Here is a 227048-nt window from a genome sequence, read left to right on the forward strand (position 1 = left end):
GCGGATGCCCTTGTGGAATGACTGCAGGTCGTATTTCTCATTCGGCGAATGGATGCGGTCGTCGGTCAGGCCGAAGCCGACAAGCAGCGAATCCATGCCCAGCATCTTCTGGAAATCACCGACGATCGGGATCGAGCCGCCCATGCCGATGACGACGGCGGGTTTCGCCCACTCTTCCGAAAGCGCGTTTTTGGCCTTGGTCAGCACGGGTGAATCGTAAGACAGCTGGATGGCCGGCGATGCGCCATGCTCGTGGAACTCAACCGAGCAGTCGGCCGGAATTTTCGAGCGCACATAGGCCCGGAAAGCCTCGCGAATGGCTGCGGGGTTCTGCTCGCCGACGAGGCGGAACGACACCTTGGCGGAGGCTTTCGCGGCGATCACGGTCTTGAAACCGTCGCCCGTATAACCGCCGATGATGCCGTTGACTTCCGCGGTCGGCCGCGCCCAGGTCTGCTCCAGCACCGAGCGGCCCTTTTCGCCCGAGGGAACCGAAAGGCCGACTTCACCGAGAAAGGCTTCCGCGGTGCGGCCCAACGTCTCCCAGGAGGCCTTGATATTGGCGGGGGTTTCCTCCACGCCGTCATAAAAGCCGGCAAGCGTCACGCGGCCAGTCTCGTCATGCAGGCCGGCGAGAATATCGGTCAGGATATGGATGGGGTTTGCGGCAGCCCCGCCGAAGAGACCGGAATGCAGGTCGCGGTCGGCGGCGGTGATGACGATTTCTTCGCCGACCAACCCGCGCAGGGCAGCGGCGATCGCCGGTGTATCCCGGTCCCACATGCCGGTATCGCAGACCAGCGCATAATCGGCCCTCAGCTCATCCGCATTGGCTTCGAGGAACGGCTTCAGCGATGGCGAACCGGATTCTTCTTCGCCTTCAAAGAGAATGGTGACGCGCACCGGCAGGCCGCCATTGACGGCCTTGTAGGCGCGGCAGGCCTCGACGAAGGTCATGAGCTGGCCTTTGTCGTCTGCCGTTCCACGTCCGGTGATTACCTGACGGCCGGCACCGATATCCTTGACGGCGGGCTCGAACGGATCGTTTTCCCAGAGATCGAGCGGATCGACCGGCTGCACGTCATAATGACCGTAAAAAAGCACATGTGGGGCATTTTCGCTGGCCGCATCGTGATGCGCCACCACCATCGGGTGGCCGGCCGTATCGCGAACCGAAGCCGTAAAGCCGAGTGCGGAAAGCGTTCTGACCAGCCATTCCGCCGCCTTGCGGCACTCCGCCTTGTAGGCGGGGTCCGTGGAAATCGACGGAATGCGCACGAGTTCGAACAGCCGCTCGAGGCTGAATGTGAGGTTGTCGTCGGCGTTGGAAAGAATGGGGGAAACGTCTGTCATCGCTGATCCTGTCATGTCTGTCGTGACCCGGCGAAAAGACGAAACATCCGGGCATCGCGCATCGCGGGAAACAAGGGCGAGCCTGTCGTGAATCGGCAGGCGCGCGGCCGCCGGAACGATAGAGCAGTTCACGGAAACTGCGAAGCGCTTTTCCGTACGAAAATACGCAGAAACAAAACCAGGAGCTTTGGCGATGAAAGACGTCAGGGCGATAAAAGCGATTCCAGGCGCAGATGCTACTTCGCTTTTTTGGCGCTTTCGATCCCCCGGCGCATATATTCCAGCAGGAGCTGTCTCTCGAAGCGCCGGAAATCCGCAAGCAGGGTGTCTTCGGTCGCCTCGGAAGCGGCAATCGCATTCGCCTCCAGATCCCTGCCGCGCTGGGTCAGTTCGATGATCTGCGCGCGACGGTCGCTCGGGTGGGATTTGCGGATGATCAGCCCATCACGTTCCATGCGTGAGAGCGTATTGGCGAGTGTCGCCTGCTCTATATCGATTCTATCAAGCAATTGCCGCTGAGTCAGGCCTTCTTCGTGCCAGAGTTCGATGAGGATCGGGAATTGCCCAGGGGAAAAACCCAGTGCTGCGGCTCTTTTCTGCAGCGCCATGGTGAATTCCCGCGCCATTTTCGCAGCGAGGTAGATTGCCGATTCGTCCCGGGAAAAAACCATTCTTCCGTCCGTCATGCGTCGTGGCCGGGGCTGGCCGGCAATTTCGATAGTGCGATATATATCGCATGATATGTTTATGCCAGCCCGAAACACGTCGCAAAATAAAACCGCCATGGCCGGGAGGGGTCGGCCATGGCGGTCATATTGGAGGACAAAGGCCCGGAGAGGGGGAAAGGCCTTTGTCCGGTCTGACGCGGCGGGGGACGAGCCAGCTATCAGACTACGGCGTGATCAGGCGCCGTCCTCCAAGAAATGTGTCTGCAAATGCGGCTTTTCAAGGGAGGGACGGATTACAAATCGGTAACGTTCAGGTGAATTTTGTGCGCTTTTGCGGCTGTTCCATTCCCTGTGCTTTGCGGTGCGTTGTGCGAAGTTTCGGTGGACGTCAAAACGGCCCCGCGCTATCCATGCTACCCATGAAAAAAGGCGATCATCTTTTCCTCGTTGACGGCTCCGGTTTCATTTTCCGGGCCTTCCACGCCATCCCGCCCTTGAACCGCAAGTCGGATGGGCTGCCGGTCAACGCTGTTTCCGGCTTTTGCAACATGTTGTGGAAGCTGCTGAAGGATGCGCGCAATACCGATGTCGGCGTGACGCCTACCCATTTTGCGGTGATTTTCGACTATTCGTCGAAAACCTTCCGCAACGAACTTTACGATCTCTATAAGGCCAATCGCTCGGCGCCACCGGAAGATCTTGTGCCGCAATTCGGTTTGATCCGTGAGGCGACGCGCGCTTTCAATCTTCCCTGCATCGAGACGGAAGGCTTCGAGGCGGACGACATCATCGCCACCTATGCCCGGCAGGCCGAGGCGGTTGGCGCCGATGTCACCATCATTTCGTCCGACAAGGATCTGATGCAGCTCGTCACCGCCAATGTCCATATGTACGACGCCATGAAGGACAAGCAGATCGGCATTCCCGATGTCATCGAAAAATGGGGCGTCGGTCCGGAAAAGATGATCGACCTGCAGGCGATGACCGGCGATTCGACCGATAATGTGCCCGGCATTCCCGGCATCGGGCCGAAGACGGCGGCGCAATTGCTGGAAGAGTATGGCGATCTCGATACGCTCCTGGCGCGGGCCGGCGAAATCAAGCAGCAGAAGCGCCGGGAAAACATCATCGCCAATGCCGATCTTGCCCGTATTTCGCGGCAGCTCGTGGCGCTCAGGACCGATGTGCCGCTGGAGCAGTCTCTCGAAGAACTGGTGCTCGAACCGCAGAATGGTCCGAAGCTCATCGCCTTCCTGAAGGCGATGGAATTCACGACGCTGACGCGCCGCGTTGCCGAAGCCACCGAAACAGACGCATCGGCTATCGACCCCGCCACGGTGCCTGTGCAATGGGGCGCCGATGCCCATGGCCCCGACCTCGATATGCCGACCGCCGCAACGTCGGGTGAAGCGGCCGCCGAGGCGACAAACGCTCCGGCTCCGCCCGCTGCTGCAAGAAAGACCGCCGGGGAGGGTAGCGCGCCTGCCGATCTCGCCACGGCGCGACAGGCGCTTTTTGCCGACGCCAAGATCGATACGGCCGCCTATACGACGATCAGGGACCTGGCCGCGCTGGACCGCTGGATCGCTGCGGCGCGTGAAACGGGGGTCGTCGCCTTCGATACCGAAACGACCTCGCTCGACCCGATGCAGGCGGAACTTGTCGGTTTTTCGCTGGCCATTGCCGATAACGGCAAGGACGCTTCGGGCACGGATATCCGCGCCGCTTATGTTCCGTTGACGCACAAGACGGGTTCCGGCGGCGATCTGTTCAGCGACGGTATCCGACTGGCGCAAGGCCAGGTACCCTTCGCCGAGGCGCTGGAGCGTCTGAAGGACCTGCTTGAGGATGAGGCGGTCCTGAAAGTCGCCCAGAATCTCAAATATGACTATCTGCTGATGAAACGCCACGGCGTCGTCATGCAGAGCTTCGACGACACGATGCTGATTTCTTATGTCCTTGAGGCTGGCAAGACCACCCACGGCATGGATTCGCTGTCCGAACGCTGGCTTGGCCATACGCCGATCGCCTACAAGGACGTGACCGGATCGGGCAAATCAAGCGTCACCTTCGATTTTGTCGACATCGACAGGGCGACGGCCTATGCGGCGGAAGATGCCGATGTCACGCTGCGGCTCTGGATGGCGCTGAAACCCCGGCTCGTTTCCGAACGGCTGACCAAGGTTTATGAGCGGCTGGAACGGCCCCTTGTGCCGGTTCTGGCGCATATGGAAGAACGCGGCATCACCGTCGACCGGCAGATTCTCTCACGTCTTTCCGGCGAACTCGCCCAGAAGGCGGCAGCCTTCGAAGAGGAAATCTACGAGCTGGCGGGCGAGCGTTTCAACATAGGCTCGCCAAAGCAGCTCGGCGATATCCTGTTTGGCAAGATGGGCCTGCCGGGCGGTTCCAAAACCAAGACCGGCCAATGGTCAACCTCGGCGCAGGTTCTGGAGGACCTCGCGGCGGAAGGTGTCGAACTGCCGCGCAAGATCGTCGACTGGCGGCAGCTGACCAAGCTGAAGTCGACCTATACGGATGCGCTTCCCGGTTATATTCATCCGGAGACGAAACGGGTGCATACATCCTATGCGCTCGCCTCCACCACGACGGGGCGTCTGTCCTCGTCGGAACCGAACCTTCAGAACATTCCGGTCCGCACCGCGGAAGGCCGCAAGATCCGCACGGCCTTCATCTCCACGCCCGGGCACAAGCTTCTGTCGGCCGATTACAGCCAGATCGAACTGCGCGTGCTTGCCCATGTCGCCGACATTCCGCAACTGCGCAACGCCTTCGAAAACGGCATCGACATTCACGCCATGACGGCATCGGAAATGTTCAGCGTGCCGGTGGAAGGCATGCCGTCGGAAGTGCGCCGCCGCGCCAAGGCCATCAACTTCGGCATCATCTACGGCATTTCCGCTTTCGGTCTCGCCAATCAGCTCGGCATCGCGCGCTCGGAGGCGAGCGACTATATCAAGAAATATTTCGAGCGTTTTCCGGGTATCCGCGATTACATGGAGGCAACCAAGGCCTTTGCCCGCGAAAACGGTTATGTCGAAACGATTTTCGGCCGCCGCGCCCATTATCCGGAAATCCGCTCTTCCAACCCGTCTGTGAAAGCCTTCAACGAACGCGCCGCCATCAATGCGCCGATCCAGGGCTCCGCAGCCGATATCATCCGCCGTGCGATGGTCCGTATCGAGCCGGCGCTGGAGGCGGAAAAACTCTCCGCCCGCATGCTTTTGCAGGTGCATGACGAACTCATCTTCGAAGTCGAGGAAGCGGAAATCGAAAAGACCCTGCCGGTCGTCGTGTCGGTCATGGAAAATGCCGCCATGCCGGCGATTTCCATGAAGGTGCCGCTCAAGGTGGATGCCCGCGCCGCTGACAATTGGGATGAGGCGCATTGATCGGTCAATGACCGGCGGATGTCATTGCTTTGTCGCCTGCGGGGACTAGGGGAAACGTCTCACAAGGAGTTTCCCATGCACGCCCCGCGCGTCTCGAAAGATATCGACTATATTTCCGCCGCCAACCACGATCAGCCGCCGCGCCATCTCGGCAGCCGCTTCAACGCGGATGGCGAGTTCCTGCCGGAGCCGGGCAATACGGTCGTTTGCCATCTTGTCGAGGGATCGCAAACCGAAAAAGCCATTATTGCGACCCGCCAGCGCTTTCTGGATATGCCGGAGGCGTCACAGCTTGCCTTCACGCCGGTTTCCAGCCTGCATATGACGGTGTTTCAGGGCATCATCGAGTTTCGGCGCGCTTTACCCTACTGGCCGGAGAACATGCCGCTCGATACGCCGATCAACATGATGACGGACTATTATCGCGATCGCCTTTCCGCTTTTCCGGCCCTGCCGGCCTTCAACATGCAGGTTACAGGCCTGCGTCCGGCAGGACTGGTCATGAAGGGCGCAACCGCCGAGGACGATCGCATCGTCGCTCTGTGGCGGGATACATTCGCCGACCTCTTCGGTTATCGCCACCCTGACCATGACACTTACGAGTTTCACATCACCCTGTCCTATATCATCAGCTGGTTTGCGCCGGAGTGCCTGCCGCGCTGGCAGGCGATGCTCGACGAAGAGCTGGAAAAGTTGCGCGCCGCAGCGCCGGTTATTGAAATGCGGCCACCAGCTTTCTGTGAATTCCGGGACATGAACCACTTCAAGGAACTGATCGCTTTCGATAAGATATGAGCTACGATTTGTGATGCATGAGGGTGGCTTGCCGCGCTGATTCCGTTGAATCGGAAAAAATGCGCGTCAGGGCTGGTCAAAGCCCGTTTGGGCATGTATAAGCGCGCCAAATTTCCGATATCGAGACATCCGACATTCGGCCTTTGGTTCTGGCCGGTTCCGTTGTTTCGCCGCTTAAGTGGAGTAACAAAAATGGCTGTACCAAAAAGAAAAACAAGCCCGTCCAAGCGCGGTATGCGCCGCTCGGCTGACGGTCTCAAGTCTGCAACCTACGTTGAAGACAAGAACTCCGGCGAACTGCGCCGTCCGCACCATATCGATTTGAAGACCGGTATGTATCGCGGCCGTCAGGTTCTGACGCCGAAGGAAAGCGCATAAGCTTTTCTGAAGTCATCTTTGCAAAAACCGGCCCTTGTGGCCGGTTTTTTGTTTTCAGGGCCGTTCCGCTGTCTTTTCCGCTCACTTGGAAAATGCGGCCGCTCCCCCTACACTCTTTCAGGGAGAGCAGGTGTGATGCCTGCAACAGGAGGGGAGTATCGGTGAAATATCGCTGGATTTTATTGATGCTTCTCAGCCTCGGCCTTGGTTATGGCGCCGTGACGAGGGGCAACGGCATCATTGCGGAAAGCTATTTCGGCGAAATGTCCGAGCAGGGCCGCACCACGCTCCGGCTGGCCGTCTCTGCCCTCGGCGGGCTTTTGAGCCGTTATGAGCCGCTTCCCGCGCTGATTGCCGACCACGACGACATTGAGGAACTGGTTGCGCATCCCAAGGATGCCGCACTGCGCCAGCGCGCCAATATCTACCTCAAATCCATCAACGCCCTGCTGGAATCCTCCGATATCTACATCATAACGCTCGACGGGGAGACCATCGCGGCCAGCAATTATGATGGGCCGACCAGCTTCGTCGGCGAGAACTTCAGTTACCGTCCCTATTTTCAGGATGCGGCCAAGGGCTTCCAGTCGCGGTTCTTCGCGCTTGGCACCACCTCCCACAAGCGCGGTTACTATTTTTCCGCACCGATCCTCTTCAATGAAGAAATCAAGGGTGTCATCGTCTTCAAGGTCGATATTGAAGGCATAGAAGCGTCCTTCGGCGATGGCGAGAACCGCATTCTCGTCTCGGACCCGGAAGGTATCATTTTCATGACCGGAACGCCGCAATGGCTTTATTCCGGTCTGATGCCGCTGACGCCGGAAAGGCTGGCGCGCACGGAGGCTTCCCGCCGTTACGCTAATGCCGCGCTGAAGGAACTGCCGGTGAAAAACGGCAATTTCGGCTCGCACCAGCTGATGACGATCGCCCAGGAGGACGGAGAAAGGGAATATATGGTCCTGTCGCAGCCGATGCCGGATGCGGGCTGGACCGTCAGCGTGCTGATGGATACGGGTTCGCTGCGAACGCAGGTCAAGACGGCGATGATCGCGATCATCCTGTGCCTGTGTCTTGCCGCCGCCCTTATCGCCGCCATGCTGCAGCGGCGGCGGCGCCTGCGCGAACGCCTGACCCATCAGGCGGAGGCGCAGGCGGAACTGGAACGCCGGGTGGAGGAGCGCACCGCCGATCTGGCGCGGGTCAACCAGGAGATCAAGCACGAGATCGCCGAACGCCGCCAGACCGAGAAACAGTTGCGCAGGATGCAGAACGATCTGGTGCAGGCGGGCAAGCTTGCCGCCCTCGGACAGATGTCGGCGGCGCTTTCGCATGAATTCAACCAGCCCCTTGCCGCCGCCAAGAATTACGCCGAAAACGCCTCGCTTCTCGTGGAGCGCGGGCGACTGGGGGAGGTGACGGAAAACCTCAGGCGCATCTCCGGCCTTATCGACCGCATGGCGTCGATCAGCAAACATCTCAGGAATTTCGCCCGCAAGCCCAATGAAAAAATGGCGGCGGTAGGTTTGGAAGCGGTGCTGCGCGATACGCTAGAAATCGTCGGTGCGCGGCTGAAGGCCGCCGATGCGGTGCTGGATGTCGATCTGGGCCCGGTGCCGCTGGCGGTCAAGGCGGGGCCGGTGCGGTTGCAGCAGGTACTCGTCAACATTATTTCCAATGCCGCCGATGCCGTGGAAGGACGCGAGGATCGTCGCATTACACTGCAGGCGGTGCAGCGCGGCCAGACAGTATCGATTTCCGTCCGCGACCGCGGTGCGGGCGTCCCTCCGGCTATCGCGGAGCGCATCTTCGATCCGTTTTTCACCACCAAGGGCGTCGGGCGCGGCCTCGGTCTCGGCCTTTCCATCTCCTATAACATCATCAAGGATTTCGGCGGCCAGCTGCGTGTCCGAAACCACGAAGGGGGCGGGGCGGAGTTCGAGATCGAATTGCCCGCCGCCGCCTGGCGCATGGAGGTCGCTGCGGAATGACCATGTCGCGGGTTCTGTTGATTGACGATGAGGAAGAGCTGCGCTTTTCCACCGCGCAGGCGCTGGAGCTTTCCGGCTTCAGCGTCACCATGCTGGCGAGCGCCGAACATGCGCTCGAGCTCATCGGTTACAGTTTCGACGGCGTCGTGGTCAGCGATATCCGCATGCCCGGCATGGATGGCATGACATTGCTGCAGAAGGTGCGGGAGCTTGATGCGGAAATACCTGTCATCCTGATGACGGGCCATGGCGATGTGCAGCTGGCCGTCAACGCCATGCGCAACGGCGCCTATGATTTCATCGAGAAGCCGTTCACGCCGCAATATCTTGCCGGCATCATCAAAAGGGCCAATGACCGGCGGGCGCTGGTGCTGGAAAACCGCCGCCTGAAGGCGGTGGCCGGCAAACATGACGATCTCGAAACGCGCCTGCCCGGCAGAACCCAGATCATGGTCGATCTGCGATATCGTATCCGCGCCATCGGCGCGACGGATGCCGATACGCTGATTGTCGGCGATACCGGTGCAGGCAAGGAAGTGGTGGCGCGGGCGCTGCACGATATCAGCGCCAGAGCCAGCCGGCCCTTCGTTGCGATCAATTGCGCCGCCCTACCGCAGACGCTGATCGAAAGCGAGTTGTTCGGCCATGAGGCCGGCGCCTTTCCCGGTGCGTTAAGACCACGTTACGGCAAGTTTGAACATGCCCGCGGCGGCACCATCCTGCTGGATGAGATCGGCTCCATGCCTTTCGAGCTGCAGGGCAGGTTCCTGCGGGTTTTGCAGGAACGGGTGATTACCCGCCTCGGCTCGAATGAAACCGTCGAACTCGATGTCCGCTTCATCGCCACCAGCAAGGTCGATCTGGAACAGGAAGTTGCCGCAGGCCGGTTTCGCGCCGATCTTCTCTACCGGTTGAACGTGGCGACGATCCTTGTGCCGTCCCTGTCGCAGCGCAGCGCCGACATACCGCTGCTTTTCCTGCATCTGGTGCGGGAAGCCGCCGCCCGTTTTGGGCGGGAAGATATGGAGGTTCCGCAACAATTGCTTTCTTCCGTTTCGCTGCGGGAATGGCCTGGCAATGTGCGGGAACTGCGCAATGCGGCCGACCGCTTCGTTCTGGGTCTGGAAAGCGATGGATCCGAAACGTCGCCGCCGTTTCAGGACGATGGCCGGGCGGGGCTTGCCTCACGTGTTGCAGCCTATGAAAAGAGCCTGATCGCGCGCGCGATCGCCGCCCATGGCGGCAATCTGAAATCCGTCTATGAGAGCCTCGGTATCTCCCGCAAAACGCTTTACGAAAAAATGCAGAAATATGAACTGCATCGGCATATGACAGAGGTGTAGATGGGTGGATTTCCACCCACGCGCGAGGCCTGATGGGTCGAAATCCACCCATCGCCGTTCATGATGGCGATAAAAGAGCGCCTCCCGGCAACACCGCCGTTGCTGAACGGCAATCCCGGATCGCAAATAGCGTACCCCGGCCGCCATGGAGGAGCATGCGCGGCTGAAGTGGCGAACATTTTCATCCGGGAGGAATCGATGAAAATACTGAAGACAGTCTCCGGCCTTGCTGCCGCCGCTGCCGTTTCCCTTTTTGCTCTGTCCGCATCCGCTCAGAACTATCCCGAGCGCAACATCACCATGGTCGTGCCCTTTGCTGCCGGTGGCCCGACGGATACGGTCGCGCGCCTTGTCGCCGAATCCATGTCGAAGGATCTCGGCCAGCAGATCATCGTCGAAAATGTCGGCGGCGCGGGCGGCACGCTGGGTGCCGGCCGTGTGGCATCGTCCGATCCGGACGGTTATACGGTCCTTCTCCACCACATCGGCATGGCCACCAGCGCGACGCTTTATCGCAAGCTTGCCTATGACACGCTGAACGCCTTCGAATATGTCGGTCTCGTCACCGAAGTGCCGATGACCATCCTGTCGCGCAAGAACCTCGAGACGACGGATCTCAAGGGTCTTATCGACTATGCCAAGGCGAACAAGGACAAGGTCACCGTCGCCAATGCCGGCATCGGCGCCGCCTCGCATCTGTGCGGCATGCTGTTCATGAGCGCCATCGAGACACCGCTCGTCACCGTTCCCTACAAGGGCACCGGCCCGGCCATGACCGACCTGCTCGGCGGCCAGGTCGATATCATGTGCGACCAGACCACCAACACCACCAAGCAGATCCAGGGCGGCACCGTGAAAGCCTATGCGGTAACCACGGCCAAGCGGCTCGACGTGCTGCCGGATGTGCCGACGGTTGTCGAAGCGGGCCTGCCGAAGCTCGAAGTGGGCATCTGGCACGGCATCTACACGCCCAAGGGCACACCTGCGGAAATCAACGAAAAACTCTCCAAGTCGCTGCAGGTCGCGCTGAAGGACAAGAACGTCGCGGCTCGTTTTGCCGAACTTGGCACCACGCCCTCGTCGGAAGGCGATGCGACGCCTGCGGCGCTCAAGGCCAAGCTTGAAAGCGAAATCGCCCGCTGGAAGCCGGTGATCGAAGCTGCCGGCCAATATGCCGATTGATGGACGCGGAATGACCGGCGGCATCGCGCCGCCGGTCGACCGTGATCATTTTAACAGGCGGACCGGTGTGATGCCGGCCGCGGTGGAGGGGCATCTTTCATGAAGTCGTTATTTAATGACCCTGCCGAGGCAGTCTGCGGGGCAATTTTTATGGGACTTGGCGTCTTTTTCGCCTTGCAGTCTTATGGGCTGGAGATCGGAACCGCCTTTCGCATGGGGCCGGGCTATTTCCCGCTCGTTCTGGCAATCATCCTGATCGTGCTCGGTGGCGTCATATTCCTGCGCTCAGCCCGCCCGGCCGGAGAAGGTATCGGAGCGATCGCCTGGCGCGGCATATTTTTCATCCTGCCCGCGCCCATCTTCTTCGGTTTCACTGTCCGAGGGCTCGGCTTCGTGCCGGCGCTTTTTTTCAGCGCCCTTATCGCAGCCTTCGCATCCCACAAGATGAGCCCGCTCATGGCGGTCATTCTTTCCGCGGCCATCACGGTCTTTTCCGTCGCTGTTTTCAATTATGGTCTCGGCCTGCCGTTCCAGCGCTTCGGCCCCTGGCTTAAATTTTGAGGTGCCGCGATGGACTTGCTCGATAATCTCGCTCTCGGTTTCGTCACTGCCTCATCGCTGGCAAACCTGTTCTTCTGCCTGATCGGCGTGCTGCTCGGCACCCTGATCGGCGTGCTGCCGGGCATCGGCGCAACGGCGACCATCGCCATGCTGCTGCCGATCACCTTTCAATTGGAGCCGGTTTCGTCGCTGATCATGCTCGCCGGCATTTATTATGGCGCGCAATATGGCGGCTCCACCACGGCTATCCTGATCAACATGCCCGGCGAATCGTCTTCTGCCGTTACCGCCATCGATGGTTACCAGATGGCGCGCAAGGGCAAGGCGGGCGCCGCTCTCGCCATTGCCGCCATCGGCTCGTTCTTCGCCGGCACGGTATCCACCTTCCTTGTGGCGATCTTCGCGCCGCCGCTGACGGCGATTGCGCTGGAGTTCGGTGCGGCGGAATATTTCTCGCTGATGGTCGTCGGCCTTGTGTCGTCCATTGCGCTCGCCCATGGCTCCATCGTCAAGGCGCTGGCCATGGTCGTCCTCGGTCTGCTGCTCGGCCTCGTCGGTACGGATATCTATAGCGGCACGCCGCGTTTCACCCTCGGCATCCGTGAATATGCCGATGGTCTGAACTTCGTGGCCGTGGCCGTCGGTGTGTTCGGCATCGCCGAAATCCTGCGCAATCTCGAAAATGAGCGCACCCGTTCGGTGCTGATCGCCAAGGTCAGCGGGCTGATGCCGACACGGGAGGATTTCAAAAAGATGATCGCGCCGGTGCTGCGCGGCACGGTTATCGGTTCGGCGCTCGGCATTCTTCCGGGCGGCGGCGCGATCCTCGCGGCCTTCGCCTCCTATACCGTAGAGAAACGCGTCTCCAAGAACCCGGAAGAATTCGGGCATGGTGCGGTTGCCGGCGTGGCCGGTCCGGAATCCGCCAACAATGCCGGCGCCCAGACCTCCTTCATTCCGCTGCTCACGCTCGGCATCCCGGCCAATCCGGTTATGGCGCTGATGATCGGTGCGATGATCATTCAGGGTATCGTGCCCGGTCCGAATGTCGCAACCGAACAGCCGGCGCTGTTCTGGGGCATCATCGCCTCCATGTGGATCGGCAATCTGATGCTCGTCATCCTTAACCTGCCTTTGATCGGGCTGTGGGTGAAGCTGCTGACGGTGCCCTATTATGTGCTCTTCCCCATCATCATGGCCTTCTGCGCCATCGGGGTCTACAGCGTCAATTCCAACGTCTTCGATCTCTATGCCGTCGCCTTCTTCGGCTTCATCGGTTACGTGCTGGTGAAACTGCGCTGCGAGCCGGCGCCGCTGCTCCTGGGCTTTGTGCTCGGGCCACTGCTGGAGGAGAACCTGCGCCGCGCCATGATCCTGTCGCGTGGCGATCCGATGACTTTTGTCACCCGCCCGATCAGCGCCACCCTGCTCTTCATTGCGCTTGCCGTGCTGATCGTCGTCTTCCTTCCAAGCGTGAAGAAGAAGCGCGAAGAGGTTTTCGTAGAAGAAGACTGAAACTGCCAAGGACTCGGATGCCGGCGATGGAAACATCGCCGGCTTTTTCCGTTTGCGGATCGGCCATGACGAATTCGCTTCACGAAAGCGACATATGGTTGACTCGCGCGCTTTTAAGCCCAAGGAAGGGCTGGAAAGAGAGGTCGATATGACGTCGGAAACCGAAAAACGGATCATCGCGCTCGAGGAGACGGTCGCGCATCAGGCGAAGGCGATAGAGGAACTGTCCGACCAGCTGGCGGAACAGTGGAAGGTGGTGGAGCAAACCCGCGCCAAGCTCGACCGATTGACGGAGAGGTTCCTGAGCCTTGAGGAGCAATCGCTGGAAGCGCCGTCCATCACCCGGCCGCCGCATTATTGACGGGGAAGAGCAGATGAAAAACGACACAGCCGCACTTGCCGCCGACATCGTCAGCTTCTGGAAGAAGGCCGGCCCGGACAAGTGGTTCGACAAGGATGCCGCCTTCGACAATCACTTTCACGACCGTTTCCGCGATGCCCACTTTGCCGCTGCTAGGCGTGAACTGGATGGCTGGCTGGACGGCGCGGAAAGCAGCCTGGCGCTGATGCTTCTTCTTGACCAGTTCCCGCGCAACTGCTTTCGCGGCACTGCCCACATGTATACCACCGACCCGCTGGCAAGGCTTTTCGCTAATGACGCGATCCGCCGCGGCCATGACCAGGCTGTGAGCGAGGATCTGCGCGTTTTCTTCTACCTGCCATTTTCCCATGCGGAGGATATGGCGGCCCAGCAGCGCGCCTGCGACCTGAACCAGCCGCTTGGCGGGCTTTATCTCCACCATGCCGAAGAACATCGCGATATCGTCGAGCGTTTCGGCCGTTTTCCGCACCGCAATGGCATATTGCTGCGGGAAACGACGCCTGAGGAACGGCAATATCTGGATGAAGGCGGCTTTTCCGGCTGAGCCTGAAACAAAAACGCCGCCAGTCCCGAAGGATGGCGGCGTTTCAAAAGCCTGGGACCGGCGGCAATCAGCCGTCGAAGAATTCCTTCATCCGGGCAAAGAAGCCTGTTGATTCCGGATTGTTCTCCTTGGAGGAGAGCTGCTCGAACTCCTGCAACAGCTCGCGCTGACGCTTGCTCAGCTTCTGCGGCGTTTCGATCTGGATCTGGATATAGAGATCGCCCGTCTGCGCCGAACGCAGAACCGGCATGCCCTTGCCCTTCAAACGGAACTGCTTGCCCGGCTGGGTGCCCTCCGGAACCGTGACGCGCGACTTGGTGCCGTCGAGCGTCGTGACATCGAAAGTGCCGCCAAGTGCCGCCGTCGTCATCGAGATCGGCACGGTGCAATAAAGATCGGCGCCGTCACGTTGGAAGAACTCATGCGGGCGCACGGACAGGAAGATATAGAGATCGCCCGCCGGACCGCCGCGCATGCCGGCCTCGCCCTCGCCCTGCAGGCGAATGCGGGTGCCGTCTTCGATGCCCGAGGGAATGTTGACCGAGAGCGAACGCTCTTCCGTCACACGGCCCTGACCATGGCACTTGCCGCAGGGGTCGGAAATCGTCTGCCCGCGACCATGGCAAGTGGGGCAGGTGCGCTCCACCGAAAAGAAGCCCTGCGCCGCGCGTACGCGGCCGGAACCTTGACAGGTGGCGCAGGTCTTGGGCTGCGTGCCGGGCTTTGCGCCCGAACCGGAACAGACGTCACAGGTGATCGAGGTCGGAACCCTGATCTGCGCCGTCTTGCCGGTGAAGGCCTCTTCCAGCGTGATTTCCATGTTGTAGCGAAGATCGGCACCGCGCTCGCGACCACCGGAAGATCGGCGCGCACGGCCGCCACCCATCATTTCGCCGAAGATGTCTTCGAAAATATCGGAGAAGCCGCCATTGGCGAAACCGCCGCCGCCAAAGCCGCCGCCACCGCCCATGCCGCCATTTTCAAAAGCGGCGTGGCCGAAACGGTCATAGGCCGCGCGCTTCTGCGGGTCCTTCAGCGTTTCGTAAGCTTCGTTGATTTCCTTGAATTTCCGTTCCGAGTCGGCATCATCAGGGTTCTTGTCCGGATGGTACTTCATCGCGAGTTTGCGGAAGGCGCTTTTCAGCTCTTTTTCGTCAGCGGTCTTGCTGACGCCAAGTGTTTCGTAAAAGTCTGCTTTCGCCATTAAGTTAACAAGCCCCGCAAATGGATTTCCGGCTGCACTCGGCAGCCGGATCTCTTGCATATGTTGTCAGAAGACGGGAAGCCGCCGATTATGCGGACTTCTTGTCGTCCTTGATTTCTTCATAGTCGGCGTCGACGACGTCATCCTTGCCGTCTGCGGAAGCGTCACCGGCCTCGGCCTGCTGCGCTTCGTAGATGGCCTGACCGAGCTTCATGGAAACTTCCATGAGGGTCTGGGTCTTTGCCTGAATGTCGTCGGCATCCGGCTCGGAAGCCTCAACGGCGGTCTTCAGGCTGGCAATGGCGTCTTCGATCGCCTTGCGGTCGGTCTCGGAGACCTTGTCGCCATATTCCTTCACCGACTTCTCGGTGGAGTGGATGAGGCTTTCGGCCTGGTTCTTCGCTTCGACACCGGCGCGGCGCTTCTTGTCGGCCTCGGCATTGGCTTCGGCGTCCTTCACCATCTTTTCGATGTCGGCGTCGGAGAGACCGCCGGAGGCCTGGATGCGAATCTGCTGTTCCTTGCCGGTGCCCTTGTCTTTCGCGGATACCTGCACGATGCCGTTGGCGTCGATATCGAAGGTCACTTCGATCTGCGGAACGCCGCGCGGCGAAGGCGGCAGGCCAACGAGGTCGAACTGGCCGAGCAGCTTGTTGTCCTGCGCCATTTCGCGCTCACCCTGCGAGACGCGGATGGTCACGGCCGACTGGTTGTCTTCGGCGGTCGAGAAGGTCTGGCTCTTCTTGGTCGGGATCGTCGTGTTGCGATCGATCAGACGGGTGAAGACGCCACCGAGCGTTTCGATGCCGAGCGACAGCGGGGTCACGTCGAGCAGCAGAACGTCCTTGACGTCGCCCTGCAGAACGCCGGCCTGGATGGCGGCGCCCATGGCGACCACTTCATCCGGGTTCACGCCCTTGTGCGGCTCCTTGCCGAACAGCTGCTTGACGACTTCCTGCACCTTCGGCATGCGGCTCATGCCGCCGACGAGAACGACTTCATCGATCTCGGAAGCGGAAACGCCGGCATCCTTGAGCGCTGCCTTGCAAGGCGCGACGGTGCGCTGCACGAGGTCATCGACCAGGCTTTCGAACTTGGCGCGGGTCAGCTTCAGCGTCAGGTGCTTCGGGCCGGAAGCATCGGCGGTGATGAACGGCAGGTTGATTTCGGTCTGCTGCGAGGACGAAAGTTCGATCTTCGCCTTTTCCGCAGCTTCCTTGAGGCGCTGCAGGGCAAGCTTGTCGTTCTTGAGGTCGATGCCGTTGTCCTTCTTGAACTCGGCCGCCAGATATTCGACGAGACGCATGTCGAAGTCTTCACCGCCGAGGAAGGTGTCGCCGTTGGTCGACTTCACTTCGAAGACGCCGTCGCCGATTTCCAGGATCGAAATGTCGAAGGTGCCGCCGCCAAGGTCGTAAACGGCGATGGTCTTGCCGTCCTTCTTGTCGAGGCCGTAAGCAAGCGCTGCCGCAGTCGGCTCGTTGATGATGCGCAGCACGTCGAGACCGGCGATGCGGCCTGCATCCTTGGTGGCCTGGCGCTGGGCGTCGTTGAAGTAGGCGGGAACGGTGATGACGGCCTTCTCGACCTTTTCGCCGAGATAGGATTCAGCCGTTTCCTTCATCTTCTGAAGGATCATCGCGGAAATCTGCGAGGGGGAATAATTCTTGTCCTGCGCCTTCACCCATGCGTCGCCATTGTCGCCCTTGACGATTTCGAAGGGAACGAGGGCCTTGTCCTTTTCGACGGTCGGGTCTTCATAACGACGGCCGATAAGGCGCTTCACCGCAAACAGGGTGTTGGTCGGGTTGGTGACCGCCTGGCGCTTGGCCGGCTGGCCGACAAGGCGTTCGCCATCGTCGGAAAATGCCACCATGGACGGCGTGGTGCGCGCGCCCTCCGCGTTTTCAATAACTTTCGTGTCCTTGCCGTCCATCACTGCGACGCAGGAATTGGTCGTGCCAAGGTCGATACCGATTACTTTTGCCATGCTCTTCTCTCCTTGAAGCGAGCTGCCGGAACCCCGTGAGGCATTCTTGTGGCAGCTCCTTGACTTGGATTTGCAGTATTCGCTGCAGTTCTGCGGCGTATATAAGGAGCGATTTTTCCTGCTGCAAGGCGCAAGAGAGGGGTAAGCGCAGCAAAAAAGCGCAAGAAACCCCTGTCTGCGCAGAAGCATAGCCGTCCATGCCTGCCGAAACGAAAAAACGCGACTTTGACGTCATGCTGTCCCGTCATCAGATGCGACGGCGGCGGGGGAGGGTGAGGTTCGATTCCGAAGCGGGTTTGGACCGCTCGCGATTATTGGGGCTTATGGCGAAGCCGAAGGGGCCTCACGCCTCGCGAAGCTTTCTCTTTTCAGTCAAGCCGAAAATGGCGTCGATGATCGTCGGGTCGAGTTCGCGTGGCATGTCGTGTCCCATTCCCTTGATCGGCAGATAAATCGCACCTGGAATCGAAAGCGAGGTATCACGACCGCAGGCTGGCAGGATCAAGGGATCATCAGTTCCATGAATGACGAGCGTCGGCACTGTGATCGTCGCCAGACGCGAGCGCCGGTCCCCGGTCACTGCCATGCCGGCGATCTGCCGTGCCACGCCGCAGGGGTTATGGTCGCGCTGCACCTCTTCCAGCAGAAGGGCGCGATGGGCGTCTTCGTCGAACGGATAACCCATGCCCGCAATCCGGCGCGCGAAAGCAAGACGTACAGCCAGAAACCCTTCCTGATCGATAGCGGGATCAGGGGCCGGGCGCATCATCATCGCCATGACATCGGGTGCTGCCTGCGGCAGGGCAGGATTGCCGGTGCTCGACATGATCGAGGTCAGGGAAAGGACACGGTTGGTGTGATCGCTGGCAAGAATTTGTGCGATCATGCCACCCATGGAGCGGCCGACGACATGAGCCCGCGCGATGCCGAGCGCGTCGAGAAGGCCGACGGCGTCCTTCGCCATATCGCTGAGCGAATAGGGGACGTCCGGCCGGCGTCCCGCCATCAATTCGGCCGCAAGAGTGCCGAAATCCGGCGTGGGAGAGGTGCCGAAATGGGTGGAATATCCGGTATCCCTGTTGTCGAAGCGGATCACGCGATATCCTCTCGCGGCCAGATCCTCGCAAAAGGGAATTGTCCAGCGGATCATCTGCGTTCCCAGCCCGGAAATCAGCAGGATCGCCTCATTCGCGGCATCACCGAAACTGTCCCAGGCGAGTTCGATGCCATTGGATTTTGCAATGTTCATGGCTGCCCTCCATCGGCAATCATTGGAACGACTTTCGTGACGGCGGCCTAAGACGGGGAGCGTGTCACGAATGCGCAGGATCGGTCGGGCCGAAGGCGAGACGCAGGGCGTAAGTCCTGATATCTGCGGGCCATGAGGCCAGCCGTTCTTCCAGCGCGGGGCGATCATCGGCAAAAAGGGCGCGTGTCGCCTCTTCGTAACCGGGCAGATTTCCCGCGATCGCCTGCATGAATCGATAGGCGGTTTCCTGCGCTGCCCGCCTTTGCCGGTACGGATCCATTGCTTTCCGGGCCTCGTCCACCAGGCGCCGTAGAGCGGCGGAAGCACCACCGGGCTGGCCTGCCAGCCATTCCCACTGCCGCGGCAGCAACGTCACCTCGCGGGCGACGACTCCCAGTTTCGGCCGTCCGCGACTTTTCTGATCCTGACCTTCCTCGGAGGGCGTGGCGTCGGAGATGTCGGCCTTCGGGCGATACCGTCCCGCCAATGTCTTGGGAGGCTGGGACAGCCGTTCAACGATCTCCGTATCGGTGCCGCGCAGATCGAGATCGACAACACGGCCCGTCGCATCGTCGAACACAAGCACTGTGTCGTCCGTCTTGCCTGATCGGCGGATTGCAATGGCCACTTCGGCCACGGGGCCGGCGAACAGCAGTTTATCGCTGGAAAATGCGGTGCAGGTTTTGCTCGAGGAATTGGACATATCGCGATCGCCGGAATGGATACGAGCTTAATACCCGGATAAAATAGGATCGTCAATTATACCCGGGTAAAATTAATGCTGTCGCCGTTCAAAAAATGCTCGTCCAGCATCAGGTGGAATTGAAGTCTGGTCAGGGTTTGGCAGGCGGCGGATAGGGAAGCTGAAAAGAGCGCAGCCAGCCGCGACGGGCGTCGCATCGCTGCTCGGTGGTGATTGATGATGCGCGGTGAATGGCGGGCAGCGCCCGACGAAGATGAGCACTATGAGACCATCATAGTCATCTGAAATTATTGAAGAATTTTCAAAGGATTCGGTCATCGGCGGTCATCGGCGGTGATCGGCGCCTTCTGGAGGTCTTTTGGCGGCGCTATCGGGCATTCGGCGGCCGTAGGAGCAGCATCGAATACGCAACTTAACGCCTTGCGTTAAGTTGCGTTGACGGCTTGGCGCGACTCGGTTATGGTTCGCCCAATGGAGATCGAGTTCGCAGACCAACAGTTGGCCTTAATTGAAACGGAGCGTGCAGCAGACACAAAGCTGCCGGTTGCCGTCATTCAATCTGCTCGGCAGCGGTTGAGCATAATCCGAGCCGCCCCTGATGTTCGCACCATGCAGAACTGGAGGAGCCTTGGCCTAAGAGCGCGAGCGGCGGGTTCTCCGGAGCATTTGGTGGTTTTAGCCCCTCAGTGGGCGATGGTCTTGCGGATTGAGGAAAAGAATAGTGCTATGACAGTGATCGTTAGGGCGATGGAAGAGCAAGCAAGGGGTGCCGCATAATGGCCGGCACCAACACCGTCGCAATCGATCCCCCCGGCGTCTTTATCAAGCTTGAGCTGGAGGTTCGTGGCTGGTCGCAACGCGATCTCGCTTTCATTCTCGGGCAGACCGAACAACAGTTGAATCCGCTTCTGTCAGGAAAGCGGGCTATCACTCCTGACATGGCGCGGCTGCTTGGCGACGCCTTCGATGCATCCCCTCAGTTCTTTCTGAACCTCCAAGGTCAATTTGATTTACAGAATGCGAAGGAACCTGATCCGGCCGTAAAAACCAGGGCGGAACTTCAAACCCTCTATCCTGTACGCGACATGATCCGCCGAGGTTGGATCCAGGATGGTGAATCCTCATTGCTTCAGCTTCAGATGGACCGATTTTTCGAAGTCGCCAATGATCAGGGGCCGAACGCGATCGCGTTTGCTGCCAAGAGGACGCATTACGACGAAACTCCGCCTCATCAGTTGGCTTGGGTGTTTCGGGTTCGGCAGCTCGCGAGCAATATTCCCGTGCGCGCGTTTTCGCCCGAAAAACTTCGCGACGCGCTTCCGAAGTTGCGGGCTTTAATGGTTGATCCTGAAGCCGTTGAAACTGTGCCGACTTTACTTGCGGAATGCGGTGTAAGATTTGTTGTTGTAGAGGCTCTGCCCAACGCGAAGATCGACGGTGTATGTACTTGGCTTGACGACCAATCTCCAGTGATCGGAATGTCAACTTTGTATGATCGCCTTGATAATTTTTGGTTTGTTCTACGGCACGAGATCGAACATGTCCTTGAGGGACACGGAAAACGCTCAATTGGTATGGTCGACCATCTCTCGGGAGATAATTCGTCTGATGAGAAGAATGACAGTGATGAAGAGCGCGTCGCAAATATGGCCGCTGCTGATTTCTGCGTTCCGAATCAGAAGATGGATTCCTTCTATGCTCGCAAGCACCCTTATTTCTCGGAACGGGACGTGATCGGATTTGCGTCGCTGATGGGCGTCCACCCAGGGATTGTGGTCGGACAGCTCCAGAAGCGAATGAAGAGGTATGATTACCTCCGTAAATATCAGGTGCCGGTCAGGCGTTATGTGGTGAATTCGGCTGTTACCGATGGCTGGGGCCACGTTGCCGAAGCGCATCTTTAGATTTCAATGATGGTGATGAATGGCAAAGTTTTCTGAGCAAATGCAGGCGATTTTTGATCGCTATACCGAAGAGGTAGATTCCTCTCCGGTATCGCTTGACAACGTCGCTGCTTGGGCAATCGAACAGGGACTTTACCGCCCGCAACCGCGCGACGTGGTGAAGCTTTGCCGTGAGGCGCTGGCCGAAAGCCTTCGGCAGGAGAAGCGGATCGACGCCCAAGGCAGGAAGTACAGAGCTAAACACTCTGTCCGAACCAATATCGGTGGCGTTCAATTGAGCCTATGGGCAGACATCGACAACGCACCGCGCTCGTTCATGGAAAAGTCTTTTAGTCAGCGTCGTAAGGCCATCGCGGACGACTGCTTCCAGGTTAAGCAGGATGTCGATCACTTCAATGATGAGAACCCCACTGAATTGCCCATTCAGATAGTGCTCGATTTCACTGACGACGTTGCCGAAATGGAAGCTGCCGCACGTCACGATAGAGATGATGACGAAGCCGCTTGATCGCCTGCTCTCCATGGATGGAGAGTTGGCGATTCAACTTAAGTCATCGAGAATGTTCGGACGCCTGCCTTTTCCAGCAAACGGTATAGCGTCGCAATTTTGCTTCGTGTGCCTCTGCGAGCGCAGTAGGTAAAGACAACCCGTTGCTTCGCGCGCGTGAAAGCGACGAAAAACCCTGCCGTGGCTTCGATCTGATCGTTGGCAAAACTCCACCATGCGCCATCGTCCAGGCCGACGAAGATGACGCTGTGGTATTCAAGCCCTTTGCTCTTATGGATTGTCATTAGAGGTATTGCGTGGACGCCTTCATAGGCGTCGAGCGCCGTTGACCAGTCGCCGCCGCTGGCTGACGACGCGGATAAATGCACGGCAGCGGCGTCCAACACTTTTTCCAGCCAGCCTCCCTGACCATAAGCGGGGTGAACTGCAATCAGCCGATCTCGACCCACGAATGATACAATGTCATCAATGATCGCTCGTGCCGCCGCCTTCAATTTCGGCGGGGTAGGATGCGTTTTGGATAGATTGATCGCATAGGCATCCAACTCGCGGGCAAGTCTGGACTGCGCGGCTTCGTCATCCGGCGTGATGCCTTGCAAGGCCGCAAGCGCCTCTTGGCATTCCGTCCAATACCGACCAGCGCGGTTGGTCATAGCGAGGCGCAAAATGGTAATTGCGAGCTCAGGCGCTTCTTCCGCCAGCAACTCTTGTAGCATGACCGCCCCAACTGTTCCGGCCTCGTTGCGCAGGGGAATTCCGGCTGCATTGAAGGCCGGCTCAAGCACGGCTGCATAGTCGGGCGCCTTTTGCCGAACCAGCAAAACGAAATCACGCGGGCCGAGGTTGTGTGTCTTCATCTCAGCGGCAACGAACGCAGCCAAGCGAGCCGCCTCGACCTCCGGTGTGGAGAAATCCCAGATCGCGCAACTGTCTCCGGCGATCGTGCCCGCAGTCTGCGAGATTGGTGCTACGGCGCGAGCGTCCAGAGCCTGTGCAAGGACATGCTGGATGCGCACGAGTTCTGGCGAAGAGCGATAGTTGTTATAGAGCGGTGTTCGCTTGCCGGCGAAATCGGCATCAAAAGCGGCGAACGGATCGTCCATCGCCATTGCCCAGCGCATGATCTGCTGCTTATTGTCGCCGACGGCAGTTATGGTCGTATCGGTACCCAAGAAGATCGTGCGAACCAGATCATACTGAATCTGTGTCGTATCCTGAAACTCATCCATAAACAGATGCGAATAAGTCAGGCGAAGCGCGTCGCGCGCCATCGGATTGACGCGCAACAGGAGTTCAGCGAGCCGGCCGATCATGGGGAATGACAGGACGCTTTTCTTCCCCTCATGGAGTGACGTTTGCCAAAGTCGATCCGCCGCCCACTGGCCGACTGTCGGATTTGACCAGGCATCCAACGGTAGCGGTGATCCGACCAGATGACGCCGCTCAAAGGTTTTCACTGCGATGCCTTGGAGGTCAGCGTAGGTGCCCACTGATGCGGGAGGTGTGCCGACCTGCTGATACAGGAAATCGCGGTAATCCCGATCGTTGGGAAAAATGATCTCGTAGTCGGGGCGTGGACGCCAGCGATCAGGAAGCGCCTGTCCAAGGCGGTCGATCAATCCCTTGGCAAAGGCGTCGAACGTCATGGAGTCAAAGCGCCCGGCGTGATTTCGATGGCAGCGCTGACGGACGCGCGCAGCGAGGTTCGTTGCGGCGTCACGCTTAAAGCTGATCGCGAGAATGCGCCTTGGCGGCGGCGCTTCGCCGGTCTGGAGGAGATAGGCAGCGCGTTGCGCCAGCAGTTCGGTTTTGCCCGCACCGGGGCCGGCGATAACGGATCGGTTGTCCGTCGAACGCACGACCTTGAGCGCATTCGCTTCGAGTGCGTCTACCCCCACGGGCTTCCAATCATCCGGCCGAACCCGTCGCGAGAGCACCGCCATGGCTAATCCCGCCGCAACGACTTGGAGATATGCTGGAGAACCTCAGCCAGAACCGGAGGCATGTTCTCAGCCAAGTCCTTTTTCTTAATGTGCGTCAGCGCAGCAAGGTGTGTCGCCGGCTTGCTGTTGGTGAGGAAATGATAGCGATAGGCGGGGAGCAGCGCCGGATAGTCCTTGAACGGACCGGTGTAGATGGTGGTTCCTGGCCCCGCCGTCCCGAGCACGACTTCCGCCGCCTTATCGGCGGTCATTTTCGGCCCTCCACCCTTGGGAATGATCGCCTTGTATGCATCGGGGAACGCTTTAAGCATGGCGAGATCGAGATCGAGCGGTGCCGAGAAGAAGACCCCATGCGGCTTCAGATTGCCATTTATCCAAGCGAGAAGATTGCCGTGTTCGCCTGAACTCTCCCAAGTGTGCATTCCGGCAAGATCGGCATCGGGTAAGATGCCTTTATCGATCTTCAGAAGTGCAGCTTTGGACGCGCCAAATTCGATCAGCTTTTCGATTGCCGTCTTGACCCGCCCAAAACCGCCGCCTTCGCGACCAAGATCGAGATCCAGGAGGGTAGCGTGCGGAATACCCAGATGTTTCAGCAACCGCCAAAAATGTTGCACATGCCGTCCGCCTAAGGGGACGATCGCAACAAAGGCCGGATCGATCAGGAGATCGAGCGCCTCGGCCAGACGAGGCAAAACGATCCGCTCGGAATCACCTTCGACCAGCAGGACGAATCGCGCGAAGTAAAGTTCGGGATAGGCCAGCATCGCGCCACGGACGAATTTGGCGGTCTCATCGACGCCTGCCGGCATCTTGATCTTTTTGACCGTCGAGACACGTGTCTTCGGGTCACAGCGGCAGTAGCGAACCTCACGCGGATCGACACGGCTCAGAACCGCCGGCGAATGACTTGTGACTATGGCCTGTGCGCCACCTGCGTCGGTCAAGGAGCGAACTTGGCGAATGATCCGGGCGAGGAAGTAGGGCGAGAGGTGATTTTCCGGCTCTTCCAGCGCAAAGAGCGTCAGCGCAGGAATGCGTAGCGTGTCGTCGCGGAAGCCCTCGACCGTTCCGGCGACCACTTTGCGCTCCAAATCGAAAACGGCTGCGGCCAGCGCAAAATAGAAGAGCGATTGCTGTCCGTCGCTGAGGGCATCTAGGCCGCGTTCCTGGCCATCCGGTCCCTGCTCGAAGATCACGGCGATCTTGTTGACCACCTCCTCAAAGCGGCGGCTGACCAGGCTGAGCCGCGGTTTCGTATCGACAACATCATCATGGAGGCCCGACCAACGCGTTTGCAGGGCTTTCCCGATCGCGGCGATGGCCGATTCCTCCTCGAACGCAGTCGCCAGATTCTCGGAAGCCTCCTCCACCGCCTCCTCGGTTTCGGATGACCATTCAATAGCCCGGAGCAGACGAGCAGCGAGCGCGCCTGTCGTAGCCTTAATTTGGGCAGTCGCGTCCCTGCTGGCGGGCGTATAATAAAGCTGGATCAGGCCCCGATCCGCTGCCGAGACCGGGTGGCATTTGTCTTCGGCCGGATCGTCGTCGAGGGTATCGACCCAAAACAAATCTTGGGAAACTTCGCCCTCGATGGTCCCGTCATCCTCCCATCGCGCTTCGAGACGCAGCCGACAAACCGGATCATCACCGGCTCTCGCAATCTGCATGTGCCGGAACGACGGCGCGATAGTCTCCGGCGTCGCAGTACCATCGGCCAGTTCAGGCAAGCCGATCAGCACGTCGATGAACATGTCCTTTGGTTCACGGTCCTCGGGATCGTCATCTGCGCCAAGATGAAAATCGGATCGCAGAACGGTACGCTGCGCACGGGACACGCCGAACAGCTTCGACATGGCATGCAGCAGCGCCGTCTTGCCCGCTGCGTTCGGACCAACGACAGCCGTAATCTCGGATGCGATCGGCACGGTTATAGGGTCGGGACCAAAACAGCGGAAGCCGGACAGGGTTACGGATTCGATACGCACAGGCTTCCTTCCATCAGGCCGTTATGGGGAGCGGGTCGGTTCCCTCGCTCAAGATGGCGAGATATCGCCGGTAACTGAACACGCGCCCCCGTTTGCGCCCGGTGATTTCCTCAACGATGCCGAACCGTTCCAGATCGGCGAGTGCCGCATTAACTGTCGGTGCGGAAAGCCCTGTTTGTTGGACGAGCTGGTTGGCCGTCAGGAACGGGTTCTGCTGAAACAGATCATGGATACGCAGCGCGGAGCCTGCCCGGTCGCTCTCTGTCGTAATCCGCTCGCGGTCTTCCTTGAACAGATCAACAATACGGGTAGCGGCCTCGAACGCCTGATTGGCCGTATCCGCAACGCCGGTGAGGAAGAAATCAAGCCAGGCTTCCCATGCCCCGTGCTCGCGCACCTCCTGAAGAAGTCGGTAATAATCGGCGCGATGAGTTTTCAGGTACAAGCTCAAATAGAGGAGCGGCTTGCACAGCACACCGTTGACGCAGAGATACAACGTCACCAGCAAGCGGCCGATCCTGCCGTTGCCATCAAGGAACGGGTGGATGGTCTCGAATTGGACATGCAGCAGCCCGGCCTTTATGAGGGCGGGTAGACGGGAACCGTCCTCGTGCATGAAGCGCTCAAGCGCATCGAGACAACCGTCCATCTCGGTCGGCGGCGGCGGCACGAACAGCGCGTTGGCTGGACGTGAGCCGCCGATCCAGTTCTGAGACCGCCGAAACTCGCCGGGATTCTTCGTCCCGCCGCGTCCGCTTTGCAGCAAGCGTTCGTGCATCTCGCGGATCAAACGCAGTGACAGCGGTAGCTCTTCCAGCCGTTCCAGCCCATACATCATCGCATCGACGTAGTTTGAGACTTCGCGGATGTCGTCGATCGGCTGTCCCGCCTGCGCCTCGGTCTCGAAGCGGAGCAGGTCCGAAAGGGTTGATTGCGTTCCTTCTATCTGGGACGAAAGGACGGCCTCCTTCCGCACGTACATGTAGAGGAACAGTTCTTGGCGCGGCAGCAGCATAGTAATGCCGTCCAGGCGCCCCAAGGCACGTTCCGCCAGACTTAGCCGCTCTAGAAGGGCCAGCACGTCGATCGGCGGTTCCGGCGGCAGTGGAGGCGGCACGAAGGCACGCACGATTTCGCCCGCAACAGGGGTCTCGACAAAGCGGCCTAGCCGGAGGTTGGAAGCTGATTCGGGCATGCCCCATTATGCGGGCGCAGCGTTATTTAAGCAATTGGCACTTGGCTTAAATAGTAGTTGAGCTAAGGTAAGCGCTCTTAAATAACAGGCAGCACCATCATGGGCGGATACACGCAACGGGTTCGTGACAGTATTCTTCCGCTTTCAGTGGCGGGAAACCTGCCCGCTGCGTTCGACGAGTGGTCCTTCACCGACAACACAGTCGATCACGAGCAACCCGTCGAAACCTGTGAACTCTGCGGCCAGCAAGACCTTCGCTACCACTTCGAGATCGCCAATCACTATACCGATGCGACGCTTTGGGTCGGCTCCCACTGCATACTTCAATTCGACGTGGCGGTCATGGAGAAAGGGCGGCGCCTGTCGCCAGCCGAAGCGAAGCGCCACCTCACCAAGCTGACCCAGCAGATGCAGTTGGAATCCTGCATCCGCACACTTGAACAGCTTGCTACAAAAGAAAACAATCCGATCCTGTCGGGCGCTCTGGATTACTATCGCAAGAATAAGAAGCTCACCCCTAAATACGCCGCCGTCGTGTTCTGGAAGCTTCAGGCCTTCAACATCGATCATCACCCGTCGTTCTTCCAGATCGAGCTTCGTCGCGCCCAACATATCAACGATCTGAAACAAATGCCGACCGCGCGCGTCCATCGGTTCTGGACCGCGTTGACGACCGCCCAGCGTCGCAAGGCTGTTGAACTGGGTCATACCTCACCACAAGCTTAGGCTCAGGACTCATAGCCAGAACAGCACGGTAGCGGCGAGGGCTATGGCGGACAGGAAGACGTTCGGGCAGCGATCGTAGCGGGTTGCGACCCGCCGCCAATCTTTCAGGCGTCCGAACATGATTTCTATGCGGTTTCGCCGCTTGTAGCGTCGCTTGTCGTAGCGGATGGGCTCGGTGCGGGTTTTGCGGCCCGGGATGCACGGCGTGATCCCCTTGGCCTGCAAGGCGTCCCTGAACCAATCCGCATCGTAGCCCCTGTCGCCCAAGAGCCACTGGGCTCGGGGCAGACTGTCCTGGAGAGCGGCGGCCCCGATGTAGTCGCTGACCTGGCCCGCCGTCATGAACAGGCTGATGGGGCGTCCATTCGCATCGGTTACGGCGTGGAGCTTTGTGTTCATGCCGCCCTTCGTGCGTCCGATCAGCCGCCCAAGGCCCCCTTTTTTACCCGCAGGCTCGAAGCCGTGCGGTGCGCCTTGAGATAGGTCGCATCGATCATGACGGTGCGGCGTTCGGTCTGAGCCCCGGACAGGCCCTCCATCATCCGGATGAAGACACCAGCCTCGCTCCATCGCTTCCAGCGATTGTAGAGGGTCTTGTGCGGCCCGTAGGCCGCTGGCGCATCCCGCCAGCGCAGGCCGTTGCGGTTCACAAAGATGATCCCGCTCAGCACCCGGCGGTCATCCACGCGTGGCTTGCCGTGACTCTTGGGGAAGAAGGGTGCCAGCCGAGCCATCTGCTCGTCCGTCAGCCAATACAGGTCGCTCATAATCCAGACTCCTCAGGAGCCTGAATCAGATCGCGCCTCTCGGATCAATGGGTCCTGACCCTAGCGGCGAGGGTGTTTCGGGCCACGAGTATCGCCAGCTCCAGCAGGTGTGCAAGGATGTGGGTCGTTGAACATCGCAGGCCAATCCCGCACGCGTGATTGTTGGTGATGACGTCGCCGGTCTGCTCGTGGTGTTTGCCGATCATGTGGAAAAGTGGTTGGCCGCCACCGTCATCGCCGACATGGACGAGGACAGCGACGGATGGGTTTCCGTCGGCGGTCTGGGCGACCGCCTCCGTAACGCCTACCCGACTTCGACCAGCGCACCTATGGGCACGCCAAGCTGTCGGACCTGATCCGCGCCACGGGCCGGTTCGAGGTCCAGACCGGCGGCGGGGGCTCTATGCGGATACGCGACAAGGCCTGATCGACAGCGGGCGGCGCGCCTGTCGGCCGGAGCGTCGAGCGCCGGCCGGGCCGGTGGAGCAACGACCAGAGCGGGAACGCGTGGAGGGCTCTGCCGTTGTGCCCGGCACAGACCGCTGTCCAGCGACAGCCGTCGTCTTCGATCATCCGGGGTGGGGCTGTTTATGGCAGGTATGGGCGCAATGGCGGAGGTGGTTGTGGTCGGCGCAGGTCCGGCCGGCCTGACGGCGGCCCTCTATCTCGGGCGGTATCATCGCGATGTCGTCGTGGTGCATGATGGCTGCAGCCGTGCCCTGAGGATTCCCACGACGCACAATGCGCCGGGCTTTCCAGACGGCGTCGACGGCCCGGAACTGATCGACCGGATGACCCGCCACGCCACGTGCTATGGGGCGCGGATCGAGGAGGCGGAGATCGCCCGTCTGGAGACGTCCGGCGACGGTTTTCGGCTGACCGCCTCGGACGGGCGTCTATGGACGGCCCGCGCGGTGATCCTGGCGACCGGCATCCAGCTCAATCACGTCGACCTGGACCATGATGTCCATGAACAGGCGATCAAGGACGGGGTGCTGCGATATTGCCCGATCTGCGACGGCTATGAGCATACCGACGCCAGGATCGGGGTGATCGGCTGCGACAGCGATGGTGCGGCGGAGGCGTTGTTCCTGCGGCAGTATTCGCCTCACATCACACTCATGCCGCTCAGCCACCCCGAGCTGACGTCGGAACAGGCGGAAGAAATGCGCCGCGCAGGGATTACGGTCGTCACCGGAGAACTGGAAGCGCTGGAGCCCCATTCGGATCGTATGGAGGTGCGTTTGCGGGGCCATAAGGCGCCTTCGTCGTTCGATGTCATCTATCCGGCCTTGGGATGCCGGCCGCGCTCGGAACTGGCCGCTCAATTGGGGATCGACCTTGAGGAGGGCGGGTGTGTGCCGGACAGGGCTCTGGCCGACAGCGGCATGCCGGGCTTCTTCGCCGCCGGCGACGTGGTCCAGGGCCTGGACCAGATCAGCGTGGCCATGGGCCAGGGCGCGCTTGCGGCGACGCGCGCCCACAATTGGTTGCGAGAACAGGATCGTCACACGCTTCAGGCGGGGGGCGACTGAGAAACGCCCGGAAGCCGTCCAGGAACTTCGCCTTGTCTGGCGCGTATAAGTTGTCGGAAGCGCGTTCTGGGGGACAATAAAGACAATAGTCCTCCCGTCGCCCTCCTGTTCTGGGCTGGGAGAGGAAATAACCGTGGCGAGAAAGACGAAAGCGGCCGATCGGCCGATTGATAAGGCTAACTCTGCTGAAACGCGCGGCGCGGCAGGCGAACTTCATCAGACGGCGAGCGCAGACGTTGAGACCCTGACCACATCCCAGGGCGCGCCGGTCGCGGACGACCAGAACACCTTGCGCCACGGCGCGCGGGGCCCGGCGTTGATGGAGGACTTCCACTTCCGAGAGAAGATCTTCCACTTCGACCACGAGCGGATTCCCGAGCGTGTCGTCCATGCGCGCGGCTATGCGGCCCACGGCTATTTCGAATTGACCAAATCCCTGTCGGACGTCACCCGCGCCGACGTATTCCAGCGGGTCGACGAGCGCACGCCCGCCTTCGTGCGCTTCTCAACCGTGGCGGGGGCCAAGGGGTCGTTCGACCTGGCCCGCGACGTGCGCGGCTTCGCGGTCAAGATCTATACGAAGGAAGGCAACTGGGACCTGGTCGGCAACAACATCCCGGTCTTCTTCATCCAGGACGCGATCAAATTCCCGGATCTGGTTCACTCGGTGAAGGAGGCGCCCGACCGCGCCTTCCCGCAGGCGCAATCGGCCCACGACAATTTCTGGGACTTCATCTCCCTGACGCCCGAGAGCTTCCACATGATCATGTGGACCATGTCGGACCGGGCCATTCCGCGCTCGTACCGCTTCATGGAGGGGTTCGGCGTCCACACCTTCCGCTTCCTGGACGCGAACGACCGCTCAACCTTCGTGAAGTTCCACTGGAAGCCCAAGCTGGGCCTGCAGTCGGTGGCCTGGAACGAGGCGGTGAAAATCAACGGCGCCGATCCCGACTTTCACCGGCGTGACCTGTGGGACGCGATCTCGCAGGGCGATTTTCCCGAATGGGAACTGGGCGTCCAACTGTTTGACGAAGCGTTCGCCGAAAAGTTCGCCTTCGACGTCCTGGACCCCACCAAGATCATCCCGGAGGAGGAGGTTCCGGTCCGGATCGTCGGGCGGCTGGTGCTGGACCGGGTGGTCGACAACTTCTTCGCCGAGACCGAGCAGGTGGCGTTCATGACCCAGAACGTGCCGCCGGGCATCGACTTCTCGAACGATCCGCTGCTGCAGGGCCGCAACTTCTCCTATCTGGACACCCAGCTGAAGCGACTGGGCGGCCCGAACTTCACCCACATCCCGATCAACACGCCCAAATGTCCGATGGCCCATTTCCAGCAGGACGGGCACATGGCCATGCGCAACCCCAAGGGCCGCGCCAACTATGAACCCAACAGCTGGGGGCCTGAGGGCGGCCCGCGCGAGGACCCGGTGCGCGGTTTCCGCAGTTTCGCCGCTTCCGACGAAGGCCCGAAGGTCCGCCTGCGGCCCGAGAGTTTCGCCGACCACTACAGCCAGGCCCGGCAGTTCTACATCAGCCAGACGCCGGTCGAGCAGAAGCACATCGGCGACGCCCTGGTGTTCGAGCTGTCCAAATGCGAGCGCGAGGACATTCGCGCACGGGTAGTGTCGCACCTGATCCATATCGACAAGGGTCTTGCCGCGACGGTCGCCGACGGCCTGGGGCTCGACGTGCCCAAGCCCGCCAAGGCGGCGGCCAAGGTTGTGGACCTGCCGCCGTCCGACGCCCTCAGCATCCTCAAGAACGGGCCAGACAGTTTCGAGGGACGCAAGCTCGGCGTGCTGCTGACGGACGGCGCCGACGCGGACCTGTTCACGGCCCTGAAGACGGCGGTGGCGAAGGAGAAGGCCGTGCTGGAGGTGGTGGCGCCCAAGATCGCAGGCGTCACCCTGTCGGACGGAACCCACGTGCCCGCCCAGCAGAAGATCGACGGCGGGCCTTCGGTCCTGTTCGACGCCGTTGCGGTAATCGCCTCCAAGGACGGCGCGGCGCTTCTGGCCGGGGACGCCGCGGCCAAGGATTTCGTCACCGACGCCTTCGCCCACTGCAAGTTCATCGGCTATTCGGCCGAGGCGGCGGTGCTGTTCGACAAGACCGGCCTGGCCGACGACCTGGACGAGGCGTGCGTGCCGCTGAAGGCGAAGGCGGACGCCGCGACCTTCCTCAAGGCCTGCCGCGCGTTGCGCCACTGGCCGCGCGAGGCCGGGGTCGATCTCGACGCCAAGGGTTGACGCGTGTCGGGTTCATCGGGCGCGGCGCGTTACGCCATCGCCATTCCGGCGCGGAATGAAGAAGACCGCATCATCGCCTGCCTGACGGCCTGCGCCGTCGCCATGAGCGGCTGGCCCGAGCCGGGCGTGATCGTCCTGCTGGTCAACAACAGCGAGGACCGCACGGCTGAGGGGGCGCGGGCCTGGGCTGCGAAGTCCGGAATGGACATACGGATCGTCCAAACTGTTTTCCCCCTTGGACTGGCCGATGCCGGCATGGCGCGTCGGCGCGCTCTGGACCTGGCGCGTGAGATCGTGGGCTCGGCGGGCTATATGCTGACCACCGACGCGGACAGCTGTCCGCATCCCGATTGGGTGCGCGAAAGCCTGTCGCCGCTCACGTCCGGGCGGGCGGCGATGGTGTGCGGGTCCGTCAGTCTGGAGGCCGCGGAATACGCCCAACTGCCCGCCGACATCGTGCGGCGCGGCGATGTGGAGGCCCTCTACGGCGAGACGGCGCGTGAACTGACCAGTCTGCTGGACCCGGACCCGCTCAACCCGTGGCCTTTCCACGGACAGCAGTCTGGCGCCAGCCTGGCCATGACGGCGCAGGGTTACGATCGAGTCGGGGGTGCGCCGCTTAGGCCCTGCGGCGAGGATCGGGCCCTGGTCCGGCTGTTTCTCGAGCACGACCTGCCGGTGATTTACTCGGACGCCGCGCGGGTGGTGACCTCATGTCGGCTCAAGGGGCGAGCCGCGGGCGGCATGGCCGATACCATCGCCGCCCGGATCGCGGGGGACGTGCACCTGTGCGACGAAACCGTGGAGCCGGCCGACACGGTGTGGCTGCGTGCATCGCTGCGGGCTCGGCTGCGCGGGGCGCTGTCCAGTCCCGCCCATCAGGCGGCGCTTATGGCCGAGGCGGGCATGACGGTCGCCGAGATCGATGCCGCGCCCATCTTCACCGGCTTCGGCGCCCTGTGGGCCTTCGTGGAGGCCACGGCGCCCCGACTGGCGCGCCACAGTCGCATGACCTGGGACGAAATGGCGGCCGAAGCGCCGAGGCTGGAGGCGCTGCGGGATATGGCGGCGGCCGGCGGTAACCCGGAAGGGCTGCGCGCATGAGCCTGGCCCATGACGAGACTGCCCATCCGACCGAGACAGAAACCTGCAGTCTGACGGGCCTGATCCGCGCCATCGCCGATCGCGCCGCCTCGGCGGAGAGCGACCCAGAGGGGCTGAGTTGGGAGATGGCGTGGCTGGCCGAGGCGGGGCTGACCCAGGCCTGCCTGCCCCGGGCGTATGGCGGGGAGAGTCTAGCGATTGATGCTGCGCGCGTTGAAGACCTGTTCTCTATCCTGCGACGGCTGGGCCGCGCCAATCTCTCGGTCGCGCGACTGTTCGAGGGGCATGTCAATGCAGTGCGGCTGGTGGATCTGTATGGGGCGCCGGCTGTTCAGGAATCCGTGTTCGGCGCGGTGGGGCAGGGGGCCCTGATGGGCGTGTGGGGGGCCGACGGCCCGCGCCCGCTTGCCTATGAGCGAAACGGCGTCGGCCTGGTCCTGAACGGCGAGAAGCTGTTCGCGTCGGGCCTGGGACAGGTTGGCTACGCCGTGGTGACGCTGCGCGAGGCGGGGAGCGGAGAAGGTCCGGCCGAGGTGGCCGTGATCGATGTCTCCGACCCGGTGCGCCAGGACGCCGAACTGTGGACGGCCAGCGGCATGCGGGCCACGGCGTCGGGCCGGTTCCGGTTCGACGGGTTGCGGATCGAGGCGGATCATCGCCTGGGCCAGGCCGGAGACTATCAGCGCGAGCCGCATTTCGAGGGCGGCGTTTGGCGGTATTGCGCCGCGCATCTGGGCGGCGCAGAGGCCCTGGTCGATCTGTGGCGCGACGCATTGTCCTCGCGCGGGCGTCTGGACGATCCCCTGCAGCTGACGCGGCTGGGGCGCGCCGCCGCCCTATGCCGGGCCATGGCCGCGTGCATCCGGGCCGCAGCCCAACAGGTCGAGACCTGCGATCCGGGCTCCGAAAGCGCCGTCGAGATCGCCGTAGCCGACGTCCTGCTGGCACGTCAGTTCACCGAAGAGGCGTGCGTCGAGGTGCTGGCGCTGGCCGAAAAGAGCCTGGGAACGATGGCGCATGGGATAGGATCACCCATCGAACGGGTGCGGCGCGATCTGTCCCTGTTCATCCGCCAGGCGGCTCCGGACGCCAAGCTGATCCGCGCCGCGAGGATTATGGACCGGCATTGGGCCCAGGCATGGTGACGCCGCTGGCCGAGGGGCAGGTGTTGCGTCTCGCCCAGGATGCGCCCTCCGCTGCTCTGACTGATTTGACGGGGCCAGGCGCCGTTCTGGTGCTGAGCCCACATCCGGACGACGAGACCTTGGGCTGCGGCGCGGCGATCGCGGCGGCGTGCGCCGCGGGCGTGCGCGTCATCGTGGCCGTTCTGACCGATGGCGCGGGGTCGCATCCTCGATCCCGCGCCTATCCCCGGATTCGTCTCGCGGCCCTCCGGCGCGAAGAGGTGGCCGAGGCGGTGTCCCAACTCACACAGGGGCATGGCCGCGTCGTCCATCTCAACCACCCCGACCAGGGTCCGCTGAGCGTCGGCCAGCGCCGCGCCTATGCCGACAAGCTGGTGAGGCTTGTCGATGACGAAGCGGTTTCCGCTCTGTGGACCACGTGGGAAGGCGACCCTCACGTCGATCATCGCCGCGCCGCCCGGCTGGCCATTGATGTGGTTACGGAGCGGCCCCGCTTGCGGCTCTGGCGGTTTCCGGTCTGGGGCCGATTCACGCAGCGAGGCCTGCGACGAGGCGAAGCGATCCGCCGTTTCGAGGTCGGGGAATTCGGTCGCTGCAAGCGGGCCGCCCTGGCGGCGCACCGCTCACAGATGACACGCCTAATCCATGACGATCCGGACGGGTTCGTGATGGACGCCTCTACGCAGCAGCACTTCCTTGAAAGCCCAGAAATTTTCATCCGAGGAGGCGGCCATGTCTGAGCGCCGCGATCGGTTCGATGCTCTTTATGCCGAGAACATCGACCCATGGAATTTCGCCGCCTCCGCCTATGAGCGGGAGAAGTATCAGGCGACGCTGAACGCTCTCCCGCGAGACCGTTACAACAGCGGGTTGGAAGTCGGATGTTCCATCGGCGAGCTGACGCGCTTGCTGTCCTCTCGTTGCGACCACCTACTGGGTGTCGACGTATCCAACATCGCGCTTGAGGAGGCGCGCCGGCGCACGGCGGATTTGCCGAACATCAGCTATCAGCAGGCGGAACTGCCCGCCGCCTGGCCTGACGGCGTGTTCGATCTGATCGTATTGTCGGAAGTCCTCTACTTTCTGAGCGCCCGGGAAATCGTGGAACTGGCCGAGCGGGTCGGGCAGGCCCTGTCGCCGTCAGGCGACTGTCTCCTGGTGAACTTCACCTGTCCGATCGACGGCGGCATTCAAGGGGATGCGGCGGCTGAACTTTTCCTTTCCGAATGGGAGACGCATGGCTTCGAGCCGATTCCGCTCGCAGTAGGCGCCGCCAGCTACAGAATTGATTTGGCAAGGAAGCCTGCGGTGATGGCTCCCTAAGACCTGGATAGGAGGCAGCCCGCTTGGACGATGCCGTTCTGGCGGGCTTGGACGGCCGCCCGCACGGCGATTCCGACAAAGGCGGCAATGGCAGGGTCCGGCTGTAGGCCTCCCTTTCGTCAGTTAGGCCGAAGTAACCTTTCCGACGTGGAAACCCAAGCGCTTGAAGGCCCGGATCACGGGGTCACCACCGGAGAAATCGTCTGGTTCGAGTGGTTCGAATCCGCGCTGGTGACCATGCGCGGCAGCCGCTAGGCTCAGGACTCATAGCCAGAACAGCACGGTAGCGGCGAGGGCTATGGCGGACAGGAAGACGTTCGGGCAGCGATCGTAGCGGGTTGCGACCCGCCGCCAATCTTTCAGGCGTCCGAACATGATTTCTATGCGGTTTCGCCGCTTGTAGCGTCGCTTGTCGTAGCGGATGGGCTCGGTGCGGGTTTTGCGGCCTGGGATGCACGGCGTGATCCCCTTGGCCTGCAAGGCGTCCCTGAACCAATCCGCATCGTAGCCCCTGTCGCCCAAGAGCCACTGGGCTCGGGGCAGACTGTCCAGGAGAGCGGCGGCCCCGATGTAGTCGCTGACCTGGCCCGCCGTCATGAACAGGCTGATGGGGCGTCCATTCGCATCGGTTACGGCGTGGAGCTTTGTGTTCATGCCGCCCTTCGTGCGTCCGATCAGCCGCCCAAGGCCCCCTTTTTTACCCGCAGGCTCGAAGCCGTGCGGTGCGCCTTGAGATAGGTCGCATCGATCATGACGGTGCGGCGTTCGGTCTGAGCCCCGGACAGGCCCTCCATCATCCGGATGAAGACACCAGCCTCGCTCCATCGCTTCCAGCGATTGTAGAGGGTCTTGTGCGGCCCGTAGGCCGCTGGCGCATCCCGCCAGCGCAGGCCGTTGCGGTTCACAAAGATGATCCCGCTCAGCACCCGGCGGTCATCCACGCGTGGCTTGCCGTGACTCTTGGGGAAGAAGGGTGCCAGCCGAGCCATCTGCTCGTCCGTCAGCCAATACAGGTCGCTCATAATCCAGACTCCTCAGGAGCCTGAATCAGATCGCGCCTCTCGGATCAATGGGTCCTGACCCTAGCTGCGGCAATCAGGATGCGCGGTTTTCAGGTTCAGCGGCTTTTTCACATCCTGATCCAGTTTCTTGCCCGGCGCCCGCTGGCGCTCATGCCAGGCGGTGTGCTTGGGGGCGCTGCCCCCTGGCGCGGCGCAAGGGATCGCTGACGCTCGGCCGGGACGGTATCCCCAGCCTTCCTCCACGTCGTTCCTCCGTTCCGTCCAGGCCGGGTGATCCCCCTCCGTCCCGGCCGCCCTTGCTCCTTGCACCCCCCGGTCTCGGCGACGGCCAGGGTTGCAGCGCAGCGCTGCGCTCCAACCCAAGCCAATGAGGATCACGACTATGACCAACACCATCGAAACGACCGCCACGCTTGCCGAAGCCCCTGCCGCCGAAAACGGCGCGGCGCTGTTCGTGCCGCTGAACAAGTTGAAGAAGTCGCCCCGCAACGCCCGCAAGACCCCGCATAGCGGAGCCCATATCGAAGCGCTGTCGGCCAGCATCGCAGCCAAGGGGATGCTGCAAAATCTGGTGGTGGAGCCGGAGACGAACGCAGAGGGCGAGCCGACCGGCAGCTATTTCGTGACCATCGGCGAAGGCCGCAGGCTGGCGCAATTGCTGCGCTTGAAGCGCAAGCAGATCAAGAAAACGGAACCAATCCGCTGCGTTCTGGACACCGAGAACGACGCAGCGGAAATCAGCCTTGACGAGAACGTCACCCGCGAAGCCATGCACCCCGCCGACCAGTTCGAACGGTTCCGGGAGTTGGCGGATAATCGCGGATGGGGCGCGGAAGAGATCGCCGCCCGGTTCGGGGTTTCTGCCCATGTCGTGAAGCAGCGGCTTCGCCTTGGCGCTGTTAGCCCGAAGCTGATGCAGGTCTATCGGGATGGCGGCTTGTCGCTGGATCAGTTGATGGCCTTCGCCATCACCGAGGATCATGACCGTCAGGAGCAGGTTTTCGATAACCTGTCGTGGAACCGCGAACCCGCGACGATCCGGCGTGATCTGACCAAGGCGCATGTGGAGGCGACCGAACGGCGCGCGCGTTTCGTCGGGGCGGACGCCTATGCGGAGGCAGGCGGCACGATCATCCGCGACCTCTTCACCGAGGATCGGGGCGGCTATTTCGAGGATGCCATGTTGCTCGACCGGCTTGTCATCGGAAAGCTGGAAAACATCGCCGCCGAGGTGCAGGCCGCAGAAGGATGGAAGTGGACCGCCGCTCACATCGACTATCCCCATGCCCACGGCTTGCGCCGCAGCTATCCGCATCCGGTGGATTTGTCGGAGGAAGATGCCGCCTTCTATGACGCCGCGCAGGAGGAACTGGAGCGCCTGTCGGCAGAATGGCAGGATGCGGACGTCGACCATCCCGACGAGGTGGATCAGCGGCTTGGGCAGCTTGAAGCTGAGATCGAGCGGATCGACGCCAAGCGCCACGCCTATGATGCCGACGAGATCGCGCGCGGCGGTGTATTTGTCATCCTCAACCATGACGGTACGGCCCGGATCGAGCGTGGTTTCATCCGCGCCGAGGACGAAGCGCCGGAACCAGAGGCAGCGGAAAGCGCCATCTATGAAGTGGATGGCGTGACCGTCAACGCGGATGGGGAGATTGTCGGGGACGAGGGAAACGAGGACGAGCGGGCAGGTTCCGGGCTCGAGGCCGAGGACGAGGATGCCGGGGATGCGGGAAAGCCGCTGTCGGACCTTCTCATCCGCGATCTGACCGCCCATCGCACCCTTGGCCTTCGCCTCGCCCTTGGCGAGCAGCCGGATACGGCGCTTGTCGCCGTGGTTCATGCGCTGGCGGCGCAGACCTTCTATCGCGGCGGGGAAGCCTCCTGCCTCGAAATCCGGTTGACCAGTGCCTACCTCGCTTCCCACGCGGACGGCATTGAGGACACGCCCGCCGCAAAGGCATTGGCGGATCGTCATGCCGAATGGGCATCGGATATGCCCCGCGACGTAGCGGACCTGTGGGCCTTCGTCGCCGGTCTGGACCATGCGAGCCTCATGGCCTTGCTCGCGCATTGCGCATCGCTGACCGTCAATGCGGTCAGGGTTCAGTGGGAGCAGAAGCCGAACGCGCGCGCAACCACCGAGAAGCTGGCGACGGCGACGGTGCTGGACATGACGGCGCATTGGACCCCGACCGGGCAGACCTATCTTGGTCGCGTCACCAAGGCGCATATCCTCGCCGCAGTGCGAGAAGCCGTCAGCGATGAGGCCGCCGAGCGGATCGCGGGCTTGAAGAAGCCGGAGATGGCGCAGGCCGCCGAACAGATTCTGGCCGGAACCGGCTGGCTGCCGACCGTGCTGCGCACCGCGCAGCCTGCCGCCGAGCCGGAAGCCGACGCTTATCTGCAAGCCGCCGAGTGAGGGCCGGGCCGGGATTGCGCAAGTGGTCCCGGCCTTCCTGTTTTCCACCCTCGAAAAAATTTTGGTCGCGCGGGGATCGACCCCGCGCGACCGATCCGATGACCGTGGCCGTCATCGGTTCAGGAGGAACTTGCGATGATTGTGCTCATGTTGATGACCGTCGCGCTGGTCGCCGGTCTATGCGTCCTGGCCTATACGCTCGCCTTCTATGCGCTGCCCTTCATGCTCGGCGTGGAGGTGGCGCGTTGGGCCTATGCCTCCGGCTCCGGCCTGATCGGCGCGGGACTGGTCGGACTGGTAACAGGCGCTGTCGCCTATGGTCTGCTGATCGTCCTGTTCATGGCAGTGCGCCCGCCGATCCTGCGTCTCGCCGTCGCGCTTGCTTTCGCCGTACCTGCCGCTGTTGCGGGTTATGCGATGGTTCACGGCATCACACGCGAGGCCGTGCCGTCCGAGGTTTGGCGCACGATCTTCTGCCTGATCGGTGGCGGCGTCACGGGCCTGTCTGCATTGATGCGGTTTGTTGGCGACGTAAATCGAGACAAATGACCCGCCTTGTGCCGGGTGTTTATTATAAGATTAGTGTTTCCAGGCTTGATTGGCGTATATGTCGGAGTACTCAGGAACAGTGACGACCTCCATGCCTAGCCCTTCGAGAAAAACCCGCCGCTGTTTTTCATCCGCTGTACCTCTATCAACGAACCACGTCTTAGCAGCCCAATCGGGCCTCAGCTTGTGTAGGCGTGCCCGTTCCAGAAAAAGCCAGCGAAGGAAATTTTCGTCCTTTCCGAACCCAAAGCCGACGAGAATTAATGGGCAGAAGAAGAACACCTCCAGCCATGTATCGGAGCCAAGCCATAAGTTTTCATTGGTTTTTGCGTTAGCGCGGAGCCCATTACGATTGTACACCCAAGGACGCGCCCGCTGAACGGACCCCATATAGTGCGTGAGTCCAAGACGGATACTCATTTTGTATCGCATCATCCCGTGCGCGTGCCAGATCGCGAAGCTCGAACGGGGATTTCCAACTTCACGATCTGAGAAGTAACAATTCCAAGGATAGTAGTGGGTGAAATGCTCGCCACGTCGGTAGAATTGCGCGCCTACGGACTTGGAGAGGTTTTCATCGAAATTGACGGTGATAAGCGGCCTTTGATGCCGTCGTGCCCAGCCGACGATCTCCGCGTGGTGATCGCCAGGCATCCATTTGCCCATCAGTTTGCAGAATTCTTCCTGCAAATTGCTTCGATCCTCCTTTGGTCGAGCGAGATCAAGAATGTCGAAAAACTCAGTATTCGACATTTCCGCGGCATCGTGCTCGGTGAGGGCGAGACCCTGTTTTCGAGCCAGTTCGGCAAGAAGTTCGTTCCAAGATGAACTTGAGTTTCCATTATGCCGATTTATGCCGTTACCGATCAAAAGTGCCGGCGTTTCTCGATCTAATATCCTCGCTAGTTTATTCGGCATTTAAATTCTCCGGATGACATCCTCGTAGATGAGGAGCGTATGTGCACATGTACGCCAACAATAAATCTGAGTTTGGTTTCGGAGCCACGCTCATGAAGTGATTACATTGGATGAAAGGAAACATGGAGAGTTATGGCGTTTCCCTTCGGGCCGCGCTCTCGGCTGCGCCGGAACCACGCCGAGGAACGTGTTTCCGCCATTCGGCTTCGATCACTAACGCAAGAAGCGGCAGCGGATCTCTTGAAGCCCCGCAACAACGGGGAACGGTGTCTTGCCGCGGTCTCCAGCACGGCGGACTCAGGATTTGTAAGCCTCGCCCTTTCCATCGCCCGCAATAGCGGATCACGCTTGGAGCGACGGTCCATCCCGCATTGCCGTGTGATAGTGAGACCGGACGGGAACGCCCAATTCAGTAGCTCCAAACTCGTTGGCGTCCGCAATCCTTGAGGCATGACCGCAACCGTCGCCAGCGCCGACAGGAGAAGCCAGCCTCGTTCAGGAACAGCGCAGGCCATCCCAGGGATGCCATCCGCAGCTTCATCGCGTGACGGGGGCCGAGATCGCATCGTCGTTTCTCTGCCGTCCTGCAGGGGCGCACCTACGGCGTCCTCGAAAGGCATGGGTCTGACCGAAGACCGGCTTCGCCTCGATCATCCTCCCGCAACGTCCGTTACCGGCTTTTTTCCGCCGCGCGCGAACGCGCTTTGCATCGCGAAGCAAAAAAGCCGTCGTCGGTCGTCCTCCACTTCGTTCCAGCCCTTCAGGTGCGGGCTGATCGTCTCCGGTCTCACGACTGCCATCGAGGTCGCGATAGGCGTGGCCCGAGGAACGGAGACACGACAATGGCAACCATCGGCACCTTCACCAAGACTGCGATCGGCGACATCACCGGCACGGTCAAGACCCTGGCCCTCAACGTCAAGGCCAAGTTTGTCCCGGCCGAAGGCGAAAGCGAGCGCGGCCCCGACTATCGGATCTTCGCCGGCGCCACCGAGTTCGGCGCGGCCTGGAAGAAGACCGCCCGCGAAACCGGCCGCGAATATCTCTCGGTCAAGCTGGACGATCCGAGCTTCCCGGCCCCGATCTACGCCAGCCTAGTCGAGGACGAAGGCGGCGAGGCCCACAACCTCATCTGGTCCCGCCGCAGCGCAGACTGAGCCCGGAAACCTCCGAAGCCCCGCCTGAGTAGCGGGGCTTCTTCATGCTTGTCCGCGCCTTCAAGAGAATACGGCAATCAGGATATGCGGCTTTCAGGTTGTGAGGCTTTGCACATCCTGATCCGGTTTCTTGCCCGGCGCCCGCTGGCGCTCATGCCGGGCGGATTGCTTGGGGGTCTCCCCCTGGCGCGGCGCAAGGGATCGCTGACGCTCGGCCGGGACGGTATCCCCAGCCTTCCTCCACGTCGTTCCTCCGTTCCGTCCAGGCCGGGCGATCCCCCTCCGTCCCGCCCGCCCTTGCTCCTTGCACCCCCCGGTCTCGGCGACGGCCAGGGTTGCAGCGCAGCGCTGCGCTTCAACCCAAGCCAATGAGGATCAAGACCATGACCTATCGTCTCGCTACCCGGTTCGGCCGCAACTCTCACCAGATCAGTGGGCGTGAAGCCCTCGACAACGAAACCCTTTACCGCCACGTCCCGTCCATCTTCGCCCGCGAAGCGCATGACAGCCGTTCGCACAGATATGTTTATGTCCCCACCATCGAGATCGTCGAGGGGCTGCGCCGGGAAGGATGGTTTCCGTTCTTCGCCGTGCAGGCGGTGCCGCGTGACGGCGAGCGCATGGGCCATGCCAAGCACATGCTGCGCCTGCGCCGGGACGACGGCATCGGCAAGCCGGAGGCGGCGGAAGTCATCATCGTCAATTCACATGACGGGACGAGCGCCTATCAGATGTTTGCGGGCATGCTGCGTTTCGTCTGCACCAACAGCATGATTGCGGGCGAACGGTTCGAGGAAGTCCGCGTCCCCCACAAGGGCGGGATACAGGATCAGATCATCGAGGGCGTCTATACCGTGGCAGAGGATTTCCCCCGCCTGATCGACGCTACGGAAGGCATGAAAGACACGCGGCTTTCGTCCGACGAGCAGCGCGTGTTAGCCGAGGCGAGCCTTGTCGCCCGCTATGGCGAGGACGAAAGCCCGGTTCGCCCGGACCAAATCATTGCCCCGCGCCGCCGCGAGGATGTTGGGCAAAGCCTGTGGCAGACCTTCAACGTCATTCAGGAAAACCTCATCCGGGGCGGGATCAGCGGACGCCGCCAGACCGCCGATGGTCGCATCCGCCGCAGCCAGACACGCGCCATCAATGGCATCGACCAGAATGTCGGATTGAACCGCGCGCTCTGGACGCTTGCCGAGGGAATGCAGCGCCTGAAAACCGCCTGATCGCAAAGACGTAGAGCCGCCAATCCGGCTCTACGTCTTCCTGCCATTCCACAACATCGGTTTCCCGATTTTGCGCCGATCCGCTTTGGCGGATCGGCGGGCTTGCTGTGCAAAATGCGGCTCGCCGGGCTGGCCCGGCTCGCCAAGCCACATCCATTATGGTAGTAAAAAATTTACCATTTTCGATGTGTTTTCAAGATCATGGTATCTTGAAACAGTATCTGCAAAATATATCGAAGGTTGTTCATTCTTCACCTCTCTTGCGCTTGAGATGAGCGTAGATATGAGGTGACGCCATGCCGAGTTCAGACTGGCGCGCACCGGCAGCCTATGCACATGCAGATCATATTTCTGCTGCCGGTTTTGCCTGGGAATATCTTCGACGCGACGAAGCCTATCGTCGCGATTTTCGCCGGATGAAGGCGATCAGATCAGAAAACCCAAATGCTCGGATCGCGTTTTCCGAGCGCTGGGGGTTGCGATTTCGCGACCGATCCCGATCAACCTGCCGACCGCGCGCGACTGTTCTGGCTGCCGTCACTGCTGCCTGACGCTTTCGAGCTTCGCTCGTCGGTCGTCGGTGAGGCCGATCCTGCCGCCATGCCGGTCGATCTGGCAGAGTTGCCCGGTCTCGATCTCCGCAGCGCCGTGGACGGTGCATCGCATGGGCTCTGGCGTTCGTGCGATCTGACACATCAGTTCTGGCTCGCAGACCCGTTGCCGCGTAGTCATGGCGCGTTCTGCGTGGTGCTTCCGCTCGACATACTGCTGGAGCTACGCATTGCAGCGCTGCTGCGCTTTTGGCGTGCGCTCCAGCACCGCCCGCCCGGCGACTGGCGCCACGACCTTCCGCCGCAAACCCGTAGTCGGCATGTCCTCACTTTGCGGGCTTTGGACGGAAAGCTCGATGGCGCCAGCTATCGGCAGATTGCTGAATCGCTTCTCGGCTTTCACGGACGCAAGGCCGATTGGGAAACCGACCCGCGCAAGAATCAAATTCGGCGTCTGGTCGCGGATGGTCTCCATTACATGCGCGGCGGCTATCGTGACCTGCTGCACTATCCCGTTCGCCTTCCTCCGCATCGTTGATTCTTGCTCCGCTCGGATCGGAGCGACCGGGGTGCCGGAATCGCACCCCCTTGATTCCGGCACGCTGCAAGCCGCCGGTTCTCCGCCACGGTTCGCCATAGCCCGCTGCCGCCCTCGGCAGCCCGCTCGAACCCGACCGGAGATCCGATCATGATAGACCCGAAGACGGGGCTGCCGCCCCGATACTTGCGCGCGCCCGATGCGGCCCGCTTCCTCGGCATTTCCATCCGCACGTTGGAAAAGCACCGCACCTACGGCACCGGCCCGACCTATCGCAAGATCGGCGGACGGATCGTCTATTCCGTCGATGACCTTCAGGCGTGGACCAAAGACGGCATCCGCAAGTCCGCGTCCGAGAAGACCGCCACGCGCGTCTTCCCGGCTCGTCCACTGACCCCTGCCGAAAAGGCGTCCCGCTGAATGCCGGGCGCCGACCATCACGCCCGGCAGCACCTGGGAGAGCGCAGCGAACGCGAACGGCTCGATCCGTTCGTGGTGGCCACCGGCGATGCCAGCCCCCGCGATCAGCGCGATCTCATGGAGCGGCCCTTCTTCTCGCTTGCCAAGGCCAAGCGCATCGCCCCGATCCTTTATGAATCCGGCGGGCAGCGCGTCGAAGTCTTTGGGATGCCCGAACACGGCATGGCGACGATCTGGGACGCCGACGTGCTCATCTGGGCGGCCAGCCAGATCGTCGAGGCCGAGAACCACGGCCTGCGCACGTCGCGCTTCCTGCGCTTCACGCCCTATCAGCTCTTGCAGGCGGTTGGCCGCGCCACCGGCGCGCGCGAATATCGCCTGCTGAAGGGCGCGCTCGCCCGTCTGCAATCGACGGTGATCCGCACCACCATCCGCCACGGCGAGCATTGGCGGCGGCATCAATTCTCCTGGATCAACGAATGGGAAGAACTGACCACCCGTGACGGCCGCGTCGAGGGCATGGAGTTCGTCCTGCCCGACTGGTTCTATCGCGGCGTCATCGACCGTTCGCTGGTCCTGACCATCGACCCCGACTATTTCCGGCTGACTGGCGGGATCGAACGCTGGCTCTACCGTGTCGCCCGCAAGCACGCCGGCCACCAGCAACATGGCTGGTTGTTCGAGATTGCCCACCTCCACGAGAAGTCGGGCAGCCTCGCGCGCATCTCCGATTTCGCGCTCGACCTGCGCCGCATCGCCGCCCGCCAGCCGCTGCCCGGCTACCGCCTCGACATCTGGCGCGAAGGGCGACGGGAAATGATGCAAATCCGCCCTTCCGGTCTGTTCACAGTGCCTGTGGATAACGGTGTGGAAGCGCTCGTGACTTCGGGCGCAAGCGGTATCGGGACTTCGGGCGCAGGACTATCGGGATTTCGGGCGCATGAACCGCAGTTAAGTCTCTGGCCTGAAACGCGGAATCCGACTGCTAACTTAGAGTCTAACAAAGAATCTAACTCTTCTTCTTTGACGCGCACGCACGCGAGGCACGGTGCCGGTGCCACTCGGCGAGGTGCGCCATGATCGTCGCGCTCCTCAATCAGAAGGGCGGCGTCGGCAAAACGACGCTGGCGCTGAACCTAGCCGGAGAATGGGCGCGGCAGGGCAAGCGCGTCACGCTGATCGACGCGGACCCACAAGGCTCTGCGCTGGACTGGTCGCAGCAACGCGCCCGAGAGAGGCTGGCCCGCACATTCGGCGTCGTCGGTCTGGCCCGCGATATATTGCACCGGGAAGCACCGGCGCTGGCGGGCAACGCCGATCATGTCGTCATCGACGGGCCGCCGCGCATCGCCGCCTTGATGCGCTCGGCGCTGCTCGCGGCCGACCTGGTGCTGATCCCCGTGCAGCCATCGCCGCTTGACGGCTGGGCCTCGGCGGAAATGCTGGCGCTTATCACCGAGGCCCGCATCTACCGCCCCGAACTGGTCGCGCGCTTCGTGCTCAACCGATGCGGTGCGCGCACCGTGCTCGCCCGCGAGACGGCCGAGACGCTGGCCGATCACGATCCGCCAGTGCTTGCCGCCACCATCGGACAGCGCATCGCCTTCGCCGTCGCCGCACAGTCGGGGCGGCTGGTGTCCGAACTGGACAACGATACGCCCGCCGCACGCGAGATCACGGTGCTGGCAGCGTCGATCGACGCCCTCGGCATCAAGAGGGTAGCGCCGTGAGCGAGCGTCCGCCCCGTCGCGGCTTCGCCGCCCGTCCTGCCGATCCCGAACACTGGATCAAGGCGGCGAACGCTCCGCCGCGTGATGCCGATCCGGCCAGTTTCACGGCGCGGCTCACCATCGACGTGACGCCCGAGCTGCGCGGCCGGATCAAGATCGCCGCGTTCCGGCGCGGCATCACCGTCGCCGACATGCTGCGCGATCTGCTCGCGCGCGAATTTCCCCTAAACCCCGAAAGAGATCCATCATGACCAGCGCCGCGGTGCCCCGCGCGCGCGGCGGCCTCATGCCGTCCGCGTTGCCATCCGACAGCCTTACCCATGTCGAACTGACGCATATCGAGAAGCGGATCGAGAACTGGATCAGGTTCGGCCGAGAGGTCCACGAACAGGTGCTGGACCGCAGGCGGCGCGTCTTCTCTTATCGCCCCGGCAGCATCTTCGCCTTCGTCCGCTGGGCCGCCAACGACTTCGGCACCATCATCTCGCGCATCGACATCGTGCGCGTCGTTGAGCCGGGAGAAGCATACCAGACGCTGCCTTTCGTGCGCCCTGGCGGCGACATTCTGCTCAAGATCGAAGGCTGGCCCAAGGTCGAACAGGTGATCCGCCATATCGACGCGGTGGAGGCTGCCGGCATCGACGCTTGCGAGGTCGCGCCCGACCACTGGCGGCATGTCGGCAACCGTATAGGCGCCGGTCATACGCCGCGCCCCTACACGGCGGATCGTCATCAGGCGTGGCTCAAGCGGCGGGAGATTGAGCAATGACCCGCTTCGGCTACGTCATGGTGACGTATTTCGCGACGATGGGCGTCGCCATCGCCGCATTCATTCCGACGCCTTTGCGCCTCGTCTGGAACGCCTCGGCCAGCGTGCCGATCGGTCTTTACGACCTCGAACGCCCAAGCGACGTGGCTGTCGGCGATCTGGTCGCCGTCATGCCGGACAAGCCGCTCACCGATTTCATGGTCGAGCGTGGCTATATCGGTCGCGACGTGCCGCTGATGAAGCGCGTCATGGGGCTGCCCGGTCAACGGGTTTGCCGCACCGGCAGCGCCGTGACCATCGATGCCGTGCCGCTGGGCGATGCACTCGACCGCGACCGGCACGGTCGCGAACTGCCGGTCTGGCAGGGCTGCCGCCGCATCGCGGATGGCGACATCTTCCTAATGAATCCCGACGTGCGCGACAGCCTGGACGGTCGCTATTTCGGTCCGATCCCGGCGCGCACCGTCATCGGCAAGGCGACGCCGCTCTACACCGACGAAAACGGCGACGGCCGGTTCGTCTGGCGTGCGGCGACACGCTGACCACCGCTCTCATTCCCTCACCAACGCAATCACAAGGAGGTTTCCATGCCGCAAATCGGCACATTCACGCGCGAGCAATCCGGCTTCACCGGCCGCATCCACACCTTCACCATCTACCGCGAAATCACCGTCGTTCCGGCCGAGCCGTCCGACGCCGAGAACGCGCCTGACTACCGCATCCACCACGGCAATGACGAAGGCCCGGAGATTGGCGCGGGCTGGAAGCGCACCGGCGAGCGTGCCGGCGAATATATCGCGTTGCTGATCGACGATCCCGCTTTGCCGCAGCCGATCCGCGCCAACCTGTTCCGCGACGACGACGCCGGCAGCGCATGGTCGCTGCACTGGAGCCGCCCGCAAAAGCGCGATGGGAAGGACTGACGCCATGCGAACCGTCAGCCAGCGCGCCTGTGCGATCCTCTTCAGATCGGTCATCCCTCTGTTCGTGGGAAAGCCGTCTCATCCCTCCGTCCCGCTCGAACGCAGGTCGGTCGGCGCGCACAGCGCAGGTCAAGGGCGGCCATTGGCCGGCGCTTTGCGCGTACCCTTGACCGCAGCGAGCACGCTGATAGGCTGGCTTCGTAGCGGAGAAGGTGCGCCTGTCCGAGGCGCGCTCCTGATGCTGGCGGGATTGCTCGCTTCCGCCATACCCGTTGCCGTCGTGGCGCAGCCTCAATCGGCGGAGCGTGCGGCAACCTCCGATCCCTATGCTGCCCATATCACGGAAGCCTCGCAGCGCTTCGGCGTTCCGATGGCATGGATCAGGGCGGTGCTGCGCGCCGAAAGCGCGGGCGATCCACGCGCCATCTCTTCGGTCGGTGCGATGGGGCTGATGCAGATTATGCCCGCCACATGGACGGAACTGCGCGTCCGGCATCGGCTCGGCGGCGACGCTTACGATCCGCGCGACAACATTCTTGCTGGCACGGCCTATCTGCGCGAGTTGCATGATCGCTACGGCAGTGTCAGCGCCATGCTCGCCGCCTACAATGCCGGCCCTAGTCGCTATGAGGCGTCGCTTTCCGGTCGGCCATTGCCCGCTGAAACCCGCGCCTATGTCGCAGCCATTGCGCCGATCATAGACGGCGGCGCGATCGTTACGCCTGTCGCGGTCGCGGCGGCTGATCCGCTCGCATGGACGCGCGCGCCCTTGTTCATCGCGCAGCCGGATCGCCATTCCGCAGCCGATCCCGTGCAGGTCGAGCGCACCTCGAACGACAGGCCCGCGACCGTCACCGTGCGCGATGTTTCCGCCATCGTGCCGCAGTCCGGTGGCCTCTTCGTCGCGCGGGCGAGCACCGGGCCGCAGCCATGAGCACCATGGTCGGCGGCATCGTGTGGCTGGTTTCAGTGTGCAGGGGATGGGGCTGGCGACAGTCTCATCCCTGGGCAGGAGAGGCAGGACGGAAAGGCAGGCGGGAGGGCAAGATTAAAGCGGACGGCACCCTATGGGTCCGATCCGGGGGGCAAGCCCTTGTCTGCACACTGTTTGGGGCGGCACCGTCGCCGGGCCTTCATGGTGCCGCGAAGCGCGGCAAACCCAGTATCTCCGGCGTTTCTCGCGGCACTCTTGCCCGAAATCGGCGGTTTCGGATGGCTCAGCCATGAGCACCGACGACGACAACCGCTTCCGGCCGAGGCCCGGCCGTGTGCGCTCTGACGCGCCGAAGGCCGGTCGTCAGGCCAAGAGCTTCCTCAGCAAGGTTCGCAAGATTGCCCGCCAGCAGCAGGCCGCGTCAGGTCGAAGCCGGTCGGCGAAAGGCGGCGGCGCCAATCGTGCCGCAAAGGGCAAGAACATGATCGCCTCCGGCCGGGGCGTCCAACGCGGGCGCGGCGCGGCCTTCGTGCGCGCCCGCAATCTGTCGGGCGGTTGGAACCATCGCCAGCCCGGCAGTCGCCGCGTTATCGTCAAATCGCGGTCTGTTCGCGGCGCGGGCAAGAGCGGCAAGGCCGCCGCGCATCTGCGTTACATCCAGCGCGACGGCACGTCCCGTGACGGGGAACGTGGGCAGCTTTATTCGGCGGCAGATGACCGCGCCGATGGCGATGCCTTTCTCGATCGCGGCAAGGACGATCGCCACCAGTTCCGCTTCATCGTCTCCCCCGAGGATGCCGCCGATCTTGCTGACCTCAAGGACTATACCCGCGAACTGATGGCGCAGGTCGAAGCCGATCTGGGCACCAAGCTCGATTGGGTCGGCGTCAATCACCACAACACCGGCCATCCCCATGTCCACGTCATCGTCAATGGCCGCGATGCCTCGGGCGAGGATCTCGTCATCAACGGTGACTATCTCGCGGGCGGAATCCGCGAGCGGGCGAGCGAACTGGCGACGCTGGAACTCGGCCCCGTCACCGAGATCGAGCAGCGCCGAAAGCTCATGACGGAGATCGATCAGGACTGGCTCACTCGCATCGACCGGGCGATGATCGCGGAAGCCGATGCGCGTTTGATCGACCTGCGCCATGAACCCGACGATCTGCGCGGCCAGTCAGACCGGACCATGCGGCTGCGCCGTCTCGGCAAGCTCGGCGACATGGGACTCGCGACCGAACACGCGCCGGGCGTCTGGGAATTGAGCGAGCGGCTGGAGCCGACCCTGCGCGAGATGGGCGAGCGCGGCGACATCGTCCGCACCATGCAGAAGGCGCTCCGGGCCGAGGGCGCGGAACGCGATCCGATGAGCTTCGAGATTCACGATGCCGCGCCAGCGGCGCCGATCGTCGGCCGCGTCATCGACAAACATCTGTCGGACGAGCTGGGCGAGAATCTGACGCTGGTGGTCGATGGGATCGACGGGCGCACGCACCACATCTCCGGCGTCGACCCGGCCCGCGTCGAGGACGCCCACGTCGGCAGCGTCATCGAGATCGGGCCGCCCGACAGTGCAGGCCGTCCGTCCGATCGCGCTATCGCCGGCATGGCCGAAGACGGCATCTATCGGCCGAGCCGGCATCTGGAGCAGGCCCGGTTCGACGGCCGTGTGCCGGGTGGGGACTATGAGGGTTTCGTCGATGCACATGTCCGTCGCCTGGAGGCGTTGCGGCGGGCCGGGATCGCGGAGCGGATCGACGCCGATCAATGGCGCATCCCGGAGGATTTCGAAGCGCGCGCCGCCGCTCATGACGCGGGCCGGAATGCCCGTGCCAATATCCGCGTCCTATCGACCTTCGACCTCGAGCGCCAGATTGGATCGGATGGCGCGACCTGGCTCGACCGACGGCTGGTCGGTGCGAGCACGTCGGAGCTGTCGTCGTCGGGGTTCGGCGAGCAGGTGCGCGAGGCGATGGAACGTCGGCGCGATAACCTGATCGACAGGGGCGACGCCATCCGTCAGACGGACGGCCGCATTGCTTATCGGCGCAATCTGATCGCGACGCTTCAGGAGCGGGAAGTGGCCCGTGCCGGAGCTGAGATGGCTGCGAAAAAGGGGACACCGTTTCGCACCGCCATTGATGGCGAGACCGTTACCGGCACTCTCACCGGGACCGTGCAGCTATCGAGCGGCAAGTTCGCCATCGTCGAAAAGTCCCACGAGTTCACCCTTGTCCCGTGGCGGCCGGTCATTGACCGTCAGCTTGGACGTGAGGTGTCGGGCGTCGTGCAGGGCGGATCGGTATCATGGCAGTTGGGGCGGCAGCGGGGATTGGGTTTGTGAGATTATAGGGACACCGTACGTCGATACTGCATCGGGGTGCGGCCCGTTACACGGCGGAATGCAGTGCTGAACGCGGCCTCCGATTCATAACCGACAGAAAAGCCGATGGCGGCAACACTGTCGGCGCTGCGATGCAATCGATCGGCGGCCAGCCGCATCCGCCAACTCGCCAGATAGTCGAGCGGCGTCTGTCCGACAACATCGCGAAACCGTTCGGCGAAAGTCGTGCGGGACATACCGGCGAGGCCGGCAAGCTCGACCAGCGTCCAGCGGCGTTGCGGTTCAGCGTGCATCGCACCAAGCGCACGGGTCAGTCTGTGATCGGCCAGCGCGCCCAGCCAGCCGGATTGCTTGCCGGAAGCGAGCCAGAGTCGCAGTACCTGAAGCAACATGATCTGCGCAAGATGATCGGCCATCAGTGCCCCGCCGGGCGATCCCTGCTTCAATTCCAGTGCCAGTTGCTCCAGTGCCCAACGCAACACCGCCGCTTGGTTAGTGGCATCGCGAATATGGACGATGGCGGGGAGCGCACCAAATAGCAGCCCGGCGTGATCCCCCTCGAACGCGAAGCGCCCGCCGATCAGGAAGAAATCGCCGCCTCCGTTGCAGGTCGCGATGCCATCCACCGCGTAATCGTAGATCGTGGCGGAGTCGATGGGCGGTGGTGGATTGTCGGTCGCGAACAGGAACGGCAAGCCACGAGTCAGCAGAAAGCAGTCTCCGGCCTCGATCCGCAACCGTTCGGCTTCGCCAGCCACGCTTACCCAGCAGGAGCCCCGCATCACGGTGTTGAATTTAATGCCTTCATGGGCGGGGAACTGGATAGCCCATTCGCCGCCCGCATCGAGACCGGCGCTGATCGCCGTTCTGGGCCTCAGCAGGGAAAGAACGTCGGATAGGGGGTCCAAATCAGATATGCCGTACTATGACGAAAGATATTCGAACTATAGGACATTGATCGTTCGATGGCCACCTCTAATCTCCCCTGAATCGAAAGGACAGGTCCGGTGTCACACGGGACCGCTCTCAACTTCGGAGAAGCTATATGACCGATCATCAGAAACCTCTGGGCTCCGGCTTTGGTGCCCGCACAACAGCCTCAGACGTGCTGGCAGGTATCGACCTGACCGGTAGATGCGCGATTGTCACCGGTGGGCATTCCGGCCTCGGACTGGAAACCACGAGGGCGCTAGCGGCAGCCGGCGCGCATGTGATCGTCGGCGCGCGCAACCCTGAGGCGGCGCGGGCGGCCATGCATGATGTTCCCAATGTGATAGTGGACGCGCTTGATCTCGAAGACCTCACCAGCATTCATCTGTTCGCCAAGCGACTTCTCGCGGCCGAGAGCCATCTCGACATGCTCATCAACAACGCTGGGATCATGGCGTGTCCGGAGATGCGGGTCGGGCCGGGATGGGAGGCGCAGTTCGCCACCAATCATCTCGGCCATTTCGCACTAACGAATTTGATCTCGCCGTTGCTCGAAGGAGGCGCGCGCGTCGTCTCGGTTTCCTCCGCCGGGCATCACGCTTCGCCGATCCGCTGGGAAGACGTACAGTTCACGAGCGGCTACGATAAATGGCTGGCCTATGGGCAGTCGAAAACGGCGAATGCCTTGTTCGCGGTCCATCTCGACCGAATTGGCAGGGATCGCGGCATCCGCGCCTTCTCACTCCATCCCGGCAAGATATTCACGCCGCTCCAGCGTCATCTCACGCAAACCGAGATGACAGCCGAAGGCTGGCTCGATGCAAACGGCAATCCAGCCGATCCCACCTTTAAGACACCAGCCCAGGGAGCCGCGACGCAGGTCTGGGCGGCAACCTCGCCGCAACTCGACGGGCTTGGTGGTCTCTATTGCGAAGATTGTGACATCGCCGTCCGGGCGGAAACAGCAAGCGAGCCGTTCGTCGGCGTCAAAGAATATGCGACCAGCGTAACCGAAGCCGAGCGTCTGTGGGAACTGTCAACCAAGCTTACGCAGATCGCAGTGACGGGATAGGCATCAATGCGTTGGGGGCGGAAGCTTGGGAAGGATCAGCCGGAAGGTGGTTTCGATCATCTTCGCGGTATTCCGTTGGTGTCCTTACGCCATGCCATCGTCGTCGCTGAAGTGTTGAACTTCCATCACGCAGCGAATGTGCTTGGTACCACGCAATCCAGCGTCAGCACTCGGATCAAGGGGTTGGAAGATGCTCTGGGCATCCTGTTGTTCGAGCGGCGGCATCGCGGGGTTCGGTTGACCGATGCCGGGCAACATTTCATCGCCGGGGTATCGGCTGGCATCGCCCAACTGGATCACGCAGTGCGCACGGCAGGCGCAAGGATCGATGGGACGGAGGGGCATCTTGCGATCGGCCTACATAGTTCCATCGCCGCGGGTTTCCTCGTCGATCTTCGCCGCCGGTATCGCGCCAGTTATCCAATGGTCGAGCAATCTGTGCTGGAGGGGCGTTCGTCTGAAACCATCGCAATGGTCCGTGAGGGCAGGCTTGATGTCGCCTTCGTAATCGATGGCGTCCACTCACCCGATTGCCATTCCCGAGCGCTGTGGTGCGAACCGATCATGGTGGCTCTTCCGAAAGATCACCCCTTAGCGCAACGGGAGAGCATCGCATGGTTCGACCTCGGCGATGAGATTTTTCTTGCCCGACATGGCGGCACCGGGCCGCAAGTGTTTGAGCATGTCGTACGTCGGCTCAGCGAGCGCCAGCGCTCACCTTGTATCCGCCGCTGCGACGTGGCGCGCGACACGCTTATGGGTATGGTCGCGGCTGGCGACGGCATCACACTGACCAGCGAGGCGACGACGTACGTGTCATTTCCCGGCGTGGTGTTTCGATCAATCGCCGATGAGACCGAACCGGCGCGGTTCAGCGCGGTATGGTCGCCTCATAACCGCAATCCAGCATTGCTGAACATGCTTGATCTAGCCGCGCAAATGAGCCGGTCAGCGCGCTCGCTCTGACGATTGGAGCCGTTCGCTCGGTTCGATCCCGAGCGAATCCGCAATCTGCCCCAACACCGTAACGCTCGCCGACACGGCCGCGCACTCAGGGTGGCGTTGTCGACGTGTAGACTTGTGGTATTTAATCACCCACCTGACGCGGTTGGGCGATGGCAGGCTCTATCGTGGCGAGGAGATCGGCGGCGGAGACGCCAAGGGCCGCAGTAATATCCACGAATTCAACGACATCGATCCGCCGTTCGCCATTCTCATACTTGGCAACGAAAGATTGCGGCTTGTTCAACGTTTCAGCCAACTCAGCCTGCGTCAATCCTTTGGCCTTGCGCGCTTCGACAAGCAGAGATTGCAGAAGTATTTGTCGGGGCGTGCGCAAGGACTTCTGCATTCGAGAGGGCTCTCCATTGAAAGAGGGGAGCCTTTGCGCTAATCCTGATTCAGGATTATCCCATTTCGGGATTCCATGCGGCGCTACATCTTAGGGAGGGCCGTGCAATGCGAGTGCGCCCTGAGCTTGACCCCGAGGTCGATGACCTGGCTCCGACCGAGCCAGCGATCACGATTTATGACGAGGCGCACTTCGTCACCTACATGCGGCTGCTCGACGCCGAAGCCGATAGGGCAGACTGGACGGAAGTCGCGCGGATCGTCCTGCATCGTGACCCGGTGACGGACGCCGAACGCACACGCCGATGCTGGGAAAGTCATCTCGCTCGGGCGCGTTGGATGACGAAGGTGGGCTACCGTAAGATATTGGAACAAGCAGCGGCGGAAGCGCGCTCGACACGCCACTGACCGTCCTTTTTCTTCGCCATAGTATCCGATACCCCGACGCATCGGATTTTCTGTTGCTTCTGGCCGGAACGGCTATTCTCTGATCAGCTCCGTCTCTTTTGCCGATCGGAGCCTGTATGCGCGGAGGTCAGATTCTTTGGGGGCAGATCGCCCTCGTTTCCATCATCATTTTGTTGACGACATGGGCGGCGACGCAGTGGACAGCGTGGCAACTCGGCTTTCAGGCGCAGCTCGGCGAGCCATGGTTCATGGTGGCGAGCTGGCCGATCTACTATCCGCCAGCGTTCTTCTGGTGGTGGTATTTCTACGATGCCTATGCACCGAAGGTGTTCGTCGAAGGGGCGATCATCGCGGCTTCGGGCGGCTTCATCGCCATCGCCGTCGCGATCGGCATGTCTGTCCTTCGTGCGCGACAGGCGAAGAATGTCGCCACCTATGGATCGGCGCGTTGGGCTGAACCGGAAGAGATCAAGGCCGCCGGTCTGCTCGACCCCGATGGGGTCCTGCTCGGCCGGATCGAGCGCGACTATCTCCGTCATGACGGCCCCGAGCATGTGCTGTGCTTCGCCCCGACCAGATCGGGCAAGGGCGTCGGTCTCGTCGTGCCGACGCTGCTGACTTGGCCGGGCAGCACAATCATTCACGACATCAAGGGCGAGAACTGGGGGCTGACCGCCGGTTTCCGGTCGAAGCATGGTCGGGTGCTGCTGTTCGATCCGACCGATCCCACGTCATCCGCCTATAATCCGCTGCTGGAGGTGCGGCGCGGCGACAAGGAAGTCCGCGACGTGCAGAATATCGCCGACATCCTCGTCGATCCCGAAGGCGCGCTCGACAAGCGCAACCATTGGGAAAAGACCAGCCATTCGCTTCTGGTCGGGGCGATCCTGCATGTTCTCTATGCTGAAGCGGACAAGACGCTCGCCGGCGTTGCCAATTTCCTCTCCGATCCTAAGCGCCCCGTAGAGGCGACACTGCGCGCCATGATGAACACGCCGCATCTCGGCGAAGCGGGCGTTCATCCGGTCATCGCGTCATCGGCGCGCGAACTGCTGAACAAGAGTGACAACGAGCGGTCGGGCGTGCTCTCGACCGCCATGTCGTTCCTCGGTCTCTATCGCGATCCCGTGGTGGCGAAGGTGACGGCGCGGTGCGACTGGCGCATTGCTGATCTGGTGACGGCGGAACGGCCGGTCAGCCTCTATCTCGTTGTCCCGCCCTCCGACATCAACCGCACCAAGCCGCTGATCCGGTTGCTGCTCAATCAGGTCGGGCGGCGCCTGACAGAAGACCTGAAGACCTCCGCCAACCGGCATCGTCTCCTGCTGATGCTGGATGAGTTCCCGGCGCTCGGCCGGCTCGACTTCTTCGAGAGCGCGCTGGCCTTCATGGCGGGCTACGGCATCAAGAGTTTCCTGATCGCGCAGAGCCTCAACCAGATCGAGAAGGCATATGGCGCAAACAACAGCGTGCTCGACAATTGCCATGTGCGTGTCGCCTTCGCCACCAATGACGAGCGCACCGCCAAACGGGTATCGGATGCGCTCGGCACCGCGACTGAGATGCGCGATTCCACCAACTATGCCGGGCACCGGCTGTCGCCCTGGCTCGGCCACCTCATGGTGTCGCGGCAGGAGACGGCCCGGCCGCTGCTCACCCCCGGCGAGGTAATGCAGCTTCCGCCCGCCGACGAATTGCTGCTGGTCGCGGGCGTGCCGCCAATCCGGGCGAAGAAGGCGCGCTACTACGAAGATGCGCGGTTCCGGGAGCGCCTGTTGCCGCCACCGAAGCCGGGAACGTCGAAAGCGCCGGCAACGCCACCCGCCGACGACTGGTCGGCGCTGGCGATCCCGGCTGCGTCGGCTGGGGTTGCACCGGGAAATGCTGGCAGCACCAACATCGATCCGGCTAACGCAGGCATCCGCCGCGAGCCGGAATTGCCGGAGCATGAGGAGATCTCGCCGCCGGATCACGCGCCAGTCGGCGAGTTCGACATACTCGACGATGAGCCGGACGTGGATGCCGCCAAGGCGCGCAGTTTCCGCCAGCAGGTCACATCGGTTGCCCGGCAGGCGTCGATGGACCCTGCCGATGGCATAGAATTGTGAAGGGGACGGCCATGCAGACGAAGACCCGCATGAACGTCTATTTCGACCCCGACCTCCTGAAGAAGGTCGAGGCTCTGGCGCTCCGCCGCAATATCTCCAAGTCCGCCGTGATCGAAGCCGCCGTCGCGTCGTTCCTGTCGGCCGACGCCTCGGAGCGGCTGGAAGCCGTGTTCGCCCGCCGCATGGACCGGATAGGCCGCCAGATCGAGGGCATGGACGAAGACCTCGCCATTCTCGGAGAAACGCTCTCGCTGTTCATCCGCTTCTGGCTGACCGTCATGCCGCCGTTGCCCGACAGCGCACAGGCATCGGCGCGAGCCAAAGGCACGGAACGGTTCGATGGCTTTCTTCAAACGCTCGGTCGGAAGCTGGCAACCGGCGATCGGTTCCTGAAAGACCTGTCGCGTGACATCGACTCGCGACGCAATAGAGCAGACGATACAGAATAGCGGACGCCTCTGGTGTGCGGCGTCCAATAATCAATCCCGCCGATTGCCGCCGTTTCTTCGCTATGGCCGCCGGGTGTTAGATACTTGTTGAATCCGCCTAATTTCCGGCTCTTTTAATCATCCCCGTCCGGGGACCGTCTGATGTCTCCCCGGCGAACACGGGGATCAGATGGCCGTTTCACATCACTATTCGGAAAGTTTGGCACGCGGCGCGCGGATGCTGCGCACCGCGCTCGGCTCGGCCATCGCACGGTTTCTCGAAGACGCCGCGATCGTCGAGGTGATGCTGAACCCGGATGGCCGCATCTGGATCGACCGGCTTTCCGAAGGGCTGTCCGATACCGGCGAGCGACTGTCGCCCGCCGATGGCGAACGCATCGTGCGCCTCGTCGCGCATCACGTCGGCGCCGAAGTCCACGCGGGCAGCCCGCGCGTCTCGGCCGAGCTGCCCGAGACAGGGGAGCGGTTCGAGGGCCTGCTGCCACCCGTCGTCGCCGCGCCTGCCTTTGCCATCCGCAAACCCGCCGTCGCCGTGTTCACGCTCGACGATTACGTCCGGGCCGGGATCATGACGGCTACCCAGGCCGAGGCGTTGCGCAAGGGCGTCGTGTCCCGCGCCAACATTCTCGTGGCGGGCGGCACCTCCACCGGCAAGACCACACTGACCAACGCGCTCCTGGCCGAGGTGGCGAAGACTTCCGATCGCGTCGTCATCATCGAGGACACGCGCGAACTGCAATGCGCCGCGCCCAACCTCGTCGCCATGCGGACCAAGGATGGCGTGGCGTCCCTGTCGGATCTCGTTCGCTCATCCTTACGCCTGCGCCCCGACCGCATCCCGGTCGGCGAGGTGCGCGGCGCGGAAGCGCTCGATCTCCTGAAGGCATGGGGCACCGGCCATCCCGGCGGCGTCGGCACCATCCACGCCGGCAGCGCCATCGGCGCGCTGCGCCGGATGGAACAGCTCATCCAGGAAGCTGTCGTCACCGTTCCGCGCGCGCTGATCGCCGAGACCATCGACCTCGTTGCCGTCCTCTCCGGACGCGGCTCCGCACGCCGGCTCACCGAACTCGCCCGTGTCGAGGGCCTTGGCCCGGACGGCGATTACCGCGTCGCGCCCGCCGTCATCGAGGGCGACGGCGCTGCGACTTCCTCAGCCCAAGCCCTCAGCCCCGAAGGAGACCATCCATGATCCAACGTCTGCGCGCCATACATCTCGCTGATCGGCGCCCATATCAATTGCTCCATCACCTCACCATGACGGCTTCAGTCGCCGTCGTGAGCCTGATGATGGCCGCGCCCGCCCATGCCTCCGGCTCGTCCATGCCCTGGGAAGCGCCGCTGCAATCCATCCTCCAGTCGATCGAAGGCCCGGTCGCCAAGATCATCGCCGTGATCGTCATCATCACCACGGGCCTCGCACTGGCCTTCGGCGATACGTCGGGCGGCTTCCGCCGTCTGATCCAGATCGTCTTCGGCCTCTCGATCGCGTTCGCCGCGTCGAGCTTCTTCCTGTCGTTCTTCTCGTTCGGCGGCGGAGCGCTGGTCTGATGGCGGGCGTCGTCGAACAGGGGAGCGAGGTTCCGGGCTTCACCGTGCCGGTCCACCGGGCGCTGACCGAGCCGATCCTGCTCGGCGGCGCTCCGCGCGCCATCGCCATCATGAACGGCACGCTGGCAGGCGCGGTCGGCCTGGGCCTGCGCCTCTGGCTGGTGGGTCTCGCCATCTGGGCGATCGGGCATTTCGCGGCGGTGTGGGCGGCGAAGCGCGACCCGCTCTTCGTTGATGTAGGCCGCCGCCATCTGCGCATCCCCGCACATCTCACGGTCTGAGGGGGAGCGCACCGATGATGAACCTCGCCGAATATCGCAATCGCAACAGCCGCCTTGCCGACTTCCTGCCCTGGGCAGCCCTTGTCGGCCCCGGCATCGTGCTCAACAAGGATGGCAGCTTCCAGCGCACGGCACGGTTTCGCGGCCCCGATCTCGATTCGGCTGTGCCCGCCGAACTGGTCGCCGTCGCCGGTCGTCTCAACAACGCCTTCCGCCGCCTTGGCTCCGGTTGGGCGATCTTCGTGGAAGCGCAGCGCCATCCGGCCGCGATCTATCCCGTCAGCACGTTTCCCGATGCGGCGTCCGCATTGGTCGATGCCGAGCGCAAGGCAGATTTCGAGGAAGCGGGCGCGCATTTCGAGTCCAGCTACTTCCTGACCTTCACCTATCTGCCGCCTGCCGAGGACGCCGCGCGCGCGGAAACCTGGCTCTACGAGGGACGCGAGAAGGCTGGCATCGATCCGAACGAGCTGTGCAACGCCTTCGCCGACCGGACCGACCGGCTGCTCCGTCTGATCGAAGCCTTCATGCCGGAATGCCGCTGGCTCGATGATAGCGAGATGCTGACCTATCTGCATGGCTGCGTGTCAACGCACCGGCACCGTGTCCGCGTCCCCGAAACCCCGATCTATCTCGATGCGCTGCTCGCCGATCAGCCGCTGACCGGCGGGCTGGAGCCGCGCCTGGGCGATCAGCATCTACGCGTGCTGACCATCACCGGATTTCCGACCGCGACAACGCCGGGTCTGCTCGACGAGCTGAACCGGCTGGCCTTTCCCTATCGCTGGTCCACCCGCGCCATCCTGCTCGACAAAACCGACGCGACCAAGCTGCTGACGAAGATCAGGCGGCAATGGTTCGCCAAGCGCAAATCCATCGCCGCGATCCTCAAGGAGGTGATGACCAACGAGCAATCCGCGCTGGTGGACACGGATGCGTCGAACAAGGCAGCGGATGCCGATCTCGCGCTTCAGGAACTCGGCGCGGACTATGCCGGCATCGCCTATGTCACCGCCACCGTGACGGTGTGGGACGCCGATCCGCGCATCGCCGACGAAAAACTACGCCTCGTGGAGAAGGTCATCCAGGGCCGCGACTTCACGGCGATGGCAGAGACCATCAACGCCGTGGATGCCTGGCTCGGATCATTGCCAGGGCATGTCTATGCCAATGTCCGGCAGCCGCCGATCTCCACGCTCAATCTCGCCCACATGATTCCGCTTTCGGCGGTGTGGGCGGGGCCGGAACGGGACGAGCATTTTGCAGCGCCCCCACTGCTCTTCGGCAAGACCGAAGGCTCGACCCCGTTCCGGTTTTCCCTTCACGTCGGCGATGTCGGCCATACGCTCGTCGTCGGCCCGACCGGCGCGGGCAAGTCGGTGCTGCTGGCGCTCATGGCGCTTCAGTTCCGCCGCTACAGAGGCGCCCAGGTCTTCGCCTTCGACTTCGGCGGCTCGATCCGCGCCGCAGCGCTCGCCATGCGGGGCGACTGGCACGATCTCGGCGGCGGGCTGACGGACGGCTCGGACACGTCCGTCAGCCTCCAGCCGCTCGCCCGCATCGAGGAGACGAGCGAACGCGCGTGGGCCGGGGACTGGATCGTCGCCATTCTCCTGCGCGAAGGCGTCACCATCACGCCCGAGGTGAAGGAGCACATCTGGACGGCGCTGACTTCGCTGGCCTCCGCGCCAGTGGGCGAGCGCACCATCACCGGCCTGTGCGTCCTGCTCCAGTCCAATGACCTGAAGCAGGCGCTCCGGCCTTATTGCATCGGCGGCGCCTGGGGCCGGCTGCTCGACGCCGAGAGCGAACATCTCGGCACGGCCACCGTTCAGGCGTTCGAGACAGAAGGGCTGATCGGCACGGACGCCGCACCCGCCGTGCTGGCCTATCTGTTCCACCGGATCGAAGACCGGCTCGACGGATCGCCGACGCTCATCATCGTCGATGAGGGCTGGCTCGCGCTCGACGACGAGGGGTTCTCCGGCCAACTTCGCGAATGGCTGAAGACGCTGCGTAAGAAGAACGCCAGCGTTATCTTCGCCACGCAAAGCCTCTCGGACATTGACGGCAGCGTGATTGCGGCTGCCATCATCGAAAGCTGCCACACCCGGCTCCTCCTGCCGAACGAGCGCGCGATCGAGCCGCAGATCACCACCATCTACCGCCGCTTCGGCCTCAACGATCGTCAGATCGAGATCCTCGCGCGGGCGATGCCCAAGCGCGACTATTACTGCCAGTCCCGGCGCGGCAATCGCCTGTTCGACCTCGGCCTCAGCGACGTGGCGCTGTCGCTCTGCGCCGCGTCCGGCAAATCCGATCAGACCATCATCGCCCAGCTCCTCGCCGAACACGGCCCGGATCGCTTTCTCAACGCCTGGCTACGCCATCGCGGCGTCGATTGGGCCGCCGACCTCATCCCCGACCTCACCAATCTGGAGAAACTGCCATGAAACTGCGCCGTTCCCGCGTGGCGCGGCTTGCTGCCGCGCTGCTCATCGCCCCCGTCGCGTTTGCCCCGATGCTGCCCGCGCCCGCACAGGCGCAATGGATCGTCTATGACCCGACGAACTATGTGCAGAATGTGCTGACGGCCGCCCGGAGCCTTCAGCAGATCACCAACCAGATCACCTCGCTTCAGAACGAAGCGCAGATGCTCATCAATCAGGCTCGCAATCTGGCGAACCTGCCGATCTCGTCGCTCCAGCAGATTCAGCAGTCGGTACAGCGCACCCAGCAATTGCTCAATCAGGCACAGAACATCGCCTACGACGTTCAGCAGATCGATCAGATATTTCAGCAGAAATATGGGAATGTCTCGCTTTCCGCGTCGGATCAGCAGCTTGTCTCAGATGCCCGCTCCCGCTGGCAAAACACGGTCGGTAGCCTTCAGGATGCGATGAAGGTGCAGGCCACCGTCGTCGGCAATATCGACACCAACCGCACGGAGATGTCGCGGTTGGTGGGGGCGAGCCAGGGCGCGACCGGCGCACTTCAGGCGACGCAGGCCGGCAACCAGCTCCTCGCGCTTCAGGCTCAGCAACTTGCCGATCTCACCGCCGTCGTCGCCGCCAACGGCCGGGCGCAAGCACTTACCGACGCCGAACGGGCAGCCGCCGCGGAACAGGGGCGCGAGCAGCGCCGCCGCTTCCTGACGCCGGGCACGGGCTACCAGCCGGGCAATGCCCGGATGTTCCCGAGCAGCGGTAATTGAGGGAGGCGACGCCCATGGACGGCAAGATGCTTGCCCGGCTCGGCGCCGTCGTCTTCGTCGGCGTCGCCATCACCGCCGCCGTGATCGAGTTCACGCGCCAGCCCGAACCTGCCGAGGTCGGCCGCCAGGCACGCCAACGCGGCGACACTGGCGACCTGCGCCAACGCCTTCGCCGTTGCCGGGACATGGGCGAGGCCGCCACCCGCGATCCCGCTTGCCTCGGCATATGGGCCGAGAACCGCGACCGCTTCCTGAAGCAGGGTGCGCAGACGCCGGATGCACCGGACGCTCCGACGACATTGTGGCCATCGGCTCCGGCTGAAGATCCGATCGTCAAGGAGATGCAGCCGGTCACACCGCCCGAGCCTGCAAGGCCGCCCGTTTCTCCTGATGAGGGAGCGCGCTGACATGGGCGGCACCGGCGTCATCGACCATTTCCTCGAAGTCTTCACGCGCTATATCGACGGCGGCTTCGGCCTGCTGTCGGGCGAGGTCACGTTCATCGCGACGACGCTGATCGTCATCGACGTGGTGCTGGCCGCGCTGTTCTGGTCGTGGGGCGCCGATGACGACGTCATCGCCCGTCTGGTCAAGAAGACGCTGTTCGTCGGCGTCTTCGCCTACCTCATCGGCAACTGGAACAATCTCGCCCGCATCGTCTTCGAGAGCTTCGCCGGCCTCGGCCTGAAGGCGTCCGGGACCAGCTTTTCCGTCGCCGACCTGCTGCGCCCCGGCAAGGTGGCGCAGACCGGGCTCGACGCCGGTCGCCCATTGCTCGAATCCATCTCCGACCTGATGGGCTGGGTCTCGTTTTTCGAGAACTTCATCCAGATCGCGTGCCTGCTTTTTGCCTGGGCGCTGATCCTGCTCGCCTTCTTCATTCTCGCCGTGCAGCTCTTCGTCACCCTGATCGAGTTCAAGCTGACGACGCTCGCCGGTTTCGTGCTGATCCCGTTCGGCCTGTTCGGCAAATCTGCCTTCATGGCCGAACGTGTGCTCGGCAACGTCATTTCGTCGGGCATCAAGGTTCTGGTGCTCGCCGTCATCATCGGCATCGGCTCGACGCTGTTTTCCGAGTTCACCGCTGGTTTCGGCGGTGCGACACCGACGATCGACGACGCCATGGCGATCGTGCTCGCCGCGCTGTCGCTGCTCGGCCTGGGCATCTTCGGTCCCGGCATCGCCAACGGTCTTGTCTCCGGCGGCCCGCAGCTCGGCGCCGGCGGAGCTATCGGAACGGGCCTTGCCGCCGGTGGCATGGTCATGGCCGGCGGCGCTGCCCTTGGCGCTGCCGCTGGCGGGGCCGGTGCACTTGCCGGAGGCGCGGCCGCCGCCGCCCGTGGCGGCGCGGCTCTCGCTGGTGGGGCCTCGACCGCCTACAGCCTCGGCGCTGCTGGACAGTCGGGCGCATCCGCCGTCGCCTCCGGTCTCGGCAATGTCGCCTCGACCGGCGCGCAAGCGGCCGCGTCTCCCCTGAAGCGCGCGGTATCGAAAGCCGCCGACAGCATGAAGCAAAGCTATCAGGCTGGCGCTCGCGGTGCGTTCGAGGTCACGGGCGGCTCTTCAACTGCCGGGACCATCTGGGGAGAGGCCGGCGAAGCCGGGTCCACCTCCACGTCGTCAGCATCCGCCGCCGACGGCCCGCCCGCATGGGCCAAACGCATGAAGCGCTCGCAGCAATTCACCCACGGCGTTCAGGCCGCCGCCCATTCCGTGCGCAGCGGCGACAGCCACGGCGGCGGCTCTTCCATCAATCTCTCTGAAAGTGACCGCTGATGTTCAAAAGACCCGCCACCCATTATGGCAAATCCCCTCAGCCCGAGACGCCCTACCAACGAGCGGCGCAGGTCTGGGACGACCGCATCGGTTCCGCCCGCGTGCAGGCCCGGAACTGGCGCTTCATGGCCTTCGGCTCGCTCGCCCTGTCGGCGGGGCTGTCCGCCGCGCTGGTCTGGCAGTCCACCAGCGGATCAATCGTGCCGTGGGTGGTGCAGGTCGACAAGCTCGGCCAGGCACAGGCCGTCGCCCCCGCCGTCGCTGACTACCGGCCGACCGATCCACAGATCGCTTTCCATCTGGCCCGGTTCATCGAACAGGTCCGCGCGATCCCGGCGGACGCCATCATCGTGCGGCAGAACTGGCTTCGCGCCTATGAGTTCACGACGCAGGCCGGGGCTCTGGCGCTCAACGACTATGCCCGCGCCAATGACCCGTTCACCAAAGTCGGCAAGCAGCAAATCGCGATTGAGGTTTCCTCGGTCATCCGCGCATCACCCGACAGCTTCCGTGTCGCCTGGATAGAGCGCCGCTATCAGGACGGCTCGCTCGCCTCGACCGAGCGCTGGTCCGCCATCCTCACCGTCGTCGTGCAGACCCCGCGCGACCCCGAGAAACTCCGGGCCAATCCGCTCGGTATCTACGTCAACGCCATCAACTGGTCGAAGGAGCTTGGACAATGATCCGGCCGTCTTATCCGACCGCCGGACATCCGGCGGCACGCAATCCCGTCATTCCGGCTTTCCGTAAATCCGCTTTGCCGGTTCTCCTCGTCTGCACCACGGCGCTCGCCGGCTGCGCCACGACGACCCCGCCACCCGAGATCGCCTATGACGATGCCGCGCCTGCCGTGCAGACAGTCGATCCGCCTGCGCCGGTCACAGTGGTCGAGCTGCCGCGCCCGTTGCCGTTGCCCGGCCAGATGAAACCTGTCGAGACCACGCGCCGCACGCCGGAACCGGTCGACCCCACGGCCAGGGTCAATCAGGCGAACGCGCAGGCCCGCGTGCAGCCCGTGCGCGACGGCTTCATCAATTCGATGCAGGTCTATCCCTTCACGCAAGGCGCGCTCTATCAGGTCTATACCGCTGTTGGGCAGATCACCGACATCGCGCTTCAGCCGGGCGAAACGCTGGTCGGCTCCGGCCCGGTCGCCGCTGGCGACACGGTGCGCTGGATCATCGGCGATACCGAAAGCGGCACGGGCGCTACCCGGCAGGTCCATATCCTCGTCAAGCCGACACGCACCGATCTGATGACCAATCTCGTCATCAACACCAATCTGCGCACCTACCATATGGAACTGCGTTCGACCGAGCGCACCTATATGGCGTCGGTCTCTTGGCAGTATCCGCAGGACCAGCTCATCGCGCTCCGCCGCCAGAACGCCGACGCGCAGGCTGTCCAGCCCGTTGCCAGCGGCGTCGATCTCGCCAACGTCAACTTCCGCTACGAGATTTCCGGCGACCGTGCGCCGTGGCGGCCGCTGCGCGCCTTCGACGACGGAAGGCAGGTGTTCATCGAGTTTCCGCGCGGCATCGGCCAAGGCGAGATGCCGCCGCTCTTCGTCGTCGGGCCGGAGGGCAATACCTCGGAACTGGTGAACTATCGCGTTCGCGGAAAGTACATGGTCGTGGACCGGCTGTTCGCCGCTGCCGAGCTGCGTTTCGGCACCGACCGCAACCAGAAGCGGGTCCGCATCTCGCGCACGGACGGGAGGCCCGCATCGTGAGCGAGGTCGATCCCGAACAGGAAGAAGGGCGCAAGCCCGAGGCGCCGGAACCTTCCGATGATGCCCGCCCGCTGACCGGCGAGCCGGTCGCGCCCATGCGCCTGCGCCCCGAGCCGCCGCGCGTCACCCGCCTGTCGCGCAAGGTGCTCGCCGGTCTTGGTCTTGTCGCCAGCCTCGGTGTCGGCGGCGCGTTGATCTACGCGCTTCAGACCTCCCAGGGTGGCCGCCAGAACGAGGAACTGCTTTCGACCGACAACCGGGCGACGCCGGACGGCCTCAACAGCCTGCCGCGCGACTATACCGGACCGGTGCTCGGCCCGCCGCTTCCCGGCGATCTCGGCCGACCGATACTCGACGCGCAGAATCGCGGACAGCCCGTCATGCCGCCGCTCGCCGGTACGCCCGCCAATCCAGCGGTGCAGCCTGGCCTCAGCGCGGAGGAGCAGCGTCGCTTGCAGGAACTGGAGGCGGCGAGGACCGCTCGCCTGTTCGCCTCGACGGAGACGCGCACCGCTGCGCCAGCCACGACGGCGACGGCCGACACCACGGCTGCTGCGCCGAACCTTGCAAGTCTTGGCCTTGCGCCACAGCCTGCCACGCCCTCGGCGCAGGACCGCCAACTCGCCTTCCTCAACCAGATACCCGACAGACGCACCGTCGCGTCCGATCGCGTTGCCGTACCCGCCTCGCCGAACGTGCTTCAGGCCGGCGCGGTGATTTCCGCCGCGCTCATCACTGGTATCCGTTCCGATCTTCCCGGCCAGATCACCGCGCAGGTGACGGAGAACATCTATGACAGCCCGACCGGGCGCAACCTCCTGATCCCGCAGGGCACCCGTGTCATCGGCCAGTATGACAACGGCGTCGGCTTCGGCCAACGCCGCATCCTGCTCGTCTGGAACCGCCTGATTTTCCCGAACGGCCGCTCGATCGTGCTGGAGCGTCAGCCGGGCGCGGATACGCGAGGCTATGCCGGGCTTGAGGATGGCGTCGACTACCACTGGTGGGATCTCGCCAAGGCCGCAGCACTTTCGACGCTGCTCGGTATCGGCACCGAACTCGCCACCGACGACAATGACCGGCTGGTGCGTGCGATCCGCGACGGCGCTCAGGATACCGTCAATCAGGCCGGACAACAGATCGTCCAGCGCCAGTTGCAGATCGCACCGACGCTGACCATCCGGCCGGGTTTCCCCGTCCGCGTCATCGTCACCCGCGACCTCGTGCTTGAACCCTATGGAGCAACGCCATGACCAAGTTGAAGCTCGGTCCGATCGCTGACGACAAGCCCATCAAAGTCACGCTGGAGCTGCCCGCCAGCCTGCACCGCGACCTAACCGCCTATGCCGAAATCCTCGGCCGTGAGGCAGGGCACGCCGCATCCGATCCCGTCCGACTGATCGTCCCCATGCTGGAACGCTTCATTGCCACCGATCGCGGCTTCGCCAAGGCGCGGCGTGGGACGCCATCGTCCGGCATTCCGATCGCATGAGGCGATCAAGGTATCGCACAATCTCGACTTCACGCGGTCGCCAAACCCCGCAGGATGATGGAGCGGCGCAGTGCCGCGTATTCCGATCGGGGAACCCACGACTGCATATCCAACCGGACGGTGAGTTCATGTCTCGACGCCAAGCCACCAAGACCCGGCGTCGGACTCGTGCCGTCTCCGGCAGCCTGCCCGACGATCTCTACGACTATATCGATGAAGATATGCCGACATCCCCCGAAACGCCGGTCGCGAAAGGACGTGGCACGGAGCTATCGTTCGATCACTGGACCGTCTCCGACGATTGGCCCGAGCGCGTGCCCGTAACCGAAGCCGAGATCGACCTGTTCGAGGCGTGGTTCGGCGACATTATTGACGAACTGTTCGGTAAGCCCGGCTGATCCAGCTCGATCGAGTAGAGCGAGTTTCCTTGTAATAGTTATATTACTATGATAACCATAATGGCGAATATCAGCTTCGCCGCCTGATGTCCTTTGTCGGTCGGCGAGTGCCCCTGCGGAGGCTGCGCGCCATGACCACGCTGAAGATCGGCATTGCCGATACAGAGGAAATGAAGGCCCGGACGCTACGCATCGCGCGCGGCGAGGAACAGCCGTCGCCCGACGATCCCAAAGTCTGGTTCATCTCGACGGAATCCTTCTCAAAGGTCTTGTCGGCACCCAACCGCGAAATGCTGCGTCTGATCGCGGAGCAGCAGCCGGATTCGCTCGATGCCCTGGCCGAACTGACCGGCCGCGCGAAATCCAACCTCTCACGCACGCTCAAAGCGATGGTCGGCTACGGCCTCATCCGCATGGAGCGCAGCGGCAAGAAACTCGCCCCCAAACTCGTCCATGATCGCGTCGTGCTGGAACTGGCGCTTGCCAGCCCACGGCGCAAAGCCTCACGCCCGAAGGAGACCGCCGATGAATAAAGAATCTCCGCTGGTCGCCACCCGTGCCGCCCTTTACCTGCGCGTTTCCACCGCGCGACAGGCCGAGCATGATGTGTCGATCCCTGACCAGCGTCGGCAGGGCGAAGCCTGGTGCGAGGCGCGCGGGTATCAGCTTGTCGAAACCTTCGTGGAGCCGGGCAATACCGCCACCAACGATCGTCGGCCCGAGTTCCAGCGCATGATCGAAGCGGGCACGTCCAAGCCCGCACCGTTCGACGTGGTGCTGGTTCACAGCTTCTCGCGCTTCTTCCGCGATGCCTTCGACATGGAATATTACTACCGGAAGCTCGCCAAGAATGGCGTCCGGCTCGTGTCTATCACACAGGAACTGGGCGACGATCCGATCCACGACATGATGCGGCGGATCATGGCGCTCTTCGACGAATATCAGTCGAAGGAGAACGCCAAGCATGTCATGCGCGCCCTGAAGGAGAATGCCCGACAGGGCTTTTGGAACGGCGCTCTTCCGCCGATCGGCTATCGCATCGTCGCAGCCGAGCAACGCGGCTCCAAGACCAAGAAAAAGCTGGAGATCGACCCGTTGCACGCCGACACGGTGCGGCTGATCTATCGGCTCGCTCTCCAGGGCGAAGGCGGCTCAGGCCCGATGGGTGTCAAGGCCATCGTGAATCACCTCAACCGCAACCGCATCTTCACCCGCGACGGTGGGCGTTGGGGCATCGGTCAGCTTCACCGCGTCCTGACCCGACGCACCTATATCGGCGAGCATGAGTTCAACAAGCGCTCCAAGTCCAAGGTGCTGAAGCCGGTCAGCGAGATCGTCGTCGTCCCGGTGCCGCGCCTGATCGATCAGGAGACATTCGATGCCGTGCAGGAGCATTTGCGGGTTCGCAACTCCAAGGTCACGCCGCCGCGTGTCGTCAGCGGGCCGACCCTGCTGACAGGCATCTGCTTCTGCGAGAAGTGCGGGGGAGCCATGACACTCCGCACCGGCAAGGGCGGGCGCTATCGCTACTATACGTGCTCGATCAAGGCCCGGCAGGGCGAGACAGGCTGCTCCGGCCGCTCGATCCCGATGCCGCAGCTCGACGCCATCGTCTGCGACCATATTGAGAACCGGCTGCTCCAGCCCGAGCGGCTGGAGGAGATCCTGGCCTCGATCCTCGATCGACGCGAGGAGCGGGCGGATCGGCGCAGGGAGCATATCGCTGAGTTGAACCGGCGCGCGGCCGAGACCGAGCTTCGCCTGAAACGCCTCTACGAGGCCATCGAAGCGGGGGTGGCCGACCTGAACGATCCGGCCTTGAAGGAGCGCGTCGTCGCCCTCCGGGCGCTCCGCGACCAAGCGCAAGTCGATTCCGAGCGAGCACAGGCCATGCTCGAAAGCTCCGGCAGCATGGCGGTGACGCCGGCCGTTTTGCGAAAGTTCGCCACGACCGCGCGGCGTCGGCTCAGGCAAGAGGGCGGCGGCTACCGGCGGGATCATCTGCGCGCTTTTGCCCAGCGCGTCGAAGTCGGAGAAGGCCATGTTCGCATCAAGGGATCGAAGGGCGAATTGCTGCGCGCCCTTACTTCGGTCTCTAGCGGGAAATCGGCGGGAAGCGGCGTGCCCACTTTGGGACTGAAATGGCGGACAGGGTGGGATTCGAACCCACGGTACGCTTTCACGCACACACGCGTTCCAGGCGTGCGCCTTAAACCACTCGGCCACCTGTCCTTTTTCAAGTCTGCATGTCATGAAGAATGCAAATCACTGGAACGGCGCGATATATACCGATGAATTCGCAGGGATCAACACGAATCTGACAGTTTTTTGAAATGTCGGCAATTTCCTGTGTTCCGATGCGATTGCAAACCGGTTTTCCCACCTTTATCGATGCATTATTGGTTTCAAAAAGTGGCTGTCTGATCGGCAGGCCGTGAGCGAGGTATCCCCGATGAAAGCTTTTTTGCGGTTTTTAAGCTTTCTTTTCCTCGTCGTGGCGGTTTTTCTGGGGGTGCTCGATTCGATCCGTTCGGTTTCAACCTCCTCGGTTGACATCACCGGCATCCTGTCCGTCTGGAACTATCTTCTTCCTGCCTCGCGCACCATGGCGGAAGCGGCCATGGCGCACTATATTCACCCTGAAGCGTGGCGCTTCATTGAAAATGCCCTTTTGGCGGTGCCCGCATCTGCTTTTTTCCTGGTGGTTTCCCTGCTCTGCTGGATGGCCGGTTACAGGAAACACAAAACGATGAGGCGTTTGTCGGTCTGACTTTTGTCCGTCGAATGGGGCGCCCGCAGATGTGAACCATGAGAAGCGGCGGAACTGGCCGCATGGAGGACCGAATGTTCCTGTTCGATACGCTTTCAAAAAAGACGACGATGCCCACCGAAGCAACGGCCTTGCCCGGCCGTGAAGAGGCGCTTGCGGTGCCGGAGAAGCATTTCGTCAATGGCCGGCCTCTGAAGGGGCCTTATCCCGATGGTCTTGAAATCATTTATCTCGGCATGGGCTGCTTCTGGGGCGCGGAACGGCTGTTCTGGCAAACGCCGGGGGTGTGGGTGACGGCGGTGGGTTATGCCGGCGGCTTTACCCGCAACCCGACCTATCAGGAAACGACGACCGGCCAGACCGGCCACGCCGAAGTGGTGAAGGTGGTCTACGATCCCGCCGTGATATCGCTCTCAGGCCTGCTCAAGATATTTTTCGAGGAGCATGATCCGACCCAGGGGATGCGGCAGGGCAACGATGTTGGCACCACCTACCGTTCCGCCATCTATACGACGACGGAAGGCCAGCTGCAGCAGGCGCAGAAGGCGAGCGACGCTTTTCAGGAGGCTTTGGACGGGGCCGGTCATGGGCGCGCCATCACCACGGAAATCGGGCCGCTTGAAACATTTTATTATGCTGAGGACTATCATCAGCAATATCTTGCCAAGAACCCGGGCGGCTACTGCGGCCTCAGGGGAACGGGCGTAAGCTGCAATATCGGCTAGATTTTTTGCAGGTCGCCCGGTGGAAAGACCAAAAAAGCGCCAGAATAAAGTTTTTCCACCGGGTCAAAAAAACCGGATGAATTTTTCATTGAGCCATGCAAGGATATGAGGCAAGCACAGCCGGGAAAACGGCTGGCGGTTCCGCAGACATTCCCGGCCAACGGGATTGCGGGAGGACCCTTAAGAAATATCAATTGCAACAACAGGGCTGCACAATGAAAAAATCCCTTCTGACGCTTTTTGCGCTCGCCGCAATGTCGGCTTCCGCGCTTGCTGCCGATATCAAGCCGGCGCTGGTCTATGGTACGGGCGGCAAGTTCGACAAGTCGTTCAACGAGGCGGCTGCGGCCGGCGCTGAAAAGTTCAAGGCGGAAACGGGTATCGATTACCGTGATTTCGAACCGACCAGCGACACGCAGGGCGAGCAGGCCATCCGCAACTTCGCCAGCAAGGGCTTCAACCCGGTCGTCGCCGTCTCCTTCGCCTGGACCTCGGCCATGGAAAAGGTCGCAGCCGAATTCCCCGACACCAAATTCGTCATCGTCGATTCCGTCGTCGAGCTGCCGAATGTCCGCTCCGTCGTCTACAAGGAGCATGAAGGTTCCTACCTCGTCGGTCTGCTGGCCGGCATGGCCTCCAAGACCGGCAAGGTCGGCTTCATCGGCGGCATGGATATTCCGCTGATCCGTAAGTTCGCCTGTGGTTATGCACAGGGCGCCAAGGCTGCCAACGACAAGATCGAAGTCTTCCAGAACATGACCGGCACGACCGGTGCTGCCTGGAACGATCCCGTGCGCGGCGGTGAACTCACCAAGAACCAGATCGACCAGGGCGCTGACGTGATCTACGCGGCAGCCGGTGCGACCGGTATCGGCGTGCTGCAGACCGCAGCCGACAACAAGAAGTTCTCGATCGGCGTCGATTCCAACCAGAACCACCTGCATCCGGGTTCCGTTCTGACCTCCATGGTCAAGCGCGTCGATCTGGCAGTCTATAATGCCTATACGGACGCCAAGGACGACAAGTTCACCCCCGGCATCGTTGCGCTCGGCGTCAAGGAAGACGGCGTTGCCTATGCGCTTGACGACAACAACAAGGCTCTGATCACGCCCGAGATGATTGCCGCCGTGGACAAGGCAAAAGCCGACATCATTGCCGGCACCGTCAAGGTCCATGACTATATGGCGGACAATTCCTGCCCGAAATGATATGATATCTGACTGGGGCGCATGGTGATTTTTCATCTTGCGCCCTTTTCATATCCAGCCTTCGGAGAGGTTTCGGTTTGAATATGGATCCAGCAATCGAGCTCGTGGGCATCGACAAGAAATTCGGTGCCGTTCACGCCAACAAGAATATCAATCTGACCGTTGCCAAGGGCACGATCCACGGCATCATCGGGGAAAACGGTGCCGGAAAATCGACCTTGATGTCGATCCTCTACGGTTTTTACCAGGCGGATGCCGGCGAAATCCGCGTGAATGGCGCACCGGTCGCGATCCGTGACAGCCAGACGGCCATCACCGCCGGCATTGGCATGGTGCATCAGCACTTCATGCTGGTGGAAAATTTCACCGTGCTGGAAAACGTCATGCTGGGTGCGGAAGGCGGCGCCTTGCTTGCCAGGGGCCGGGCGGGAGCGCGCAAGGAACTTAAACGTCTTGAGGATGACTATGGGCTGGAAGTCGATCCCGATGCGGTGATCGAGGAACTGCCTGTTGGCTTACAGCAGCGCGTCGAAATCCTGAAAGCCATGTATCGTGGCGCTGAAATCCTGATCCTCGACGAGCCGACCGGTGTTCTGACGCCAGCTGAGGCCGATCACCTGTTCAGGATCCTTGGTGTCCTGCGCGAGCAGGGCAAGACGATCATCCTCATTACCCACAAGCTGCGCGAAATCATGGCGATCACGGATTCCGTCTCCGTCATGCGCCGCGGCGAAATGGTGGCGACCCGCAAGACCTCCGAAACCAGCGTCGAGGAACTGGCCGAACTCATGGTCGGCCGTCGCGTGCTGCTCCGGGTGGAAAAGGGCGAGACGACGCCGGGCGATGTTCTGCTCTCCATCCGCAATCTCACCGTCAAGGATAGCCGCGGCGTCACCATGGTCGATGACGTGTCGCTCGATGTCCGCGCCGGTGAAATCGTCGGTATCGCCGGCGTCGCCGGCAATGGCCAGTCCGAACTGCTGGAAGCCATCGCCGGCATCCGCAAGCCCCATTCCGGTGAAATATGGGTGGATGGCCAGAAGGTGGAACGTCCCGATCCGGCAATCCTGCGCAAGCTCGGCCTGGCTCATATCCCGGAAGACCGTCATCATATGGGACTGGTGCTGAAATTCGAGGAATATGAAAACTCCATCCTCGGTTATCACCATGATGAGCAATACGGCAAAGGACCTTTCCTCAACCCCGAGGCCATTCGCAGGGATGCGGTCGAAAAAATCGAGAAATACGACATCCGCCCGCCGAACCCGCATTTGAAGACGGCCAATTTTTCTGGCGGCAATCAGCAGAAGATCGTCGTCGCCCGTGAAATCGAACGCGACCCCAAGATGCTGATCATCGGCCAGCCGACCCGTGGCGTCGATATCGGCGCGATCGAATTCATCCACCGCCGCATCATCGAGATGCGCGATGCCGGCAAGGCCATTCTTTTGGTTTCGGTCGAACTCGATGAAATCCGTTCCCTTTCGGACCGGATCATGGTCATGTTCGCTGGCCGTGTCGTTGGAGAAAAAACGGCGGAAGCCGAAGAACAGACGCTGGGCCTGATGATGGCCGGCATCGCCGCATGAGGCATGAATGAGCACCGCTTCCACCCCCCTGCCAAACTGGATCAGCTACGGCCTGCTGCCGTTGCTGAATGTCGTTACCGCCTTTCTGATTTCCGGCCTCGTCGTCTGGTCGATCGGTGAAAACCCGCTGGCGGCGCTCCGCCTGCTGATCGAGGGTGCGCTCGGCCGTGGCGACGCCATCGGCTTCACGCTGTTTTACACGACGAGTTTCATCTTCACCGGCCTTTCCGTCGCCGTGGCCTTCCATGCCGGCCTGTTCAACATCGGCTCCGAAGGTCAGGCCTATATTGGCGGGCTGGGTGCCGCGCTGGTGGCGTTGGCGCTCGACCGTTATGTGCCCTGGTATGTGACGATGCCCTTCGCGGTCATCGGTGCGGCACTTTTCGGTGCAGCCTGGGCCTTCATTCCGGCCTGGCTGCAGGCCAAGCGCGGCAGCCACGTCGTCATCACCACCATCATGTTCAATTTCATCGCCGCGGCCCTGATGGTCTATCTGCTGGTGAATGTGCTGATCGTGCCCGGCAAGATGGCGCCGGAAACGCGCACCTTTCTGCCCGGCGGGCAATTGCCGAAGCTGGACTGGCTGATGGCGCTGTTCGGCCTCAAGCTCGGGCCAGCGCCGTTCAACGTCTCCTTCCTCATCGCGCTGGTCATGTGTTTCCTGGTCTGGGTGCTGATCTGGCGTACTAGGCTTGGTTTTGAAATGCGTGCCCTTGGCTTTAGCCCGCCCGCGACTGACTATGCCGGTATTTCTTATTCGCGCACCGTCATCATCGCCATGCTCATTTCCGGCGGCCTGGCGGGCATGATGGCGCTGAACCCGGTCATGGGCGCGTCTGCCCGCCTGCAGGTGGAGTTTGTCGGTGGCGCAGGCTTCGTCGGCATCGCCGTTTCACTGATGGGGCGAAGCCATCCGCTCGGCATCATCTTCTCGGCATTGCTGTTCGGCATTCTCTATCAGGGTGGTGCCGACCTTTCCTTCGAGATGCCGAACATTACCCGCGAGATGATCGTGGTCATCCAGGGTCTGGTGATCCTCTTCGCCGGTGCGCTGGAATATATGTACCGGCCGGCGATCGTCCACATCTACCAGCGTCTGGCAAAGGGGTGAGCTGATATGGATTTCTTCGATATGCTGGTCAGCATCTTGGGCTCGACCGTCCGCCTCACCATCCCGCTGCTCTTCACCGCGCTTGCCGGGCTTTTTTCCGAACGCGCCGGCGTGTTCGATATCGGGCTTGAAGGCAAGATGCTGGCGGCCGCCTTTGCATCGGCTTGTGTTGCCTATATCACGGCGAACCCGTGGGCCGGCCTGCTGGCGGGCATTGCAGTCTCCATCCTGTTCTCGCTGATCCATGGTTTTGCCGTCATCACCAATCGCGGCAACCAGATCGTGTCGGGCGTGGCGTTGAATTTCATAGCCGCCGGCCTGACGGTGGTTCTGGGGCAGGCGTGGTTCGGTCAGGGCGGCCGCACACCGCAGCTTCCGGGAGAGGGGCGTTTTGCCCCAATCATCCTGCCCGGCGCGGATGCGATGCGCGAGGTGCCATTCATCGGCCCGCTTTATGCCAATGTCATTTCCGGCAACAATATCCTCACCTATCTCGCCTTCCTGGCGGTGCCGCTTTCCTGGTGGGTGCTTTATCGTACCCGCTTCGGCCTGCGTTTGCGCGCCGTGGGTGAAAACCCGGGCGCGGTCGATACGGCGGGCATCTCGGTGACATGGATGCGTTTCCGCGCCGTCATCGTCGCTGGTTTCCTCTGCGGTTTCTCGGGCGCCTATCTCGCCGTTGCGCAATCGGCGGCCTTCATCGCCAACATGTCGGCCGGCAAGGGTTATATCGCGCTGGCGGCGCTGATCTTCGCGAAATGGAAGCCGGTGCCGGTCATGTTCGCCTGCCTGCTGTTCGGTTTTCTCGATGCCTTCGCCAATTTCATGCAGGGCAAATCCGTGCCTGGCATCGGCGAGGTGCCGGTACAGATTTTCCAGGCCATGCCCTATATTCTGACCTGCATCCTGCTTGCCGGTTTCATCGGTGTTGCCAAGCCCCCCAAGGCCGGTGGCGTTGCCTATGCGAAGGAGCGTTGAATCCATGTCCTCCGATCCGAAATCCCATGCCCTGTTCGAGGCGGCGGTGGAGGCCATGGCCTTTGCCTACGCGCCCTATTCGAAATTTCCGGTCGGCGCGGCGATCCGCGCCGACGATGGTAAAATCTACAGGGGCGCCAATATCGAGAACATTTCCTTCCCGCAGGGCTGGTGCGCGGAACCATCAGCCATCAGCGCCATGATCATGGGCGGGGCGAAGAAGATCAGTGAAGTCGCCGTCATCGCCGAGAAGCTGCCGCTCTGCACGCCCTGTGGCGGTTGCCGGCAGAAGATCGCCGAATTCGCCACGCCGGAAACGAAAATCTATCTTTGTGACGAAACCGGCGTCCAGAAGGTCATGACCATGGAAGAGCTTTTGCCCTCCGTCTTCAAGACCGAGCTGCCCTGATGACGGATGGTTTGATCGATATTCTGGTGGAGCGCCTGAACGGCCTGATGCCGCGTGTCGCCATTGTTCTCGGTTCCGGCCTGGGTTCGCTGGTGGAGGAAATCAGCGATCCGATCCGGGTGCCTTATGCCGACCTTCCCGGTTTTCCCGCAAGCGGGGTTTCCGGCCATGCGGGCGAGCTGGTGGCCGGTTATCTGGCCGGCGAGCCGGTGATGATGCTCGCCGGTCGGGTGCATTATTACGAGAAGGGCGATCCGGCTGCCATGCGTGCGGTCATCGAGGCGCTCGCCGGCCTCGGCGTGCAGTCGCTCATCCTCACCAATTCGGCGGGGTCGGTCAGGCAGGATATGCCGCCCGGCTCCGTCATGCAGATCACCGATCACATCAATTATTCCGGCATGAACCCGCTGATCGGTGAGGAAAGCGACCGCCGCTTCGTCGGTATGACCACGGCTTACGATCCGGAACTGATGCTGGCCATGCGCAATGCCGCGATCCGTGCGACGGTGCCTCTGTTTGGTGGCGTTTACATGTGGTTTTCTGGCCCAAGCTTCGAAACGCCGGCGGAAATCCGCATGGCGCGACTGCTGGGCGCGGATGCTGTCGGCATGTCCACCGTGCCGGAAGTCATCCTTGCGCGCTTTTTCGGGATGCGCGTCGCCGCCGCATCGGTTATTACCAATTACGGTGCCGGCATGACTGGCGCGGAACTGAGCCATGAAGAAACCAAGGACATGGCGCCCGTGGGCGGCAAAAGACTTGCCGCCATTCTGAAGGAAATGATCGCAGGAGGAGCGTGACCATGGAACTCCAGCGTCCGCGCGAAGCGGCTGCCCTCACCCTGTCCTTGCTGGACCTGACCAACCTCAAGGAAGACTGCACGCCGGAGCAGATCGCCGCCCTGTGCCAGCGCGCGCATACGGATTACGGCAATACGGCCGCCATCTGCATCTGGCCGCGCTTCGTGGCGCAGGCCCGCGCCGCATTTGGAAAAGACCATGCGATCCGCATTGCCACGGTTGTCAATTTCCCCTCGGGCGATCTTGATGTCGCGGCTGTTGTGGCTGAAACCGAAGCGGCGATCCGCGATGGCGCCGACGAGATCGATCTGGTCATCCCCTATCGCAAATTCATGGCAGGCGATGAAGCGGCGGTTTCCGAGATGGTAGCCGCCGTGCGCAAGGCCTGTGCCGCGCCCGTGCTGCTGAAGGTCATTCTCGAAACCGGCGAGCTGAAGGACAAGGCCCTGATCCGCCGCGCCTCAGAGATCGCCATTGCCGAAGGTGCGGATTTCATCAAGACCTCGACCGGCAAGGTCGCCGTCAACGCCACGCTGGAGGCGGCAGACATCATGCTGCAGGCGATCCGGGACAGCCGGCAGAAAGTGGGCTTCAAACCCGCCGGCGGCATTGGTACGGTGGAGGACGCGACGCTTTATCTCAGGCTGGCGGAAACCATCATGGCGCCCAACTGGGCCATGCCATCCACCTTCCGTTTCGGCGCTTCGGGCATTCTCGACGATGTGCTGAACGTGCTGGCCGGCGGTGAGCCCGCCAAGGCCGCCAGCGGGTATTGAGCTTGATCCCGCAGGAGATCATCCGCCGCAAACGCGATGGCCTGCCGCTCGCGCCGCAGGAGATTGCCGCTTTCATCGAAGCGTTGTCGAAAGACGGCATATCGGAAGGGCAGGTGGCGGCCTTTGCCATGGCGGTGTTTTTCCGGGGCATGAACCGGAACGAGATGGTGGCGCTGACGCTTGCCATGCGCGACAGCGGCGATGTCCTCTCCTGGAGGGATATTGGCAGACCGGTGGCGGACAAACATTCCACTGGCGGCGTCGGCGATAACGTCTCTCTGATGCTCGCCCCCATTGTCGCCGCCTGCGGTCTGGCCGTGCCGATGATTTCCGGCAGGGGCCTTGGGCATACCGGCGGCACGCTCGACAAGCTGGAAGCCATTCCCGGTTACAATGTCATGCCGGATGAAGCCCTGTTCCGGCGCACGGTGCAGTTGGTCGGCTGCGCCATCATCGGCCAGACGGGTGATCTGGCGCCTGCCGACAAACGCCTTTATGCCATTCGCGATGTAACCGCGACGGTCGATTCCATCCCGCTGATCACCGCCTCCATCCTGTCGAAGAAACTTGCCGCAGGGCTCGAGACGCTGGTTCTCGATGTGAAGGTTGGTAGCGGCGCTTTCATGCAGAACGTTGACGATGCCCGCACGCTGGCGCGCGCGCTGGTCGATGTGGCGAATGGCGCGGGCCTGCCGACAACGGCGCTGATAACCGACATGAACCAGCCGCTTGGCGACGCCGCCGGCAATGCCGTCGAGATCGTCAATTGCCTGGAGTTTCTGGCCGGTCGCAAGGCCGGCACCCGTCTGGAAAAGGTGGTCCTGTCCTTTGCGGCGGAGATGCTGGTGCAGGCTCGAAAGGCCACCACGCTGGAGGAAGGCGAGGCTCTGGCGTCGGCTGCTCTCTCCTCCGGCCGCGCCATGGAAATCTTTGCGCGGATGATCTCAGCGCTGGGCGGCCCGTCGGATTTCGTCGGGAACGCGACCCGTTACCTGCCGTCTGCGCCGGTCACTCTTCCCGTTCCGGCCGGGCGACGCGGCTGGCTTGCATCCTGCGAAACGCGTGATCTCGGCATGGTGGTCGTGGAGCTCGGCGGCGGCAGGAAAAAACCGTCGGATATCATCGATCCGGCGGCCGGCATTTCGGCTATCCTGCCGCTTGGCACGGAGGTGGAGAAAGGCGAACCGATCGCCATTGTCCACGCGGCCTCCAGAGAAGAGGCGGAGCGCGCCGTGAAAAGGATACAGGGTTGTTACGGGATCGCTGATGCGGCGCCGGAAGTCATGGCGCCCGTTCTCGAGCGGGTCACCTGACCAGCCGCATCTCGCCGCCCGAGACCTTGAAGGACGACAATTGTTTCAGGAAGCTCATGCCGATCAGCATGTTGCTCAGGGCATTGTCCTTCAGCACCATGGCGTCGACATCCTGAACGCGGATCGCGCCGATCTCCACCCGGTCGAGCGTCACATGGGCCGCCATTGTCTGGCCATTGGCGGTTGAGATCGCATATTTGAAATCGAGGCTGTTGACGCCGTAACCCAACCGCCGCGCAATCGTCTCGTTGATCGCCACCATGGAAGCGCCGGTGTCGACAAGTCCGTCGAAGGATTTGCCATTGATGCGGAAGGTGGCGTTGAAATGGCCGCGGGCATCCGCTTTCAGACTGACGCCGCCCAGTGAAACCGGTTGCGGTTTGGAAATTTCTGCCGTGGCTTCGGATTTTTCCGCGGCGGTTTCCGGGCGTGGCTGGAATTTTTCCACCAGCGCCGGAATTTGCGTGGCGCCGACAGAAAGACCGACAAGCAGAAAAATTGCGCGCCCCAGCAAGCCGTTTCTCCTCAAAGACAGGGGTTGTCCCGGAACAGCATAGGCGCAAAACATGCTGAAATCTTAAAAGAAAAAGCCATTCGCCGCGTTGCGTGCGGCGAATGGCTCAAACGGTTAAGCAATGATGAACGGCGTTATTTGGTGCCGTACATGCGGTCACCGGCATCACCGAGGCCGGGAACGATATAACCTTTTTCGTTGAGGTGGCTGTCGATTGCGGCCGTATAGATCGGCACATCGGGATGAGCTTCGCGGAAATTCCTGATGCCCTCGGGCGCGGCCAGAAGACACAGGAAGCGAATGTTCTTCGCACCACGCTCCTTCAGCTTTTCCACGGCGGCAATGGAAGAATTACCGGTTGCGAGCATGGGGTCGACAACGATGATCAGGCGGGCATCGAGGCTTTCCGGAGCCTTGAAGTAATATTCGACAGCTTCCAGCGTGTCATGGTCGCGATAAACGCCGATATGGGAAACACGCGCCGAAGGCACGAGCTCCAGCATGCCTTCCAGAAGGCCGTTGCCGGCGCGCAGGATGGAGGCGAAAACCAGCTTCTTGCCCTCCAGAACCGGCGCCTGAATGGTTTCGAGCGGCGTGTCGATGGTTTCCATCGTCATTTCAAGGTCGCGCGTCACTTCATAGCAGAGCAGCGTCGAAATTTCCCTGAGCAGGCGGCGGAAACCGGCCGTGGAAGTTTCCTTCTTGCGCATGATGGTAAGTTTGTGCCGCACCAGCGGATGTTCGATGACTGTGACGCCGTCCATGAAACTGGCCTTCCTTTTTATCTTATGCCCCTGTAATTCACCGAAAGCGCGCTTTTCGCAAGTCTTCTTCGCGGTTTTACCCTGCCAACAACCACCTCAGCTGCGATCCAGTCTGGCAAGCAGGCGATCCCGCGTTGCCTCGTCCACAAAGGCGCATTCCAGTGCGGTGCGGGTCATGCGGTTGATCTCGGCATCGCTGAAGCCGAATTCGTCCGCAGCCAGCGCATATTCGCGGGCGAGCGAGGTGAAAAAGAACGGCGGATCGTCAGAATTGATGCAGACGCGCACCCCGGCATTGCTCAGGGCTTTCAGCGGGTGGCTGGCGAAATCGGGGTAGACATTGAGGGCGATATTCGAGCCGGGGCAGACCTCGAGAACCGTTCCCGTTTCGACCAGTCGGGCGACGAGGCCGGCATCTTCGATAGCGCGCACGCCGTGGCCGATGCGTGCCGGTTTGACGAGATCGAGCGCATCGGCAACACTCTCGGGACCACAAACTTCACCCGCGTGGATGGTCAGGCCCAGACCTGCATCGCGGGCGATATCGAAAGCGCGGGCATAGTCGGCAACCCGGCCCATGCGCTCTTCACCCGCCATGTTGAAGCCGGTCACCAGCGGATGCCGGGCCCGCGCCGCATATTCGGCAGCCGCTATCACCCGCTCCGGGCCGAAATGTCGCTCGCCGGTAACGATGATACGGGTTTCGATGCCAGTCTTTTCTTTCGCAACCCTGATGCCTTCGGCAATGCCGGCGAGATAGGCGTCAGCACCTAGCCCGATGCGGTCGCCGTGATCGGGCGAGATGATCAGCTCGCTGTAGATCGTGTTGGCCTCAGCAAGTTCGGTCAGATAGGTTTCGGTCAGAACCGCATAGTCCTCATCCGTCTTGAACACCTGTGCCACCGCGTCGTAGCACCGGATGAATTCGGCGAAATCCGACCAGACATATTGGCCGTCGCGCAGGAAGCCGCTCGTGTCTATGCCGTATTTTTCCGCCTGCTTGGCAACGAGGGCAGGCGCCGCCGCCCCTTCGATGTGGCAGTGAATTTCCGCTTTCAGCAAATGCGATGTCAAATGAAGCTCCTGCCGTGAGAACCGGCCTCTATACCAAGATGGTGGGCGATGCTTTCGCCGATATCGGCGTAGCTTGAACGAATACCGACATCACGGGAACGGACGCCGGGGCCGAATGCCATGATCGGCACCCGTTCCCGTGTATGGTCCGTGCCGCGCCAGGTGGGATCACAGCCGTGATCGGCGGTGAGAAGGGCGATGTCGCCCGGCGCCATCTTGCGATGGATTTCGGGAATGCGGGCGTCAAAGGCCTCGAGCGCCGCCGCATAACCGGCAACGTCGCGACGATGACCATAAAGCATGTCGAAATCGACAAAATTGGTGAAGACGAGATCGCCGTTTTGCGCGTCGTCGATGGCCTGCAGGGTCGCGTCCATCAGGGCGGCGTTGCCATTGGCCTTGATGACGCGCGAGACACCCTGATGCGCATAGATATCGCCGATCTTGCCGATGGCGTGTACCTTGCGTCCTGCCTCCACGAGGCGGTCAAGCAGGGTCGGTTCAGGTGGCAGGACGGAGAAGTCACGCCGGTTGCCGGTACGCTCGAAAGTCGCTGCCGTCTCGCCGATGAAAGGGCGGGCGATGACGCGGCCGATATTCAGCGGATCGAGCAGCCTGCGCACCGTCTCGCAGAGCGCAATGAGCCGCGCGAGACCGAAATGCGTCTCATGGGCGGCGATCTGGAAGACGGAATCGGAAGATGTGTAGCAGATCGGCTTGCCGCTTCTGATATGCTCTTCGCCGAACCTGGCGATGATTTCGGTGCCGGAGGCATGGCAATTGCCGAGAATGCCGGGAATATCGGCCTCCTTGCAGATCGCTTCCACCAGTTCCGGCGAAAAGGCGTCGCCTTCCGTCGGGAAATATCCCCAGTCGAAGGTGACAGGTGTGCCGGCGATCTCCCAGTGGCCGGAAGGCGTGTCCTTGCCCTTGGAGATTTCACTGGCGGAGCCATGCAGGCCAAAAATGCGCTCGGGTGGCTCCATGCCGGCGGGAATGTCGCCGCTTGCCTGCCTCGCGATTTCCATGAGGCCAAGTGAACACATGTTCGGCAGTTTTAGCGGGCCAGACCGAAGTCCTGCTTTATCGGCAGCGCCTGCCGCGCAGAACTCCGCGATATGACCGAGCGTATTTGCGCCGAGATCGCCATAGTGCTCCGCGTCAGGCGCACCGCCGACGCCGAAGGAATCCAGAACGAGAAGAAATGCTCTTGCCATAACTCACCGAAACGAAATTGCGCCGACGGGCAATGTCAGGCCGAACCGTCGTTATAGATCAGCAAAACGTGAAGAAGGAAGTGCTTTTATGAACCATCCGGTAAAACCGGCCGCTCAATCTTCGCCCCGTTTCGATTTGGGTGCGTTGAGGTTTCGCAGGACATACCACCCCGCAGCCACCACCATCGCCGCCAGAATATACCACGTAACGGCGTAGGAGAGGTGGTTGTTGGGGAAGCTCAGCATGGTCTTGCCGCCGACCGGCAGGCCGCCCGGATTGGGTGTCGCATCCGCATCGACATAAAAGGGTGCAGCTTCGGAAAGCCCGGATGCCTGCGATATCTGCGGAATATTGCGGGAATACCAGCGTCCGTTTGCGGGATCGTTGGTGCGGAGGAAAAGCCCGCCGGTTTCAGGCGCACGCATCAGCCCGACGATTTCGACGTTTCCGGCCGGTTCGCCTTCCCGGCGCGAGGATGGGTCGCGCCTGTCGGACGGCACGAAGCCGCGATTGACGATGACCGTGGAGCCATCGCTGCGCTTGAGCGGGGTCAACACCCAGTAGCCAGGACCGAGATCGGTAACCGTATAAACCTGAACTTCCTTGTCATTGAGGAAGGTGCCGGACAGTTTCACACGGCGATATTCGTAGTCCGCGGGATCGCCGAGTGCGGGCCATTCGCCGGCGGCAGGGGCGTCGACGGGATCGGCATGGGCGCGGGCCTCAACACGTTCGATCAGGTCGAGCTTCCAGGAAAGGCGCTTGACCTGCCACGTGCCGAGCGCCAGCAGCAGGCCCGTCAGTACAACGGTCAGGAGCAGGACGACGATGGCCGCAGGGCGGATGCGCCGATTATGGGATGTGGTTTGGCTCATGTCACGGTCCTTGCGAAGCGCGCCCGGCAGAAACCAGTCTGCTTTGGCGGGTTTCCTAGAGCACTTCCAGGAAAAGTGGAACCCGGTTTTCCGTCCGGAAATGCGCCAAAACAAAGAGTTAGAGTGTTTTCACGATTCGAAGAAAAGCGAAAACACTCTAGCACCCGCATGCGCTTCTTCCAGCAAATAACCCCATAAATCGCACCACGATTCATGGGGTTATGTGTTATGCGAAGGCGGCCCGCCGGAAGCCCGGCAGGCCGTAGGTCTCTGCTGCTCAGGGCAGGTTCTTCACGTCTTCGATGTGCAGCGGCATCATGTTCTTGTTCATGTTGTACATGACCCAGAGCGAGCCGGAGAGCGTGATCAAAAGCACCACGACGGTGAAGATCAGCGCCATGAAGGTCCAGCCTCCCTCGGACTTGGTATCCATGTGCAGGAAGTAGATCATGTGCACGAAGATCTGGATGACGCCGAGACCCATGATCGTAATGACCAGCAGGGTCTTGTTTTCGAGGACGTCGCCCATGACCAGCCAGAAGGGGATCGCTGTCAGGATGACCGACAGGACGAAACCGATCATGTAGCTCTTGAAGGTGCCATGGCTGGCGCCATCATGGTGATGATGGTCGTCGCCATGCGCGTCGTGATGTGCGTGTGCTTCGGAACTCATCAAAGAACTCCCATGAGGTAAACGAAGGAGAAGACGCCGATCCAGATGACGTCAAGGAAGTGCCAGAACATTGAAAGGCACATCAGGCGGCGCTTGTTTGCCGCGATCAGGCCATGCTTGGCGACCTGGAACATCAGCGTGACGAGCCAGATGATGCCGAAGGTGACGTGCAGACCGTGCGTGCCAACCAGCGCGAAGAAGGCGGACAGGAAGGCCGAACGCTGCGGGCCTGCACCTTCGGCGATCAGGTGGTAGAACTCGTAAAGTTCGACGGCGAGGAAGGCGAGGCCGAAGAGGCCGGTGACGCCGAGCCATATGAGCGTCGCCTTCACCTTCTGCTTTTCCATTTCCAGCATGGCGAAGCCATAGGTGATGGAGGAAAAGAGCAGGAAGCCGGTATTGATCGCCACCAGCTTGAGGTCAAACAGGTCGGCGCCCGAAGGACCGGCCGCATAGTTGCGGCCGACAACGGCATAGGTGGCAAACAGCGTCGCGAAGATGAGGCAGTCGCTCATCAGGTAGAGCCAGAAACCCAGCGAGGTGCCGTTTTCCGGGTGGTGGTCTTCCTTCAGGTAGAAGACCGGTGGTTCAGCGCCGTCGACGCCTTGTGCAGGTGTATGAGCCATATTCCGTTACGCCTGTTCCGCGAGCAGCTTGGTACGTTCCGCTTCGACCGTCGAAACGTCGGAAGCCGGAATGTAATAATCGCGATTGTAGTTGAAGGTATGGGCGATCGAGACCGCGATGATGGCGAGCATGGAGAGAGCTGCAAGCCACCAGATGTGCCACACCAGCGCGAAACCGAGCACCACGCTGATGGCGCTGATGATCACGCCCGCACCGGTGTTTTTCGGCATATGGATCGGGATGTAACCTTCAAGCGGACGGACATAACCGCGCTTCTTCATATCCGCCCAGGCGTCGACATCATGGATAACAGGCGTGAAGGCGAAGTTATAGGCGGGCGGCGGCGAAGACGTCGACCATTCCAGCGTGCGGCCATTGTAGGGGTCGCCGGTCACGTCACGCAGCTGGTCGCGCTTGAGGAAGCTGACGATGAGCTGGATGACGAAGGAGGCGATGCCGAGCGCGATGAGGAGGGCGCCGAAGGCCGCGATCACGAACCAGATCTGCAGCGAGGTGTCCTCGAACTGGCTGATACGGCGGGTCACGCCCATCAGGCCGAGAATGTAGAGCGGCATGAAGGCGAAATAGAAGCCGATAAACCAGAACCAGAAGGACAGCTTGCCCCAGAAAGGATCGAGGCGGTAACCGAAGGCCTTCGGGAACCAGTAGACGATACCCGCAAGCACACCGAACACGACGCCACCGATGATGGTGTTGTGGAAGTGGGCGATGAGGAACAGCGAGTTGTGCAGCACGAAGTCCGCCGGCGGAACGGCGAGAAGAACGCCGGTCATGCCGCCGATGACGAAGGTGATCATGAAGCCGATCGTCCACAGCATCGGAACGTCGAACTTGATGCGGCCCTTATACATGGTGAAGAGCCAGTTGAAGATCTTGGCACCCGTCGGGATCGAGATGATCATCGTGGTGATGCCGAAGAAAGCGTTGACGCTTGCACCGGAACCCATGGTGAAGAAGTGGTGCAGCCAGACGATGTAGGCGAGGATGGTGATGACGCCCGTGGCGTATACCATCGAGGCATAACCGAAGAGGCGCTTGTTGGAGAAGGTCGAGACGATTTCCGAGAAGACGCCGAAGGCCGGCAGCACCAGAATGTAAACTTCGGGATGGCCCCAGATCCAGATGAGGTTGACATACATCATCGGATTGCCGCCGAGATCGTTGGTGAAGAAATTCGTGCCAACGTAGCGGTCGAGGGTGAGAAGGGCGAGCGTGCCGGTCAGGATCGGGAACGAGGCCACGATCAGGATGTTCGAACACAGCGACGTCCAGACGAAGATCGGCAGGCGCATCATGGTCATGCCAGGCGCGCGCATCTTGATGATCGTCACGATCAGGTTGATACCCGATAGGGTCGTTCCCACCCCGGCGATCTGCAGACCCCAGATGTAATAATCGACCCCGACCCCCGGGCTGCCGTCGATGCCGGAAAGCGGCGGGTAAGCGAGCCAGCCGGTCTGCGCATATTCACCCACGAACAGCGAGATCATGGTGATGACGGCGCCGGCCGTGGTCATCCAGAAGGAGAAGTTGTTGAGGAAGGGGAAGGAAACGTCGCGGGCGCCGATCTGCAGCGGCACAACGAAGTTCATGAGACCCGTGATCATCGGCATGGCCATGAAGAAGATCATGATGACGCCATGGGCCGTGAAAATCTGGTCGTAATGGTTCGGCGGAAGGTAACCTTCCGATCCGCCCGACGCGATCGCCTGCTGGACGCGCATCATGATCGCGTCGGCAAAACCGCGCAGCAGCATGACGAGCGCCAGAATGATGTACATGATACCGATCTTTTTGTGATCGATGCTCGTGAGCCATTCATTCCAGAGATAGCCCCAGAGGCGGAAATAGGTGAGGGCGCCGACGACGGCGAGGCCGCCCAGAGCCACGGCCGCGAAGGTGACGACCAGAATGGGCTCGTGAAGCGGGATGGACTCCCATGTCAGCTTCCCGAACAGGAACGACGTTTGATCGGAATTGACGATCATTTTTAGCCTCTTGCGATTCTAAGACATAAGATCGGCGCAGCCATTGGCCGCGCCGCATAATGCCGGGACGTATCCGTCAGCCAGCGACTTGTTTGGTTTCCGGCAGCGCCGCAGGTTCGAAAGTCTGACCTTCGATCGCAGCCGGAGTGGATTGGGGACCGCTGGCGACACCGTAAGGCGCAAGCGGCGTGCAGACGACGGAGTTCAGCGCCTTGGCGATATCGATGCCTTCCTTGCCGCCGCCGCCCTTGGCGTCGATATGCATCATGTCGCGCATGCAGAGCTTGTTGGGTTCGACACAGCGGTTGAGGATGGCGTTGTAGAGTTCCGGGTCGACAGAGGCGAAATATTGCACCGGCTCGCGCTCGGACGGCTTGGCAAACTCAAGATATTCCTGCCGGCCGAAGCCCTTGCCGCCCTCTTTTGCCTTGGCCACCCACTGGTCGAAGCCCTGTTGGCTGAGGCCATGGAACTTGAAGCGCATATGCGAGAAGCCGGGGCCGGAGAAATTGGCCGAGAAGCCGTCATAGACGCCTTCCTTGTTGATGACCGCGTGCAGCTTGGTCTGCATGCCGCCCATGGCGTAGATCTGGCCGGCGAGTGCGGGAACGAAGAAGGAGTTCATCGCGGTCGTGCCGGTGATCTTGAAATTGATCGGAACATCGACCGGCGCGGCGAATTCATTGACGCTGCCGATGCCGAGTTCGGGATAGAAGAACAGCCACTTCCAGTCCATGGCCACCACTTCGACCGTGATCGGCCTGGTTTCGGCGGTCACCTGACGGTTCTCGTCGATCCGCTCCAGCGGGCGATAGGGATCGAGACGGTGGGTGGAAATCCAGGTCACCGTGCCGAGCATCAGAATGATGGCGACGGGAGCCGACCAGATCACCATTTCAAGGCGCGTGGAGTGATGCCATTCGGGATCGTAATCCTCAGCCTTGGCCGATTCGCGATACTTCCACGCGAAGAAAAGCGTCAGGACAATGACGGGAACGATGATCAGCAGCATCAGAACCGTGGACGTGATGATGAGATCGCGCTGCTGGATGGCGACGTCGCCCGAAGGATTCATGACCACGAGGTTACAGCCGCTGAGCAGCAGCAATACCGGAATAGCCAGAAGGGCGGATGGGATTTTTTTGATCATGCGCACGTTCTCTGAACTCGTACAGTTTGGATTATGCCGCGAATAATTGCCGAACATCATTTTTCAAATGAGGTATATTGTCGCGGTGCAGCGAAACCTTCGCGATGCACCATGTAACGGGCAGAGCTGCGTTTGAAGGCGGAGCGGCTGCATTATCGCATAGCCCGCCGGCTGAGCAAGTCTTTCTGTCAAACTTCAATTGACGTTACGTAGGGTGCGTGTGACAATCCGTCGCATCGTAACGCAACGGATGAGGAGCCCGCGCGTTACAGGAAATGGTTCGTCCATGACGCAGGAGGGATATTATGAGTTATACGAATGCTGCTCCATCCTTTGGGCAGGCGCCGGAGGCAAATGGGGCTGGTCCCGCCAAGGTCGATCCGGATCGCATCACGATTGCGGTCATTCTTGCGAGAATGACAGAATTCTTTGACTTTTTCATCTATGCCATCGCCTCCGCGCTCGTTTTTCCGCATGTCTTCTTTTCCTTCGTCGATCCCCTGACGGCCACGCTTTATTCCTTCGCGGTGTTCTCGCTGGCCTTTATCGCAAGGCCGATCGGCTCGCTGATCTTCCTCCAGATCGATCGAAAATTCGGCCGCGCCGTCAAGCTGATGGCGGCTCTCTTCACGCTCTGTGGCTCCACCATGGCGATCAGCTTTCTTCCGTCTTACGCGGATGCCGGCATGCTCGCTCCCTGTCTTCTGGCGGTGTTCCGCATCGGTCAGGGCCTTGGGCTCGGCGGTGCATGGGACGGCCTTGTTTCGCTGCTCGCCATGAATGCGCCGCAGAAGCAGCGCGGCTGGTACGCCATGATGCCGCAGATCGGTGCGGCCATGGGCTTCGGCCTCGCCAGCGCTTTCTTCATCGTCTTCGTGACGCAGCTTTCCAATGCGGAATTCCTCGCCTGGGGCTGGCGTTTCCCGTTCTTCGTGGCGCTGGCGCTCAATGTTCTGGCGCTTTTTGCCCGTCTGCGCATGATCGTGACGCCGGAATTCCAGGCCATGCTGGAACAGCATGAGCTGGAACCGCGGCCTATGTTCCAAATGCTGCGTTCGCAGTTTCCGGTGGTCGTCACCGGCGCTTTCGTGCCGCTGGCAAGTTTTGCACTCTTCCATCTCGTCACGGTCTTTCCGCTGAGCTGGGTTTCGCTCAACACCAACCAGCGTGTCTCGGACTTCCTGTTTGTGCAATTCGTCAGCGCCATCATCGCCGGCGGCATGATCGTGATATCAGGCATTCTGGCCGACAGGATAGGGCGACGGAAGCTTCTGGCCATCGCGGCCGCGCTGATCGGCCTCTTCAGCCTCGTGGCGCCGGTTCTCCTGAATTCGGGCGATATCGGCCGCTATCTCTTCGTCCTGATCGGCTTCTCGTTGCTGGGCCTGTCCTTTGGCCAGGCGGGCGGTGCGCTCGCCTCCCGCTTCAGCCGTGAATACCGCTATACCGGCGCATCGCTCACCTCGGATATTTCGTGGCTGATCGGTGCCGGTTTCGCACCGCTCGTCGCCCTCGGATTTTCGTCCAAATTCGGCCTTTTCGCGGTCGGCATTTACCTGATGTCAGGCGCGCTCTGCACGCTGATCGCCCTCTGGTTCAGCCGAACGCTGGACATGCCATCGGAGTGATCTGGGTAATTTAACAATCCTTGCAGCCATCGCGCCGCGGAATCCTGTCGGATTTAGCGGCGTTTTTGTTTTTTTATTGCGTCGGGCCGATTTTAATCTTGACTCGATGGATCATGAAATATTATGTAAGCAATACTGACATAATTTAGCATGTCTCACCGCTGGGAAAACCGGCCACCAGGGAACGCGATGCGAACGACGACGATCATTATTTGTGAAAAAGCGGCCGTCGCCGCCAAGCCGTTTGACGGCCGCAAAACGACCGTTCGCGCCATTAAACGCCGATAAGCAGAAAAAAGAGGAGCAGCCAGGTCGCCTGCGGCTCCGCCCGCAGAGTGCCGGCTGACGCGCCGGATTTCGGGAAAGAGGGTGACGCCGCGCGAAATGCGCAACGAGAGGAGAGTGCCTTGAGCGTGACGGAGCAAAAATTCGGCCTTTACGATGCGGCTTTTGAAAAAAGCAGCTGCGGCGTCGGTTTCATCACCCGCAAGGACGGCGTGCAGACGCATGATGTGCTGAAGCGCGGCCACGAGGCGCTCTGTGCCGTGCCGCATCGCGGCGGCATGTCGGCGGAAGGTGTTGGTGACGGCGCCGGCGTGTCGCTGGATTTGTCGCTCTCCTTTTTTCGGGAATTGACCGGTGAGGACGGCTTGCAGGCCGGCCGGTTCGGCGTCGGCAATTTTTTCCTGCCGCAAAATCCGGCTTTCCACGGCGAGGCTGTCGGTATCATCGCAAACGCCCTTAAAGAGCAGGGCTTTTCAGTCCTGCTGGTCCGCGATGTGCCGGTGAATGATGAAGCCATCCGTCCCGCCGCCATCCCCTACCAGCTGCCGATCCGGCAATGGGTCTTTTCGGCTCCGGCCGAATGCGCAACCCCCGCCGAATTCGACTGGCGAATCCACAAGGCGCTCCTCGCCATCGAGGCGCTTGCCTATACGGTGCCGGAACTCGCGGGCTTTTATCCACTGTCGCTCAGCGCCCGCACGCAGGTTCTGAAAGGGCGTCTGAACTCCGATGAGGTCATGCCCTATTTCTGTGACCTCACCGACCCGCGTCATGAAGTGCATACGATGTATTTTCACACGCGCTTTTCCACCAACACCGATCCGCATCCTTCCATGGCGCAGCCCTTCCGCCTGATGGCGCATAATGGCGAGCTGAACACCGACAAGAAGAACCGCCTGTCGGAAGCGGCCGTGGCGCTGGCGAAAAATGCCAGCATTGTCAGGCCGAAAGGCCAGTCGGATAGCTGCCGTCTGGACCAGACCCTGCAGGCGCGGGTGATGGAGGATGGTCTCGACCTCGTCACAGCCGTGGTTTCGATGATGCCGCCGGCATGGGAAAACGACGATACCCTGTCACCCGGCGTCAAGGCGATGCTGGAGTATTTCTCGCTCTATGAGGAGAAGAATGACGGCCCGGCCGCGCTGATCTTCGGCGACGGCACCATCATCGGCGCACGTCTCGATCGCCTCGGTCTGCGGCCGCTGCGCACCGTCGAGACGGAGGATTATCTCTGCGTCATGTCGGAGGCGGGGCAGATCGCCTTTCCGGCGGAAAGCGTCATCCGTCGCGGCCGCATCGAGGCGGGCGGCATGCTTTATTACGACCATGCGGGGCGCCGCGCCTTTTCCACCGTCGAGGCGCTGGAACTGCTCGCCTCGCGCCGCGACTATCCGTCCCTGCTGCGCGAAGCCCGTGTCATGCTGGAGGATCTGCCGGAAGTGCCGGCGGAAAAACAGGGCTCGCCGCTGCGCTACAATGGAGATCTGGAACGGCACCAGCGTTATGTCGCCTATTCGCATAATCAGGAAAGCTTCAAGTTCCTGATGGACCCGATGCTGGCCTCCGGCGCTGAAAAGATTTCGGCGATGGGTTATGGCAATGCCATCAACGCGCTGTCCGATCAGGAAGGCGGCGTCGCGAAGTATTTCTCGCAGCGCTTCGCGCAGGTCACCAATCCGCCGCTCGACAGCATTCGTGAAGCCGATGGCATGACGTTGCGTGTGGCCCTCGGTGCGAAGCCGAACAGCGGCGCAAGCAAGGCCCGCCAGATCGTCGTGCGCTCCCCGATCCTGACCCATCTCGATATGCTGCGTATTCGTGAACAGTCGGAGACGCCCCTTCGCCGTTTCGAAATGCTCTATTCGCCGGTCTTCGATGTTGCTGATGCCAATGAAGCCGCTCTGCGGCAGGCAATTGATGGTCTCTGCGATGAGGTCGCGGCTTTCGCGGCGGAGGAGGGCGGCATTGCCGTCATCACCGACCGGCATGTTTCGACAGGCCGCGCGGCCTTGCCGATGATCATGGTCGTCTCCGCCATCAATCAGCGGCTGATCGAGGAAGGCCTGCGGCTGCGCGTTTCGCTGATCGTCGAAAGCGGTCAGTTTTCCTCTTCGCATCACATAGCGGCGAGCCTTGGTTTCGGCGCTTCGGCCGTCTATCCGCTTGGCGTGCAGTTCCGCGCCGAGGAGAAATTCGGGGCCGAGGCCGACAAGGCCTTCAAGCGTTTTGCCAAGGCGGCTGAAAAGTCGCTGATGAAGACCATGGGCAAGGTGGGCCTGTGCACGGCGGAAAGTTATATCGGTGGAGAGTTTTTCGAGCCGAACTTTCTCGATACCGATGATCCGGTGCTGAAGCGCTACTTCCCGAATGTGAAGACGCCCGTCGGTGGCGTCAACTTCGCTGTCATCGCGCAGGCGGTGGCGGACTGGCACCGCAAGGCGCTGTCGGTGAAGGGTGAAAACGACATACCGCTGCTCGGCCTCTTCAAGGAACGCGCCGAAGGTGCGGGCCATTCCTATGGCACGACGGCGGTACGCGGTTTCGTGGATATGACGGAAGAAAAGATCGGTTTCGACAAGGGAACCGAAAACGAGGAGGCGTTGCGCCTCCTGCCGCTCAACCGGCTGGAAGACGCCTTCGGTCTCAACGATGCGGCCTATCACCACAACAGCTTCGACCGGCTGACGCCTGAAGCCATCGACGCATTCGAGGTGACACCCGGTTACCGTTCCTTCGCCCGTATGATGGCGGAGGAAAGGGCGCGCCGCCCCGCCGCCCTGCGCGATGTTCTGGAACTGCCCGCCGATGTGACATTCGCCGGTTCCGCAGAAGAATTCCGTCGGGAAATGGGACGTTTTTCCCGGCAGGGCAATAACAGCTTCATGGTGCGCGGATTGCGCTGCGAGGAAGCGGGCGAAGGCGCCTTCCGGTTGCAATTGACCGGCCCGCACGGTCATGAGCTTGCCCGGCTTGCCGCACTCGGCCAGTCGCTGCTCGACCGTTTCGGCGCGGATATTCCCGGCCATTGGCTGGAAGGAGGCGCGCTTCTGGTTCAGGCCAAGGGCGAGGCTTTCGCCTATCTGTCGCTCATCCGCACAGCACCGACAAGCATTCCGCTCGATGCCGTGCAGAAGGCGAGCGAGATCACCAGGACACTCGCATCGGGCGCGATGAGCCATGGCGCGCTGGTCGCCGCTGCCCATGAGGCGGTGGCGCATGGCACCAACATGGTCGGCGGCATGTCGAATTCGGGCGAAGGCGGCGAGCATATTTCCCGTTATGGCACCATCCGCGCATCGCGCATCAAGCAGTTCGCCTCCGGCCGTTTCGGCGTCTGGGCCGGTTATCTTGCCGATCCGATGCTGGAGGAAATCGAGATCAAGATCGGCCAGGGCGCAAAGCCGGGTGAGGGCGGGCAGTTGCCGTCTCCCAAGGTGACGGTGGAAATCGCCGCCGCGCGTGGCGGCACGCCGGGCGTCGAACTCGTCTCACCGCCGCCGCATCACGATACCTATTCCATCGAGGATCTGGCCCAGCTCATCCACGACGCCAAGGCGGCGCGTGTGCGCGTCATCGTCAAGCTGGTCTCGTCGGAAGGCATCGGCACGATTGCGGTCGGCGTCGCCAAGGCGGGTGCGGATGTCATCAATGTCGCCGGCAATACGGGCGGCACGGGTGCGGCGGCTGTCACCAGTCTGAAATATACCGGCCGCGCGGCGGAAATCGGCATAGCCGAAGTGCATCAGGCGCTTTGCGCCACCGGCCTGCGCGCCAAGGTGCTGTTGCGCTGCTCCGGCGCGCACCAGACGGCGGGCGACGTCGTGAAATCAGCACTCCTCGGCGGCGACAGCTTCGAATTCGGCACCACGGCGCTGATGATGCTGAAATGCGTCATGGCGAAGAACTGCAACATCAAGTGCCCGGCCGGTCTCACCACCAATCAGGAAGCCTTCAACGGCGATCCGCGGGCGCTGGCGCAATATCTCATGAACATCGCCCATGAAACGCGCGAGATTCTGGCCGCACTCGGGCTGCGCTCGCTGCGGGAAGCACGCGGCCGTTCCGATCTTCTTCACCTTCTCGATCATCCGGCGAGTGTTGGCCAGCTTGACCTCCGGGCCATGCTTGCCGTGGTCGAAGAGGTGAAGATCGACAGTCCGGTCTATATGGAAAAGGACTTTGCGCTCGACGATGCCTTCATCGAACTCGTGCGTTCGGCGCTGGTCGACAGCAAGCGGCAGAACATCGAGCTTGGCGGCAATCGTTTCCTCAACAATTGCAACAAGAGCGTCGGCGGCCAGCTTGCCGTCGATATCGAGCGCATGCTGAACCACGAACTTTCCGATGAAGAGGCGGATGCGCTGCCGGCCGTGAAGCGGGACAGCCGTGGTCGCCGTTTCCTTGAGGCGGGTTCGGTGCGCATCGATACGTCAGGTTCGGCCGGGCAGTCTTTCGGCGCTTTCTGCAATGACGGCATGGTCATGGTCCATACCGGCACCTGCAATGACGGTGTCGGCAAAAGCGCCTGCGGCGGCACCATCGTCGTGCGTTCTCCCGGCGGCGGTTCGCAGGAGGCGGGCGGCAATGTGCTGGTCGGCAATTTCGCGCTGTTCGGCGCCACCGGCGGTCGCACCTTCGTGGAAGGGCAGGCGGGTGACCGTTTCGCAGTGCGCAACTCCGGCGCTACTGCCGTCGTCGAAGGCGTGGGTGATTTCGCCTGCGAATACATGACCAATGGCGCGGTGCTGAACCTTGGCAGTTTCGGCAAGGGTTTCGGTAACGGCATGAGCGGCGGCTTCGTTTATCAATATGATCCCTATGGTGATCTGCCGAAGAAGGTCAGCCATGATTCCATCCTGCTCGGCTCGATCACCGGTGAGGATGAGCAGGCCGCCATCCATAATCAGGCCATTCATCAGCTTTTGACCTGGCATGTTGCGGAGACTGGCTCGGCCAAGGCCGCGTGGCTTCTGGAAAACTGGGAAAGCGAGCAGCACAATTTCGTCTACGGTATGCCGCGCGCCCTGCTGCTTTATCAGGACAGCGACGAAATTCTCAAAGCCAAGCCCCGCAAGGAGCTGCTCGAGGAGCTGGCGTCCGCACTTGCCGCGCATCAGCTGCGTAAGTTCAAGCTGGCCTATCGCGACCGCAAGTCCGTGTTGAACGGGACAGTGCCGGGTTATGGTGAGACGGATACGGAAGACATGTACGCGCTCATCAACAACTACACGGTGTTGAGCATGGCGCAGGCCATCGCCCTGCAGCGGCTGCCGATGGCGTCGGGTCCCTCCGATCCCGCCATCGAAAAAGCCGTGCGCAATCTCATCCTCACGGAAGACTATGCGCTGATGCAACGGCTGCTGAAATATGCGCGCGAGGCGCTTTCGGACCATAGCGATGAACAGCTTGCGGTGATGATCGCCGCCAAGCGGCTTGACGACTACAAGCAGGCGCTGGCGCGCCGGAACATCTGGTCGGTAGACAGCCCCGGCACCTATGGCTGGATCATTCAGCAGAACCGGAAAAACATCGAGAAGATCGGCCGTCTGCCGGGCTTTGAGGAGCTTTTCGCAGCCCGCGCCATTCCCGACCTCGCCACCGCATCCAGCCACAGGGCAGCATGATGAAGATACCTTATATTCCCAAGGATGCGCCCTTCAACGGTGATCAGCGCGCATGGCTTTCCGGTTTTCTGGCGGGGCTCCATTCCCGCGTCGCCATCGGTCTGGAGACATCGATTGCCGCTGCCGCTCCCAAAGCGGCGGCCAATGTGCTGAACATCCTCTTCGGCACCCAGACCGGCAATGCCGAGGCCCTGGCGATGGATATCGCCGCCGCCGCCCGTGCGCAGGGCATGCAGCCAGTCGTGACGGCACTTGATGATGTCTCCATGGACAGTCTCGGTGCCATGAAGCGGGTCATTGTCGTCACCTCCACCTATGGCGAAGGTGAAATGCCTGATAATGCGCAGCTTTTCTGGGAAGCGCTCGCCGCTGACAGCGCGCCGCGTCTGGACGAGATGAATTTTGCCGTGCTTGCGCTCGGTGATACCGGTTATGACGGTTTCTGCCAGGCGGGCAAGCTTATCGATACGCGGTTCGAACAACTCGGCGGCAAGCGGATGAAGACGCGTATCGATTGCGATATCGACTTCGAGGATGCGGCCGCCGCGTGGATCGGCGAGACCCTGCCACTCGCGGTTGCCGTCGATGGCGGCAATGCGACAGCTGTCATGCTTGATGTCGCTGAGCCGACCATGCGGGCAAAACAGGGCTGGAACCGCAAAAATCCCTATTCAGCCGAGGTAAGCGTCAATCGCCGCCTGTCCGGTCCCGGCTCGTCCAAGGAAATTCGCCACTACGAATTCGATCTCGGCGAAAGCGGCCTCGACTATGAGGCGGGTGATGCTCTTGGCGTCGTGCCACTGAACGATCCGAAACTGGCCGGCGCGCTGCTGGAACACTTCGGAGCGGCCGCAGACAGCCAGATCACTGGGCTGGATCGATCGGTCGGCGATGCGCTTCTCAACATGTTCGAGATATCGACGCCCTCGCGCGAACTCGTCACCGAAATCGGCAAGCGGGCGGGGCATGAGGAGCTCAGCCACATCCTGGCGAATGGGGACCGGGAGCAACTGGCTGCCTTTCTCTGGAGCAAGGATATTTTCGACCTCGTCAATCTCGGCGGCAAGCCGCTGTTTGATGTTGCTGAATTCGTGACATTTCTGAAGCCGCTGCAGCACCGGGCCTATTCCATCTCCTCCAGCCCTCTGGTTGCGAAAAACAGCGTGCATCTGACGATTGCCAGCGTTCGTTATCGCGCCGAGGGCCGTGAGCGCGGCGGCGTGTGCTCCACCTATCTCGCCGACCGGGTGGAGGCAGGCCAGAGTGCCGGAGTTTTCGTCTCGCCGAACAAGGCGTTTCGTGTGCCGCAGGACAATGATGCGCCTGTTATCATGGTGGGACCGGGCACCGGCATCGCGCCCTTCCGGGCATTTTTGCAGGAACGGCAGGCGCGCGGCGCCAAGGGCAAGAACTGGCTGTTTTTCGGCGATCAGCACCGGCAGTCGGACTTCATCTATGAAAACGAGCTTGGCGACATGAGCCGCGATGGTGTGCTGACACGCCTCGACCTCGCCTTCTCGCGGGATCAGGCGGAGAAGATCTATGTCCAGACCCGCATGCGGCAGAACGGCAAGGCGCTCTATCAATGGCTTGAAGAGGGCGGTTATTTCTACGTGTGCGGTGATGCGACCCGCATGGCGAAGGATGTCGACGATGCCCTGCACGGCATCATCAGCGATGAGGCCGGCATTTCCGCCGAAGCGGCAAGCAACTATGTGAACCGGTTGAAGCGCGAAAAACGCTATCTGCGCGACGTTTATTGATGGGCCGCCGAAGCGCCGATCAGCTCAGCAATTGGTGCAGACGGTCTCGGCGTCGCGCTGCTTGAAGAAATAGTCCCGGCCGATCGTGATCGATCTCGCCCCGGACGAGGTGACATCAGGCATGAACATCAGCAATTCATGCGGGATGGAAAGTTCGACGTGGATCAGGAAGCTGTTTTCTATGAGCAGGCGGGCGGGAACGGTGACCGATGATCCCACGGCATAGGGTCTCAGATTTTTCTCATCCCAGGACCAGGTGATTTTTGCCTGTTTTTGCGCGTCGACCTTGATGCCGCTGATCTTCAGCTGCAGACCCTTGGTGCTGTAGGGGGCAAAGACCGCGGTCGCGACATCCTGCATGCCCGTGAGGTAGGTTTTGTCGACGGAGCCTGTTTTCGATATCAGGTCATTGATCGTAGCTGCGGCGCTGCTTACGCGCTTGTAGGTATTGTAGCCGATCGTCAATTCGAAAGAGGTCAGATAAAGCGCCAGCAAAATCGGGAAGACGATCGCGAATTCCACCGCGCCCACGCCCCGGCGATCTCTGGAAAAACGTGAAACAAGCGCGACGAAGCGTCGTTTGCCGTTTGCAGCAACGGACATCAGCCCTGTCATCATGAGCCCCCGCCTGTAGTGTATTTCTCGTTCATGAACGCACTGGTCGCGACGATGAGGAAATGTGACGGCATCGATCCATCGGCCGGGCGAACTTTGGTCAGGTATGGGCGAATGATATCGGCGACCACACGCCAGCGATAATAGACGCGCAACATGTTGATGGTTTCCGGTCCGCCCGGCTTGAAGCCGAATTGGGCCGTATCGAGATCGTAATATTCGCCATAGGCTTTGAGGGGTATCGTCTTCGGAATGTCCTTGAAGGCCGTAAAGGAACGAAGGTCAATATAGAGCTTCTGTTCTTTTTGGATTTCATCCGCCGAGCAGGTGATCATCACCGAGACTTCGTCGCAGAAGCTTCTTCTGAAGTCCTCTTTCGAAATCGAGTTGCTGATCTGTCCGGTGCGCAGCCGCCGCGACATGGTCTCGGTGGCGTTCACGACAACCTGTTCGGCCATGAGGGCGATGAAGGTCTCGATGATCGCGAAGACGACGAGGAAATAAGGAAGCGCGAGGATAGCGAATTCGATGGCCGCTGTCCCGTCGCGCGAGAACCCGAATTTTTCCAGCAATGGCTTCAGTCTGGCCAGTCGCATGAGGCGGTGTCGATCTCTAAGAATATGCGCCAAGCGCAACCGTTGAATTGTTGCGGACCATAACCACCCCGATGTTTAAATTCTGTTACTCTGATGAATTATACTTTAGTGATTTCCGAAATTGATACGGTCCATAATATAAAAAGCCCGGCGCATCGGCCGGGCTCTTGTTGGAACTGAAAAACGGGCGCTTACTCCGCATCCGCTTTGGACAGGACCTCCAGCGTGGGCGTGGAGGTAATATTGTAGCCGCAATCCACGTAGTGGCACTCGCCGGTCACGCCGCGTGACAGGTTCGACAGCAGATAAAGCGCCGACCCGCCGATATCGTCGATATCCGCCGTCCGCCGCAGCGGCGCGTTTTTCTGGTTCCAGGCATAGATCGCGCGTGCATCCGAGATGCCGGCGCCCGCCAGCGTGCGGACCGGGCCGGCCGAGATGGCGTTGACACGGATGTCGCGCGGGCCGTAATCGGCCGCGAGATAGCGCACGGACGCCTCGAGAGCCGCCTTGGCGACACCCATGACGTTGTAGTTCGGAATGACGCGCTGCGAACCATTATAGGTCAGCGTCAGCATCGAGCCGCCATTGGTCATCAGTTCGGCGGCGCGCTTGGCGATTTCCGTGAACGAGAAGCAGGAAATGACCATGGTGCGGCTGAAATTGTCGCGTGTCGTATCCGCGTAAAGGCCTTTCAGCTCGTTCTTGTCGGAAAAGCCGATGGCGTGCACGACGAAATCCAGCGAGCCCCACTTTTCGCGGATCGTTGCAAAGAGGGCGTCGACCGAGGCGATATCCTCGACGTCGCACGGCACGATGAAATCGGAGCCGAGTTCGGCGGCGAGCGGCTTTACACGCTTGCCGAGCGCTTCGCCCTGATAGGTGAAGGCCAGTTCCGCGCCCTGTGCCGCAAGCGCCTTGGAAATGCCCCAGGCGATCGAGTGATTGTTTGCGACGCCCATGATGAGGCCGCGTTTACCCTGCATGATGCCGTTCATGGGCAATTATCCGTTATGACGCTGGAAGACGAGCGTGGCGTTGGTGCCGCCGAAGCCGAAGGAATTGGAAAGGATGGTGTCGATCTTGGCGTTGTCGATGCGGCTGCGAACGATCGGAACGCCTGTGAATTCCGGATCGAGTTCGGAAATATGCGCGCTTTCGCCGATGAAGCGTTCCTGCATCATCAACAGGCCGTAGATCGATTCCTGCACGCCGGCGGCACCCAGCGAATGACCGGTCAGCGACTTGGTCGACTGGATATGCGGGATCTTGTCGCCGAAGACTTCCCGGATCGCGCCGATTTCCTTGCTGTCGCCAACCGGCGTCGAGGTGCCGTGGGTATTGATGTAGTCGATATCGCCCTTGACGGTGGAAAGCGCCTGCCGCATGCAGCGGATCGCGCCCTCACCGGAAGGAGCCACCATGTCGTAACCGTCCGAGGTCGCGCCGTAACCGACGATTTCGGCGTAAATCTTCGCACCGCGCGCCTTAGCATGTTCCAGTTCTTCAAGAACCAGCACGCCTGCGCCACCGGCAATCACGAAACCGTCGCGGTTGACGTCATAGGCGCGCGAGGCAACGCTCGGCGTCTCGTTATATTTGGACGACATGGCGCCCATGGCGTCGAAGAGGTTGGACATGGACCAGTCGAGATCCTCATGGCCGCCCGCGAACATCACGTCCTGCTTGCCCCACTGGATCATTTCCGCGGCGTTGCCGATGCAATGCGCCGAGGTCGAGCAGGCGGACGAGATGGAATAGTTGACGCCGTGGATCTTGAACCAGGTGGCAAGTGTGGCCGAAGCGGTGGAAGACATGGCTTTCGGCACGGCGAAGGGGCCGATGCGCTTCGGGCTGTTGTTCTTCAGCGTAATGTCTGCGGCTTCGACGATGGTGCGGGTGGAGGGGCCGCCCGAACCCATGATGATGCCGGTGCGCTCATTACCGCTGATGTCGCTCTCTTCGAGACCGGAATCGGCGATCGCCTGCTTCATGGCCACATGGTTCCACGCGCCGCCCTGCGACAGGAAGCGCATGGCGCGGCGGTCGACCAGATCGGTCGGGTCGAGAGACGGCTTGCCCCAGACCTGGCATTTGAAACCGTGTTCGGCGAAATCCGGCGAAAATGAAATGCCGGATTTGGCATTGCGCAACGATGCGGTGACTTCAGCGGCATCACCGCCGATGGAAGAAACAATACCGAGGCCGGTGACAACAACTCGTCTCATGAAAGGGACCTTTTCTTAAGATTTCGGCTGGACGACCGAAGCCGCCCGGCGTTTGTCAGGACTATTCCGTCTGCCTCAGGCAGCCTTTTCCTTCGACAGGCCTACGCGCAGGTCTGTCGCCTGATAAATGGTTTCGCCGTCCGCCTTCAGCCAGCCGTCGGCGGTGCCAAGCACCAGACGCCCGCGCATCACGCGCTTGAAATCAATACCATATTGAAGGAGCTTCGTGTGAGGGCGAACCATGCCCTTGAACTTCACTTCGCCGGTGGAAAGCGCCATGCCGCGGCCTTCTTCGCCCAACCAGCCGAGGAAGAAACCGGTCAGCTGCCACATGCCGTCGAGGCCGAGGCAGCCCGGCATGATCGGGTTGCCCTGAAAGTGGCAGGGGAAATACCAGTCATCGGGGCTGACATCGTATTCGGCGCGGATGAAACCCTTGTCGAAAGCGCCGCCCGTCTCGGAAATTTCGGTAATGCGGTGAACCATGAGCATGGGGGGCAATGGGAGCTGTGCATTTCCCGGGCCGAACAGTTCGCCGCGACCGCAGGACAGGATCTCCTCGTAATTGTAACTTGATTGCCTCGTTGCCATACCGCTTTCACTTCCCCAGTTACTGGTGTTGATCGACTTCACTAGAGCAAGTTAGGTTCAAAATGAAGCGCTGCAAGGGCAGAGGCCGCTCCGGCCTCATTCTTTGTCTTCGAACCTTCTTTGCAGAAGTCATTACCTCAATATGCCGTCCGCATACAGGAACCATCCGGCAGGAACCAGAGGAAATTTGCAGGAATGGCCGGTTTGCCGCCATTTGCCGCGCCTAAGCCACGCCGAAACTATTGAAAGCACTCGCCGCAAAAGATATATGCTAATGCAATTGGTAAGTTTCATACCTCTGTTTTGGAATGGGATTGCATGGCATTTGACGCCACATTGGATATCGGAACGAGGCTGCGGCGCTCGGGGCTGCGGCCCACGCGCCAGCGTGTGGCTTTGGGCGATCTTCTGTTCGCAAAGGGCGATCGCCACCTGACGGTCGAGGAACTGCATGACGAGGCGGTTACCGCCGGTGTGCCCGTTTCTCTCGCCACGGTTTACAATACGCTGCACCAGTTCACCGAAGCCGGCCTGATCCGTGTTCTCGCGGTGGAAGGTGCACGCACCTATTTCGATACAAACGTGTCGGATCACCATCACTTTTTCGTGGAGGGCGAGAACGAGGTTCTCGATATCCCCGTCAACAATCTCCAGATCGACAATCTGCCGGAAGCGCCCGAGGGCATGGAAATCGCCCATGTCGACGTGGTCATCCGCCTTCGCCGCAAGCGCGGCTGAAGCTTCTTTTGCCCGATGACGGATGTGAGAATGGCGCCCGTGGGCGCCATTTCTATTTCACTTCATGACATCTTCCGGCCGTCTGCCCGGCTTGGCCTTGTAGGGCGGGAACGTCCAGCCGAATATTAGCGCGCCGGACCGGATGCCGAAGGCCGTCAGCACGCCGGCGGCTGATGCGGCATAAAGCGGCGCGCCGAGGAAATAGACGACAATGAAGGTGGAAGAGCCCAGGAGCGCGCAGGTGATGTAGATCTCCGGCCGCAGCAATACGGAGGGCTCTCCGGCGAGAATATCGCGCAGCACACCGCCGAATGTCGCCGTCAGAACGCCGGTGACGATGGCGACGGTCGCGGAGCCGCTGGCGGCCAGACCCTTGGCTGCGCCCATGACGCAATAGGAGGAAAGGCCGAGCGCGTCGAGCCAGATCAATACCCGGTAACGGGATTCAAAAAGATGCGCGGTGAAGAACAGCAGGACCGCAACCGAGACGCAGACAAGAATATAGGTGGGGTTTATCACCCAGAACACCGGTGTTCTGCCCAGCACGAGATCGCGCACCGTGCCGCCGCCGATGCCGGTTGCGGCTGCAAAGAACAGGAAGCCGATCAGGTCGAGCTGCTTGCGCGAGGCGGCCAGCGCCCCTGTTGCCGCAAAGATTGCGACACCGGCATAATCGAGAAAACCAAGAAGCGTCATGAAAAGGTCCCCCCGGAAATACGTGCTGCGAACACGTCAGTGTCGCGCAAGCACTAAACTCTAGGCTGGCCGCCCGGATGATCGCAACATCCATAACCGAAACGGATGCAAAGGAAAATGCCGTGCGAATCGCTCTCGTTGCCGCTCTTCAGGCGCTGGTTCTCTTGATGTTTCCGGTGGCGCTCTCGGCGCAGCAGCAGCTGGTGAACGACCCGGAGATCTATGAGAAGGACCATTTCCGCAACGAGTGCAAGGTGGCGGCCTTCGGCGATGATTTCGTCACGCGGCTGGATATCAACAATGATGGTCTGATGGACGCCGTCGTCAATCACGGTGTTCTGGATTGCGATGGCGAAAAGGGCCGCAGCTGCGACGACGAGGGTTGCCCCTACAATTTCTACGTCCAGGTGAAAGAGGGCGGTTACCTGATGATCGCGACGGCCCGGATCTACGGCTACGATTTCATCAAGCGGTTCGGCAACATGGTCTTCGTGCTGAAGATGCATCCGCGCTATTGCGAGCGTACGGATAAGGAACCCTGCCTGATGACGGTGCGGGTGCGCGGTACGAAATTCGTCACCATCTCGCGAAAGTGACGACGCGTATGCTCACGGCGCGATACGCCGGATTTTGACTCTCTGATTATAGCGCTGTCGAAGCGAGCGCGGAATGACGAGGGTGGCGATGGCGACGGCGAAAACGGCTGCCGCAACCACCCAGAGTGCATTGGACTGCAGCGTGGCGCCAAGAACGGCGCCGCAGATCGCGCCGCTGATCATGCCGAGCCAGGGCACGATCTGGATGCCCCAGTCGAGGCTCCGGTCGCCGAGAAGAAAACGGCCGATGCCGCGGCCGAAGCGGGAAAGGGCGCCCGTCACATAGGTGAGCCCGATCGGCAGCCCCTCAATGTGCTCGACGGCGGCGTTGACCATGCCCATTGCGAACACGACGAGGTAGAACTGCGCCAGAGCGGAAGTCCCGTCGCCGAGCAGTGCGGCAATCACCATGAGCAATCCCACCGCTGTCAGAACCGCAAAAATGCGCCGGTCGAACTTGTGCGCCACCACGATACCGCCAGCATTGCCCGCCACAAAAGCGACGATGGCGAAAAGCAGTTTCGCGGCATGGGAATAGAGGCCATCTTCCATCGACATGGCGGCACGCGTGGTATTGCCAGTCATGAAGGATACGAAATCGCCTGAAATATGCAGGCCCACCGCATCCGTCATGCCGGCTATGAAGGAAATGGCGGCAACCAGTGCGATTCCGGTTCCGGTGCGCCGTGCCCTGATGATGTTGCGACGTCTCTGTCTGGTCATGGAAAGCTCGATATGGAAAACAGCGGGCGCATACGTGGGCTGCGCCATCCTATGTCTAGAATGCCGGAGGGCCCGTTTGCAATCTTTCCGGAGGCGCCCGGAAGTCTCTATTTTGTCTAGACAAATATAAAATCCCTGCCTACGATGCCCCAAATAAAGCGAAAAACAACATCGCACAAAAATAAATCAAAGGGGTTCAGATCATGAAAAAAACGTGGGTTCTCGCCACCGTTGCAGCGCTTGTTTCATCCGCTTCCGCCTATGCCGAAACGTCCGTCACCATCGGCATGTCCGGCTGGACCGGTTTCGCACCGCTGACACTTGCCAAGCAGGCGGGTATTTTTGAAAAGAACGGCCTGAAGGTCGATATCAAGAAGATACCGCAGGCCAGCCGACATCTGGCCCTTGCATCAGGTGATATCCAGTGCGCCGCCACCACGGTGGAGACCTGGATCGCCTGGAACGCCAATGGCGTGAAATCCACGCAGATTTTCCAGATGGACAAGTCGCACGGCGCGGATGGCATTGCGGTGCGCAGCGATGTTTCCAAGGTCGCGGACCTGAAGGGCAAGACGATTGCCGCGTCAGCACCGGGCACCTCGCCCTATTTCTTCCTTGCCTGGATCCTCAAGGAAAACGGTCTGACCCTGAAGGACGTGAAGGTCGTCAACCTTGAGCCGGGTCCGGCTGCACAGGCATTTGTCGCCGGCCAGAACGATGCGGCCATGACCTATGAGCCCTATCTTTCCACCGTGCGCGCTGCGCCCGAGAAGGGCAAGATTCTCGCCACGACACTGGATTACCCCGCTGTCATGGATACGTTCGGCTGCACGCCGGACTTCCTCAAGGCCAATCCGCAGGCGGCGAAAGCCCTGGCGGACAGCTATTTCCAGGCTCTCGACCTCATTAAGGCCGACCCTGAAAAGTCCTATGCGACAATGGGGGCGGATGTGAAGCAGACCGGCGAAGCCTTTGCCGCTTCTGCAAAGTTCCTCGAATGGCAGGACAAGGCCGCCAACCAGAAATTTTTCGAGGGTGAATTCAAGACCTTTTCCGAAAAATCGGCCGATCTGCTTCTCGAAATCGGCGTGATAAAGTCGAAGCCCGATCTTTCGACGCTCGCGGATACAACTTTCATCAAGTAACCAAAAGTCGGCTGCATTTCCTGCGGGGGAATATTGCCGCCAGAGATAATTTTAGAGCGTCGATTGTGCGTCACGAGAGGCGCTGGCGCTCCGATGGCGCGGCGAAAGTGCCGCGCCGGTTTTGCGGACAGGCGACAGAATGCAACCTCTTCAACCCATCAGGAACAGCACGAGAATTGCTCTCGGCATCCTGTTCTTCGTGCTGTTTTTCTCTGCCTGGGGCTTTGCCACCTTGGGCGGTTTCGTGTCGCCGACCTTTCTGGCCGACCCCATCACCATGCTGAAGGACGGCATCTATCTGCTCACCGATCAGGGTTTTGCCAGTGATATCGGCATGACGATCTGGCGCGTGGTGGGCGGTTTCGTGCTGGCATCGCTCATTGCCGTGCCTGTTGGCATCGCCATGGGAGCCTATAAGCCTATCGAGGCGCTGCTGGAGCCCTTCGTCTCCTTCGCGCGCTATCTGCCGGCTTCCGCCTTTGTGCCGCTCCTCATCCTCTGGGCCGGCATCGGCGAGATGCAGAAGCTGCTGGTGATCTTCATCGGCGCGGTGTTCCAGATCATCCTGATGGTGGCCGTGGCTGTCGCCGGCACAAGACGGGATCTGGTGGAGGCGGCCTACACGCTTGGTGCGAAGGATCGGGGTGTGGTGCGCCGTGTCCTCATTCCAGCCAATGCGCCTGACATTGCCGAAATCCTCCGCCTCGTTCTTGGCTGGGCCTGGACCTATGTCATCGTTGCGGAACTGATCGGCGCCTCCTCGGGCATCGGTTACATGATCATCAACAGCCAGGCGCTGATGGCGACCGGCCAGATCATCTTCGGCATCATCGTCATCGGCATTATCGGCCTTATTTCGGACTTCGCGTTCAAATCGCTGAACCGGAAGCTTTTCGCCTGGAGGCTTGCCTGATGAGCGAACTCGTTATCAAAGGCGTGAGCCGCACGTTTCCGGGCGTTCAGGGCGGGCAGCCGACATTGGCCTTGCAGCCGACTGATCTGGAAATCCCCCGAAACGATTTCGTCACCATCCTCGGCCCATCGGGATGCGGAAAATCGACCCTGCTGCGCATCATCGCCGGTCTCGACCGCCCCACGACGGGCGAGGTGCTTCTGTCCGGCAAGGCGGTGGCGGGACCGGGGGCGGATCGCGGCATGGTGTTCCAGTCCTATACCCTGTTTCCCTGGCTGACGATCCGCGAAAACGTCGCCTTCGGCCTGCGCGAACGCGGCGTTGCCGAAAGGGAAAAATGGGATATCGTCGACAGCTATATCGACAAGGTCGGTCTGCGCGGTTTCGAGAACCATTGGCCGAAACAGCTTTCCGGCGGCATGCAGCAGAGAACGGCCATCGCCCGCGCCCTGGCGAACGGCCCGAAAATCCTGCTGCTCGATGAGCCTTTCGGCGCCCTCGACAACCAGACGCGCGGGCTGATGCAGGAATTGCTGCTCGGCATCTGGGAGCGGGAACAGAAGACTGTTATTTTCGTCACCCATGATATCGAGGAGGCGGTTTTCATGGCGTCGCGTGTGGTCACCATGTCCGCGCGGCCCGGCCGCATCAAATCGATTACGCCGGTCGACCTGCCGCATCCGCGTCATTACACGGTCAAGGCCAGCCCGGAATTTTCCGAGCTGCGGGCAAAGCTTACGGAGGAAATACGCAGCGAGGCGATTGCCGCCGCTGTCCATGGATAGTCAATCCGGCAAAAAGGGGAGGATGGAAGCATCGGGATGAGGAGCACAGGCGCCGATCTTCAGGAAAAATCGCTGCACGAACGCATCCGCAACGATGTCGAGCGCCACATCATGTCGGGCGAATGGCCGCCGGGATACCGCATTCCCTTCGAACACGAGATGACCCGGCACTATGCCTGTTCGCGCATGACGGTGAACAAGGCTCTTGGCGAACTGGTGCAGCGCGGCCTGATTGAAAGACGCCGGCGTCTCGGCACCTTCGTTCGCCAGCCCCATGCGCAATCGGCCGTGCTTGAAATCCACGATATCGAGCGGGAGGTGCAGGCGCTCGGCCTCGTTTATGGCTACCGCCTGGATAAACGACGGTTGCGCCCTGCGGGTAAGGAAGATGGTGCGGCCATGGCGCTTGCCGCCGATGCTCGTGTTCTGGAACTCACCTGCACGCATTTCGCCGGTGGCGTTCCCTTTTGTCTGGAAGAACGCATTATCAACGTGACGGTCGTCCCGGAGGCGGAGCGCACCGATTTTTCGCAGATCGGGCCGGGAACGTGGTTGCTGAAAATGGTGCCCTGGAGCGCTGCCGAACATCGCATCAGCGCCGTTTCCGCCGACCGTAAAAATGCGGCGGCGCTGGGCATCGCTTCCGGTGCGGCTTGTCTCGTCATTGATCGGCGCACCTGGCATGGTGCGGATTACATCACCAGCGTCCGGGTGACCTATCCCGGAGACCGCCATGCGCTGGTTGCGCAGTTTTCACCGTCGCAAAGCAGCTGAAGCATCTCGGACGGTCAATTTTTTGTAAAGAAGAGTTTACGGGTCGTCTTTTGCCAATATAATAGTTGTCAAAAGAACTCAGGTTTATTATCGGAACGTCAAGCTTTCACGACGGCATCCGTTCATGGCCCCGGTTTTCGGAACCGGTCAATCTGCGGATGAGTTCATCGACGGAAATCCGGGATAAAAATTATGTCAGCTGAGACCTCAACTTCTTCCGCGTCCTTCAACAAGGCAAAAACAACACGGCACGCCTCCCTTGCCATGACTGTCACCTTGTTGACGGGCTTGAGTGCCGGTGCGGTTTTTGCTCAGCCGGCTCCTGAAAACCAGATTCAACCCGCACCGCAAACGGAAACGGTTCAGCCCTCACAGCCGCCGGCGGCTCCCGCAACGCCGAACATTCCGGCGGCCGAACCTGTTCAGCCTTCCGCGACCGCGCCCGAACAACCTGCAGCAGCCGCGCCCGTACAGCCGTCATCGAGCCAGCCTGCGCCCGCTCAGTCTGCAACCGGCTCCGCGCCGGCGCCCGAAGGCGTTGCGCCGCAGCCGACGCAGACCGAACAACCCGCACAGACGAACCAGCCGGCCGCGCCGAGCGAAGCTTCGGTGCCGGTAGAACCTGTCAGCGCCGCGCCCGCCAGTGCCGAAAATCGTGCGGACATCCCGCACAACCTGTCGCCATGGGGCATGTTCATGGCGGCGGACTGGGTGGTGAAAGGCGTCATGATCGGCCTCGCCTTCGCGTCGCTCGTCACCTGGACGGTCTGGGTGGCGAAGTCCATCGAGCTTGCGGGCGCGCGGGTGCGTGCCGGCGCAACTCTCAAGGTCATTCGCAAGGCAAAGACCCTGACCGAGGCCACCGAGGCTGTCGAAAACAAGGGTGGACCGGCTGCGCTCATGCTGCGCATGGCGACCCATGAAATGCAGCTTTCCGATGCGGTGGTCGAGCACACGGATGGCGGCGGCATCAAGGAGCGTGTTTCTTCCGCACTGTCGCGTATCGAAACCCATGCCGGTCGGCGCATGTCGCGCGGAACGGGCGTTCTGGCGACCATCGGTTCCACAGCGCCTTTTGTCGGCCTGTTCGGCACCGTCTGGGGCATCATGAACTCCTTCATCAGCATTTCGGAATCGCAGACCACCAATCTCGCCATCGTTGCGCCGGGTATTGCCGAGGCATTGCTCGCCACCGCCATCGGCCTTGTCGCCGCTATTCCGGCTGTGGTGATCTACAACGTCTTCGCCCGCTCGATTACCGGATATCGGCATCTGCTGGCGGATGCGGCAGCCGGTGTGGAACGCCTCGTCAGCCGCGACCTCGACTTCCGCCGCATTCCGCCGGGCAGCACCAGCAAGCCCGCCGTGTCGCTGGTTGGACGGTGATCGGCCATGGCTGGCGGTATTCGCGAAAACGGCGGAGACGATCTCTCCGAGAACCACGAGATCAACGTCACACCCTTCATCGACGTGATGCTGGTTCTGCTCATCATCTTCATGGTGGCTGCACCGCTGGCGACCGTCGACGTGAATGTCGATCTTCCGGCGTCCACGGCAAAGCCGGCGGAACGTCCGGAAGAACCGCTCTATCTGACGGTCAAGGACGATCTGTCGCTCAATCTCGGTAATGATGCGGTTGCCCGCGAAGCACTGGCGGCCGCCATTGACCGGCAGACGGGCGGTAAGAAGGATACGCGCATTTTCCTGCGCGCCGACAAGGCGGTCGATTACGGCCACTTCATGGAAATCATGAATCTGCTGAGAGATGCCGGTTATCTGAAGATCGCACTGGTGGGGTTGGAAAATGCGGCTGCGGCATCGCAGCCCGCCGGTGCCGCTCAGCCCTCCGGCCAACCCGCCGCCCCTGCGGCGCAGGGAACCGCGCCATGAGTGAAAACGGCTACCCGCAGGCCCGACATTCCCGTCTCGGGGAAGTGATGCTGTGGTCCGCCGCGGCGGTGCTCATGTTGAGTGTTCATGCCGGTTTTGCCTATTATCTGATGCAGGAGCCCGAGGAACTGGATGCCGGCGGGCCGCCGCCTGCCGCGATCATGATAGAAATGGCGGCGATACCGGAAGCCGTCAAGACCGAGGAAACAACGCCGGCGCAGGATGTCGAGGACGCCGAAGAGGTGAAGAGCGACAGCAGCGAACCGGTGGAGGAAGCTGCCCCGGAAGAGCCGCCGCCACCGGAGCCGGTTGCGGAAACGCCGCCGCCGCCAGAGCCGGTGCAGCCGCCTGAACCGCCGGTCGAGGAGATCGTCGAACCGCAGGAAATTCCCGAACCCGTGGAGCCGGTCGACCCCGTTCAGGAGCAGATGATGGCGGAACTCGAAAATGTCGAGGTTCCCTTGCCCGTGCTGCGGCCTCCGCCACCACCTGTCGAAAAGAAGGTGGAAAAGAAAGAGCCGGAAGACAAAAAGAAGGTCGAGCGCCAGCGTCCCAAACCGCAGCAGGCATCCGAACTGCGCGAAACGGCGAAGGCGGAAGCCCAGCAGTCCGACCGGACGGCGGCATCGCGCAGCAATGCCGGTTTCTTTTCTTCGTCATCCGCTTCACCGGCAAAATGGGGATCGAAGGTCCGCTCGCATATTCAGCGGCGCAAACCGCGCTCGCTCCGAAGTGATGCCATGACAGCGACGGTGCGGTTCCGTGTCAATGACGCCGGTGCCATCAGTGGAGTCAGCGTGGTTCAGTCTACGGGCGATTCCTCTATCGATCAGCAGATTGCGGCCTGGATTCAGAGCGCATCACCAGTACCCGCTCCGCCTCCGGAAGCAAACAAGACGATCACACTGCCGATCAGCATTCGCTAGGATATTCAATCGGGCCAGGCGAGATGCCAGCCTTCCTCCTATGTGCATCGGTTGCGCTCGAATAACATTTCGCGAATGTTTTTGATGGTGTAGGTCTTGTCGACTTTTACAAGCAGGGGCATTCCGGAATGAAATTCTCAATCGCAGAGGCGGAGGATCTCGTATCCTCTATCTTTGAGCGCAACGGCGTTCTGCCGCAAAACGCCCGTTCGGTGGCAAAGGCGCTTGTCGCCTCCGAGGCGGCGGGTCAGGGCGGTCACGGTTTTCGCCGCATCCCCGTTTATGTGCGCCAGGCGCGGGTCGGGAAGGTCGATGGCGAGGCGCGTCCGGTGGCGACCCGCGTAAAGCCGGGCGTGCTCTCGGTCGACGCCAATCACGGCTACGCCTATCCGGCGATCGATTGCGCCCTTGAGGAATTGCCTGAAATGGCCCGGCAACAGGGCATTGCGCTTGCCGCGATCCACCGCTCCCATCATGCGGGTGTCATGGCGCTGACCGTCGAACGCCTCGCCGAAATGGGCTTTGTCGCGCTGATGTTCGCCAATGCGCCGGCATCCATGGCCCCCTGGGGCGGCAGCAAACCGCTCTACGGCACCAATCCAATCGCTTTCGCCACCCCTGTCGGCAACGCCGATCCGCTGGTGATCGATCTCGCCCTTTCCAAGGTCGCCCGTGGAAAGATCATGGCGGCGCGCCAGAAGGGTGAAACGATCCCCGGCGACTGGGCGCTCGATAGAAACGGCCGGCCGACGACAGACCCCGAAGAGGCCATAGAGGGAACCATGGTGCCCGCAGGCGAGGCCAAGGGTGCCGCACTGGCGTTGATGGTGGAGATCATGGCCGCTGCGATTACCGGCGGAAACTTCGCGTTCGAGGCTTCTTCCCTTCTGGACGACAAGGGTGCGCCACCTTCTCTCGGTCACACGATCATCGCCATAGACCCCGTATCCTCAGGCGGTGTGACCTTTACCGAGCGGCTGGCGCTTATCGCCGGCGAGATAGAAAAGCAGGAAAACGTGCGTCTGCCCGGTCGCCGCAGCCAGGGTATTCGCAAACAGTCGCTGGAAAACGGCATCGTCATCGAAAGCGATATTCTGGCTGAGATACAATCGCTCTAAAGCCATGCCACAAGATAAAAACCCGGCGGATCGAATATGATCCGCCGGGTAAACCGTATTGGCTGCTTTTTATGCGTCGATGGGCCGGAAGTCATTTCCTGCCCGCCTTTGGTCCGCCATCCCGCCACTGACATGGAGGGATTCTGACGCAGAAAGCCGCTCATCCGGTTTTCGGCTTACGGGAAGGGGACGCGATTTCACGTAAGCTTGGGTTGGGCGGACGGCGATTTATGCGTCCTGTTCGATCAGTCCGCGCAGCAGGGCGATGCTGACGGCATTCAGCAGATTGGCAGCGCCCAGCCTGTTGCGCACCCGTTCCAGAGTATCTTTCACTTCCACCTCGTCCGCACCGGTTATCAAGGCGATGTGGGAAGGGTGCTTGCCCCGCGCTACAAGCCCGAGATAGTGCCGCTCACGATCCGAAAGGATGATTTCACGCGTCTGGCGATGTTCATGCGGCGTCTTTGAAGACATTTTCTTTCAGCCTCAAAAGAGATTGACCTCATCGAGTACGATCAGGTCATGATTTCATTCTCCGAAACCAGCTTGTTAACCGCTCTGTCTACACGCGAACAGAAACGTATATTTCGCCAATAGGTTTCATCCCGCCTCAGGGATTATTCGGTGAAAAGCTGCTTTTGCAGCCACCGTTCCCGGCGGGGACACATTGTTCATGGGCATTGAGGGAACTGCCGCATCCATTGCCGGAGACCGTAACTGGCCTGCCGCGAAATGTGGCTTCCATGCTCTGGAATGTTTTTCGTCGCGCCCGAAGGATATGCGGCGCTCTAATAGGCGATGTGCTGTGCCGATAGAATAACATCGCACGCCAAGTTTTTTGGATTTGCTGTTATGTTTCGGCACAGGGTTAGGTGAGTGCCGACATATTTCTCAAATTTTATGCATCATTCCGAAATATTGGTGCCGTGAACATCTATGATCCGGTGGAATGATGCGCGTGTTTTCGGCGAATATCCGTGGGTGTCGCTCCGAACCAGCGGGAAACGGAGCGCGAAAACGCACCGGGTGTCGAATAGCCAAGCCTGTAACTGATGTCGGATACCGGAAGATCGCTTTCCACGAGGAGTTTGAAACCGGCATTCTTGCGAATGGCGTCCTTAATCTCGTTGAGATTGGTGCCGAGCTCGGCGAGCCGCCGCTGAAAGCTCCGTTCCGACAGATTGAAATAGGGGGCGATCTCACCGAGCGAAAGTTCCGTATCCGAGAGCCGCATCTGCATGTATCGTTTCACCTGGTCGATGAAATGGGTGGCGTCTGCCGATGTTTCCGGTCGCAACATGCGGCATTGCAGGTTCATCAGCTCGAACAGCCGCTCATCCGCATTCGGGTTGACCACTTCGAGAAGCGGTACTGGAAGGCGCATCGTATGGATCGGCTGGGAAAAACTGATACGTCTGGTCATTCTTTCTTTAAATAGCTGAATATTATTCGGTTTCGGCCGCTCCAGACCGATTTCGATCTGGTTTATGCGATCTCCGAGAATATCACGGAGGCGCTGTATCAGAACGGCGAGGGACAAATCCACATATTGATCGCGTTTGGCGATCACGGGTGCGAAGGACCATGACAGGGTTACCTGGGCGGCATCCGTCACCATGGTGAAGTTGCTGTTATTGGTCGCGTAATAGACGTGGTCCTGAAGAAAACGCAGGAAGGCCCGTACCGTCGGGGCGCTGATCAGGCCATATCCGAATGCGCCGGACGCTCCGGCTGGAAAGGTTGAGGCGCATCGCAGGCCGAAGGCGTCGTCACCTGAAATCAGTGCGCAGGTCTCAAGCAGGCGGGAAAATCTATCGAGGCTGATACGCTCTGTCAGGCTGCTGAATGTGCCGGGATCAATATCGAGAGCCTTGCAGATCGGGGCGATATCGATGCCCCGTGACCGGGCATAATTACTGACGCCGGCGGCCAGACCGGCTACCACAGTTATCTCGTCACTGACCCTTTTTTCGGGCATCCCTCGCCTTGGCGTACCATGTTTGGAAATTGTCGCCTGATGGTAAGCCCTGAGAAAGCGTTTGTCGAGCAGCCCGATTCCGGGATTTCAAGTGCGGCCGGCACTTTGCTCCAGTACCTGCATGATGGTTTTACCGGCATCTTCGATCGCTCCGCTATTATCGACCGTCGTTACGTCGAAGTCGCCAACCACCGTCAGCGAGCTGCGTTCCAGCCGCCGGAGGATATCCTCCCGGCTTTCCCGCCCCCGCTGCTCCAGCCGCCTTGCCAGCACATCCGGCCGCGCGACGATGTTTACGACCTTGAGGCGGGAAAAGGCGGTGCCGAAATGGGGCAGGGCCGACCGCGAACCGTTGGCGATGACAACATCTCCCGCCTCGAGGTGACGATGGACCACGGCCGGAATGCCGTATTTCAGCCCATGCGCCTGCCAGGAAACCGCGAAGGCGCCCGCATCTTCCAGCCGGTTGAACTCATGCATCGAAACGGCATCGTGGTTTTCACCGCCCGCATCGCCGCTGCGGGTAATGACGCGGCGGGTGAAGTGAAAGCCCGGTCGCCCGCACAATTTTGTCGCCGCATAGTCCATCAGCGTATCCTTGCCGGCCCCGCTCGGGCCGACAATCACGATCATTGTTCCGGGCGATTGCTCGCGCCGTCTGTCTTGTCCATCGACGGTCATGCCACGCGCTTGCCCTGGCGCCAGACGGAACGGGCGACCGGCACGCCATCCTCGCGGTGAACCCGCACCAGATCGGCCCGCAACCCCGTTGCGATACGGCCGCGGTCGAGAAGGCCAACGGTGCGCGCTGGCGTGGCGGTGACCATGCGGAGCGCTTCCGGCAGGGTGATGGCTTCCACCTGGTCGGCAAGCAGGAACGGCGCGAAGAGCAGGCTGAACGGCACGTAGTCGGAGGAAAGAACATCCAGCACACCGATCTCGGCGAGATCGCGGGCGGCGATATTGCCGGAATGGGACTTGCCGCGAACGATGTTCGGCGCACCCATCAACACGCTCATGCCGGCGCTGTGCGAGGCCTTTGCGGCTTCGACGCTGGTCGGAAATTCCGCCAGTTTCACGCCGTGGCCGATCGCTTCGCCCACATGTGCTTCGGTGGCGTCGTCATGGCTTGCGACGGTGATGCCGCGCTCGGCGCAGCGGGCGGCCAGATAATCACGGTGTTTGGCGGAATATTCTGCCGATGCCGCCTGCCGGCGCCGTACAAATTCAGCGAAGGCCTCGTCGCTCAATCCACGCTTCTTCTGGTAATAGAAGATATACTGCTCCATCGACTGGAACTGGCGCTGACCCGGGGAGTGGTCCATCAGCGAAATCAGCCGCACGCGCGGATCGGTTTCGAAGTCTTCGAAATGTTCGAGTACATCGGCGGAGGCCACTTCGCAGCGCAGATGCAGCAGATGGTCTGCGCGCAGGCGGTTCTGATCCGCCGCGGCCTCGATGGCGTCAGCCATTTCCCGCATTTCGCCCTTCTTGAAACCGCCATCCTCATCTGAGCCCAGCCGCAGGCAGTCGAATACGGTGGTGATGCCGGATGCGGCCACCTGCGCGTCATGCGCCTGAATGGCGGCGATCTTGTCCCAGATCACGCCGGGACGCGGCGAATAATGCTGCTCCAGATGGTCGGTGTGCAGTTCCACCAGACCGGGGATCAGGAAGTCTCCTTCGAGGTCTTCTCCGGTCTTGGAGGCGCCTTCGCTGATATCGGCAATCTTGCCATCACGGATCAGAACGGAGCCCAGAATAATATCGTCTTCCAGAACGATACGGGCATTGGAAAGGGCGTGCTCGGTCATGGGTTCGCATCTTTCTTTGGTGGCTGGCCAAGCGGATGCCAGCGGTGAACGGTAAAGGGTGCGCCGCGCGTTTCTTCAATGAACAAAGCGAGGCCGGAAATGGTGAGAGGCCGGTCGGTGAATTCGGAAAACCGGGTCGAAAGCACGTCCTGCATGGCGGGCTGCTCGCTCTCGTCGATGCGGCCGGTCAGCGTCATGTGAAAACGGAAGTCATCCATGACATGCGGATAACCCCAGAGCGACAGATTTTGCCGCTGGCTCTCCGTCAGCATCTGTGGCCGCCGGCGGGCAATGTCGGTCTCGGACAGCGGCGCACGGAACCGGTCGAAATGATCGACGATCTCGGCAGCAAAATCCTGCAGCGGCTGATAGGTGCGGTCCGGGACAAGTGCAAAAAAAGGCCCGAGCGAACCGACGACAATACGCGGAATCTCGAAGGCGGACTGGCTGGCGGCAAAGTCTTCAATCGCCGTAACAAGCTCCGCTTCGCTATATTTTTCAGCCAGCTCGAAAGGGGCCTTCAGGGTTGCATGGAAACCATAGCGTCGAGGTTCCACCGTCATGTCGGCATAGTCCTCGTGGTCGTCATGCAGCCTGCCCGAAAATGCATCGCGCCCGAGCCATCGCGACGCTGCTTCTGTCAGCGGATGATCTTTAGCCGGAGAAAAATAGATAGCGTAGCGCACGGCAAGCACTCTTCAGTGTCATGGAAAACCAGGGATGGGATGCTATTTGGCGTGACTCGCCTGCTTCCCGCAAGGTCAGGAGTGCGAGGTAATCGCTTTCCGTGACAGAATGATGATGCGCGTGGAAAAAAGCGCATAAGAAATGCCCCGGCGTGCCCGAATACACCAAAGGTGCATCCGGTCATGCTGGGGCGGGATATCAGGCGCAAAGCAGTTTTGTACCTGGCGGTGGGAATGGCGAAAGCTGTCTTGCCTTCGCATGGCGCCCGCTTCGGTTTTAAAGTTTCAGCGCATCCGGATTGAACGAAAATGTCGGGCGCGCTCGAGGCCTTTGTTCACGTATCTTCTAGACGTAAAACCGCTTCGCATTTGGAGATGTTCTAGTGATGCGTCTTTCCGATGAGGCGCGAACGCAGCGAATTGGAGATATGGTCGAACAGGAAAACCACGAAGAGAATGAGCAGGACCATATAGGCGACCTTGTCCCAGTCGGCATTGGTGCCCATGGCTTCCAGCAGTTTCAGACCGATGCCGCCGGCGCCCACCGCACCGATGATGGTGGCGGAGCGGGTGTTGCTTTCCCAGAAATAAAGGGATTGCGAAATGAAGACCGGCAGGACCTGCGGCAGCACACCGAAACGATTGACGGCAATCGGTGAAGCGCCGACCGATTTGACGCCCTCGCGCTGCTTGTCATCGACATTTTCCAATGCTTCGGCATAAACCTTGCCGAGTGCTCCGGTATCGGTGAAGAAGATTGCGGCGATGCCGGGGATCGGTCCCGGGCCGAAACTGCGGGTGAAGAACAGCGCCCAGATCAGCATATCGATGGAACGCAGGAAGTCGAACAGGCGCTTCATGCCCCAGTTCGCCACCTTGTTGGCGGTGATGTTGCGTGCGGCGATAAAGGCGAGCGGCAGGGCGACGAGCGTGCCGAACAGCGTGCCGACAAATGCCATCACCAGCGTCTGCATCAGCTTGGAAAGAATATCTGCATGCTGCCAGACGCTGTTGTCGAGGAAATCATCGACCATGTGGCCGATATTGGAGCGTTCGGGATCGAGCCTCTCGCCCCACAGCGCCAGAGCGGCGAGTTCGCCGTAACCCTTGCCCCAGAATTCGGATTTGGTGTCGAACAGGAAGTTCGCCCATCCAAGGAAGCGGCGTTGCACATAGACCTGGCTGGTACGGATTTCCGCCTGGCCGGCAAAACCGTAATGCACAAGAACCTTGTTGCCGTCCTGCCGGATTTCCTCTGGCGCATCCGCGGGCGCCCGGGCCTGTTCGCCGTTGATGATGACGGGATAATTCTTGCCGTCGACATAGACATCCACCTGGCTGGGGGTCACGTCGAGACGGTTTTCCGTGCCCGCGTAAATGACGCTGTAGCCGCCATTCGGCAGGGGCTGCAGCCAGTCGATCTTGGCATCGGCCGGATATTGCCCACGGCTGGACCATTGCGGCTCAACCTTGCCGTCTTCGAAACGCAGGCGCGGCTGGGCGCGCCAGGAATACCAGTCCTGAATATAGCTTGAGGCGCGGTCCCACCGGCCCTGCATGAAAGCCGGCCCGACATTGAAGAAGAAAAAGCAGGCGATGAGATAGGCCGTGACGGCGAGGATGCCGGTCAGCAAACCGTATCGCTGCATGAAACTGCGGTTGAACACTTCGGGATGTGCGGCCGTCAGCCTGTCGCGGTCGGCGGTGTTGAGAATGAAGCTGGACGACATCAGGCCGCTCCCCGTCCGAATTCGAAGGATTGATGGCCGATCAGCCTGCGGCGCAGCCAGCCGGAAAACTGGTCGACGGCGATGATGGTGATCAGCAGAAGAATGATGATGGCATAGGTCTTGGATGCGTGGTCGTTACCGATGGAGAGACGGAAGACTTCACCGATACCACCGCCGCCGACTGCACCGATGATGGTGGAGGCGCGCACGTTGATTTCGGCACGCAGCAGCGCATAGGAGACGAAATTAGGCAGAACCTGCGGCACGATGGCGAAGCGCACCCGCTCCAGCCAGTTGGCGCCGGCGGCGCGCAGGCCTTCATCCGGCTTCATGTCGGCATTTTCCACCACTTCGAAGAACAGCTTGCCCAGAGCGCCGATCGTGTGAACGGAAATCGCGATGATCGCCGCGATCGGCCCGATCGACAGAATGGCGGTCAGCAATCCGGCCACGACGATTTCCGGAAAGGCGCGCAGCACTTCCATGATCCGGCGCACCACCCAGCGCACGAGACCGGCTCCGACAAGGTTGGTGGAAGCGAAGAAGCAAAGCACGAAAGCAAAGCCGGTGCCGATGATTGTCGAAACCAGCGCAATATTGAGCGTGATGATCAGCTGGTAAATGAAATGCGGTATGTAAAAACCGTCGGTGATGTAAACGCGGTCTGCGACGTAATTATATTTCATCGAGCCGTCGGCATAAGGCGATGGCAGGTCGAACATCGCCCGGAAGATTTCCAGCGGACTGTCCGGCACGAAGGTTTTCATGAAGTCGAAAAAGTAGGGCAGGCGCTCGAAGAATTTGCCCGAATTGGCCGCATTGGCGAAATTCAGCGAGGCGGCGAGGATGGCGAGAAAGATCACGAGCGAAATGACGGTATAGATCCGCCGTGTCGCAAGCTGCTGTTGATAGTGGCGTATGACCGTCCGGGACGATTCGCTCAATCCCTCGGGTGAGAGGGTGCCATGCTGCAGTGTGGTCGCCATGCCGCTTTTCCTTTATTGGCAAAAGCGGCGGCGCCGCCAGGCGCCGCCGCTTCCGGATATGAGCTTGGGATCAGCCGCCGATAACGGACTTACGGGCGTCGATGATCGTCTGGTAGAAGGACGGATCGACCTTGATGTAAGCGGTGTTCTTGCCCTGGGTGAAGCCCTGGAAGCAGGCGAGGTCCTTCTTCGGCAGCTCCATGAAGAAGTTTTCGACCTTCTGCTTCATCGCGTCGCCGAGCTTGTTGGTGACCATCAGCGGGCCGTTCGGGATCAGCGGCGACTTCCAGACTTCGACGATATCGTCCATGTCGAGGTTGCCCTTCTTGACCATCTGGTAGAGGTTGCCGGCGGTGTAGCCTTCTTCCCACTTGCCAACGCCCGAACCGAAGGTGGTGCCGACGTCGAACTTCTTGTCGAGAACGGCGAGAACGAGGTTCTCATGGCCGCCGCCGAAACCGGTTTCTGAGAAGTATTCCTTGACCGGAACGCCGGTTTCCTTCGGGATCGCCACGTTCGGAACGAGGAAGCCGGAGGTGGAGTCCGGATCGGCGAAGCCGATCTTCTTGCCCTTGGCGTCAGCCAGCGTCTTGATGCCGCTGTCCTTACGGGCAACCATGATGGTGTAATAACCGGTCGAACCGTCGGCGCCTGCCGTGGTCAGGATCGGATCGACGGCCTTCGGATCGGCAAGAGCGATCTTGGCGTAGGAGGAAGCGCCCATGGAAGCGATGTCGATGGTGCCGCCGAGCAGGCCCTGGATGACGCCGTTATAGTCCGGCGACGGGAAAACCTGAACTTCGGAAACGCCGGTTGCAGCCTTGAGGCCATCGGCAACGCACTTGGTGTTGCGGATCTGGTCAGCTTCGTTTTCAGAGCCGTCGAGACCGATGCGCAGAACCTTGACGTCCTGAGCCATGGCGGAACCGGCCAGAACGCCAAGGGCGACTGCCGAAAGAAGGACTTTCTTCAACATGGACTTTCTCCTGTTTCCCGGCGAGCCGGAGTTTGTTGTGAAATATCGGCCCTTGACGCGGGCGCAAACGATGCTGAGCGGTTCCTCAGAGCCCGGCGAGAGCGAGCGGTTCGGGGCCGGCAGATTGCTGCACCGGACGCGCGGCAAGCTGCGCGCCGGGAATATTGATGCTGGTGGAGGTCATGGTCTCGTCGATGCCGGAGCCCTGGGAATCGGTTCCGTAAATCTCGGTCACCGCCGCAGCCGTCAGTTCGGCGGGCGTTCCGTCAAAGACGACGCGGCCCTGAGACATGCCGATGATGCGTTCGCAATAATTGCGCGCCGTATCCAGCGTATGCAGGTTGGTGATGACGGTGATGCCTTCGCGCTCGTTGATGTCGCGCAGCGCATCCATCACGATCTTGGCGTTCAGGGGGTCGAGAGAGGCGATCGGCTCATCGGCCAGAACCATCTTCGGAGACTGCATCAGCGCGCGTGCAATGGCGACGCGCTGTTGCTGGCCGCCGGAAAGCGTGCCTGCCGCCTGCATGGCCACATGCTCGATGCCGAGCCGTTCCAGCGCGGCGATCGCCATCAGGCGCTCTTCATGGGTGAAGATGTTGAACAGGCTGAGCGCCGTTGAACGGTGATTGAGGCGGCCAAGCATGACATTGGTCAGCACGTCAAGGCGTGGCACCAGATTGAACTGCTGGAAGATCATGGCGCAGTCGCGCTGCCAGTTGCGGAGCGCCGCGCCCTTCAACGCCGAAACTTCGGTGTCGTTGAAATGAATGGAGCCCGAGGAGGGGTCAACGAGGCGGTTGATCATGCGCAGCAGCGTCGATTTTCCCGCACCCGAGCGCCCGATCACGCCGACCATCTGACCCTGCGGTATCTCGACATCAACGGAATCGACCGCAGTGTGGTTGCCGAAACGGCGCGTGACTTGCTTCAGGTGAAAGCTCATTTCCCCGTCCAATCTTCTTTTGACGGGGTTCGACCTAACAGCAGTGCGTGAAGTGGGGATGTCAGTTTGATGAATAAAATATTACAGATTTCCCGGGCCTGGCGTCGGCCTGTTCGCCGACGAAGCTCTTGGGAGGCATGCCCGGGCGTTGAAGCCACCCCGCATTTTAGAGCGTATCGACAAAAATCCCGGGGTTTCGCCCCGGGTTTCGCACTTGCCATGCCGAAGGCGAGATTTCACCCGCGATATTTTGCGACGAAATCCTTGGCGTCCAGATTGCGGAAATCGTCGAGGGCGACGCGCAATGCGGCGTGATCCCAGTCCCACCACTTCAGATCATCCATTTGCCGGCCCAGTTCAGCGGGGAAACGTTCCCGGATCAGCCGGGCGGGTACGCCGCCGACAATGGTATAGGGCGCCACGTCCTTCGAGACGACCGCACCTGCTCCGATCACCGCACCGTTCCCGACTGTGACACCGGGCAGGATTGTCGCGCCGTGGCCAATCCAGACATCATGGCCGATCACCACGCGCTTGGCGCGGCGGGCGGCAAAGAACTCCGTTTCATCCTCGGCATCGTCCCAGTAGCTGTGAGCGCGATAGGTGAAATGATGCAGCGTCGCCCGTTGCATCGGGTGATTGGTGGCATTGATGCGGACGGAGGCGGCGATATTGACGAATTTGCCGATGCTGGCGCACCAGATCGCGCCATCCTGCATGACATAGGAGTAGTCGCCCATCTCGACTTCCTCGATGCGGCAGCGCTCCGAAATTTCAGTGTAGCGGCCGATCAAGGAATTGGTGACACGGGCAGTGTCATGGATGACGGGCTCGATACCGACTTTCACGCTCATGCTGCAGCCTTTCGGGGGGAGAATTGCGAGACATCGAGAATGCGGTCGGCCACGGCTTCACGCACCTCCTCGTCATGGAAAATGCCGAGCAGGGCCGTACCCTTCTCCTTCTTTTCCCGGATCATGTCGACGACCACGCGCCGGTTGGTGGCGTCGAGCGAGGCTGTCGGCTCATCGAGAAGCAGGATCGCATGATCGGTGATGAAGCCGCGTGCGATGTTCACCCGCTGCTGCTCGCCGCCCGAAAATGTCGCCGGCGGAAGCGACCACAATTCCCGTGGCAGGTTGAGTTTGGAAAGCAGCATCGCCGCCTGTTCACGTGCTTCCCCGGCGGCCACCTTGCGCGCCAGAAGCGGTTCGGCAACGACATCGATGGCAGCGACACGCGGCACGGTGCGCAGAAACTGGCTGACATAACCGATCGTGCGGTGGCGGATATCGAGGATCGTGCGCGGCGAGGCATTGCCGATATCGACGACCTCACCCTCATGGCGGATAAGAATCTGCCCGCTGTCTATGGCGTAATTGCCGTAGAGCATTTTCAGGATCGAGCTCTTGCCGATGCCCGAGGGGCCGCCAAGCACGACACATTCGCCGCCCGAGACGGAAAAATTGACATCGCGGACAACAGGCAATTCGATGCCGTCGCGAAGATGCATGGTGAAGCTTTTGAAGACTTCCGAAACGATGAGAGGCGTCGGCATGGCGTCAAACCTGCAGAATAGAGGAAACAAGCAATTGCGTGTAGGGCTCGCGCGGATCGTCCAGCACCCGGTCGGTCAGGCCGTGCTCGATAACGTCGCCGCCCTTCATCACCATCATGCGGTGGGACAGCAGTCGCGCCACCGCCAGATCGTGGGTGACGACGACGACGGCAAGGCCGAGATCGGTGACGAGGCCGCGCACGAGATCGAGCAGGCGCGCCTGCACCGAGACATCGAGGCCACCGGTCGGTTCATCCATGAAGACGAGACGCGGTGACGTCACGAGGTTGCGGGCAATCTGCAGGCGCTGGCGCATGCCGCCGGAAAAGGCGCGCGGCTGGTCGTCGATACGGTCGGTGCCGATTTCCACCCGCTCCAGCCATTCGCTGGCCGATTGCCGGATATTGCCGTAATGCCGGTTGCCGACGGCCATCAGCCGCTCACCGACATTGGCGCCGGCCGAAACCGCCATGCGCAGCCCGTCCGCCGGGTTCTGATGCACGAAACCCCAGTCGGTCCGCATCAGGAAACGCCTTTCGGCTTCACCCATATGGTAGAGGTCACGCACCGAACCGTCACGCATGCGATATTCCACGCTGCCCGCCGTCGGCATCAACCGGGTGGAAATGCAGTTGAGCAGCGTGGTCTTGCCGGAACCGGATTCGCCGACGATGGCCAGAACCTCGCCCGGATAAAGTTCGAAGGAGACGTTTCGGCAACCGGCGCGGTCGCCGTAATATTTGGAAACGTCCCGGACTTTCAGAAGCGGTGCGTCACTCATTCTGCGGCCTCCTTCACATCCGCCAGCAGGTGGCCCTTGTGGCCATGGGCGCGGCGGTCCTCGCAATGGTCGGTATCGGAGCAGACGAACATCCGCCCGCCCTTATCATCAAGCACCACCTCGTCCAGATAGACATTCTCCGCGCCGCACAGGGCGCAGGGTTTGTCGAAGCGCTGGATTTCAAAGGGGTGGTCCTCGAAATCGAGACTGACGACATCGGTATAGGGCGGCACGGCATAAATACGCTTTTCACGCCCCGCGCCGAAAAGCTGCAGGGCATCCGACATGTGCATTTTCGGATTGTCGAATTTCGGGGTCGGCGACGGGTCCATGACATAACGCCCGGCCACCTTCACCGGATAGGCATAGGTGGTGGAGATACGGCCGTTACGGGCGATGTCCTCATAGAGCTTGACGTGCATCAGGCCATATTCTTCCAGCGCATGCATGACGCGGGTTTCCGTCTCACGCGGTTCGAGGAAGCGCAAAGGCTCGGGAATGGGAACCTGATAGACGAGGACCTGTCCGGAATGCAGTTCCTCTTCCGGAATGCGGTGCCGCGTCTGGATGATCGTCGCATCCTTCGTGCGGGTCGTCACGGCAACATTCGCGACCTTCTGGAAAAAGGCGCGGATGGAAACCGCATTGGTGGTGTCGTCGGCGCCCTGGTCTATGACCTTCAGCACATCGTCGGGGCCGACGATGGAGGCAGTCAGCTGCACGCCGCCGGTGCCCCAGCCATAGGGCATGGGCATTTCACGGGAAGCGAAGGGAACCTGATAACCGGGAATGGCGATGGCCTTCAGGATCGCCCGGCGGATCATTCGCTTGGTCTGTTCGTCCAGATAGGCGAAGTTGTAGGCAGCCAGCCCGTCGTCAAATGAAACTTCTTTAAGCATTGCGCGTTAGCCTTGTGAAAAAAGGAGTACAAGCTCATGGAGATTGGAATTCTTGCAGCCGTGTTCTTTGCTGTCTTTGCAGCATCGACCGTCTTTTGCGCCCTGTGGTTCGGCGAGCAGCACGGCCGCTGAGCTATTCGGCCGCATCGCCCATCCATTCCGCACCATCGGCATTGATCGCCTCGAAATCGGCGCGCATTTTCCTGACCAGACCGAGTTCGGCCTGGAAATCCACGTAATGCGGCAGTTTCAGATGTTCGACGAAGCCAGTCGCCTGCACATTGTCGGCGTGTGAAATGACGAATTCCTCGTCCTGCGCCGGGGCAACCACATCCTCGCCGAATTCGCCCGCACGCAGCGCCCGGTCGACCAGCGACATGGCCATCGCCTTGCGTTCGCTCTGGCCGAAGACCAGTCCGTAACCGCGGGTGAACTGCGGCGGCGCCTTGGCCGAACCCTTGAACTGGTTGACCATCTGGCATTCGGTAACCTGGATATCGCCGAGCGACACGGCAAAGCCGAGTTCCGGCACATCAAGTTCGATTTCCACTTCGCCAATGCGGATTTCACCGACAAAGGGATGCGTGCGCCCATAACCGCGCTGCGTCGAATAGGCGAGCGCGAGGAGGAAGCCTTCATCACCGCGCGCCAGTGATTGCAGACGCAGGTCGCGCGGCATCGGAAATTCCATCGGTTCCCGCGTCAGGTCGCCGGCAATATGGTCATCGGGCATATCGCCATCGCTTTCGATCAACCCTTCGTGGGCCAGAATATCGGAAACGCGCATGACATAATCAGGTTCGCCTTCCCTTTGGCTGGCGGGTTCGACGGTCTCATCTTCGAGCAGCGAGGGATCGAGCAGCCGGTGGGTATAGTCGAAGGTCGGTCCCAGCAACTGCCCGCCGGGCAGATCCTTGTAGGTCGCGGAAACGCGCCGCTGGACCGTCATGTCAGCCGTATCCACCGGAACCGAATAACCGAAACGCGGCAGCGTGGTGCGATAGGCGCGCAGCAGGAAGATGGCTTCGATCATGTCGCCGCGCGCCTGCTTGACGGCAAGGGCTGCAAGCGACTGATCGTAGAGCGAGGCTTCCGCCATCACCCGGTCGACGGCGAGCGAAAGCTGCGAAACGATCTGCGCCACCGTCATTGCGGGCAGGTCGCGGTTCCCACGCCGCTTGTCGGCCAGAAGCCGGTGGGCGTTGGCGATGGCGGTTTCCCCGCCTTTGACAGCAACATACATCTTATGCCTCCACGGGTTGGATGCGCGTCGTGCGCGGCAGGCAGACAAATCTGTCGGCTGATGTCAGGATGACGTCGATGCCGCGCGGGAAGATGGCGTTGTTCTCCGCCCAAAGCATCGGGAATATGTCCGGCAGGCCGGAGGGGCTGATGATGTTGACATGGCGGATGCCGGGGCCGGAGAGCAGCAATTCCCGCCCGCCATCCAGATCAGGCAACTCGATGATGAGCGTTGTGGAGCGATCGGGATATTCCTGGCTTCCCTGGGCAAAGAGCCCGAAGGAGACAATGGCGCTTCCCGCTTCGATGACAGCGAAATGTGCTGCACTTTTTTCTTCCGTCACGGCTGCACCGGTATGAAATCCGATCCAGCCAGGGACGGTGGTTTTCCGCAGGGCGCCGCTCAGCCAGACCGGTGTATCGTGGTCACAGAGCGCCAGCAGAACCGCACCGGTGGCAGGGGCGAGCAGTGAAGGCGGGGCAACGGCGGTTTCGATTGTCTGCGGCGTGCCCGGCCGGGCCATGCCGTCCATAAGCTTCTTGAAAATTCGTTGGGAATCGAAGACGGCGTCGGAAAAACCGCCCGTCAATGCTTCGGCCTTGACGCTCATCAGTCTTCTCCTCGAACCATGGTGAAGAAATCGACCCGTGTTGCTGCGGTCTCTCTTGTCTTCCTGTCCTTCTCCTCGGCGAGCCGCCTTTCGACCGGCGAAAGAAGTTCGGCCTCGATGAAATCCCGTGTCGGGCTTTCCTGCCAGAGTGCATCGAAAATGGCGGCGTACCAGGCCTTCTTGCGGCCGGTGCCAAGGACATGCGCATGGCCGACGGTGCCGGAGGCAAGCTTGACGGTTGCCCGGGTAACGGTCGTCTCACCCAGATTGAAGGGCGCGCCGCCGCCGCCGATGCGGCCCCTGACCATGACGAGGCCGGTTTCCGGGCCGCGTACATTTTCCGTCCGGGGGCTTTCATCCTGCCGGTTCCAGACGGTTTCGAGTTCCTGAACGGTGGCGCGGGCAAGAAGCGCCGCCACCCGCTTTCTGTCTGCATTTAAGTCTGCAGTTTCGTGAATCATCGCTTGACCTCTAATGTCTATTGATATAGACAACTATACAATATAAGGTACATTTAACGTTGGTGAATGACAAGCGTGTGACATGAGCCCTTCGGCAGCAATGAAAAGAAAGAACGGCGTGGCGCTCTGGCGGCAGATTGCTGACAGGATCAGAGGCGAGATTGCAGCGGGCGATCACGATGAAACCGGCATGTTGCCGCCGGAAATGACGCTCGCCGAAAAATTCGGCGTCAACCGCCATACCGTCAGAAGCGCGATTGCTGCGCTTGCCAGCGAAGGCATTCTCGAACCGATGCAGGGGCGCGGTACGATGATCGCCCGCAAGGATCGGCTGAGTTTTCCGATCTCGCGACGCACGCGGTTCACGGCGGGTATTGCCGATCAGGTGAAGGAAATGGAGGCGCTGCTTCTGTCTCACACGACCGAGCCCGCCAATGCCGATCTGGCGGCGCGGCTGCAATTGCCATCAGGCACGCCGCTCATACGCCTCGAAACGCTGCGCAAGGCCGATAACCGGCCGGTTTCCCGCTCCACCACATGGTTCCCGGCGGAACGTTTCGCCGGAATAGGGGAGGCCTATCAGAAGAGCGGCTCGATTACCGCTGCCTTCAATATGCTGGGCGTGGCGGACTACGTGCGTATTTCCACCGTCATCTCCGCCAGCCATGCGGATGCGCAGGATCTGGCCGATCTCGAATTGTCGCCAGGAGCCATCCTGCTCGTCACCCAGGCGCTGAATGCCGACATGGATGGCGTACCGGTGCAATATGCCATCAGCCGCTTCTCGGCCGATACGGTGGAATTCACGGTTGAAAATTAGGGTGAAAGTCGCGGCGGAAGCTTATTCCGCCTGCGACAGGCCCAGTACATCCAGCATGGAATAGAAGCCGGGCTTCTTGTCGAAGGCCCAGACGGCCGCCGTGATTGCGCCGCGCGCGAAGATGGAGCGGTCGCCGGCATAGTGGGACAGCTCGACGCGCTCGCCCTCGCCGGCAAAGATCACCGAGTGTTCACCGATCACCGAACCGCCGCGCAACGTGGCAAAACCGATGGTGCCCGCCTCACGGGCACCCGTATGCCCGTCGCGCACGCGAACGGAGGAGGCGGTGAGATCGACCTTGCGGCCGGCAGCGGCTGCTTCGCCAAGCAGAAGTGCGGTTCCCGAGGGCGCATCGACCTTGTGCTTGTGGTGCATTTCCAGGATTTCGATATCCCAGTTCTGCGCATCCAGCGCCTGCGCCGCCTGCTGCGTCAAAACGCTGAGCAGGTTGACGCCGAGGCTCATATTGCCCGACTTGACGACACGCGCATGGCGCGACGCCGCCTTGAATTTTTCCTCGTCTTCCGCCGAGCAGCCAGTGGTGCCAATGATGTGCACGATGCGGGCCTGCGCGGCGAGGCCGGCAAAGGTGACGCTGGTTGCCGGCGAGGTGAAATCGATGACCCCTTCCGCATGCAGGAATGCCTGCAGCGGATCGCTGGTGATCTCGACGCCGATCGGGCCGAGACCGGCGATCTCGCCGGCATCACGGCCGATAAAGGCGGAGCCTTCGCGCGCGACGGCGGCATGCAGCTGAACGCCGGGAGTCTGGTGAATGAGGCGGATCAGCGCCTGTCCCATGCGGCCCGCCGCGCCGACCACCACCAGTTTCATGCCGCTGCTGCCCATGCTGTCACTCACTTTTCATCTCGGGCGGATCGAAACCCGCCGGTATCGGACGTTTGATGTTTGCAATGGTGACGTTAAAGACCGCCCGCCCGCTTCGCAAGCATCACATATGAAGGGTAGCCGGTCAGGCTCTCCAGCGCCGTCCGTCCAGCGACAGGCCGAAATCGGATGGCGTTCTCGAATAGGTGGCAAGACCGGAAAGCGCCGCCTGCGGATGGGTGACGACGAAGGTGGGAATGGTCCGCATCAGGGCGCTATGCGGCGCCTTGTCCTCGAAGGCGGCGCGGAATTCCGGGCCCTTCAGCGCCGGAATGATCTTCTGCGAGATGCCGCCGGCCAGATAGACACCGCCCTTGGCCATGAAGATCAGCGCGAGGTCGCCGGCCACGCGGCCGAGATAGGTGCTGAACAGCGAAAGAGTTTCTTTAGCCTGTGGATTCTCACCCGAAAGCCCGTGCGAGGTAATGTCGGCCGGATCGGAAAAGGCGGGTTCGATACCATCGGCCTTGCAGACGGCCCGGTAAAGATTGACCAGTCCGCGCCCGCACAGGATCTGTTCGCCGGCGACGCGGCCTTCGATGGTTTCGATATGCGGGAAAACCGCATAATCACGTGCGCTTCTCGGGCCGATATCGATATGGCCGCCCTCACCGGGCACCGGGAACCACATATGGCGGGCGTAAACCAGCCCGGCGACACCAAGCCCCGTGCCCGGCCCGAGAACGACGCGCGACGCCAGCACATCCTTGCGGCCGGAGCCGATGGACTCGCGATTGTCGTCGTCAAGTGCTGCAATCGCCAGCGCCTGCGCCTCGAAGTCGTTGATGATGATGACATCCTTCAGGCCGAGATTGGCCAGCATGCCGTTCGGTTTGACGACCCAATGGCAATTGGTGAGCGGAATCTCGTCACCTTCGATCGGGCCGGCAATCGCAAGAATGGTCGAGACCGGCTGAAGCGAGGTCTTGTCCAGAACCGCCTGCTGGATGGCGTCGTCGATTGTCGCATATTCAGCCGTCTTTACGGTGGTGAGGTGCACCGGTTCCGCAAAGGAATCGATCAGGATGGAAAAGCGGGCATTGGTGCCGCCGATGTCGCCAAGAAGGATCGGAAAGGACAGATATTCGGTATCGGACGTCTTCGGCATTGCCTGTTCCATATTGGGGAGGGTCAGTTGGCGACGTGGAAGTCGATGAGGTTTTCTGCAGTGGCGCGGTTAAGCGCCATGGGAATGTCATAGACCGTGGCAAGCCGGGTCAGCGCCTTCACGTCCACATCATGCGGCATGGCCGTCAGCGGATCGGTGAAGAAGATCAGCATGTCCACTTCGCCGGTGGCGATCATCGCGCCAATCTGCTGGTCGCCGCCGAGGGGGCCGCTCTTGAGGCGGATGACATCGAGCCCCGGGCAGGCTTCCTGCACGCGCCCGCCGGTGGTGCCGGTGGCGACGATTTTGAAACCGGCAAGCACCTTCTGGTGATGACGGGCGAAATCCGCCATATCGTCCTTTTTCTCGTCGTGAGCGATGAGCGCGATACAACGTTGCCCTTCCATGGTTCCAGCCCGTCCCCGTAAAGAATTAAATCGATTTGAAGCCTTCTATAACAGCTTGCCGCCATTTGAAAAGGGAAGCTGTTGAATGCCTCATTTCTGTTTCAGTTCAATGTCGGGCGCTGGGTCGGAAGCGGAATATCCGAAGGCGGCTGCAGGGTGGGCGCGTTCTGAATGACCTGCTCCACGCTCTGTTGACGCACGGCCTGTGCGGGCGCAGACGAATAGGCCTGGGCTGCAATTCCTTCGGGATTGGCGGAAGGAGCGGCGGCCACGGCGGCGCAGGCGGCCGGCAAATCCGAGACCATGACCGGGCGCGGTTTCACCGGCTTGGCATTGGGGTCCTTTTTCGGCGGCGCCCACGGTTCCTTGGTGAACCACCAGGCGAGCGACTTGTCGCAGCCGTCACCCTTGCCCACGGCAGCCTGCGGCTTGCAATTGGGCGTCCCCGGCGGGCATTCGAGACGGATGTGAAAATGCTCGTCGTGCCCGTAGATCGGCCTGATCTTGCCCATGAAGGTGCGGTCGCCGGTCCATGTCTGGCAAAGCTTCTGCTTGATGGCCGGATTGACGAAGACGCGCTCCACCTGCGGGTAACTTGCCGCCATCATCACCAGCCGGGCATTCAGCGGCGACCATTTGCGGTCATCGACCGTCAGGAACTTGCTCTTGTCCAGCATGGAGATGAACGGCACCGTTTCGCGCTGCTCCACGGTCAGGCGTGGTGTCGGCATGGGCCGCCACCACACATCGACATCAAGGCCGATCTGGTGCGAGGCGTGGCCGGTCAGCATCGGACCGCCGCGCGGCTGCGAAATGTCGCCGAGCAGCAGTCCCGGCCAGCCGATCTTCTGGGCATCCTGCGAAAATTGCTCGAGGAAGGAAATAAGCTGCGGCTGGCCCCAGCGCCGGTTGCGCGAAAGGCGCATGGCCTGCCAGCCGGGACCGTCGGTCGGCATGGCGATGGCGCCGGACTGGCAGCCCTTGGCATAGGAACCGATGGGCTGGGAGGCCGCGGCTGAGGGCAGGGCCATGTGGCCGAATACCTCTTTCGCGGGCCTGTCTTCCGCCGACGCGGTCTCCATCTGCAGCTGCAGCGCCGAGGCGACCGAGATCGCCAGCATGGCCGCCTTGAAAACTCTTGATGATCCCGCCGTCATATAGCCGCGCCCGTTCGATCAGGTGATTCTCTTCCCCTTAAGATAAACTGGAACGGGATTTTGTTGAAACCATGTTTCGCCTGGTATCTCGCAAAGCGGGGATAAAGACGCCGATAAAGAGCTTGTGAGTCAGCGCATCTGTTTTTTGCCAATCTTTCTTTTATGCTCTCTCCGACAAGTATGAAAACAGGGACATTCCCCGATGATATTGGCACCACTGAAATCCCGTCTCCTCATCGCGTTCGCGGCATCCGCCCTGCTGATACCGCCGGCGGCTTCCGCCCAGTCAGCGGATGTCTGGCGAAAGGGGATTTCGACGGTCGGGGAACTGAAACATCCCGATGGTTTCGACCATTTCGACTATGTGAATACCAGGGCGCCGAAGGGCGGTACGCTGCGCCTGTCGACATCAGGCACTTTCGATACGCTCAATCCGCTGCTTGCCAAGGGCGAGGCGGCAACGGGCCTCTCGCTGGTTTTCGATACGCTGATGAAATCGACGGAAGAGGAGCTGTCGGCCTCCTATGGTTTGCTGGCCGAGGGCGTGAGCTATCCCGACGATATTTCGAAAGCCACCTTCCGGCTGCGCGCGGAGGCCAAGTGGGCCGACGGCAAGCCGGTGACGCCTGATGATGTCGTCTTCAGCTTCGAAAAAGCGAAGGATCTGAGCCCGCAACTCGCGACTTATTACACCCACGTCACCAAGGCGGAGGTGAGCGGCGAAAGGGACATCACCTTTACCTTCGATGAAAAGAACAATCGCGAATTGCCGCAGATCGTCGGGCAGTTGCTGATCGTTCCCAGGCACTGGTGGGAAGGTGTCGGCCCGGACGGCAAGCCGCGTGACATATCGCGCGGCACGCTGGAGCCGGTCATGGGCTCGGGCGCCTATAAGATCGCAGCCGTCTCTCCCGGCTCGTCCATCACTTATGAACGCCGCGACGACTACTGGGGCAAGGACGTCAATGTGAATGTGGGGATGAACAATTTCAAAACCATCGGCTACACCTTCTTTGCCGATCAGGATGTGGAATTCCAGGCCTTCAAATCCGGCACCGTCGATTTCCGCCAGGAAGCTTCCTCCAGCCGCTGGGTCACGGGTTATGATTTTCCGGCCGTGAAGGAAGGCCGTGTCAAGAAAGAGGAACTGCCGAATATCTATCGCTCCGTCGGCATCATGCAGGCCTTCGTGCCGAATATGCGGCGCGAGAAGTTCCAGAACCCGAAACTACGCAAGGCGCTGAACTACGCTTTCGATTTCGAGGAGTTGAACCGCACGCTGGCTTACGGCCAGTTCCAGCGCATCAACAGCTTCTTCATGGGCAGCGAGCTGGCTTCCTCCGGCCTTCCGACCGGCCGCGAACTGGAAATTCTCCAGGAACTGAAGGATCAGGTCCCGCCGGAAGTCTTCACGACAGAATACCGCAACCCCGTCGCGGGTGATCCCGCCAAGCAGCGGGACAATCTGCGCGAGGCCGTCAAGCTGATGAAGGAGGCCGGTTATGAGCTGCGCGGTCGCCGCATGGTCAATGCGGCGACCGGCCAGCAGCTCGACATGGAGTTTCTGATCGATTCATCGGGTATGGAAAGAACCATCCTGCCCTATGTCCAGAATCTGAAGAAGATCGGCATCAATGCGACGATCCGCACCGTCGACGCCTCACAATATACCAACCGCACCCGCAGCTTCGATTTCGACGTTGCGGTCAAGCTCTGGGCGACATCGGCCAATCCCGGAAACGAGCAGGCGGATTTCTGGGGTTCGGCGGCGGCCGACCGGCAGGGCTCCAACAATCTCGCGGGCATCAAGAACCCCGCCGTCGACGCTCTGGTCAGAAAGGTCATATTTGCGCCCAACCGGGATGAACAGGTGGCCGCCGCGCGGGCGCTCGACCGGGTGCTTCTGGCAAACAGCTACGTCATACCGCAATTTTACCGCGGCGAGATGTTCATCGCCTACTGGAACACGCTTATCCGCCCTGAAAATCTGCCGCAATATGGCGTCGGTTTTCCGGACGCTTGGTGGTCCAGCCAGGCCGGAAACTGACGCCGGCCTTGCTTTCGCGGCTAAGGCTTGATTCACATAGGGCGAGACGAATCGCTTGGGGCGCGCAGGGCGCTTTCACGAAAGGACCGGGTTTGACTGAAACGAAAACCGCTGACGCAACGGCCGGGGGCAGAGGCTGATGGGCGCCTATATTCTCAGGCGTCTGGCGCTGATGATCCCGACCATCATCGGCATCATGGGCATTTCGTTTCTTGTCATCCAGTTCGCACCGGGCGGGCCGGTGGAACAGGTTGTGGCGCAGCTGACCGGCCAGGGTGACAGCGCCTCCGACCGGCTGTCAGGCGGTGGCGATCTTCTCGGCCAGTCCGGCGGTTTCGATGAAAGCGGCTCGAAATATCGCGGCGCACAGGGTCTCGATCCGGAACTGATCGCCAAGCTTGAGAAACAGTTTGGTTTCGACAAGCCGCCGCTGACCCGCTTTCTGGAAATGATGTGGAATTACATCCGCTTCGATTTCGGCGACAGCTTCTTCCGCAATTCCTCCGTCATCGATCTCATCATCGACAAGCTGCCAGTGTCCGCCTCGCTCGGCTTCTGGATCCTGATCATTTCCTACATCATCTCCATTCCGCTCGGCATCAAGAAGGCGGTTTCCGACGGTTCGACCTTCGATGTCTGGACATCGGGCATCATCATCATCGGTTATGCCGTGCCGAGCTTCCTGTTCGGTATCCTTCTCATCGTGCTTTTCGCTGGCGGCTCCTTCTTCGACTGGTTTCCGCTGCGGGGTCTGGTGTCGGATAATTTTGACCAGCTGAACTGGTGGCAGAAGATCATCGACTATTTCTGGCACCTGACCCTGCCGCTGATCGCGCTGTCGCTTTCGGCCTTTGCGACAACGACGCTGCTGACCAAGAACTCCTTCATCGACGAGATCAAGAAGCAATATGTCATCACCGCCCGCGCCAAGGGCCTTACTGAACGCAAGGTTTTGTATGGCCATGTCTTCCGCAACGCGATGCTGATCGTGATCGCCGGTTTTCCAGGCGCCTTCATTTCGGCCTTCTTCACCGGCTCGCTGCTGATCGAGAATATCTTCTCGCTGGATGGCCTCGGCCGCCTCGGTTATCTCTCGGTCGTCAACCGTGACTATCCGATCGTCTTCGGCACGCTCTTCATCTTCTCCCTGATGGGCCTCGTCGTCGGCCTTCTCTCCGATCTCATCTATACGTGGATCGATCCGCGCATCGATTTCGAGCGGAGGGACGTGTGATGACGCTCGCCCAACCCGCTGACACCGACATGCTGGCAAAACCGAAACGCCCATGGTTCTCGCCGACGACAAAACGCCGCTGGCAGAACTTCAAGGCGAACCGCCGCGGTTACTGGTCCTTCTGGCTGTTCCTGATCCTGTTTTTCCTGAGCCTGATGGCGGAATTCATCGCCAATGACAAACCCGTTCTCGCCTCCTACAAGGGCGAGCTTCTGGTGCCGGTCATGGTCGATTATCCGGAAGAAAAATTCGGCGGCTTCCTTGCCCAGACCGATTACAAATCCTCCTTCATCCAGGATGAGATCAACGCCAATGGCTGGATGATCTGGCCGCCGATCCGCTATTCCTATCAGACGGTGAATTCCAATATTCCCCATTCGGCGCCCACGGCGCCCTTCTGGCTGATGGATGAAAAGGAGCGGTGCTCGGCCTATCCTCAGGGTAATGCCGACCCCGGCTGTACGATGGGCAATCTCAACTGGCTCGGAACCGACAATCAGGCACGCGACGTGACGGCGCGGATGATCTACGGTTTCCGCATCTCCGTGCTTTTCGGCCTGACGCTGACGATCGCCTCGGCCCTCGTCGGCGTGACCGCCGGCGCCATCCAGGGTTATTTCGGCGGCTGGACCGACCTGCTGTTGCAGCGTTTCATCGAAATCTGGTCGTCCATGCCAGTGCTCTACATCCTGCTCATCATCGCGGCCATCCTGCCGCCAGGCTTCTTCGTGCTGCTCGGCATCATGCTGCTCTTTTCATGGGTCGGCTTTGTCGGCATCGTGCGGGCGGAATTCCTGCGGGCCAGAAACTTCGAATATGTCCGTGCCGCCCGTGCGCTCGGCGTGGGTAACTGGACGATCATGTTCCGCCACCTTCTGCCCAACGCCATGGTGGCGACACTGACCTTCCTGCCCTTCATCCTCTCGGGTTCGATCACGACGCTCACCTCGCTCGATTTTCTCGGTTTCGGCATGCCGCCGGGATCGCCGTCGCTGGGTGAGATGATCGCGCAGGGCAAGAACAACCTTCAGGCGCCCTGGCTCGGCCTCACCGCCTTCTTCACCATGTCCATCATGCTGTCGCTCCTGATCTTCATCGGCGAGGCCGTTCGCGACGCCTTCGATCCACGCAAGACGTTCCGGTGATTGCCATGACGGAAACAACTATCCAGCCGCTTCTCTCCGTCCGTGATCTCTCCGTCGCCTTCCATCAGGGTGGTGCGACCACGGTCGCCGTTGATCATGTGTCCTTCGATCTGATGCCGGGCGAAGTTGTCGCCCTCGTCGGCGAGTCCGGTTCGGGCAAGTCGGTGACGGCGAATTCCATCCTCAAATTGCTGCCCTATCCGGCGGCCAGCCACCCGTCGGGAAAAATCCTGTTCGATGGCAAGGACATGCTGACCCTGCCGGAGCGGGCGCTGCGCGCGGTGCGCGGCAACGACATCACCATGATCTTCCAGGAGCCGATGACTTCACTCAATCCGCTCCACACCATCGAGCGGCAGATCGGCGAGATCCTGGAACTGCATCAGGCGATCACCGGGGCTGCAGCGCGCGAGCGCACGCTGGAGCTTTTGCGCCAGGTCGGCATTCGTGAACCGGAAAAGCGGCTGAAGGCCTATCCGCATGAATTGTCCGGCGGCCAGCGCCAGCGTGTGATGATCGCCATGGCGCTCGCCAACCGGCCGAAACTGCTGATCGCCGATGAGCCGACCACGGCGCTGGACGTAACCGTGCAGGCGCAGATTCTCGAGCTGCTCGGCGATCTGAAAAGACAGCACGGCATGTCCATGCTGTTCATCACCCACGATCTCGGCATCGTCCGCAAATTTGCCGACCGCGTCTGCGTCATGACCAAGGGCAAGATCGTCGAGACCGGCACGGTGGAGCAGGTGTTCACCGATCCGCAGCACGCCTATACGCGTCATCTTCTGGCAGCGGAGCCGAAGGGCGAGCCGCCGCATTCCGATGCCGGCAAACCGGTCGTCATGCAGGGCGACGACATCAAGGTCTGGTTTCCGATCAAGGCCGGGCTGATGCGCCGGGTGGTCGACCATGTGAAGGCGGTTGACGGCATCGATATTACCCTGCGCGCCGGCCAGACGGTCGGCGTGGTGGGCGAATCCGGCTCCGGCAAGACGACGCTCGGTCTAGCTCTCTCGCGGCTGATCGCCTCGCAGGGCCGCATCAGCTTTATCGGCCAGTCAATCGACAGCTATTCCTATGAGATGATGAAGCCGCTCAGGAACCGGCTGCAGGTGGTGTTCCAGGATCCCTATGGTTCGCTCAGCCCGCGGATGTCGGTGGGCGAAATCGTCGCCGAGGGCCTGAAGGTGCATGAGCGGTCGTTATCGGCCGACGAGCGCGATACGCGTGTTGCCACGGCGCTGGAGGAGGTCGGGCTCGATCCGGCCACCCGCTGGCGCTACCCGCATGAATTTTCCGGCGGCCAGCGCCAGCGCATCGCGATTGCGCGCGCCATGGTGCTGAAGCCGCGCTTTGTCATGCTGGACGAGCCGACATCCGCACTCGACATGAGCGTGCAGGCGCAGGTGGTCGATCTGCTGCGCGATCTCCAGGCAAAACATGAGCTCGCCTACCTCTTCATCAGCCACGACCTGAAGGTGGTAAAAGCGCTGGCCAATGACCTGATCGTCATGCGCCACGGCAAGGTGGTGGAGAGCGGCCCGGCGGCGGAAGTTTTCGCCAGCCCGCAGCAGGACTATACGAAAGCGCTTCTTGCGGCGGCCTTCCATATCGAGGCGGTAGAAACGAAAGCGGTCAGCCAGTAAGGCGCATCACGTTTCCATTAAAGCAATGATTTTTCTGTTGCTTCGCGAAAAATGCCGACCCATGTTGCATGGCACGTGACACGGAAACGGATTGATTGCCATGGCAGCGGATGTGATCGTTTTGGGGGCGGGGATCATCGGGGTCTCCACCGCCCTGCAACTGGCCCGAAGGGGCAAGTCGGTGGTGCTGGTGGACCGGCGCGGGCCGGGCGAGGAGACCTCTTTCGGCAATGCCGGCCTGATCCAGAGAGAAGGCGTCGTGCCTTACGCCTTCCCGCAGGATCTGGCGCTGCTGCTGCGTTATTCCCTGAACAACAGCATCGATGCCCGTTATCATCTCTCGGCCCTGCCGAAGATCGCGCCTTTTCTTGGCCGCTACTGGTATAATTCCGCAGCCACGCGCCACGCGGCGATCGCCCGCGCCTATGCGCCGCTCATCGAACATTCGATCTCCGAACACAGCATCCTCATCGATGAAGCAAAGGCCGGCGATCTCATCGTGAAAAATGGCTGGATGGAAGCCTACAGGACCGCCGCAAGGCGGGACGCTGATTATGCCTTTGCCGAGCGTCTGGCGCGGGACCACGGCATTTCCCACACCAGACTCGATGCCGAAGAGCTGGCAGCGGCCGAACCGCATCTCAGCCGGGATTTTGTCGGCGGCCTGAAATGGAATGACCCGTGGTCGGTGCTCGACCCGCATGCGCTGACGCTGGCCTATCTCAAACTTTTCGAAAGCCTCGGCGGAACCTTTATCCGCGGTGACGCCTCCACTCTCAGCCAGACGACAAGCGGCTGGACGGTGCGCACCGAAACCGGTGCGGCCGAGGCGGAACATGCCGTCGTGGCGCTGGGCCCCTGGGCGGATACGGTGACGGAGAGGCTGGGTTATCGCTTTCCGCTCGGCGTGAAACGCGGTTACCACATGCATTACGCGCCGCAGGAGGGAACGAGGCTCAACAACTGGCTGATCGATGCCGAGCGCGGTTATTTCCTGGCGCCGATGCGCAAGGGGATTCGCCTGACGACGGGTGCGGAATTTGCCGAGCGCGATGCGCCGAAATCCCCCGTGCAGATCGAGCGGGCGGAACGGGTGGCCCGCACTGTCTTCCCCCTTGGTGGCCGGCTCGACGCGGAACCATGGATGGGCGCGCGACCCTGCACGCCGGACATGATGCCGATCATCGGCAAGGCCCCGCGTCATAAAACACTATGGTTTGCCTTTGGGCATGCCCATCACGGTCTGACGCTTGGACCCATTACTGGCCGCGTGCTTGCGGAAACCATGTTGGGAGAAGCGCCGGTCATCGCCATTGACGCCTATCGCGCGGAAAGGTTCAATCCCTGAAACGGAATCCACTGGCCTTCCTGTGACAGGCCACGTAACATGGTTCCATGCACAGGGGAAAAGGGGCAAACGTCATCATGGTGGCGCGGTTTCTCATCTATCAGCAGCAGGACGATTTTCGTTAGCGAAACTCGCTGCGCATGGAACGAGATGGAAACGGCTTGCTGGTGCATGATGGATGATATTGAGAACGCAAAGAAATTTTTCGCCGATAACCCCGATATCGAAATTCTCGAAGCTTTCGTCATAGACGCGAACGGTGTTCCGCGCGGCAAATGGATTCCGCGCGAACGGGCAATCGACGTGCTTGAGAAGGGAATGGCGATCCCCCGCTCCGTCTACGCGCTCGATATCTGGGGCCGGGATGTGCACGCCGCGGGGCTTGCAGAAGGCACGGGCGACCCGGACGGTTTTTGCTTCCCCGTTCCCGGCACGCTGTCGCGGGTGACATGGCTTGGCCGTCCGACGGCGCAGGTTCTGCTGGCGATGAAAAACCCGGATGGAAGCGGCTTCTACGGTGATCCGCGCCATGTTCTGGCGCAGGTTCTGAACGTCTATAAAAAAGCCGGTCTCACGCCCGTCGTGGCGACCGAACTCGAATTTTACCTGATCGATCCCGTCCGTTCCGCGCTCGATCCCGTCCGTCCGCCGCACAGCCGCGAGGGCCGTTGGCATACGGGCCAGACGCAGGTTCTGTCGATTTCCGAATTGCAGGATTTCGAGGATGTCTTCCACGATATCGCCACGGCCTGCCGCGCACAGGGCGTGCTTGCGGATACGACGCTGCGGGAAAACGGGCCGGGGCAATATGAGATCAACCTCAATCACGTGCCGGACGCGTTGCGGGCCGCCGACTTTGCCGTCTTCCTGAAGCGCATCGTCAAGGGTGTGGCGCGCCGGCATGATCTCGATGCCACTTTCATGGCCAAGCCTTACGGGTTGCAGGCAGGCAACGGCATGCATGTGCATTTTTCCGTTCTCGATAGGGACGGCAGGAACATCTACGCCGGGGAGAACGGCCCCTCGGATGCGCTGTTGCATTCGGTCGGCGGCCTGTTGGAGAACATGGGGGAAAGCATGGCGATCTTCGCTCCCCATGCCAATTCCTATCGTCGCCTGACGCCCAGCGAACATGCGCCGACCTATGCCTCGTGGGGCATCGACAACCGTTCCGCGGCGGTGCGCGTCATCGTTGCCAGCAAGGCCGCCACCCGCATCGAACACCGGGTCGCCGGCGCCGATACCAATCCCTATCTCGTTGTCGCGATGATCCTAAGCGCCGCGCTTGCCGGCATGAAGGAGAAGCGCCAGCCGGGCGGCGCGATTGCAGGTGACAGCCATGCCATCAATCATGAGCCGCTGCCCACCAACTGGGACTACGCTTTGCAGCGCTTCACGCGATCCAGCTTTGCCTATGCGACGCTCGGCCAGAAGTACCGCACGCTGTTTTCCGCCTGCAAGCAGCAGGAACTCTCCGAATTTTCCCTGCGTGTAACCGACGTCGAATATGACGCCTATATCAGGACGGTGTGAAATGGCTGAGGTAACGAACATTCCCAATCCCGGCCATACGTCGTCATGGTATGCGGCCTCCGCCAATGTCAAAACCGTGCGGCCGACGCTAGAAGGTGCGCTGGACGCTGATGTCTGCATCATCGGCGGCGGCTTCACCGGCATTTCCGCTGCCCTCGAACTCAGTGAACGCGGTTATTCCGTCATCGTTCTTGAAGGCGTGCGGGTCGGTTTCGGCGCTTCGGGGCGCAATGGCGGTCAGATCGTCAACGGTTATAGCCGCGATCTCGAAACCATTGCCGGCCGTTACGGACACGAAAAGGCGGTGAAACTTGGTGAAATGTCGCTGGAAGGCGGTGCGATCATCCGCGAACGCATCGCCAGATACGCCATCGATTGCGATCTCGTCGACGGTGGCTTTTTTGCCGCCTTTACGCCGAAACAGATCCGCGAGATGGAGGCTCACAAAGCCCACTGGGAAAAACACGGCCATGGCGGCCTCGAAATGGTCTCTAGGGCGGATGTTGGCCAATATGTGAAGACCGACCGTTATGCCGGCGGCATGATCGACCGTTTCGGCGGCCACATCCACCCGCTCAATCTGGTGCAGGGGGAAGCGGCGGCGGCCGAAAGCCTCGGCGCGCGGATTTTTGAGAATTCGCGGGTCATTGCGGTGGAGCAGGGCGCAAACCCCATTGTGCGCACGGCAACAGGCAGCGTGAAGGCGAAATATGTTCTCGTCTGCGGCAATGCCTATCTCGGCAAGCTGCTACCGGAAATCGGTGACCGGATGATGCCGGTCTCAAGTCAGGTCATGGCGACGGAGCCGCTGGATGTCGATCTGATCGAGGCTCTGCTGCCTGCCGATTATTGCGTTGAGGATGCCAATTATATCCTCGATTATTACCGTCGGACCTCAGACAACCGTCTGCTTTATGGCGGTGGTATCGGTTATGGCGGCAGCGATCCGGCCGACCTGACGGGTGTGATCCGTCCGAACATGCTGAAGACCTTTCCGCAACTGGAAAGGACCAGGATCGACTTCGCCTGGAGCGGCAACTTCGCACTGACGCTGACGCGCATCCCGCATATGGGCAAGCTGTCGGACAATATCTATTTTTCGCACGGCGACAGCGGTCATGGCGTCACGACCACGCATCTGCTCGGCAAGATATTGGGCGAGGCCGTTGCCGGCCATGCCGAACGTTTCGATATCTGGAGTTCCCTGCCGAACTATCCGTTCCCGGGGGGCAAGACGTTCCGCGTGCCGCTGACCGTGCTCGGCGCCTGGTGGTATGGCATGCGGGACAGGCTTGGTCTTTAGAACGTCACCGTTTTCAAGCCGGCAAGCGCGTTTGCGGTGATCTCTTCAGGCGTGGCGTCGATGCTGACGGTCACGACGCCCGGCTCGCCGGTCGGCACTTCCAGCGTGGCAAGCTGGGTCTGAAGCAGCGAGAGAGGCATGAAATGGCCCTTGCGCTCACCCATGCGCCGGCTGAGAAGCTCCAGACTGCCATCGAGATAAACGAAGGCGAGCGGACCGCCGGTGGCGGCGCGAAGACGATCGCGATAGATTTTCTTGAGCGCCGAGCAGGAAACGACGATACCGTTGTTTTCGCTGCCCTTGCGCAGTTCGATGCCAATCAGATCGAGCCATGGCCAGCGATCTTCATCGGTCAGGGGAATGCCCTCGGACATTTTATCGACATTGGCTTTAGGGTGAAGCCTGTCGCCTTCTATGAAGGCAACGGACAGTTCTGCTGCCAGTTCCTCTGCGACCGTGGACTTGCCAGAGCCGCTCACTCCCATCACGACGATTGCCTGTGTCACCCGAACCTCTGATATTTCTGTTTCGACGGTTTGCCCCTAACATGGGCGGCAGGTATCGGGAATATAAAAATGCGGGGCCTGCCGGCCTCAGTTCCCGGTTTTGCGGCTTGCGGCCTTTTCCAGCGCGGAAAAGCCGGTGTGGATCAGGATCGCCAGTGCCGCGACGATCAATCCGCCCTGCAGAATGAAGGCGAGATTGTTGGATTGCAGGCCGGCAATGATCACTTCGCCGAGGGTGCGCGCCGCGACCGTCGAACCGATCGTTGCGGTGGAAAGGCTGATGACCGCCGAAAGCCGGATGCCGGCGAGAATGGCCGGCAGGGCAAGCGGCAATTCCACTTTGACGAGGCTCTGCCATCCCGTCATGCCGCTGCCCCTGGCGGCATCCATCACCGTTGCGGGCAGGGTGGTAAGCCCCGTCAGCGTGTTTTCGAACACCGGCAGCAGGGCATAGAGAAACAGGGCGATAAGGGTGGGTTTCTCGCCAAAACCGATCATCGGCACGGCAAGCGCCAGCACCGCCACCGGCGGAAAGGTCTGACCGATATTGACGATGCTGCGCGACAGCGGCAGGAAATCCGCACCGAAAGGCCGGGTGACGAGAATGGCAAGCCCGCCCGCCACCAATGTGGCAAGCCCGGTCGCAATCGCAACCGTGGTCAGGTGTGACAGGGTCAGGGACAACAGATCGGCCTGCGTGTAGATCGCCGGCGCATTGACCTGCACGAGAGGGCGGAATATCGGCGCGAAGATTTGCGGTGCGGCAAGGAAGACGATCAGCGCCAGCGTCAGGAAACCGAGAATAAGGAGGGATAAGGCGTTTTTCATGAAGCTCCGGCGGCACGCTGGAGGAGAACATCACGCCGCACCCGGCCCGCCGGCTGGCCATCGTCTTTCAGAACCGGCAAAACATCGCAACCCGCCCATAACATGGCCGACAGGGCATCGCGCTGGCTGGTATTTTCGTTGAGCGGCTCGCCTTCGGCAGTTCCCGGCTCCATGGCGTCCGCAACGGAGAGAACCGAGAGCAGTTTCAGCGCGCGTTCGTTTTCGCCGATCATGGTGCGCACGAAATCCGTCGCGGGTTTCAATACCAGTTCGGCCGGCGGGCAGTCCTGCACGATACGACCCTTATCCATCACCGCGATACGATGCGCCAGACGGAAGGCCTCATCCATGTCATGGGTGACGAGAACGATGGTGACGCCGAGTTTCTTCTGGATATCGAGGAGATCGTTCTGGGCCTTGGCGCGGATCACCGGATCCAGCGCACCGAAAGGCTCGTCCATCAGGAGAATGTTTGGTTCGGCAGCCAGCGCACGGGCCACACCGACACGCTGCTGCTGGCCGCCGGAAAGCTCGTGCGGGAAGCGGTCGGCATAAAGCGCGGGATCGAGCTGGAAGAGATGCATGAGCGCATCGATCTTCGCCGCGATGCGTTTGCGGTCCCAGCCGATCAGCTGCGGCACGGTGGCGATATTCTCCGCCACCGTTCGGTGCGGAAACAGGCCATGGCCCTGAATGGCATAGCCGATCTGGCGGCGCAGCTTGAAACCAGGTATGGCGCTGACATCTTCACCGTCGATCCGGATCGCGCCGGACGTCGGCTCCACCAGCCGGTTGATCATGCGCAGCAGGGTGGTTTTTCCCGACCCCGAGGTGCCGACGATGACGGTGACGGTGCGCGGCGCAACGGTCAGCGATACCTGATCCACCACGGCCGCATCGCCATATCGTTTCGTGATGGTGTCGATCTCGATCATGCCTTTTGCCTTCCGCCTGCGCTGAAGAGATTGCTGTCTATGAAGGCGTCGAGCGTTATCGCGGCGGCGAAGCCCATAAGAACGGTCGGCACGGTGCCAAGAAGCACGAGGTCCATCGCCGTCTGCCCGATGCCCTGAAACACAAAAACGCCGAAGCCGCCGCCGCCGATCAGCGCCGCGATGGTGGCCAATCCGATATTCTGCACCAGCACGATACGGATGCCGGTGAGGACGACCGGCATGGCCAGCGGAAATTCCACCCGCAGGAGCCGTTGTACCGGCGTCATGCCAAGCCCGCGCGCCGCTTCCCGGACCGCCTGCGAAACGCCGGAAAGGCCCACCACCGTATTGGAAACCACCGGCAGCAGCGAATAGAGTAACAGCGCCACGAATGCGGGCGCCATGCCGATGCCGGCAATGCCGATCTTCGCCGCTCCCGGCACGGTGGCGGCGATCCAGCCGAGCGGCGCGATCAGAAGGCCGAAGAGGGCGATCGATGGAATGGTCTGGACGATGTTGAGGCTGTTCAGCACGCCAGCGCGCAACCGCTCGACCTTGCAGCAAAGGATACCGAGCGGAATGCCGATGATGGTCGCCGCGATCAGCGAACCGATGGCGAGTTCCACATGCCGCCGGGCCTCGGTCCAGAAAATATCGGCCCGGCCGGTATATTCCTTGATGATGGAGAGATCGTTCCAGAGGCCGCTTGTCAGCACCGCCGCAAGCGCAGCCGTCGCCACCAGCAGGAGTAAAATTCGAATGGCCGGCTTCGGCTGGAGGCGGGCAATACAATCCGTGATGAGCAGAGCCAGCCCGGCAAATATGAGCCAGAAACCGCTGGCGGGGGAAATGCGGGCAAAACCGTTGCCCTCCGGTGTGAGGAAAGATGCTGCCTGTCCCACCAAAACCGCCAGCGTCGCAAGACCGATCAGCGCAATTGCAAGCTTCAGTCTCGCGGGAAAGCGGAAAAAGGCGAAGAAAGCCGCAACAAGAATGACGGTTGTGAGAACGGCGCCGGCCGAAGCCGGAAGGGCTTCGAAAACCGTTCGTGTCTCACCCTGAACGATCCGGTTTGCACGGAATGTCATGAAGGGCGATGCAAGAAGCGCATAAAGAAGCAGGCATGAAATCAGTACGCCCACCTTGTCAGGCCATTTCGTCAAATCCAGCTCCCCTGTACCCCCTTGGGCTGGGGCGGGGCCAGGAGAACGCTTCCGTTCCCGCCGCCCGCGCCAGCACCGCGAGTGTTACTTGACGAAACCGTTCTTGGTAAGAAAGTCGAGCGCCACGGTCTTGGCCTGTTCGCCGCCCACCTGCACGCGGGCGTTCAGATCCTGCAGCGTTGCCAGATCGAGCTTTTCGAACACGGGTTTCAGCAACGTCTCGATATCAGGGTGCTTTTTCAGCACCTCTTCGCGAATGATCGGCGCTGGCTGATAGGCCGGCTGCACATGTTTGTCGTCCTCCAGCACCACAAGACCCGAAGGCGCAATGCCGCCGTCCGTGCCATAGACCATGGCGGCATTGGCGTTGTTGGTCTGGTTGGCGGCGGCGGCGATCGTGGCGGCGGTATCGCCGCCGGAGAGCGTGATCAGCTGATCGGGCTTCATGGTGAAACCATAGGTCGTCTGAAATGCCGGCAGGGCCGCAGCGGAATTCACGAATTCGGAGGAGGCGGCAAGAACGACCTCGCCGCCATCGGCAACATATTTGCCGAAATCGGTCAGTGTCTTCAGATTGTTCTTGTCGGCGACATCCTTGCGCAGTGCAATCGCCCAGGTGTTATTGGCCGGCGACGGTGTCAGCCAGACGATCTTGTTGGCGTCGTAATCGAGCTTTTTCGCCTCCTCATAACCTTTGGCGGCATCCTTCCACAGCGGCTCATCCGCCTTGGAGAAAAAGAAGGCGGCGTTGCCGGTATATTCCGGATAGATGTCGATCTCGCCTGCGGCGATCGCCTTTCGGACAACCGGGGTGGCGCCGAGCTGGATGCGATCCGTCGTCTCGATCTTATTCTGATTCAAAACGGCGAGGATGATGTTGCCGAGAACGCCGCCCTCCGTGTCGATCTTCGACGACACGACGACCTGCGCCTGGGCGATGGAAACCGAAAGGGCAAGCGCAAGTCCGGCGCCCGTCAACGTCATCAAGCGTTTCATGAATGTTCCTCCGGTGGGTCGGCCTGCCGAACAGGCGAAAAATCGCCGCCGCAATTGCGGCTCAACAAGAACGACCGGGGAGGAAAAAGGTTGCAACGCCAGCCGGATTTTTCTCGCGGCGGACCCTTGCCAGTGCCCGTTGCCCGCCGTCAGGCCTCGTCGTCCCGCTTGCGCGCATCCTTGCCCATAACGAGCGGCATGAGAACGGATAGGAACAGAAGCCTGATGACGTGATGCGAACCGACATAGGCGGTATCGGCATGCATCATCACCGCCATGGCCGCCATGGTTTCGAGACCGCCCGGCGAGTAGGCGATCATCACGGCATTGAGCGGCACGCCGGTCACGCCTGAAATCACCCAGGCAATGCTGCCGGCAATCACCATCACGGCGATGGTGACGACGAAACCCGCCAGAAAGCCCTTGCGCACTTCCATCAGCGATACATTGGAAAAGCGCGTGCCGATGAGACAGCCGATGAGCACGTAGACGGGCAGGCTGAGCCAGGTGGGAACACCGCCCTGCGTGAGGCCGGTAATATGGGTGCCGATGGAAATGGCGACGCCGCCAAGCAGCAGCGCGGCCGGAAACTTCCAGCGCAGGAAAAGCCATCCGGTCAGAAGCGACGCGGCGATGGTCAGCACCAGCGTAAAAAGGCCCATTGGCGGGTTCGTTATCAACGGTTCGGTGCTGACGAGATCGAAATATTCGACGATCAGCGGCACGGAAAGCGTCAAGGCCAGCACCCTGACACTCTGCACGATGCTGACGGTTGCAAGATCGCTTTTCGTTTCCGCGCCAAGGCTGATGATATAGCTGAGGTGACCGGGAGAAGCGCCCAGCATCGCTGTCGTCCGGTCGTAGCCGAAGCCGTAATGCAGGATCCAGTAGGCCACGTAGAGCATGATGACGACGGCGACGAGCACAACGGCGAAGCTCAACGGCCAGGTCTTTGCGGCATCGATGACCGAGGGCGTTACGCTCGTTCCCATGGAGATGCCGACGACGACGAAACAGGCGTTGCGGATGAAGGCGGGAATCCCGAGTTTCACACCCGCCAGTCCGGTGATCGTCACGGCAAGCGCCGGCCCTGAAAGAAAGGGGGCGGGGACATGAAGCAGGCTGGCAAGCAGCGCACCCATGCTGCCGACGAGCGCGGTAAGTGCAAATGTATGGAATTCAGGCTTGATGATCATTGCGACGCTGATTGGTTGCTTGAAAAAGCTCGTGACCAAATGCGCCGCTTCGTCTCGCGACGTCAACACGCCGGACGAAAAATATTATATTTCATGTGCGATCTATAAAGAAAAGCCCGTGGCCGGCGGCCGCGGGCTTGGCAATGATCTTGGGCAATGCAACGGTCAGGCAGCCGGAAGTGTGGCAACCTTTGGCATTTCCTTGTCGAGCCCGAGCAGGAAATTGATCTGCGGACGCGCCTTGACGAGATCGTCAATGGAATATTCGGTCAGCACGTCGAAGAAGGCATTCAGCGCCTTGCGAAGCGCCGAATTCAGGCCACAGCTATCCACAAGCGGACATTCCACGGCGCCGTCCTCGAAGCATTCGGCCATGGCGAAGCTGTCTTCGGTCACCTTCACAACGTCGAACAGGCTGATCTTGTCGGCGGGTTTGCCAAGACGCACGCCGCCGTTGCGGCCACGCACGGTTTCCACCAGCCCCGCCTTGTTCAGCGGCTGCAGGATTTTGAACAGGAACAGCTCCGAAACGCCATAGGCCTTGGCGATCTCGGGAATGCGGCTCAGATGGCCTTCATTGGCGGCGCAATACATCAACATGCGAACGGCATAGTTGGTCTGTTTGGTCAAGCGCATGCTGGTCTCCTAACTCTCAATGTGGAGTTATATAGTCTCTTTTTCAGTTTAGAACAATTCCAGAAACTGAAAAAACTGGCACCCATCCGATATTTCTCGAACAGCCTTGTTGACCGTTCTGAGGATTCATGAACAAACAAGTCAAGAATCGGAATGTAATGGAGGCATTCATAATGGCAAGCTTGAAATCATGCTTTTCCGCTGCCGTTTTTTCAGGGCTGACGATCCTTGTCGCCGCACCCGTCGCTCTGGCAGAAGGGGAGGTTAACGTCTATTCCTATCGCCAGCCTGAATTGATCCAGCCACTGCTCGATGCCTTCACCAAGGAAACCGGGATAGAGACAAACGTGCTTTTTCTCGACAAGGGGCTGGTGGAACGCATCCAGGCCGAGGGCGTCAATTCGCCGGCCGATGTGCTGCTGACGGTCGATATCGCCCGTCTCGTCGAGGCGAAGGAGGGTAAGGTTACCCAGCCGGTCCTCAACGATCCCGTCATCGAAAAGGATATCCCCGCCAATCTGCGTGATCCCGAGGGCGAATGGTTCGGTCTCACCACGCGCGGCCGGGTGGTCTATGCGTCGAAGGAGCGGGTGGCCCAGAAGGACATCACCTATGAGGAGCTTGCCGATCCGAAATGGAAGGGCAAGATCTGCATTCGCGACGGCCAGCATTCTTATAATATCGCGCTGATCGCCTCGATGATCGCCCATCACGGCGTCGATTATACCCGCACATGGCTGACCGGCCTGAAGAACAATCTCGCCCGCAAGCCTGACGGAACCGACCGCAGCCAGGCGAAATCGATCTTTTCCGGTGAATGCGATATCGCGCTCGGCAACACCTATTATGTCGGCCTGATGCTGACCAATGATCGCGAGCCGGAAGAAAAGGAATGGGCCGGATCCGTGCGGGTGATCTTCCCCAATGCGGGCGATCGCGGCACACATGTGAATATTTCCGGCATGGCCCTGACGAAATACGCGCCCAACAAGGATAATGCTCTGAAGCTGATGGAATTCCTGGCCTCGCGCGAGGCGCAGGAAATCTACGCCAAGCAGGTCTTCGAATATCCGGTGCTGCCCGGTGCAGAGCCATCCGATGTGGTGAAGGGCTTCGGCCCCATCAATCCGGACAAGTTGCCGCTGACGGATATCGCCGCCCATCGCAAGCAGGCATCCGAACTGGTGGACGAAGTGGGTTTCAACGACGGCCCGACCAACTGACAGTGTTTTTTTGATGCCGGCGGGTCAGTTACCCGCCGGCTTCTTGTCCAGTGCAGCGTTGTAGTCGAGGATAGCCTTGCGCCTTTCCGGCGTTCCGGGATGGGTGGAGACAATGCTGGTGCCGCCCTTGTCGCCCAGTTTCTCTTCCAGCAGCGCAAAGAACCGTTCGATGGCGGTGGGGTCGAGCCCGGCCTTGCGCATCAGTTCGACGGAGCGCTGGTCCGCCTGCCGCTCGGCCTCGCGCGAATGCGAAAGCGCCAGAAGACCGCCGCCCTGGGTGAGAATATCTTCCATGGCCGAACCGACATCGCCGGCAATCAGCATGACGAGACCGGCAACCCCGGCGGCGCGGTAAAGTTGCCGCAGGCTGTGTTCATATTCCACATGGCCGATTTCATGGGCAAGAACCCCGGTGATCATCTGCCTGTCGTCGCCTGCGAGTTCCACCAGTTCGTCCGTCAGTACCAGCGTACCGTCCGGAAGCGCAAAGGCGTTGGGGCCGATATAACCGCCCTTGCGGAAATTCAACTTGTAGTCCTCGGGCGAACCTTCCGCATGGGCGGCAATCCGGGCAAATTCGGCGCGGATAGCGTCCTGCTCTTCCTGCGGTAACTCGCTTGGAGAAAAAACCGCCTGGTCGAAGGCCTGCATGGTGCTGGCCGACATGACCTGCGGAACGATGGGCGGGGTTACGGCGACCGCCAGTTCCACCAGCGCCGGAAGCGCCAGCTTGTAGGTGCCGTAAGCCAGAAAAACGGCTGCGGCGGCGATGCCGATCAGCCGCGGGCGGAACTGTTCGAGCCAGTGCACGAGGCCGGCACGTTTGGTGATGTGCTGGCCAAGCAGCCGGTCCACGCCGTCATTGTCACGGGTTTCGAACAGCGACCCGTCGGGAAAATGCAACTCCCGGGGGATGGCGGCGACCCGATGGCTGATCTCTACCGTTTTTATCTCGGCCTGGGTTCTGACGTGATTGTCCTTCGCGTCGAGCACGAGAAGAACCGTGCCGCCAAGCTTCAGCCTGGCGGCGCTGGAAAGGTTGGAGCGAGCGGCATGCCACTCGCCCGCAACGGTTTCGCCGGTATCAGAAACCAAATTCGAAACCTTCCATATCCATATATTCGGCGCTGACGGCGGCGCCAGTTGCTTCCATCGAGGAGAGCACCTCGCCGACATCGCCATTGAAGCGGATCGCCGTGCGTTCAACGGTATAACGCGCCTCGCGCACCGCCGCCCATGGCCGCATCAGGCCAAGCGTGCAGACGGTGACGATGAGGTTGGAGATGACGATCCACAGGTAGCGGCCGCGATGAAGATCGCTGTGCAGGTCGTGCTTTCCGTCCAGCAGCATGGAGGAAATGACGACGTTGCGAACGCCGGTGCGATAGACGACACCGGCAAGACCATAGACGAGAAATGCACCGAAAAGGCCGACATAGATGGTGGCCAGCGCCGTGGCCATGGCTGCCGTCTCATCTTCGAGCATCGCGCTATTGGCCGCAAAGGCAGCAATGCCGAAAAATCCGACCACGATGCCGCCGATCACCACCATGACCGCGGGAATGATCCAGACCCGGTAGAGCTTGCCGATTTTGGGATCGGCGCTGAAGGGCCGGTCACCATAGCGCAGGTTGCTGAAAATATAGCGGTTCGCCCAGCGGCTGGACAGCGGCGCCAGAATACCCAAGGAGAAGAATGCAACGAGGCTGCCGAGCAGGATGGAGACAAAAGCTCCCCATGCCGTGCCGACAAAATCAAAACGCACATTGCGATAGCTCGTCACCCGCGCATTGAAACGAATGCTGCGCGTGATCAGCCATGGAAAGAAGATCATCAGCAGGATTGCCGGCACAAAAACCAGGAATGGATGGATGAGGCCGACGAGCTGCGAGACGACGATGAAGGCAAAGGCGATCAGCCGGCCCTTGAAGATTTGCCCGCCGGTGGCGTGATAACCGAAGGCGCGACCGGCCAGAACGGTGTTGCCGTTGAAATAACGCTTGCGGCGCACCTTTGCCCAGGCGGAATAGATGCCGATGGTGATGATCGTCAGCAGAATATTGACGATCCAGATTCCGAAATATTCCTTGGCATTTCCGCTGAACGAGCCGCGTTCAAGCGCGCGCTGATCCGCACTCACTGAGATATCACTCATAATAGTCCCTCATGACATGCCCCTCTCCGGGCAGATTGAGTTTGCAGGCTTCCTCGTTATCGTCGGTTTGGCAGCGTCCCCACGCCGCACGGCTCTCTTACGCTATAACAGCTTTAAGTGGAAATATTTTGAAGGAAAAAACTTGATTTTTTTAGTTATCTTTTAATCGAAAAAGCCCCGCCGTGAAAACAGCGAGGCTTTTTGTAATGTAGAGGGCTCTGCCCGTTTACTTCATTGTCGGCATCACGAATTCGGCGCCCGACTTGATACCCGACGGCCAGCGCGAGGTGATCGTCTTGGTCTTTGTCCAGAACTTGATCGAATCCGTCCCGTGCTGGTTGAGGTCGCCGAAGCTCGAAGCTTTCCAGCCGCCGAAGGAGTGATAGGCAAGCGGAACCGGGATCGGAACATTGACGCCGATCATGCCGATATTGACGCGGCTTGCGAAATCACGGGCGGCATCGCCGTCACGGGTGTAGATCGCGACGCCGTTGCCATATTCATGCTTCATCGGCAGTTCCAGCGCGTCTTCGTAGTTCTTGGCGCGAACGACGGAGAGAACGGGTCCGAAGATTTCCGTCTTGTAGATGTCCATGTCAGGGGTCACGTGGTCGAACAGGCAGCCGCCGACGAAATAGCCGTCTTCATAGCCCTGCAGCTTGAAGTCGCGGCCATCGACCAGAAGCTTCGCACCCTGTGCGACGCCGCTGTCGATCAGGCCTTTGACGCGCGTCTGCGCTTCCTTGGTGACGAGCGGACCCATATCGGCCTTGTCGTCGGTATAGGGGCCGATTCTCAGGCTTTCGATCTGCGGAATGAGCTTTTCGACGAGGCGGTTTGCCGTCTCCTCACCAACCGGAACCGCAACGGAAACGGCCATGCAGCGCTCGCCGGCCGAGCCATAACCCGCACCCATCAATGCGTTCACGGCCTGGTCGAGATCGGCGTCGGGCATGATGATCATGTGGTTCTTCGCGCCGCCGAAGCACTGCGCGCGCTTGCCGTTCATGGCGGCTGTGCCGTAGACGTAGCGGGCGATCGGCGTCGAGCCGACGAAGGAGACCGCGCCGATATCGGGATCGGTCAGGATGGCGTCGACGGCGCCCTTGTCACCGTTGACGACGTTCAGGATGCCGGCCGGAAGACCGGCTTCGATCATCAGTTCGGCAAGACGGATCGGCAGCGATGGGTCGCGCTCGGAAGGCTTGAGGATGAAGGCGTTGCCGCAGGCAATTGCCGGCGCAAACATCCACATCGGGATCATGCCGGGGAAGTTGAACGGGGTGATACCCGCGCCGATGCCGACCGGCTGGCGGATCGAATACATATCGATGGCCGGGCCTGCGCCTTCTGTGAACTCACCCTTCTGCAGATGCGGAATGCCGCAGACGAATTCGCAGACTTCGAGGCCGCGGACGATATCGCCCTTGGAATCCTCGACGGTCTTGCCATGCTCGCTGGAAAGCAGCACCGCCAGCTCGTTCATGTCGCGGTTCAGAAGTTCGACGAACTTGAAGAAAACGCGGGCGCGGCGCTGCGGATTGGTGGCGGCCCATTTCGGCTGCGCCGCTTTTGCGCTCTCCACGGCGGCGCGCAGCTCGGCGTCGCTTGCAAGCGCTACAGTCGCCTGAACTTCGCCCGTGGCCGGGTTATAGACATTCGATGTGCGGCCGCTGGTGCCGGGCACATGCTTGCCGTTAATGAAATGACCGATTTCCTTCATGGGTTTTCCTCCAGAATGTGATGGCGCAGCATTACCTTTCGATTTGCACAAATCAATCGCCTGAAATAAGCATCCATTGTGCAAAAATAGACATAAGGAGGGTGCCATGAACTGGGATGATGTGCGTTTGTTTCTAAGCGTGGCGCGAAGCGGCCAGTTTCTTTCGGCGGCCAGAAAGCTTGGCGTCAACCATGCCACCCTCAGCCGGCGCATTTCCGCACTGGAAGCGGCCATCGGCACGCAGCTCTTCCTGCGGAGCACCAATGGCTGCGAGTTGACCGAAGAGGGTCAGCGTCTTCTTGCCGGTGCCGAGCGCATGGAAACCGAAATGCTGAATGCCCAGGCCAATCTCGGCCGGGTCGATACGGCGGTGGCGGGAACGGTGCGCATCGGCGCGCCGGATGGTCTCGGCGTTTCCTTCCTCGCGCCGCGGCTCGGCCGGCTGACGGCGCGTTATCCCGATCTGAAAATCCAGCTCGTGCCGGTGCCGCGCTCTTTCTCCCTGTCGCAGCGTGAGGCCGATATCGCCATCACCATCGAAAGGCCGGAGCAGGGCAGGCTGATGTTTTCAAAGCTCACCGATTATTCGCTGGGTCTATACGCCTCGGCGAATTATCTGGCCGACTACGGAACGCCTGGTGATGTCGAGGCGCTGAAACGCCATCGGCGGATCGGTTACGTGGAGGATCTGATCTTTTCACCCTCGCTGAACTTTACCGGCGAGATCATGCGCGACTGGGACGCGGCCTTCGAAATCTCCAGCGCCACCGGCCAGACGGAGGCCGTGCGTTCCGGCGCAGGTATCGGTATCCTGCATAATTATATCGCCGGCCAATATCCCGAGCTTCTGCGGATCATGCCGCATCTCACCATCAGCCGGTCCTATTGGACGGCCTATCACGAATCCGCCCGTCAACTGGTCCGGGTCCGAACGGTGGTCGATTTTCTCCAGGAACTCGTGGCCGAAGAACGGCGCATCTTCGCCTGATATCCGTATCTCGACATATTAGTACTATTAATTGTGTGGCTACGGCCGTTCCGGGCTTGACAAAGGACGGCAGGTTGGACGACCAATGCAACCATTGGGAGATCGGAACTGACATGTCGACTATGATACGAAAGCTTTCGCCGACGGGCCTCGGCGTGGCCGTCATGCTGCTTGGAATGCTGCTTTTTGCATTGAACGACGCCATGGGTAAATGGCTCGTATCGACCTACAGCCAGGGTCAGGTGATCCTCATCCGCAGCGCCGCAGCGCTTGTCATTCTTGTTCCGATCGTCTGGAGAGCCGGCCTTTCCGGCCTCGTGAAAATCGAGCGGCCCGGCCTTCAGGTGGCGCGCGTCTTCTTTTCCACCGCCGAGCTTTTCTGTTTCTATTTCGCAGTCGCGTCTCTTCCGCTGGCCGACGTCATGACCTATTGGCTTGCGGCGCCGATTTACGTGGCGGCGCTTTCGCCGTTTCTGCTCGGGGAAAAGGTCGGCTGGCGCCGCTGGACGGCCATTGCCATCGGTTTCGTCGGGGTTCTCATCGCGTTGAAACCCAGCTCGGCAAGTCTCACTTCCGCTGCACTCTTTTCCATTCTCGGCAGCGCCGCCTTCGCCTTCATGATGTTGTCCGGCCGCCAGCTGCGCAATACGCCGGATACGGTGCTTGCCTTCTGGCAGATCATCGGCGCCGCGCTTGCGGGCATTGTCGCGGTGGTTCTCACGCCATCGGGCTGGCTGCCGGTGCAGTCCGGTTTCGATCTGGCCTTCCTCGGGCTGCTCGGTGTCGTCGCCATGGCGGCGCATGTGCTGGTCAACCGGGCGCTTAAACTTGCCGATGCCGCCACCGTCGCGCCGCTGCAATATACGCTGCTGCTCTGGGCGGTGATCTTCGGCTGGCTGTTCTTCGGCGATGTGCCGCAGACGAGTATCGTTGTCGGCGCGGGCCTGATTGTTCTTTCCGGCCTTTACATCTTCTTTCGCGAAAATACGCTCAAACGCCGCCGCGAAACCGCCGAAGGGCTGGCTGCGGAGCAGGTTTGATCCATATTGTCCGCCGTGGTCACACTCACGGGACTTGACGAAGGCGTGATCTTCAGGAAGTAAGAAGGGGCCCTGCGATGATTTGTCTCGCTAGGGCAGAGGAAACAAAGGTGCCGGGCCCCTCTGGCGAGAGTTTTACGGCGCTCTCGCGATGTCGGTACCGCCTGCAAAAATTGGCCGGCGGATTAAAAACTATGAAAAACCTGAATGTGCTTCGCGCGCGTGCTTTCTGCGTGCGGCCTGACGCTCCGCGTCGGTCCGTGAACGCCCTCGTTATGGGAGGCGACCGGACATGAGCGCTGCCCAGAAAAATACGCTTACCTACTTCAAGTGGGCTTTTATCGTCACTGTGGTCGGTCTGATCCTCGGCGGTTATCTCGGCTGGGAAATGACCGGAACGGTGGGCGGCACGGCGACGATCTTCTTCATCTGCGTTGTTCTCGCGGTGCTGGAAATCTCGCTCTCCTTCGATAACGCCATCGTTAACGCCAACAAGCTGAAGGATATGACACCGGTCTGGCAGCATCGCTTCCTGACCTGGGGTATCCTGATCGCCGTTTTCGGCATGCGTATCGTCTTCCCGCTGCTCATCGTGGTCGTCGCGGCCAATGTCGGCCCGTGGACGGCAATTGTGATGGCCGCCACGCAGCCGGAACGTTATGCGGAAATCATGCGTGACGCCCATCTGCCGATTGCGGCTTTCGGCGGCACCTTCCTGATGATGGTCGGCCTCAACTTCTTCTTCGACCATGAGAAGGATGTGCACTGGGTGCGTTGGATCGAGGAAAAGGCGGCAATCTATTCCTCTGTCAAGGGCATCGAGATCGCCTTCGTGCTGGTTGTCATGCTGGTCTTTTCCCGCATCATCGGCGCAAGCGACAATCCGGAACTCGGTCCGGTCGCGGCCAACACCTTCTTCCATTCGGCGATCTGGGGTCTTCTGACCTTCCTCTTGGTGGAAGTTGTCGGCGGCATTCTCGATCGCAGCCAGGAAATGCTGGAAGGCGCTGCAAAAGGCGGCTTCGGTGCGTTTCTTTACCTCGAAGTGCTGGATGCCAGCTTCTCCTTCGACGGCGTGATCGGCGCTTTCGCGCTGACGCAGAACCTCTTCATCATCGCCATCGGTCTCGGCATCGGCGCCATGTATGTGCGTTCGATGACCATCATGCTGGTGGAGAAGGGAACGCTGGCCGAATATCGCTACCTGGAACACGGCGCCTTCTATGCGATCCTCATCCTGTCCGTCATCATGTATGTGCAGACCATGGTCCATATACCTGAAGTCATCACCGGCCTTGGCGGCGCGGGCCTGATCGGTATCTCGCTATGGTCGTCGATCCGCTATAACCGGCGACAGGGTGCCGATGCGGTCGAGGCCGCACGCGGCGCGGAGATATGATCCCCGATTGACCTTGCCTTCCGCCGTTATGGCGGAAGGCAGTTTTTAAGCATCGATTCTTTAGTTGCCTGTTTTTAGCGCTTTCCGCTCTTTGCGGAAAATTTGCCCAGAAGGCCGGATTTTCTTTCCAAACACCTGTTTTTATTGCTCTTTGTGCACCGCAATAAAATTGGCACGTTTCTTGCTTGTTATCCCGCAAGTCCAGAGGGGACGTGAAAGCCCGTAAAACGGGCCGATAAACACCGCCGTGCCGCGCAATCTCTCGATCTGCGTCGCGCGGCGGTTCTGTTTGTACGGGTTGGTTCTTGAGTTTTCCGTTCCGTTGAAAGAAAACAGGGGAACAACGACTGGAAGGGTCACCGGCTTGCCTGCACAATTGTCGCCCACGGAGGCCTTGGGGCTCTGGCATCGTGTTTCCACGGCGCAGGTCATTGACGATCAGCCGGATTTGACCTTGCGTCAGACGGCCATCCTGCTGCAGATTTATCTCGTGCCGCCGCCGCATACCGTTCGCGGACTTGCCGCCATGCTGGGAGTTACCAAACCGGTCATCACCCGCGCCCTCGACAGTCTCGGGGCGCTGGAGTTGGTCGACCGGGTTCGGGACGAGCGGGACAGGCGCAATGTGGTGATAAAACGCACGGTAACAGGTGCGCTTTATCTGGAAAAATTCGGCGATCTGATTATTGATCAGGCGCGCAAAATCTAACCCTGGACCTGGAACCATGATGCTCGACCGCCGCCTGAATGTCTTCCGCCCCGATCTGGCCGATGCGAAACTGGAGGGCGTGGTGCAGGCCGAACGTTTCGTCAGCGGATCGCCGGCGCAGATCGCGGTGCCTGTTATTGGCCTGCGGCCGACGCCGGATCTCGCCGCCGGCATCGACACCGAACTTCTGTTTGGTGAAACCGTTCGCGTTTTTGACAGGGCGAGCGGTTGGGCTTGGGTGCAGGCGGATGCGGATGGCTATGCCGGTTACGTACCGGAAACGGCGATCGCCGATGTCGTTGCCGCCACCCACAAAGTGATTGCGCCGCGCACCTTCCTTTATCCCGCCGCTGAATTGCGCAAACCGCCCGTCGCGGCGCTTTCCCTGGGCAGCCTGATCCAGATCGTCGGAGAGGCGGAGACACGGGGCACCCGCTATCTCATGACCGAAAAGGGCGAAGGGATCATCGCCGCCCATTGCCGCCCCGTGGATGCGGCGCTTGAGGAAGATTATGTGGCGGTGGCGCTGCGTTTCATTGAAACCCCCTATCTCTGGGGCGGACGCTCGGGTTTCGGCATCGACTGCTCCGGTCTGGTGCAGCTTTCCATGGCGATGACCGGCCGTCGGGTTCTGCGCGACACTGATATGCAGGTGAAATCGCTCGGCGTGGAAATCGAGCGGGATGAATTGCGGCGCGGCGATCTCGTCTTCTGGAAGGGCCATGTCGGCCTCATGGAAAACGAGGAAACGCTGCTGCATGCCAACGGCCATACGATGAATGTCGCGCGCGAAAATCTCGACGCGGCCATCGAGCGCATTGGCTGGCTTTATGAGAAGCCGACGGCTTTCCGGCGGCTGGAAGGCTGAGAAGGCGGCTTTCACGAAATTGTGCCTGCCCCGCCCTTTGTGCGAAAGCCGCTGAAGGCCTACATCCTTTGAATGATGGTATGGACCGGGCATCGATGAAGACAAGAACGGCGACACGATTGGCGGCAATCCTTGTGGCAACTTTGCTGAGCGCATCGGCTGAGGCGCAGACCGTTTTCCAGAACGGGTTTGCCCCCGCGCCGGATGCCTATGCGAACCTGCCTGGCGTCAAGGATCCGCGCACGCTGCAACCCAAAGTGCGTTACACCTGCCACAGCGCACTTGGCGTGACCGGATATTCGCGCGGCCCCTACCGGAGTGTTTTCGGCAGTCGCGGACTTCCGGTTCAGGGTTACCGCTGCACCGACGAAAATGGCGTTTCCAGTTTCGGCGGTAGAAATCCGGTCTCCAAGGACTGGTATCCCGGCATCAATCCCGTCGACCCGACCTTCTAAGCCGCGCGGCTCAGGCATCGGACCCAAAACCCCATTGCGGTTTTCCAAAAATCGATGCGAGAGCAGGGGCGGGAGGCATTTGCCTGGCCGTCGCTCTGGACTTGTTGTCGCTTTTTCAGATAAATCTTCCGCGTGACAGGTTGATACCTGCCGGGGTGCGGAGTGACATCGGCTATTCTGACCTTTGGCCGATATTGGGGAATGCGAGTATGACGAAGACCGATATAGCCACCCGTGTCCACAATCATACCTGGAAACTAGACCCGATCGTCCGCAGCCTGATCGATACGGATTTCTACAAGCTTTTGATGTTGCAGATGATCTGGAAGCTCTATCCGGAAGTCGATGCGACGTTTTCATTGATCAACCGCACAAAGACGGTGCGGCTGGCGGAAGAGATCGATGAGATGGAGCTGCGCGAACAGCTCGATCATGCGCGCACCCTGCGTCTTTCCAAAAAAGAGAATATCTGGCTTGCGGGTAATACCTTCTATGGCCGCTCACAGATTTTCGAGCCGGAATTCCTCTCCTGGCTTTCGAGCTATCAATTGCCGGAATACGAGCTTTTCAAGCGCGACGGGCAATATGAGCTGAATTTTCATGGCCGCTGGATGGATACGACGCTCTGGGAAATCCCGGCGCTCGCCATCATCAACGAGTTGCGCTCGCGCAGCGCCATGCGCTCGCTCGGTTATTTCACGCTGGATGTGCTCTACGCCCGCGCAAAGGCCAAGATGTGGGAGAAGGTCGAGCGGCTGCGGGAACTGCCGGGCCTGCGTATTTCCGATTTCGGCACCCGCCGCCGCCACAGCTTCCTGTGGCAGCGCTGGTGCGTCGAAGCGCTGAAGGAAGGCATCGGGCCTGCCTTTACCGGTACCAGCAATGTCCTGCTCGCGATGGATTCCGATCTCGAGGCCGTCGGCACCAACGCGCATGAACTGCCGATGGTGGTCGCGGCGCTGGCGCAGACCGATGAGGAACTGGCGGCCGCGCCCTATCAGGTTCTGAAGGACTGGAACCGGCTTTATGGCGGCAACCTGCTGATCGTGTTGCCGGATGCCTTCGGCACGGCGGCGTTCCTGCGCAATGCGCCGGAATGGGTGGCGGACTGGACGGGTTTCCGCCCCGACAGCGCGCCGCCGATCGAAGGCGGGGAAAAGATCATCGAGTGGTGGCAGAAGATGGGCCGCGATCCCCGCAAGAAGATGCTGATCTTCTCCGACGGTCTCGACGTCGACGCTATCATCGACACCTACAGGCACTTTGAAGGCCGGGTTCGCATGAGCTTCGGCTGGGGCACCAACCTCACCAATGATTTTGCCGGCTGTGCGCCAAAAACCATCGCCAGCCTCAAGCCGATCTCCATCGTCTGCAAGGTGAGTGACGCCAATGGCCGGCCGGCTGTGAAGCTCTCGGACAATCCGCAAAAGGCAACCGGCGATCCGGCCGAGGTGGAGCGTTACCTGAAGTTCTTCGGTGAAGAGGACCACAAGGAACAGAAGGTTCTGGTTTAAAGCTTTTCCAGGAAAATTGGAGCCCGGTTCTCCGTCCGGAAATGCTCTAAATTGAAAACGGGCGCTCCGGTTGAGGAAGCGCCCGTGGAAGCCGGACCTATCGGCAGATTATTTCGCGAACTGATGTGCGATGTAATGGAAGAGGGCGCGGATGCCCTGCGCCTCTCCGCCGATCGATGAGTGATGCCGCTCGCTCAGAGACCAGCCGTAAATATCGAAATGCGCCCAGCGCCTGGTATTGGTGACAAAACGCTTCAGGAACAGGGCGGCGGTGATCGATCCGCCCATGCCGCCCGAAGGCGCGTTGGTGATATCGGCCGCGCGTGAGCGGATATCCTTGTCGTAGCCCATGTAGAGCGGCATGCGCCACAGCGGATCGTCCGTATCGATGCTGGCTTCCGCGATATCATGCGCCAGATCCTCATCATCGGTGTAGAAGGGCGGTAGATCCGGGCCGAGCGCGACGCGTGCGGCACCCGTCAGCGTCGCCATGTCGATCATCAGGTCCGGCGCATCTTCGTCCGCATAGGCCAGCGCGTCCGCGAGAACAAGGCGGCCCTCGGCATCGGTATTGTCGATCTGCACCGTCAGCCCCTTGCGGCTGCGGTAGATATCGCCGGGGCGGAAGGCATTGGAGGAGATGGAGTTTTCGACAGCGGGTACGAGAACGCGAAGATCGACCGGCAGTTTCGCATCCATGATCATTAGCGCAAGGCCGAGCACATTGGCCGCACCTCCCATATCCTTCTTCATCAGCGCCATGGAAGCGGCGGGTTTGATATCGAGGCCGCCGGTATCGAAGCAGACGCCCTTGCCGACGAGGGTGAGACGCGGATTGCCCTTCTTGCCCCAGTTCATCTCCAGAAGCCGCGGCGCGCTTTCGCTGGCCCGGCCGACGGCATGGATCAGCGGGAAGTTTTCCTTCAGCAGATCATCGCCGGTGGTGACGTTCACTTTCGCCTTGTAATGGGCGGCAAGCGCGCGAAAGGCTATCTCAAGTTCATCCGGTCCCATATCGTTGGCCGGGACATTGATGAGGTCGCGTGCAAGGAAAACGCCGGCCAGAATGCGCTTGATCTCCCCATCTTCCGCATCCTGCGGAATGAGAAGCTTTGGACCATTGGACTTGCTGGTCCTGTATTTGTCGAAACGATAGCTGCCGAGGCCGAAACCGAGGGCGAGGCGATTGGCCGTCAGCGGGGCGGTTTCGATGTGCCATTCGCCCTCCGGCAGCTCGCGGGCGAGTTTGCCGGTGATGAAGGGAATTTCGGAGGGATTGCCACCGAGGCCGAGAAGCACGCCGCCCAGCGATCCATCGGCGGAAGGAACAAGCAGGACGGCGCCGGCTTCCGCCTTGAAACCCGCCTTTTTCGCCCAGTCCAGAGCGACCGGATCGATCGCGCCCTGTTCGATATGGGCCGGGGTGACGGCAAAAACCGGCAATGTGCTGCCGGCCTTTGAGCTGAAGGGGGTGGGGCGTTCGATGAACTGATAGGGCGCCATGGGTATGCTTCCGTAAATGTCGTGAATCGGTGCGATTAACGCTCTGTTAGGGTTAACAGATTATTGCTTAAGCGAAAGTTGCGTCATGTGAGTCTGTCGTGTGTCGGGCGCAAGATTGATTATTCCTGGGCGGGGGCGCTGCCATGACTGCATTTTCTTTCGACGAGACGGGCCGGACGGGGTTGCTGCGGGGAGCATGTCTTGCCGCATTGGTCCTTGCGGTTTCAGGATGTGCGAGCACCAACAAGCCGGACCGCATGTCCACCGGTTCCATTCCCGCCGCCACGCGCTCTTATGACCACATGAACATGGAGCAGCTCCGGCAGGCGGAAGAGAGCGCCGGCAAAGCCTATGAGCGCAGCCCCAAGGATAAATCGGTCGGCATGAATTATGCCAGCGTGCTGATGATGACCGGCAAGAACACGCAGGCGCTTGCCGTCATGCAGCAGATCGCCATTGCCAATCCGGCCGACCGTGATGTCCTTGCCGCCTATGGCAAGTCGCAGGCGGCGGCCGGCCAGCTGGAACAGGCGCTCTCGACCATTCAGCGCGCACAGACGCCGGACCGGCCCGACTGGCGGCTTTATTCCGCCGAGGGCGCCGTTCTCGATCAGCTTGGACGTTCGAACGAGGCGCGTTCCCGATACAGGCAGGCGCTTGACCTGAAGCCGAATGATCCGAGCGTATTGTCCAATCTCGGCATGTCCTATGTCCTGTCGAGCGATCCGCGCACTGCCGAAACCTATCTGCAGTCGGCTATCGCCCAGCCCGGCGCCGACAGCCGCGTCCGCCAGAACCTTGCGCTGGTGGTAGGTCTTCAGGGTCGCTTTGCCGAAGCCGAGCGCATCGCGGTTCAGGAGCTCTCTGCGCAGCAGGCTCAGGCGAACCTCACTTATCTGCGTGCCATGCTCTCGCAGCAGAACTCCTGGCAGCAACTGGCGAAAAAAGACGGCAAACCGGCTGGTTGATACGCTTTCGGATACGCACCGGCCGGTGCGACCCACAGGCATCATGACGTCCGTTGAGACAAGCTCGCCGACGTGGGTCTTCGTCAGAACGTATCCATGACGCGAAGGCCGGCCGGCCCGAGAATGACGGCGATGAGTACCGGCAGGAAAAACACGATCATCGGCACGGTCAGTTTCGGCGGCAGGGCAGCGGCCTTTTTCTCGGCTTCATTCATTCGTTCATCCCGGCCCTCCTGCGCGAGAACGCGCAAGGCCTGGGCAAGCGGGGTGCCGTACCGCTCCGCCTGAATAAGGGCCTGCACCACGCTTTTGACGCCCTCCAGTTGAGTGCGCATGCCGAAGTTCTCAAGGGCCATGCGTCTGTCCTGCAGGAAGGACAGTTCCGCTGTCGTCAGGATCATTTCTTCCGCCAGCTCAGGTGACTGTTCGCCCATTTCTTCCGCGACGCGGCGCATGGCTGCTTCCATCGATACGCCGGATTCGATGCAGATCAGCATCAGGTCGAGCGCATCCGGCCAAGCCCGCTTGATCGAGGCCTGCCGTTTGGTCATGCGGTTCGAAACATAGATATTGGGGGCGTAAAAGCCGACATAACCAAAAAGAAGCACGGCCATCAGCTGAACGACAAAAGCCTGATCAGCCAGGTTTCCGAGAAGGAAAACCCAGGTGAATGCCCCAGCCAGGAAAATGAACGGCAAGACGAATCGCGCAGCCAGGAATGTATTGAGCGCATTCTGCGAGCGGAAACCGGCAGCGCGCAGCTTGTTCATCGTGTTTTTGTCGGCAAGCGCTTCGCGAAGATTGAATTTTTCGACGATCCGCCGTGCGGATTTATTGTTATTGCCGCGAAGGGAGGTTTTGCCCTCTCGGCTTGCGGTCGCCAGACGCTCACGCTCGCGGCTACGAATGAGTTCCCGCTCCGACGATACAGCTTTCATCCGCTTGGCAAGATCTTTCCGCTCCAGGAAAGGCATGATCAACGTATAGAGGGTCGCGAAGACCGCCAAAGTCACGAGAATGGCGATGATCGTTTGCGGATCCGTCAGGCGGGAAAAGAATGTCATGGCCGCCTCTTAAATATCGAAATTGATCATTTGACGCATGATGAAAATCCCGATGAACATCCACAGTCCAGATGCTCCAAGAATCACGTTTCCACGCATATCCGTGAAAAGAACCGAGAGATAGTTCGGCGATGTGAAGTGTACCAGCAACATTACGATGAAAGGCAATGCGCCGATGATGACGGCAGACGCTTTTGCTTCCATGGACAGGGCGTTTACTTTCGCGCGCATTTTTTTTCGGTCACGCAACACCTTGGAAAGGTTCGACAATGCCTCCGAAAGATTGCCGCCTGCCTGGGCCTGGATATTGATGACAGTGCTGAAGAAGCTGACCTCGAAAAGCGGCATGGTCAGCATCATGCGCTCGATGCCCTGCGGGATTCCGATACCCACCTGCTGCGCGTCGACAACCCGCTGAAACTCCGTTTTCACCGGTTCCTGGCCGTCCGAGGCGATCAGTCGTACCGCGTCGTTCAGCGGCAGACCCGACTTGATCGAGCGGCACATGACATCAAGCGCATTGGGGAACTCCTCGAGGAATTTTTTCTGCCGACGCTTGAGGAGAAACGCCAATACCCAACGCGGCAGGCCCAAAGCCGCGACCGCGGCTATCGGGAGAGCGGTCAATAACGACAGACCATAGATAAGGGCAATGAAAGCGGCACAAGCTGCTGCGCCGACGCTCAGAAGGTGGAATTGTCGAACGGAAATTGCCAGTCCAGCCTGTACGAGTTTGTCGCGCAGGCTGACATTCTTTGCTTTTTTTGCCTTTTCGGTTTGTTTCTTTTCCATATCCCGCAGGCTGTCCTGCATGGATTTGCGGCGCTTGCTGAGTTCCTGGACCCGGTCGCGCGCAGCTTTGATATTTGCGTGATCCGTCTCTGCGGCCTGCACCCGCTTGAAGCGGCTGGTGGTCTTTTTCTCGACCTCTATCTGCTGGAAAAGAAAGGCATAGGCGAGCGCGCCTGCCGAGATGGCGACAAGTACGGCCAGTAACACTATTGTCGAGTCCATGGCAGTCGCTTTCCCTTAGGACGTCTTTTCCATCTCATCGAGCGCTGCCGCCAGACGTTTTTCTTCGCCGTAATAGCGTGCGCGATCCCAGAAATGCGGCTTGCTGATACCGGTCGATACGTGTCTGCCGATCAGCTTGCCCTGGGCATCCTCGCCTTCGATCTCGTACCGCATCAGATCCTGGGTAACGATGACGTCGCCTTCCATGCCGATCACTTCCGTGATCTGTGTTATCCGGCGCGAGCCGTCGCGCAGACGCGCGGCCTGAATGACGACATCGATCGAGCCGGAGATGATTTCGCGCACGGTCTTGGCCGGCAGGGTAAAGCCGCCCATGGCGATCATCGATTCGATACGGCTGAGGCATTCGCGCGGCGTATTGGCGTGCAGCGTTCCCATCGAGCCGTCATGGCCGGTGTTCATGGCCTGGAGCAGGTCAAAAACCTCCGGTCCGCGCACTTCGCCGACGATGATGCGCTCAGGCCGCATGCGCAGGCAGTTCTTGACGAGATCGCGCATGGTGATCTCGCCTTCGCCTTCGATGTTTGGCGGACGCGTTTCGAGCCTCACCACATGCGGCTGCTGCAGCTGCAGTTCGGCGGTATCTTCGCAGGTAATGACACGTTCATCCCTGTCGATGAAGCTCGTCAGGCAGTTAAGAAGCGTCGTCTTGCCCGAGCCGGTACCGCCCGAGATGACGACATTGCAGCGGACACGACCGATGATCTTGAGCAAAGTAGCGCCTTCCGGCGTGATCGCCCCGAAACGCACGAGCTGGTCGAGCGTCAGCTTGTCCCTCTTGAATTTTCGGATTGTCAGCGCCGGGCCGTCGATGGCGAGCGGCGGAGCGATGACGTTGACGCGCGATCCGTCCGGCAGGCGCGCATCGCATATCGGGCTCGACTCATCCACACGGCGGCCCACCTGGCTGACGATGCGCTGGCAGATCGAGAGCAGCTGCGCATTGTCGCGAAAGCGGATATCCGATTCGATGGTCTTGCCGCCGACTTCGATGAAGGTCTGGCCGGAACCGTTGACCATGATATCGGCAATGTCGTCGCGTGCGAGCAGCGGCTCCAGCGGCCCGTAGCCCAGAACGTCGTTGCAGATGTCTTCGAGCAGTTCTTCCTGCTCGGCAATCGACATGGCGAAGTTCTTGATCGTGATGATATCGTTGACGATATCGCGAATTTCCTCGCGCGCGCTTTCCGCGTCGAGCTTGGCGAGCTGCGAAAGATCGATCGTATCGATAAGCGCGGAAAATACCTGGCTCTTGGTATTATAATAATCTTCCGTGCGGGCGCGTTTTCGCTGCGCGGGCGATGGGTTCGCGGCGGGCTGACGCATGACGGGTGACTGGCCAGGCTCAAGAGTGTCAATTGCAAGGGAGCGAGGCTCAGGCGTCGTCGCCACCTGTATGGGCACAGGTGCAACAGGTTCCGGCTTTGTGCTTCTGGCTGGGCCCTCGGGCCCGCGTTTTCCGAACATCGGCGTTTCCGTCTAACGACGCAGGCAGAAGACCTACTTGCGCTTGAGAATATTCTTCAGTTTTTCCAGTCCGCCGCGTCTGCTCTTGCGCAGCACGGTACGGCCTGTGATGGTATGGGCGATTTGCGAGAAGGTTTCCGCAGTCTGGGATTTTTCATCCATCTCGCTGATCATGCGTCCGCTATTGGCGGCATTTCCGAACAATTGTGCGTCGAACGGGATGATCGCAATCGGCTCGATTTCCAGCGGCTCGAGGAAATCCGCCGCCGCGATTTCCGGACGTTTGGGCATGCCGACCTGATTGAGAACGAGATGCGGTAACTTGTCGTTGGGTCTCAGCTTGATCAGTGCATCGAAAAGGTTCTTCGTATTGCGCAGATTGGCGAGATCGGGAACTGCCGTGATGACCACCTCATCCGCTTCCGAAAGAACTGCCCGCGTCCAGTCGCACCATTGGTGGGGAAGATCGAGAACCGCAACGGGGGCGGTGCGCTGCAAAACCTCGAGGATCGGCAGAAAGGACTGGCGATCGAGATCGTAGGTCCTGTCGAGAAGGGACGGTGCCGCCAGAAGCGAAAGATGGTCGGAACATTTTGTCAGGAGACGGTCGAGAAACACCTCGTCCAGCCGCTCCGGCGAGAATACCGCTTCAGCCATGCCCTGGGCAGGATCCTGGTCGAAATCGATATTGGCCGTTCCATAAGCGAGATCCATATCCGCCAGAATGGTTTCCGTGGCGAAAAGGCTCGCAATGCCGAAGGCGCAATTATGCGCGATGGTCGATGAACCCACTCCGCCCTTGGCGCCGATGAAGGCGATGTTGCGGCCCAGGGGCTCTGCTTCCGGGTCGACGAAGATCGTGGCGATAGAAGCCAAGAGATCGGCCATGTTGACCGGTGCGACCAGATATTCTGAAATGCCGTTGCGGATGAGATCGCGGTAAAGCGTTATGTCGTTGTGCCGACCGACGATGATGACACGGGTGGAGGGATCGCAAACCTCCGCCAGGGGTGCTAGATCGTCCAGCAGCGTGGCGGTTGCGCTTGCCGTTTCGAGAATGATGAGATTGGGCGTGGGCGACGCGGAAAACATCGTGGCTGCCGCATTGATATCCCCTTTGGTCACCCGCAGGGTAACCTTGCTCATGCGCCGATCACCGGACAAGGCGTCCATGACGCCCTGCATATTGTCGCTGACGCAGAAGGCGTGGATGGATATGCGGGGCAGCGGACGCAGACGATCCATATCCGAGGCGCGCACCGGCTGCTCGGCCTCTGCACCGGCGTTTGGCTTGATATCGTATTCTACTGCGCTCATCGTCTTTCCTGCCGTGACAAATGTTGGATCCGCATCAATCTGTCGTCGTCGTCGACGACGTCTTGCCGCGATAGGCGTCGATGACGACTGCGCGGCGTTCGGCATCGATCGGGCTCATGCCGCGCGGGCCGACCAGATCCATTGGGTTGGCGATCTGGGCTGCGAGATTGCTCTGGGAGGCGCACCCGAAATTGTACCAGTTCTTGTTGGCGAAGGTATTGTCCGAAAGATCCTCGGGCCATTGGCCGCACTGGCCGGTCATCGCGGTAACGGCGACATAGCTCAGCCGGATGGGGGAGGCGTCGCCATTCGGAGAAGCGGCATAACGTGTCTCCATGATCTTGCCCGACGCCACGCCCGCACCGGAAAGCGTCGAGCGGATCTGTTTCGCCATTCGTGATGCGGCCACTGAATTGGCCGATCCCGACGGTATCTGAATATTGACGATACCCGTCGACATCGACGCATAGTTCTGGGCAAAACCGCGGACATTATCCGCCATCGCGGTGGTCAGCCGGCCGTCGCTGGCCGAAACCGGAATATCCAGCGAATGCTCCGCCTCCGACAGGGTAATCGGATGGCGTGTGCGATAATCGTCGGGAATGGCGTTGGTGGTCATCGGGTCGCGGGCGCAGCCCTGCAACAGGCCGGCGGCGAGCGCGGCAACGACGACAAGGCCGGTCCTTCTTCCAGAACGGTGAGGGAAAAAGGAGGAGCAGGTTTCCTTCATGACGCTTCCCGCCCTGATCGGGCTTGCTGTGAAGAGGAGATTTTGTGCGCGTATCGTCATTTGTAGATGAACCCCACTGATCCCTGATAGGGAGCGGCCTGAACCTGATCCTTGCGGCCATAGACCTTGTTGACGCGGTTCATGAAATACATAGCGGCATCGTTTTCCGGATTGAAATTGTCATCCGGCCGGGCAATCTGGTTGCGTGCAACAGGCCGTACCAGATAGGGCGTCGCGATGATGACCAGTTCCGTTTCGTTGCGCAGGAAATCCTTGCTGCGGAAAAGCGTACCGAAGATCGGAATTTTCGAAATCCCCGGCAGTCCGGACATGGCCTGCCGGACATTATCCTGGACAAGACCCGCAATCACGATCGATCCGCCGGAAGGAAGCTCGACCGTTGTAGAGGTTTCGCGCTTGCGTATCGACATGTAGGTAGAGCCCGGAATGCCCCGCCCGTAGTTTCCGGTGACGACATTGCCTTCATAGGTGGGTTCGGACACGTTGGTCTCGATCTTGAGGCTTATTCTGCCAGGTGAAAGCACCACCGGCTTGAAGTTCAAGGTAATGCCGTAGTCGACCGTTTCCATCTCGCGTTTGACGACGGTGGAATTCGTGTCCTTGTCGAGCGAAACATCCTGTTCTGCGGCAATACGGAAGTCTCCCCCCACATAAAATTTTGCCTGCTCCCCGGAAATTGCCGTCAGGCTTGGTTCCGCCAATGTGCGCATGACGCCGGCCTGCTCCATGGCGTTGAGATAGGAGGCGAATCTGAGGGAGCCTGAACCTATCGCACCGCTGGCGATCCGGGACGCGCTGTCGATGGCGCTACCGAGGTTCGTCGGATTTGCGAATTCGAAACCGTTGCCGCTTGTCGAACTGCTGATGGAACCGTTGAAGCCAAGCTGCTTCAGGACCTGCCTGCTGACTTCGGCGACGGTGACTTTCAGCGTTACCTGATCTTCACCCTCGATCGTCAGCATGTTGACGATCTGCGATACCTGCCGGCGCTCGGCAAAAATCGCCGCATCGCCGCCATTGTCGCCGCCTGTCAGGGATATGTTGCGGGTGGTGGCCTCACCGCCTTTTAGAAAGGCGTCGGCAAGTTGAACGGCGCGTGCGGAATCCTGCGGTGTGCGCACCGATCCTGTAAGAACGATGTTGTCCGAAACGATTTCCACCTTGATATCCGACTCGGGAATGAAACGGCGGATATTGGCCTCAAGCCCGGAGATGTCGCGCTCGACCTCCAGATCGATGCTGACGATTTCCCGGCCATTTTCACCAAAAATGAAGATGTTGGTCTGTCCCACCGTTTTACCGAAGAGATAGATACGTCTGGACGTGCGTGTCACGGCATCCGCAAGGCTCGGATCGGCAACAAGAATGTCGTGGGCGTCTTCCGGCAGGTCGATGACCAGCGCCTTGTTCAAACCCAGGTTCAGGCGCTTGCGGGTGCCTGAACCGCTTTCCGTGATCCGCACGATGCTCGCGCTTTGCGCCTCCGCTTCGCTGACGCGCAGAAACGTGGGGGAATGCTGGCCTGGAACGCCTGAAAAGGCCAGGCAGAATGCAAGCCCACCCGCCATCGATGAACGCAGACGTTGTTTCAGGCGTTTTGTCATGAATTCCCCGGTCATTGTGATACTCCTTGACCGCTTTTCACGATCGAGCCGGACTCGATCACCTGAATTTCCGGCTGTCCGGAACCTCCATTGAGAAGATAGCCGGCCGAAAGCGTGTCGTTTTCCTGCGCATCGGCGACCGAGCGCAGAGCGAGCGTGAGGCGATCCGCCATCTGCTGCGCCACCGTTATGATCTTGGCCTGTTCAGGGGTCAGCTCCAGTGTAGCGGTTGCGCCGACCACCGCCGCCGTGCCGTCCTCGCCTTCCTTGATCTGCTGGTCGATTGCCAGAACACGAACATTGTTCAAGACATTTTCGGTCAGAAAGTTACCGTTGTCGCCCTTGCGGACCATGATCACATCGACCCGGTCATTCGGCAGCACGAAACCGCCCGCGCCGGTCGAGACGGAAATCTCGGTGGCGACAGCGCGCTTTCCGGCTGGCAAAAGGGAGGACATGATGCGGGTGCTGGAATCGACCACTTTTTCCGGCCGGATCGGTTCACCTTCGAACAGAGGCAGGCGCACGACCGCACCCGTCAGTTCCGTGATGGCGTCAGGCCTTTTCGCTTCCGTTATGAAACTGTCGATCACATTGCCCTGTGGCCAGGGTGTCCAGCGCACGGAACTGTCGTTCAGGCGGCTGCCGACGGGCAGATTGACCGAAGAGACGAGAACGTTGACCGTCGGCTCCTTCTGGATGATTGTTTCCGCTTTTTCGATGACCTGCTTCGCACCGGAAATCTGCATGGCGACAAGACCGGCAAGACCGGCGGCCACCAGGGCAACGGATAGAATGACGATACGCGACGGTTTCATGCTCGATCCTTGAGGGAATCAGATTTTTCTCCCGTCAGGATGGCGCGCGATTGGTATAATTATGGTTAATATTATGCTTGGATTTGTAGTTAACCGGTGCTTAACGCCAGGGGTTACTTAAGAAAGGCTCGCGATGGCGGCTTTCACCAGCGGTGCTTCCCCATAGGTCAGAAGACCAGCTATCGCTATGCCGATACCGTAAGGGATTTTTTTGGCCACCAGCAGGGAATCGGGTACCGGAATTCCGGCGGCCATGATTTCTCGGGAGCGCGTTCGCAAAAGAAGGATTCCGACGGTCAAAACGCCGCCGATGAAGGTCACCGCGAGTAGAAACTCGATGACGGAGATGTTAAAGCCATACCACACCGCTGCGGCGGTCAAGAGCTTCGCATCCCCCCCGCCCATGACATTGGCGGCGAAGAGCGCAAAACAGGCGGCAAAGACTGCGGCGCCAGCTGCGAAACTAAGGGCGAAAGTTTGCCAGTCCATGCCCGAAACGGGCGCGACTATCATAAAGGAAAATAACAGGATGAGCGGTATCCTGTTGGGAATCGTCATCGTGAAGAGATCATTCAGCGCGGCGAAGCTGAGGCACAACGGAAGTATAAGGAATATCGCCGCAACTGTCATGGTCTCATACCTGCGATTAGAAACTATGTTGCCCCGCAATGACGGGGCAACACGATCAAGTCCATTTTAACGTGAAAATTACGGCGTCGTATTCGACTTCACGTTCATGTAGCTGCCCAGGTTCGTGAACTGGGTGCTGAGCTTTGTGCCCAGAGTGGTGGCGCCGCCGATGATGGCGACAGAAATGAGGGCAGCGATCAGGCCGTATTCAATTGCCGTAGCGCCGGATTCGTCCTTGAGGAAACGAGCGAAAATCTTGGTCATAGGTCTCTCCTAAATCTTGTTTGGTTCAGCACGCCGACAACTGTTCTCCGTTGTTCGGTTGCGTTCAAACTACAGCCGGGCGCTTTCCAAGCACTTAAAAAAAACGATTAATTCAAAGTAAACGGCAGGATGAGTTTCTCTTGGTAAATAAAACAGAAAAGTATCGCCTTCATTTTTATATTTGCTGATAAACAAATATATTGCGGTGCCCCCGGTTTCTCTTTTTGGGGCAAGTGTTTTTTTAAGTGACGCAGCTGTTCAATTTTGAAGCGGGGTGAAGGGGCGGAAAAATATCATCTTGTTACGCATGGTTACCATCCGCGTCATGGATTCCCGCCATTTAACGCTTCATTCACTAAAACCGCGCATTCTGTGGCGCAATAAAGTGTGCGGATAGTGAGCAAGGGCCAAACGCGTGTCATCCGGAAAACTGGCGAAAATCATGGTCGGCTTGTCCGTCTTTCTATCGGGTTCCCTGCAGCCCGGTTTTGCTCAGGAAGACATATTGCGCGTTTCGATGAATCACGCCCGCGTCCTTCGCCTTGATCGTCCCGTGAGTAAGGTCATTATTGGCAACTCCAAGGTCGCCGATGCCACGGTTGCCGATGCCACCACGATTGTTCTGACCGGCCGCAGTTTCGGCACGACCAACCTTGTGCTCCTCGATGCCGACGGCAATCCGATCGTGGATGAACGCATTCTCGTCTCCATCGATGAGGGCAATACGGTTCGCGTTTTCCGCCAGACAGAGCGCACCGTGCTCTCCTGTACGCCGAATTGCGAACAGCATTCGCAAAACAGCGGCGACAAGGACGCTCAGCCGTAACAGGGCAGAGTCGCGTCAGAATCCTCAATCCATAACGATAGGCCTTTGGTGGGGAAGTTGAGTTCCCTTCCGCGAGCGCTTGCAACTTTTTTTGAGTAGGGAAAGCGAAAAAAGCAACATGCTTCCCGGCGTTTGCCGGTCGGCCTGTATGTTGCTATTTTTCGGCTAAGTCATTGATCTGGCTAAGATCAAAAATGGAATGGTGCCCAGAAGAGGATTGGGAGGTTTTTCCTCAATGCTCTCATAACTTATTGATTTTAAAAGGGTGCGCTATTCGACCGCTGTATGTTGTGTGACCCAGTTTGTATCCCAGCCATACCTATTAGGCAACCAAGAAAACCGACTTCAAAACCTATATTCGTCATCTTCTGCCCGGAATGGTGAAGCTCTGGCAGCGAGCTTAAAAAGCATAGCCTCGGCTAGCTGATTAGACATTTTGCGCTTAGCTACGCGCTTGCGACGGATGGACGCTACCGTCTTCACGCTTTTAGCGTCATCGTAAAAAATGACACCCCGGCTGATAAGGGGGACAAAGAATGGATCGGCAAGAAGGCTATTGGTGTCGTGCAGCCAGCCTCTCCTGAAAGCTTCGTAGCCTAAGAGCCAAGTCCAATCATGCCGGATGGTATCCGCGGTAATGGACGCTTCCCATGTCCCGGTGGGCAACCCAGAGGAAAATACTCCTTTTGCTTTCATGTCCAAGAGAATGAGCGGCAGGGTCGCGCCCTGATAGGTCTCGGAAAGCTCTGATAGCCTCTTTGAAACGAAGTTGATGCGCAGCCCACGCAATGTGTGCAAAAGCCAAATTGCTTCGAAGCCGTTCCCAAGCTCAAAGTGCAGCTCCGCTAAGGCCACGAACCGATCCCGTATCCGATCTTTTGAAAGCGTTTTTTTGCTATGGTCTAGGTTGATGAGAGCCGTGCAGATGCGATCCATATGGCCGGGGGCGATTGATGCGGCAAGGATGTAGAAGCTCTCAAGCATGGGCACATCGGCGTCTGTCGGTCTAAGCGCCTCAAGCGATGAAACCGCGAACGAGACAACAGGTGCTGATTTGAATTGAGCCTGAAGATGGACAACGCGATCCAAGAAGCCTTTCAGATTAGTGCCGGTAAGGCGGCCACGTGTCGACTGGAGATGCAGCGAAAGTTCGGAGGCCCAGGTTTCTTTTTCTTGATTGAGTATCCGGTCTACTGACGTTTTTGCGCCGTTAATTTCTAGTCCGTAAGCCCTATACGCGATCGATAGCCGCGAGAGAGCTTGCTCCGCCATCTCCAGACTTTGCGCGCCTATAAACCAGTCGTCTTGTAACCGATCAACTTCCGATGGCTTGATGAATTTATTGCGTCTCCGGCGTACACTTGGGCCGACAGAGCCACCCATTAGCTCGTGAAAGTCCTCATCAATCCTCGCTGAGATAATATCTGCCACGATCCGAGAGGTGTCAGGCCCAACGGGGATGCCGATGGTTTGGTTCATATTGCTCTTGCGTAGAAGCAGGTCGATCCGATCAGCGAGCGATCCCATATGGCGCTTTGTATAAAGTAGCTTCTTAGTATGGGATTTCCCATATGCTGCCCACGCAACCGAGTGCGTATATATGGATGGGTAAAAACGGGTGATGTCAGTTTTCAGTATCCAATCTGCACCGGAGAGGATGAAGTCTTTTTTGATGCCGTGAAGCAAAAAATCGATGTCCGAAATCGCGCGGTCGTCTTTAACGGTTGGCACCGTCTTATCCATGGAGTACCGCTTCCGGCCAATCCAAGTAGCTATTTCCGGCCAGTTGCGAGCCATCTCGTCCGCTAAAAGAGCCTGAGGAATTGGGTGCGTAATATGCAGCCCTCTCCGCTCAAAGCCCCGTTTGGGCTTGGTGATGATTTCGCTTTCTGTGTCCTCCAACTGATAGCTGTAGTTCCCTCGCGCCTTCACTTTCTTTTTGATCGAGACGGCCTCTTTTTTATAAATCCCAGAGACCATCCAATCGCTGAGGATGGCGGAAATATTATCGCCAAAGGTCTGGGTTGTGAAAGTCGGAGGCAACTCTCGGGGGAAGTACCCTTTTGAAGTGAGCGCTGCTAAGAATTGAGAATGGTTATAGGTCATTGAAATCAGACACTTCCGCGCAGAGAGCTTAAGCTCAACATGCACCTCAGAGTTTAAAGTTGAGTTTACTCCGCAGCTTCTTCGGGCAATTTAGCCATGATACGGTCTATGTCATCCTCTGCTTTCTTCAATTTCTCATGGTCGAGGCACCCCCATGCGATTTGGAACGGAGCCATGATGAACTGAAACCCGTCCTGACGCTGTTCGGTTGGGCCAAGAGCCTTCACCTTGTGCTTCTTTTTCTTCTTCCTAATGATCGCAGCATTGTACGAATAGGTTTGTCCCGCCGCTTCGGCTGCGTGCATCGTTAATGCCTCTCCTCGGTTCTGGGCGTCCACCGCGTAGCCCGACGGAGGCACGTCTTTCCCTCTTGCCGTCCAAGCTTCACCGATCACTATTATCCCATCCGCATCTATGACCTTCGCGAGTTCGGCCAGATCGCGCATGAGGACGTATCGCGATGCCCTGTCAGGGTGATCGATCCCGATGACCCTCCAGAGACGAAGCTTCGAAACCATGATGGCGAACGAGTGATGATAACCATCACGAAGCATCAAGATGCGGGCTTGCGCAAAGACGACATCGCAAAGTTCCTTGAAATTTCCAACGGACGAAAGCTTCTCCCAGTTGGCATCTCGACCGTATCGCTTTCGAAGTGCCCGCGTATCGACCTCTTGTTCCTTGTAGTGAAAGCGAAACCCGGCTTCGGAACCATCTTTAATGGAAATATAGATGGCACGATCCATGATCAGCGGTCGCATTGAAAGCGGAACTCGATCGGCCAGCATCCGGGGTAGCTCGACCCCCAATCGGTGGTGAAGATCAGTCAGTAAGTCCACGAACTCCAGATAAACGTGCGTCAGTGCTTCGAGGACTTCGGTTTCAGGAAGCTGCTTGTCAATCCAACGGCGCTCGATCACCAACGTGCCATGTTCGCGCACTTGAGGGATGTTGCGAAATTTGGATGGCACTTTTAAAAGCATCGCGATTGGCGATGAGAACAGGTCTTGAGAAAGCCATTCCGTCTCCGGTCCGCCCATATAGCTCGCTACGATCCGGCTCTTAACCTGGCTCAAAGTTTCAAGATCGCCACGTTTTTCGATCGCATTCCGAGCGTCCCTCGCCCAAGCCATAATGGGATCTTGAGACCATTTCTCTTGGTATGTTGCGTACCACTTCTCGAAGTCTGGAAAGCTCGCTTTGTTAGACTGCAAGATGAAGGTAACGGTTCGGCTCGTGGTGATGCACCCTTGCAGCGCAATGAGGAAGCGATCTGGCTTGAAGTAGTCGGAGTTAGCCTCTTCCCAATATCTCTTCATATGATCGAGCCGGTTGATCACATTAGTAAGTGCTTCCGTGGACATCGCGATTGCTTCACCCCCCCAATTCTATTGAGTGCATTGTTAGCAATGCTGCGTAAAATGACCAGAAAATTTGAGGCCCCAAAGTAGACCCTTGCGGAGCCATGCTTTCCCCCTCCGGGGCGCGCCCCCTATTGCCCCGACGGCAACAGTTCGGCTTTGGCCTGACCCTTTATGTACTCAGTACGGCACCGTATGGCGTCTCAAAAAGTATACGATAAGAGAATGTCTCTTGACGTGTCTCAATTCATGTCCCATTAGTCGCGGATTGAAACGTCTTAGAGGATTTGAGACATGACCATCGTGGCCTATATTCGCGTCTCCTCCATCGGGCAAAGTCTAGAGGTTCAGCGAGACAAGATGCTCGGACTTGGTGTCCAGCCAGATCATATCTTTGAAGAGAAGCGGTCGGGCATCGACAGCAACCGTCCTGCTCTCAAGGAGGCGCTCCGCTTTGCCCGCAAGGGTGACACGTTTGCAATCACGAAGATTGACCGCTTGGCCCGGTCCGCAACCGACCTGCTCTCCATCGTGCAAGACCTCCAGCAAAAGGGCGTTGACCTCAGAGTGCTTGATCAGAACATAGATACCTCGACCCCGGCAGGACGAGCCATGCTTCAGATGCTCGCGGTTTTCGCTGAGTTCGAAACTGCGATCCGGGCGGAGCGCCAGATGGACGGCATCGCCAAGGCAAAGGAAAAAGGGACGAAGTTCGGTAGGAAGGCTCAAGCCACCCCTGACGTTGTTGCTGACATCCGCCGCATGAGGACCGAAGGGCTGATGATACGCGAGATCATGGAGAAAGTCGGACTAAGTAAGGCCAGCGTTTATCGGGCGCTAGGTCGCGATGGCGAGATGGCGGAGGCGGGGGAATGATCGAGACCGCTTTCTACGTTATCCATTGGCTTGTTATCGGAGGAATGACATTGGCAGGTATCGTCGGGATTTGGAAAATGTTCGACTGAGCCACCAAGCCCGTTTTCCCTTTGCGCTCTTGTCCCTCCCTATCTGTTTTACGTTCCCATTCCTTCCCATCATTGTCACCCTTTCCAACTCAAGACGGGATTGAGGCGGCCGCCGGTTATGACGTTCACGCCGCTCTTATCCCGACCATCTCTCAGATGGCGAGTGCGGTACGATTTAGCCTGAGTGCCCGCATGGGGCCGCTAATGTGCAAGTCAGGCACTGCCCTCGGATTGGAGGAATGGGAAGCGGGGCAGACTGATGGATTACCCCGCTCCTTTAGAAAGCCACGAGGCAATACCCCGTCCACTAAGAACATCAGCCGATCCGATCGATTACCCCCTTGTTAAGGAGACAACCTCCATCATCCTTACGAATACCCCTCCATTAAGGACATCGATCCGTCAGTGATGGTGGGACGGACGCTGTGAACAATTGCTCCGCCCGTTAGAATCCCGAACCATCCGACACAGTGGATCAGCTTCAGCGGTATTAGGTCGTCCACTAGGATTATACAGTCCCTCGGCCCTCATAGCAGTGTCAGAGACGAGCCTTTGCGGCTGCGATACCGCCCATCTCAAACCAATCAACCCTACGCGGCCTTCCGGAGAACTTTCGGAGGGCCGTTCTCATTTCATCAAAAGGAAATCCCATGAGAGCAGAAAGACAGACCAAAATAGCCGCCGACAGAACTGCGACCGGCAATGACAGAAGGCCCGTTCCGTTCATTGACGAGTTCGGGAATAGATGCTTCCGAGTGCCTCTGGATCGCAGAGGGCGGAACTACGCTGTGATCGAACAAGCAACCTATCGCCGGATCGTGCGAGACGTAGGGACAGGATCTTGGTATTTGAACAGCAATGGACAAGGTAGTTCCTACGTCCGGTGCAACAGCCTTGTTTCCGCTAAGGGTGACCCGACAGTCGTCCAAATAGCTAGACTGGCGACTGGCGCGGGGCGTGGCACCGTCATTCGGTACGCAAACGGAAACTCGCTCGACCTTAGAGCGTCCAACCTCACAAGGCGGCGGGGGAGCGCCAAGCGTCGCGACATCCAGATCGCTAAGCTTGCCGAAATTGAGGTGGCACGATGACGAGTACGGCGGGGAGACCCGCCAGCCGTCGAGAGAGTGCGGTTGTAGCTTTGGGCGACATCACCAGATCGGACGACTTCAAGTTTCGGTTCGGTAAGCTGGATCGCCACCACAAGGCTGATTTGGCGGGCCATCTGAGGAGAACCGGAAAACCTCTCGATCCGGTGCTGCTGTGGCGAGACATGACGGCTGACGAGGTAGATGTCGTGCCACTCATCCTTCTGGACGGAGAGCACCGCATTGCCGCCTACAAGGCTGTAGGAGATCAAGGGCGCGTTCCGGCGATCATTCTTCATTGCGACCGGCGAACGGCGCTGCTGGCCGCTCTAGGCGGTAATGCCAAGTACGTCCTTTCCTTGTCCCAGATGGAGCGAACGGACGCCGCATGGAGACTGGTACGGGAACCGGTCGAGCCGTCTTATACCCGCAAGGAAATTGTCGGAATGGCCAGCGTGTCAGCCCGTACAGTCAACTATATGCGCAGCCGATGGGCCGAAATGGTCAAGGCGGGGCAGGAGCCTACAGGGGAATGGGGACGGGACAGGTCCGACAAGACGACGGAGCGGGACGGCGACGAAATGACCGATGCCCGAAGGGAGCGAGAGATTGCGCTCCTCGTCACCGAAATCCGTGATGTTATCGACAGACGGAAGCGACCCGAGAAGGCGATCTTACGGGACGGTCAAGCGGTGGATACAGCGATCATTGAGGCGCTTGGTGACAAACGCTTCAAGGAACTGGCTGACTACTTCTTCGGAGAAGATGAGCAACGGGATGAATGGTTGGGGGACACCTTGACCGACGATGCCGATTGCTCAGACAACAACGAGGTTGAAGACGCCAACTTCTGAACCAAGGGTGCAACAAGTAGGGAGGTGCAATTGCACCCCCTATGACCCGCTCTCCGCTGATGATTTTGCAACCTTTGGCGGGATCGACAGGAGGGCCACAGCCTCCGCCTTGGTCTTCGTGTCGAAGTGGCGATAGCGACCGGCATCGCCTTGCGCAGCATGACCTTGGATGGCATCCGCTAGGCTGTCCGCAATGCCAACTTTCACAGCCGCACTTTTGAAGTAATGGCGCAGTGCGTGGTTGGGCGCTTTCCGTTCATCGGTGAAACCATTGGCTCTAATCCACGTACTCAGCCGGTTCGTGACACCCTTACTTGCGTGGCGCTTGATGGCTTTCCCAGACGACCGTCGATAGAACAACGGCCCATCGCCCTTAGACTTGGCGAACTCAAGGAAACCGGCTCCAATGACAGCCGGGTGGAGTGGCACAATACGCTCACTGCCCTCGTTCTTGAGGCTACCCCCGTCTCCGGCAGGTGCAATGACCATGACAGGAATACCGTCTTCCTCTCTGACGCGGCTCCCCCAGAGTTGCGCAACTTCACCGATCCGAGCGCCGGAGGAGGCGGCAAGCCAAGGCAACCAACGGCGCGACGGGTCCCGCTCTTTCGCGGCAAGGGTAAGGAGACGGGCGACTTCTTCGTCGGTATACGGAAGCTTCCCCGCGCCCGCTTTCCCCCGCGTGGCAACCCTTACGTTGTCGGCGGGATTGGTAGACAGAAGCCTGTTGGCGATCCCGTAATTGAAGACGGTTTTTGCCATTCCCAGATAGCTGCCGTTTATTGTCTTGGCCGCAAGACCCTTGGCAACAGCGGCGTCTTTCCACGCGACAATTTCTTCGCCGGTGATGCGGGTTATGTCATCCGCTTTGACGCCCAAATGCTTTTTCAGGTTTCGGAGATTGCTTCGCCAGGTGGAGCGGGTGCTGGCGCTTGGTTTTGTCTCGGCCTCCCATTTCTCAAACAGCTCGTCGAGCGTCGTCGCTTTGGACGGCTTTGCCAATACCGTAACTGGGGGGAACCGCGCAGCTTTTGGGTCGGGTGAATAGTCGCCCTCAGCATTGCGCTTAAGGTTCCATCCTGCGTCCTGCGATGCAGATGAAATTTGCCGAAGCAATTTCGCTCGGCTCTCAGCATCGATAGCTAAGCCGTGCTTCTGCAAAACCCAGTCCGTGAGGAAGCCAAAGCGAGCTTCAAGTGAGTTGAGAATGTCGCTGGCTTGGGCCGGTAGGGTATTTACGCCCTCGGTGAAGTCAGGGCCGAAAATGGCTTCGGCTTGAGCGTCACTTGGTAGGTCGCCGGGCGTAAGCGACGGAATATTCAAAAGGCGCCCTTCCGCAGCCGCACGATTGAAAGCTTTGAATGCTGCCCAGTTTTGAGGGGAGCCGGGGTTCTCGTGGAAGCGTTCGACGAAAAGCCTGTAAGCTTCCCCCGCTAGGGCAACGATCTGGACATGGCTGACTGTCGCTGGCCCTTGCCGCCATGATTGAAACTGACGATCCACCTGAGAGTTCGCCGCTGCGTGACGATGTTTAGCGACGTCAGGATCATAGGTTTTCAGGCTGAACTTGATGAACTGCCCGGCCAAGGCTGTGATCGCGACTGACGGCTCTCCCTTCATGCCGGGAAGCTCCACGAGGACCAATTTTCCTCTAGCAATCTCAAGAATGTCTCGGGGAACTCGGCGGCGAAATTGAGGGACGGCTGACCCATCTCGCAGCATTGGACGTGGCATTCGGATTATCACTTGTGACCCGCTCCTGTGACCCAGTGAGCGGTCGGGAAACCCCTGAAAAACCGTTAAGTTATTGATCTGGCTAAGATCAAAAATGGAATGGTGCCCAGAAGAGGACTCGAACCTCCACACCCTTGCGAGTACCAGCACCTGAAGCTGGCGCGTCTACCAATTCCGCCATCTGGGCGACGGAGAGCGATGTACGAGGGCAGCCGCCCGGTGTCAACAGGCTTTTTGAACTTTTATGACGATCATTGATTTTAAAGGGAAAAAACTTGGTTGGGCCTGTTGAAACATGTCGCCGGGTCAAGTGTCGAGCCCTTCATGCTTCGTTCTGTCGACATGACCGAGGTCTCGCTCCGGGTCGATGATGTCGCGGATTCTCTGTTTGAGTTCCTTTGGACCGGGAAAACCGCCGTCGCGCTTGCGTTCCCATATGGTTGTGCCGTCCACGGTGATTTCGAACAGACCGCCGGTGGAGGGAACAAGGCTGACTTCGCCGATATCCGAAGCGAAGGTCTGCAAGATCTCCTGCGCCATCCAGCCTGCACGAAGCAGCCAGTTGCATTGCGTGCAGTACCGGATGGTTATGCGGGGCCTTGTCTCGGTCATTCTCGCGCTCTCCCTCAGTGCCAGGTGCCAGCAATGCTCACGATAATGTCAACCATAATAGTCATGTTTTTACCGGATGCACACTTGTTCTTATCATGCGGCTTTGCGAACAGAGAAGGTATCGAAGGCTGAAACGTGGAGATCCTATGGCCCAGTTCGAGAATAGTCGTCAGCGCCTTTTCGTTCCGGCGGTCGCGCCGCTTTACAATTCGACACATGATCTGGTGGAAACGATCCTGCGTGTGGCGGCCGGGCTTCTTCTCGTCACTCATGGGTTCGGCAAGATCGTCAATCCGTTTGGCGCTGTCAGCATGGTGGAGAGCCTCGGTTTCTACCCTGGCGTCTTCTGGTCGCCGCTGCTCGCCGCCACTGAGTTTTTCGGCGGAATTCTCGTTGCTATCGGATTGCTCACGCGGCCGGCATCTTTCGCAGCGATGATTGTCCTCTTGGTCACCGTCTATTTTCACGGCATCGTCAGGGCAGAGGGTCTGGGTGGCGCGGAGAAATCGATTCTCTGGGCGACGATTTTCCTGTTCTTCGCTGTTCGCGGCGGCAACCGGCATTCGGTGGACGCCAAGCTCGCCCGCGAATTCTGAGGCGGTGTCGGGCCAGGCCGCCGGCTATTGTCGCTCTGACAATGCCGTGGCTCTTGAAAATCGACTTTTCTCGTGGTGAAGCTGGATTCGATCGGCAATTTCAGCCGATTGAATCCGTCGCCGTCGCCAAGAGGTTTCATGCGCGTTGCAATCATAGAAAACATGGCGGGCACGCCGCATGGACAGCTGGGCGTCGCCCTGGAAGAGGCCGGGGCAGAACTGCATGTCATCCGCGCCTATGCGGGGGAGCCTCTCCCTGTCGATGCGGCCGATCACGATGCGCTTGTCGTTCTGGGCGGTGAGCAGAATGCTCTCGACGATGCGCTTTATCCCTATCTCCCGGATTTGGCGCTTTTGATGAAAACCTTTGGTGACGCGGGCAAGGCGGTCATGGGGGTTTGTCTCGGCAGCCAGCTGCTGGCGCGCGCCTATGGGGGAGAGAATATACTCTCCGGCCCACCGGAATTCGGCTGGGAAGATGTGTCCCTGACGCAAGAGGGCATGGCTGATCCGCTATTGGCCGGACTGGAAAAGACCTTCCCCATTTTTCAGTGGCATTGCGATACATTCACGCTTCCGCCGGACGCCACGCGGCTTGCGACCAATGGTGCGACGCGAAACCAGGCGTTTCGTATCGGCCGGGCGGTCTACGGAACGCAGTTTCATTTTGAGGCCTCCACAACCGTTGTTGACGGCTGGTGCCGGAGATTTCCTGTTTCCGTCGAAAAAATGTCGCCGGGATGGCTGGAAAATTATGGCGAACATCGCGATGCGCATGCGCAAATGGCCGACATGGCGGGTCTGGAAATAGCCCGCGCATGGGTGCGGCTCATCTAATAGCTGCGACTACCGGGTTGCGAATCTGACGAAGGCTGCTCAAGATTGCCGGCGGTTCACGCTGATTGGCAACGGAGGCGCAAAGATCATGTACAAGTTCGAAATCTATCAGGACAAAGCCGGGGAATATCGCTTCCGCTTCAAGGCATCCAACGGCGAAACGATGTTTTCATCGGAAGGGTATCAGGCCAAGGCGTCGGCTATCCATGCGATCGAATCGATCAAGAGAAATTCCCCCGGCGCCGACACTGTCGATCTGACAACCATGACAGCCTGAGCGCCGCCCGGCGCGAGAACCCGAAGCGCTTCGCCTGTCAGAAATGACGGGCGTATCGGCAGGTGCCGGCGTAAAGATAAGATTCAGTCTTTTTTGATAATCTTCCGTTAGCATTTGTCTTTCGAGGTTTCCGGGTGGTGTCAGAGTGCCCCCCGATTTGTTTTGCGTACGGGTTCTCATGCGTTCATCGGCTGTGCCAGCACTTATTTTCGGTTGCCTTCTGCTTGGCGGCTGCACGTCCAGTTCCGGGCCGGAAAGCCTGGTGGCGGGTCTGCCCTCGAAGGAAACGACGAGTTCGGTCACCCCATCGGCGCCGGTGCCGCAGGCAAGTGTTGGCACCCAGCCCATCACCGCCCAGCCGCGGCAGGAGGTGCTGGCATGGGGCGGGCCGGTGCCTGAAGAACCCAGAGCCTTTTCCGCCGTCACACCCAGAGCTTCCCTGACGCAGAATGCGCCGGAAATCCGTTTGCCGGTTCCAGCGCAGGTGGGAATGGTGCGGCCGGCGGAGCGCCCCATGATCAGCCCGACGGAGCGTCCGGTACAATTGGCCATGGCTGCGGCCCCGGCGGCGAGCGCCGGTGCGCAGGTCCGCTCGCGCATTTTCCGCTCCGGCTTCAGCGATGCCAAGCCCATCAATTTCGGCCGGGTCCAGCCCCGTCATTTCCAGGTGCATGGGGTGGATGTATCCCGCTGGCAGGCCAATATTAACTGGCCGCAGCTGCGCACGCGCGGCGCCAATTTCGCCTTCATCAAGGCGACGGATGGCGGCGATCATCTCGATCCGATGTTCCGCACCAACTGGCAGCGATCAAAGGAGGCGGGCATTCGTCGTGGCGCCTACCACTTCTTCTATTGGTGCCGCAACGCCGGCGAACAGGCGGACTGGTTCATTCGCAATGTGCCGCGCGATCCGGACGCGCTGCCGCCTGTCATCGACGTGGAATATAACGGCGAATCGAGCTGCAAGATGCGCCTTTCGCGCGAACGTGTCCTGGAAAAAATGCGCGTCTTCATGGACAAGCTCGAGCGCCATTACGGACAGCGGCCGATCATTTATACCGCGCCCGATTTTTACAAGGACAACCTCCAGGGCGAATTCCTGGATTATCCCTTCTGGCTGCGGGCCGTCGCCCAGCACCCGTCGGTGGTTTATCCCGGCCGCAAATGGTTGTTCTGGCAATATTCCGGTTCCGGCCTGTCGCAGGGCGTCGATGGCCGCATCGATCTCAATGTCTTCAACGGCAACGAGGATGCATGGCATCGCTGGGTGGACCGCCGTTCAAGCTGATTGTCAGCGCGCGAATTTTCGGGCTCCCGCAACACAGAGCACCACCACCAGCGTAACGCCGATCATGGCGGGGCTCACCTCCTCGTGCAGCAGGGTTGCGGCAAGCGCCAGTCCGAAAAAGGGCTGGAGAAGCTGCAGCTGTCCCACCGCGGCGATGCCGCCAAGCGCCAGCCCGCGATACCAGAAGATGAAGCCGATCAGCATGCTGAACAGCGAAACATAGGCAAGGCCACCCCATGCCTGCGGATCGATGCCGGCAAGTGTTTCCGGACCGGTGATGAAGGCAAGCGGCAGCATCACCGGCAGGGAGAGAACCAGCGCCCAGGAAATGACCTGCCAGCCGCCCAGCTTGCGGGAAAGGGCGGCCCCCTCCGCATAACCGAGCCCGCAGACGATAATTGCGCCGAGCATCAGAAGATCGCCGGCAAGCGAGGCCTCGATCCCGGCAGCAAACGAATTCGAGAGCGAAAAGCCCGCAACAAGCACGCTGCCCAGACAGGAAAACAGCCAGAAGACCGGGCGTGGACGTTCACTGCCGCGCAATACGGCAAAGATTGCGGTTGCGAGCGGCAGCAGCCCCACGAAAACGATGGAATGCGCCGAGGTAACGTGCCGCAGGGCGAGCGCGGTCAATAGCGGGAAACCCACGACGACACCAAGCGAGACGATAAAAAGCGATGTCAGGTCATCGCGCGCTGGACGCCTTTGCCTGAACAGAAACAGTAGCGCGAGCGCCAGCAGGCCGGCAATGCTGGCGCGGGCAACGGTCAGGAACACCGGATCGAAACCCGTCACCGCAAGGCGTGTCGCGGGCAGCGAACCGCTGAATATCACCACGCCCGCCAGTCCGTTCAGCCAGCCACTTGTCGTCTTGTCCATTGTCAACTCCTGCGCTTTTGCCTTTCTTGATCCCGAATGGCTGGCGGGAACAGCGACAATCCTATACAATTTCAAGAAACTGTTATGGTTTTGAAAGCGATACGGTTGGAGGCAAATGTGGACGGAAAGGTCGCGCCGGGCACGCGCATAGAAAAAGTGATGGCAAGTGTGCGGCAGCGCATCGCCTCGCGCAGTCTCGTGCCGGGCGCACGTCTGCCGTCGGTCAGGGCGCTGGCGAAGACCATGCAGGTTTCCACCTCCACCATTGTCGAGGCCTACGACCGGCTTGTTGCGGATGGTACGATAAGCTCGCGTCCCGGTTCCGGTTTTTTCGTTTCGGGCCCGCTCGCACCGCTCTCGCTCGCCGATATCGAGCCGCAGCTCGACAGGGCTGTAGACCCGTTATGGGTCTCGCGGCAGGCGCTGGATGAAGGTTCCGTTCTCGCCAAACCCGGTTGCGGCTGGCTTCCCGTATCGTGGATGCCGCAGGAAGCGTTGAGGCGGGCGATGCGCGGGCTTGCCCGGGCCGACGCCGCCCTGCTGACGGATTACGGCAGCCCGATGGGGCTGCTGCCATTGCGCCAGCTCCTGTCACGCCGGCTGGCCGAACACGGGGTGCAGGCCGGCGCCAGCCAGATCATGCTCACCGATTCCGGCACGCAGGCGATCGATCTTCTGTGCCGTTTCCTGCTGCAGCCGGGGGATACGGTTGTTGTCGATGACCCCTGCTATTTCAATTTCCACGCCCTCCTGCGGGCGCACCGGGTGAAGATCGTTGGCGTTCCCTACACGCCGACCGGACCGGATCTGGTGCTTTTCGAACAGGCGCTTAAAGACCATCAGCCCCGGCTTTATATCACCAACTCCGCCATCCATAATCCGACAGGTGCAAGGCTTTCCGCCGTTTCCGCCCATCGCCTGTTGATGCTCGCCGAACAGGTGGGGCTGACCGTCATCGAGGATGATATTTTTGCCGATTTCGAAACCCAGGCCGCGCCCCGGCTGGCGGCCTTCGATGGTCTGAACCGCGTCGTCCAGATAGGCAGTTTTTCAAAAACACTATCGGCCTCCGTGCGGTGCGGTTTCATCGCGGCACCCATGGCATGGGTGGAGGCCCTGACCGATCTCAAGATCGCCACCGCTTTCGGCGGAACGCATTTTTCGGCGGCGTTGATCCTCTCGCTTTTGACCGATGGCAGTTACCGCAAGCATGTCGAGGCGCTGAGGCAGCGTCTTGCAGCGGCGATGCCGGAGGCGGCGGCGCGTCTGAGGTCGATCGGATGTGTGCCGTGGATCGAACCGCAGGCGGGCATGTTCCTATGGTGCCGCCTGCCGGACGGGGCGGACGCTGCCGATGTGGCGCGCCGGGCGCTTTCACAGCAGGTGGTGCTTGCCCCCGGCAATGTGTTCAGCTCCTCGCAGAATGCTTCCGGTTTCATGCGTTTCAACGTGTCGCAGATGGCCGGTCCGCAGGTCATGGCGGTGCTGGCGGAAGCGCTTCGGCAAGGGCCCGAACATCGCCCGTCGGAGGCGTTCTGTACGGGATCGGAACAAAATCCCGTGAACGCCGTTTTCTCCGCAGAATGAAGAGGAGGAAACACCATGACATTCGATCCCAACAACCCGCGTCCGGACCGCGATCTTCGTCCGGAAGTGAATATCAGCAATGAACCGCGTGCCCGCACGTCGTCGTCCTGGGTGCCGTGGTTGGCGATCATCGTCGTTGTATTGGTGGGCGTTTTCGCCTGGTCGCAGATGAGCGGCCCGACCACCGATCCGGCCACGACATCCTCCACCACGCCGCCTGCGGCAACGGATCAGGCACCGGCGCCCATGGCTCCGACCGCTCCGGCAACACCGCCTGCGAACAACACCGCACCGGCAAGCCCGAATACGGGCGGCACGCAGACCCAGCCGTAACGGGCTTACTGATATGATAAAACCGCCTGCCTCCGGGCAGGCGGTTTTTCTTTGCGACAGGCGGTCCTTATCCGCCCCTAAAGCTGCTCCATCGCGGAAGGGTGGTTGGAAACCCTGGACCAGCGGCTGATCGATTCCTGCGCAAGCTGCGAGAGAGCAATGCTTCCGAAACGGGACAGCAAAATATCTTCCGCTTCCTTCATGGCGTCGAAAAGTGCTGCATTGACGGCCTGTTCGATGACGCAGTTCGGGTTGTCGCCCGCCAGCCCGATCGAGAACAGTTCCGGTGCGCCAAGCGCCCGGTAAATATCGAGCAGCGTGATTTCGCTGAGCGGCCGCGCCAGCAGCCACCCGCCGCCATGGCCTTTTTCCGACGAGACATAACCATGCTCGCGCAAGCCGGCCATTGTCCTGCGCACCACCACCGGATTGGTCTGAAGCATCGCCGCGATGCTCTCGGATGTCGCCGCACCCTTATGATTTTCCATATGGATCAGAATATGCAGCACCCGTGAAAGGCGCGTGTCGTGTCTCATTGTCCAAACCCGTCTGTTTACACCGAAGCTATCACTTTCGAGGTGACGTAACAATATAAGTTGCGTGACTATTGACTCCGAAAATCACGTAACAATATAAGTGTCGTGAATTGAACGGGCACTTCCGCCTCTTTCCTGAAACGATGGGTGCATCATGAAATTCGACGTCATCATTATCGGCGGCAGCTATGCCGGCCTTTCCGCCGCCCTGCAGCTTGGCCGCGCCAGAAAAAACATTCTGGTGGTGGACGCCGGTGAACGGAGAAACCGTTTCGCCAACCATTCCCACGGTTTTCTCGGCCAGGACGGCAAGGCGCCGGGCGAGATCATCGCCGAGGCGCGCCGCCAGATCGAACGTTACCCGACCATAGATTGGATCGAGGGCAGGGTGACAGATACCGAAGGCTCCTTTGGCGATTTTGTAGTCGAGATCGATGGCAAACGCCGTGAGACAGCGGACCGGCTGATCCTCGCCATGGGAGTCACCGATGAATTGCCTGCCATTGTCGGGCTGAAAGACCGTTGGGGTTCTTCAGTCTTCCATTGCCCCTATTGCCATGGTTACGAACTCAATCAGGAAAAGATCGGCGTCATCGCTGCTTCACCTTTGGCCATTCACCACGCATTGATGCTGCCCGACTGGGGCGAGACGACCTTTTTCACCAATGGCGTATTCGAGCCGGATGGGGATCAGCATTCGATGCTTGCAGCACGTGGCGTCCGGGTGGAAACAACCGGCATCAGGGAAATTGCGGGGCCTGCGGATGTTGTGCTGACGGATGGACGCAGCATTGCCTTGGCCGGCCTTTTCACCCAGCCGAAATTGCGGATCACCTCCGACTGGATTGAAAAACTCGGCTGTAAGATCGAGGAGGGGCCGATGGGATCGACCATCGTCACTGACCCGATGAAGCAGACCACCGTCCGCGGCATCTTCGCCTGCGGGGATGTGGCAAGACCCGCCGGTTCGGTTGCCCTTGCGGTGGGCGACGGCGCGATGGCGGGCGCTGCGGCTCACCGGTCGATCCTGTTTCCGGAAATGCACTAGTATGAGACAAGGCTCAGCCAGCGGCCGGGAGGCATGCCGAAGGCGTTTTTGAAATGCCGGGTGAAATGCGCCTGATCCGCAAAGCCGCAGGCAAAGGCCGTTTCGGCAAGGCCCGTACCCGCGCGCATCATCGCCTTGCATTTCTGCAGCCGGCGCATGATGAGATACCGGTGCGGGCTGGTGCCGAACAGGCAGCGAAAGTGCCGGAAGAGCGTGAAGCGGTCGAGCCCGCTTATCTGTTCCAGTTCTTCAGAGCCAACGGTGTCCGCGCTATTCTCCAGCAGATAGTCCCGGCACCGCAAAACGGCGGCGCGGTTGATCCGCCTGATGGGTTTGACGCTCCCGTTCGAGTGTTTCCAGAGTAGATCGGAAAGCCGGGACTGCCAGTCGATGAGAAGCAGATTGTCCGGTTCTCCGTCGAGATTTCCGAGTGCCTCGATCAGGCATTGGCGGAATTCCTGGTCCTCAATGACGGCGCTTCTGGCAAAGGGCAGCGCGCTGCAGCCCGCCTCCGTCGTTTTTTCCGGTGGGAGGTAGAGCATGCGATAGTGCAAGCCCTCATCCGTGCCTGCGCCCCCATCGTGAACTTCATCGGGATGCAGAACGATGACATTTCCCGGCATGCTGAAATGCGATGTGCCGCGATAGGAAAAGGTCTGGACGCCAGAAAGCGTGACGCCGAGCGCATAGGTATCATGGCGATGCGGCGCATAGGCGTTGCCGTGAAAACGCGCATCTATTCGTTCTATCCCTTCGCTGGACGGGGCTTGAACGATCCCCTCGAATTTGCACGAACGTTCAAGATCGCTGCTGCCCCGCGGCGCTAGCATCGCTTTTCTTTCGTAACCACAGCCAGATTGAGTTCGCATGTTTGATACCAAGATCGCCATCATTCTTCGTGATGACCTTGCCGTATGGCAAAAACTGAACGTCACCGCATTCCTCATGTCCGGTATCGTCGCCCAGACACGAGAGATCATCGGGGAACCATACCGCGACGGAGCCGGCAACGTCTACAATCCCCTGTCCATCCAGCCCATTGTCGTCATGGCCACCGATCAGGAGACGCTGCGCAAAATCCATCAGCGATCCCTCGAGCGCAACGTTACGACATCGCTTTATATCGAGGAAATGTTCGCCACCGGGCACGATGTCGCCAATCGCCAGGTATTTTCGGAGTTTTCTCCTGGCAACGCCAAGGTGGTCGGCATGGCGCTGAGGGCCGACAGGAAGATCGTCGACAAGATCACCAAGGGCGCAAAGCTGCACGCATGATAGAAGCCTAAACGTAAAAGGGAGGCGATGGGCCTCCCTTCAATCGCGATGGCAATATGATTTTGCCGCTTATTCGTCGTTCATCTTCAAAGCGGCGATGAAGGCTTCCTGTGGAATCTCCACCTTGCCGAACTGGCGCATGCGCTTCTTGCCTTCCTTCTGCTTGTCCAGAAGCTTGCGTTTACGCGTCGCGTCGCCGCCATAACACTTCGCCGTCACGTCCTTGCGCAGCGCGCGCACGGTTTCGCGGGCGATGACCTTGCCGCCGATGGCCGCCTGGATCGGGATCTGGAACATGTGCGGCGGAATGAGTTCCTTCAGCTTTTCGCACATGCCGCGCCCGCGCCGGTCGGCCGCCGAGCGGTGCACCAGCATGGAGAGCGCATCGACAGGATCGCCATTGACGAGGATCGACATCTTGACGAGATCGCCTTCGCGATAGTCGATGATGTTGTAGTCGAAGGACGCGTAACCCTTGGAGATGGATTTCAGCCGGTCGTAGAAATCGAACACCACTTCGTTGAGCGGCAGTTCATAGGTAATCATCGCGCGGTTGCCGACATAGGTCAGCTCCGTCTGCAGGCCGCGCCGGTCCTGACAGAGTTTCAGGATGCCGCCGAGATATTCGTCCGGCGTCATGATCGTCGCCTTGATCCACGGCTCGCGGATTTCCTTGATCTTCACAACGTCGGGCATGTCGGCCGGGTTGTGAAGTTCCTTTTCCGTGCCATCGGTCAGCGTCATTTCATAAACGACCGAAGGTGCGGTGGCGACGAGATCGAGATTGAACTCGCGCTCCAGACGTTCCTGAATGATTTCGAGGTGCAAGAGACCGAGGAAGCCGCAGCGGAAACCGAAACCGAGAGCGGCCGACGATTCCATTTCGAAGGAGAAGGAGGCGTCGTTGAGACGAAGCTTGCCAACCGCCGCGCGCAAATCTTCGAAGTCGGCGGCATCGACCGGGAACAGGCCGCAGAACACCACGGGCTGCGCGGGCTTGAAGCCGGGCAGGGCCTGCGCCGTCGGGCGCTTGTCGTCGGTGATGGTATCGCCAACACGGGTATCGGCGACTTCCTTGATCGAGGCGGTGATGAAGCCGATCTCGCCGGGGCCGAGGCTGTCGACATTGACCATCTTCGGGGTCAGCACGCCGACGCGCTCGATGCCGTATTTCGCGCCCGAACCCATCATGCGGATCTGCTGGCCTTTGCTCAGCACGCCATCGATGACGCGCACAAGAACCATGACGCCGAGATAGGTGTCGTACCAGCTGTCGACCAGCAGCGCCTTCAGCGGTCCGTTTTCGCCGGCTTCGCTCTTCGGCGGCGGCAGACGGTGGACGATGGCTTCCAGAACATCGGGAATGCCAAGACCGGTCTTGGCGGAAATCATCACGGCGTCGGAGGCGTCGATGCCGATCACCTCTTCGATCTGTTCCTTGATGCGGTCGGGCTCGGCCGCCGGCAGGTCGATCTTGTTGAGCACGGTGACCAGCTCGTGATTGTTGTCGATGGCCTGATAAACGTTGGCGAGCGTCTGGGCTTCCACGCCCTGCGATGCGTCGACCACCAGCAGCGAACCTTCACAGGCCGAAAGCGAACGGGACACTTCGTAGGCGAAGTCGACGTGGCCGGGCGTGTCGATGAGGTTCAGCACATAGGTCTCACCGTTATTCGCCTTATAGTGCAGGCGCACGGTCTGGGCCTTGATGGTGATGCCGCGCTCGCGCTCGATATCCATCGAATCGAGAACCTGTTCCGACATGTCGCGTTCGGCAAGGCCGCCCGTTGACTGGATCAACCGGTCGGCCAGCGTCGATTTGCCATGATCGATGTGGGCAACGATCGAGAAGTTGCGGATATGGTCCAGGGGCGTGCGGGTCGAATTTGTGCTCATGTCCCGCGCTATAGCAGGGGCTTGTCACACCGCAAAGCGGGAATTTGGTTAAAAGCCTTTTAAAATGGGCTTTTTAGATCGCAAATTGCTCCGGCCAGTCGCGGCGGGTGGCAACCTGTCCTTCGGTGCGGAGCCTTGCGACGGCGGCAAGATCGATATCGGCGATCAGCAGAGAGCTTTGCGTGACCGCATCACGCTCGCTTTCCGCAACGATGCCGGATGCCGGCATGCCGTAGTCGGAGGGCACGTAAAGGGCGGCGCGGCCGCGATTTTCATCGACGGCGGGAGACCAGGGGGCCTCGCCCGCAGTGGGGGAGGAGAGGATGGCATATTGGTTTTCCAATGCCCGGGCCTGCGCGCCGATGCGTACCCGGTAGGCGCCTGCCAGCGTATCGGTGCAACTTGGCGCGAGAACGAGTTCGACGCCGAGCTCCGCCAGTCTGCGGCCCAGCATCGGGAACTCGTTGTCGTAACAGATCAAGATGCCCAGCCTGCCAATCGGCGTCTCGAAGGCTTTCAGGCCCTCGACGCCGGCATGAATGTTCCATTGCTCCCGCTCGAAGCGGGTCATGATCTGCTTGTCCTGATAACCGATCAGCCCATCCGGGCCGAACAGCCATGCGCGGTTGCGGAACTTGCCGTCGGGGTCCTTCACCGGTGCGCTGCCTGGCTGGAAAAGGATTTGATGTTGCCGCGCCAGCTCCTCGCAAAGCTCTACCCAGGAAGGGATCAACGGCTGTATCTCTTCGATGGAACGATGCAGATCGGAGCGCGCGGCGGGCGGCAATTGCCCGGTTAGCGCCATGGCTGAATATTCAGGAAGCAGCAGCAACTCAGCGCCTTTTTCCTTCGCCTCGCGAACGATGGCGGAGAGATGCGCGGCATAAGCCTCCCATGTCTCGATCAGCTCGATGGCATATTGGCTAGCGGCGAGGCGCGTCATTTGTCTCCGTCTCCGGCAGGAATCATCTTTATCCAGAAGGACAGGGGTTTCGGGCTTTCGGCGCTCTCGTCGAGGTCCTGCCATGTGAAGCTGGTGCGCAGTTCGGGGTGATGGCGATAACCGCGCTTTTCCCAGAAGGCATTGAGCGGCACGTAATCCGCGGGCCGGCGGGGATGGTCGGCGGGCCGCTCGACCGCGCAGAAAGTGCAACGGTTAAAGCCGAGCCGCTTTGCGTGCGCCTCCCGCTCCTCGAAGAAGCGCACGCCTATCCCGTGCCCGCGATAGCCGGGCAGCAGCACGCTTTCACCGAAGTAAAATATCCGGTCCGGATCGTAACCCGCTTCGACAAAGGGCGTCTTCACCTCGTCGGTCTCCGCCGCCATCGGCAGGCCGGTCGACATGCCGACCACTTTGCCGTCATCGAGCGCCAGCACGAGGACCGCGCCGTCCGTATTGGCATAGGTCGCAAGATATTTGCGCTCATAATCCAGTGAGCCGTCATAGAGATAGGGAAAGGCGCGAAATACTTCGATCCGCAGGCGCGCGAGGTCATCGAAATAGGGCGTGGCGTCAATGCCGGAAAGAGATTTGATTTCGACGGTCATGGGCATTTTCACTTTCGGTTGCACTGGTTATACCGTCATGGAAAACCCGCGCAAGCATTGAACGGAGAAGACGATGACCGCTGCCGAGACCATCCGCGCCTATTACGAAGCTTTCAACCGTCAGGACATGGATGCCTTTCTGGCGCTTCTTCACGATGAGGTGGTGCACGACATCAATCAGGGCGAGCGCCAGACCGGCAAGGCCGCCTTTGCATCCTTCATGGACCATATGAACCGCTGCTACAGGGAAAACCTCACCGATATGGTGATCATGGCGAGCGAAGACGGCAAGCGTGCTTCCGCGGAATTCATCGTGAACGGTGAATATCTCGCAACGGATGAAGGTTTGCCGGAAGCCGATGGCCAGAAATACGTCCTGCCGGCCGGTGCCTTTTTCGACCTCAAGGACGGAAAAGTTATCCGGGTAACGAACTACTATAATCTGAACGACTGGATTGCCCAGGTCGGCGCTTGAGACGTTCTTTTGCCGCAAAGCAACCGGCGGCAACGGCGGCGATAATTTCCATTATCATGGATATTGACTCCATCATATGAGAATGCAATTCTCATATGATGGAAACCGAAGATCATATTCTCGAACGCTCGATCGGCGAGCGGATCAAAACATTGCGGGCTGAAAACGGCCTGACATTGGACCGCCTTGCCTCCGAATCCGGCGTCAGCCGCGCCATGATTTCCCGTATCGAGCGAGGCGAGGCGAGCCCCACGGCCTCACTGCTGGCCCGCATCTGCGCAGCCCTTGGCCTGTCGCTCTCCGGTTTCTTTGCCGAAAACGAAGAGGCTGTTTCCCCGCTGGTGAGAAAGCGTGACCAGCAGGCCTGGAAAGATCCCGAAACCGGTTATGTCCGACGCGCCATTTCCCCGCCGCGCGTGGGATCCGATGTCGATATCGTCGAGGTCGAATTTCCGGCCGGCGCGCGTGTCGGTTTTCCGCCACATGCGGCAAGCCGGGACATGACGCAATATGTCTGGCTTTTCGAAGGTGTGCTGGAAATGACGAGCGGTGGAGACATTCACCGGCTGGAGCCCGGCGATTGCCTTTTCATGCCTGTTGGAGAAGGGCATGTCTTCCACAATCCTTCCGAAAAACCTGCCCGTTATGCCGTCGTGCTGGATCGAAGACAGCGCTGATTTCCCCACAGGAGTTTTCATGGCCACCATCCGCGTGTTGAACCGGGAAGAGACGATCGATGCCCTGCCCGAACTCAGCGAAGTCCTCGCCGCCTGCGTGAATGGCGGCGCTTCCGTCGGCTTCATGTTGCCCTTTTCCCCGCAGGATGCCGAACCTTTCTGGCGATCCGTGGCTGAAACGGCAGGCGAGGGTGCGACCATCCATGTGGTGGCGGAAGTGGATGGCAAGGTGGTTGGTACCGTGCAGGTCGGCCTTGCCTCAAAGCCCAATCAGCCGCATCGCGGTGACCTGATGAAACTTCTCGTGCACCCGTCCGCGCGAGGCCTCGGGCTTGCCCGCAAGCTCATGCAAAGGGTGGAGGAGGAGGCGGCAAAACGCGGCCGTACACTTCTGGTGCTGGATACGGCGACGGGCAGCGATGCCGAGGCGATTTACCCTTGCCTCGGCTGGGAGCGGGTCGGCGTCATCCCCGATTACGCCCTGTTTCCGGATGGACGCTTTTGCGGCACGACCCTGTTTTACAAGCGGATCGGCTAGGCCTTTCGGACTGCCGTCTCATTGACCCAGCTTCAGCGTGCGATTGAAGGCGGCAACGATCATCGTTTCCAATTGTGCGTGAATATCCGCGCGGTCCCGCAGCCCAGCCGGTTCGCAGATGGGATCGCGTTCGCCAACGGATTTGAGGAACGCATCGGCATCCGGTTTGCACAGCTGCAGGAAGCTGAAGTGATTGGCCTCGTCCACCTGCTGATAGGTCGCGCCGGGCACTTCATCCGCGAGTTTATCCGCAAGCACGGCCGGCGGAATTTTGCCCTTGCTGCCGAGATTGATGAAGGCCAGCGGAATATCGATCTCTTTCAGGCTCTCCGGTTTGAAAGCCAGCGCAAGGCCGGGATCGACCAGTACGGCGGAGCGGATACGGGGATCGCGGTTCTGCTGCTCGAAACGGGCCTTGTCGAGCGTTCTGAGATCGAGCTTCGGCACGCTCACCGGCTCGCCATCGAGATAACCGCGGCCGCCGGCGAACCATTGGCAATCCATCATCGAAGAATAGTCCTCGCAATAGCGGGCATAGGCATCGAGATCGGCGCGCGCACCCGCGATCTCCATCGCCGCGCTGCCGCCCAGCGAAAAGCCGAGAACGCCGATCCTTTTCGTGTCGATTGCGCCTGTCCATTTGCCCTGTGCTGTCAGGGCCGTAATGATCGTGGAAAGATCACCCGTCCGTTCCCAGATTTTCGGCGTATCGGCAGGGGTGGAATCACCACTCGTGGTGCCGGGATGGTTGGTGCCGGCGACGATGAAACCTTCGCTGGCGAGCTTCGCGGCGATCCAGGCCATGCCAGCCGCTTTTGAACCTGAGCCGTGAGACAGAAGCACAAGCGGCAGTCGGCCCGGTCGCACTGCGCCATCCCTGAAAACGGGCGTGCCCTGAAAAATCCGGTCTTCGCCGGAAAGTGTCTGTGCACCCTTTCCGTCGGAAGGATACCAGATGGTGACGGCAAGGTCCTTGCCGCGGGCTGGGGAATGGATGGCGGTTTCGCTGACACCGACGGCTTCGCCTGCAAAAACCGGCTGGGTGAGAAGAGCAGAAAACAGTATGGTCGTGATAGTGGTAATGGGGCGCATGTAAACCTCGTGCGGTGAGAGAACGGAATGAAGTCTGCGCCATCACCGGTTTTCCGCGTCCTTGATCGCGTTTGAGGTCGTCCCGAAACGCGATCTGGTCCATCAATGGGCAATATAAAAGTCTCGATCAGGGGATATCGTCCGTGCTGTTCATTCCGCTGCCTTTCGTCGTGGCGCTTTTGCTGGCTGTCATGTTCATCGTTTTCTTTCGAAGCGGAGACGATGTGCGGACCAACCGGGCCTTTCTAACGCTGATCGTGCTTTGCGCGGTGCAGTCCGTCCTTGTCGGCCTTCGCTGGGGATATGGGGTCAACGAAGCGCGTTATGTCCTGCCGGTTCTCGCTGCCTGCCTGCCGCCCCTCGTCTACATTGCCTTTCGCGGATTGATGGGAGCCGGGGCGGAGAGCCGAAGAGCGATGCTTGCCAATCTCGTCCTGTCGCCCTTGTCCATCGTCATCATGGAATTCGCCTGGCCGATGGCTATCGATCTTGCGCTGATCGTCATCTTCGTCGGCCACGCCGTCGCCCTGCTTCTTCTGGGAAGAAAGGGGCCGGATGGGCTGGACGAGGCGCAATTCGCCAGCGTCACCTCGGCGCACCGGGCGCTGATTATCGCTGCCATTGCCCTGTGCGTTTCCGCCCTGTTCGATCTTCTGGTATTTTTCGATTTCGAATGGGCGCATGGACAAAATGTTGCAGCGCTGGTCAGCAATGCCAATCTTTTCGGGCTGCTGTTGATTGGCCTCATGGCCGCATTGGCCGGTGAAAGCAAAGCGCCGCGAACGGCCACCGAGCCGGTCGTGGAATTGTTGCCGCAAACGGAGCCATCGGAGCAGGACCGGGACATCATTGCAAGGGTCAATAGGCTGATGGAGACACAGGCGCTTTACCGCGACGAGAACCTCAACCTGTCGCGGCTTGCAAGACGCCTCGGCCTACCGAGCCGGCAGATATCAGGCGCGATCAACCGCTCGCTCGGCGTCAATGTCTCGCAATATGTCAACCAGCTGCGCATCCGCGAAGCCTGCCGGCTTTTGGAGGAGACGGAACAATCGGTGACGGCGATCATGCTGTCCTCCGGCTTTCAGACCAAGTCCAACTTCAATCGCGAATTTCGCCGTGTCACCGGCATGAGCCCGGTCGACTGGCGGGAGCATGAAGTGTGGAAACTGGTCTCGCCAAACAAAACGGCCACCCGGCAAATGCCGGATGACCGTCTGAAGATCGTCGGGAAATGATGGGGATCAGAGCGTGCCGTTGCGCTGCTGGATCATCATGTAGGTGTCATAGGTATATTCGGCGATCTGGGCCCAGAGATAGGCGTCCTTCTTGAAGGCCTGCTGGCTCTCATAGATCTTCTTGAAGTTCTCGTTCTTGGCCGAAACTTCCGCATAGGTGTCCTGCGCCGCCTTGTGGCAGACATCGAGGATTTCCTGGCTGAAGGGGCGCAGGATGGCGCCCTGCGCTACCAGTTCCTTCAGCGCCTTCGGGTTGCGCGCATCGTAGCGCTCCAGCATGCTGGCACTGCCGGCGGCGCAGGCGTCTTTCAGGATACGCTTGTAGTTCTCGGGCAGCTCATTGAACTTCTGCAGGTTCACGAAGGCATGCACGGCCGGGCCGCCTTCCCACCATGCCGGGTAGTAGTAATATTTTGCGACCTTGTAGAAGCCGAGCTTCTGGTCGTCATAAGGGCCGACGAATTCGGTGGCGTCGATGGTGCCCTTTTCCAGTGCGGCATAAACGTCGCCGCCGGCGATCTGCTGCGGTGTGACACCGACCTTCTGCATCACCTGGCCAGTCAGGCCGGCAATGCGCATCTTCAGGCCTTTGAGGTCATCGATGGTATTGATTTCCTTGCGGAACCAGCCGCCCATCTGGGCGCCGGTATTGCCGAGCAGGATCGAGTAGATATTGTGCTGCGCCAAGAATTCATTGAGCAGTTCATTGCCGCCGGCCTGGTTGAACCAGGCATTGGTCTGGCGTGCGTTGAGACCGAAGGGAACCGAGGTTCCGAGCGCGAAGGTCGGGTCCTTGCCGACGTAATAATAGGCGCAGGTATGCGCCATCTCGACGGTTCCGGCGGTCACCGCATCCGCTGCCTGCAGCGCCGGCACGATTTCACCGCCGGCAAAATGCTGGATGACGAAATTGCCGCCGGAGGCTTCCTTGACATGATCGGCAACGATCTGGCCTGCGCCGAAAAGAATGTCGAGGCCCTTGGTGAAGGACGACGTCATGCGCCAGGTGATCTTGGGGTTTTCCTGTGCAATGGCCGGAGCGGCCAGCGCCGTTGCGGTGACACCGGCGCCGAGAGCGCCCGCCTTGCGGATAAATGATCTGCGATCCATGTCGATAAGCCCTGATATGTCTACATATTATAGGCGAACCGCACGGTACGCCTCCCGCTGGCTACTAAACATTTATCCTTGCGGCCATCAAGAGGGAATGTCTGAAACTTGCGTGATCTTCCGCAGGGCTTAGCGATTGTTGCTTCAGTGGGCTTTTCCGTGTTCCGCAGCAGCTGCTGTTAAGGCGCGCTGCGCTTTAGGGTCGGGTCATCCAACGCAGGATTATAAAACAGTGAAAGCGTCAGGCTTCGGGCAATGCGCTCCGCCGTTTCCATAAACCAGCCATGGGCCTCTCTACTTGGCGCAATGTCATCAAGCGTGGCGGAAAACAGCGTGAGCCACTGCGGAAAAAGCTCCACCGACATACCTTGCACCCCAAGATGCGCCTGCACGGGTTTGCCGCCGTACCCGCCATTCTTGAAGGCGACGGCCGTCCAGAACTGTTTCATCCTGGCCATATGCTCCGGCCAACGCCCGGCAAGCCGTGCATCAAAAACGGGACCAAGCGTTGGGTGTTTTAAAACGCGGCTGTAAAATGTCTCCACCAGCAGGTCGATGAAATCGGCATCGACGCCGATCTCCGCCATGGCCTTTTCCGCCCTGTCCTGAATTTCCGCGCTGTGGGCGGCTCTCGCCGCAACGTTGTCCTGCATGGTGTTTCCTTTTTGGTGAATTTACCCCGCTGCGATACTGCCTGCAATGCGACCCTTTGCCTTATTAGAATTATTCTAAGATAACTTGATCCCCGTGCCGCAAGGATGTATTTAGAATTATTCTAAAAAGGTTTCAGCCATGTTTCGCAGTCTTTTTTCCCTGTCCAAACGTCCCTTTTCCTCCCTTGGTGAGCAGGAAATCCTCGCACTCGCCATTTCGTCCGAAGAAGACGATTCCCGCATCTATCGCTCCTATGCCGATCATCTGCGAGGGCAATATCCGCAATCGGCGAAGGTCTTCGAGGACATGGCGGAGGTCGAGCAGCAGCACCGAAATGTCCTGATCGACATGCATCGCCGCCGTTTCGGAGAAACCATCCCGCTGATCCGCCGCGAACATGTGCGTGGTTTTTACGAGCGCAGCCCGGACTGGCTGGTAAAGAACCTGTCGCTCGAAAAAATCCGCGCGCAGGCCGAATTGATGGAGGCCCAGGCGATCCGTTTTTACGACGAGGCCGTCAAGCGCACCACCGATGCCTCGACGCGCAAGCTTCTCGGCGATCTGGCCGAGGCGGAGCGGGGGCACGAAGACATTGCGCAGATGCTGGAGGAGAAACATCTCGATGAGGATGGCAAGACCGAAGAGGCGGAAACCGCAAGGCGGCAATTTCTTCTGACCTATGTGCAGCCGGGTCTCGCGGGTCTGATGGATGGCTCCGTCTCGACGCTGGCGCCGATCTTCGCCGCCGCCTTTGCCACACAGGACACCTGGCAGACCTTCCTCATCGGCCTTTCGGCATCCGTCGGCGCGGGTATTTCCATGGGTTTCACCGAGGCCGCCCATGATGACGGCAAGCTTTCGGGCCGCGGTTCTCCGGTCAAGCGGGGACTGGCCTCGGGCATCATGACAGCCATTGGCGGCCTCGGCCATGCGCTGCCTTATCTCATTCCGCATTTCTGGACGGCGACGGCAATCGCCGCCATCGTCGTTTTCGTGGAACTGTGGGCTATCGCCTTCATTCAGAACCGTTTCATGGAAACGCCGTTCCTGCGCGCGGTATTTCAGGTGGTCCTCGGCGGCTCGCTGGTGCTGGCGGCCGGCATCATCATCGGCAACGGGTGAAAAAAGAAAGAGCCCGCGAAAGCGGGCTCCTCTTCGATCAAACGTGACAGGAAGCGTCAGCGCAAAGCGCCAACCAGAACGTCGCGACCGTCTTCGATGGAAACCCAACGGCCCGTGTTGAAGGACGCCTGCCGCTTCAGATAGGTATAGTTGGTGTCGGTCCAGAGCTTCACGTCGTCGGTGAGATTGTCGAGAATATAATCGCCGTCGGTGGTGCGAAGCGTCAGCACCGCATGGCCCTCGCCATCCGGCTTGCGCACGACGGTAATCAGCAGATCGGCGACGGAGAAACCGCGCTCGATCAGCTTCTTGCGCTTCAGCAGCACGAAATCTTCGCAGTCGCCGGCGGTGGTGGGATATTCCCAGACTTCGTCCTTGCCGTAGATTTCCTGGTCGGTCATGGCGACGACAGTGGCATTGACGGAGGTGTTGATCTCGCGAACCACTCCCCAGCCATAGTCCGTGACGCGCGGCGGCGGCGTCATCTTGCTGCGGATGTTGCACTCGTCGGTATATTTCTGACAGAACTCATAATGGCCGATCGGCTGGGATGTGATCCCGCCCGTCACCATGGAAGGGCTTCCCTTGGTTTCCGCCATGGCGGAGGCGGCAGTCATTAGCCCGGCGGCAACTGCAAACAGCAGCGCACGCGCCAGCGGTGCGTTCATCATGAAACCCGTCCCTTAATTCTTAACGAAAAGTTAAGAGGGATAGAGGGGTGAGTCAATCGCTAGCAATCGGCGACGCGCAAGAGTCGCCGAATATGGTTAAGAGCGTTACGCAAATGCCTATATTGCAAGGGTTTTGACGGCCGCGAGCATCCTGTCGATGTCCTGCGGCCGGGAAAGCCGGTGGTCGCCGTCGCGGATCAGCGTCAGCACGACGTCGTCGGACGGAAGGTGTTCGAGCAGCTTCAGCGCATGCTGATAGGGAACATCGGGATCGCGCATGCCCTGCAGGATGTGGACGGGGCAGCCGGTGGTGATGATGCCCTGAAGCACCCGGTTCCGCTTGCCGTCTTCCATCAGCGCGTGGGTGAAGATGTTGGGCTCGGGGCTATATTCCGAATGTTCCTCGAAATAGCCCTTTTCTATGAGAGAGGCCCTTTCCGCCTCGGAAAGGCTGGGCTCTATGAGTTCCTGCGTGAAATCGGGCGCAGGCGCAATCAGGACCAGGCCGGCGACGGAGGGTGCGCTGCCCGCCCTGCGCAATTCCTCGACCATGCGCAACGCAATCCACCCGCCCATCGACGAACCGATGAGAACGACACGCGACGGCGCCTTTGCGCACACCACCGCAAGCGCCTCTTCTAGCCATCTCGAAATCGTTCCTTTCTTGAAATCGCCGCCGGAAGCGCCGTGGCCGGAATAATCGAGCCGCAGGCAGGCAAGGCCGTTTTCCGCAGCGAAACGGTCGAGTTCGATTGCCTTGGTTCCGGTCATGTCGGAGCGATAGCCGCCGAGCCACACCAGCGTGGGTGCGTCACCGCCCAAGGTCGCCGGGCGATGGAGGAAAGCAATGTCACGGCTGTCGCTGTCGGGGCCGACGCGCAGGAATTCAGCGGCTTGTTCGGTCATGTATATGCAATTCTCCTGATTTTGGTGCAACAACGGCGGCGTATTTGCAAAAACCGTGACAACAGGTGATCTTTTCGGGCAGATATGCTATTGACTTCGCCACGGCAATAACGACATTTCCGCCGCTTGTACCAAACAAGCTGTTTTTTGCTGACGTGATCCAGAAACAGATCAGGAGAATACGACCATTCGCAGACCTTTCAAAGCCGATGCCCCCGTCAAGGAGGGGCCGCGCTCCAACCGGGAAATTCGGGTTCCCAGAGTTCAGCTTATTGATGAAGAGGGCCAGAACCTCGGTAGCATGCCGACGGATCAGGCTTTGAAACTGGCGGAGGAGGCCGGTCTCGATCTCGTTGAGATTTCGCCGAACGCGGAACCGCCGGTATGCAAGATCCTCGATCTCGGCAAGCTGAAGTATTCGACCCAGAAAAAGGCCGCTGAAGCGCGCAAGAAACAGAAGATCGTCGAAGTTAAAGAAATCAAGATGCGCCCGAACATCGACACGCATGACTATGACGTGAAGATGAAGGCGATGGGCCGTTTCTTTGACGATGGCGACAAGGTGAAGGTGACGCTGAAGTTCCGCGGCCGCGAAATGGCCCACCAGGAACTCGGTATGAAGCTTCTCCTCCAGGTGAAGGAAGACACCCAGGCGATTGCCAAGGTTGAAGCCGAGCCGAAGCTCGAAGGCCGTCAGATGATGATGGTTCTCGCACCGAAATAATCTTTTTACGCGTTCACATCACTGGCGCGTATCTCACCGCAAGGGGAAATTTTCATTCCCCGTTGCGCTTTTAGCCGACTGCGGTTATAAGCGCGCGTCCGAACGGTCCGGCAGGGCATGCCGAGGCCGTTCCTGAATAGCTTGAAATAGGCCTCGTCTGCCTGTTTCGATACAAAAAAACGGAGTAGCAAAATGCCCAAGATGAAGACGAAGTCCGCTGCAAAGAAGCGGTTCAAGATCACTGCGACCGGCAAGGTCGTTGCAGCCGCCGCCGGCAAGCGCCACGGCATGATCAAGCGTACCAACAAGTTCATTCGCGACGCGCGTGGAACCATGGTTCTCGCCGAAGCTGACGGCAAGAAGGTCGTCAAGAACTACCTGCCGAACGGTCTCTGAGACTTTTCCGCACATTTGGACACTTTAAGGAGATCATGACATGGCACGCGTAAAACGTGGCGTAACTTCCCGCGCCAAGCACACCAAGACACTCAAGGCAGCCAAGGGCTTCTACGGCCGCCGCAAGAACACCATCCGCGCAGCAAAGGCTGCCGTGGATCGTTCCAAGCAGTACGCTTACCGCGACCGCAAGGTCAACAAGCGCAACTTCCGCGCTCTGTGGATCCAGCGTATCAATGCTGCTGTTCGCGAATTCGGCCTGACCTACGGCCGCTTCATCGACGGCCTGAACAAGGCTGGCATCGAAGTCGACCGCAAGGTTCTGTCCGACATGGCTATCCATGAGCCGGCAGCATTCGGCGCGCTCGTCGAAGCAGCGAAGAAGGCGCTTGAGTACCTCAAGGATGCTGGTACGGCCAACGAGTTTGAAACCGCTGTAAAGTAATTACGGCGCGGACAATCTGTTGTTCATTTGAAACCCGCGCCGGTTCTCCGGCGCGGGTTTTCGTTTTTTGGAATTCACGGCAGATTCGGCAAGGGCGTGGAACGCCTCTGGGCCGAAATTGCCAAAAGGGTGGGGCATCCGGCCGTCAGTCGGCAGGCTCCATTGGGGGCGGAAAATGCTGGTTGCCGCAAGCGAGGCGGAAAAGGCGAAGGGTTTCCACGTTCATCTCGAAGATGGCGATATCGCAGCCTTGATGCGGGCTTTGCTTAAAAGCGAGCGCCGTGTGCAGAAACTCGAGCTTTCCTCAACGACGGTCTGGATCAAACGCCAGGGCACGGAAACGCCGTCCTGGTGGATAAAGCTGCAGACCTTTCTCGCAAAGCTGCTTCCCTACACCTTCATGCGCCCATCGCCACCGCTTGATGGCGCCGGCCTGATGCGCCGCGAACTCGAGACGTTGCAGGCCTTCAAGTCCCGCGGTTTTCCCGTTCCGCCCATCATTTATTCCTCGCTGACGGCCGTTGTCCTGGGGGATGTCGGTCCCACCATCATGGAACGCATGGACGCGATTAAAACCGCAAGACCGATGGAGCATGATGCCCTGCTGGTGAAATCCGCCGAGGCGCTCGGCGAGCTGCATGCGGCGGGCCTTTGCCATGGACGTCCGCATGTACGTGACTTCTTTCTTGCAGACGGCCGCATCGGTTTCATGGATTTCGAAGAACGTCCGCAGGACGTCATGCCGCTTGAGACGGCGCAGGCCCGCGATATCTGGCTGCTGTTTCTGCAGGTCGCGACACGCGCCTGTGATGCGTCGAAAACCTGCGATGCCGCCTTTGCGCGCTGGCGCGAAAACGCCCCGCCCCGGGCGCTGGAAGAATTGTGCCGTCTGACCGGCATTCTGGGGCGTTTTTTACCGGTTGCCCGGTTGATCGGGCGCGTGCGGATGGGTAGTGATCTGCGACGCTTTATCATGGCGACCGACTATCTGATGAATGCTGTGAACCCCGAAGCCGCTGTTAAAAAGACCGGCAAGGCAGGAAAAGATGACTGAACTTGATACCTTGAAATCGCAATTGATGTCGGAGATCGCCACGGCTGCCGATGAGCCAGCCATTGAAGCCGTGCGCGTTTCCGCACTTGGCAAGAAGGGCTCGGTTTCGGAGCTTCTGAAGACGCTTGGCAGCATGACGCCGGAAGAGCGCCAGACCCGGGGTGCTGCCATCAACCAGCTCAAGACCGAAATCACCGACCTCATCGGTGAGCGCAAGAATTCGCTGAAGGATGCCGCTATCGCCGCCCGCCTGATGGCGGAAACGGTCGATGTCAGCCTGCCGGTCCGCCAGTCGCCGGCCGAGCGTGGTCGCATTCATCCGATCAGCCAGATCGTCGATGAAATCACCGCCATCTTTGCGGATATGAGTTTCTCGATCGCCGAGGGTCCGGATATCGAAACCGATTATTACAACTTCACGGCGCTGAATTTCCCCGAAGGCCATCCGGCCCGCGAAATGCACGACACCTTCTTCTTCCAGCCGGATGAAAAGGGCGAGCGTAAGGTGCTGCGCACCCACACCTCGCCGGTGCAGATCCGCACCATGGAAAGCCAGAAGCCGCCGATCCGCATCGTCATTCCCGGCAAGACCTACCGTCAGGATTCCGATGCCACCCATTCGCCGATGTTCCATCAGGTCGAAGGCCTTGTCATCGACAAGAAGGCGCATGTCGGCAATCTGCGCTGGATTCTCGAGGAATTCTGCAAGACCTTCTTCGAGGTCGACAGCGTCGTCATGCGCTTCCGCCCGTCCTTCTTCCCCTTCACGGAGCCGAGCTTCGAGGTGGATATTCAGTGCGACCGTTCCGGTCCCATCGTCAAGTTCGGCGAAGGCAAGGACTGGATGGAGATCCTCGGCTGCGGCATGGTGCACCCGAATGTGCTGCGCGCCGGCGGGCTGGACCCGGATGAATATCAGGGCTTTGCCTGGGGCATGGGCCTCGACCGCATCGCCATGCTGAAATACGGCATGCCGGACCTGCGCGATTTCTTCAACGCCGATGTCCGCTGGATGAACCATTACGGCTTCCGCCCGCTCGACATGCCGACGCTGTTCGGCGGTCTGAGCGTTTAATCCGGTTAGCCAAGGAGCAAAGACATGAAATTCACTCTTTCCTGGCTGAAAGAGCATCTCGATACCGATGCGACGCTGGACGAGATTTGCGAGCGGCTGACCGCGATCGGTCTTGAGGTCGAGGACGTCGACGACAAGGCGGCCTACAAGCCTTTCGTCATCGCCAAGGTCGTTTCTGCTGAAAAACACCCCGAGGCCGACCGCCTCAAGGTGCTGATGGTGGACGCCGGTGACGGCAAGCCGGTGCAGATCGTCTGCGGTGCGCCGAATGCACGCGCCGGCCTCGTCGGCGCGCTCGCGCGTCCCGGCATGTATGTTCCGGGCATCGATGTCACGCTGGCCATCGGCAAGATACGCGGTGTCGAAAGCCATGGCATGATGTGCTCCGAAAAGGAGCTCAACATTTCCGACGATCATGACGGCATCATCGACCTGCCGGAAGATGCGCCGGTCGGTACCTCCTTCGCTACCTATGCCGGGCTCGATGATCCGGTCATCGAAATCAACCTCACGCCCAACCGCCCGGACTGCACTTCGATCTACGGCATTGCCCGCGATCTCGCCGCTTCCGGTCTCGGTAAGCTGAAGACAAGGCCTGCTCCGTCCTTCAAGGTGGAAGGCGCAACGCCCGTCGATGTGAAGCTGGAACTTGACGACGCGGCGCTCTGCCCCGGCTTCTCCCTGCGCATCGTGCGTGGCGTGAAGAACGGCCCGAGCCCGAAATGGATGCAGCAGCGCCTGATGGCGATCGGTCTGCGCCCCATCAACGCGCTTGTCGACATTACCAACTACATGACCTTCGATCAGGGCCGACCGATGCACGTCTTCGACGCCGCCAAGGTCAAGGGCGATCTCACGGTTCGCCGTGCGAAGGAGGGTGAGACCATCCTCGCGCTCGACCAGCGTGAATATAAGCTTGGCCCGAACAATGTCGTCATCACTGACGAAAAGGGCCTCGAGTCCATCGGCGGCGTCATGGGCGGCGAACATTCCGGCTGCGACGAAAATACCGTCGACGTGCTGATCGAATCCGCCCTCTGGGATCCGATCAACATCGCCAAGACTGGCCGTTCGCTCGGCATCATCACCGATGCACGTTATCGTTTCGAGCGTGGCGTCGATCCGGACTATATGGTTCCGGGTCTGGAGCGCACCACCGAACTGGTCCTCGAACTGTGCGGCGGCGTCGCCGGCGAAGCCCGGGTTGTCGGTTACAAGGGGCACCAGCCCAAGGTCGTGGATTTTCCGCTGGCGGAAGTGAAGCGCCTGACGGGTCTGGAAGTCTCGGCGGAAGAGAGCCTCGCCATTCTCAAGGGGCTTGGTTTCGGTGTCGAGGGAACGGGCGAGCGCGTTTCCGTCACCGTTCCCTCCTGGCGCCCTGATGTCGACGGCAAGGCCGATCTGGTGGAAGAAGTCATGCGCATCCACGGCGTCGACAATATCAAGCCGGAACCGCTGGAAAGCTTCGGCGCCGTCAACGGCCGTATCCTGACCACGCTGCAGATCCGCACCCGCACCGCGCGCCGTGCGCTGGCAAGCCGCGGCATGTTGGAGGCCGTCACCTGGTCCTTCATTCCGGAAGCACAGGCGAAACTCTTCGGCGGCGGTTCGCCGGCCCTGAAGCTCGCCAACCCCATTGCGGCCGATATGTCGGACATGCGGCCCTCGCTGCTGCCCGGCCTTCTGACCGCCGCACAGCGCAATGCCGACAAGGGCCATGGCGATGTGGCGATCTTCGAGGTCTCGGGCACCTATGAGGGCGATACGCCTGAGAAGCAGCGCCGCGTTGCCGGCGGTATTCGCCGTGGCACGGCCTCGCTCGCAGGCAGCGGTCGCATGTGGTCCAATGCTTTGAAGGGCGGCGGCAAGCCGGTGGATGTCTATGACGCCAAGGCCGACGCGCTGGCGGTACTCGAAGCCTGCGGCCTGCCCATGGCCAATGTGCAGATCGAGGCCGGCGGCCCCGGCTGGTATCATCCCGGCCGTTCAGGCACCATCAAGATGGGTCCGAAGGTCGTGCTCGGTTATTTCGGCGAATTCCATCCGAAGACGTTGTCCGAACTGGATGTCTCCGGCGCCTATTGCGGTTTCGAGATTTATCTCGACGCCATGCAGGAGCCGAAGAAGAAGGCAACCCGCACCAAGCCTGCGCTCGAGCTTTCGCCCTTCCAGGCAGTCAAGCGCGACTTCGCTTTCGTGGTCGACAAGTCGGTAGAGGCGGGCGCCATCATCAAGGCTGCGACCAGCGCTGACCGCAAGCTGATCACCGGCGTCAATGTCTTCGATATTTTCGAAGGCGCATCGCTTGGTGAGAACCGCAAGTCGGTCGCCATCGAGGTGCAGATCCAGCCGGTCGACAAGACGCTGACCGATGAGGATTTCGAGGCGCTCACGGCCAAGATCGTCGGCAATGTCGAGAAATCGACGGGCGGCGTTCTGCGCGCCTGAAAACGGATGACGGAATGAAAAAAGCCGCGGCAACTGCCGCGGCTTTTTGTTTTTAACGATTGGCCATCCGTGACATCTGTTCTGGGTAACGCGCGCCGGCGACTTTTGCAGGCGAAAGCAGCGCGCCGAGGCTGGCGGCTTCTTCCGCTGTCAGCGACACCTCCGCTGCGGCAACGTTCTTCTCCAGATTGGCGATTTTTGTGGTGCCGGGGATAGGAACGATGAAATCGCCCTGTGCCAGCACCCAGGCCAGCGCCAATTGTCCGGCGGTCACGCCCTTCTCAACCGCCATGTCCTCCAGAAGCTTGATAAGCGCCAGATTGGCGTCGAAGTTTTCGCTTTGGAAGCGCGGCAGGCCGCGGCGGAAATCGTCGGATGCAAGTCCGTCGAGCGACTTCAGTGCGCCCGTCAAGGCACCGCGTCCCAGAGGGCTGAAGGGGACGAAACCGATGCCCAGTTCACGGCAGGTTTCCAGCACGCCGTTTTCCTCCACGTCGCGGGTCCATAGCGAGTATTCGCTCTGGATGGCCGCAATCGGATGAACGGCGTGCGCCTTGCGAAGCGTCTCGGCACTCGCTTCCGAGAGGCCGAGATGTTTCACCTTGCCCTGCCGCACCAGTTCCGCCATGGCGCCGACAGTCTCTTCGATCGGGACATCGGGATCGACGCGGTGCTGGTAGAACAAGTCGATGACATCGACGCCAAGGCGTTTGAGCGAGGCTTCGGCGACGGCGTACACATTTTCCGGCCGGCTGTCGGTGCCCACCATCATCTGGCCTGCGGGTTTGCTGGTGTCGATTTTGAAACCGAACTTGGTGGCAATGACCACCTTGTCGCGATAGGGCTTCAAACCCTTGCCGACAAGAATCTCGTTATTGTAAGGCCCGTAAACCTCTGCCGTATCGAAAAAGGTGACGCCGAGTTCGACGGCGCGGTGCAGCGTCGCTATTGCACTGGTTTCATCGCCGGTCGGGCTATAGGCGTGGGTCATTCCCATGCAGCCGAGGCCAAGCGCCGAAACGGAAAGGTTGTTTCCAAGGGTTCTTTTTTTCATCTGTTCGTCCTTCCATAAGGAACCGCCCGTCATCAGGGCGTGATCAGAAAATAGCGTCTCATGGCGACAAAAATAATCGCTGCAAATCCGCTTGGGTTGTTCTATCATTTAGAACAATGAACCGTGTGCAACTCTCCCAGCTGGCCGTTCTCGCCGCCGTTGCCGAAGGCCGCAGCTTTCGCAAGGCCGCCGCCGAACTTGCCATTGCACCTTCCGCCGTCAGCCATGCGGTATCGTCGCTGGAGGCAAGCCTTGGCCTGCGGCTGCTTCATCGTACCACCCGCAGCGTTTCACCGACAGAGGAAGGCAGGCGGCTTCTCGAGACGCTGGGGCCGGCGCTTGCTGATATCGATGCGGTCATCGAAACGCTCGCCGAACATGGCGGAAGACCGGCGGGGCCGTTGCGTATCACCCTGCCGCGGCTTGCCGCCGAGGATCTCATCGTGCCGAGACTGGGTGAGTTCCTGCGGCTCTATCCGGATATTTCGCTCGAGATATCAACGGATGATCGTTTCGAGGATATTGTCGCGAAGGGTTTCGATGCCGGTCTGCGGCTTGGGGAGCACCTCGACGCGGATATGATCGCGGTGAAAGCGAGCGGAACATGGCGCGGTGCGATTGTCGGCGCGCCCTCCTATTTTGCAGAAAACCCGCCGCCGCGCGATCCCAGGGATCTCATCCGGCATCGCTGCATCCGCCGGCGTTTCGCCAGCGGCCTTATCTACCGCTGGGAACTGGAGAAGAATGGCAAGCCATTGGTGGTCGATGTGCAGGGGCCGCTGATCCTGTCGGACCAGAGCCTCATTCGCCGGGCGGCGATCGATGGCGCAGGGCTCGCCTTCGTTTTCGAGCAGCGTGTGGAAGACGATATCAGGGAGGGAAGGCTCATCCGTGCGCTGGAAGACTGGTGCGCACCCTTTGACGGCTTTTACATCTATTATCCCTCACGCCGGCAGATGCGGCCGGCGCTGAGAGCCTTTGTGGATTTCTTCCGTTTCCGGGGGTGATCAGAAGGTAATGCGATAGCGGATATGGCCGTCGCTCTTCACGTAGCTGTCGTAGAGCTTCTGCGCCCGGTGGTTGTCCTCACCGGTGTTCCAGTAGAGCCGCGACCAGCCCTTTTCCCTGCAGATGGCGATAAGATCGTCCATCAGCGCCCGGCCCGTGCCCTTGCCGCGGATTTCGCCGTCGACGAACAGGTCCTCCAGATAGCAGTCGGGCGTCTTCACCCAGGTGGAATCATGGAAGTGATGAATGGCGAAACCGGCCATGCGGTCGCCAAGCAGCGCCACACGCATCGAAACACGGGATGTGGGGTCAAGGATACGCGCCCAGGTGTGATCGGTGACGTCATCGGCAAGATCGACATCATAAAAGGCGAGATAGTCGTTCCATAGCCGCAGCCATTCCGCCCGGTCGGCCGGCTGCGCGTCGCGAATTGCAAGTTCCATCTTATGCACCCGCCTTGTCGAGAAGGCTCATCATCTCATCGGTCAGTTCCAGATCGACGGCGCGTTTGAAGCTTTCAAGCTGAGACAGGCTGGTGGCGCTGGCAATCGGCGCGGTTATCGCCTTTTTCCGCAACAGCCAGGCCAGCGCGATATCCGCGAGCCTGGCCCCGGTCTGTACCGCCACAGCATCCATTGCGCCCAGAACGGCAAGGCCGCGCGTGTTGACATATTCGCCCACGCGATAGCTGCGGGCGACACCTTCCGTATCGGCCTTGGCGCGGTATTTGCCGGTCAGGAAGCCGGCAGCGAGGCTGTAGTAGTTGATGACGCCAATCTCTTCCTTCACACAAAGATCAGCAAGCGGACCTTCGAAATCCGCGCGGTTATAGAGATTATATTCCGGCTGCAACACGTCATAACGGGGAAGATTGTTCTTCGCAGCCGCATCCAGCGCGTCCTGAAGCTGGCTGGCGGAATAATTGGAGCAGCCGATGGCGCGGATTTTTCCCTGTTCCCTCAGTTTTGCGAAGGCGGCGAGCGTCTCTTCCAGCGGTACGTCCGCATCTGGCTTGTGGGCGAGATAGAGGTCGATATAGTCTGTTTGCAGCCGCTTCAATGAAGCGTCGGCAGCTTCCGCGATCCACTTGGCGCTGAGGCCGGTCTTCTGGCCGCGATTGTCAAAACCGACCTTGGTGACGATCACCGCATCCTCGCGCTTCACGCTCGACTGCTTCAGCCATTTGCCGATGATAGCCTCGGATTCGCCTCCGACATGCCCGTCCACCCAGGCGGAATAGACATCCGCCGTGTCGATGGCGTTGAACCCGGCATCAAAAAATGCGTCGAGCAGGGCAAAGGAAGTCTTCTCATCCGCTGTCCAGCCGAACACGTTGCCGCCGAAAACGATCGGGGCGATGGAGAGGCCGGTGCGGCCGAGGCTTCGTTTTTCCACGGGAATGCTCCTGTTGCTGTCTTTGAGGCAAGGTTAGCAACTGCCTGCGGGTATAACCATTCAATTCCTTTGATGGCACTCATCAGGCAACGGCGCGGTGCGGCGACAATCAGGCCTGAAGGCCGCGATAGCGGCTGGGTGGGTAACGATTGTGCTGCTGCCACACGCGCCGCAAATGCCGGGCGGAGGCAAAGCCCGACTGCTCGGCGATGGCTTCCATGTCGAGACGGGTATTTGCGAGAATATCGCGGGCAAGATTGACCCGCATCAGGTTGACATAGTCGATGACGCTGATGCCGGTATGCTCGCGAAACAGGCGCGATAGATGCCTTTCGCTGAGGGCGGCGATATCCGCCAACCGCTCCAGCGACCAGTCCTGCGCCGGCTCCGCCATCACCTTGTCCTGCACGCGGTGAATGGCGGGATGCATGTGGTTACGGCCAGTCAGCCATGGGGAAATCTGCGGATCGCTGCCGTTGCGCCTGAGGTAAACGACCATGGTCTTGGCGATGCGTGCGGCAACGGCCGGGGACGTCAGCCGGGAAACCACATGCAGCATCAGGTCGATGCCGGTGGAGATGCCAGCGCTGGAAAAGCGGTTGCCGTCCTCGACGAACAGGCGGTTTTCGACCACCTGGGATAACGGTGCGATGCGGCGGAGTGCGTCGATGCAATCGCTATGCGTGGTGCAGCCGCGCCCGTCGAAAAGTCCGGCTTCACCCGCCAGCAGCGCCCCAGAGCAGATGGAGATAACGGTTGTGTCGACCCGGACGGCGCGACGCAGCCACGCCGCCAACGCCTGCCGCTCCCGCCGCGTCTCCGCTTCACCTTCCGAGCGCGAGGTGCTGCCGGAGATCAACAGCAACGCGTTTTCCGGTAGCGCCGTCGGCAGTGTCTCCAGCCCGCAAAGATCAAGGCCGATGGAGGATTGTTGCCTGTCCCTGGCTGCGATGTAGCGGCAGTCGAAAAAAATGTCGGTCTGCTCGTCATTGGCATAACGGATCACCTGCAGGGGGCCGGCAATGTCGAGCAACAGCGCGTGTGGCGGCACAAGCGTATAGAAGGGAATGACGCGTGTGCCGCCTTTGTCCATCAGGCTGCCTCTTTCACGCTTGCAAGTGCATCGCGCACCGTGGCGATGCGGGCAAAGCGCCCGGCCAGCACCAGTTCGGTGCGCTTGCGGATATCATCCGCGCTGAAGACCGTGCCGGAGGCATGCGTCATCGGAAAGGTGAGAGTCGCCTCGGTAACGTAATCGACGCTGTAGCCGAGATCAGAGGCGTGCCGGGTGGTTGTCTCGCAGCATTGTTCGGTGCGGATACCGGAAACGATCAACCGGTTGATGCCTTTTTGCGTCAGCCAGATTTCAAGGCCGGTGCCGGCAAAGGCTGAGTGGCGATTCTTGTGGAAGGTCACGTCAGGGGCGATCCGCATACCCTCGAGCGCGCGGATATAACCGCTGTCTTTCGAGAAGGCCCTGTCGCCATCGACGTGGAAGATTTGCACAACCGGAATGCCGGCCGCTTCGGCGCCGTCGATCAACGCCTGCTGTTTTTCCAGAAAGGTGGCGAGCCCGCTTTCCTCGAAATAAGGGGCATGCCGAAAGGATTCCTGGACGTCGACGACGAGCAGCGCAGTGTTGGAAGAGGACATTTCATGGTTCTCCATTGGATTCATGCCTAGCATAATTCCCCTTTCAATATATGGATAAAAGCAGGAATACCGACAAAGGAAGGACAAATCCGGCCATCTTTTATCTGTCGCGAACCGTTGGCTTGCCAGGCCGTGTGATGGTGGTAAGTTTCCGGCGGATGACAGAATGGAGGATGGAATGCTGCGCTTCGGAATAATCTCAACGGCGAAAATCGCTCAGGATCACGTCATTCCGGCTATGCAGGATGCGAAAGATTGCGTGGTCAGCGCCATCGCCAGTCGCGATCTCGCCAAGGCCCGTGTGGTCGCGGATCGCTTTTCCGTGCCCCATGCTTTCGGCTCCTATGAGGAGATGCTGGCATCGGATGTGATCGACGCCGTCTATATTCCGCTTCCCACCTCGCAGCATGTGGAGTGGACCATCAGGGCCGCCGATGCCGGCAAGCATGTCCTCTGCGAAAAGCCGATTGCGCTGAAAGCCGAAGAGATCGACACCCTTATCGCGGCGCGTGACCGTAATGGCGTGCTCGTGTCAGAAGCCTTCATGGTCACCTATTCGCCGGTCTGGGCCAAGGTGAAGGAGTTGCTGGCGTCAGGCGCCATCGGAACGTTGAAGCATGTTCAGGGTGCTTTCAGCTATTTCAATCGCGATCCCGGCAATATGCGGAATATTCCGGAACTGGGCGGCGGTGCTCTGCCGGATATCGGCGTCTATCCGACCATTGTGACCCGTTTCGCGACCGGCGCGGAGCCCAGGCGCGTCCAGGCAAGCGTCGAGCGCGACAAGGAATTCGGCACCGATATCTATTCGAGCATTCGGGCTGATTTCGGCAGTTTTGAACTGAGCTTTTATCTGGCGACGCAGCTTGCCGCCCGTCAGCTGATGGTTTTCCACGGTACGGATGGCTACATCGAGGTCAAATCCCCCTTCAACGCCAATCGCTGGGGTGCGGAAGAGATTGAGCTGACCAATCAGGCCCATAATCAGTCACAGATATTCCGGTTTCAGGATAGCCGCCAGTACAAACTGGAGGCGGAAGCGTTTGCCCGTGCGGCAAAGGGTGGGGGCGACGTCGTCCTTCTCGAAAGCTCAAGGAAGAACCAGCTTTTCATCGACGCCATCTATCGGGCGGCGGAAAAGGACGGTTGGGAAGCGGTTTAATCCTGATCCTGCCGTTGCTTCTGCAGCCGCCAATAGCCGTAAAGCGAAAGCGCCAGCGCCGCGAGCGCTGAAAGGGCAAGCGGGACAAGCGGCTGCACCAGCGGGTTGCGCCATAGCAGCAGGACGAACAGTCCGACGCCCACGATGCGGGAGATGAGCGTGACGGCATTCATGAGAAAGCCGCTCGGCATGTCAGGTGCATTCCCGTTCGAGCGGTTCAGTCGCCAACTTGTAGCAAGCCCGGCCGCAGCCCCCGGCAACCGGGCGGCCAAGGGGTCGACGCCAAGATAGAGGATAAGCAGACAGGTGACGGCAAGATCGACGGTCAGGCCGCAAATCTCGGTCAGCGCAAAGTGCGGAAACCTCAAGGGTGTCGGCTTTTAAAGCGTTGGCTGTGTGGAGCGCGGGCGCTGCAGCACCAGAAGGCCGATGACGACACCCACGACGCCGAAATTATAACCGGCGAGCGCAAGCAGCAGCGACATCAGGGGCACAGCCGCGGCAGAAAGCGCCATTGCGACACCATAGGCGGCGATAATCATCATGCAGATGAAAACGATGCTGAAGACAGAACGCAACGCAACAGCCGTTACGCCGAGCACTGTGGCGGTAAGAAAAATCATGATGCCGCCTCCTCTTTGGTTGCCGGGCCTGGGAGAAGACGTAGCGTCTCCTTCCCTAACGAACCCTTGTTTTCTCCTCCAATCCCTGTTTTCCTAACTCGTTAGTTGAGGATATGGTTTCATTGCCGTTAAAATCCGGTTCTCTGGCGCCGGCATTTCCGAATCGACGGGTTTTGGTTACAAACGGGCATGAGCGACATCTTTTCCCACGCCGCATTGAGCAATCTTGCCGAGTTCTCGGTGTCCGAACTGTCGGGTTCCATCAAGCGCACGGTGGAGACGGCATTCGAGCAGGTGCGGGTGCGCGGCGAGATTTCCGGCTATCGTGGCCCGCATTCTTCCGGCCATGCCTATTTCTCGCTGAAGGATGATCGCGCCCGTATCGATGCCGTGATCTGGAAGGGCACGTTCTCGCGGCTGAAGTTCCGCCCGGAAGAGGGTATGGAAGTCGTCGCCACCGGCAAGATCACCACTTTTCCCGGTTCATCGAAATATCAGATCGTCATCGAAAGCCTCGAGCCTGCCGGCGCCGGCGCGCTGATGGCGCTCCTGGAGGATCGCCGCCGGCGTCTGGCGGCGGAAGGCCTGTTCGATGCAGCCCGCAAGCGCCGTCTGCCGTTCATGCCACGTGTCATCGGCGTCGTTACCTCGCCCACGGGCGCGGTCATTCGCGATATTCTTCACCGCATCTCGGATCGTTTTCCCGTCCATGTCGTCGTGTGGCCGGTCAAGGTGCAGGGCGAGGGGTCGGGCGAGGAGGTTGCGAACGCCATTCGCGGCTTCAATGCGCTTCAGCCCGGCGGCGAAATTGCGCGCCCGGACGTGCTGATCGTCGCGCGCGGCGGCGGCAGTCTGGAGGACCTCTGGAGCTTCAACGATGAAATCGTCGTGCGTGCCGCTGCCGAGAGTGAAATCCCGCTGATTTCCGCCGTAGGGCATGAAACCGATACGACATTGATCGATTATGCCGCCGATATGCGGGCGCCCACTCCGACGGGAGCCGCCGAAATGGCGGTGCCGGTGCGGGCCGAGCTTGAAGCGCAGCTTTCCGGCCTTGCCGCCCGGCTTTCCGGCTCGGTATCGCGGCAGATGGACAATCGCCGCCAGGGCGTGCGGGCGCTGGTTCGCGCGCTGCCGTCGCTCGATCAGCTTCTGGCCCTGCCGCGCCGTCGCTTTGACGAGGCTGCGGGCGGTCTTGGCCGTGGGCTGGAGTTGACCACACTCAACAAGCGCCGCGCCTTCGAACGTTCCGCTTCGGGGCTCCGGCCGGAGACCCTGCTGAATGGTTTGAAGCACCATCGGCAGCGTATTACCGAGCGTATGCACCGCGCCGAGTCCCTGGTGGAGCGCCGTCTGCTGCAGGGCAAAGGCCGCATCGATGCCTTCGATTCTGCTTTGCGTTCGCTGCCAGCCCGGCTGCTTGGCCAGCTGGAGCGACAAAAGGAGCGGGTCGTCACCGCCACACGCCGGGCCGATACCGCCGTGCTGCACCGTATGGCGCAGACCCGTTCGGGCCTTGCCGCGCATAATCGCGTTCTGGAATCGCTGTCCTACAAGAATGTGCTGAAGCGCGGTTATGCCGTGATCCGCGATGAGGAGAACCGGCCATTGACCCGCGCGGCAGCCATAGCCTCTGGCGCCATAGTGTCGATGGAATTTGCCGATGGTCGCGTTTCCGCCATCACGACTGGAGAGGGGGCGCCGTCCGCGGATGCCGCCACAACCCCGAAAAAAAAGCCGGTGAAACCGGCTTCTTCTGGCCCGGGCAATCAGGGTAGCCTGTTCTGATCAGATCGACGCCGCATCCGAAAAACGGCGGCTGACGGTGAAGCTCTTTTCGATATCGGGATGTAGTTCCATGCCGAGGCCGGCGCCCGGCGGCACGGTGATCATGCCGTTTTTCACTTCCGGCAATGCGGTGACGAGATCGCGATACCAGGTCTTGTAGAAGGCGCGCACGCTTTCCTGCACCAGGGCATTCGGCGCATTGAGCGACAGATGCGTGGAGGCGCAGAGGACCACCGGGCCCGTGCAATCATGCGGCGCGACCGGCAGATGCCAGGCTTCCGCCATCGAGGCGATCTTGCGCGCTTCCGAAAGGCCGCCGCACCAGCTGATGTCAAGCATCACCACGCCGGCCGCACCCGTTTCCAGCAGATCGCGGAAGGCCCAGCGGGAGCCCAGCGTTTCCGATGCGGAAATGGGGGCGGGCGACACGGCGGCATAACGCGTCAGGCTGGAAAGGCTATCCATCTTGATCGGGTCTTCATGCCAGAACGTCTGGTATGGCGTCAGTGCCTTGGCGATCTGCATGGCGGGCAGAAGCTGCCACATGGAATGAAACTCCACCATGATGTCCATCTTGTCGCCCACGGCCTTGCGGATTTTCTCAAATGGCTCGAGCGCACTTTTCAGGTCCGGCATCGAGATATATTGCCCGCGCGTCTTTTCCGCCGCCGCATCGAAGGGCCAGATCTTCATGGCCGTGATGCCGTCTTCCAGCAGCGAATGGGCAAGCTCGTCGGCCCGGTGCAGGAAGCCGTTCAGGTCGTCATAGTCCTTGCCGCCGGAGAGGCCATAATTGGCCGTCTGCTGCCCGGTCGCCTTCTTGATATATTCCGTGCCCGCACAGGTATTGTAGGTACGGATTTCCTTGCGGCTGAAACCGCCGAGCAACTGGGCGATAGGCTGGTTGGTTGCCTTGCCGAAAATATCCCACAGCGCGATATCGAAGGCGGAATTGCCGCGCACTTCCGCACCCGATGAACGGAAACCGAGATAACCGACGAGATCCTGCGCCAGAAGGTCGATCTGCAGCGGATCGCGGCCGATCACGCGGGGTGCGATATATTCATGCACATAGGTTTCCACCGTCTCGGCGCCATAGAAGGTTTCGCCGAGCCCGGTGATGCCCTCATCGGTATGGACCAGAACCCAGAGCAGGTTTGCCCGCTCCGCCACGCGGACGGTCTCGAGTTTCGTAATTTTCATGAAGTGTCTCCTCCAGAGGCAGGTCGTGTTCCGTCTGGAACTGCGTTGAAAAAATCAGGCGATGCCGGCGGCCAGAAGCGCATGCACGCTTTCATCGAAATGCCGGGCCATCAGCGTTGAGGCCGTTTGCGGATCGCCCGCGGCTATGGCCTGTCCGATGGCGATGTGAAGCTCGCCAGCGGCGTGGCGCTGCGCGTCGGATGTGCGGCTCTTCCAGCCGATGGGCCAGGTCTGGCGCGTCACATTCTGGAAAGCACCGAGAATGAGTTCGAAAACCGGGTTCTTGGAGGCTCTGGCAACAGCAAGGTGAAAGGCAAGGTCGTGTTCCATCACCTTGTCATTGTCGCCGAAATCCCGCTCCATATTATTGGCGTGGTCGAGAATGGTGAGCGCTTCAGCATCTGTTCTCCGCAGCGCCGCGAGCGTCACGGTTCTGACTTCGATGGTGCGGCGCACGTCATAAATCTGCTGGATGTTGATCTGCTCGGTGTGAATGCCATGTTCGAACATCAACGACATCGCACCATGATCCAGCGTCGCCACCGTGGCGCGTTTGCCGGCGCTGACATCGATCAGCCGCATGGCTGATAGCGATCGGAAAGCCTCGCGAACCACGGTGCGCGAGACGCCGAGTTGCTGCGAGAGCGAAAGTTCGCTCGGCAGTTTCGCCCCGGGCGCAAGTTCGTTCTCGCGGATGTGGCGGGTGATCGCGCCAATGGTGCTGCTGACGAGACCGGTTTCATGGGAAATGGCGTTATACATTTTTCCTCCAACCTGTAGTACAGGTTTATGGAAAATTGCTTACAGGATTTTTTGCGTCGAAACAAGCGCTATCGGTGAAGCGATTGTGGGTTCGCCCGTGACTGGCGCGTCTATTTTTCGAAATCCTGCAGGAACCGCTTCAGCAGCCGGTTCAGCGTCGCACGCTCTTCTTCGCTGAGATGGGCAACCAGCCGGTGCTGGTTTTCGACATGAGCGCCCGCGGCATCCTCGACAACGGCAAAGCCGCGTTCCGTCAGCGATATCAGCACGCTGCGCCGGTCTTGCGGATTATGAACGCGCTCCGCCAGCCCCGCCTTTTCGAGCTGGTCGATGCGGTTGGTCATGGTGCCGGAACTCACCATGGTCATGGCCAGCAGATCGCCGGGGGAAAGCCGGTAGGGCGGGCCGGAGCGCCGCAGTGTCGCCAGCACATCGAAAGCGGAGGAGGAAAGCCCATGCTTCAGCAGCACGGCCTCCACCTCGCGGCCGAGATGGGTGCTGAGCCGGTTCAAGCGGCCGAGCAGGCCCATCGGGCCGACATCTAGATCGGGCCGCTCCCTGTGCCATTGCGCGAGAATGTGATCGACGTGGTCCGGCGGTTCTTTGCTCATCACCAAGGCATAACAATTGATATCTTGACGTCAAGATAAAATCGACTACATTGGATTTATCTTGATATAGAGATTCTTGAAATGAAGAAAAATACGACCTACGCCGCCGATGTGCTGGTGACCGCACTTGCTCCCGCCATCTGGGGAACCACCTATTTCGTCACGACCGAATTCCTGCCGCAGGGTTATCCCTTTCATGTCGCCATGCTGCGGGCATTGCCGGCGGGCATCTTGCTGTTGCTCTTCGTCAGAAAGCTGCCGCAAGGCATCTGGTGGCCGCGCAGCTTCATTCTCGGCGCGCTGAATTTCTCGTTTTTCTGGGCGATGCTTTTCGTTTCAGCCTATCGGCTGCCGGGCGGTGTCGCCGCAACGGTAGGCGCGGTTCAGCCGCTGATCGTGATCGGCCTTTCCCGGCTGTTTCTCGACGCGCCGGTGCGGCCTCTGGCCATCGCGGCCGGATTTCTGGGTATTGTCGGTGTCGCGCTTCTGGTTCTGGCGCCGGGTGCTGCGCTGGATGGTATCGGCGTGGCTGCGGGTCTTGCCGGCGCCGTCTCCATGGCCTTTGGAACGGTGCTGACACGCAAGTGGCGGCCACCGGTCTCGAACCTCACCTTCACCGCCTGGCAGTTGACGGCCGGCGGTATTCTTCTGCTGCCGGTCGCCTATTTTCTGGAGCCGGCCCTGCCGACGCCGACGGCGGCCAATATTCTCGGCATGGCCTATCTGGGGCTTATCGGCGCTGCCTTGACCTATTTTCTGTGGTTTCGCGGGCTTGCCCGCATCGAACCTTCCGCAGCGGCATCACTCGGTTTTCTAAGCCCTGTCGTTGCGACCCTGCTCGGCTGGCTGGCGCTTGGCCAGAGCCTCACGCCAGCGCAGATTATCGGGTTCGTTGCGGTGCTCTTCAGCATCTGGCTCAGCCAGCGCAGCCAGTCGCTGCGGTAAGCGCGCCGCCGTCATGCCCATTCGCCCTGGCGCATCACCGGAACCGTGGAGCCGTCCGGCTTCACGCCGTCGATGTCCACCTTGTCGGAGCCGATCATCCAGTCGATATGGATCAGGCTGGAATTGCCGCCCTGCGCCTTGATTTGCTCCTGCGATAGCGATGCGCCATCGAGGAAGCATTTCGAATAGCATTGGCCGAGCGCAATGTGGCAGGAGGCATTTTCGTCGAACAGCGTGTTGTAGAACAGGATGCCGCTTGCCGAGATCGGTGAGGAATGCGGCACCAGCGCCACTTCGCCCAGACGCCGCGCGCCCTCATCGGTATCGAGTACCTTGTTCAGCACTGCTTCGCCCTTGGAAGCCTTGGCTTCGACAATGCGTCCGCCTTCGAACTTCACCTGGATATTATCGATCAGCGTTCCCTGATGCGAGAGCGGTTTGGTGCTGGAGACGTAGCCATCGACACGCAGGGCGTGCGGCGTGGTGAAGACCTCTTCCGTCGGGATATTCGGATTGCAGGTCACGCCGTTCTTGGCGGTGGAGGCGCCACCGTGCCATTCATGGCCGTCCGCCAGGCCGATCTTCACATCCGTGCCGGGGCCGGTGAAATGCAGCGCGGAGAAGCGCTCCCCGTTCAGCCATGCCGAGCGCTTGGCGAGACTGGCATTGTGCTGCGCCCATGCCGCCACCGGATCGGCAACATCCACCCGCGAGGCGGCGAAGATGGCATCGGCAAGCTTGCGGACCGCCTCGGCCTCCGGGAGATCGGGGAAGACCTGCTTTGCCCAGGAGGGGTTCGGATAGGAGATGATGTTCCAGTTGATGTCGAAGTTGGAAATCTTCTCCAGCGCCGGCTTGTAGGCGGTGGAATTGGCCTTGTTGGCGCGCGCCACCTTGGCTGGGTCCTCTTCGGCCAGCAGCATGGGGTTGTCGCCGGCAATCGCCAGCCGCGCCGCGCCATTGGCATAGGCCTTCGCCATGCCCTCATAGAGCCAGCCGGAAGCCCGGTCGAAATTCGCATCGCTGGCATGGCGATAGCGGGCGAGCGTGGTTTCCTCGTCGGAATAGAAGGTGGTGACCAGGCCACCGCCTGCCATATAGGCATGCTTGGTCAAAAGCCGCACCAGCGGCAGGGCCGCCAGCGGCGCGGTAATCACCAGATCCTGATCCTTCTGCAATTGCAGGCCGACCTTGACGGCGACTTCGGCGAGTTTTTCGAGTTTGACGGGATCGATGGGAGAAGCGGTCATGATCTGCCTTCGTCTATTTCAATAGGAGGCGCCGACCATAGCCCATTCCTCCCGAAAGCCAAATGCTTTCAAAGGCAGTCGGAAAGCTTCAATCGGCGACCAACGGCGCGGCAATGGCCTTCAGCGCCGTCTGGGCGTCGTGCGGCGAAAGCCGCACCTGCAAACCGCGCTGCCCACCATTCATGTAGACATAATCATGCGCCATGGCTCCGGCCTCGATGGCTGTCGGCACCTGTTTCTTCTGCCCGAAGGGGCTGATGCCGCCGACATGGTAACCGGTGGCCCGTTCCGCATCGGCAGGTCTCATCATGCTGGCGGATTTGCCCCCGAAAGCAGCGGCCAGCTTCTTCATGCTGACCTCACGGTCCGAAGGGACGACGACGCAGACCGGCTTGCCGTCCAGCTCCGCCATCAGCGTTTTCAGCACCAGATGCGGCGGCTCACCGATCGCCTCGGCCGCCTGGAGGCCGATGCGGTCGGCATTCGGATCGTAGTCATAGGTGACGGTGGTGAAGGCAACGCCGGCCCTGGTCAACATCTGGGTGGCGCGGGTTGTTTTGGACATGACGGGCCGCGCTCAGGCAAACAGGGTCTGGTAGGCTTCCGGTTTGAAGCCGACGGTTATCCTGTCCTTCGCTTCCAGCACGGGGCGCTTGATCATGGAAGGCTGCTCCAGCATCAACCCGATGGCCTTCTCACGGGTAAGATCGGCCTTCTGGCCGTCATCCAGCTTTTTGAAGGTGGTGCCGGCGCGGTTGAGAACCGTTTCCCAGCCTGCGGCATCGCACCATGTTTCCAGATGGGCGCGGTCGATGCCGGCCGCCTTATAATCATGGAAAGAATAGTCGACGCCGTTGGCCTCCAGCCAGCTTCTGGCCTTCTTCATCGTGTCGCAGTTCTTGATGCCGTAAATGGTGATCGTCATGCTGCCAGCCTCGTTGTCTTCAAGCTCTCCGGCATAACAAAATATCCGCCTTATTCAACCCGCCCGCTGAAGCGTCCTGCGTCCTTTGGGGGAGTGGCGTCTAAGCCATGCAAAATCGTAATGGCTGATATCCAAACGAGCGCGAGCAAAGCTGCATGGCTTCCCTGCTACATCATGAGTTGTAGAGAAGGGCGAAAATACCCATTATCTGGGCATCAAAGATGGAGAGAAAAATGCGTCAGGTTGCAAAGACATCGCGTAACTTCTTCGGTGAAACTTTCGCCGTTCTCGGTGCAGCGCTCTCGGTTTCGGCCGCTGTTCGCGCACATCGCAAGCCCGCCCGCGCCGATCTCGAAGCCCTCGGCATCGACGGCAAGGCTTTCGACAAGGTACAGCTCTAAGCTGGCATGATCCGTTGCGAGGCGATATCGCCTCGCTTGCGCCCGGAACCGAAAACGAGATTCGTTTTCCACAGGCGTGGTGATACTACTCGAGAAGCGTTCCTGTGTTCGCACAACGACGTATCGTTTGCACTTTTAACTGCAGATGCAAAACAATCCCGGTGTCGAGCTCGGCATGCCCTCTCGGGCGCCTCATCGTCGCGCCACCCCTTGCTTCGCCCTCTTCGCGTGACCGATCACTTTTTCCGGCAGATGTAACTGGCTTTCAGGCCGTTCATAGCGATCCGCTTTCGGTGAAAGCGCAAAGCGTCCGAGAGCCTCGTGCCGCGTTTCGCCATGATGGCTGAAAACGAGTTCGAAATTGCAGGCCAGCCAGCTATAGGGCTTACCAGCCGGCATCGGTTCGATCTTCCCGCAGCCGTAAATCACGGTGAGATGCGGCGTGAAGGACGATGCGGCGATATAGGGAAGATTTGCCCGCCTAAGGGCGCGCTGCACCATTTTTACCAGAGCGTTGAGCTCCGGCATCTCATGGTTGCTATGTAGCGCCAGACTGTTGCGATTGCCGAAAAGCGATGTCCCATCGAATGTGATGGGAACGGGCCGCGCCCTGATTTCCCCCAATGCCGCCTTCAGCCGGTTTACCAGCCCATGAGGCACGGTCTCGAAACCTCCGATACAGAGCAGGCTTATATGCAAAAGCTCCGGCGGATGGGCCTCACGCTTCGTCCGCCCCGCGGCATGGCACGAGGCGTCGGCAAAAATTCGCTCCGCCAGAGCCGCCGGCGGTTTCGTCACGATCAAAAGCTTGCTGCTAGATCGCGGATTGAAGCGCGATATTTTCTCAGGCTCCCACCCTTCGAAGAAAAGCTGCCTTAAACCTCCTTTATCCGCCAACTCGAAACCCATGACGACGCTCCACGGCCTTTGCCAAGACCGCGATAGTATCATCGCAGAAAGAATTTAAAAGAACAAAAGAAGAACAAGCGCGATTTGCGCTTACCAAATGCCGGGGAACAGCCGATAGCGCTTTTTATTGGCGTAATCAGTATATCCCGGCAATTCGGCCCGGAGCAAATGATCTTCCCATGCGGTGCGCAGGATCAGCAGGGTGATAGCCAATAGGGCAGGGAACAGAGCCGCCCACGAAGCCAATGCAAGCGGTATGCCGACGAATATGGCGATTGCCGCCATGTAGCCGGGGTGACGCACGATGCCATATGGCCCGGACGTAATCACCCGTTGTCCGCGCTCCGCCTGAATGCGAACGCCCGGCTCGAAGAACGGATTGACCGCCTGCGCCCAGGCCGTAACGGCGATGCCGCCGAGGAGCAGGAGATAGCCGGCGTAAATGACCCATAGCGGCACAACGGACCATTCCATCCGACCGGCATCGAATGTCGCAACCGGAATTTCGGCGGCAAAAGCCAGAAGGATCGCGGTCACGAGGATCAGGTCCCATTTTTTGGTTCCAGGCTGAAACCGGCTGCGGGCGCGGAAGATGACTGGGTTCAGCCGCGCAAGCACAAGCCCGGAAAGACCGAAGGCCAGGACGAGGATCGCGATGAATATCCAGCCCGGAAGCCAGTCCAACCGGCCCACAGGCAGAAAGGCGAGGGTGATCAGGCCGAGTGGGAAACCGATGGCGTAAAGAATCGCGGCGGCCCGCGTCATAGGTTTCGGATCAACATCGGATGCCATCGGCTGGCTCCTCTCAACGGTCTTGGCAGGGTAAACGCAGTGTCACCCTGCCAGGTTTCGTTGAATTAGCCCGAAATGGGACGGGGCGGCGCCTTCGCTGGATTTGCCCCGGTCACCTTATTCCCACTCGATTATTTCCTAGCAGGATAACCATTTGAAATCACTTGTCAAAATATTCTTCGCGGCTCGCTATACCGTCAGCCAACCCGTCAAAAACTCGCGCTTTTGAAATCATTGGCTTTTCCGACGGTTTTCGCAAAACGCGCCTTCCGCCATCTATCGCCGGACACGGCTTAGAAGCGTCGCCGAACAGCCGTCAGACCGGTCCCGCCGCCTGTACCCTACACTACGATGTGCGAGCGGCCGCTCGTTCTTGCCTATACCGTCATCGCGGCCCAATCACCCTGAAAGATTTAGGTCCCGCACGGCGACGAACGCGCGGTTCGTCTCGGCCGCACGGCGCTCCTTGGCTTCCAAAACCGTGATGAGTGAGACCTTGTGCGAAAGCACCTCGTAGAGGTCGAGCCCGTCAGCGCATATGAGATTAGTCTGGCGTCCACGCGAGAACGCCTCCAGCCCCTCGGCCGTAAAGCCGGAATTGCTAACGAATAGGCCGCGCGACCAGGACGCCTTCCCACTGACCTTGCCCGAAAAGGTCATCAGGTCAGCAAAGCCGATTTGGGGCCCATGCCATTTTGCTTCAACCAGGCAGGTCTGACCGTGCAGCTTAAAGCTCCCGTCGATCTGCTCGCCGACAAGTCGAAAAGAGCCCCGCGGCGCCAACCCGAATCCGGCGAACAGCTCATTGAGAAAGCCCTCGAAACGCAGGCCACGCGTCTGGGGATCGAGCTTGGTGATTTCAATGAGGAGCGCCGCGAGCTCTTGCGCCTTCTCGGCGCCCATCGCCGCCGACGCCTGCGGCGCTGGCTCTGCCACCTTCGGCGCGCCGAAGCTGTTCAGGAAGCTCGGATCGAGCAGCTCAGGAATCTTAAACTGCACGCCGGGAAGAAGGCTGTTTAGCCGATCAATCTCTTCACGGCTGAGAGGATTCCCCTTTCCCCTGCGGTAGGTCATCGCTTGGCGAACGATCGCCACGATCAGTTTCGTAAAGGACGACCTGCGCTGTTCCAGCGTCGCGGTCAGGAGTTGCACAATGGCAGGTCGCTTGCTGCCCGGGACCCATAGGTCGCCGACGCCAGCCTGTGCGGCGGCAAGCGGAAATGCGGTCCTGTTGTTTCCGCTCCCGGGAAGGAAATCGTAGAGGAGGTCTGCCAGGTCCTCGATCGCCTGGGCTTCACGGAATGACATCATAGGTTACTCGTCTTCCGCCTCCTCCATGCGCGCTTCGAGCTCGTTGAGGAACGGAGAGCGCCCCCAATGCATCCTCCCGCGGGCGGTATCGATGTAGCCTGAATAAAGCATGTGGATCTCATCTCGAGCGCGCGTGAGACCGACGTAGAAGAGCCGGCGGCTCTCGCGGCGAGCAGCGGGCAGTTCATTGCGCCATGGCAATCCTCCGAGGTCGAGACCGACCATAATGACGACGTCATATTCGCACCCCTTTGCGGAGTGAAGCGTCAGGAGATTGAGGTGCAATGGCGAGCCATCTCGCCCGCCGAGACTGGCCAAATCGAGATCGGCAAGCGCGCCTCCGCCAGCGAGGGCTGCGGTCATCCGATCCACCTGCTCGCGCTGGTCGGCAAGGCTGGGCTCGCCAGCCATCAGTGCGTCAAGCATCCCGGCCCGAAGCGCCGCCACGAAATCCCGAGCGAGGCCCGCCTCCACGCGAAGCGACCAGAGAAGCTGCGTCAGACGCTGGGCTTCATCGCGCGCCTGGGCCTCGGGGATCCGTGCGCGGTGAAATCCCAACCAACGATCCAGCAGCCCGCGCAACTGCGGCCGGGCCTCGCGCCAGCCGCTCGCGCACCATGCGGCGCAATCTTCGATCCAGCTCGTGAGCGCGACCTTCCGATAAGGCGCGGCGGTGTCGACACGGACAAAGTCGAGGCCCGCGGCGGCCACCGCTTCCGCCACCACGTCGCCGGCCCGGTAGTCGCGATAGAGGATGGCGATATCGCCGAGCGCTCGCCCTGGTTTCCCTGCGAGCGCCGCGGGAATGATCTCTTCGATTGCGTGCGCGGCCTGCCCTTCGAGACCGTCAGCGCACTGCGTGAACTCGATAATGGCCTGCCGGTCCGGGTCGTTGGACTGATAGCCGCGCGCTTCGCCTAGCGCCATCTCGGAGGCGCTGACGATCCGGGACGCCGAACGATAGTTGAGTTGCAGTTGCACCCGCTCGACGTCGTCCCGCTCGGCAAGCTCCTGCAGAAGCGCTCCATCGGCGCCGGTGAAGCCGTAGATCGACTGGTCGGGATCTCCCACCGCAAAGAGCCGAACGCCGCCGTCGAAGGCCACGCGCTTGACGATGCGGTGCAGAGCCACGCCGAGGTCCTGATACTCGTCGACGGCGAGGACGGGGAATTTCGCCTGCAGCAGCGGGAGCACCCAATCGTGCTCTGAGACGAGCCGTTGTCCGAAGACGACAAGGTCATCAAAGTCGATAAGGCCCATCCGCCGCAGCTCAGCCTCGTATCCTTCCGCCCATGCGGCGAGCTCCTCCTCGCTGGTCCAAGCAATGGAGTTTCGGTCGAGAACCGATCGCCGGTGCCTTCCAAGATCCATGGTCTTGTTTGGATGACCGACACCGAACAGCCTGTCCCCCACTCGCTTCATGGCCTGATCGCTCTGCCGAGTCGTGGCGACCGCCAGCGGGAAAGGCACCGGCAAGTCGGCAAGCCGGCCATACGGCATGAGGAGATGCCGCAAGCAGAAGCCGTGAACGGTGCCGATGAAGAGATTGGATGCCTCGCGGAGGCCCAATCGCTCGAGGCGGCGCGTCAGCTCGCGGGCGCATTCCTGACTATAGGTGATGCAAGCCGCACCACGCGGCGCGCGCACGTCCTCGGCCATGATCCTCGCGAGCTTCAGCACCAGTGTCTTGGTTTTGCCGCTGCCCGGACCTGCCAGCACGACACAGTGGCCCGTCGAGTCATAGGCCGCCTGCTGACCCGGGTTGCCAGCAAGATCTCCCGC

224 protein-coding genes, 2 tRNA genes and 1 pseudogene (2 of these 227 cut by a window edge) are annotated in these 227048 nt (G+C 60.4%); 122 read left to right on the forward strand and 105 right to left on the reverse strand.

Features of this window, described 5'->3' with window-relative positions; genetic code table 11:
* Window positions 1-1353, reverse strand: the 5' portion of a protein-coding gene (locus tag N5D22_RS04195) for a dipeptidase (RefSeq protein ID WP_279654523.1). The gene continues 39 nt to the left of window position 1, outside the view; 1353 of the gene's 1392 nt are visible here — the first part of the coding sequence; it begins with the start codon at window positions 1351-1353; its stop codon lies beyond the left edge, outside the window.
* A 236-nt stretch (window positions 1354-1589) separates the two neighbouring features.
* On the reverse strand, window positions 1590-2024 hold the full coding sequence (locus N5D22_RS04200) for a MarR family transcriptional regulator (protein ID WP_279654524.1): 435 nt from the start codon (window positions 2022-2024) through the stop codon (window positions 1590-1592).
* A gap of 416 nt (window positions 2025-2440) precedes the next feature.
* Here N5D22_RS04200 and polA point away from each other — a divergent pair, with 416 nt between their 5' ends.
* The 10 genes from polA to N5D22_RS04250 all read left to right on the forward strand — a co-directional run bounded on the left by polA (window position 2441) and on the right by N5D22_RS04250 (window position 14122).
* The gene (gene polA / locus N5D22_RS04205; RefSeq protein WP_279654525.1) at window positions 2441-5434 is read left to right on the forward strand and encodes a DNA polymerase I; all 2994 of its coding nucleotides are present in this window, start codon (window positions 2441-2443) and stop codon (window positions 5432-5434) included.
* 75 nt (window positions 5435-5509) lie between these two features.
* The gene (locus N5D22_RS04210; protein ID WP_279654526.1) at window positions 5510-6229 is read left to right on the forward strand and encodes a DUF1868 domain-containing protein; all 720 of its coding nucleotides are present in this window, start codon (window positions 5510-5512) and stop codon (window positions 6227-6229) included.
* Window positions 6230-6421: 192 nt separating this feature from the next.
* Entirely contained in the window at window positions 6422-6607 is a 186-nt protein-coding gene (rpmF, locus tag N5D22_RS04215; protein ID WP_003507205.1) for a 50S ribosomal protein L32, read from the forward strand.
* A 185-nt stretch (window positions 6608-6792) separates the two neighbouring features.
* Window positions 6793-8595 (forward strand): sensor histidine kinase, encoded by a 1803-nt coding sequence (locus N5D22_RS04220; protein ID WP_279654528.1) that lies wholly within the window; start codon window positions 6793-6795, stop codon window positions 8593-8595.
* Window positions 8592-9938 (forward strand): sigma-54 dependent transcriptional regulator, encoded by a 1347-nt coding sequence (locus N5D22_RS04225; protein ID WP_279654529.1) that lies wholly within the window; start codon window positions 8592-8594, stop codon window positions 9936-9938. The genes N5D22_RS04220 and N5D22_RS04225 overlap by 4 nt, the downstream gene beginning before the upstream one ends.
* A 198-nt stretch (window positions 9939-10136) precedes the next feature.
* The gene (locus N5D22_RS04230; protein ID WP_279654530.1) at window positions 10137-11120 is read left to right on the forward strand and encodes a tripartite tricarboxylate transporter substrate-binding protein; all 984 of its coding nucleotides are present in this window, start codon (window positions 10137-10139) and stop codon (window positions 11118-11120) included.
* A 99-nt stretch (window positions 11121-11219) separates the two neighbouring features.
* Window positions 11220-11681 (forward strand): tripartite tricarboxylate transporter TctB family protein, encoded by a 462-nt coding sequence (locus N5D22_RS04235; RefSeq protein ID WP_279654531.1) that lies wholly within the window; start codon window positions 11220-11222, stop codon window positions 11679-11681.
* Between the two features lie 9 nt (window positions 11682-11690).
* Window positions 11691-13196 (forward strand): tripartite tricarboxylate transporter permease, encoded by a 1506-nt coding sequence (locus N5D22_RS04240; RefSeq protein WP_279654532.1) that lies wholly within the window; start codon window positions 11691-11693, stop codon window positions 13194-13196.
* 148 nt (window positions 13197-13344) lie between these two features.
* On the forward strand, window positions 13345-13557 hold the full coding sequence (locus tag N5D22_RS04245) for a SlyX family protein (protein ID WP_279654533.1): 213 nt from the start codon (window positions 13345-13347) through the stop codon (window positions 13555-13557).
* 13 nt (window positions 13558-13570) lie between these two features.
* Complete coding sequence (locus N5D22_RS04250; protein WP_279654534.1) at window positions 13571-14122, forward strand: DUF924 family protein; 552 nt, start codon at window positions 13571-13573, stop codon at window positions 14120-14122.
* A gap of 67 nt (window positions 14123-14189) precedes the next feature.
* On the opposite strand, the gene dnaJ is transcribed toward N5D22_RS04250, so the two are convergent.
* The 4 genes from dnaJ to N5D22_RS04270 form a co-directional block, all read right to left on the reverse strand.
* Window positions 14190-15326 carry a molecular chaperone DnaJ gene (gene dnaJ, locus N5D22_RS04255; protein ID WP_004439156.1) on the reverse strand — a complete coding sequence of 379 codons (1137 nt, stop codon included), beginning with the start codon at window positions 15324-15326 and terminating at the stop codon, window positions 14190-14192.
* A gap of 88 nt (window positions 15327-15414) precedes the next feature.
* Window positions 15415-17316: a molecular chaperone DnaK gene (gene dnaK, locus N5D22_RS04260; protein ID WP_279654535.1), complete on the reverse strand. Its 1902-nt coding sequence runs from the start codon at window positions 17314-17316 to the stop codon at window positions 15415-15417.
* Between the two features lie 343 nt (window positions 17317-17659).
* Entirely contained in the window at window positions 17660-18565 is a 906-nt protein-coding gene (locus tag N5D22_RS04265; RefSeq protein ID WP_279654536.1) for an alpha/beta hydrolase, read from the reverse strand.
* Between the two features lie 64 nt (window positions 18566-18629).
* Entirely contained in the window at window positions 18630-19268 is a 639-nt protein-coding gene (locus N5D22_RS04270; RefSeq protein WP_279654537.1) for a DUF2239 family protein, read from the reverse strand.
* A gap of 776 nt (window positions 19269-20044) precedes the next feature.
* On the opposite strand from N5D22_RS04270, the gene N5D22_RS04275 reads away from it, so the two are divergent.
* Entirely contained in the window at window positions 20045-21172 is a 1128-nt protein-coding gene (locus N5D22_RS04275) for a helix-turn-helix domain-containing protein (protein ID WP_279654539.1), read from the forward strand.
* Window positions 21173-21191: 19 nt separating this feature from the next.
* On the forward strand, window positions 21192-21680 hold the full coding sequence (locus N5D22_RS04280; protein ID WP_037131299.1) for a hypothetical protein: 489 nt from the start codon (window positions 21192-21194) through the stop codon (window positions 21678-21680).
* Window positions 21681-21718: 38 nt separating this feature from the next.
* Here the strand turns inward: N5D22_RS04280 and N5D22_RS04285 are convergent, their stop codons facing one another.
* Genes N5D22_RS04285 through N5D22_RS04295 form a run of 3 tightly spaced genes read right to left on the reverse strand, consistent with a single transcriptional unit; the run spans window position 21719 to window position 26806 of the window.
* Window positions 21719-23623 (reverse strand): ATP-dependent helicase, encoded by a 1905-nt coding sequence (locus N5D22_RS04285; RefSeq protein ID WP_279654540.1) that lies wholly within the window; start codon window positions 23621-23623, stop codon window positions 21719-21721.
* Between the two features lie 2 nt (window positions 23624-23625).
* On the reverse strand, window positions 23626-25611 hold the full coding sequence (locus tag N5D22_RS04290) for an AAA family ATPase (protein ID WP_279654541.1): 1986 nt from the start codon (window positions 25609-25611) through the stop codon (window positions 23626-23628).
* A 13-nt stretch (window positions 25612-25624) separates the two neighbouring features.
* On the reverse strand, window positions 25625-26806 hold the full coding sequence (locus N5D22_RS04295; protein WP_279654542.1) for a Fic family protein: 1182 nt from the start codon (window positions 26804-26806) through the stop codon (window positions 25625-25627).
* Between the two features lie 99 nt (window positions 26807-26905).
* Here N5D22_RS04295 and N5D22_RS04300 point away from each other — a divergent pair, with 99 nt between their 5' ends.
* Window positions 26906-27532, forward strand: a complete 627-nt coding sequence (locus N5D22_RS04300) for a hypothetical protein (RefSeq protein ID WP_279654543.1) — start codon at window positions 26906-26908, stop codon at window positions 27530-27532.
* A gap of 9 nt (window positions 27533-27541) precedes the next feature.
* Here N5D22_RS04300 and N5D22_RS04305 read toward each other — a convergent pair.
* Window positions 27542-28299 (reverse strand): IS5 family transposase gene (locus N5D22_RS04305; RefSeq protein ID WP_279654544.1). Its coding sequence is split into 2 segments (ribosomal slippage): window positions 27542-27978 and window positions 27978-28299, totalling 759 coding nucleotides; the frame shifts between segments, so codons are not numbered across the junction.
* 155 nt (window positions 28300-28454) lie between these two features.
* On the opposite strand from N5D22_RS04305, the gene N5D22_RS04310 reads away from it, so the two are divergent.
* The 8 genes from N5D22_RS04310 (at window position 28455) to N5D22_RS04345 (ending at window position 35660) form a co-directional block, all read left to right on the forward strand.
* The gene (locus tag N5D22_RS04310; protein ID WP_026108295.1) at window positions 28455-28655 is read left to right on the forward strand and encodes a hypothetical protein; all 201 of its coding nucleotides are present in this window, start codon (window positions 28455-28457) and stop codon (window positions 28653-28655) included.
* Complete coding sequence (locus N5D22_RS04315; protein WP_234287979.1) at window positions 28652-28726, forward strand: hypothetical protein; 75 nt, start codon at window positions 28652-28654, stop codon at window positions 28724-28726. The genes N5D22_RS04310 and N5D22_RS04315 overlap by 4 nt, the downstream gene beginning before the upstream one ends.
* A gap of 181 nt (window positions 28727-28907) precedes the next feature.
* A complete protein-coding gene (locus N5D22_RS04320; RefSeq protein WP_200216375.1) occupies window positions 28908-29834 on the forward strand; it encodes an NAD(P)/FAD-dependent oxidoreductase in 927 nt (308 codons plus the stop codon).
* Window positions 29835-29967: 133 nt separating this feature from the next.
* The gene (locus N5D22_RS04325) at window positions 29968-32088 is read left to right on the forward strand and encodes a catalase (protein WP_279654546.1); all 2121 of its coding nucleotides are present in this window, start codon (window positions 29968-29970) and stop codon (window positions 32086-32088) included.
* A 3-nt stretch (window positions 32089-32091) separates the two neighbouring features.
* Entirely contained in the window at window positions 32092-33192 is a 1101-nt protein-coding gene (locus N5D22_RS04330) for a glycosyltransferase (RefSeq protein WP_279654547.1), read from the forward strand.
* The gene (locus tag N5D22_RS04335; RefSeq protein WP_279654548.1) at window positions 33189-34337 is read left to right on the forward strand and encodes an acyl-CoA dehydrogenase; all 1149 of its coding nucleotides are present in this window, start codon (window positions 33189-33191) and stop codon (window positions 34335-34337) included. Before N5D22_RS04330 ends, N5D22_RS04335 begins: the two co-directional genes overlap by 4 nt.
* Entirely contained in the window at window positions 34331-35077 is a 747-nt protein-coding gene (locus N5D22_RS04340; protein WP_017504326.1) for a PIG-L family deacetylase, read from the forward strand. Before N5D22_RS04335 ends, N5D22_RS04340 begins: the two co-directional genes overlap by 7 nt.
* Entirely contained in the window at window positions 35070-35660 is a 591-nt protein-coding gene (locus tag N5D22_RS04345; protein WP_017504327.1) for an SAM-dependent methyltransferase, read from the forward strand. The genes N5D22_RS04340 and N5D22_RS04345 overlap by 8 nt, the downstream gene beginning before the upstream one ends.
* Window positions 35661-35924: 264 nt before the next feature.
* Here the strand turns inward: N5D22_RS04345 and N5D22_RS04350 are convergent.
* Window positions 35925-36682 (reverse strand): IS5 family transposase gene (locus N5D22_RS04350; protein ID WP_279654549.1). Its coding sequence is split into 2 segments (ribosomal slippage): window positions 35925-36361 and window positions 36361-36682, totalling 759 coding nucleotides; the frame shifts between segments, so codons are not numbered across the junction.
* A 382-nt stretch (window positions 36683-37064) separates the two neighbouring features.
* Here N5D22_RS04350 and N5D22_RS04355 point away from each other — a divergent pair.
* Together N5D22_RS04355 and N5D22_RS04360 are read left to right on the forward strand one after the other, a co-directional pair.
* On the forward strand, window positions 37065-39107 hold the full coding sequence (locus N5D22_RS04355; protein ID WP_279654550.1) for a ParB/RepB/Spo0J family partition protein: 2043 nt from the start codon (window positions 37065-37067) through the stop codon (window positions 39105-39107).
* 135 nt (window positions 39108-39242) lie between these two features.
* On the forward strand, window positions 39243-39656 hold the full coding sequence (locus tag N5D22_RS04360) for a hypothetical protein (RefSeq protein ID WP_279654551.1): 414 nt from the start codon (window positions 39243-39245) through the stop codon (window positions 39654-39656).
* Window positions 39657-39686: 30 nt separating this feature from the next.
* Here N5D22_RS04360 and N5D22_RS04365 read toward each other — a convergent pair whose 3' ends face one another.
* Window positions 39687-40574 carry a hypothetical protein gene (locus tag N5D22_RS04365; protein WP_279654552.1) on the reverse strand — a complete coding sequence of 296 codons (888 nt, stop codon included), beginning with the start codon at window positions 40572-40574 and terminating at the stop codon, window positions 39687-39689.
* An 842-nt stretch (window positions 40575-41416) separates the two neighbouring features.
* Between N5D22_RS04365 and N5D22_RS04370 the strand changes: the two genes are divergently transcribed.
* The 13 genes from N5D22_RS04370 to N5D22_RS04430 all read left to right on the forward strand — a co-directional run bounded on the left by N5D22_RS04370 (window position 41417) and on the right by N5D22_RS04430 (window position 51166).
* Window positions 41417-41731, forward strand: coding sequence for a DUF736 domain-containing protein (locus N5D22_RS04370; RefSeq protein WP_279654553.1), 315 nt, complete (start codon window positions 41417-41419; stop codon window positions 41729-41731).
* A gap of 383 nt (window positions 41732-42114) precedes the next feature.
* Window positions 42115-42957, forward strand: a complete 843-nt coding sequence (locus N5D22_RS04375; RefSeq protein WP_279654554.1) for a DUF932 domain-containing protein — start codon at window positions 42115-42117, stop codon at window positions 42955-42957.
* 296 nt (window positions 42958-43253) lie between these two features.
* Window positions 43254-43508: a DUF6499 domain-containing protein gene (locus tag N5D22_RS04380; protein ID WP_279654555.1), complete on the forward strand. Its 255-nt coding sequence runs from the start codon at window positions 43254-43256 to the stop codon at window positions 43506-43508.
* Window positions 43402-44046 (forward strand): DUF2285 domain-containing protein, encoded by a 645-nt coding sequence (locus N5D22_RS04385; protein ID WP_347881140.1) that lies wholly within the window; start codon window positions 43402-43404, stop codon window positions 44044-44046. The genes N5D22_RS04380 and N5D22_RS04385 overlap by 107 nt, the downstream gene beginning before the upstream one ends.
* 150 nt (window positions 44047-44196) lie before the next feature.
* Entirely contained in the window at window positions 44197-44466 is a 270-nt protein-coding gene (locus tag N5D22_RS04390) for a helix-turn-helix domain-containing protein (protein ID WP_279654557.1), read from the forward strand.
* Window positions 44467-45546: a replication initiator protein A gene (locus tag N5D22_RS04395; RefSeq protein ID WP_279654558.1), complete on the forward strand. Its 1080-nt coding sequence runs from the start codon at window positions 44467-44469 to the stop codon at window positions 45544-45546. It begins immediately after the preceding gene.
* A complete protein-coding gene (gene parA / locus N5D22_RS04400) occupies window positions 45543-46196 on the forward strand; it encodes a ParA family partition ATPase (protein ID WP_279654559.1) in 654 nt (217 codons plus the stop codon). The genes N5D22_RS04395 and parA overlap by 4 nt, the downstream gene beginning before the upstream one ends.
* On the forward strand, window positions 46193-46447 hold the full coding sequence (locus N5D22_RS04405) for a hypothetical protein (protein ID WP_279654560.1): 255 nt from the start codon (window positions 46193-46195) through the stop codon (window positions 46445-46447). Before parA ends, N5D22_RS04405 begins: the two co-directional genes overlap by 4 nt.
* On the forward strand, window positions 46444-46965 hold the full coding sequence (locus N5D22_RS04410; RefSeq protein WP_279654561.1) for a DUF2840 domain-containing protein: 522 nt from the start codon (window positions 46444-46446) through the stop codon (window positions 46963-46965). Before N5D22_RS04405 ends, N5D22_RS04410 begins: the two co-directional genes overlap by 4 nt.
* Window positions 46962-47507, forward strand: a complete 546-nt coding sequence (locus N5D22_RS04415) for a S26 family signal peptidase (RefSeq protein WP_279654562.1) — start codon at window positions 46962-46964, stop codon at window positions 47505-47507. Before N5D22_RS04410 ends, N5D22_RS04415 begins: the two co-directional genes overlap by 4 nt.
* Window positions 47508-47552: 45 nt before the next feature.
* A complete protein-coding gene (locus tag N5D22_RS04420; RefSeq protein WP_279654563.1) occupies window positions 47553-47888 on the forward strand; it encodes a DUF736 domain-containing protein in 336 nt (111 codons plus the stop codon).
* A 4-nt stretch (window positions 47889-47892) separates the two neighbouring features.
* Entirely contained in the window at window positions 47893-48822 is a 930-nt protein-coding gene (locus N5D22_RS04425; RefSeq protein ID WP_279654564.1) for a lytic transglycosylase domain-containing protein, read from the forward strand.
* Window positions 48823-49111: 289 nt separating this feature from the next.
* The gene (locus N5D22_RS04430; protein ID WP_279654565.1) at window positions 49112-51166 is read left to right on the forward strand and encodes a DUF3363 domain-containing protein; all 2055 of its coding nucleotides are present in this window, start codon (window positions 49112-49114) and stop codon (window positions 51164-51166) included.
* 2 nt (window positions 51167-51168) lie between these two features.
* On the opposite strand, the gene N5D22_RS04435 is transcribed toward N5D22_RS04430, so the two are convergent.
* Window positions 51169-52074 (reverse strand): AraC family transcriptional regulator, encoded by a 906-nt coding sequence (locus N5D22_RS04435; protein WP_279654566.1) that lies wholly within the window; start codon window positions 52072-52074, stop codon window positions 51169-51171.
* A gap of 137 nt (window positions 52075-52211) precedes the next feature.
* On the opposite strand from N5D22_RS04435, the gene N5D22_RS04440 reads away from it, so the two are divergent.
* On the forward strand, window positions 52212-53168 hold the full coding sequence (locus N5D22_RS04440; RefSeq protein ID WP_279654567.1) for an SDR family NAD(P)-dependent oxidoreductase: 957 nt from the start codon (window positions 52212-52214) through the stop codon (window positions 53166-53168).
* Window positions 53169-53174: 6 nt separating this feature from the next.
* On the forward strand, window positions 53175-54134 hold the full coding sequence (locus N5D22_RS04445; protein WP_279654568.1) for a LysR substrate-binding domain-containing protein: 960 nt from the start codon (window positions 53175-53177) through the stop codon (window positions 54132-54134).
* A gap of 121 nt (window positions 54135-54255) precedes the next feature.
* Here N5D22_RS04445 and N5D22_RS04450 read toward each other — a convergent pair whose 3' ends face one another.
* Window positions 54256-54519, reverse strand: coding sequence for a helix-turn-helix transcriptional regulator (locus N5D22_RS04450; RefSeq protein WP_279654569.1), 264 nt, complete (start codon window positions 54517-54519; stop codon window positions 54256-54258).
* 62 nt (window positions 54520-54581) lie between these two features.
* Between N5D22_RS04450 and N5D22_RS04455 the strand changes: the two genes are divergently transcribed.
* The 17 genes and pseudogenes from N5D22_RS04455 to N5D22_RS27140 all read left to right on the forward strand — a co-directional run.
* Complete coding sequence (locus tag N5D22_RS04455; protein ID WP_279655033.1) at window positions 54582-54926, forward strand: DUF2285 domain-containing protein; 345 nt, start codon at window positions 54582-54584, stop codon at window positions 54924-54926.
* Window positions 54927-55042: 116 nt separating this feature from the next.
* Window positions 55043-57034, forward strand: a complete 1992-nt coding sequence (locus N5D22_RS04460) for a conjugal transfer protein TraG (RefSeq protein ID WP_279654571.1) — start codon at window positions 55043-55045, stop codon at window positions 57032-57034.
* 11 nt (window positions 57035-57045) lie between these two features.
* Window positions 57046-57483 carry a ribbon-helix-helix domain-containing protein gene (locus N5D22_RS04465; protein ID WP_279654572.1) on the forward strand — a complete coding sequence of 146 codons (438 nt, stop codon included), beginning with the start codon at window positions 57046-57048 and terminating at the stop codon, window positions 57481-57483.
* 169 nt (window positions 57484-57652) lie between these two features.
* Entirely contained in the window at window positions 57653-58675 is a 1023-nt protein-coding gene (gene trbB, locus N5D22_RS04470; protein WP_279654573.1) for a P-type conjugative transfer ATPase TrbB, read from the forward strand.
* A 65-nt stretch (window positions 58676-58740) separates the two neighbouring features.
* On the forward strand, window positions 58741-59034 hold the full coding sequence (locus N5D22_RS04475; RefSeq protein ID WP_058390520.1) for a TrbC/VirB2 family protein: 294 nt from the start codon (window positions 58741-58743) through the stop codon (window positions 59032-59034).
* Window positions 59034-59315, forward strand: a complete 282-nt coding sequence (locus tag N5D22_RS04480) for a VirB3 family type IV secretion system protein (RefSeq protein WP_242932163.1) — start codon at window positions 59034-59036, stop codon at window positions 59313-59315. The genes N5D22_RS04475 and N5D22_RS04480 overlap by 1 nt, the downstream gene beginning before the upstream one ends.
* A 14-nt stretch (window positions 59316-59329) precedes the next feature.
* The gene (gene trbE, locus N5D22_RS04485; protein WP_279654574.1) at window positions 59330-61768 is read left to right on the forward strand and encodes a conjugal transfer protein TrbE; all 2439 of its coding nucleotides are present in this window, start codon (window positions 59330-59332) and stop codon (window positions 61766-61768) included.
* Complete coding sequence (gene trbJ / locus N5D22_RS04490) at window positions 61765-62529, forward strand: P-type conjugative transfer protein TrbJ (protein ID WP_279654575.1); 765 nt, start codon at window positions 61765-61767, stop codon at window positions 62527-62529. The genes trbE and trbJ overlap by 4 nt, the downstream gene beginning before the upstream one ends.
* A 14-nt stretch (window positions 62530-62543) precedes the next feature.
* Window positions 62544-62936 (forward strand): putative entry exclusion protein TrbK-alt, encoded by a 393-nt coding sequence (gene trbK-alt, locus N5D22_RS04495; RefSeq protein ID WP_279654576.1) that lies wholly within the window; start codon window positions 62544-62546, stop codon window positions 62934-62936.
* A 1-nt stretch (window position 62937) separates the two neighbouring features.
* Window positions 62938-64305 carry a P-type conjugative transfer protein TrbL gene (trbL, locus tag N5D22_RS04500; RefSeq protein ID WP_279654577.1) on the forward strand — a complete coding sequence of 456 codons (1368 nt, stop codon included), beginning with the start codon at window positions 62938-62940 and terminating at the stop codon, window positions 64303-64305.
* Window positions 64305-64988 carry a conjugal transfer protein TrbF gene (gene trbF, locus N5D22_RS04505; RefSeq protein ID WP_279654578.1) on the forward strand — a complete coding sequence of 228 codons (684 nt, stop codon included), beginning with the start codon at window positions 64305-64307 and terminating at the stop codon, window positions 64986-64988. The genes trbL and trbF overlap by 1 nt, the downstream gene beginning before the upstream one ends.
* Window positions 64985-66037: a P-type conjugative transfer protein TrbG gene (trbG, locus tag N5D22_RS04510; RefSeq protein ID WP_279654579.1), complete on the forward strand. Its 1053-nt coding sequence runs from the start codon at window positions 64985-64987 to the stop codon at window positions 66035-66037. Before trbF ends, trbG begins: the two co-directional genes overlap by 4 nt.
* A complete protein-coding gene (locus N5D22_RS04515; RefSeq protein WP_279655034.1) occupies window positions 66031-67290 on the forward strand; it encodes a TrbI/VirB10 family protein in 1260 nt (419 codons plus the stop codon). Before trbG ends, N5D22_RS04515 begins: the two co-directional genes overlap by 7 nt.
* Window positions 67287-67529: a DUF2274 domain-containing protein gene (locus N5D22_RS04520; protein WP_279654580.1), complete on the forward strand. Its 243-nt coding sequence runs from the start codon at window positions 67287-67289 to the stop codon at window positions 67527-67529. The genes N5D22_RS04515 and N5D22_RS04520 overlap by 4 nt, the downstream gene beginning before the upstream one ends.
* Before the next feature lie 128 nt (window positions 67530-67657).
* Window positions 67658-67927, forward strand: a complete 270-nt coding sequence (locus tag N5D22_RS04525; RefSeq protein ID WP_279654582.1) for a hypothetical protein — start codon at window positions 67658-67660, stop codon at window positions 67925-67927.
* A 131-nt stretch (window positions 67928-68058) separates the two neighbouring features.
* Window positions 68059-68460, forward strand: coding sequence for a helix-turn-helix domain-containing protein (locus N5D22_RS04530; RefSeq protein ID WP_279654583.1), 402 nt, complete (start codon window positions 68059-68061; stop codon window positions 68458-68460).
* Window positions 68453-69493 (forward strand): annotated as a pseudogene (locus tag N5D22_RS27140) (recombinase family protein); the annotation flags it as partial. The gene N5D22_RS04530 and the pseudogene N5D22_RS27140, both read left to right, overlap by 8 nt.
* 576 nt (window positions 69494-70069) lie before the next feature.
* Here the strand turns inward: N5D22_RS27140 and N5D22_RS04540 are convergent.
* Window positions 70070-70159: transfer RNA gene (locus tag N5D22_RS04540), tRNA-Ser, on the reverse strand.
* Window positions 70160-70379: 220 nt separating this feature from the next.
* Between N5D22_RS04540 and N5D22_RS04545 the strand changes: the two genes are divergently transcribed.
* The 10 genes from N5D22_RS04545 (at window position 70380) to deoA (ending at window position 79606) form a co-directional block, all read left to right on the forward strand.
* The gene (locus N5D22_RS04545) at window positions 70380-70697 is read left to right on the forward strand and encodes a hypothetical protein (RefSeq protein ID WP_279654584.1); all 318 of its coding nucleotides are present in this window, start codon (window positions 70380-70382) and stop codon (window positions 70695-70697) included.
* A 74-nt stretch (window positions 70698-70771) separates the two neighbouring features.
* Window positions 70772-71422 (forward strand): peptide-methionine (S)-S-oxide reductase MsrA, encoded by a 651-nt coding sequence (gene msrA, locus N5D22_RS04550; protein WP_279654585.1) that lies wholly within the window; start codon window positions 70772-70774, stop codon window positions 71420-71422.
* Window positions 71423-71637: 215 nt separating this feature from the next.
* Window positions 71638-72630 (forward strand): BMP family ABC transporter substrate-binding protein, encoded by a 993-nt coding sequence (locus tag N5D22_RS04555; protein WP_279654586.1) that lies wholly within the window; start codon window positions 71638-71640, stop codon window positions 72628-72630.
* 83 nt (window positions 72631-72713) lie between these two features.
* Window positions 72714-74219 (forward strand): ABC transporter ATP-binding protein, encoded by a 1506-nt coding sequence (locus N5D22_RS04560; RefSeq protein ID WP_279655035.1) that lies wholly within the window; start codon window positions 72714-72716, stop codon window positions 74217-74219.
* Between the two features lie 7 nt (window positions 74220-74226).
* The gene (locus tag N5D22_RS04565) at window positions 74227-75330 is read left to right on the forward strand and encodes an ABC transporter permease (RefSeq protein ID WP_279654587.1); all 1104 of its coding nucleotides are present in this window, start codon (window positions 74227-74229) and stop codon (window positions 75328-75330) included.
* Between the two features lie 6 nt (window positions 75331-75336).
* Entirely contained in the window at window positions 75337-76308 is a 972-nt protein-coding gene (locus N5D22_RS04570) for an ABC transporter permease (protein ID WP_279654588.1), read from the forward strand.
* Window positions 76309-76312: 4 nt separating this feature from the next.
* Complete coding sequence (locus N5D22_RS04575) at window positions 76313-76717, forward strand: cytidine deaminase (RefSeq protein ID WP_279654589.1); 405 nt, start codon at window positions 76313-76315, stop codon at window positions 76715-76717.
* The gene (locus N5D22_RS04580) at window positions 76717-77517 is read left to right on the forward strand and encodes a purine-nucleoside phosphorylase (RefSeq protein WP_279654590.1); all 801 of its coding nucleotides are present in this window, start codon (window positions 76717-76719) and stop codon (window positions 77515-77517) included. Before N5D22_RS04575 ends, N5D22_RS04580 begins: the two co-directional genes overlap by 1 nt.
* 2 nt (window positions 77518-77519) lie before the next feature.
* Window positions 77520-78293, forward strand: coding sequence for a deoxyribose-phosphate aldolase (gene deoC, locus N5D22_RS04585; RefSeq protein ID WP_279654591.1), 774 nt, complete (start codon window positions 77520-77522; stop codon window positions 78291-78293).
* A complete protein-coding gene (gene deoA, locus N5D22_RS04590) occupies window positions 78290-79606 on the forward strand; it encodes a thymidine phosphorylase (protein ID WP_279654592.1) in 1317 nt (438 codons plus the stop codon). The genes deoC and deoA overlap by 4 nt, the downstream gene beginning before the upstream one ends.
* Here the strand turns inward: deoA and N5D22_RS04595 are convergent.
* The 9 genes from N5D22_RS04595 to cyoA all read right to left on the reverse strand — a co-directional run bounded on the left by N5D22_RS04595 (window position 79599) and on the right by cyoA (window position 88510).
* Window positions 79599-80120: a TIGR02281 family clan AA aspartic protease gene (locus N5D22_RS04595; RefSeq protein WP_279654593.1), complete on the reverse strand. Its 522-nt coding sequence runs from the start codon at window positions 80118-80120 to the stop codon at window positions 79599-79601. The genes deoA and N5D22_RS04595 overlap by 8 nt on opposite strands.
* Window positions 80121-80254: 134 nt before the next feature.
* Window positions 80255-80884 (reverse strand): uracil phosphoribosyltransferase, encoded by a 630-nt coding sequence (gene upp / locus N5D22_RS04600; RefSeq protein WP_279654594.1) that lies wholly within the window; start codon window positions 80882-80884, stop codon window positions 80255-80257.
* 96 nt (window positions 80885-80980) lie between these two features.
* Window positions 80981-81958, reverse strand: coding sequence for an adenosine deaminase (locus tag N5D22_RS04605; protein ID WP_279654595.1), 978 nt, complete (start codon window positions 81956-81958; stop codon window positions 80981-80983).
* Window positions 81955-83175 (reverse strand): phosphopentomutase, encoded by a 1221-nt coding sequence (locus N5D22_RS04610; RefSeq protein WP_279654596.1) that lies wholly within the window; start codon window positions 83173-83175, stop codon window positions 81955-81957. The genes N5D22_RS04605 and N5D22_RS04610 overlap by 4 nt, the downstream gene beginning before the upstream one ends.
* A gap of 114 nt (window positions 83176-83289) precedes the next feature.
* Window positions 83290-84051 carry an SURF1 family protein gene (locus N5D22_RS04615; RefSeq protein ID WP_279654597.1) on the reverse strand — a complete coding sequence of 254 codons (762 nt, stop codon included), beginning with the start codon at window positions 84049-84051 and terminating at the stop codon, window positions 83290-83292.
* A 277-nt stretch (window positions 84052-84328) separates the two neighbouring features.
* The gene (gene cyoD, locus N5D22_RS04620) at window positions 84329-84724 is read right to left on the reverse strand and encodes a cytochrome o ubiquinol oxidase subunit IV (RefSeq protein ID WP_279654598.1); all 396 of its coding nucleotides are present in this window, start codon (window positions 84722-84724) and stop codon (window positions 84329-84331) included.
* A complete protein-coding gene (gene cyoC / locus N5D22_RS04625) occupies window positions 84724-85350 on the reverse strand; it encodes a cytochrome o ubiquinol oxidase subunit III (protein WP_279654599.1) in 627 nt (208 codons plus the stop codon). Before cyoC ends, cyoD begins: the two co-directional genes overlap by 1 nt.
* A 6-nt stretch (window positions 85351-85356) precedes the next feature.
* Window positions 85357-87360 (reverse strand): cytochrome o ubiquinol oxidase subunit I, encoded by a 2004-nt coding sequence (gene cyoB, locus N5D22_RS04630; protein WP_279654600.1) that lies wholly within the window; start codon window positions 87358-87360, stop codon window positions 85357-85359.
* Between the two features lie 76 nt (window positions 87361-87436).
* On the reverse strand, window positions 87437-88510 hold the full coding sequence (cyoA, locus tag N5D22_RS04635; RefSeq protein WP_279654602.1) for a ubiquinol oxidase subunit II: 1074 nt from the start codon (window positions 88508-88510) through the stop codon (window positions 87437-87439).
* Window positions 88511-88815: 305 nt separating this feature from the next.
* Between cyoA and N5D22_RS04640 the strand changes: the two genes are divergently transcribed.
* From N5D22_RS04640 to N5D22_RS04650, 3 genes are all read left to right on the forward strand, one after another.
* Complete coding sequence (locus N5D22_RS04640) at window positions 88816-90138, forward strand: MFS transporter (RefSeq protein ID WP_279654603.1); 1323 nt, start codon at window positions 88816-88818, stop codon at window positions 90136-90138.
* Window positions 90139-90545: 407 nt separating this feature from the next.
* Window positions 90546-96047: a glutamate synthase-related protein gene (locus N5D22_RS04645; RefSeq protein WP_279654604.1), complete on the forward strand. Its 5502-nt coding sequence runs from the start codon at window positions 90546-90548 to the stop codon at window positions 96045-96047.
* Entirely contained in the window at window positions 96044-97810 is a 1767-nt protein-coding gene (locus tag N5D22_RS04650; RefSeq protein ID WP_279654605.1) for a sulfite reductase subunit alpha, read from the forward strand. The genes N5D22_RS04645 and N5D22_RS04650 overlap by 4 nt, the downstream gene beginning before the upstream one ends.
* A gap of 24 nt (window positions 97811-97834) precedes the next feature.
* Here the strand turns inward: N5D22_RS04650 and N5D22_RS04655 are convergent, their stop codons facing one another.
* From N5D22_RS04655 to fabA, 5 genes are all read right to left on the reverse strand, one after another.
* The gene (locus N5D22_RS04655; protein WP_279654606.1) at window positions 97835-98428 is read right to left on the reverse strand and encodes a pilus assembly protein; all 594 of its coding nucleotides are present in this window, start codon (window positions 98426-98428) and stop codon (window positions 97835-97837) included.
* Window positions 98425-99021 (reverse strand): pilus assembly protein, encoded by a 597-nt coding sequence (locus N5D22_RS04660; protein WP_279654607.1) that lies wholly within the window; start codon window positions 99019-99021, stop codon window positions 98425-98427. Before N5D22_RS04660 ends, N5D22_RS04655 begins: the two co-directional genes overlap by 4 nt.
* Before the next feature lie 191 nt (window positions 99022-99212).
* On the reverse strand, window positions 99213-100019 hold the full coding sequence (fabI, locus tag N5D22_RS04665; protein WP_279654608.1) for an enoyl-ACP reductase FabI: 807 nt from the start codon (window positions 100017-100019) through the stop codon (window positions 99213-99215).
* Window positions 100020-100025: 6 nt separating this feature from the next.
* Window positions 100026-101249, reverse strand: coding sequence for a beta-ketoacyl-ACP synthase I (gene fabB / locus N5D22_RS04670; RefSeq protein WP_279654609.1), 1224 nt, complete (start codon window positions 101247-101249; stop codon window positions 100026-100028).
* A 75-nt stretch (window positions 101250-101324) separates the two neighbouring features.
* Window positions 101325-101840, reverse strand: coding sequence for a 3-hydroxyacyl-[acyl-carrier-protein] dehydratase FabA (fabA, locus tag N5D22_RS04675; protein ID WP_003507274.1), 516 nt, complete (start codon window positions 101838-101840; stop codon window positions 101325-101327).
* A 318-nt stretch (window positions 101841-102158) separates the two neighbouring features.
* Here fabA and irrA point away from each other — a divergent pair, with 318 nt between their 5' ends.
* Window positions 102159-102578, forward strand: a complete 420-nt coding sequence (gene irrA, locus N5D22_RS04680; RefSeq protein ID WP_003507276.1) for an iron response transcriptional regulator IrrA — start codon at window positions 102159-102161, stop codon at window positions 102576-102578.
* Between the two features lie 57 nt (window positions 102579-102635).
* Here the strand turns inward: irrA and N5D22_RS04685 are convergent, their stop codons facing one another.
* Entirely contained in the window at window positions 102636-103274 is a 639-nt protein-coding gene (locus N5D22_RS04685) for a trimeric intracellular cation channel family protein (RefSeq protein ID WP_279654612.1), read from the reverse strand.
* A gap of 77 nt (window positions 103275-103351) precedes the next feature.
* On the opposite strand from N5D22_RS04685, the gene N5D22_RS04690 reads away from it, so the two are divergent.
* Entirely contained in the window at window positions 103352-103870 is a 519-nt protein-coding gene (locus N5D22_RS04690; protein WP_279654613.1) for a hypothetical protein, read from the forward strand.
* A 12-nt stretch (window positions 103871-103882) separates the two neighbouring features.
* On the opposite strand, the gene N5D22_RS04695 is transcribed toward N5D22_RS04690, so the two are convergent.
* Window positions 103883-104593, reverse strand: coding sequence for a YoaK family protein (locus N5D22_RS04695; RefSeq protein ID WP_279654614.1), 711 nt, complete (start codon window positions 104591-104593; stop codon window positions 103883-103885).
* A gap of 203 nt (window positions 104594-104796) precedes the next feature.
* Here N5D22_RS04695 and N5D22_RS04700 point away from each other — a divergent pair, with 203 nt between their 5' ends.
* From N5D22_RS04700 to N5D22_RS04735, 8 genes are all read left to right on the forward strand, one after another.
* The gene (locus N5D22_RS04700; protein ID WP_279654615.1) at window positions 104797-105738 is read left to right on the forward strand and encodes an ABC transporter substrate-binding protein; all 942 of its coding nucleotides are present in this window, start codon (window positions 104797-104799) and stop codon (window positions 105736-105738) included.
* 139 nt (window positions 105739-105877) lie between these two features.
* A complete protein-coding gene (locus tag N5D22_RS04705) occupies window positions 105878-106651 on the forward strand; it encodes an ABC transporter permease (protein WP_059759013.1) in 774 nt (257 codons plus the stop codon).
* On the forward strand, window positions 106651-107436 hold the full coding sequence (locus N5D22_RS04710) for an ABC transporter ATP-binding protein (protein ID WP_279654616.1): 786 nt from the start codon (window positions 106651-106653) through the stop codon (window positions 107434-107436). Before N5D22_RS04705 ends, N5D22_RS04710 begins: the two co-directional genes overlap by 1 nt.
* 36 nt (window positions 107437-107472) lie before the next feature.
* Window positions 107473-108210 carry a histidine utilization repressor gene (hutC, locus tag N5D22_RS04715; RefSeq protein WP_279654617.1) on the forward strand — a complete coding sequence of 246 codons (738 nt, stop codon included), beginning with the start codon at window positions 107473-107475 and terminating at the stop codon, window positions 108208-108210.
* Window positions 108211-108402: 192 nt separating this feature from the next.
* Window positions 108403-109596: a tonB-system energizer ExbB gene (gene exbB / locus N5D22_RS04720; RefSeq protein ID WP_279654618.1), complete on the forward strand. Its 1194-nt coding sequence runs from the start codon at window positions 108403-108405 to the stop codon at window positions 109594-109596.
* A 6-nt stretch (window positions 109597-109602) separates the two neighbouring features.
* Window positions 109603-110100, forward strand: a complete 498-nt coding sequence (gene exbD, locus N5D22_RS04725; RefSeq protein ID WP_279654619.1) for a TonB system transport protein ExbD — start codon at window positions 109603-109605, stop codon at window positions 110098-110100.
* Window positions 110097-111026: a TonB family protein gene (locus N5D22_RS04730; protein WP_279654621.1), complete on the forward strand. Its 930-nt coding sequence runs from the start codon at window positions 110097-110099 to the stop codon at window positions 111024-111026. Before exbD ends, N5D22_RS04730 begins: the two co-directional genes overlap by 4 nt.
* A gap of 128 nt (window positions 111027-111154) precedes the next feature.
* Complete coding sequence (locus N5D22_RS04735) at window positions 111155-112144, forward strand: Ldh family oxidoreductase (protein ID WP_279654622.1); 990 nt, start codon at window positions 111155-111157, stop codon at window positions 112142-112144.
* Window positions 112145-112372: 228 nt separating this feature from the next.
* Here the strand turns inward: N5D22_RS04735 and N5D22_RS04740 are convergent, their stop codons facing one another.
* The 16 genes from N5D22_RS04740 to phnG form a co-directional block, all read right to left on the reverse strand.
* The gene (locus N5D22_RS04740) at window positions 112373-112618 is read right to left on the reverse strand and encodes a LuxR C-terminal-related transcriptional regulator (protein WP_279654623.1); all 246 of its coding nucleotides are present in this window, start codon (window positions 112616-112618) and stop codon (window positions 112373-112375) included.
* Between the two features lie 460 nt (window positions 112619-113078).
* Window positions 113079-114122: an AraC family transcriptional regulator gene (locus tag N5D22_RS04745; RefSeq protein WP_279654624.1), complete on the reverse strand. Its 1044-nt coding sequence runs from the start codon at window positions 114120-114122 to the stop codon at window positions 113079-113081.
* A gap of 87 nt (window positions 114123-114209) precedes the next feature.
* Complete coding sequence (gene phnN, locus N5D22_RS04750; RefSeq protein WP_279654625.1) at window positions 114210-114803, reverse strand: phosphonate metabolism protein/1,5-bisphosphokinase (PRPP-forming) PhnN; 594 nt, start codon at window positions 114801-114803, stop codon at window positions 114210-114212.
* Window positions 114800-115936 carry an alpha-D-ribose 1-methylphosphonate 5-triphosphate diphosphatase gene (locus N5D22_RS04755; protein WP_279654626.1) on the reverse strand — a complete coding sequence of 379 codons (1137 nt, stop codon included), beginning with the start codon at window positions 115934-115936 and terminating at the stop codon, window positions 114800-114802. The genes phnN and N5D22_RS04755 overlap by 4 nt, the downstream gene beginning before the upstream one ends.
* A complete protein-coding gene (locus tag N5D22_RS04760; protein ID WP_279654627.1) occupies window positions 115933-116631 on the reverse strand; it encodes a DUF1045 domain-containing protein in 699 nt (232 codons plus the stop codon). Before N5D22_RS04760 ends, N5D22_RS04755 begins: the two co-directional genes overlap by 4 nt.
* 371 nt (window positions 116632-117002) lie before the next feature.
* A complete protein-coding gene (gene phnE, locus N5D22_RS04765; RefSeq protein ID WP_279654629.1) occupies window positions 117003-118352 on the reverse strand; it encodes a phosphonate ABC transporter, permease protein PhnE in 1350 nt (449 codons plus the stop codon).
* Window positions 118352-119338 carry a phosphonate ABC transporter, permease protein PhnE gene (gene phnE / locus N5D22_RS04770; protein WP_279654630.1) on the reverse strand — a complete coding sequence of 329 codons (987 nt, stop codon included), beginning with the start codon at window positions 119336-119338 and terminating at the stop codon, window positions 118352-118354. The genes phnE (N5D22_RS04765) and phnE (N5D22_RS04770) overlap by 1 nt, the downstream gene beginning before the upstream one ends.
* A 70-nt stretch (window positions 119339-119408) precedes the next feature.
* On the reverse strand, window positions 119409-120314 hold the full coding sequence (gene phnD, locus N5D22_RS04775; protein WP_060722755.1) for a phosphonate ABC transporter substrate-binding protein: 906 nt from the start codon (window positions 120312-120314) through the stop codon (window positions 119409-119411).
* Window positions 120315-120399: 85 nt separating this feature from the next.
* Window positions 120400-121260, reverse strand: coding sequence for a phosphonate ABC transporter ATP-binding protein (gene phnC, locus N5D22_RS04780; RefSeq protein ID WP_107674786.1), 861 nt, complete (start codon window positions 121258-121260; stop codon window positions 120400-120402).
* A gap of 236 nt (window positions 121261-121496) precedes the next feature.
* Window positions 121497-122114, reverse strand: a complete 618-nt coding sequence (locus N5D22_RS04785) for a DapH/DapD/GlmU-related protein (protein WP_279654631.1) — start codon at window positions 122112-122114, stop codon at window positions 121497-121499.
* Window positions 122111-122818: a phosphonate C-P lyase system protein PhnL gene (phnL, locus tag N5D22_RS04790; RefSeq protein WP_279654632.1), complete on the reverse strand. Its 708-nt coding sequence runs from the start codon at window positions 122816-122818 to the stop codon at window positions 122111-122113. Before phnL ends, N5D22_RS04785 begins: the two co-directional genes overlap by 4 nt.
* Window positions 122819-122822: 4 nt before the next feature.
* Window positions 122823-123599, reverse strand: a complete 777-nt coding sequence (gene phnK, locus N5D22_RS04795; RefSeq protein ID WP_279654633.1) for a phosphonate C-P lyase system protein PhnK — start codon at window positions 123597-123599, stop codon at window positions 122823-122825.
* Entirely contained in the window at window positions 123596-124498 is a 903-nt protein-coding gene (locus tag N5D22_RS04800; protein WP_279654634.1) for an alpha-D-ribose 1-methylphosphonate 5-phosphate C-P-lyase PhnJ, read from the reverse strand. The genes phnK and N5D22_RS04800 overlap by 4 nt, the downstream gene beginning before the upstream one ends.
* A gap of 133 nt (window positions 124499-124631) precedes the next feature.
* Window positions 124632-125741, reverse strand: a complete 1110-nt coding sequence (locus N5D22_RS04805) for a carbon-phosphorus lyase complex subunit PhnI (RefSeq protein WP_279654635.1) — start codon at window positions 125739-125741, stop codon at window positions 124632-124634.
* A 1-nt stretch (window position 125742) separates the two neighbouring features.
* Complete coding sequence (gene phnH, locus N5D22_RS04810) at window positions 125743-126351, reverse strand: phosphonate C-P lyase system protein PhnH (RefSeq protein WP_279654636.1); 609 nt, start codon at window positions 126349-126351, stop codon at window positions 125743-125745.
* The gene (phnG, locus tag N5D22_RS04815) at window positions 126351-126812 is read right to left on the reverse strand and encodes a phosphonate C-P lyase system protein PhnG (protein ID WP_279654637.1); all 462 of its coding nucleotides are present in this window, start codon (window positions 126810-126812) and stop codon (window positions 126351-126353) included. The genes phnH and phnG overlap by 1 nt, the downstream gene beginning before the upstream one ends.
* Window positions 126813-126894: 82 nt before the next feature.
* Between phnG and phnF the strand changes: the two genes are divergently transcribed.
* Window positions 126895-127632 (forward strand): phosphonate metabolism transcriptional regulator PhnF, encoded by a 738-nt coding sequence (gene phnF / locus N5D22_RS04820; protein WP_279654638.1) that lies wholly within the window; start codon window positions 126895-126897, stop codon window positions 127630-127632.
* A 21-nt stretch (window positions 127633-127653) separates the two neighbouring features.
* Here the strand turns inward: phnF and dapB are convergent, their stop codons facing one another.
* From dapB to mepA, 4 genes are all read right to left on the reverse strand, one after another.
* Window positions 127654-128481: a 4-hydroxy-tetrahydrodipicolinate reductase gene (gene dapB / locus N5D22_RS04825; RefSeq protein ID WP_279655036.1), complete on the reverse strand. Its 828-nt coding sequence runs from the start codon at window positions 128479-128481 to the stop codon at window positions 127654-127656.
* Between the two features lie 124 nt (window positions 128482-128605).
* Window positions 128606-129628, reverse strand: coding sequence for a glucokinase (locus N5D22_RS04830; protein ID WP_279654639.1), 1023 nt, complete (start codon window positions 129626-129628; stop codon window positions 128606-128608).
* 23 nt (window positions 129629-129651) lie between these two features.
* Entirely contained in the window at window positions 129652-130035 is a 384-nt protein-coding gene (locus tag N5D22_RS04835; protein WP_279654640.1) for a methylglyoxal synthase, read from the reverse strand.
* A gap of 101 nt (window positions 130036-130136) precedes the next feature.
* Window positions 130137-131192: a penicillin-insensitive murein endopeptidase gene (gene mepA / locus N5D22_RS04840; protein WP_279654641.1), complete on the reverse strand. Its 1056-nt coding sequence runs from the start codon at window positions 131190-131192 to the stop codon at window positions 130137-130139.
* Window positions 131193-131394: 202 nt separating this feature from the next.
* On the opposite strand from mepA, the gene N5D22_RS04845 reads away from it, so the two are divergent.
* From N5D22_RS04845 to N5D22_RS04875, 7 genes are all read left to right on the forward strand, one after another.
* Entirely contained in the window at window positions 131395-133239 is a 1845-nt protein-coding gene (locus N5D22_RS04845) for an extracellular solute-binding protein (RefSeq protein ID WP_279654642.1), read from the forward strand.
* A gap of 139 nt (window positions 133240-133378) precedes the next feature.
* Entirely contained in the window at window positions 133379-134473 is a 1095-nt protein-coding gene (locus N5D22_RS04850) for a microcin C ABC transporter permease YejB (RefSeq protein WP_279654643.1), read from the forward strand.
* Window positions 134473-135618: an ABC transporter permease gene (locus N5D22_RS04855; RefSeq protein ID WP_279654644.1), complete on the forward strand. Its 1146-nt coding sequence runs from the start codon at window positions 134473-134475 to the stop codon at window positions 135616-135618. Before N5D22_RS04850 ends, N5D22_RS04855 begins: the two co-directional genes overlap by 1 nt.
* Window positions 135619-135623: 5 nt before the next feature.
* Complete coding sequence (locus tag N5D22_RS04860) at window positions 135624-137264, forward strand: ABC transporter ATP-binding protein (RefSeq protein WP_279654645.1); 1641 nt, start codon at window positions 135624-135626, stop codon at window positions 137262-137264.
* A gap of 100 nt (window positions 137265-137364) precedes the next feature.
* Window positions 137365-138612 carry an FAD-binding oxidoreductase gene (locus N5D22_RS04865; RefSeq protein ID WP_279654646.1) on the forward strand — a complete coding sequence of 416 codons (1248 nt, stop codon included), beginning with the start codon at window positions 137365-137367 and terminating at the stop codon, window positions 138610-138612.
* 171 nt (window positions 138613-138783) lie between these two features.
* Window positions 138784-140145 carry a glutamine synthetase family protein gene (locus N5D22_RS04870; RefSeq protein WP_279654647.1) on the forward strand — a complete coding sequence of 454 codons (1362 nt, stop codon included), beginning with the start codon at window positions 138784-138786 and terminating at the stop codon, window positions 140143-140145.
* 1 nt (window position 140146) lies between these two features.
* A complete protein-coding gene (locus N5D22_RS04875) occupies window positions 140147-141448 on the forward strand; it encodes an FAD-binding oxidoreductase (protein ID WP_279654648.1) in 1302 nt (433 codons plus the stop codon).
* On the opposite strand, the gene N5D22_RS04880 is transcribed toward N5D22_RS04875, so the two are convergent.
* The 7 genes from N5D22_RS04880 to rirA all read right to left on the reverse strand — a co-directional run bounded on the left by N5D22_RS04880 (window position 141445) and on the right by rirA (window position 147708).
* Window positions 141445-141933 carry a gluconokinase gene (locus N5D22_RS04880; protein ID WP_279655037.1) on the reverse strand — a complete coding sequence of 163 codons (489 nt, stop codon included), beginning with the start codon at window positions 141931-141933 and terminating at the stop codon, window positions 141445-141447. The two genes, N5D22_RS04875 and N5D22_RS04880, sit on opposite strands and share 4 nt — an antisense overlap.
* A 108-nt stretch (window positions 141934-142041) precedes the next feature.
* Window positions 142042-142782 carry an ABC transporter permease gene (locus tag N5D22_RS04885; protein WP_279654649.1) on the reverse strand — a complete coding sequence of 247 codons (741 nt, stop codon included), beginning with the start codon at window positions 142780-142782 and terminating at the stop codon, window positions 142042-142044.
* Window positions 142779-143717 (reverse strand): ABC transporter ATP-binding protein, encoded by a 939-nt coding sequence (locus N5D22_RS04890; protein WP_279654650.1) that lies wholly within the window; start codon window positions 143715-143717, stop codon window positions 142779-142781. Before N5D22_RS04890 ends, N5D22_RS04885 begins: the two co-directional genes overlap by 4 nt.
* On the reverse strand, window positions 143714-144880 hold the full coding sequence (locus N5D22_RS04895; protein ID WP_279654651.1) for an ABC transporter permease: 1167 nt from the start codon (window positions 144878-144880) through the stop codon (window positions 143714-143716). The genes N5D22_RS04890 and N5D22_RS04895 overlap by 4 nt, the downstream gene beginning before the upstream one ends.
* An 84-nt stretch (window positions 144881-144964) precedes the next feature.
* On the reverse strand, window positions 144965-145876 hold the full coding sequence (locus N5D22_RS04900; RefSeq protein WP_279654652.1) for an ABC transporter substrate-binding protein: 912 nt from the start codon (window positions 145874-145876) through the stop codon (window positions 144965-144967).
* A gap of 149 nt (window positions 145877-146025) precedes the next feature.
* Window positions 146026-147072, reverse strand: coding sequence for an AbrB family transcriptional regulator (locus N5D22_RS04905; RefSeq protein ID WP_279654653.1), 1047 nt, complete (start codon window positions 147070-147072; stop codon window positions 146026-146028).
* 165 nt (window positions 147073-147237) lie between these two features.
* Window positions 147238-147708: an iron-responsive transcriptional regulator RirA gene (gene rirA, locus N5D22_RS04910; RefSeq protein ID WP_279654654.1), complete on the reverse strand. Its 471-nt coding sequence runs from the start codon at window positions 147706-147708 to the stop codon at window positions 147238-147240.
* A 173-nt stretch (window positions 147709-147881) separates the two neighbouring features.
* Here rirA and N5D22_RS04915 point away from each other — a divergent pair, with 173 nt between their 5' ends.
* Window positions 147882-148931, forward strand: a complete 1050-nt coding sequence (locus N5D22_RS04915) for a Fe(3+) ABC transporter substrate-binding protein (RefSeq protein ID WP_279654655.1) — start codon at window positions 147882-147884, stop codon at window positions 148929-148931.
* A 24-nt stretch (window positions 148932-148955) separates the two neighbouring features.
* On the opposite strand, the gene N5D22_RS04920 is transcribed toward N5D22_RS04915, so the two are convergent.
* The 3 genes from N5D22_RS04920 to N5D22_RS04930 all read right to left on the reverse strand — a co-directional run bounded on the left by N5D22_RS04920 (window position 148956) and on the right by N5D22_RS04930 (window position 152809).
* Window positions 148956-150026, reverse strand: a complete 1071-nt coding sequence (locus N5D22_RS04920) for a M48 family metallopeptidase (RefSeq protein WP_279654656.1) — start codon at window positions 150024-150026, stop codon at window positions 148956-148958.
* Window positions 150016-151086, reverse strand: a complete 1071-nt coding sequence (locus N5D22_RS04925) for a YjgN family protein (RefSeq protein ID WP_279654657.1) — start codon at window positions 151084-151086, stop codon at window positions 150016-150018. The genes N5D22_RS04920 and N5D22_RS04925 overlap by 11 nt, the downstream gene beginning before the upstream one ends.
* Window positions 151087-151312: 226 nt before the next feature.
* The gene (locus N5D22_RS04930) at window positions 151313-152809 is read right to left on the reverse strand and encodes a CoA-acylating methylmalonate-semialdehyde dehydrogenase (protein WP_003524451.1); all 1497 of its coding nucleotides are present in this window, start codon (window positions 152807-152809) and stop codon (window positions 151313-151315) included.
* 106 nt (window positions 152810-152915) lie between these two features.
* Between N5D22_RS04930 and N5D22_RS04935 the strand changes: the two genes are divergently transcribed.
* The 3 genes from N5D22_RS04935 (at window position 152916) to N5D22_RS04945 (ending at window position 156236) form a co-directional block, all read left to right on the forward strand.
* On the forward strand, window positions 152916-153797 hold the full coding sequence (locus N5D22_RS04935; protein WP_279654658.1) for a LysR family transcriptional regulator: 882 nt from the start codon (window positions 152916-152918) through the stop codon (window positions 153795-153797).
* Window positions 153798-153910: 113 nt separating this feature from the next.
* On the forward strand, window positions 153911-154837 hold the full coding sequence (locus tag N5D22_RS04940; RefSeq protein ID WP_279654659.1) for a DMT family transporter: 927 nt from the start codon (window positions 153911-153913) through the stop codon (window positions 154835-154837).
* Window positions 154838-155129: 292 nt separating this feature from the next.
* Window positions 155130-156236, forward strand: a complete 1107-nt coding sequence (locus N5D22_RS04945; RefSeq protein WP_279654660.1) for a DUF475 domain-containing protein — start codon at window positions 155130-155132, stop codon at window positions 156234-156236.
* 141 nt (window positions 156237-156377) lie between these two features.
* Here N5D22_RS04945 and N5D22_RS04950 read toward each other — a convergent pair whose 3' ends face one another.
* The gene (locus N5D22_RS04950; RefSeq protein ID WP_279654661.1) at window positions 156378-156596 is read right to left on the reverse strand and encodes a hypothetical protein; all 219 of its coding nucleotides are present in this window, start codon (window positions 156594-156596) and stop codon (window positions 156378-156380) included.
* A 4-nt stretch (window positions 156597-156600) separates the two neighbouring features.
* On the opposite strand from N5D22_RS04950, the gene N5D22_RS04955 reads away from it, so the two are divergent.
* The 4 genes from N5D22_RS04955 to pncB all read left to right on the forward strand — a co-directional run bounded on the left by N5D22_RS04955 (window position 156601) and on the right by pncB (window position 159782).
* Window positions 156601-156945, forward strand: a complete 345-nt coding sequence (locus N5D22_RS04955; RefSeq protein ID WP_279654663.1) for a MarR family winged helix-turn-helix transcriptional regulator — start codon at window positions 156601-156603, stop codon at window positions 156943-156945.
* Between the two features lie 16 nt (window positions 156946-156961).
* The gene (locus N5D22_RS04960) at window positions 156962-157813 is read left to right on the forward strand and encodes an NlpC/P60 family protein (protein ID WP_279654664.1); all 852 of its coding nucleotides are present in this window, start codon (window positions 156962-156964) and stop codon (window positions 157811-157813) included.
* A 95-nt stretch (window positions 157814-157908) separates the two neighbouring features.
* On the forward strand, window positions 157909-158268 hold the full coding sequence (locus N5D22_RS04965; RefSeq protein WP_279654665.1) for a hypothetical protein: 360 nt from the start codon (window positions 157909-157911) through the stop codon (window positions 158266-158268).
* A 209-nt stretch (window positions 158269-158477) separates the two neighbouring features.
* Entirely contained in the window at window positions 158478-159782 is a 1305-nt protein-coding gene (gene pncB / locus N5D22_RS04970) for a nicotinate phosphoribosyltransferase (RefSeq protein ID WP_065654709.1), read from the forward strand.
* Between the two features lie 108 nt (window positions 159783-159890).
* Here the strand turns inward: pncB and N5D22_RS04975 are convergent, their stop codons facing one another.
* The gene (locus N5D22_RS04975; protein WP_279654666.1) at window positions 159891-161285 is read right to left on the reverse strand and encodes a M17 family metallopeptidase; all 1395 of its coding nucleotides are present in this window, start codon (window positions 161283-161285) and stop codon (window positions 159891-159893) included.
* Between the two features lie 143 nt (window positions 161286-161428).
* Between N5D22_RS04975 and N5D22_RS04980 the strand changes: the two genes are divergently transcribed.
* Window positions 161429-162253 (forward strand): tetratricopeptide repeat protein, encoded by an 825-nt coding sequence (locus N5D22_RS04980; protein ID WP_279654667.1) that lies wholly within the window; start codon window positions 161429-161431, stop codon window positions 162251-162253.
* 83 nt (window positions 162254-162336) lie between these two features.
* Here N5D22_RS04980 and N5D22_RS04985 read toward each other — a convergent pair whose 3' ends face one another.
* From N5D22_RS04985 to N5D22_RS05025, 9 genes are all read right to left on the reverse strand, one after another.
* Window positions 162337-163317 (reverse strand): type II secretion system F family protein, encoded by a 981-nt coding sequence (locus N5D22_RS04985; RefSeq protein WP_279654668.1) that lies wholly within the window; start codon window positions 163315-163317, stop codon window positions 162337-162339.
* A 9-nt stretch (window positions 163318-163326) separates the two neighbouring features.
* Entirely contained in the window at window positions 163327-164331 is a 1005-nt protein-coding gene (locus N5D22_RS04990) for a type II secretion system F family protein (protein ID WP_279654669.1), read from the reverse strand.
* A 15-nt stretch (window positions 164332-164346) separates the two neighbouring features.
* Window positions 164347-165819, reverse strand: coding sequence for a CpaF family protein (locus N5D22_RS04995; protein WP_279654670.1), 1473 nt, complete (start codon window positions 165817-165819; stop codon window positions 164347-164349).
* Window positions 165820-165852: 33 nt separating this feature from the next.
* Window positions 165853-167136, reverse strand: coding sequence for a CpaE family protein (locus N5D22_RS05000; protein WP_279654671.1), 1284 nt, complete (start codon window positions 167134-167136; stop codon window positions 165853-165855).
* 34 nt (window positions 167137-167170) lie between these two features.
* Window positions 167171-167866 carry a CpaD family pilus assembly protein gene (locus tag N5D22_RS05005; protein ID WP_279654672.1) on the reverse strand — a complete coding sequence of 232 codons (696 nt, stop codon included), beginning with the start codon at window positions 167864-167866 and terminating at the stop codon, window positions 167171-167173.
* Window positions 167867-167922: 56 nt separating this feature from the next.
* A complete protein-coding gene (locus N5D22_RS05010) occupies window positions 167923-169506 on the reverse strand; it encodes a type II and III secretion system protein family protein (RefSeq protein ID WP_279654673.1) in 1584 nt (527 codons plus the stop codon).
* Entirely contained in the window at window positions 169503-170309 is an 807-nt protein-coding gene (cpaB, locus tag N5D22_RS05015; RefSeq protein WP_279654674.1) for a Flp pilus assembly protein CpaB, read from the reverse strand. Before cpaB ends, N5D22_RS05010 begins: the two co-directional genes overlap by 4 nt.
* 117 nt (window positions 170310-170426) lie before the next feature.
* Complete coding sequence (locus N5D22_RS05020; protein ID WP_279654675.1) at window positions 170427-170939, reverse strand: prepilin peptidase; 513 nt, start codon at window positions 170937-170939, stop codon at window positions 170427-170429.
* A 78-nt stretch (window positions 170940-171017) separates the two neighbouring features.
* Window positions 171018-171203, reverse strand: a complete 186-nt coding sequence (locus N5D22_RS05025) for a Flp family type IVb pilin (RefSeq protein WP_279654676.1) — start codon at window positions 171201-171203, stop codon at window positions 171018-171020.
* Between the two features lie 442 nt (window positions 171204-171645).
* Between N5D22_RS05025 and N5D22_RS05030 the strand changes: the two genes are divergently transcribed.
* Window positions 171646-172029, forward strand: coding sequence for a pilus assembly protein N-terminal domain-containing protein (locus N5D22_RS05030; RefSeq protein ID WP_279654677.1), 384 nt, complete (start codon window positions 171646-171648; stop codon window positions 172027-172029).
* A gap of 345 nt (window positions 172030-172374) precedes the next feature.
* Here the strand turns inward: N5D22_RS05030 and N5D22_RS05035 are convergent, their stop codons facing one another.
* Together N5D22_RS05035 and N5D22_RS05040 are read right to left on the reverse strand one after the other, a co-directional pair.
* Window positions 172375-174135 carry an RNA-directed DNA polymerase gene (locus tag N5D22_RS05035; protein ID WP_269830588.1) on the reverse strand — a complete coding sequence of 587 codons (1761 nt, stop codon included), beginning with the start codon at window positions 174133-174135 and terminating at the stop codon, window positions 172375-172377.
* A 65-nt stretch (window positions 174136-174200) separates the two neighbouring features.
* Window positions 174201-175499 (reverse strand): hypothetical protein, encoded by a 1299-nt coding sequence (locus N5D22_RS05040; RefSeq protein WP_279654679.1) that lies wholly within the window; start codon window positions 175497-175499, stop codon window positions 174201-174203.
* A gap of 291 nt (window positions 175500-175790) precedes the next feature.
* Between N5D22_RS05040 and N5D22_RS05045 the strand changes: the two genes are divergently transcribed.
* Together N5D22_RS05045 and N5D22_RS05050 are read left to right on the forward strand one after the other, a co-directional pair.
* The gene (locus tag N5D22_RS05045; protein WP_269830586.1) at window positions 175791-176372 is read left to right on the forward strand and encodes a recombinase family protein; all 582 of its coding nucleotides are present in this window, start codon (window positions 175791-175793) and stop codon (window positions 176370-176372) included.
* Between the two features lie 1230 nt (window positions 176373-177602).
* Window positions 177603-178403 (forward strand): ParB/RepB/Spo0J family partition protein, encoded by an 801-nt coding sequence (locus N5D22_RS05050; protein WP_269830585.1) that lies wholly within the window; start codon window positions 177603-177605, stop codon window positions 178401-178403.
* 39 nt (window positions 178404-178442) lie between these two features.
* On the opposite strand, the gene N5D22_RS05055 is transcribed toward N5D22_RS05050, so the two are convergent.
* The 3 genes from N5D22_RS05055 to N5D22_RS05065 all read right to left on the reverse strand — a co-directional run bounded on the left by N5D22_RS05055 (window position 178443) and on the right by N5D22_RS05065 (window position 180749).
* Entirely contained in the window at window positions 178443-180137 is a 1695-nt protein-coding gene (locus N5D22_RS05055; RefSeq protein ID WP_347881375.1) for a DUF6538 domain-containing protein, read from the reverse strand.
* 100 nt (window positions 180138-180237) lie between these two features.
* Window positions 180238-180324: transfer RNA gene (locus N5D22_RS05060), tRNA-Leu, on the reverse strand.
* Window positions 180325-180443: 119 nt separating this feature from the next.
* Window positions 180444-180749 (reverse strand): SelT/SelW/SelH family protein, encoded by a 306-nt coding sequence (locus tag N5D22_RS05065; protein ID WP_279654681.1) that lies wholly within the window; start codon window positions 180747-180749, stop codon window positions 180444-180446.
* 146 nt (window positions 180750-180895) lie between these two features.
* On the opposite strand from N5D22_RS05065, the gene N5D22_RS05070 reads away from it, so the two are divergent.
* The 4 genes from N5D22_RS05070 to N5D22_RS05085 all read left to right on the forward strand — a co-directional run bounded on the left by N5D22_RS05070 (window position 180896) and on the right by N5D22_RS05085 (window position 183747).
* Window positions 180896-181345 (forward strand): DoxX family protein, encoded by a 450-nt coding sequence (locus N5D22_RS05070; RefSeq protein ID WP_279654682.1) that lies wholly within the window; start codon window positions 180896-180898, stop codon window positions 181343-181345.
* Between the two features lie 138 nt (window positions 181346-181483).
* Window positions 181484-182182: a type 1 glutamine amidotransferase gene (locus N5D22_RS05075; protein ID WP_279654683.1), complete on the forward strand. Its 699-nt coding sequence runs from the start codon at window positions 181484-181486 to the stop codon at window positions 182180-182182.
* An 88-nt stretch (window positions 182183-182270) separates the two neighbouring features.
* A complete protein-coding gene (locus N5D22_RS05080) occupies window positions 182271-182459 on the forward strand; it encodes a YegP family protein (protein ID WP_279654684.1) in 189 nt (62 codons plus the stop codon).
* A 178-nt stretch (window positions 182460-182637) separates the two neighbouring features.
* Window positions 182638-183747, forward strand: a complete 1110-nt coding sequence (locus N5D22_RS05085) for a GH25 family lysozyme (RefSeq protein ID WP_279654685.1) — start codon at window positions 182638-182640, stop codon at window positions 183745-183747.
* A gap of 3 nt (window positions 183748-183750) precedes the next feature.
* Here the strand turns inward: N5D22_RS05085 and N5D22_RS05090 are convergent, their stop codons facing one another.
* On the reverse strand, window positions 183751-184626 hold the full coding sequence (locus N5D22_RS05090) for a DMT family transporter (RefSeq protein ID WP_279654686.1): 876 nt from the start codon (window positions 184624-184626) through the stop codon (window positions 183751-183753).
* 117 nt (window positions 184627-184743) lie between these two features.
* Here N5D22_RS05090 and N5D22_RS05095 point away from each other — a divergent pair, with 117 nt between their 5' ends.
* Window positions 184744-186213, forward strand: a complete 1470-nt coding sequence (locus N5D22_RS05095) for a PLP-dependent aminotransferase family protein (protein ID WP_279654687.1) — start codon at window positions 184744-184746, stop codon at window positions 186211-186213.
* 15 nt (window positions 186214-186228) lie between these two features.
* Window positions 186229-186546, forward strand: a complete 318-nt coding sequence (locus tag N5D22_RS05100; RefSeq protein ID WP_003524488.1) for a hypothetical protein — start codon at window positions 186229-186231, stop codon at window positions 186544-186546.
* 77 nt (window positions 186547-186623) lie between these two features.
* Here the strand turns inward: N5D22_RS05100 and N5D22_RS05105 are convergent, their stop codons facing one another.
* Window positions 186624-187082, reverse strand: a complete 459-nt coding sequence (locus N5D22_RS05105; RefSeq protein WP_279654689.1) for an Rrf2 family transcriptional regulator — start codon at window positions 187080-187082, stop codon at window positions 186624-186626.
* A 154-nt stretch (window positions 187083-187236) separates the two neighbouring features.
* Here N5D22_RS05105 and N5D22_RS05110 point away from each other — a divergent pair, with 154 nt between their 5' ends.
* Window positions 187237-188130 carry an NAD(P)/FAD-dependent oxidoreductase gene (locus tag N5D22_RS05110; protein WP_279654690.1) on the forward strand — a complete coding sequence of 298 codons (894 nt, stop codon included), beginning with the start codon at window positions 187237-187239 and terminating at the stop codon, window positions 188128-188130.
* Here N5D22_RS05110 and N5D22_RS05115 read toward each other — a convergent pair.
* The gene (locus N5D22_RS05115) at window positions 188127-188960 is read right to left on the reverse strand and encodes an AraC family transcriptional regulator (RefSeq protein WP_279654691.1); all 834 of its coding nucleotides are present in this window, start codon (window positions 188958-188960) and stop codon (window positions 188127-188129) included. The two genes, N5D22_RS05110 and N5D22_RS05115, sit on opposite strands and share 4 nt — an antisense overlap.
* A 37-nt stretch (window positions 188961-188997) precedes the next feature.
* Between N5D22_RS05115 and N5D22_RS05120 the strand changes: the two genes are divergently transcribed.
* Complete coding sequence (locus N5D22_RS05120) at window positions 188998-189405, forward strand: DUF2000 family protein (RefSeq protein WP_279654692.1); 408 nt, start codon at window positions 188998-189000, stop codon at window positions 189403-189405.
* Window positions 189406-189474: 69 nt separating this feature from the next.
* Here N5D22_RS05120 and lepA read toward each other — a convergent pair whose 3' ends face one another.
* The 3 genes from lepA to N5D22_RS05135 all read right to left on the reverse strand — a co-directional run bounded on the left by lepA (window position 189475) and on the right by N5D22_RS05135 (window position 192849).
* Complete coding sequence (gene lepA, locus N5D22_RS05125; RefSeq protein WP_279655038.1) at window positions 189475-191313, reverse strand: translation elongation factor 4; 1839 nt, start codon at window positions 191311-191313, stop codon at window positions 189475-189477.
* Between the two features lie 61 nt (window positions 191314-191374).
* Window positions 191375-192244 carry a carbon-nitrogen hydrolase family protein gene (locus N5D22_RS05130; RefSeq protein ID WP_279654693.1) on the reverse strand — a complete coding sequence of 290 codons (870 nt, stop codon included), beginning with the start codon at window positions 192242-192244 and terminating at the stop codon, window positions 191375-191377.
* On the reverse strand, window positions 192241-192849 hold the full coding sequence (locus N5D22_RS05135) for a GNAT family N-acetyltransferase (protein ID WP_279654694.1): 609 nt from the start codon (window positions 192847-192849) through the stop codon (window positions 192241-192243). Before N5D22_RS05135 ends, N5D22_RS05130 begins: the two co-directional genes overlap by 4 nt.
* A gap of 73 nt (window positions 192850-192922) precedes the next feature.
* On the opposite strand from N5D22_RS05135, the gene N5D22_RS05140 reads away from it, so the two are divergent.
* From N5D22_RS05140 to N5D22_RS05150, 3 genes are all read left to right on the forward strand, one after another.
* Window positions 192923-193324, forward strand: coding sequence for a ketosteroid isomerase-related protein (locus tag N5D22_RS05140; protein WP_279654695.1), 402 nt, complete (start codon window positions 192923-192925; stop codon window positions 193322-193324).
* 98 nt (window positions 193325-193422) lie between these two features.
* Window positions 193423-194001, forward strand: coding sequence for a helix-turn-helix domain-containing protein (locus tag N5D22_RS05145; protein WP_279655039.1), 579 nt, complete (start codon window positions 193423-193425; stop codon window positions 193999-194001).
* A 19-nt stretch (window positions 194002-194020) separates the two neighbouring features.
* On the forward strand, window positions 194021-194539 hold the full coding sequence (locus N5D22_RS05150; RefSeq protein ID WP_279654696.1) for a GNAT family N-acetyltransferase: 519 nt from the start codon (window positions 194021-194023) through the stop codon (window positions 194537-194539).
* A gap of 18 nt (window positions 194540-194557) precedes the next feature.
* On the opposite strand, the gene N5D22_RS05155 is transcribed toward N5D22_RS05150, so the two are convergent.
* Window positions 194558-195631 carry an alpha/beta fold hydrolase gene (locus tag N5D22_RS05155; RefSeq protein WP_279654697.1) on the reverse strand — a complete coding sequence of 358 codons (1074 nt, stop codon included), beginning with the start codon at window positions 195629-195631 and terminating at the stop codon, window positions 194558-194560.
* A 143-nt stretch (window positions 195632-195774) separates the two neighbouring features.
* On the opposite strand from N5D22_RS05155, the gene N5D22_RS05160 reads away from it, so the two are divergent.
* Window positions 195775-196869 carry an AraC family transcriptional regulator gene (locus N5D22_RS05160; protein WP_279654698.1) on the forward strand — a complete coding sequence of 365 codons (1095 nt, stop codon included), beginning with the start codon at window positions 195775-195777 and terminating at the stop codon, window positions 196867-196869.
* 6 nt (window positions 196870-196875) lie between these two features.
* On the opposite strand, the gene N5D22_RS05165 is transcribed toward N5D22_RS05160, so the two are convergent.
* Together N5D22_RS05165 and N5D22_RS05170 are read right to left on the reverse strand one after the other, a co-directional pair.
* On the reverse strand, window positions 196876-197979 hold the full coding sequence (locus N5D22_RS05165; protein WP_279654699.1) for a TRAP transporter substrate-binding protein: 1104 nt from the start codon (window positions 197977-197979) through the stop codon (window positions 196876-196878).
* Between the two features lie 179 nt (window positions 197980-198158).
* Window positions 198159-198632 carry a truncated hemoglobin gene (locus tag N5D22_RS05170; RefSeq protein WP_279654700.1) on the reverse strand — a complete coding sequence of 158 codons (474 nt, stop codon included), beginning with the start codon at window positions 198630-198632 and terminating at the stop codon, window positions 198159-198161.
* A 139-nt stretch (window positions 198633-198771) separates the two neighbouring features.
* Between N5D22_RS05170 and mbfA the strand changes: the two genes are divergently transcribed.
* Window positions 198772-199755: an iron exporter MbfA gene (gene mbfA, locus N5D22_RS05175; RefSeq protein WP_279654701.1), complete on the forward strand. Its 984-nt coding sequence runs from the start codon at window positions 198772-198774 to the stop codon at window positions 199753-199755.
* Window positions 199756-199811: 56 nt separating this feature from the next.
* On the opposite strand, the gene N5D22_RS05180 is transcribed toward mbfA, so the two are convergent.
* Together N5D22_RS05180 and N5D22_RS05185 are read right to left on the reverse strand one after the other, a co-directional pair.
* On the reverse strand, window positions 199812-200426 hold the full coding sequence (locus N5D22_RS05180; protein WP_279654702.1) for a transglutaminase-like cysteine peptidase: 615 nt from the start codon (window positions 200424-200426) through the stop codon (window positions 199812-199814).
* Between the two features lie 117 nt (window positions 200427-200543).
* A complete protein-coding gene (locus N5D22_RS05185; RefSeq protein WP_279654703.1) occupies window positions 200544-201332 on the reverse strand; it encodes an alpha/beta fold hydrolase in 789 nt (262 codons plus the stop codon).
* Window positions 201333-201519: 187 nt separating this feature from the next.
* On the opposite strand from N5D22_RS05185, the gene infC reads away from it, so the two are divergent.
* The 6 genes from infC to pheT all read left to right on the forward strand — a co-directional run bounded on the left by infC (window position 201520) and on the right by pheT (window position 207474).
* The gene (gene infC, locus N5D22_RS05190; RefSeq protein ID WP_078051391.1) at window positions 201520-202056 is read left to right on the forward strand and encodes a translation initiation factor IF-3; all 537 of its coding nucleotides are present in this window, start codon (window positions 201520-201522) and stop codon (window positions 202054-202056) included.
* Between the two features lie 192 nt (window positions 202057-202248).
* The gene (rpmI, locus tag N5D22_RS05195; RefSeq protein WP_003493355.1) at window positions 202249-202452 is read left to right on the forward strand and encodes a 50S ribosomal protein L35; all 204 of its coding nucleotides are present in this window, start codon (window positions 202249-202251) and stop codon (window positions 202450-202452) included.
* Between the two features lie 40 nt (window positions 202453-202492).
* A complete protein-coding gene (gene rplT / locus N5D22_RS05200; RefSeq protein ID WP_003493358.1) occupies window positions 202493-202897 on the forward strand; it encodes a 50S ribosomal protein L20 in 405 nt (134 codons plus the stop codon).
* Window positions 202898-203072: 175 nt separating this feature from the next.
* Window positions 203073-203951 (forward strand): phosphotransferase, encoded by an 879-nt coding sequence (locus N5D22_RS05205; RefSeq protein WP_279654707.1) that lies wholly within the window; start codon window positions 203073-203075, stop codon window positions 203949-203951.
* On the forward strand, window positions 203944-205026 hold the full coding sequence (gene pheS, locus N5D22_RS05210) for a phenylalanine--tRNA ligase subunit alpha (protein WP_279654708.1): 1083 nt from the start codon (window positions 203944-203946) through the stop codon (window positions 205024-205026). The genes N5D22_RS05205 and pheS overlap by 8 nt, the downstream gene beginning before the upstream one ends.
* Window positions 205027-205050: 24 nt before the next feature.
* Window positions 205051-207474 (forward strand): phenylalanine--tRNA ligase subunit beta, encoded by a 2424-nt coding sequence (gene pheT, locus N5D22_RS05215; RefSeq protein WP_279654709.1) that lies wholly within the window; start codon window positions 205051-205053, stop codon window positions 207472-207474.
* A gap of 52 nt (window positions 207475-207526) precedes the next feature.
* On the opposite strand, the gene N5D22_RS05220 is transcribed toward pheT, so the two are convergent.
* On the reverse strand, window positions 207527-208528 hold the full coding sequence (locus N5D22_RS05220; RefSeq protein ID WP_279654710.1) for an aldo/keto reductase: 1002 nt from the start codon (window positions 208526-208528) through the stop codon (window positions 207527-207529).
* Between the two features lie 116 nt (window positions 208529-208644).
* Between N5D22_RS05220 and N5D22_RS05225 the strand changes: the two genes are divergently transcribed.
* On the forward strand, window positions 208645-209535 hold the full coding sequence (locus N5D22_RS05225; RefSeq protein WP_279654711.1) for a LysR family transcriptional regulator: 891 nt from the start codon (window positions 208645-208647) through the stop codon (window positions 209533-209535).
* Here N5D22_RS05225 and N5D22_RS05230 read toward each other — a convergent pair whose 3' ends face one another.
* From N5D22_RS05230 to N5D22_RS05245, 4 genes are all read right to left on the reverse strand, one after another.
* Window positions 209536-209979, reverse strand: a complete 444-nt coding sequence (locus tag N5D22_RS05230; RefSeq protein WP_279654712.1) for a GNAT family N-acetyltransferase — start codon at window positions 209977-209979, stop codon at window positions 209536-209538. It lies immediately after the preceding gene.
* Between the two features lies 1 nt (window position 209980).
* Window positions 209981-210931, reverse strand: a complete 951-nt coding sequence (locus N5D22_RS05235; protein ID WP_279654713.1) for an aldo/keto reductase — start codon at window positions 210929-210931, stop codon at window positions 209981-209983.
* Between the two features lie 109 nt (window positions 210932-211040).
* Window positions 211041-212024, reverse strand: coding sequence for a GlxA family transcriptional regulator (locus tag N5D22_RS05240; protein WP_279654714.1), 984 nt, complete (start codon window positions 212022-212024; stop codon window positions 211041-211043).
* Window positions 212024-212584 (reverse strand): isochorismatase family protein, encoded by a 561-nt coding sequence (locus N5D22_RS05245; RefSeq protein WP_279654715.1) that lies wholly within the window; start codon window positions 212582-212584, stop codon window positions 212024-212026. The genes N5D22_RS05240 and N5D22_RS05245 overlap by 1 nt, the downstream gene beginning before the upstream one ends.
* A 178-nt stretch (window positions 212585-212762) precedes the next feature.
* Between N5D22_RS05245 and N5D22_RS05250 the strand changes: the two genes are divergently transcribed.
* A complete protein-coding gene (locus N5D22_RS05250; RefSeq protein ID WP_279654716.1) occupies window positions 212763-213746 on the forward strand; it encodes a Gfo/Idh/MocA family oxidoreductase in 984 nt (327 codons plus the stop codon).
* Here the strand turns inward: N5D22_RS05250 and N5D22_RS05255 are convergent.
* Window positions 213743-214114, reverse strand: a complete 372-nt coding sequence (locus N5D22_RS05255; RefSeq protein WP_279654717.1) for a hypothetical protein — start codon at window positions 214112-214114, stop codon at window positions 213743-213745. The genes N5D22_RS05250 and N5D22_RS05255 overlap by 4 nt on opposite strands.
* A gap of 12 nt (window positions 214115-214126) precedes the next feature.
* Window positions 214127-214369: a hypothetical protein gene (locus tag N5D22_RS05260; protein WP_279654718.1), complete on the reverse strand. Its 243-nt coding sequence runs from the start codon at window positions 214367-214369 to the stop codon at window positions 214127-214129.
* Between the two features lie 189 nt (window positions 214370-214558).
* Between N5D22_RS05260 and xseA the strand changes: the two genes are divergently transcribed.
* Window positions 214559-216157 carry an exodeoxyribonuclease VII large subunit gene (gene xseA / locus N5D22_RS05265; RefSeq protein ID WP_279654719.1) on the forward strand — a complete coding sequence of 533 codons (1599 nt, stop codon included), beginning with the start codon at window positions 214559-214561 and terminating at the stop codon, window positions 216155-216157.
* On the opposite strand, the gene N5D22_RS05270 is transcribed toward xseA, so the two are convergent.
* The 3 genes from N5D22_RS05270 to N5D22_RS05280 form a co-directional block, all read right to left on the reverse strand.
* Window positions 216158-217360, reverse strand: a complete 1203-nt coding sequence (locus tag N5D22_RS05270) for a mandelate racemase/muconate lactonizing enzyme family protein (RefSeq protein WP_035219350.1) — start codon at window positions 217358-217360, stop codon at window positions 216158-216160.
* A 54-nt stretch (window positions 217361-217414) separates the two neighbouring features.
* Window positions 217415-218122, reverse strand: a complete 708-nt coding sequence (locus N5D22_RS05275; RefSeq protein WP_003503906.1) for a FadR/GntR family transcriptional regulator — start codon at window positions 218120-218122, stop codon at window positions 217415-217417.
* A 110-nt stretch (window positions 218123-218232) separates the two neighbouring features.
* A complete protein-coding gene (locus N5D22_RS05280) occupies window positions 218233-218733 on the reverse strand; it encodes a MarR family transcriptional regulator (RefSeq protein ID WP_279654720.1) in 501 nt (166 codons plus the stop codon).
* 81 nt (window positions 218734-218814) lie between these two features.
* Between N5D22_RS05280 and N5D22_RS05285 the strand changes: the two genes are divergently transcribed.
* The gene (locus N5D22_RS05285) at window positions 218815-219678 is read left to right on the forward strand and encodes an EamA family transporter (protein WP_279654721.1); all 864 of its coding nucleotides are present in this window, start codon (window positions 218815-218817) and stop codon (window positions 219676-219678) included.
* Between the two features lie 11 nt (window positions 219679-219689).
* Here the strand turns inward: N5D22_RS05285 and N5D22_RS05290 are convergent, their stop codons facing one another.
* The 3 genes from N5D22_RS05290 to N5D22_RS05300 form a co-directional block, all read right to left on the reverse strand.
* Window positions 219690-220928 (reverse strand): aminopeptidase, encoded by a 1239-nt coding sequence (locus N5D22_RS05290; RefSeq protein WP_279654722.1) that lies wholly within the window; start codon window positions 220926-220928, stop codon window positions 219690-219692.
* An 88-nt stretch (window positions 220929-221016) separates the two neighbouring features.
* Window positions 221017-221493 (reverse strand): Cys-tRNA(Pro) deacylase, encoded by a 477-nt coding sequence (gene ybaK / locus N5D22_RS05295; RefSeq protein WP_279654723.1) that lies wholly within the window; start codon window positions 221491-221493, stop codon window positions 221017-221019.
* Window positions 221494-221505: 12 nt separating this feature from the next.
* Complete coding sequence (locus tag N5D22_RS05300; protein ID WP_279654724.1) at window positions 221506-221853, reverse strand: ArsC family reductase; 348 nt, start codon at window positions 221851-221853, stop codon at window positions 221506-221508.
* A gap of 233 nt (window positions 221854-222086) precedes the next feature.
* Here N5D22_RS05300 and N5D22_RS05305 point away from each other — a divergent pair, with 233 nt between their 5' ends.
* Window positions 222087-222254: a hypothetical protein gene (locus N5D22_RS05305; RefSeq protein WP_003503889.1), complete on the forward strand. Its 168-nt coding sequence runs from the start codon at window positions 222087-222089 to the stop codon at window positions 222252-222254.
* A 192-nt stretch (window positions 222255-222446) separates the two neighbouring features.
* Here N5D22_RS05305 and N5D22_RS05310 read toward each other — a convergent pair whose 3' ends face one another.
* The 4 genes from N5D22_RS05310 to N5D22_RS05325 form a co-directional block, all read right to left on the reverse strand.
* A complete protein-coding gene (locus N5D22_RS05310) occupies window positions 222447-223163 on the reverse strand; it encodes a 2'-5' RNA ligase family protein (protein WP_279654725.1) in 717 nt (238 codons plus the stop codon).
* Window positions 223164-223253: 90 nt separating this feature from the next.
* On the reverse strand, window positions 223254-223955 hold the full coding sequence (locus tag N5D22_RS05315; protein WP_279654726.1) for an isoprenylcysteine carboxylmethyltransferase family protein: 702 nt from the start codon (window positions 223953-223955) through the stop codon (window positions 223254-223256).
* Window positions 223956-224354: 399 nt separating this feature from the next.
* Window positions 224355-225266 (reverse strand): restriction endonuclease, encoded by a 912-nt coding sequence (locus N5D22_RS05320; RefSeq protein WP_279654727.1) that lies wholly within the window; start codon window positions 225264-225266, stop codon window positions 224355-224357.
* Window positions 225267-225269: 3 nt separating this feature from the next.
* Window positions 225270-227048, reverse strand: partial view of an ATP-dependent helicase gene (locus N5D22_RS05325; protein ID WP_279654728.1) — the 3' portion only. Its footprint extends 39 nt past the window's final position; the window shows 1779 of its 1818 coding nt (coding positions 40-1818); its start codon lies beyond the right edge, outside the window; the stop codon is at window positions 225270-225272.

The organism is Agrobacterium sp. GD03872 (assembly GCF_029840625.1).
In the GTDB taxonomy this organism is placed as follows: domain Bacteria; phylum Pseudomonadota; class Alphaproteobacteria; order Rhizobiales; family Rhizobiaceae; genus Agrobacterium; species Agrobacterium fabrum_A.

Excerpts from the sequence above, each read along its gene's own strand:
- hutC (WP_279654617.1), top strand. The coding sequence starts at position 107,473 with ATGAGGAGCACAGGCGCCGATCTTCAGGAAAAATCGCTGCACGAACGC.
- N5D22_RS04445 (WP_279654568.1), top strand. The coding sequence starts at position 53,175 with ATGCGTTGGGGGCGGAAGCTTGGGAAGGATCAGCCGGAAGGTGGTTTC.
- N5D22_RS05245 (WP_279654715.1), bottom strand. The coding sequence starts at position 212,584 with ATGTCCTCTTCCAACACTGCGCTGCTCGTCGTCGACGTCCAGGAATCC.
- N5D22_RS04570 (WP_279654588.1), top strand. The coding sequence starts at position 75,337 with ATGGATTTCTTCGATATGCTGGTCAGCATCTTGGGCTCGACCGTCCGC.
- N5D22_RS05115 (WP_279654691.1), bottom strand. The coding sequence starts at position 188,960 with ATGCTAGCGCCGCGGGGCAGCAGCGATCTTGAACGTTCGTGCAAATTC.
- phnE (WP_279654630.1), bottom strand. The coding sequence starts at position 119,338 with ATGGCGACCACACTGCAGCATGGCACCCTCTCACCCGAGGGATTGAGC.
- dapB (WP_279655036.1), bottom strand. The coding sequence starts at position 128,481 with ATGGGCAGCAGCGGCATGAAACTGGTGGTGGTCGGCGCGGCGGGCCGC.
- N5D22_RS04615 (WP_279654597.1), bottom strand. The coding sequence starts at position 84,051 with ATGAGCCAAACCACATCCCATAATCGGCGCATCCGCCCTGCGGCCATC.
- N5D22_RS04240 (WP_279654532.1), top strand. The coding sequence starts at position 11,691 with ATGGACTTGCTCGATAATCTCGCTCTCGGTTTCGTCACTGCCTCATCG.
- N5D22_RS04285 (WP_279654540.1), bottom strand. The coding sequence starts at position 23,623 with ATGGCGGTGCTCTCGCGACGGGTTCGGCCGGATGATTGGAAGCCCGTG.
- fabA (WP_003507274.1), bottom strand. The coding sequence starts at position 101,840 with ATGGCAACGAGGCAATCAAGTTACAATTACGAGGAGATCCTGTCCTGC.
- N5D22_RS04885 (WP_279654649.1), bottom strand. The coding sequence starts at position 142,782 with ATGAAAAACGCCTTATCCCTCCTTATTCTCGGTTTCCTGACGCTGGCG.
- N5D22_RS05130 (WP_279654693.1), bottom strand. The coding sequence starts at position 192,244 with ATGACGCGCCTCGCCGCTAGCCAATATGCCATCGAGCTGATCGAGACA.
- N5D22_RS04730 (WP_279654621.1), top strand. The coding sequence starts at position 110,097 with ATGAGTGAAAACGGCTACCCGCAGGCCCGACATTCCCGTCTCGGGGAA.
- phnD (WP_060722755.1), bottom strand. The coding sequence starts at position 120,314 with ATGTTGAAGAAAGTCCTTCTTTCGGCAGTCGCCCTTGGCGTTCTGGCC.
- N5D22_RS05035 (WP_269830588.1), bottom strand. The coding sequence starts at position 174,135 with ATGACCTATAACCATTCTCAATTCTTAGCAGCGCTCACTTCAAAAGGG.
- irrA (WP_003507276.1), top strand. The coding sequence starts at position 102,159 with ATGGCATTTGACGCCACATTGGATATCGGAACGAGGCTGCGGCGCTCG.
- N5D22_RS04785 (WP_279654631.1), bottom strand. The coding sequence starts at position 122,114 with ATGAGCGTGAAAGTCGGTATCGAGCCCGTCATCCATGACACTGCCCGT.
- N5D22_RS04425 (WP_279654564.1), top strand. The coding sequence starts at position 47,893 with ATGCGAACCGTCAGCCAGCGCGCCTGTGCGATCCTCTTCAGATCGGTC.
- N5D22_RS04900 (WP_279654652.1), bottom strand. The coding sequence starts at position 145,876 with ATGAAACGCTTGATGACGTTGACGGGCGCCGGACTTGCGCTTGCCCTT.
- N5D22_RS04700 (WP_279654615.1), top strand. The coding sequence starts at position 104,797 with ATGAAAAAAACGTGGGTTCTCGCCACCGTTGCAGCGCTTGTTTCATCC.
- msrA (WP_279654585.1), top strand. The coding sequence starts at position 70,772 with ATGTTCCTGTTCGATACGCTTTCAAAAAAGACGACGATGCCCACCGAA.
- N5D22_RS04690 (WP_279654613.1), top strand. The coding sequence starts at position 103,352 with ATGATCGCAACATCCATAACCGAAACGGATGCAAAGGAAAATGCCGTG.
- N5D22_RS04965 (WP_279654665.1), top strand. The coding sequence starts at position 157,909 with ATGAAGACAAGAACGGCGACACGATTGGCGGCAATCCTTGTGGCAACT.
- N5D22_RS04250 (WP_279654534.1), top strand. The coding sequence starts at position 13,571 with ATGAAAAACGACACAGCCGCACTTGCCGCCGACATCGTCAGCTTCTGG.
- N5D22_RS05240 (WP_279654714.1), bottom strand. The coding sequence starts at position 212,024 with ATGGACAAAGGCGGCACACGCGTCATTCCCTTCTATACGCTTGTGCCG.
- N5D22_RS04560 (WP_279655035.1), top strand. The coding sequence starts at position 72,714 with ATGGATCCAGCAATCGAGCTCGTGGGCATCGACAAGAAATTCGGTGCC.
- N5D22_RS05010 (WP_279654673.1), bottom strand. The coding sequence starts at position 169,506 with ATGACCGGGGAATTCATGACAAAACGCCTGAAACAACGTCTGCGTTCA.
- N5D22_RS04545 (WP_279654584.1), top strand. The coding sequence starts at position 70,380 with ATGAAAGCTTTTTTGCGGTTTTTAAGCTTTCTTTTCCTCGTCGTGGCG.
- exbB (WP_279654618.1), top strand. The coding sequence starts at position 108,403 with ATGTCAGCTGAGACCTCAACTTCTTCCGCGTCCTTCAACAAGGCAAAA.
- trbK-alt (WP_279654576.1), top strand. The coding sequence starts at position 62,544 with ATGGACGGCAAGATGCTTGCCCGGCTCGGCGCCGTCGTCTTCGTCGGC.
- N5D22_RS04845 (WP_279654642.1), top strand. The coding sequence starts at position 131,395 with ATGATATTGGCACCACTGAAATCCCGTCTCCTCATCGCGTTCGCGGCA.
- N5D22_RS05135 (WP_279654694.1), bottom strand. The coding sequence starts at position 192,849 with ATGACCGTCGAAATCAAATCTCTTTCCGGCATTGACGCCACGCCCTAT.
- N5D22_RS04610 (WP_279654596.1), bottom strand. The coding sequence starts at position 83,175 with ATGGCAAGAGCATTTCTTCTCGTTCTGGATTCCTTCGGCGTCGGCGGT.
- N5D22_RS05005 (WP_279654672.1), bottom strand. The coding sequence starts at position 167,866 with ATGAAGGAAACCTGCTCCTCCTTTTTCCCTCACCGTTCTGGAAGAAGG.
- N5D22_RS04990 (WP_279654669.1), bottom strand. The coding sequence starts at position 164,331 with ATGGACTCGACAATAGTGTTACTGGCCGTACTTGTCGCCATCTCGGCA.
- N5D22_RS05065 (WP_279654681.1), bottom strand. The coding sequence starts at position 180,749 with ATGACCGAGACAAGGCCCCGCATAACCATCCGGTACTGCACGCAATGC.
- phnF (WP_279654638.1), top strand. The coding sequence starts at position 126,895 with ATGAGCCCTTCGGCAGCAATGAAAAGAAAGAACGGCGTGGCGCTCTGG.
- N5D22_RS05280 (WP_279654720.1), bottom strand. The coding sequence starts at position 218,733 with ATGAGCAAAGAACCGCCGGACCACGTCGATCACATTCTCGCGCAATGG.
- deoC (WP_279654591.1), top strand. The coding sequence starts at position 77,520 with ATGGAACTCCAGCGTCCGCGCGAAGCGGCTGCCCTCACCCTGTCCTTG.
- N5D22_RS05055 (WP_347881375.1), bottom strand. The coding sequence starts at position 180,137 with ATGCCACGTCCAATGCTGCGAGATGGGTCAGCCGTCCCTCAATTTCGC.
- N5D22_RS04995 (WP_279654670.1), bottom strand. The coding sequence starts at position 165,819 with ATGTTCGGAAAACGCGGGCCCGAGGGCCCAGCCAGAAGCACAAAGCCG.
- N5D22_RS04525 (WP_279654582.1), top strand. The coding sequence starts at position 67,658 with ATGTCTCGACGCCAAGCCACCAAGACCCGGCGTCGGACTCGTGCCGTC.
- parA (WP_279654559.1), top strand. The coding sequence starts at position 45,543 with ATGATCGTCGCGCTCCTCAATCAGAAGGGCGGCGTCGGCAAAACGACG.
- N5D22_RS05315 (WP_279654726.1), bottom strand. The coding sequence starts at position 223,955 with ATGGCATCCGATGTTGATCCGAAACCTATGACGCGGGCCGCCGCGATT.
- N5D22_RS04265 (WP_279654536.1), bottom strand. The coding sequence starts at position 18,565 with ATGAACATTGCAAAATCCAATGGCATCGAACTCGCCTGGGACAGTTTC.
- N5D22_RS04390 (WP_279654557.1), top strand. The coding sequence starts at position 44,197 with ATGATAGACCCGAAGACGGGGCTGCCGCCCCGATACTTGCGCGCGCCC.
- N5D22_RS05080 (WP_279654684.1), top strand. The coding sequence starts at position 182,271 with ATGTACAAGTTCGAAATCTATCAGGACAAAGCCGGGGAATATCGCTTC.
- N5D22_RS04890 (WP_279654650.1), bottom strand. The coding sequence starts at position 143,717 with ATGATCGAGATCGACACCATCACGAAACGATATGGCGATGCGGCCGTG.
- fabI (WP_279654608.1), bottom strand. The coding sequence starts at position 100,019 with ATGAACGGCATCATGCAGGGTAAACGCGGCCTCATCATGGGCGTCGCA.
- mbfA (WP_279654701.1), top strand. The coding sequence starts at position 198,772 with ATGTTTCGCAGTCTTTTTTCCCTGTCCAAACGTCCCTTTTCCTCCCTT.
- N5D22_RS05285 (WP_279654721.1), top strand. The coding sequence starts at position 218,815 with ATGAAGAAAAATACGACCTACGCCGCCGATGTGCTGGTGACCGCACTT.
- N5D22_RS04850 (WP_279654643.1), top strand. The coding sequence starts at position 133,379 with ATGGGCGCCTATATTCTCAGGCGTCTGGCGCTGATGATCCCGACCATC.
- N5D22_RS05040 (WP_279654679.1), bottom strand. The coding sequence starts at position 175,499 with ATGTCCACGGAAGCACTTACTAATGTGATCAACCGGCTCGATCATATG.
- N5D22_RS05100 (WP_003524488.1), top strand. The coding sequence starts at position 186,229 with ATGACATTCGATCCCAACAACCCGCGTCCGGACCGCGATCTTCGTCCG.
- N5D22_RS04465 (WP_279654572.1), top strand. The coding sequence starts at position 57,046 with ATGCAGACGAAGACCCGCATGAACGTCTATTTCGACCCCGACCTCCTG.
- N5D22_RS04740 (WP_279654623.1), bottom strand. The coding sequence starts at position 112,618 with ATGTCTTCAAAGACGCCGCATGAACATCGCCAGACGCGTGAAATCATC.
- phnC (WP_107674786.1), bottom strand. The coding sequence starts at position 121,260 with ATGAGCTTTCACCTGAAGCAAGTCACGCGCCGTTTCGGCAACCACACT.
- N5D22_RS04235 (WP_279654531.1), top strand. The coding sequence starts at position 11,220 with ATGAAGTCGTTATTTAATGACCCTGCCGAGGCAGTCTGCGGGGCAATT.
- N5D22_RS04355 (WP_279654550.1), top strand. The coding sequence starts at position 37,065 with ATGACCAACACCATCGAAACGACCGCCACGCTTGCCGAAGCCCCTGCC.
- rpmF (WP_003507205.1), top strand. The coding sequence starts at position 6,422 with ATGGCTGTACCAAAAAGAAAAACAAGCCCGTCCAAGCGCGGTATGCGC.
- N5D22_RS05145 (WP_279655039.1), top strand. The coding sequence starts at position 193,423 with ATGGAAACCGAAGATCATATTCTCGAACGCTCGATCGGCGAGCGGATC.
- N5D22_RS05260 (WP_279654718.1), bottom strand. The coding sequence starts at position 214,369 with ATGATTTTTCTTACCGCCACAGTGCTCGGCGTAACGGCTGTTGCGTTG.
- N5D22_RS04655 (WP_279654606.1), bottom strand. The coding sequence starts at position 98,428 with ATGATGACAGGGCTGATGTCCGTTGCTGCAAACGGCAAACGACGCTTC.
- polA (WP_279654525.1), top strand. The coding sequence starts at position 2,441 with ATGAAAAAAGGCGATCATCTTTTCCTCGTTGACGGCTCCGGTTTCATT.
- N5D22_RS04440 (WP_279654567.1), top strand. The coding sequence starts at position 52,212 with ATGACCGATCATCAGAAACCTCTGGGCTCCGGCTTTGGTGCCCGCACA.
- N5D22_RS04200 (WP_279654524.1), bottom strand. The coding sequence starts at position 2,024 with ATGGTTTTTTCCCGGGACGAATCGGCAATCTACCTCGCTGCGAAAATG.
- cyoB (WP_279654600.1), bottom strand. The coding sequence starts at position 87,360 with ATGATCGTCAATTCCGATCAAACGTCGTTCCTGTTCGGGAAGCTGACA.
- N5D22_RS05165 (WP_279654699.1), bottom strand. The coding sequence starts at position 197,979 with ATGGATCGCAGATCATTTATCCGCAAGGCGGGCGCTCTCGGCGCCGGT.
- N5D22_RS04650 (WP_279654605.1), top strand. The coding sequence starts at position 96,044 with ATGATGAAGATACCTTATATTCCCAAGGATGCGCCCTTCAACGGTGAT.
- dnaJ (WP_004439156.1), bottom strand. The coding sequence starts at position 15,326 with ATGGCGAAAGCAGACTTTTACGAAACACTTGGCGTCAGCAAGACCGCT.
- N5D22_RS05110 (WP_279654690.1), top strand. The coding sequence starts at position 187,237 with ATGAAATTCGACGTCATCATTATCGGCGGCAGCTATGCCGGCCTTTCC.
- N5D22_RS04870 (WP_279654647.1), top strand. The coding sequence starts at position 138,784 with ATGATGGATGATATTGAGAACGCAAAGAAATTTTTCGCCGATAACCCC.
- rplT (WP_003493358.1), top strand. The coding sequence starts at position 202,493 with ATGGCACGCGTAAAACGTGGCGTAACTTCCCGCGCCAAGCACACCAAG.
- xseA (WP_279654719.1), top strand. The coding sequence starts at position 214,559 with ATGAGCGACATCTTTTCCCACGCCGCATTGAGCAATCTTGCCGAGTTC.
- phnK (WP_279654633.1), bottom strand. The coding sequence starts at position 123,599 with ATGAGTGACGCACCGCTTCTGAAAGTCCGGGACGTTTCCAAATATTAC.
- N5D22_RS04340 (WP_017504326.1), top strand. The coding sequence starts at position 34,331 with ATGGTGACGCCGCTGGCCGAGGGGCAGGTGTTGCGTCTCGCCCAGGAT.
- N5D22_RS04335 (WP_279654548.1), top strand. The coding sequence starts at position 33,189 with ATGAGCCTGGCCCATGACGAGACTGCCCATCCGACCGAGACAGAAACC.
- trbB (WP_279654573.1), top strand. The coding sequence starts at position 57,653 with ATGGCCGTTTCACATCACTATTCGGAAAGTTTGGCACGCGGCGCGCGG.
- N5D22_RS04345 (WP_017504327.1), top strand. The coding sequence starts at position 35,070 with ATGTCTGAGCGCCGCGATCGGTTCGATGCTCTTTATGCCGAGAACATC.
- N5D22_RS04575 (WP_279654589.1), top strand. The coding sequence starts at position 76,313 with ATGTCCTCCGATCCGAAATCCCATGCCCTGTTCGAGGCGGCGGTGGAG.
- pheS (WP_279654708.1), top strand. The coding sequence starts at position 203,944 with ATGACTGAACTTGATACCTTGAAATCGCAATTGATGTCGGAGATCGCC.
- N5D22_RS04360 (WP_279654551.1), top strand. The coding sequence starts at position 39,243 with ATGATTGTGCTCATGTTGATGACCGTCGCGCTGGTCGCCGGTCTATGC.
- N5D22_RS04835 (WP_279654640.1), bottom strand. The coding sequence starts at position 130,035 with ATGGAAGGGCAACGTTGTATCGCGCTCATCGCTCACGACGAGAAAAAG.
- upp (WP_279654594.1), bottom strand. The coding sequence starts at position 80,884 with ATGGACGGCGTCACAGTCATCGAACATCCGCTGGTGCGGCACAAACTT.
- N5D22_RS04480 (WP_242932163.1), top strand. The coding sequence starts at position 59,034 with ATGGCGGGCGTCGTCGAACAGGGGAGCGAGGTTCCGGGCTTCACCGTG.
- N5D22_RS05300 (WP_279654724.1), bottom strand. The coding sequence starts at position 221,853 with ATGACGATCACCATTTACGGCATCAAGAACTGCGACACGATGAAGAAG.
- N5D22_RS04745 (WP_279654624.1), bottom strand. The coding sequence starts at position 114,122 with ATGCCCGAAAAAAGGGTCAGTGACGAGATAACTGTGGTAGCCGGTCTG.
- phnE (WP_279654629.1), bottom strand. The coding sequence starts at position 118,352 with ATGTCGTCCAGCTTCATTCTCAACACCGCCGACCGCGACAGGCTGACG.
- N5D22_RS05090 (WP_279654686.1), bottom strand. The coding sequence starts at position 184,626 with ATGGACAAGACGACAAGTGGCTGGCTGAACGGACTGGCGGGCGTGGTG.
- N5D22_RS04695 (WP_279654614.1), bottom strand. The coding sequence starts at position 104,593 with ATGACCAGACAGAGACGTCGCAACATCATCAGGGCACGGCGCACCGGA.
- N5D22_RS04660 (WP_279654607.1), bottom strand. The coding sequence starts at position 99,021 with ATGCGACTGGCCAGACTGAAGCCATTGCTGGAAAAATTCGGGTTCTCG.
- exbD (WP_279654619.1), top strand. The coding sequence starts at position 109,603 with ATGGCTGGCGGTATTCGCGAAAACGGCGGAGACGATCTCTCCGAGAAC.
- N5D22_RS04460 (WP_279654571.1), top strand. The coding sequence starts at position 55,043 with ATGCGCGGAGGTCAGATTCTTTGGGGGCAGATCGCCCTCGTTTCCATC.
- N5D22_RS05305 (WP_003503889.1), top strand. The coding sequence starts at position 222,087 with ATGCGTCAGGTTGCAAAGACATCGCGTAACTTCTTCGGTGAAACTTTC.
- phnL (WP_279654632.1), bottom strand. The coding sequence starts at position 122,818 with ATGCCGACGCCTCTCATCGTTTCGGAAGTCTTCAAAAGCTTCACCATG.
- N5D22_RS04230 (WP_279654530.1), top strand. The coding sequence starts at position 10,137 with ATGAAAATACTGAAGACAGTCTCCGGCCTTGCTGCCGCCGCTGCCGTT.
- N5D22_RS05320 (WP_279654727.1), bottom strand. The coding sequence starts at position 225,266 with ATGATGTCATTCCGTGAAGCCCAGGCGATCGAGGACCTGGCAGACCTC.
- N5D22_RS04685 (WP_279654612.1), bottom strand. The coding sequence starts at position 103,274 with ATGACGCTTCTTGGTTTTCTCGATTATGCCGGTGTCGCAATCTTTGCG.
- trbJ (WP_279654575.1), top strand. The coding sequence starts at position 61,765 with ATGAAACTGCGCCGTTCCCGCGTGGCGCGGCTTGCTGCCGCGCTGCTC.
- N5D22_RS05275 (WP_003503906.1), bottom strand. The coding sequence starts at position 218,122 with ATGTATAACGCCATTTCCCATGAAACCGGTCTCGTCAGCAGCACCATT.
- N5D22_RS04755 (WP_279654626.1), bottom strand. The coding sequence starts at position 115,936 with ATGACCGAGCACGCCCTTTCCAATGCCCGTATCGTTCTGGAAGACGAT.
- N5D22_RS04945 (WP_279654660.1), top strand. The coding sequence starts at position 155,130 with ATGAGCGCTGCCCAGAAAAATACGCTTACCTACTTCAAGTGGGCTTTT.
- fabB (WP_279654609.1), bottom strand. The coding sequence starts at position 101,249 with ATGAGACGAGTTGTTGTCACCGGCCTCGGTATTGTTTCTTCCATCGGC.
- N5D22_RS05225 (WP_279654711.1), top strand. The coding sequence starts at position 208,645 with ATGAACCGTGTGCAACTCTCCCAGCTGGCCGTTCTCGCCGCCGTTGCC.
- N5D22_RS04295 (WP_279654542.1), bottom strand. The coding sequence starts at position 26,806 with ATGCCCGAATCAGCTTCCAACCTCCGGCTAGGCCGCTTTGTCGAGACC.
- N5D22_RS04530 (WP_279654583.1), top strand. The coding sequence starts at position 68,059 with ATGACCACGCTGAAGATCGGCATTGCCGATACAGAGGAAATGAAGGCC.
- N5D22_RS04395 (WP_279654558.1), top strand. The coding sequence starts at position 44,467 with ATGCCGGGCGCCGACCATCACGCCCGGCAGCACCTGGGAGAGCGCAGC.
- N5D22_RS04705 (WP_059759013.1), top strand. The coding sequence starts at position 105,878 with ATGCAACCTCTTCAACCCATCAGGAACAGCACGAGAATTGCTCTCGGC.
- cyoC (WP_279654599.1), bottom strand. The coding sequence starts at position 85,350 with ATGGCTCATACACCTGCACAAGGCGTCGACGGCGCTGAACCACCGGTC.
- phnG (WP_279654637.1), bottom strand. The coding sequence starts at position 126,812 with ATGATTCACGAAACTGCAGACTTAAATGCAGACAGAAAGCGGGTGGCG.
- N5D22_RS05230 (WP_279654712.1), bottom strand. The coding sequence starts at position 209,979 with ATGGAACTTGCAATTCGCGACGCGCAGCCGGCCGACCGGGCGGAATGG.
- N5D22_RS04220 (WP_279654528.1), top strand. The coding sequence starts at position 6,793 with ATGCTTCTCAGCCTCGGCCTTGGTTATGGCGCCGTGACGAGGGGCAAC.
- rirA (WP_279654654.1), bottom strand. The coding sequence starts at position 147,708 with ATGCGCTTGACCAAACAGACCAACTATGCCGTTCGCATGTTGATGTAT.
- N5D22_RS05205 (WP_279654707.1), top strand. The coding sequence starts at position 203,073 with ATGCTGGTTGCCGCAAGCGAGGCGGAAAAGGCGAAGGGTTTCCACGTT.
- N5D22_RS04430 (WP_279654565.1), top strand. The coding sequence starts at position 49,112 with ATGAGCACCGACGACGACAACCGCTTCCGGCCGAGGCCCGGCCGTGTG.
- N5D22_RS04860 (WP_279654645.1), top strand. The coding sequence starts at position 135,624 with ATGACGGAAACAACTATCCAGCCGCTTCTCTCCGTCCGTGATCTCTCC.
- phnH (WP_279654636.1), bottom strand. The coding sequence starts at position 126,351 with ATGAGCGTCAAGGCCGAAGCATTGACGGGCGGTTTTTCCGACGCCGTC.
- N5D22_RS04940 (WP_279654659.1), top strand. The coding sequence starts at position 153,911 with ATGTCGACTATGATACGAAAGCTTTCGCCGACGGGCCTCGGCGTGGCC.
- pheT (WP_279654709.1), top strand. The coding sequence starts at position 205,051 with ATGAAATTCACTCTTTCCTGGCTGAAAGAGCATCTCGATACCGATGCG.
- trbL (WP_279654577.1), top strand. The coding sequence starts at position 62,938 with ATGGGCGGCACCGGCGTCATCGACCATTTCCTCGAAGTCTTCACGCGC.
- cyoD (WP_279654598.1), bottom strand. The coding sequence starts at position 84,724 with ATGAGTTCCGAAGCACACGCACATCACGACGCGCATGGCGACGACCAT.
- N5D22_RS04410 (WP_279654561.1), top strand. The coding sequence starts at position 46,444 with ATGACCAGCGCCGCGGTGCCCCGCGCGCGCGGCGGCCTCATGCCGTCC.
- N5D22_RS05220 (WP_279654710.1), bottom strand. The coding sequence starts at position 208,528 with ATGAAAAAAAGAACCCTTGGAAACAACCTTTCCGTTTCGGCGCTTGGC.
- N5D22_RS04735 (WP_279654622.1), top strand. The coding sequence starts at position 111,155 with ATGAAATTCTCAATCGCAGAGGCGGAGGATCTCGTATCCTCTATCTTT.
- N5D22_RS04880 (WP_279655037.1), bottom strand. The coding sequence starts at position 141,933 with ATGGGAGTGAGCGGCTCTGGCAAGTCCACGGTCGCAGAGGAACTGGCA.
- trbE (WP_279654574.1), top strand. The coding sequence starts at position 59,330 with ATGATGAACCTCGCCGAATATCGCAATCGCAACAGCCGCCTTGCCGAC.
- mepA (WP_279654641.1), bottom strand. The coding sequence starts at position 131,192 with ATGACGGCGGGATCATCAAGAGTTTTCAAGGCGGCCATGCTGGCGATC.
- N5D22_RS05250 (WP_279654716.1), top strand. The coding sequence starts at position 212,763 with ATGCTGCGCTTCGGAATAATCTCAACGGCGAAAATCGCTCAGGATCAC.
- N5D22_RS04710 (WP_279654616.1), top strand. The coding sequence starts at position 106,651 with ATGAGCGAACTCGTTATCAAAGGCGTGAGCCGCACGTTTCCGGGCGTT.
- N5D22_RS05020 (WP_279654675.1), bottom strand. The coding sequence starts at position 170,939 with ATGACAGTTGCGGCGATATTCCTTATACTTCCGTTGTGCCTCAGCTTC.
- N5D22_RS04555 (WP_279654586.1), top strand. The coding sequence starts at position 71,638 with ATGAAAAAATCCCTTCTGACGCTTTTTGCGCTCGCCGCAATGTCGGCT.
- N5D22_RS05075 (WP_279654683.1), top strand. The coding sequence starts at position 181,484 with ATGCGCGTTGCAATCATAGAAAACATGGCGGGCACGCCGCATGGACAG.
- N5D22_RS05085 (WP_279654685.1), top strand. The coding sequence starts at position 182,638 with ATGCGTTCATCGGCTGTGCCAGCACTTATTTTCGGTTGCCTTCTGCTT.
- N5D22_RS04385 (WP_347881140.1), top strand. The coding sequence starts at position 43,402 with ATGCTCGGATCGCGTTTTCCGAGCGCTGGGGGTTGCGATTTCGCGACC.
- N5D22_RS04375 (WP_279654554.1), top strand. The coding sequence starts at position 42,115 with ATGACCTATCGTCTCGCTACCCGGTTCGGCCGCAACTCTCACCAGATC.
- N5D22_RS04370 (WP_279654553.1), top strand. The coding sequence starts at position 41,417 with ATGGCAACCATCGGCACCTTCACCAAGACTGCGATCGGCGACATCACC.
- N5D22_RS04210 (WP_279654526.1), top strand. The coding sequence starts at position 5,510 with ATGCACGCCCCGCGCGTCTCGAAAGATATCGACTATATTTCCGCCGCC.
- N5D22_RS04930 (WP_003524451.1), bottom strand. The coding sequence starts at position 152,809 with ATGAAGGAAATCGGTCATTTCATTAACGGCAAGCATGTGCCCGGCACC.
- N5D22_RS04420 (WP_279654563.1), top strand. The coding sequence starts at position 47,553 with ATGCCGCAAATCGGCACATTCACGCGCGAGCAATCCGGCTTCACCGGC.
- N5D22_RS04830 (WP_279654639.1), bottom strand. The coding sequence starts at position 129,628 with ATGCCGAAGACGTCCGATACCGAATATCTGTCCTTTCCGATCCTTCTT.
- N5D22_RS05000 (WP_279654671.1), bottom strand. The coding sequence starts at position 167,136 with ATGAGCGCAGTAGAATACGATATCAAGCCAAACGCCGGTGCAGAGGCC.
- N5D22_RS05025 (WP_279654676.1), bottom strand. The coding sequence starts at position 171,203 with ATGACCAAGATTTTCGCTCGTTTCCTCAAGGACGAATCCGGCGCTACG.
- N5D22_RS05270 (WP_035219350.1), bottom strand. The coding sequence starts at position 217,360 with ATGAAAATTACGAAACTCGAGACCGTCCGCGTGGCGGAGCGGGCAAAC.
- N5D22_RS05170 (WP_279654700.1), bottom strand. The coding sequence starts at position 198,632 with ATGCAGGACAACGTTGCGGCGAGAGCCGCCCACAGCGCGGAAATTCAG.
- N5D22_RS05185 (WP_279654703.1), bottom strand. The coding sequence starts at position 201,332 with ATGACCGAACAAGCCGCTGAATTCCTGCGCGTCGGCCCCGACAGCGAC.
- pncB (WP_065654709.1), top strand. The coding sequence starts at position 158,478 with ATGACGAAGACCGATATAGCCACCCGTGTCCACAATCATACCTGGAAA.
- cyoA (WP_279654602.1), bottom strand. The coding sequence starts at position 88,510 with ATGATCAAAAAAATCCCATCCGCCCTTCTGGCTATTCCGGTATTGCTG.
- trbG (WP_279654579.1), top strand. The coding sequence starts at position 64,985 with ATGATCCGGCCGTCTTATCCGACCGCCGGACATCCGGCGGCACGCAAT.
- N5D22_RS04320 (WP_200216375.1), top strand. The coding sequence starts at position 28,908 with ATGGCGGAGGTGGTTGTGGTCGGCGCAGGTCCGGCCGGCCTGACGGCG.
- ybaK (WP_279654723.1), bottom strand. The coding sequence starts at position 221,493 with ATGTCCAAAACAACCCGCGCCACCCAGATGTTGACCAGGGCCGGCGTT.
- N5D22_RS04520 (WP_279654580.1), top strand. The coding sequence starts at position 67,287 with ATGACCAAGTTGAAGCTCGGTCCGATCGCTGACGACAAGCCCATCAAA.
- N5D22_RS04875 (WP_279654648.1), top strand. The coding sequence starts at position 140,147 with ATGGCTGAGGTAACGAACATTCCCAATCCCGGCCATACGTCGTCATGG.
- N5D22_RS04985 (WP_279654668.1), bottom strand. The coding sequence starts at position 163,317 with ATGACATTCTTTTCCCGCCTGACGGATCCGCAAACGATCATCGCCATT.
- N5D22_RS05070 (WP_279654682.1), top strand. The coding sequence starts at position 180,896 with ATGGCCCAGTTCGAGAATAGTCGTCAGCGCCTTTTCGTTCCGGCGGTC.
- N5D22_RS04800 (WP_279654634.1), bottom strand. The coding sequence starts at position 124,498 with ATGCTTAAAGAAGTTTCATTTGACGACGGGCTGGCTGCCTACAACTTC.
- N5D22_RS04415 (WP_279654562.1), top strand. The coding sequence starts at position 46,962 with ATGACCCGCTTCGGCTACGTCATGGTGACGTATTTCGCGACGATGGGC.
- N5D22_RS04365 (WP_279654552.1), bottom strand. The coding sequence starts at position 40,574 with ATGCCGAATAAACTAGCGAGGATATTAGATCGAGAAACGCCGGCACTT.
- N5D22_RS04380 (WP_279654555.1), top strand. The coding sequence starts at position 43,254 with ATGCCGAGTTCAGACTGGCGCGCACCGGCAGCCTATGCACATGCAGAT.
- N5D22_RS05150 (WP_279654696.1), top strand. The coding sequence starts at position 194,021 with ATGGCCACCATCCGCGTGTTGAACCGGGAAGAGACGATCGATGCCCTG.
- N5D22_RS04980 (WP_279654667.1), top strand. The coding sequence starts at position 161,429 with ATGACTGCATTTTCTTTCGACGAGACGGGCCGGACGGGGTTGCTGCGG.
- N5D22_RS04855 (WP_279654644.1), top strand. The coding sequence starts at position 134,473 with ATGACGCTCGCCCAACCCGCTGACACCGACATGCTGGCAAAACCGAAA.
- N5D22_RS05155 (WP_279654697.1), bottom strand. The coding sequence starts at position 195,631 with ATGCGCCCCATTACCACTATCACGACCATACTGTTTTCTGCTCTTCTC.
- N5D22_RS04280 (WP_037131299.1), top strand. The coding sequence starts at position 21,192 with ATGGCAAAGTTTTCTGAGCAAATGCAGGCGATTTTTGATCGCTATACC.
- dnaK (WP_279654535.1), bottom strand. The coding sequence starts at position 17,316 with ATGGCAAAAGTAATCGGTATCGACCTTGGCACGACCAATTCCTGCGTC.
- N5D22_RS04275 (WP_279654539.1), top strand. The coding sequence starts at position 20,045 with ATGGCCGGCACCAACACCGTCGCAATCGATCCCCCCGGCGTCTTTATC.
- N5D22_RS05105 (WP_279654689.1), bottom strand. The coding sequence starts at position 187,082 with ATGAGACACGACACGCGCCTTTCACGGGTGCTGCATATTCTGATCCAT.
- N5D22_RS04865 (WP_279654646.1), top strand. The coding sequence starts at position 137,365 with ATGGCAGCGGATGTGATCGTTTTGGGGGCGGGGATCATCGGGGTCTCC.
- N5D22_RS04925 (WP_279654657.1), bottom strand. The coding sequence starts at position 151,086 with ATGAGTGATATCTCAGTGAGTGCGGATCAGCGCGCGCTTGAACGCGGC.
- N5D22_RS04225 (WP_279654529.1), top strand. The coding sequence starts at position 8,592 with ATGACCATGTCGCGGGTTCTGTTGATTGACGATGAGGAAGAGCTGCGC.
- N5D22_RS05180 (WP_279654702.1), bottom strand. The coding sequence starts at position 200,426 with ATGATGAACGCACCGCTGGCGCGTGCGCTGCTGTTTGCAGTTGCCGCC.
- N5D22_RS05290 (WP_279654722.1), bottom strand. The coding sequence starts at position 220,928 with ATGACCGCTTCTCCCATCGATCCCGTCAAACTCGAAAAACTCGCCGAA.
- N5D22_RS04805 (WP_279654635.1), bottom strand. The coding sequence starts at position 125,741 with ATGTATGTTGCTGTCAAAGGCGGGGAAACCGCCATCGCCAACGCCCAC.
- N5D22_RS04300 (WP_279654543.1), top strand. The coding sequence starts at position 26,906 with ATGGGCGGATACACGCAACGGGTTCGTGACAGTATTCTTCCGCTTTCA.
- N5D22_RS04975 (WP_279654666.1), bottom strand. The coding sequence starts at position 161,285 with ATGGCGCCCTATCAGTTCATCGAACGCCCCACCCCCTTCAGCTCAAAG.
- N5D22_RS04475 (WP_058390520.1), top strand. The coding sequence starts at position 58,741 with ATGACGGCTTCAGTCGCCGTCGTGAGCCTGATGATGGCCGCGCCCGCC.
- N5D22_RS04640 (WP_279654603.1), top strand. The coding sequence starts at position 88,816 with ATGAGTTATACGAATGCTGCTCCATCCTTTGGGCAGGCGCCGGAGGCA.
- N5D22_RS04580 (WP_279654590.1), top strand. The coding sequence starts at position 76,717 with ATGACGGATGGTTTGATCGATATTCTGGTGGAGCGCCTGAACGGCCTG.
- N5D22_RS04245 (WP_279654533.1), top strand. The coding sequence starts at position 13,345 with ATGACGTCGGAAACCGAAAAACGGATCATCGCGCTCGAGGAGACGGTC.
- N5D22_RS04935 (WP_279654658.1), top strand. The coding sequence starts at position 152,916 with ATGAACTGGGATGATGTGCGTTTGTTTCTAAGCGTGGCGCGAAGCGGC.
- rpmI (WP_003493355.1), top strand. The coding sequence starts at position 202,249 with ATGCCCAAGATGAAGACGAAGTCCGCTGCAAAGAAGCGGTTCAAGATC.
- N5D22_RS05120 (WP_279654692.1), top strand. The coding sequence starts at position 188,998 with ATGTTTGATACCAAGATCGCCATCATTCTTCGTGATGACCTTGCCGTA.
- N5D22_RS04450 (WP_279654569.1), bottom strand. The coding sequence starts at position 54,519 with ATGCAGAAGTCCTTGCGCACGCCCCGACAAATACTTCTGCAATCTCTG.
- N5D22_RS04960 (WP_279654664.1), top strand. The coding sequence starts at position 156,962 with ATGATGCTCGACCGCCGCCTGAATGTCTTCCGCCCCGATCTGGCCGAT.
- N5D22_RS04915 (WP_279654655.1), top strand. The coding sequence starts at position 147,882 with ATGGCAAGCTTGAAATCATGCTTTTCCGCTGCCGTTTTTTCAGGGCTG.
- phnN (WP_279654625.1), bottom strand. The coding sequence starts at position 114,803 with ATGACCGTCGATGGACAAGACAGACGGCGCGAGCAATCGCCCGGAACA.
- cpaB (WP_279654674.1), bottom strand. The coding sequence starts at position 170,309 with ATGAAACCGTCGCGTATCGTCATTCTATCCGTTGCCCTGGTGGCCGCC.
- N5D22_RS04565 (WP_279654587.1), top strand. The coding sequence starts at position 74,227 with ATGAGCACCGCTTCCACCCCCCTGCCAAACTGGATCAGCTACGGCCTG.
- N5D22_RS05140 (WP_279654695.1), top strand. The coding sequence starts at position 192,923 with ATGACCGCTGCCGAGACCATCCGCGCCTATTACGAAGCTTTCAACCGT.
- N5D22_RS04905 (WP_279654653.1), bottom strand. The coding sequence starts at position 147,072 with ATGATCATCAAGCCTGAATTCCATACATTTGCACTTACCGCGCTCGTC.
- N5D22_RS05310 (WP_279654725.1), bottom strand. The coding sequence starts at position 223,163 with ATGGGTTTCGAGTTGGCGGATAAAGGAGGTTTAAGGCAGCTTTTCTTC.
- N5D22_RS05030 (WP_279654677.1), top strand. The coding sequence starts at position 171,646 with ATGGTCGGCTTGTCCGTCTTTCTATCGGGTTCCCTGCAGCCCGGTTTT.
- N5D22_RS04270 (WP_279654537.1), bottom strand. The coding sequence starts at position 19,268 with ATGTCCAATTCCTCGAGCAAAACCTGCACCGCATTTTCCAGCGATAAA.
- trbF (WP_279654578.1), top strand. The coding sequence starts at position 64,305 with ATGTTCAAAAGACCCGCCACCCATTATGGCAAATCCCCTCAGCCCGAG.
- N5D22_RS05045 (WP_269830586.1), top strand. The coding sequence starts at position 175,791 with ATGACCATCGTGGCCTATATTCGCGTCTCCTCCATCGGGCAAAGTCTA.